The 215083-nt window shown below is 56.3% G+C and carries 216 protein-coding genes, 1 tRNA gene and 4 pseudogenes (1 of these 221 only partly in view); 83 read left to right on the top strand and 138 right to left on the bottom strand.

The features are described 5' to 3' along the window. A protein-coding gene (locus AC2FJ6_RS11755) for a reductive dehalogenase (RefSeq protein ID WP_170773856.1) crosses the window boundary here: on the bottom strand, nucleotides 1-2925 show its 5' portion. 288 nt of this gene lie to the left of the window's left edge; the window shows 2925 of its 3213 coding nt (coding positions 1-2925); the start codon lies at nucleotides 2923-2925; the stop codon falls past the left edge of the window. A gap of 77 nt (nucleotides 2926-3002) precedes the next feature. Between AC2FJ6_RS11755 and AC2FJ6_RS11760 the strand changes: the two genes are divergently transcribed. Beyond that, nucleotides 3003-3899: a LysR family transcriptional regulator gene (locus AC2FJ6_RS11760; protein WP_170773854.1), complete on the top strand. Its 897-nt coding sequence runs from the start codon at nucleotides 3003-3005 to the stop codon at nucleotides 3897-3899. Nucleotides 3900-3909: 10 nt separating this feature from the next. On the opposite strand, the gene AC2FJ6_RS11765 is transcribed toward AC2FJ6_RS11760, so the two are convergent. The 3 genes from AC2FJ6_RS11765 to AC2FJ6_RS11775 are packed head-to-tail and all read right to left on the bottom strand — an operon-like array spanning nucleotide 3910 to nucleotide 8444. Next, entirely contained in the window at nucleotides 3910-5181 is a 1272-nt protein-coding gene (locus AC2FJ6_RS11765) for an NAD(P)/FAD-dependent oxidoreductase (protein ID WP_331252123.1), read from the bottom strand. A gap of 39 nt (nucleotides 5182-5220) precedes the next feature. Next, nucleotides 5221-6255 carry an ACP S-malonyltransferase gene (locus AC2FJ6_RS11770; RefSeq protein ID WP_170773849.1) on the bottom strand — a complete coding sequence of 345 codons (1035 nt, stop codon included), beginning with the start codon at nucleotides 6253-6255 and terminating at the stop codon, nucleotides 5221-5223. Further along, nucleotides 6252-8444 (bottom strand): dehydrogenase E1 component subunit alpha/beta, encoded by a 2193-nt coding sequence (locus tag AC2FJ6_RS11775; protein WP_170773847.1) that lies wholly within the window; start codon nucleotides 8442-8444, stop codon nucleotides 6252-6254. The genes AC2FJ6_RS11770 and AC2FJ6_RS11775 overlap by 4 nt, the downstream gene beginning before the upstream one ends. 235 nt (nucleotides 8445-8679) lie before the next feature. On the opposite strand from AC2FJ6_RS11775, the gene AC2FJ6_RS11780 reads away from it, so the two are divergent. Then, nucleotides 8680-9564, top strand: coding sequence for a LysR family transcriptional regulator (locus AC2FJ6_RS11780; RefSeq protein WP_170773845.1), 885 nt, complete (start codon nucleotides 8680-8682; stop codon nucleotides 9562-9564). A 176-nt stretch (nucleotides 9565-9740) separates the two neighbouring features. Here AC2FJ6_RS11780 and AC2FJ6_RS11785 read toward each other — a convergent pair whose 3' ends face one another. Both AC2FJ6_RS11785 and AC2FJ6_RS11790 read right to left on the bottom strand, forming a co-directional pair. Next, on the bottom strand, nucleotides 9741-10898 hold the full coding sequence (locus tag AC2FJ6_RS11785) for an acyl-CoA dehydrogenase family protein (protein WP_496669112.1): 1158 nt from the start codon (nucleotides 10896-10898) through the stop codon (nucleotides 9741-9743). A gap of 103 nt (nucleotides 10899-11001) precedes the next feature. Continuing rightward, nucleotides 11002-11568, bottom strand: coding sequence for a TetR/AcrR family transcriptional regulator (locus tag AC2FJ6_RS11790; RefSeq protein WP_170773841.1), 567 nt, complete (start codon nucleotides 11566-11568; stop codon nucleotides 11002-11004). Between the two features lie 300 nt (nucleotides 11569-11868). Here AC2FJ6_RS11790 and AC2FJ6_RS11795 point away from each other — a divergent pair, with 300 nt between their 5' ends. The 7 genes from AC2FJ6_RS11795 to AC2FJ6_RS11825 all read left to right on the top strand — a co-directional run bounded on the left by AC2FJ6_RS11795 (nucleotide 11869) and on the right by AC2FJ6_RS11825 (nucleotide 20270). Beyond that, nucleotides 11869-12333, top strand: coding sequence for a nuclear transport factor 2 family protein (locus tag AC2FJ6_RS11795; protein WP_170773839.1), 465 nt, complete (start codon nucleotides 11869-11871; stop codon nucleotides 12331-12333). Nucleotides 12334-12345: 12 nt separating this feature from the next. Then, nucleotides 12346-12966 carry a pyridoxamine 5'-phosphate oxidase family protein gene (locus AC2FJ6_RS11800; protein ID WP_170773837.1) on the top strand — a complete coding sequence of 207 codons (621 nt, stop codon included), beginning with the start codon at nucleotides 12346-12348 and terminating at the stop codon, nucleotides 12964-12966. Between the two features lie 31 nt (nucleotides 12967-12997). Further along, on the top strand, nucleotides 12998-13174 hold the full coding sequence (locus tag AC2FJ6_RS11805; RefSeq protein WP_170773835.1) for a hypothetical protein: 177 nt from the start codon (nucleotides 12998-13000) through the stop codon (nucleotides 13172-13174). A gap of 94 nt (nucleotides 13175-13268) precedes the next feature. Beyond that, a complete protein-coding gene (locus AC2FJ6_RS11810) occupies nucleotides 13269-15740 on the top strand; it encodes a heavy metal translocating P-type ATPase (RefSeq protein WP_170773833.1) in 2472 nt (823 codons plus the stop codon). Further along, nucleotides 15737-16126: a Cu(I)-responsive transcriptional regulator gene (cueR, locus tag AC2FJ6_RS11815; protein ID WP_170773831.1), complete on the top strand. Its 390-nt coding sequence runs from the start codon at nucleotides 15737-15739 to the stop codon at nucleotides 16124-16126. Before AC2FJ6_RS11810 ends, cueR begins: the two co-directional genes overlap by 4 nt. A gap of 52 nt (nucleotides 16127-16178) precedes the next feature. Next, nucleotides 16179-17096 carry an NAD(P)-dependent oxidoreductase gene (locus AC2FJ6_RS11820; protein ID WP_331252130.1) on the top strand — a complete coding sequence of 306 codons (918 nt, stop codon included), beginning with the start codon at nucleotides 16179-16181 and terminating at the stop codon, nucleotides 17094-17096. A 108-nt stretch (nucleotides 17097-17204) separates the two neighbouring features. Continuing rightward, nucleotides 17205-20270 (top strand): aminotransferase class III-fold pyridoxal phosphate-dependent enzyme, encoded by a 3066-nt coding sequence (locus AC2FJ6_RS11825; RefSeq protein WP_496669114.1) that lies wholly within the window; start codon nucleotides 17205-17207, stop codon nucleotides 20268-20270. Nucleotides 20271-20321: 51 nt separating this feature from the next. On the opposite strand, the gene AC2FJ6_RS11830 is transcribed toward AC2FJ6_RS11825, so the two are convergent. Together AC2FJ6_RS11830 and hemP are read right to left on the bottom strand one after the other, a co-directional pair. Beyond that, nucleotides 20322-20795: a hypothetical protein gene (locus AC2FJ6_RS11830; protein WP_170790707.1), complete on the bottom strand. Its 474-nt coding sequence runs from the start codon at nucleotides 20793-20795 to the stop codon at nucleotides 20322-20324. After that, a complete protein-coding gene (gene hemP, locus AC2FJ6_RS11835) occupies nucleotides 20792-20959 on the bottom strand; it encodes a hemin uptake protein HemP (RefSeq protein ID WP_170773822.1) in 168 nt (55 codons plus the stop codon). The genes AC2FJ6_RS11830 and hemP overlap by 4 nt, the downstream gene beginning before the upstream one ends. A gap of 223 nt (nucleotides 20960-21182) precedes the next feature. Between hemP and gph the strand changes: the two genes are divergently transcribed. Next, nucleotides 21183-21857, top strand: coding sequence for a phosphoglycolate phosphatase (gph, locus tag AC2FJ6_RS11840; protein ID WP_170773820.1), 675 nt, complete (start codon nucleotides 21183-21185; stop codon nucleotides 21855-21857). Nucleotides 21858-22035: 178 nt separating this feature from the next. Here the strand turns inward: gph and AC2FJ6_RS11845 are convergent, their stop codons facing one another. After that, a complete protein-coding gene (locus tag AC2FJ6_RS11845; RefSeq protein ID WP_480877515.1) occupies nucleotides 22036-23382 on the bottom strand; it encodes a substrate-binding protein in 1347 nt (448 codons plus the stop codon). A gap of 532 nt (nucleotides 23383-23914) precedes the next feature. On the opposite strand from AC2FJ6_RS11845, the gene AC2FJ6_RS11850 reads away from it, so the two are divergent. Together AC2FJ6_RS11850 and AC2FJ6_RS11855 are read left to right on the top strand one after the other, a co-directional pair. Further along, nucleotides 23915-24763: a response regulator transcription factor gene (locus AC2FJ6_RS11850; RefSeq protein ID WP_480877513.1), complete on the top strand. Its 849-nt coding sequence runs from the start codon at nucleotides 23915-23917 to the stop codon at nucleotides 24761-24763. Continuing rightward, a complete protein-coding gene (locus AC2FJ6_RS11855; protein WP_170773815.1) occupies nucleotides 24763-25248 on the top strand; it encodes an A24 family peptidase in 486 nt (161 codons plus the stop codon). Before AC2FJ6_RS11850 ends, AC2FJ6_RS11855 begins: the two co-directional genes overlap by 1 nt. Here the strand turns inward: AC2FJ6_RS11855 and AC2FJ6_RS11860 are convergent. The 14 genes from AC2FJ6_RS11860 to urtA form a co-directional block, all read right to left on the bottom strand. Next, on the bottom strand, nucleotides 25245-26228 hold the full coding sequence (locus AC2FJ6_RS11860) for a type II secretion system F family protein (RefSeq protein WP_170773813.1): 984 nt from the start codon (nucleotides 26226-26228) through the stop codon (nucleotides 25245-25247). The two genes, AC2FJ6_RS11855 and AC2FJ6_RS11860, sit on opposite strands and share 4 nt — an antisense overlap. Nucleotides 26229-26240: 12 nt before the next feature. After that, nucleotides 26241-27266 (bottom strand): type II secretion system F family protein, encoded by a 1026-nt coding sequence (locus AC2FJ6_RS11865; RefSeq protein WP_480877511.1) that lies wholly within the window; start codon nucleotides 27264-27266, stop codon nucleotides 26241-26243. 15 nt (nucleotides 27267-27281) lie between these two features. Then, complete coding sequence (locus tag AC2FJ6_RS11870) at nucleotides 27282-28679, bottom strand: TadA family conjugal transfer-associated ATPase (RefSeq protein ID WP_496669116.1); 1398 nt, start codon at nucleotides 28677-28679, stop codon at nucleotides 27282-27284. 46 nt (nucleotides 28680-28725) lie between these two features. Continuing rightward, nucleotides 28726-29931, bottom strand: coding sequence for a CpaE/TadZ family protein (locus tag AC2FJ6_RS11875; RefSeq protein WP_170773806.1), 1206 nt, complete (start codon nucleotides 29929-29931; stop codon nucleotides 28726-28728). 11 nt (nucleotides 29932-29942) lie between these two features. After that, nucleotides 29943-30581 (bottom strand): TadE/TadG family type IV pilus assembly protein, encoded by a 639-nt coding sequence (locus AC2FJ6_RS11880; RefSeq protein WP_170773804.1) that lies wholly within the window; start codon nucleotides 30579-30581, stop codon nucleotides 29943-29945. After that, nucleotides 30578-31069 (bottom strand): TadE/TadG family type IV pilus assembly protein, encoded by a 492-nt coding sequence (locus tag AC2FJ6_RS11885; protein ID WP_170773802.1) that lies wholly within the window; start codon nucleotides 31067-31069, stop codon nucleotides 30578-30580. Before AC2FJ6_RS11885 ends, AC2FJ6_RS11880 begins: the two co-directional genes overlap by 4 nt. Next, a complete protein-coding gene (locus AC2FJ6_RS11890) occupies nucleotides 31066-32583 on the bottom strand; it encodes a pilus assembly protein TadG-related protein (protein ID WP_170773800.1) in 1518 nt (505 codons plus the stop codon). Before AC2FJ6_RS11890 ends, AC2FJ6_RS11885 begins: the two co-directional genes overlap by 4 nt. 28 nt (nucleotides 32584-32611) lie before the next feature. Continuing rightward, complete coding sequence (gene cpaB / locus AC2FJ6_RS11895) at nucleotides 32612-33499, bottom strand: Flp pilus assembly protein CpaB (protein ID WP_496669118.1); 888 nt, start codon at nucleotides 33497-33499, stop codon at nucleotides 32612-32614. Between the two features lie 257 nt (nucleotides 33500-33756). Continuing rightward, the gene (locus tag AC2FJ6_RS11900) at nucleotides 33757-33957 is read right to left on the bottom strand and encodes a Flp family type IVb pilin (protein WP_496669120.1); all 201 of its coding nucleotides are present in this window, start codon (nucleotides 33955-33957) and stop codon (nucleotides 33757-33759) included. Between the two features lie 299 nt (nucleotides 33958-34256). Further along, nucleotides 34257-34952, bottom strand: coding sequence for an urea ABC transporter ATP-binding subunit UrtE (urtE, locus tag AC2FJ6_RS11905; protein ID WP_496669122.1), 696 nt, complete (start codon nucleotides 34950-34952; stop codon nucleotides 34257-34259). Between the two features lie 3 nt (nucleotides 34953-34955). Continuing rightward, the gene (urtD, locus tag AC2FJ6_RS11910; protein ID WP_496669124.1) at nucleotides 34956-35696 is read right to left on the bottom strand and encodes an urea ABC transporter ATP-binding protein UrtD; all 741 of its coding nucleotides are present in this window, start codon (nucleotides 35694-35696) and stop codon (nucleotides 34956-34958) included. Further along, nucleotides 35693-36922, bottom strand: coding sequence for an urea ABC transporter permease subunit UrtC (gene urtC / locus AC2FJ6_RS11915; RefSeq protein WP_170773790.1), 1230 nt, complete (start codon nucleotides 36920-36922; stop codon nucleotides 35693-35695). Before urtC ends, urtD begins: the two co-directional genes overlap by 4 nt. A gap of 3 nt (nucleotides 36923-36925) precedes the next feature. Further along, nucleotides 36926-38878: an urea ABC transporter permease subunit UrtB gene (gene urtB / locus AC2FJ6_RS11920; RefSeq protein WP_170773787.1), complete on the bottom strand. Its 1953-nt coding sequence runs from the start codon at nucleotides 38876-38878 to the stop codon at nucleotides 36926-36928. A 61-nt stretch (nucleotides 38879-38939) separates the two neighbouring features. Beyond that, on the bottom strand, nucleotides 38940-40220 hold the full coding sequence (gene urtA, locus AC2FJ6_RS11925) for an urea ABC transporter substrate-binding protein (protein WP_170773785.1): 1281 nt from the start codon (nucleotides 40218-40220) through the stop codon (nucleotides 38940-38942). A gap of 361 nt (nucleotides 40221-40581) precedes the next feature. Here urtA and AC2FJ6_RS11930 point away from each other — a divergent pair, with 361 nt between their 5' ends. The 9 genes from AC2FJ6_RS11930 to ureG all read left to right on the top strand — a co-directional run bounded on the left by AC2FJ6_RS11930 (nucleotide 40582) and on the right by ureG (nucleotide 46084). Then, complete coding sequence (locus AC2FJ6_RS11930) at nucleotides 40582-41436, top strand: urease accessory protein UreD (RefSeq protein ID WP_496669126.1); 855 nt, start codon at nucleotides 40582-40584, stop codon at nucleotides 41434-41436. Between the two features lies 1 nt (nucleotide 41437). Then, nucleotides 41438-41740, top strand: coding sequence for an urease subunit gamma (locus tag AC2FJ6_RS11935; RefSeq protein ID WP_152460019.1), 303 nt, complete (start codon nucleotides 41438-41440; stop codon nucleotides 41738-41740). A 15-nt stretch (nucleotides 41741-41755) separates the two neighbouring features. Then, entirely contained in the window at nucleotides 41756-41917 is a 162-nt protein-coding gene (locus AC2FJ6_RS11940; protein ID WP_170773783.1) for a hypothetical protein, read from the top strand. After that, nucleotides 41914-42219, top strand: a complete 306-nt coding sequence (locus tag AC2FJ6_RS11945; RefSeq protein WP_496669128.1) for an urease subunit beta — start codon at nucleotides 41914-41916, stop codon at nucleotides 42217-42219. The genes AC2FJ6_RS11940 and AC2FJ6_RS11945 overlap by 4 nt, the downstream gene beginning before the upstream one ends. Further along, nucleotides 42219-43979, top strand: coding sequence for an urease subunit alpha (gene ureC, locus AC2FJ6_RS11950; protein WP_170790651.1), 1761 nt, complete (start codon nucleotides 42219-42221; stop codon nucleotides 43977-43979). The genes AC2FJ6_RS11945 and ureC overlap by 1 nt, the downstream gene beginning before the upstream one ends. 121 nt (nucleotides 43980-44100) lie before the next feature. Further along, nucleotides 44101-44325, top strand: coding sequence for a hypothetical protein (locus AC2FJ6_RS11955; protein ID WP_496669130.1), 225 nt, complete (start codon nucleotides 44101-44103; stop codon nucleotides 44323-44325). Nucleotides 44326-44353: 28 nt separating this feature from the next. Further along, nucleotides 44354-44806, top strand: coding sequence for an urease accessory protein UreE (locus AC2FJ6_RS11960; RefSeq protein WP_170773775.1), 453 nt, complete (start codon nucleotides 44354-44356; stop codon nucleotides 44804-44806). Next, nucleotides 44772-45440: an urease accessory protein UreF gene (locus AC2FJ6_RS11965; RefSeq protein WP_237215920.1), complete on the top strand. Its 669-nt coding sequence runs from the start codon at nucleotides 44772-44774 to the stop codon at nucleotides 45438-45440. Before AC2FJ6_RS11960 ends, AC2FJ6_RS11965 begins: the two co-directional genes overlap by 35 nt. Next, a complete protein-coding gene (gene ureG, locus AC2FJ6_RS11970; RefSeq protein WP_170773773.1) occupies nucleotides 45437-46084 on the top strand; it encodes an urease accessory protein UreG in 648 nt (215 codons plus the stop codon). Before AC2FJ6_RS11965 ends, ureG begins: the two co-directional genes overlap by 4 nt. A 127-nt stretch (nucleotides 46085-46211) precedes the next feature. Here ureG and AC2FJ6_RS11975 read toward each other — a convergent pair whose 3' ends face one another. The 4 genes from AC2FJ6_RS11975 to AC2FJ6_RS11990 all read right to left on the bottom strand — a co-directional run bounded on the left by AC2FJ6_RS11975 (nucleotide 46212) and on the right by AC2FJ6_RS11990 (nucleotide 52161). Beyond that, entirely contained in the window at nucleotides 46212-47714 is a 1503-nt protein-coding gene (locus tag AC2FJ6_RS11975) for an ABC transporter permease (RefSeq protein WP_170773771.1), read from the bottom strand. An 8-nt stretch (nucleotides 47715-47722) separates the two neighbouring features. Then, nucleotides 47723-48772 (bottom strand): quaternary amine ABC transporter ATP-binding protein, encoded by a 1050-nt coding sequence (locus tag AC2FJ6_RS11980; protein WP_170790642.1) that lies wholly within the window; start codon nucleotides 48770-48772, stop codon nucleotides 47723-47725. A gap of 71 nt (nucleotides 48773-48843) precedes the next feature. After that, nucleotides 48844-49809 (bottom strand): ABC transporter substrate-binding protein, encoded by a 966-nt coding sequence (locus AC2FJ6_RS11985; RefSeq protein ID WP_170773767.1) that lies wholly within the window; start codon nucleotides 49807-49809, stop codon nucleotides 48844-48846. Between the two features lie 24 nt (nucleotides 49810-49833). Then, nucleotides 49834-52161, bottom strand: a complete 2328-nt coding sequence (locus AC2FJ6_RS11990; RefSeq protein WP_170773765.1) for an aminomethyltransferase family protein — start codon at nucleotides 52159-52161, stop codon at nucleotides 49834-49836. 113 nt (nucleotides 52162-52274) lie between these two features. On the opposite strand from AC2FJ6_RS11990, the gene AC2FJ6_RS11995 reads away from it, so the two are divergent. Next, entirely contained in the window at nucleotides 52275-53285 is a 1011-nt protein-coding gene (locus AC2FJ6_RS11995; protein WP_170773763.1) for a LacI family DNA-binding transcriptional regulator, read from the top strand. Nucleotides 53286-53620: 335 nt separating this feature from the next. Here the strand turns inward: AC2FJ6_RS11995 and AC2FJ6_RS12000 are convergent, their stop codons facing one another. Together AC2FJ6_RS12000 and AC2FJ6_RS12005 are read right to left on the bottom strand one after the other, a co-directional pair. Then, on the bottom strand, nucleotides 53621-54361 hold the full coding sequence (locus AC2FJ6_RS12000; RefSeq protein ID WP_496669132.1) for an SDR family oxidoreductase: 741 nt from the start codon (nucleotides 54359-54361) through the stop codon (nucleotides 53621-53623). A gap of 28 nt (nucleotides 54362-54389) precedes the next feature. Continuing rightward, nucleotides 54390-55385: a quinone oxidoreductase family protein gene (locus AC2FJ6_RS12005; protein ID WP_496669134.1), complete on the bottom strand. Its 996-nt coding sequence runs from the start codon at nucleotides 55383-55385 to the stop codon at nucleotides 54390-54392. Between the two features lie 91 nt (nucleotides 55386-55476). Here AC2FJ6_RS12005 and AC2FJ6_RS12010 point away from each other — a divergent pair, with 91 nt between their 5' ends. Further along, nucleotides 55477-56313, top strand: a complete 837-nt coding sequence (locus AC2FJ6_RS12010; protein WP_170786985.1) for a LysR family transcriptional regulator — start codon at nucleotides 55477-55479, stop codon at nucleotides 56311-56313. Nucleotides 56314-56315: 2 nt separating this feature from the next. On the opposite strand, the gene AC2FJ6_RS12015 is transcribed toward AC2FJ6_RS12010, so the two are convergent. From AC2FJ6_RS12015 to AC2FJ6_RS12035, 5 genes are all read right to left on the bottom strand, one after another. Further along, nucleotides 56316-57011 (bottom strand): SDR family oxidoreductase, encoded by a 696-nt coding sequence (locus tag AC2FJ6_RS12015; RefSeq protein ID WP_496669136.1) that lies wholly within the window; start codon nucleotides 57009-57011, stop codon nucleotides 56316-56318. A 9-nt stretch (nucleotides 57012-57020) separates the two neighbouring features. Further along, nucleotides 57021-57530, bottom strand: coding sequence for a nuclear transport factor 2 family protein (locus AC2FJ6_RS12020; RefSeq protein ID WP_480551980.1), 510 nt, complete (start codon nucleotides 57528-57530; stop codon nucleotides 57021-57023). Between the two features lie 60 nt (nucleotides 57531-57590). Continuing rightward, a complete protein-coding gene (locus AC2FJ6_RS12025; RefSeq protein ID WP_170773751.1) occupies nucleotides 57591-58544 on the bottom strand; it encodes an alpha/beta hydrolase in 954 nt (317 codons plus the stop codon). A 113-nt stretch (nucleotides 58545-58657) separates the two neighbouring features. Continuing rightward, a complete protein-coding gene (locus tag AC2FJ6_RS12030; protein ID WP_496669138.1) occupies nucleotides 58658-59545 on the bottom strand; it encodes a helix-turn-helix domain-containing protein in 888 nt (295 codons plus the stop codon). A 51-nt stretch (nucleotides 59546-59596) separates the two neighbouring features. Next, nucleotides 59597-60493 carry a LysR family transcriptional regulator gene (locus tag AC2FJ6_RS12035; protein WP_496669140.1) on the bottom strand — a complete coding sequence of 299 codons (897 nt, stop codon included), beginning with the start codon at nucleotides 60491-60493 and terminating at the stop codon, nucleotides 59597-59599. Between the two features lie 120 nt (nucleotides 60494-60613). On the opposite strand from AC2FJ6_RS12035, the gene AC2FJ6_RS12040 reads away from it, so the two are divergent. From AC2FJ6_RS12040 to AC2FJ6_RS12055, 4 genes are all read left to right on the top strand, one after another. Continuing rightward, on the top strand, nucleotides 60614-61108 hold the full coding sequence (locus AC2FJ6_RS12040; protein WP_214646837.1) for a nuclear transport factor 2 family protein: 495 nt from the start codon (nucleotides 60614-60616) through the stop codon (nucleotides 61106-61108). A 20-nt stretch (nucleotides 61109-61128) separates the two neighbouring features. Continuing rightward, nucleotides 61129-61521, top strand: a complete 393-nt coding sequence (locus AC2FJ6_RS12045; protein WP_170773745.1) for a nuclear transport factor 2-like protein — start codon at nucleotides 61129-61131, stop codon at nucleotides 61519-61521. Next, nucleotides 61518-62120 carry an NAD(P)H-dependent oxidoreductase gene (locus AC2FJ6_RS12050; protein WP_496669142.1) on the top strand — a complete coding sequence of 201 codons (603 nt, stop codon included), beginning with the start codon at nucleotides 61518-61520 and terminating at the stop codon, nucleotides 62118-62120. The genes AC2FJ6_RS12045 and AC2FJ6_RS12050 overlap by 4 nt, the downstream gene beginning before the upstream one ends. Before the next feature lie 112 nt (nucleotides 62121-62232). Next, on the top strand, nucleotides 62233-63390 hold the full coding sequence (locus AC2FJ6_RS12055; protein WP_170773741.1) for an adenylate/guanylate cyclase domain-containing protein: 1158 nt from the start codon (nucleotides 62233-62235) through the stop codon (nucleotides 63388-63390). Nucleotides 63391-63969: 579 nt separating this feature from the next. Here the strand turns inward: AC2FJ6_RS12055 and AC2FJ6_RS12060 are convergent. The 3 genes from AC2FJ6_RS12060 to AC2FJ6_RS12070 form a co-directional block, all read right to left on the bottom strand. Next, entirely contained in the window at nucleotides 63970-64275 is a 306-nt protein-coding gene (locus AC2FJ6_RS12060; RefSeq protein WP_170773738.1) for a LysR substrate-binding domain-containing protein, read from the bottom strand. A 226-nt stretch (nucleotides 64276-64501) separates the two neighbouring features. Beyond that, on the bottom strand, nucleotides 64502-66418 hold the full coding sequence (locus AC2FJ6_RS12065) for an adenylate/guanylate cyclase domain-containing protein (protein ID WP_496669144.1): 1917 nt from the start codon (nucleotides 66416-66418) through the stop codon (nucleotides 64502-64504). A gap of 364 nt (nucleotides 66419-66782) precedes the next feature. Continuing rightward, entirely contained in the window at nucleotides 66783-67604 is an 822-nt protein-coding gene (locus AC2FJ6_RS12070; protein WP_496669146.1) for an AraC family transcriptional regulator, read from the bottom strand. Nucleotides 67605-67832: 228 nt separating this feature from the next. Between AC2FJ6_RS12070 and AC2FJ6_RS12075 the strand changes: the two genes are divergently transcribed. Together AC2FJ6_RS12075 and AC2FJ6_RS12080 are read left to right on the top strand one after the other, a co-directional pair. After that, on the top strand, nucleotides 67833-68645 hold the full coding sequence (locus AC2FJ6_RS12075; RefSeq protein ID WP_170773732.1) for an SDR family oxidoreductase: 813 nt from the start codon (nucleotides 67833-67835) through the stop codon (nucleotides 68643-68645). 38 nt (nucleotides 68646-68683) lie between these two features. Next, nucleotides 68684-69526 carry an SDR family NAD(P)-dependent oxidoreductase gene (locus AC2FJ6_RS12080; protein WP_170773730.1) on the top strand — a complete coding sequence of 281 codons (843 nt, stop codon included), beginning with the start codon at nucleotides 68684-68686 and terminating at the stop codon, nucleotides 69524-69526. A 344-nt stretch (nucleotides 69527-69870) separates the two neighbouring features. Here the strand turns inward: AC2FJ6_RS12080 and AC2FJ6_RS12085 are convergent, their stop codons facing one another. Next, entirely contained in the window at nucleotides 69871-70362 is a 492-nt protein-coding gene (locus tag AC2FJ6_RS12085) for a flavin reductase family protein (RefSeq protein ID WP_496669149.1), read from the bottom strand. 101 nt (nucleotides 70363-70463) lie between these two features. Here AC2FJ6_RS12085 and AC2FJ6_RS12090 point away from each other — a divergent pair, with 101 nt between their 5' ends. The 5 genes and pseudogenes from AC2FJ6_RS12090 (at nucleotide 70464) to AC2FJ6_RS12110 (ending at nucleotide 74786) form a co-directional block, all read left to right on the top strand. Further along, a complete protein-coding gene (locus tag AC2FJ6_RS12090; protein ID WP_170787007.1) occupies nucleotides 70464-71438 on the top strand; it encodes a LysR substrate-binding domain-containing protein in 975 nt (324 codons plus the stop codon). 103 nt (nucleotides 71439-71541) lie between these two features. Continuing rightward, a complete protein-coding gene (locus AC2FJ6_RS12095; RefSeq protein ID WP_480505004.1) occupies nucleotides 71542-72603 on the top strand; it encodes an LLM class flavin-dependent oxidoreductase in 1062 nt (353 codons plus the stop codon). Continuing rightward, nucleotides 72600-73379, top strand: a complete 780-nt coding sequence (locus AC2FJ6_RS12100) for an SDR family NAD(P)-dependent oxidoreductase (RefSeq protein WP_496669152.1) — start codon at nucleotides 72600-72602, stop codon at nucleotides 73377-73379. The genes AC2FJ6_RS12095 and AC2FJ6_RS12100 overlap by 4 nt, the downstream gene beginning before the upstream one ends. Nucleotides 73380-73382: 3 nt before the next feature. After that, nucleotides 73383-74186 (top strand): SDR family NAD(P)-dependent oxidoreductase, encoded by an 804-nt coding sequence (locus tag AC2FJ6_RS12105; protein WP_496669154.1) that lies wholly within the window; start codon nucleotides 73383-73385, stop codon nucleotides 74184-74186. A gap of 93 nt (nucleotides 74187-74279) precedes the next feature. Continuing rightward, nucleotides 74280-74786, top strand: a pseudogene (locus AC2FJ6_RS12110) (trimethylamine methyltransferase family protein). A gap of 140 nt (nucleotides 74787-74926) precedes the next feature. Here the strand turns inward: AC2FJ6_RS12110 and xylB are convergent. After that, a complete protein-coding gene (gene xylB, locus AC2FJ6_RS12115; RefSeq protein WP_170773728.1) occupies nucleotides 74927-76363 on the bottom strand; it encodes a xylulokinase in 1437 nt (478 codons plus the stop codon). A gap of 121 nt (nucleotides 76364-76484) precedes the next feature. Between xylB and AC2FJ6_RS12120 the strand changes: the two genes are divergently transcribed. From AC2FJ6_RS12120 to AC2FJ6_RS12150, 7 genes are all read left to right on the top strand, one after another. Continuing rightward, complete coding sequence (locus AC2FJ6_RS12120) at nucleotides 76485-77510, top strand: LacI family DNA-binding transcriptional regulator (RefSeq protein WP_170773727.1); 1026 nt, start codon at nucleotides 76485-76487, stop codon at nucleotides 77508-77510. Between the two features lie 95 nt (nucleotides 77511-77605). Further along, nucleotides 77606-78907, top strand: a complete 1302-nt coding sequence (locus tag AC2FJ6_RS12125; protein ID WP_170773725.1) for an ABC transporter substrate-binding protein — start codon at nucleotides 77606-77608, stop codon at nucleotides 78905-78907. A 107-nt stretch (nucleotides 78908-79014) separates the two neighbouring features. Further along, entirely contained in the window at nucleotides 79015-79881 is an 867-nt protein-coding gene (locus tag AC2FJ6_RS12130; RefSeq protein WP_170773723.1) for a carbohydrate ABC transporter permease, read from the top strand. Nucleotides 79882-79893: 12 nt separating this feature from the next. Next, nucleotides 79894-80724 (top strand): carbohydrate ABC transporter permease, encoded by an 831-nt coding sequence (locus AC2FJ6_RS12135; RefSeq protein ID WP_170773721.1) that lies wholly within the window; start codon nucleotides 79894-79896, stop codon nucleotides 80722-80724. Between the two features lie 12 nt (nucleotides 80725-80736). Then, nucleotides 80737-81741, top strand: a complete 1005-nt coding sequence (locus tag AC2FJ6_RS12140) for an ABC transporter ATP-binding protein (RefSeq protein ID WP_170773719.1) — start codon at nucleotides 80737-80739, stop codon at nucleotides 81739-81741. Continuing rightward, on the top strand, nucleotides 81738-82511 hold the full coding sequence (locus AC2FJ6_RS12145; protein WP_170773717.1) for an L-iditol 2-dehydrogenase: 774 nt from the start codon (nucleotides 81738-81740) through the stop codon (nucleotides 82509-82511). The genes AC2FJ6_RS12140 and AC2FJ6_RS12145 overlap by 4 nt, the downstream gene beginning before the upstream one ends. Continuing rightward, nucleotides 82511-84022, top strand: a complete 1512-nt coding sequence (locus tag AC2FJ6_RS12150; protein ID WP_170773715.1) for a mannitol dehydrogenase family protein — start codon at nucleotides 82511-82513, stop codon at nucleotides 84020-84022. The genes AC2FJ6_RS12145 and AC2FJ6_RS12150 overlap by 1 nt, the downstream gene beginning before the upstream one ends. Nucleotides 84023-84149: 127 nt before the next feature. Here the strand turns inward: AC2FJ6_RS12150 and AC2FJ6_RS12155 are convergent, their stop codons facing one another. From AC2FJ6_RS12155 to AC2FJ6_RS12165, 3 genes are all read right to left on the bottom strand, one after another. Next, nucleotides 84150-85139 (bottom strand): HupE/UreJ family protein, encoded by a 990-nt coding sequence (locus tag AC2FJ6_RS12155; RefSeq protein WP_496669156.1) that lies wholly within the window; start codon nucleotides 85137-85139, stop codon nucleotides 84150-84152. Continuing rightward, nucleotides 85136-85966: a peptidyl-prolyl cis-trans isomerase gene (locus AC2FJ6_RS12160; RefSeq protein WP_496669158.1), complete on the bottom strand. Its 831-nt coding sequence runs from the start codon at nucleotides 85964-85966 to the stop codon at nucleotides 85136-85138. Before AC2FJ6_RS12160 ends, AC2FJ6_RS12155 begins: the two co-directional genes overlap by 4 nt. 158 nt (nucleotides 85967-86124) lie before the next feature. Next, nucleotides 86125-88047, bottom strand: coding sequence for a DUF3604 domain-containing protein (locus AC2FJ6_RS12165; protein WP_496669160.1), 1923 nt, complete (start codon nucleotides 88045-88047; stop codon nucleotides 86125-86127). Nucleotides 88048-88738: 691 nt separating this feature from the next. Between AC2FJ6_RS12165 and AC2FJ6_RS12170 the strand changes: the two genes are divergently transcribed. Next, nucleotides 88739-92059, top strand: a complete 3321-nt coding sequence (locus tag AC2FJ6_RS12170) for an ATP-binding protein (RefSeq protein ID WP_269149814.1) — start codon at nucleotides 88739-88741, stop codon at nucleotides 92057-92059. 172 nt (nucleotides 92060-92231) lie between these two features. On the opposite strand, the gene AC2FJ6_RS12175 is transcribed toward AC2FJ6_RS12170, so the two are convergent. Beyond that, nucleotides 92232-94742: a CoA transferase gene (locus tag AC2FJ6_RS12175; RefSeq protein WP_496669164.1), complete on the bottom strand. Its 2511-nt coding sequence runs from the start codon at nucleotides 94740-94742 to the stop codon at nucleotides 92232-92234. Between the two features lie 41 nt (nucleotides 94743-94783). Next, on the bottom strand, nucleotides 94784-96451 hold the full coding sequence (locus AC2FJ6_RS12180) for a GMC family oxidoreductase (protein WP_170773704.1): 1668 nt from the start codon (nucleotides 96449-96451) through the stop codon (nucleotides 94784-94786). Between the two features lie 211 nt (nucleotides 96452-96662). Between AC2FJ6_RS12180 and AC2FJ6_RS12185 the strand changes: the two genes are divergently transcribed. Next, complete coding sequence (locus AC2FJ6_RS12185) at nucleotides 96663-97574, top strand: LysR family transcriptional regulator (protein ID WP_496669166.1); 912 nt, start codon at nucleotides 96663-96665, stop codon at nucleotides 97572-97574. A 429-nt stretch (nucleotides 97575-98003) separates the two neighbouring features. Here AC2FJ6_RS12185 and AC2FJ6_RS12190 read toward each other — a convergent pair whose 3' ends face one another. Then, nucleotides 98004-98948 carry an alpha/beta hydrolase gene (locus AC2FJ6_RS12190; protein WP_496669168.1) on the bottom strand — a complete coding sequence of 315 codons (945 nt, stop codon included), beginning with the start codon at nucleotides 98946-98948 and terminating at the stop codon, nucleotides 98004-98006. A gap of 119 nt (nucleotides 98949-99067) precedes the next feature. Here AC2FJ6_RS12190 and AC2FJ6_RS12195 point away from each other — a divergent pair, with 119 nt between their 5' ends. Continuing rightward, complete coding sequence (locus AC2FJ6_RS12195) at nucleotides 99068-99658, top strand: TetR/AcrR family transcriptional regulator (protein ID WP_170773700.1); 591 nt, start codon at nucleotides 99068-99070, stop codon at nucleotides 99656-99658. Between the two features lie 307 nt (nucleotides 99659-99965). Here the strand turns inward: AC2FJ6_RS12195 and AC2FJ6_RS12200 are convergent, their stop codons facing one another. Genes AC2FJ6_RS12200 through AC2FJ6_RS12215 form a run of 4 tightly spaced genes read right to left on the bottom strand, consistent with a single transcriptional unit; the run spans nucleotide 99966 to nucleotide 103115 of the window. Continuing rightward, nucleotides 99966-100700: an SDR family NAD(P)-dependent oxidoreductase gene (locus AC2FJ6_RS12200; RefSeq protein ID WP_170773698.1), complete on the bottom strand. Its 735-nt coding sequence runs from the start codon at nucleotides 100698-100700 to the stop codon at nucleotides 99966-99968. After that, on the bottom strand, nucleotides 100697-101431 hold the full coding sequence (locus tag AC2FJ6_RS12205) for an SDR family NAD(P)-dependent oxidoreductase (RefSeq protein WP_170787041.1): 735 nt from the start codon (nucleotides 101429-101431) through the stop codon (nucleotides 100697-100699). The genes AC2FJ6_RS12200 and AC2FJ6_RS12205 overlap by 4 nt, the downstream gene beginning before the upstream one ends. 8 nt (nucleotides 101432-101439) lie before the next feature. Next, the gene (locus AC2FJ6_RS12210; RefSeq protein WP_496669171.1) at nucleotides 101440-102561 is read right to left on the bottom strand and encodes a mandelate racemase/muconate lactonizing enzyme family protein; all 1122 of its coding nucleotides are present in this window, start codon (nucleotides 102559-102561) and stop codon (nucleotides 101440-101442) included. Next, on the bottom strand, nucleotides 102558-103115 hold the full coding sequence (locus tag AC2FJ6_RS12215) for a TetR/AcrR family transcriptional regulator (protein ID WP_480551919.1): 558 nt from the start codon (nucleotides 103113-103115) through the stop codon (nucleotides 102558-102560). The genes AC2FJ6_RS12210 and AC2FJ6_RS12215 overlap by 4 nt, the downstream gene beginning before the upstream one ends. A gap of 237 nt (nucleotides 103116-103352) precedes the next feature. Between AC2FJ6_RS12215 and AC2FJ6_RS12220 the strand changes: the two are divergent. Both AC2FJ6_RS12220 and aspT read left to right on the top strand, forming a co-directional pair. Beyond that, nucleotides 103353-104110 (top strand): annotated as a pseudogene (locus tag AC2FJ6_RS12220) (IS5 family transposase). 57 nt (nucleotides 104111-104167) lie between these two features. Further along, the gene (gene aspT / locus AC2FJ6_RS12225; RefSeq protein ID WP_496669173.1) at nucleotides 104168-106024 is read left to right on the top strand and encodes an aspartate-alanine antiporter; all 1857 of its coding nucleotides are present in this window, start codon (nucleotides 104168-104170) and stop codon (nucleotides 106022-106024) included. A 99-nt stretch (nucleotides 106025-106123) separates the two neighbouring features. On the opposite strand, the gene AC2FJ6_RS12230 is transcribed toward aspT, so the two are convergent. From AC2FJ6_RS12230 to AC2FJ6_RS12255, 6 genes are all read right to left on the bottom strand, one after another. Continuing rightward, nucleotides 106124-107755: a bifunctional aspartate transaminase/aspartate 4-decarboxylase gene (locus AC2FJ6_RS12230; RefSeq protein ID WP_170773690.1), complete on the bottom strand. Its 1632-nt coding sequence runs from the start codon at nucleotides 107753-107755 to the stop codon at nucleotides 106124-106126. A 423-nt stretch (nucleotides 107756-108178) separates the two neighbouring features. Beyond that, entirely contained in the window at nucleotides 108179-109567 is a 1389-nt protein-coding gene (locus tag AC2FJ6_RS12235; RefSeq protein ID WP_170773688.1) for an SLC5/6 family protein, read from the bottom strand. Between the two features lie 1139 nt (nucleotides 109568-110706). After that, nucleotides 110707-111660, bottom strand: a complete 954-nt coding sequence (locus AC2FJ6_RS12240; protein ID WP_496669175.1) for a BMP family protein — start codon at nucleotides 111658-111660, stop codon at nucleotides 110707-110709. Nucleotides 111661-111749: 89 nt separating this feature from the next. Continuing rightward, a complete protein-coding gene (locus AC2FJ6_RS12245) occupies nucleotides 111750-112682 on the bottom strand; it encodes an ABC transporter permease (RefSeq protein WP_496669177.1) in 933 nt (310 codons plus the stop codon). Between the two features lie 3 nt (nucleotides 112683-112685). After that, nucleotides 112686-113771 carry an ABC transporter permease gene (locus AC2FJ6_RS12250; protein ID WP_496669179.1) on the bottom strand — a complete coding sequence of 362 codons (1086 nt, stop codon included), beginning with the start codon at nucleotides 113769-113771 and terminating at the stop codon, nucleotides 112686-112688. Continuing rightward, nucleotides 113768-115297, bottom strand: a complete 1530-nt coding sequence (locus tag AC2FJ6_RS12255; RefSeq protein WP_496669182.1) for an ABC transporter ATP-binding protein — start codon at nucleotides 115295-115297, stop codon at nucleotides 113768-113770. Before AC2FJ6_RS12255 ends, AC2FJ6_RS12250 begins: the two co-directional genes overlap by 4 nt. Before the next feature lie 163 nt (nucleotides 115298-115460). On the opposite strand from AC2FJ6_RS12255, the gene gcvA reads away from it, so the two are divergent. The 6 genes from gcvA (at nucleotide 115461) to AC2FJ6_RS12285 (ending at nucleotide 121595) form a co-directional block, all read left to right on the top strand. Next, nucleotides 115461-116387 carry a transcriptional regulator GcvA gene (gene gcvA, locus AC2FJ6_RS12260; RefSeq protein ID WP_496669184.1) on the top strand — a complete coding sequence of 309 codons (927 nt, stop codon included), beginning with the start codon at nucleotides 115461-115463 and terminating at the stop codon, nucleotides 116385-116387. Between the two features lie 97 nt (nucleotides 116388-116484). Next, complete coding sequence (locus tag AC2FJ6_RS12265) at nucleotides 116485-117168, top strand: DUF1989 domain-containing protein (RefSeq protein WP_496669187.1); 684 nt, start codon at nucleotides 116485-116487, stop codon at nucleotides 117166-117168. Then, complete coding sequence (locus AC2FJ6_RS12270) at nucleotides 117158-118666, top strand: amidohydrolase family protein (RefSeq protein WP_496669189.1); 1509 nt, start codon at nucleotides 117158-117160, stop codon at nucleotides 118664-118666. The genes AC2FJ6_RS12265 and AC2FJ6_RS12270 overlap by 11 nt, the downstream gene beginning before the upstream one ends. Before the next feature lie 18 nt (nucleotides 118667-118684). Continuing rightward, on the top strand, nucleotides 118685-119572 hold the full coding sequence (locus tag AC2FJ6_RS12275; protein ID WP_496669191.1) for a polysaccharide deacetylase family protein: 888 nt from the start codon (nucleotides 118685-118687) through the stop codon (nucleotides 119570-119572). Beyond that, nucleotides 119569-120840 carry an amidase family protein gene (locus AC2FJ6_RS12280; RefSeq protein ID WP_496669193.1) on the top strand — a complete coding sequence of 424 codons (1272 nt, stop codon included), beginning with the start codon at nucleotides 119569-119571 and terminating at the stop codon, nucleotides 120838-120840. Before AC2FJ6_RS12275 ends, AC2FJ6_RS12280 begins: the two co-directional genes overlap by 4 nt. A 95-nt stretch (nucleotides 120841-120935) precedes the next feature. Then, complete coding sequence (locus tag AC2FJ6_RS12285) at nucleotides 120936-121595, top strand: FMN-dependent NADH-azoreductase (RefSeq protein ID WP_496669195.1); 660 nt, start codon at nucleotides 120936-120938, stop codon at nucleotides 121593-121595. Nucleotides 121596-121975: 380 nt separating this feature from the next. On the opposite strand, the gene AC2FJ6_RS12290 is transcribed toward AC2FJ6_RS12285, so the two are convergent. Genes AC2FJ6_RS12290 through AC2FJ6_RS12300 form a run of 3 tightly spaced genes read right to left on the bottom strand, consistent with a single transcriptional unit; the run spans nucleotide 121976 to nucleotide 123742 of the window. After that, a complete protein-coding gene (locus tag AC2FJ6_RS12290; RefSeq protein WP_331252127.1) occupies nucleotides 121976-122371 on the bottom strand; it encodes a 3-methyl-2-oxobutanoate hydroxymethyltransferase in 396 nt (131 codons plus the stop codon). Further along, nucleotides 122341-122745 (bottom strand): hypothetical protein, encoded by a 405-nt coding sequence (locus AC2FJ6_RS12295; RefSeq protein WP_170774028.1) that lies wholly within the window; start codon nucleotides 122743-122745, stop codon nucleotides 122341-122343. Before AC2FJ6_RS12295 ends, AC2FJ6_RS12290 begins: the two co-directional genes overlap by 31 nt. A gap of 10 nt (nucleotides 122746-122755) precedes the next feature. Beyond that, nucleotides 122756-123742, bottom strand: coding sequence for a sterol desaturase family protein (locus AC2FJ6_RS12300; protein ID WP_170774026.1), 987 nt, complete (start codon nucleotides 123740-123742; stop codon nucleotides 122756-122758). A 122-nt stretch (nucleotides 123743-123864) separates the two neighbouring features. Between AC2FJ6_RS12300 and AC2FJ6_RS12305 the strand changes: the two genes are divergently transcribed. Continuing rightward, nucleotides 123865-124767 carry a LysR family transcriptional regulator gene (locus AC2FJ6_RS12305; RefSeq protein ID WP_237217490.1) on the top strand — a complete coding sequence of 301 codons (903 nt, stop codon included), beginning with the start codon at nucleotides 123865-123867 and terminating at the stop codon, nucleotides 124765-124767. A 245-nt stretch (nucleotides 124768-125012) separates the two neighbouring features. Here the strand turns inward: AC2FJ6_RS12305 and AC2FJ6_RS12310 are convergent, their stop codons facing one another. The 3 genes from AC2FJ6_RS12310 to AC2FJ6_RS12320 all read right to left on the bottom strand — a co-directional run bounded on the left by AC2FJ6_RS12310 (nucleotide 125013) and on the right by AC2FJ6_RS12320 (nucleotide 126768). Then, entirely contained in the window at nucleotides 125013-125435 is a 423-nt protein-coding gene (locus tag AC2FJ6_RS12310) for a c-type cytochrome (protein WP_170474328.1), read from the bottom strand. A gap of 161 nt (nucleotides 125436-125596) precedes the next feature. Further along, nucleotides 125597-126064: a DUF411 domain-containing protein gene (locus AC2FJ6_RS12315; RefSeq protein WP_170417767.1), complete on the bottom strand. Its 468-nt coding sequence runs from the start codon at nucleotides 126062-126064 to the stop codon at nucleotides 125597-125599. Between the two features lie 74 nt (nucleotides 126065-126138). Continuing rightward, nucleotides 126139-126768: a cation efflux transmembrane domain-containing protein gene (locus AC2FJ6_RS12320; protein ID WP_170417770.1), complete on the bottom strand. Its 630-nt coding sequence runs from the start codon at nucleotides 126766-126768 to the stop codon at nucleotides 126139-126141. A gap of 74 nt (nucleotides 126769-126842) precedes the next feature. Here AC2FJ6_RS12320 and AC2FJ6_RS12325 point away from each other — a divergent pair, with 74 nt between their 5' ends. Beyond that, a complete protein-coding gene (locus AC2FJ6_RS12325) occupies nucleotides 126843-127259 on the top strand; it encodes a MerR family transcriptional regulator (protein WP_170417773.1) in 417 nt (138 codons plus the stop codon). Between the two features lie 790 nt (nucleotides 127260-128049). Here AC2FJ6_RS12325 and AC2FJ6_RS12330 read toward each other — a convergent pair. Next, the gene (locus AC2FJ6_RS12330; RefSeq protein WP_170773671.1) at nucleotides 128050-128403 is read right to left on the bottom strand and encodes a hypothetical protein; all 354 of its coding nucleotides are present in this window, start codon (nucleotides 128401-128403) and stop codon (nucleotides 128050-128052) included. 743 nt (nucleotides 128404-129146) lie between these two features. Beyond that, nucleotides 129147-129818: a GntR family transcriptional regulator gene (locus AC2FJ6_RS12335; protein ID WP_496669197.1), complete on the bottom strand. Its 672-nt coding sequence runs from the start codon at nucleotides 129816-129818 to the stop codon at nucleotides 129147-129149. Nucleotides 129819-129935: 117 nt separating this feature from the next. Between AC2FJ6_RS12335 and AC2FJ6_RS12340 the strand changes: the two genes are divergently transcribed. The 4 genes from AC2FJ6_RS12340 (at nucleotide 129936) to AC2FJ6_RS12355 (ending at nucleotide 133983) form a co-directional block, all read left to right on the top strand. Further along, entirely contained in the window at nucleotides 129936-130934 is a 999-nt protein-coding gene (locus tag AC2FJ6_RS12340; RefSeq protein WP_170546565.1) for a TRAP transporter substrate-binding protein, read from the top strand. A gap of 78 nt (nucleotides 130935-131012) precedes the next feature. Then, complete coding sequence (locus AC2FJ6_RS12345) at nucleotides 131013-131498, top strand: TRAP transporter small permease (protein ID WP_496669199.1); 486 nt, start codon at nucleotides 131013-131015, stop codon at nucleotides 131496-131498. A gap of 10 nt (nucleotides 131499-131508) precedes the next feature. Continuing rightward, nucleotides 131509-132792: a TRAP transporter large permease gene (locus tag AC2FJ6_RS12350; RefSeq protein ID WP_170357711.1), complete on the top strand. Its 1284-nt coding sequence runs from the start codon at nucleotides 131509-131511 to the stop codon at nucleotides 132790-132792. Nucleotides 132793-132837: 45 nt separating this feature from the next. Then, complete coding sequence (locus AC2FJ6_RS12355; protein WP_496669201.1) at nucleotides 132838-133983, top strand: alpha-hydroxy acid oxidase; 1146 nt, start codon at nucleotides 132838-132840, stop codon at nucleotides 133981-133983. Nucleotides 133984-134007: 24 nt separating this feature from the next. On the opposite strand, the gene AC2FJ6_RS12360 is transcribed toward AC2FJ6_RS12355, so the two are convergent. From AC2FJ6_RS12360 to AC2FJ6_RS12420, 13 genes are all read right to left on the bottom strand, one after another. After that, a complete protein-coding gene (locus AC2FJ6_RS12360) occupies nucleotides 134008-134421 on the bottom strand; it encodes a methylglyoxal synthase (RefSeq protein ID WP_496669203.1) in 414 nt (137 codons plus the stop codon). Then, nucleotides 134402-134920, bottom strand: a complete 519-nt coding sequence (locus AC2FJ6_RS12365; protein WP_170637936.1) for a 2,4'-dihydroxyacetophenone dioxygenase family protein — start codon at nucleotides 134918-134920, stop codon at nucleotides 134402-134404. The genes AC2FJ6_RS12360 and AC2FJ6_RS12365 overlap by 20 nt, the downstream gene beginning before the upstream one ends. 9 nt (nucleotides 134921-134929) lie before the next feature. Then, nucleotides 134930-135631: an SDR family NAD(P)-dependent oxidoreductase gene (locus tag AC2FJ6_RS12370; protein WP_480534693.1), complete on the bottom strand. Its 702-nt coding sequence runs from the start codon at nucleotides 135629-135631 to the stop codon at nucleotides 134930-134932. Continuing rightward, nucleotides 135628-136254: a 2-dehydro-3-deoxy-6-phosphogalactonate aldolase gene (locus AC2FJ6_RS12375; RefSeq protein ID WP_496669205.1), complete on the bottom strand. Its 627-nt coding sequence runs from the start codon at nucleotides 136252-136254 to the stop codon at nucleotides 135628-135630. Before AC2FJ6_RS12375 ends, AC2FJ6_RS12370 begins: the two co-directional genes overlap by 4 nt. Next, entirely contained in the window at nucleotides 136251-137171 is a 921-nt protein-coding gene (locus AC2FJ6_RS12380) for a 2-dehydro-3-deoxygalactonokinase (protein WP_496669207.1), read from the bottom strand. Before AC2FJ6_RS12380 ends, AC2FJ6_RS12375 begins: the two co-directional genes overlap by 4 nt. Beyond that, entirely contained in the window at nucleotides 137152-137841 is a 690-nt protein-coding gene (locus AC2FJ6_RS12385) for an RraA family protein (RefSeq protein WP_480492536.1), read from the bottom strand. The genes AC2FJ6_RS12380 and AC2FJ6_RS12385 overlap by 20 nt, the downstream gene beginning before the upstream one ends. Nucleotides 137842-137853: 12 nt before the next feature. Further along, nucleotides 137854-138885 (bottom strand): C-terminal binding protein, encoded by a 1032-nt coding sequence (locus AC2FJ6_RS12390; protein ID WP_496669209.1) that lies wholly within the window; start codon nucleotides 138883-138885, stop codon nucleotides 137854-137856. Next, complete coding sequence (locus tag AC2FJ6_RS12395; protein ID WP_108861949.1) at nucleotides 138878-139372, bottom strand: lactoylglutathione lyase family protein; 495 nt, start codon at nucleotides 139370-139372, stop codon at nucleotides 138878-138880. Before AC2FJ6_RS12395 ends, AC2FJ6_RS12390 begins: the two co-directional genes overlap by 8 nt. A 22-nt stretch (nucleotides 139373-139394) precedes the next feature. After that, on the bottom strand, nucleotides 139395-140183 hold the full coding sequence (locus AC2FJ6_RS12400; RefSeq protein WP_108861950.1) for an SDR family NAD(P)-dependent oxidoreductase: 789 nt from the start codon (nucleotides 140181-140183) through the stop codon (nucleotides 139395-139397). Between the two features lies 1 nt (nucleotide 140184). Further along, complete coding sequence (locus tag AC2FJ6_RS12405) at nucleotides 140185-141186, bottom strand: ABC transporter permease (protein WP_170675551.1); 1002 nt, start codon at nucleotides 141184-141186, stop codon at nucleotides 140185-140187. Then, on the bottom strand, nucleotides 141183-142706 hold the full coding sequence (locus AC2FJ6_RS12410; protein WP_496669211.1) for a sugar ABC transporter ATP-binding protein: 1524 nt from the start codon (nucleotides 142704-142706) through the stop codon (nucleotides 141183-141185). The genes AC2FJ6_RS12405 and AC2FJ6_RS12410 overlap by 4 nt, the downstream gene beginning before the upstream one ends. Before the next feature lie 84 nt (nucleotides 142707-142790). Then, the gene (locus AC2FJ6_RS12415) at nucleotides 142791-143825 is read right to left on the bottom strand and encodes a sugar ABC transporter substrate-binding protein (protein WP_496669213.1); all 1035 of its coding nucleotides are present in this window, start codon (nucleotides 143823-143825) and stop codon (nucleotides 142791-142793) included. A gap of 26 nt (nucleotides 143826-143851) precedes the next feature. Further along, nucleotides 143852-144742, bottom strand: a complete 891-nt coding sequence (locus AC2FJ6_RS12420) for an SMP-30/gluconolactonase/LRE family protein (RefSeq protein ID WP_496669215.1) — start codon at nucleotides 144740-144742, stop codon at nucleotides 143852-143854. Between the two features lie 85 nt (nucleotides 144743-144827). Between AC2FJ6_RS12420 and AC2FJ6_RS12425 the strand changes: the two genes are divergently transcribed. From AC2FJ6_RS12425 to AC2FJ6_RS12460, 8 genes are all read left to right on the top strand, one after another. Next, on the top strand, nucleotides 144828-145499 hold the full coding sequence (locus tag AC2FJ6_RS12425; protein WP_010437239.1) for a GntR family transcriptional regulator: 672 nt from the start codon (nucleotides 144828-144830) through the stop codon (nucleotides 145497-145499). Nucleotides 145500-145646: 147 nt separating this feature from the next. Then, the gene (locus tag AC2FJ6_RS12430) at nucleotides 145647-147200 is read left to right on the top strand and encodes a sugar ABC transporter ATP-binding protein (protein ID WP_496669217.1); all 1554 of its coding nucleotides are present in this window, start codon (nucleotides 145647-145649) and stop codon (nucleotides 147198-147200) included. 2 nt (nucleotides 147201-147202) lie between these two features. Further along, nucleotides 147203-148189 carry an ABC transporter permease gene (locus AC2FJ6_RS12435; protein ID WP_496669250.1) on the top strand — a complete coding sequence of 329 codons (987 nt, stop codon included), beginning with the start codon at nucleotides 147203-147205 and terminating at the stop codon, nucleotides 148187-148189. Between the two features lie 56 nt (nucleotides 148190-148245). Beyond that, the gene (locus AC2FJ6_RS12440; protein ID WP_010437236.1) at nucleotides 148246-149241 is read left to right on the top strand and encodes a substrate-binding domain-containing protein; all 996 of its coding nucleotides are present in this window, start codon (nucleotides 148246-148248) and stop codon (nucleotides 149239-149241) included. Nucleotides 149242-149293: 52 nt separating this feature from the next. Further along, nucleotides 149294-150196: a hypothetical protein gene (locus AC2FJ6_RS12445; protein WP_496669219.1), complete on the top strand. Its 903-nt coding sequence runs from the start codon at nucleotides 149294-149296 to the stop codon at nucleotides 150194-150196. After that, nucleotides 150184-150993, top strand: coding sequence for an NAD-dependent epimerase/dehydratase family protein (locus AC2FJ6_RS12450; RefSeq protein ID WP_480823967.1), 810 nt, complete (start codon nucleotides 150184-150186; stop codon nucleotides 150991-150993). Before AC2FJ6_RS12445 ends, AC2FJ6_RS12450 begins: the two co-directional genes overlap by 13 nt. Before the next feature lie 550 nt (nucleotides 150994-151543). Beyond that, entirely contained in the window at nucleotides 151544-152626 is a 1083-nt protein-coding gene (gene rsgA / locus AC2FJ6_RS12455) for a ribosome small subunit-dependent GTPase A (protein WP_171181864.1), read from the top strand. Nucleotides 152627-152630: 4 nt separating this feature from the next. Further along, nucleotides 152631-153401 (top strand): VOC family protein, encoded by a 771-nt coding sequence (locus tag AC2FJ6_RS12460; RefSeq protein ID WP_237217125.1) that lies wholly within the window; start codon nucleotides 152631-152633, stop codon nucleotides 153399-153401. 195 nt (nucleotides 153402-153596) lie between these two features. Here the strand turns inward: AC2FJ6_RS12460 and AC2FJ6_RS12465 are convergent, their stop codons facing one another. The 6 genes from AC2FJ6_RS12465 to AC2FJ6_RS12490 all read right to left on the bottom strand — a co-directional run bounded on the left by AC2FJ6_RS12465 (nucleotide 153597) and on the right by AC2FJ6_RS12490 (nucleotide 160208). Beyond that, the gene (locus tag AC2FJ6_RS12465) at nucleotides 153597-153947 is read right to left on the bottom strand and encodes a hypothetical protein (protein ID WP_496669221.1); all 351 of its coding nucleotides are present in this window, start codon (nucleotides 153945-153947) and stop codon (nucleotides 153597-153599) included. An 88-nt stretch (nucleotides 153948-154035) separates the two neighbouring features. After that, nucleotides 154036-155916 (bottom strand): TniQ family protein, encoded by a 1881-nt coding sequence (locus AC2FJ6_RS12470; protein ID WP_496669223.1) that lies wholly within the window; start codon nucleotides 155914-155916, stop codon nucleotides 154036-154038. Next, nucleotides 155913-156905 carry an ATP-binding protein gene (locus AC2FJ6_RS12475; protein ID WP_496669225.1) on the bottom strand — a complete coding sequence of 331 codons (993 nt, stop codon included), beginning with the start codon at nucleotides 156903-156905 and terminating at the stop codon, nucleotides 155913-155915. Before AC2FJ6_RS12475 ends, AC2FJ6_RS12470 begins: the two co-directional genes overlap by 4 nt. Further along, a complete protein-coding gene (locus AC2FJ6_RS12480) occupies nucleotides 156898-159036 on the bottom strand; it encodes a TnsB C-terminal domain-containing protein (RefSeq protein WP_496669227.1) in 2139 nt (712 codons plus the stop codon). Before AC2FJ6_RS12480 ends, AC2FJ6_RS12475 begins: the two co-directional genes overlap by 8 nt. Next, nucleotides 159033-159767, bottom strand: coding sequence for a PDDEXK family nuclease (locus AC2FJ6_RS12485; RefSeq protein WP_480833396.1), 735 nt, complete (start codon nucleotides 159765-159767; stop codon nucleotides 159033-159035). The genes AC2FJ6_RS12480 and AC2FJ6_RS12485 overlap by 4 nt, the downstream gene beginning before the upstream one ends. A 216-nt stretch (nucleotides 159768-159983) precedes the next feature. Continuing rightward, nucleotides 159984-160208, bottom strand: coding sequence for a helix-turn-helix domain-containing protein (locus AC2FJ6_RS12490; RefSeq protein WP_480833394.1), 225 nt, complete (start codon nucleotides 160206-160208; stop codon nucleotides 159984-159986). Nucleotides 160209-160419: 211 nt separating this feature from the next. On the opposite strand from AC2FJ6_RS12490, the gene AC2FJ6_RS12495 reads away from it, so the two are divergent. After that, nucleotides 160420-160935 carry a hypothetical protein gene (locus tag AC2FJ6_RS12495; RefSeq protein ID WP_496669229.1) on the top strand — a complete coding sequence of 172 codons (516 nt, stop codon included), beginning with the start codon at nucleotides 160420-160422 and terminating at the stop codon, nucleotides 160933-160935. Between the two features lie 194 nt (nucleotides 160936-161129). On the opposite strand, the gene AC2FJ6_RS12500 is transcribed toward AC2FJ6_RS12495, so the two are convergent. Both AC2FJ6_RS12500 and AC2FJ6_RS12505 read right to left on the bottom strand, forming a co-directional pair. Then, nucleotides 161130-162278, bottom strand: a complete 1149-nt coding sequence (locus tag AC2FJ6_RS12500; RefSeq protein WP_480833392.1) for a P-loop NTPase family protein — start codon at nucleotides 162276-162278, stop codon at nucleotides 161130-161132. Between the two features lie 446 nt (nucleotides 162279-162724). Then, nucleotides 162725-162886 (bottom strand): hypothetical protein, encoded by a 162-nt coding sequence (locus AC2FJ6_RS12505; RefSeq protein WP_480833391.1) that lies wholly within the window; start codon nucleotides 162884-162886, stop codon nucleotides 162725-162727. 79 nt (nucleotides 162887-162965) lie between these two features. On the opposite strand from AC2FJ6_RS12505, the gene AC2FJ6_RS12510 reads away from it, so the two are divergent. Then, nucleotides 162966-164507 carry an anti-phage dCTP deaminase gene (locus AC2FJ6_RS12510; RefSeq protein WP_480833390.1) on the top strand — a complete coding sequence of 514 codons (1542 nt, stop codon included), beginning with the start codon at nucleotides 162966-162968 and terminating at the stop codon, nucleotides 164505-164507. Nucleotides 164508-164549: 42 nt separating this feature from the next. On the opposite strand, the gene AC2FJ6_RS12515 is transcribed toward AC2FJ6_RS12510, so the two are convergent. Continuing rightward, nucleotides 164550-165215 (bottom strand): hypothetical protein, encoded by a 666-nt coding sequence (locus AC2FJ6_RS12515; protein ID WP_480833389.1) that lies wholly within the window; start codon nucleotides 165213-165215, stop codon nucleotides 164550-164552. Nucleotides 165216-165269: 54 nt separating this feature from the next. Then, complete coding sequence (locus tag AC2FJ6_RS12520; RefSeq protein ID WP_170753510.1) at nucleotides 165270-165509, bottom strand: DUF2188 domain-containing protein; 240 nt, start codon at nucleotides 165507-165509, stop codon at nucleotides 165270-165272. 138 nt (nucleotides 165510-165647) lie between these two features. Between AC2FJ6_RS12520 and AC2FJ6_RS12525 the strand changes: the two genes are divergently transcribed. Both AC2FJ6_RS12525 and AC2FJ6_RS12530 read left to right on the top strand, forming a co-directional pair. Further along, a complete protein-coding gene (locus tag AC2FJ6_RS12525; RefSeq protein WP_480833388.1) occupies nucleotides 165648-165968 on the top strand; it encodes a helix-turn-helix domain-containing protein in 321 nt (106 codons plus the stop codon). A gap of 10 nt (nucleotides 165969-165978) precedes the next feature. Next, nucleotides 165979-166896 carry an ImmA/IrrE family metallo-endopeptidase gene (locus tag AC2FJ6_RS12530; RefSeq protein ID WP_480833387.1) on the top strand — a complete coding sequence of 306 codons (918 nt, stop codon included), beginning with the start codon at nucleotides 165979-165981 and terminating at the stop codon, nucleotides 166894-166896. 479 nt (nucleotides 166897-167375) lie between these two features. On the opposite strand, the gene AC2FJ6_RS12535 is transcribed toward AC2FJ6_RS12530, so the two are convergent. From AC2FJ6_RS12535 to AC2FJ6_RS12550, 4 genes are all read right to left on the bottom strand, one after another. After that, a tRNA-Arg gene (locus AC2FJ6_RS12535) sits at nucleotides 167376-167452 on the bottom strand. 64 nt (nucleotides 167453-167516) lie between these two features. Then, nucleotides 167517-168899 carry a sensor histidine kinase gene (locus AC2FJ6_RS12540; protein ID WP_331252122.1) on the bottom strand — a complete coding sequence of 461 codons (1383 nt, stop codon included), beginning with the start codon at nucleotides 168897-168899 and terminating at the stop codon, nucleotides 167517-167519. A gap of 18 nt (nucleotides 168900-168917) precedes the next feature. After that, on the bottom strand, nucleotides 168918-170336 hold the full coding sequence (locus AC2FJ6_RS12545; protein ID WP_170773669.1) for a dihydrolipoyl dehydrogenase family protein: 1419 nt from the start codon (nucleotides 170334-170336) through the stop codon (nucleotides 168918-168920). Between the two features lie 4 nt (nucleotides 170337-170340). Next, nucleotides 170341-171072 carry a TVP38/TMEM64 family protein gene (locus AC2FJ6_RS12550; protein WP_170790539.1) on the bottom strand — a complete coding sequence of 244 codons (732 nt, stop codon included), beginning with the start codon at nucleotides 171070-171072 and terminating at the stop codon, nucleotides 170341-170343. 296 nt (nucleotides 171073-171368) lie between these two features. Between AC2FJ6_RS12550 and rpmH the strand changes: the two genes are divergently transcribed. The 12 genes from rpmH (at nucleotide 171369) to AC2FJ6_RS12610 (ending at nucleotide 181847) form a co-directional block, all read left to right on the top strand. Further along, nucleotides 171369-171503 carry a 50S ribosomal protein L34 gene (gene rpmH, locus AC2FJ6_RS12555; RefSeq protein ID WP_005980833.1) on the top strand — a complete coding sequence of 45 codons (135 nt, stop codon included), beginning with the start codon at nucleotides 171369-171371 and terminating at the stop codon, nucleotides 171501-171503. 26 nt (nucleotides 171504-171529) lie between these two features. Then, entirely contained in the window at nucleotides 171530-171952 is a 423-nt protein-coding gene (gene rnpA, locus AC2FJ6_RS12560; protein WP_170773665.1) for a ribonuclease P protein component, read from the top strand. After that, the gene (gene yidD / locus AC2FJ6_RS12565; protein WP_496669231.1) at nucleotides 171949-172185 is read left to right on the top strand and encodes a membrane protein insertion efficiency factor YidD; all 237 of its coding nucleotides are present in this window, start codon (nucleotides 171949-171951) and stop codon (nucleotides 172183-172185) included. Before rnpA ends, yidD begins: the two co-directional genes overlap by 4 nt. Before the next feature lie 42 nt (nucleotides 172186-172227). Continuing rightward, a complete protein-coding gene (locus tag AC2FJ6_RS12570) occupies nucleotides 172228-173844 on the top strand; it encodes an acyl-CoA dehydrogenase family protein (RefSeq protein ID WP_170773661.1) in 1617 nt (538 codons plus the stop codon). A gap of 44 nt (nucleotides 173845-173888) precedes the next feature. Then, the gene (ttcA, locus tag AC2FJ6_RS12575) at nucleotides 173889-174782 is read left to right on the top strand and encodes a tRNA 2-thiocytidine(32) synthetase TtcA (RefSeq protein ID WP_170773659.1); all 894 of its coding nucleotides are present in this window, start codon (nucleotides 173889-173891) and stop codon (nucleotides 174780-174782) included. Nucleotides 174783-174853: 71 nt separating this feature from the next. Beyond that, the gene (locus tag AC2FJ6_RS12580) at nucleotides 174854-176386 is read left to right on the top strand and encodes a putative bifunctional diguanylate cyclase/phosphodiesterase (protein ID WP_170773657.1); all 1533 of its coding nucleotides are present in this window, start codon (nucleotides 174854-174856) and stop codon (nucleotides 176384-176386) included. 123 nt (nucleotides 176387-176509) lie between these two features. Further along, entirely contained in the window at nucleotides 176510-178339 is a 1830-nt protein-coding gene (gene yidC, locus AC2FJ6_RS12585; RefSeq protein ID WP_170773655.1) for a membrane protein insertase YidC, read from the top strand. After that, entirely contained in the window at nucleotides 178336-179073 is a 738-nt protein-coding gene (locus tag AC2FJ6_RS12590) for an MOSC domain-containing protein (protein ID WP_170773653.1), read from the top strand. The genes yidC and AC2FJ6_RS12590 overlap by 4 nt, the downstream gene beginning before the upstream one ends. Beyond that, nucleotides 179070-179723, top strand: a complete 654-nt coding sequence (gene yihA, locus AC2FJ6_RS12595) for a ribosome biogenesis GTP-binding protein YihA/YsxC (protein WP_170773652.1) — start codon at nucleotides 179070-179072, stop codon at nucleotides 179721-179723. The genes AC2FJ6_RS12590 and yihA overlap by 4 nt, the downstream gene beginning before the upstream one ends. A gap of 60 nt (nucleotides 179724-179783) precedes the next feature. Next, nucleotides 179784-180647, top strand: a complete 864-nt coding sequence (gene argB, locus AC2FJ6_RS12600; protein ID WP_170773651.1) for an acetylglutamate kinase — start codon at nucleotides 179784-179786, stop codon at nucleotides 180645-180647. 19 nt (nucleotides 180648-180666) lie between these two features. After that, on the top strand, nucleotides 180667-181353 hold the full coding sequence (locus AC2FJ6_RS12605; protein ID WP_170773650.1) for a ferredoxin: 687 nt from the start codon (nucleotides 180667-180669) through the stop codon (nucleotides 181351-181353). Beyond that, on the top strand, nucleotides 181350-181847 hold the full coding sequence (locus AC2FJ6_RS12610; protein WP_170773649.1) for a SixA phosphatase family protein: 498 nt from the start codon (nucleotides 181350-181352) through the stop codon (nucleotides 181845-181847). The genes AC2FJ6_RS12605 and AC2FJ6_RS12610 overlap by 4 nt, the downstream gene beginning before the upstream one ends. A 46-nt stretch (nucleotides 181848-181893) precedes the next feature. On the opposite strand, the gene AC2FJ6_RS12615 is transcribed toward AC2FJ6_RS12610, so the two are convergent. The 47 genes and pseudogenes from AC2FJ6_RS12615 to AC2FJ6_RS12845 form a co-directional block, all read right to left on the bottom strand. Further along, on the bottom strand, nucleotides 181894-182685 hold the full coding sequence (locus tag AC2FJ6_RS12615; RefSeq protein WP_269149813.1) for an amino acid ABC transporter ATP-binding protein: 792 nt from the start codon (nucleotides 182683-182685) through the stop codon (nucleotides 181894-181896). A 12-nt stretch (nucleotides 182686-182697) separates the two neighbouring features. Continuing rightward, nucleotides 182698-183996 (bottom strand): amino acid ABC transporter permease, encoded by a 1299-nt coding sequence (locus tag AC2FJ6_RS12620; protein ID WP_170773648.1) that lies wholly within the window; start codon nucleotides 183994-183996, stop codon nucleotides 182698-182700. Nucleotides 183997-183999: 3 nt separating this feature from the next. Continuing rightward, nucleotides 184000-185232 carry an amino acid ABC transporter permease gene (locus tag AC2FJ6_RS12625; protein ID WP_170773647.1) on the bottom strand — a complete coding sequence of 411 codons (1233 nt, stop codon included), beginning with the start codon at nucleotides 185230-185232 and terminating at the stop codon, nucleotides 184000-184002. A 122-nt stretch (nucleotides 185233-185354) separates the two neighbouring features. Continuing rightward, on the bottom strand, nucleotides 185355-186371 hold the full coding sequence (locus AC2FJ6_RS12630; protein ID WP_170773646.1) for an amino acid ABC transporter substrate-binding protein: 1017 nt from the start codon (nucleotides 186369-186371) through the stop codon (nucleotides 185355-185357). 207 nt (nucleotides 186372-186578) lie between these two features. Then, on the bottom strand, nucleotides 186579-187286 hold the full coding sequence (locus AC2FJ6_RS12635; protein ID WP_480551865.1) for an ATP12 family chaperone protein: 708 nt from the start codon (nucleotides 187284-187286) through the stop codon (nucleotides 186579-186581). Between the two features lie 4 nt (nucleotides 187287-187290). Beyond that, on the bottom strand, nucleotides 187291-187962 hold the full coding sequence (locus tag AC2FJ6_RS12640) for an HAD-IA family hydrolase (protein WP_170773642.1): 672 nt from the start codon (nucleotides 187960-187962) through the stop codon (nucleotides 187291-187293). Next, complete coding sequence (locus tag AC2FJ6_RS12645) at nucleotides 187959-189002, bottom strand: RluA family pseudouridine synthase (protein ID WP_170773640.1); 1044 nt, start codon at nucleotides 189000-189002, stop codon at nucleotides 187959-187961. The genes AC2FJ6_RS12640 and AC2FJ6_RS12645 overlap by 4 nt, the downstream gene beginning before the upstream one ends. A gap of 95 nt (nucleotides 189003-189097) precedes the next feature. Further along, nucleotides 189098-190408, bottom strand: a complete 1311-nt coding sequence (locus tag AC2FJ6_RS12650; RefSeq protein ID WP_496669233.1) for a replication-associated recombination protein A — start codon at nucleotides 190406-190408, stop codon at nucleotides 189098-189100. Beyond that, nucleotides 190405-191790 (bottom strand): trypsin-like peptidase domain-containing protein, encoded by a 1386-nt coding sequence (locus AC2FJ6_RS12655; protein ID WP_170773636.1) that lies wholly within the window; start codon nucleotides 191788-191790, stop codon nucleotides 190405-190407. Before AC2FJ6_RS12655 ends, AC2FJ6_RS12650 begins: the two co-directional genes overlap by 4 nt. A 130-nt stretch (nucleotides 191791-191920) precedes the next feature. Then, complete coding sequence (gene rplQ, locus AC2FJ6_RS12660; RefSeq protein ID WP_039538314.1) at nucleotides 191921-192343, bottom strand: 50S ribosomal protein L17; 423 nt, start codon at nucleotides 192341-192343, stop codon at nucleotides 191921-191923. A gap of 118 nt (nucleotides 192344-192461) precedes the next feature. Continuing rightward, nucleotides 192462-193478: a DNA-directed RNA polymerase subunit alpha gene (locus tag AC2FJ6_RS12665; RefSeq protein WP_170773634.1), complete on the bottom strand. Its 1017-nt coding sequence runs from the start codon at nucleotides 193476-193478 to the stop codon at nucleotides 192462-192464. Between the two features lie 114 nt (nucleotides 193479-193592). Then, nucleotides 193593-193982, bottom strand: a complete 390-nt coding sequence (gene rpsK, locus AC2FJ6_RS12670; RefSeq protein ID WP_170462414.1) for a 30S ribosomal protein S11 — start codon at nucleotides 193980-193982, stop codon at nucleotides 193593-193595. A 15-nt stretch (nucleotides 193983-193997) separates the two neighbouring features. Then, nucleotides 193998-194366 (bottom strand): 30S ribosomal protein S13, encoded by a 369-nt coding sequence (gene rpsM / locus AC2FJ6_RS12675; protein WP_170456119.1) that lies wholly within the window; start codon nucleotides 194364-194366, stop codon nucleotides 193998-194000. A gap of 210 nt (nucleotides 194367-194576) precedes the next feature. Next, nucleotides 194577-195224, bottom strand: coding sequence for an adenylate kinase (locus AC2FJ6_RS12680; protein ID WP_496669235.1), 648 nt, complete (start codon nucleotides 195222-195224; stop codon nucleotides 194577-194579). Continuing rightward, nucleotides 195221-196585 carry a preprotein translocase subunit SecY gene (secY, locus tag AC2FJ6_RS12685; protein ID WP_170773630.1) on the bottom strand — a complete coding sequence of 455 codons (1365 nt, stop codon included), beginning with the start codon at nucleotides 196583-196585 and terminating at the stop codon, nucleotides 195221-195223. The genes AC2FJ6_RS12680 and secY overlap by 4 nt, the downstream gene beginning before the upstream one ends. A gap of 109 nt (nucleotides 196586-196694) precedes the next feature. Next, the gene (rplO, locus tag AC2FJ6_RS12690; protein ID WP_170773628.1) at nucleotides 196695-197168 is read right to left on the bottom strand and encodes a 50S ribosomal protein L15; all 474 of its coding nucleotides are present in this window, start codon (nucleotides 197166-197168) and stop codon (nucleotides 196695-196697) included. A 201-nt stretch (nucleotides 197169-197369) separates the two neighbouring features. Further along, a complete protein-coding gene (locus tag AC2FJ6_RS12695; protein WP_170773626.1) occupies nucleotides 197370-197585 on the bottom strand; it encodes a DUF1127 domain-containing protein in 216 nt (71 codons plus the stop codon). Between the two features lie 242 nt (nucleotides 197586-197827). Continuing rightward, nucleotides 197828-198163 (bottom strand): annotated as a pseudogene (locus AC2FJ6_RS12700) (formylglycine-generating enzyme family protein); the annotation flags it as partial. A 56-nt stretch (nucleotides 198164-198219) separates the two neighbouring features. Continuing rightward, nucleotides 198220-198873, bottom strand: a complete 654-nt coding sequence (locus tag AC2FJ6_RS12705) for a formylglycine-generating enzyme family protein (RefSeq protein ID WP_170773624.1) — start codon at nucleotides 198871-198873, stop codon at nucleotides 198220-198222. A gap of 240 nt (nucleotides 198874-199113) precedes the next feature. Beyond that, nucleotides 199114-199302 carry a 50S ribosomal protein L30 gene (gene rpmD / locus AC2FJ6_RS12710; protein WP_074736195.1) on the bottom strand — a complete coding sequence of 63 codons (189 nt, stop codon included), beginning with the start codon at nucleotides 199300-199302 and terminating at the stop codon, nucleotides 199114-199116. Between the two features lie 13 nt (nucleotides 199303-199315). Beyond that, the gene (rpsE, locus tag AC2FJ6_RS12715; protein ID WP_170356677.1) at nucleotides 199316-199879 is read right to left on the bottom strand and encodes a 30S ribosomal protein S5; all 564 of its coding nucleotides are present in this window, start codon (nucleotides 199877-199879) and stop codon (nucleotides 199316-199318) included. A 116-nt stretch (nucleotides 199880-199995) separates the two neighbouring features. Then, nucleotides 199996-200355: a 50S ribosomal protein L18 gene (gene rplR, locus AC2FJ6_RS12720; protein WP_170356678.1), complete on the bottom strand. Its 360-nt coding sequence runs from the start codon at nucleotides 200353-200355 to the stop codon at nucleotides 199996-199998. An 11-nt stretch (nucleotides 200356-200366) separates the two neighbouring features. Beyond that, nucleotides 200367-200900: a 50S ribosomal protein L6 gene (rplF, locus tag AC2FJ6_RS12725; protein WP_170456135.1), complete on the bottom strand. Its 534-nt coding sequence runs from the start codon at nucleotides 200898-200900 to the stop codon at nucleotides 200367-200369. 11 nt (nucleotides 200901-200911) lie between these two features. Further along, complete coding sequence (gene rpsH / locus AC2FJ6_RS12730) at nucleotides 200912-201304, bottom strand: 30S ribosomal protein S8 (protein WP_068340741.1); 393 nt, start codon at nucleotides 201302-201304, stop codon at nucleotides 200912-200914. A gap of 13 nt (nucleotides 201305-201317) precedes the next feature. Next, on the bottom strand, nucleotides 201318-201623 hold the full coding sequence (gene rpsN, locus AC2FJ6_RS12735; protein ID WP_068340744.1) for a 30S ribosomal protein S14: 306 nt from the start codon (nucleotides 201621-201623) through the stop codon (nucleotides 201318-201320). Between the two features lie 19 nt (nucleotides 201624-201642). Continuing rightward, complete coding sequence (gene rplE, locus AC2FJ6_RS12740) at nucleotides 201643-202203, bottom strand: 50S ribosomal protein L5 (RefSeq protein ID WP_170755578.1); 561 nt, start codon at nucleotides 202201-202203, stop codon at nucleotides 201643-201645. Continuing rightward, entirely contained in the window at nucleotides 202196-202507 is a 312-nt protein-coding gene (rplX, locus tag AC2FJ6_RS12745) for a 50S ribosomal protein L24 (protein WP_170356681.1), read from the bottom strand. Before rplX ends, rplE begins: the two co-directional genes overlap by 8 nt. Nucleotides 202508-202509: 2 nt before the next feature. Then, the gene (rplN, locus tag AC2FJ6_RS12750) at nucleotides 202510-202878 is read right to left on the bottom strand and encodes a 50S ribosomal protein L14 (protein ID WP_008757934.1); all 369 of its coding nucleotides are present in this window, start codon (nucleotides 202876-202878) and stop codon (nucleotides 202510-202512) included. 76 nt (nucleotides 202879-202954) lie between these two features. After that, entirely contained in the window at nucleotides 202955-203185 is a 231-nt protein-coding gene (gene rpsQ / locus AC2FJ6_RS12755) for a 30S ribosomal protein S17 (protein WP_152459158.1), read from the bottom strand. Between the two features lie 4 nt (nucleotides 203186-203189). Continuing rightward, nucleotides 203190-203396 carry a 50S ribosomal protein L29 gene (gene rpmC, locus AC2FJ6_RS12760; RefSeq protein WP_010437082.1) on the bottom strand — a complete coding sequence of 69 codons (207 nt, stop codon included), beginning with the start codon at nucleotides 203394-203396 and terminating at the stop codon, nucleotides 203190-203192. Between the two features lie 182 nt (nucleotides 203397-203578). Then, on the bottom strand, nucleotides 203579-204445 hold the full coding sequence (locus AC2FJ6_RS12765; protein WP_170773622.1) for a glycosyltransferase family 92 protein: 867 nt from the start codon (nucleotides 204443-204445) through the stop codon (nucleotides 203579-203581). Between the two features lie 59 nt (nucleotides 204446-204504). Then, nucleotides 204505-205125, bottom strand: a complete 621-nt coding sequence (locus AC2FJ6_RS12770) for a 2OG-Fe(II) oxygenase family protein (RefSeq protein ID WP_496669237.1) — start codon at nucleotides 205123-205125, stop codon at nucleotides 204505-204507. A 40-nt stretch (nucleotides 205126-205165) separates the two neighbouring features. After that, entirely contained in the window at nucleotides 205166-205714 is a 549-nt protein-coding gene (locus tag AC2FJ6_RS12775; RefSeq protein ID WP_170773618.1) for an amino acid synthesis family protein, read from the bottom strand. A 153-nt stretch (nucleotides 205715-205867) separates the two neighbouring features. Further along, nucleotides 205868-206281 carry a 50S ribosomal protein L16 gene (rplP, locus tag AC2FJ6_RS12780; protein WP_058283513.1) on the bottom strand — a complete coding sequence of 138 codons (414 nt, stop codon included), beginning with the start codon at nucleotides 206279-206281 and terminating at the stop codon, nucleotides 205868-205870. A gap of 12 nt (nucleotides 206282-206293) precedes the next feature. Further along, nucleotides 206294-207004: a 30S ribosomal protein S3 gene (gene rpsC, locus AC2FJ6_RS12785; RefSeq protein WP_008758042.1), complete on the bottom strand. Its 711-nt coding sequence runs from the start codon at nucleotides 207002-207004 to the stop codon at nucleotides 206294-206296. Continuing rightward, nucleotides 207004-207384 carry a 50S ribosomal protein L22 gene (gene rplV, locus AC2FJ6_RS12790; RefSeq protein ID WP_039538267.1) on the bottom strand — a complete coding sequence of 127 codons (381 nt, stop codon included), beginning with the start codon at nucleotides 207382-207384 and terminating at the stop codon, nucleotides 207004-207006. Before rplV ends, rpsC begins: the two co-directional genes overlap by 1 nt. Nucleotides 207385-207387: 3 nt before the next feature. Beyond that, nucleotides 207388-207666, bottom strand: coding sequence for a 30S ribosomal protein S19 (rpsS, locus tag AC2FJ6_RS12795; RefSeq protein ID WP_005980699.1), 279 nt, complete (start codon nucleotides 207664-207666; stop codon nucleotides 207388-207390). A 3-nt stretch (nucleotides 207667-207669) separates the two neighbouring features. Beyond that, nucleotides 207670-208512, bottom strand: coding sequence for a 50S ribosomal protein L2 (gene rplB / locus AC2FJ6_RS12800; protein ID WP_008757664.1), 843 nt, complete (start codon nucleotides 208510-208512; stop codon nucleotides 207670-207672). 171 nt (nucleotides 208513-208683) lie between these two features. Continuing rightward, nucleotides 208684-209223, bottom strand: coding sequence for a HEPN domain-containing protein (locus AC2FJ6_RS12805; protein WP_170773617.1), 540 nt, complete (start codon nucleotides 209221-209223; stop codon nucleotides 208684-208686). Next, a complete protein-coding gene (locus tag AC2FJ6_RS12810; RefSeq protein ID WP_170773616.1) occupies nucleotides 209216-210301 on the bottom strand; it encodes a DUF262 domain-containing protein in 1086 nt (361 codons plus the stop codon). The genes AC2FJ6_RS12805 and AC2FJ6_RS12810 overlap by 8 nt, the downstream gene beginning before the upstream one ends. Before the next feature lie 112 nt (nucleotides 210302-210413). Further along, nucleotides 210414-210494: pseudogene (locus AC2FJ6_RS12815) on the bottom strand (50S ribosomal protein L23); the annotation flags it as partial. Between the two features lie 2 nt (nucleotides 210495-210496). Then, nucleotides 210497-211129 carry a hypothetical protein gene (locus tag AC2FJ6_RS12820; protein WP_170773615.1) on the bottom strand — a complete coding sequence of 211 codons (633 nt, stop codon included), beginning with the start codon at nucleotides 211127-211129 and terminating at the stop codon, nucleotides 210497-210499. After that, nucleotides 211126-211422: a 50S ribosomal protein L23 gene (locus tag AC2FJ6_RS12825; RefSeq protein WP_008757532.1), complete on the bottom strand. Its 297-nt coding sequence runs from the start codon at nucleotides 211420-211422 to the stop codon at nucleotides 211126-211128. The genes AC2FJ6_RS12820 and AC2FJ6_RS12825 overlap by 4 nt, the downstream gene beginning before the upstream one ends. Further along, nucleotides 211419-212036, bottom strand: a complete 618-nt coding sequence (gene rplD / locus AC2FJ6_RS12830; protein ID WP_010437039.1) for a 50S ribosomal protein L4 — start codon at nucleotides 212034-212036, stop codon at nucleotides 211419-211421. Before rplD ends, AC2FJ6_RS12825 begins: the two co-directional genes overlap by 4 nt. Next, a complete protein-coding gene (rplC, locus tag AC2FJ6_RS12835; RefSeq protein ID WP_170773614.1) occupies nucleotides 212033-212758 on the bottom strand; it encodes a 50S ribosomal protein L3 in 726 nt (241 codons plus the stop codon). Before rplC ends, rplD begins: the two co-directional genes overlap by 4 nt. Before the next feature lie 18 nt (nucleotides 212759-212776). Beyond that, nucleotides 212777-213091: a 30S ribosomal protein S10 gene (gene rpsJ / locus AC2FJ6_RS12840; protein ID WP_008756422.1), complete on the bottom strand. Its 315-nt coding sequence runs from the start codon at nucleotides 213089-213091 to the stop codon at nucleotides 212777-212779. A 229-nt stretch (nucleotides 213092-213320) separates the two neighbouring features. Further along, nucleotides 213321-213530 carry a hypothetical protein gene (locus AC2FJ6_RS12845; protein WP_170773613.1) on the bottom strand — a complete coding sequence of 70 codons (210 nt, stop codon included), beginning with the start codon at nucleotides 213528-213530 and terminating at the stop codon, nucleotides 213321-213323. 111 nt (nucleotides 213531-213641) lie between these two features. Between AC2FJ6_RS12845 and AC2FJ6_RS12850 the strand changes: the two genes are divergently transcribed. Continuing rightward, on the top strand, nucleotides 213642-214835 hold the full coding sequence (locus tag AC2FJ6_RS12850) for an alpha/beta hydrolase (protein WP_496669239.1): 1194 nt from the start codon (nucleotides 213642-213644) through the stop codon (nucleotides 214833-214835). A gap of 107 nt (nucleotides 214836-214942) precedes the next feature. Here AC2FJ6_RS12850 and AC2FJ6_RS12855 read toward each other — a convergent pair. Further along, nucleotides 214943-215083, bottom strand: a 141-nt coding sequence (locus AC2FJ6_RS12855) for an EF-Tu C-terminal domain-related protein (protein ID WP_480723619.1), incomplete at its 5' end; no start/stop codon positions are given.

Raw genomic sequence — 215083 nt, forward strand, 5'->3', positions numbered from 1 at the left:
CGGAACCGAGAAATACTCCAGATGCCGCGCCTCGTCGGGATATCCCTGACGTTCAGCTGCTTGCATAACTCCGTCCATAAAGCGATCAGGACCGCAGGTATAGACATGCCATCCATCCTGATACCCCTGCAGGATTACATCCAAATCGGCCCGTGTGCCTTCGTCCGAGAAATGATAGTGCACGTGATCCGCCCAAGGCATCGCTGCCAGATCCTTCAGATACCCGGCCCCGGCACGGGTACTGGCGGAATAGTGAAGCTCGAACGGTTTGCCCAAGGCATGCAGACGGTGGGCAAAAGCGATCATCGGAGTGATGCCGATCCCGCCGCCCATCAAGAAGGTCTTCGTTGCGCCCTCGTCCAGTTCGAAATGGTTGATGGGTTTCGAGATGAAAACTTTCCGCCCCTCGTTGAAAATGCGGTGCAGCAGAGCTGAGCCACCGCGTCCCTCATCCTCGCGCAATACACCGATCTGATAGGTGGCGCGGTCGGACGGGTCGCCAGACATAGAGTATTGCCGCAGGAATTCCGGCGCGACCAGCACGTCCAGATGCGCGCCCGCCGTCCATTCGGGCAGTGGTGAGCCGTCCAGCGTCGAGAATTCGTACTTGGTCACATCCGCAGTCATCTTGTCGACCTTGGTCAGTGCGACGCGCATAACCGGGGCATCGCCCGCGATGGTATAGCGGTGGATCACCGACAGATCGCCCGCCGCCTTGCGCGCCTTGTATTCCTCGGCCGTGACCATGGCCTCATAGGCTGCGATCCCAGCCTCGCGGTCCATGGCGAACGGATAGGGCCAGGGATGCGGGGCCAGATAGGCGGGGTAGACGGCCAGAGTCTGATCTTCGTATTTCAGGTCTAGGTCGGTTTGCAGATCGCGCCGGTTCAGCGGGTGGTCGGTCGGGCGATAGGCGCCGTCCGGTTGCAGCTCCAGATCCCACCACCATTTCTTGACGTCGTTCAGCCCGCCATTGCCCACGGCATCATCCAACCGCGCCAACGCGGGAGCGGCCTTGGGAATATTCATCGCGGCCCAGCGGAAGGGGCGTTCCTTGAAGATGCCCTCAAGGTTCCAAGGGCAGGTCTTCATACACCGCCCGCACATCGCCCCACCCGGCGTGGTCACCCGGTAGGTGGCGCATTTTTGGCTGTCAGACTTCCAGATCTCATAGCCGTTGAACATCAGTTTCGGCCCGGCCGTGATCGCACCCGAGGGGCATTCGCGCGCGCATTTGTTGCAGCTTTCGCAGAAGGTTTGCAGACCGAAATCGATCGGCTTGTCATGCGCCATCGGCATATCGGTCGTCACTGCGCCGGATTTCAGACGCGGGCCCAGATAGGGGTTCAGGATCACCTCTCCGATGCGACTGACCTCGCCCAGCCCAGACAGCAACAGCAGTGGCGGCTGCAGCACCTCGCCATCCATCACCGTATGCGCGCGGGCTTTGTAGCCGAGGTTACGGATCTGCTGCGCGATCACTCCACCCAGAAGCGAGAACCGCAGATAGGCGCGCATCGACTGCGCCACGCTGATCCAGTCGTCACCGCTGGCACCCTCCATCGTCTCATAACCCTGGTCGATGATCATGCTGATGGCCTGGTCGTGGGGAGGTGTGATCTCCTCGCCCGTTGCATCGTGCGAGTACCACGCCCAGTCCGGGCACCGGCTGAGGCCCACCGCATCGACCCCCAGAAAATACGTGGCCGCCTTGATATTCGCGGCATTGCGTGCGGCATCGGTGGGTGGCGGAGTGTCCGCGCTTTCCCCATCCTGCAACAGCACAAACGCGCCCAGCGCGCGGCGTTGCGCGGTACTGGGCGCGGCCTTGCGTACATAATACCCGCCCTTGGCCCCGTCTTGCAGATGCTTGCCCATATCCCCGAACTGCGCGCGGGCAAACATGTCAGCGCGCTTGGGGACGCGGGCCACGTTTTCCTCATCAATATAGGTGGTGGGCGCATCAACCCGGCTCAGGGTCTCAAACGGATGCGCCCCGTCCACATAGCGCCGTTTGGCGTAAGGATCGCGGTTCAGCGCGTTCTTGGCAAAGCCCGCGCCCAGCCACCATGCAGGGCCCTGAGTGCGAAACCACGGCTGCTGAGGCATGGGCCGCAAGGGTTGATCGTAGCCGATCTCCATCTCGGTCGTGACCGCAGCCAGTCCGAACCGCTTTCCCAGCCACGGCGCGACCAGCTCTCCGTCTTCGACCGAACACAGCCCCGCTGCAACCGCCAACTTGCCCAGATCAACCTCGGAGGACATCACCGTATGCGCCCGTGCGTCAAAGCCCAGAATGCGGATGTAGTTGGCGATGACCACCGCATTCTCGGTCGCTAGCAGACAGGCGCGGTGATCCTGCGCATTCATGATCCACTCCGCGCCGGGCTCGTTGGGGTCCGGGTCGCGGTTGTGTTCGTACAGAAAGACAATCGCGTGGCGATGGGTGTCCATGGGGCGCGGTTTGGCTTCCATGCTTTCTTTGAGATCGGCCATGATCAGGTCGATGCCTGAGGCCAGCGTCTTGGTCTGCCGTGTCTTCAGCGCATGGGCCAGACGGTCAATATCGGGGTTGCGGCGGGGTTCGGTCAGCAATGCCTCGCGCAGCAGAGGCCCACAACCCATCATTGAGGCATCATTGAAATAGCCGAACGCTTTTAGATGGTTGGCACGATCGGTCAAGTCAGAAGGCGCCTCGGAGACCACAGGATTCACGAACCCATCGCGGATCGTGTCCAGCATCGCCTGAAACTCCCCCATCGCGTTGACGATGCTTTCCGGGCGCTCGGGGCGATGAAAGCTGAGCGACTGCATCGGCGGCACCGCCGACAAATCAGGCATCTCCGCTTGCCGCGCCAGCCGCTCTGACGGATAGCCGCCCATGTGAACGGGCCTGTTCTTGTCCGAGAAAAAGCGGATTGTCATCCTGCGCCTCCTGTTGGGTTCAGCTTTCCCTAATCCGCCATGGACCGCAAAACCATTCATGAATAATCATAGACAGTATGAGTAATATTGATTTTACCGATCTGGACGGCAAGGTCTTGCGTGTCTTTCTGACCATTCTCGAGGAAAGCTCGGTCTCGAAGGCGGCCGACCGGTTAGGTGTCACGCAATCGGCCATCAGCCATACGCTGGCTAAGCTGCGGCAGGTTCTGGGCGATCCGCTATTCGTACGTTCGGGCCAGGGCCTGACCCCGACCGAGCGCGCCCTGGCGCTGAAAGACCCGGTTCAGCGTGTTCTGGACGGGATGCGCGCCCTGACCGAAGACCGCCCCTTTGATCCGCAAGCCGAACAGATGCAGATTCAGATCGCCACCAACGACATGCCGCGCGAGTTGATCTTTCCCACTTTGCTACGGACCGCGCGATCTGAAAGCATTGGCCTGCATCTAGGGTTCATCCCTTCGGGTGTGCCGGACCCCGACCTACTACGCAGCGACCGATGCCAGTTGATGTTGACGCCGCTGCCGCCCGACGGGCCGGATATCTTTCAGAAACGCATCCTCAGCAGCCCGCTGATGATCTTCTATGACGCCGCACAGCGCAAACCGCCGGACAGTTGGGACGTCTATTGCAGCACCGAACATGTCGAGGTGCGGTTCGCCGATGGTCGAAGCTCGCGCGCGGTGATGCGCGGCGTGGATCAAAACCAGATCAGACCGCCCACCGTCACCCTGCCCCATTTCAACGCCATCCCGTCTTTTGTGAAAGGCAGCGACCTGATCTCGACCGACACCGCCCTGATGAAACGCGGGCCGTTGGCGGCGCTGGATTGCGCGCCGTTGCCTTTCACGTGTGAGGAGGTCTCGATCTACATGGTCTGGCACCAGAGATCGGCGAATGACCCGGCCCATCGCTGGCTGCGCGACCGGATCGAACGGATTGCCGCCACACTATGAAGGGGGCGGTTCAGAACCGGGCTTTGATAAGATGCGTCAGCGCCGCACCGGTCTCAAAATATGCGCGCCGCAGCCCGGTCCAGCTTTCGCGATATCCCTCAACTGCAGGGACGGGCAGAAGGGCGGGAGCATCGCGTAGCAAACTGTCGGCCATCTGGCGGCCAAAAACAGTCCCCGGCCCGATCCCGCGCCCTGAAAACCCGTGCGCCGCCAGCGCATTCGGGCCGATCCGCACGATTTTCGGGATGTGGTCCGAGGTCATTGCGATCCGCCCGTGCCAACCTTGCACCAACGGCTGGTCGGCCAGCTGCGGATAAAGCGCCGCTATCTTGCGTTTCGCCCACGCCTTATGGGCACTGCTTCCTGCATGACCAAGATCCCCCATCGCGCCGATGATGAACCGCCCGTCCTGATCCAGCCGGAAAGACGTCATGATCAACCCGGTATCCCACGCCCCTTCGCCCCCGCGCAGGATACTGGCGCGCAGGTTGTCCGACAAAGGGGCCGTGGCAAACTGAAAGTAATAAACCGGCACATAGGCGGGCGCGGTATCCGGCATGGCCCGGTGATAGGCATTCGTGGCCTGTATCAACGCCTTCGCCCGGACAGAGCCTTGGGCTGTTGTCAGGGTCCAGACATCGCCATCATGGGACAGAGAGAGAACCGGACTATGCGTAAAGACCTGCGCCCCGGCCTGAGTCGCGGCGCGAGCCAAGCCCCGCACATAGGCCAGAGGCTGAATCGTTCCCGCCCGCGGATCGAAAAGCGCCCCGTGAAAGGCTGCGCTGCCGGTGCGTTGCCCGGCCTGATCGGTGCTCAACAGCTCCACCGGCGCGCCTGCCGCCTTGAGCTGCGCATGGCGGTTTTCCAAGTCCCTGAACCCCGCCCCCGAATGCGCGCAATGCAGGGTGCCGTTGCGGACAGGCTCGCAATCGATCCCGTGCTGCGCGATCAGGTCGAACACATCCCCCGGTGCGGCGCCCAAGAGCTCGATTAGGCGATTGCCCGGCTCAGCCCCGAGATGCGTCCGGATCTCGTCCGGTGGCAGCCATAGCCCCGCATTGGCAAAGCCCACATTGCGACCCGACCCGCCATGCCCGATCTCCTGCGCCTCTAGCAGCGTCACCGACGCCCCCGATTGTGCCGCCGTCAAAGCCGCCGAACAGCCGGTATAGCCGCCGCCGATTACGACCAGATCGACCGTCAGATCGTCGGTCAGAGGGGTGCTGTCCACATGCTCGCGGCAGGTGTTCAGCCAGAGGGACTGGTCATGGTCGCTCACATCGGGCTCCTTGCGCATGCGCAGATCATCAGGGCTGCGTCAGCCGGTTGCAAGCGAACGCTGATCTTCTCGCCCCATAGCGATCAGAAAGGGCTGTGCGTCCTGCTGCGCCTGAAATGCCGCTTTGTCGGACATACCCTTCCAATCGGCCAGAACCAGCGACTGCGCCACCGCCCCACCCAGGGTTGCCCCTGGTCCGGTGACGATGAACAGATCGGGCGCAAACTCGCGCGCGGCAGTCTGGATGGCGCGGGTGAAATCATAGGTCTCGGTGACTTGATGCCCTAGGGTGTAGTCCCACAGCGCTTGGGTGTCCGTCGCCCCTGGCCACCAGATTTTTCCACGCCCATCGATCAGAGGGCGTTCGGGCGGGTCAAACATATCCGCAGACAAACGCGCCCGCCCTTCGGCGGCCACCGGCGCTTGTAGCGCAGTGTGAAACGCGGCGTGGTTTGCCAAGCGCATGGGAAAGCGATCCTGCACAGTTGGTTGCGCGTGTTCAAACGCGCTTAGGCCGGCCTCATTACCTGCCAGAACCAGCATACCGCCCAGATCAATCGACAATGCCAACTCGTGCCCGTCCAGAGCGTCAATCCGCACGACATCGGCCAACAGTTCAGCCTTGCGCTCGGCGTCGTTCGACCAATCCTCTCGGGCGAACGGATACACAAGCTGCCCGCCGATCAGGTGGTCCTGCATCAGCGTGCCCATGGTGTTCACCACGCGGAATCCGTTTTCTGGCGTGACCGCGCCGCCCGCCGCCAAAGCGATGTACCACCCCATCGAGTTTCCGGTGACGGCAACGACTTCGATATCAACCGCCAGCGACTGCGCATCGGCCAGCGAGGCTGCGTAAATCAAAGGCGACGCGATATCGCCACGAGAATACGTGCTGACCGTATACCGACCTGCACCATCCAAGGCCGTGACCCCTTCTTGCCCTGCCTCTGCGCGAATTGCGTCAAACTGGGCAAACAGCTGCATCCGGTCAGCATGATGGCGATGCAGATAGCCCAATTCGGGTTTGTTGTATGTCCCCCGACCGGGGCAGATCAGAACAGCGGTGCGGGTCATTGGCGACCTCCGGTCAGGTTTAATGCGGCGGCCACAATCCCGTCTTTCGACGGCAAGGGCGCAGCATAGGCGGGGCCGGTTGCTATGAAACTGTCGTCGGCGACAACACGGGCGATTGGAGTGGCCGGACTTTCTTCGACGAAGAAAGTCATCAGCGCCTCGGACTGGCTGCCGGTGCGGCGGCATTCGTCGACGATCAGCACATGTGCGCAGCCCTCGGTGGCCTCGTACAACGCCTGAACAGGCAGTGGCGCCAGCCAGCGCAGGTCGATGATCCGCACGTTCAACCCCGCCGCCTGCAGTTCGGGCAGCGCCTGTTTCGACAGGTAATGCCCGTTGCCATAGGTCACGATGGCCAGATCGGTACCGTCGCCATGCACCCCCACTTCACCCAGCGCAATCCGTTGATCCGGTGCGGGATAGGTCGTCATCCACCTCCCGTCCTGCGCCCCATTCAGGTCACGCATGGGATAGAGCGCAATGGGTTCCAGAAACACCACCACCCGCTGTTCTTCGCGCGCCAGGCGGACGCATTCGCGCAGCATCTGCGCAGCATCCTCGCCGGTCGAGGGGCAGGCAATGATCACCCCCGGAATATCGCGCAGCACGGCCAGCGAGTTGTCATTGTGGAAATGCCCGCCGAACCCTTTCTGATAGCCCAGCCCGGCGATCCGCACGACCATCGGGTTGGTGAATTGCCCGTTCGAGAAAAACGGCAGCGTTGCGGCCTCACCCCTGATCTGATCCTCGGCATTGTGCAGATAGGCGAGGAACTGAATTTCGGGGATCGGCACAAACCCGTTATGCCCCATGCCAATCGCGAGGCCCAAAATCGACTGCTCATCCAGCAGCGTGTCGATCACCCGATCCGGCCCGAACCTCTGTTGCAACTTTTGCGTGACGCCATAGACGCCCCCTTTACGGCCCACATCCTCGCCCATGCAGACGACTTCGCCATGTTCCAGCATCAGATCGGTCAGCGCCCAGTTGATCAGGCGGCTCATGGGCTGAGGGTCATTCATCGTCCGCATATCGCCACCAAACGCCTCAGCGCGCGCCTTGGCGCTGGGTCCGTTGGTGGGTTTGCAGTCGCGCTTGGGCGGGATCAGGCTGGCCATCACCTCGGCGGCGGTGCCCAAATGCGGGCGCGTGGTGGTCTCGGCAGCGATGCGATCAGTGCGGGCGCAGGTGTCCTGATATATCTCCAGCGCCTGATCCGGCGACAGTGCCCCGGCCTGATCCAAAAGGCGCACAGAATGCAGCAAAGGGTCATTTGCCTCATCCGCTTCGACCTCGGATTTGGGCATATAGGTGGTCGGTACGTCAGCACCGGCATGACCGTAAAGACGTACGGTTTTCAGGTGCAGGAATGCGGGTTTGCGGCGGGTGCGCACATAGTCGGCGGCCTCTTGCGCGACGGCATAGGTCTCGTAGATATCCAGCCCGTTGGCCTGAAAATACCGAATGCCGGGGCGATGCTCCATCGACGTCTGTATCCAGCCCTTTGGCGTTTTGACCGAGATGCCGATTCCATTGTCCTCACACACAAACAATAAGGGCAGCGGCGTCGCTTGCACGCTGGTCCAGCCCGCCGTATTGATCGCCCCCTGTGCGGTCGAGTGGTTGGCCGAGGCATCTCCGAAAGAACACATCGCAATGCCATCCTCGGGCAGTTCACGATGCTCGGGGTCATGCCGCCGCGCCGCGCCCAGCGAATAGGCCGCGCCCACCGCCTTGGGCAGATGGCTGGCAATGGTCGAGGTCTGCGGCGGGATGGTCAGCGCCTTGGACCCCAACACCTTGTGCCGTCCGCCCGACGTGGGGTCTTCGGAAGAACAGGCAAAACTCAGCAGCATGTCCCAGGCGATCTGCTGGCCCGGTACCTGCTCTGCGCGGGCGATCTGAAACGCGGCATCGCGGTAATGAAGAAAGGCGATATCCGTGGGGCGAAGAGCATGGGCCACGGCCGCCATCCCCTCGTGCCCGGATGAGCCGATCGTGTAGAACCCCTGCCCCGCCTTCTGCATGGCGCGGCTGGTGCGGTCCAGCGCGCGACTCAGCACTTGCGAGCGGAACAGTGATACGGCATCGGCATCGCTCAGACCGGACCGGGGCGCGTTGCCTGCGGGAAAATCGCGCGCGGTGACGCGTTTGAGGAAGTTCTCATGCACGATCTGAGCGCGATCCATCTGCGCCTCCGTCCTTTTGTTGTCGGATCATGGGCGCTGCCGTGCCCTGTGATCCCGGTGGTGGCCTACGAACGGCCAGGTCTTCTGTTACAGCAATAATCGCGCCCACGATTGGCGGGCAAGACCTCTGCCGGATCAGCGCCGCCGAAGACCGAGTTAAAACGCATCAATCTATCAGGCTGGTGCAATCGAAATGCCAGTGATAATCCATCCGAAAGGTATGAGGAATAATCATATGATCGCCCCCCGACGTTTCCTGCCCTCCATCCCGTCCCTGCTGGCGCTCGAAGCTGTAGACCGCCTTGGCAGCGCCTCTGCGGCGGCCGAAGAACTCTCACTGACACAAAGCGCAATCAGTCGCCAACTCAAAACAATGGAGGAACAACTGGGCGTCGATCTGATCCAGCGCAGCCAGATGCGCCTCTACCTGACCCCGGCAGCCAAAGAATATGTTCAGGTCGCGCGTACTGTGCTGCATCAACTGGCACAGGCTTCGGTCAAGTTGAAAGCAAACCCCAAGGGCGGGTCGCTGAACCTGTCGATCCTGCCCGCCTTCGGCATGCACTGGCTGGCCCCCCGCCTTCAGGATTTTGCACGCCGCCATCCCGAGGTAACGGTGAACCTCAACACACGGCTCCGACCTTTTGATTTCGAGGTCGAGCATTTCGATGCCGCCATCCATTTTGGACAACGGGATTGGATGGGCGTCAATTACTTGCCGATCATGCGCGAAGATGTCGTGCCGGTCTGTGCCCCCTCGATTCTGCCAGAGCGGGCGGATCATATCGACTGGCTACTCAGCGCACCTTTGCTGCATCTCGAAACCCGCCCGGATGCGTGGGAGAGATGGTTTGCGTTTCAGGGCAAAGAGGTGTCTGGGCTTGGCGGAATGCTGTTCGACCAGTTTTCGACCATGGGGCAGGCAACCGTTCACGGGTTGGGTGTGGCTCTGCTGCCGAGTTACCTTGTGGAAGATGACCTGCGCTCAGGGCGTCTTGTTGCCGCTTGGCGCGGTCCGGGCGTCAGTCTGGGGGATTTCTACTTGGTCTGGCCCCAATCCAGGGCCGAATCCGAGCCGTTGAAATCCTTTGTTGAATGGCTACGCGGACAGGTCGGGTAACCCAAACCTTAAACCAGCACGCGTAACAACAGTAGCAAACTGCGCGGCCTTCGGCCTTGCGTCCTGCGGACGGCAGGGGGCCGGGCAGGCGTGGGCTGAGCCCGCGCCTGCCCGGCCCAACGGGACGAGATGTTTCGCCAGAAACGTCGACGACGGGCGAGAGCGCCCTGTCGTTCTTATTTGTCCAGCGAGCGGGCGATGAGTTCTTTCATGATCTCATTGGTGCCGCCATAGATGGTCTGTACCCGCGCATCCGCGTAAAGCCGCGCAATCGGGTATTCCATCATGAATCCATAACCTCCAAACAGCTGGAGGCATTCACCCATGATTTCATTCTGAATTTCGCTACCCCAGTATTTCGCCATCGACGCAGTGGCCGCATCCAACTTCCCGGCCTGCAAACGCGCGATGCAGTCGTTGACAAAACTGCGCAGCACTTCGGCCTTGGTTTTACACTCGGCCAGTTTGAAGCGTGTATTCTGGAAATCCATCACCCGCTGACCAAAAGCCTTGCGTTCCTGCGTATAACGTACCGTCTCCGCCAGCGCGAAGTCGATGGCCCCCAAGGCACCTATCGCGATCGTCAAACGCTCCCATGGGAGCTGCCTCATCATCTGATAGAACCCCTGCCCTTCTTCAGGGCCGATCAGATTGGTCATCGGCACTTTGACATCTTCAAAGAACAGCTCGGCCGTGTCATTGGCCTTCATACCCAACTTCTTAAGGTTGCGCCCTTTGCGAAACCCCTCGGCCCCTTCGGTTTCTACAGCGATCAGCGAAACGCCCTTCGCACCCAATGTTTTGTCCGTCTTCGAGGCCACCAAAACCAGATCCGCCGACTGCCCGTTGGTGATGAAAATCTTGGACCCGTTCAGCCGATAGGAATTGCCATCCTTGTCAGCGGTCGTGCGGATGGACTGAACATCCGAGCCGGTACCCGGTTCCGTCATCGCCAACGCCCCGACCATTTCGCCCGAGGCCAGTTTAGGCAGCCATTTCTGCTTTTGATCCTCGCTGCCATAGGCAGAGATATAGTGAATGACGATGGATTGGATCGCAAAACCCCATCCGCTATCCCCGCGCGCGGCCTGTGCGTACATCGTCACCGCATCAAAACCGATACCGCCCCCGACGCCGCCATGTTCTTCGGCGATGGCACCGGCCATAAGCCCCATGTCACCGGCCTTGTGCCAGAAAGCCCGGTCAACAGCGCCCTGATCGTTCCAAGCCTCAATATTCGGCACAAGCTCGTCATCCATGAAGCGGTTCGCCATCTCGGCAAACATCTGGTGTTCATCAGTGACCCAGCTGGCGGTCGGAGAAAAAAGCGACATTGGAGGTCCTCTCGGTTTTCTTTCTCAGGAGCCTAGCCTTGCTTTTGCAGCATTCCAATGTGTTGAGCCCGTCCCTACGCAACGTCTTTTGCGCGGGCGGCGCCTAAACGGCCAGCGCATTGCCCAGCAGAGCCTTCGCTGCCGCCTTGGCATCCCGAGCAGGGTCGCAGCTTTTCAACAGAACAGCGGACACGATGGCACCTTCTTTCAGGATCAATATCTGACATCCCAGCTTTTCAGGATCAGCCGCCCCGGCGGCGCGGGCCAAATCGGTGAAATACTCCAACAACAGGCGCTTGTGCTCGGCCGCCTGAACGTGGATCGGGTGATCCTTATCCTGATATTCAGCCCCTGCCTTGATGAACATGCAGCCGCGATATCCGTCTTCCTGAAACCATTCAGCCAGCGCATCGAAACTGGCCAAAAGCTTTTGCGCCGGCGTTTGGCCCAGCGCGTCGATCCGCTGATAAAACCAGGTGCGAAAGTTCTCGTCCCTCAGCTGCAGGGCCGCGACGATCAACTCTTCCTTGGTCCGGAAGTGTTTGTACATCGAGGTTTTTGAGACGCCCGTTTCCGCCACCAGCTTGTCCATACCGGTGGCGTGAAACCCGTCCCTGTAAAAGACCTGCAGCGCATTGCGGACAAGTTCGTCGCGTTTGTTGGGGCGCATGATTCGGCTCCTGAGTGTACTGATCAGTACATAATTGTAGCCGCGTCCCGCGACAAGGTTACACGAAATCCAACGTCAACAGCCCTGAAAAGAAGCCGATTTAGCGTCGGTCGCAAAGTTTTTTCACTTTGAGACTTGCAAAAGTTTACCGATCAGTACACATTCTCTTCAAGATGTACCGATCAGTAAACTAAGGAGCTTGACAATGAAACGCCGCACCAGCCCGTTTTCCCCTCAGTACGTCCCGTTCCTGTTAACACTTGCGATGCTTGCCGCCGCGCTGACCTGAAAGATCAAGACATGAGCCGACCCCCTCTGCCCCCCTTCACCCTGGAAACTGCCACACAAAAAGTGCGCATGGCTGAAAATGGCTGGAACAGCCGCGACCCCGATCTGGTAACGCCCGCTTATACCGAGGACAGCCAATGGCGAAACCGCGCTGAATTCCTATCGGGACACGTAGACATCCATGCCTTCCTGACCCGCAAATGGAACAAAGAACTGGACTACCGTCTCATCAAGGAACTCTGGGCCTTTTCCGGCAACCGGATTGCTGTGCGCTATGCGTATGAATGGCACGACGACAGCGGCCAATGGTTCCGGTCTTACGGCAATGAGAATTGGGAATTTGCCGAAGATGGCCGGATGGCCAAGCGCCATGCCTCGCTGAACGACCTGCCGATTGCCGAGGAAGACCGGTTGTTCCGCTGGCCTCAAGGCCCACGGCCCGAAGATCACCCCGGCCTGTCTGATCTGGGCCTGTAGAAAGGATCGCTCATGCCCCGCGCCTTTTCCGAATTGACCTTCACCCCGGCGGTTCTGGCCCATCAGGAACGGATGGGATCAGCAAGGACCTATGCCAAGTTCATCGAAGACGGGCCGCAGCAAGGGCACCAGATTGGTCCGGCAGAAAAAGCCTTTATCGAGGCGCGGGACGGGTTCTATCAATCCACCGTTTCCGAGACCGGCTGGCCCTATGTTCAGTATCGCGGTGGGCCGATTGGGTTTCTGCGCGTGCTGGGGCCCACCACCATCGGGTACGCTGATTTTTCGGGCAACAAGCAATATATCTCGCGCGGGAATCTGGACGGGAATGACCGGGTTGCCATGATCTTGATGGACTACGCCAACCAACGCCGGTTGAAAATACTGGGTCGCGCAGAGTTCACCGAGGGCGAAGCCGCCGCCGCCAGCCTCTATCCCGATGGGGCCGAAGCACCAGCCGAACGCGCCGCGATCATCCGGGTGGAGGGGCTGGACTGGAACTGCCCCCGCCACATCACGCCGCGCTTCACCGAGGCCGAATTGCGCCCGCATTTGAATACACTTGGTCAGCAACTGGCGCAGCTTCAGGCCGAGAACGAAAAGTTAAGGCAAGAGCTGGCACAAAGATCTTGAACCGACCCGTAAGGTCTCAGTGAGTTTAGGAATGGAAAAACTGTCAATGCTACGCACGACACTCAACCTCACCGGCCTGTGCCTTTTGGGCCTGCTGGCTTGCGTATCGGTCCTGATGCTGGGCTTTTTTGCCTCGCCCGAAGCGGTGCGCGCAGCGCCGCCTGCGCAGTATAACTCTCTGTTGTTGCAAGCCTTGCCCCAGCGCTGAGCCACAATGCATGGCGGGTATGCGGCATAAACCCTTGACCTTCCCGTGACTGGAACCCCCACTTAGAGGGCAACAGCAGATCAGGATGAGTCGGATGACCACCGCACATGAAACCCGGTTGAACATCACAGGAATGGGCTGCGCATCCTGCGTGGGGCGCGTGGAAGCGGCCTTGCAAGGCGTCGCGGGCGTGTCCGAGGCAACGGTGAATTTCGCGGCCGCGACGGCGCAGGTCGCGTACGACGGCCCCCTCAGCGATGTAACGCAAGCGCTGCAGGCTGCGGGGTATCCGGCTGCAATAGCCGATGTCACGATGAAAATCGACCAGATGAGCTGCGCCTCTTGTGTGAACCGGGTCGAGCGTGTGTTGCGCGCCGACCCCGCCGTGATCGCAGCGGATGTGAACTTGGCCACCGAAAGCGCAACGATCCGCTATGTAGAGGGCGCGACAGACCCTGCCTCGCTTGCAAAACTGGCGGGCGATGCAGGGTATCCGGCGCATATCGCCCAGACGGACGAGACCTCCGCCGACAAGGCACATGAGGCCACGGCACTGACCCGCACGACTTTGATCGCGGCAGCGCTGGCCTTGCCCGTATTTGTCCTTGAAATGGGCGGACACATGATCCCCGCCTTTCATCATTGGGTACATCAGACCATAGGATTGCAGGCCAGCCACCTGATCCAATTCGCCCTGACCTCGGCCTTGTTGGTCGGACCGGGCCGGGTGTTTTACGTCAAGGGTATTCCGTCGCTGCTGCGGCGCGCACCGGATATGAATGCGCTGGTTGCAATGGGTACGGGCGCGGCGTATCTGTACTCGGTCATCGCCACTTTCGCGCCGGGCCTCTTACCGCAAGGCAGCGCGAATGTGTATTTCGAGGCTGCCTCGGTCATCGTTGTCCTCATCCTTCTGGGCCGCGCGATGGAGGCGCGGGCCAAAGGCCGCACCGGCGCTGCGATCCGCAAGCTGGTAGGCCTGCAGCCAAAAACCGCGCGCGTCGAACAGGGCAACACCACCGTGGACCGCCCGATTTCCCAGATCAACGTCGGCGACGTCCTGCAAATCCGCCCAGGCGAGCGGGTTCCGGTAGATGCCGTGGTGCTGGGCGGCACGTCCTATGTCGATGAAAGCATGATCAGCGGCGAGCCCGTTCCGGTTGGTAAAGCCCCCGACGATCAGGTGGTGGGCGGCACGGTAAACGGCACCGGAGCACTGCGCGTGCGTGCGGCGCGGGTCGGGGCCGATACGGTTCTGGCGCAGGTGATCCGGATGGTTGAACAGGCGCAGGGGGCCAAGCTGCCAATTCAGGGGCTGGTCGACAAGATCACCGCGTGGTTTGTGCCTGCGGTGCTGGCTGTTGCACTGTTGACCATTGCGATCTGGCTGATCTTCGGACCAGCACCTGCCCTGCCGATGGCGCTGGTCACGGGGGTTTCGGTCCTGATCATTGCCTGCCCCTGCGCGATGGGTCTGGCGACGCCAACTTCGATCATGGTCGGCACCGGGCGCGCGGCTGAGTTGGGTGTTCTGTTCCGCAAAGGCGACGCGCTGCAACAGTTGCAACAGGCCAAAGTTGTGGCCTTGGACAAGACCGGTACTCTCACTATGGGCCGGCCCGAGCTGGAAAGTATCACCACCGTCAACGGGTTCGATCGCGACGACGTGTTGCGCCAGGCCGCTGCGGTGGAATCGCGGTCCGAGCACCCCGTCGCCACCGCCATCACGCGCGCCGGACCTGCGGACTTGCCGCAGCCAACAGGATTCACATCGCAGACCGGGCTGGGCGTCCGGGCCGTAGTTGAAGGGCGCGAGGTGGTGATCGGTTCCCCCCGGCTGATGGACCGAAACGGCGTGGATCTGTCGGGCCTGACGTCCGAGGCAGATCAGCGCGCCGCCGCAGGGGCCACGCCTTTGTTTGTGGCGATTGACGGTCAGGCTGCGGCTTTGCTGACGGTGTCGGACCCGGTCAAACCCGGCACGATTGAGGCTCTGGACAGGCTGCACGCGATGGGCCTGACACTTGCCATGGTCACGGGGGACAACGCCCGCACAGCGCAGGCGCTGGCCGACAAGCTGGGCATCGACCACGTGACCGCCGAGGTGCTGCCCGATGGCAAGTTGCAGGCGATCAATACTCTACGCGACCAATTTGGCGCGCTGGCCTTTGTGGGCGATGGCATCAACGACGCCCCTGCGCTGGCCGCTTCCGACACCGGCGTGGCGATTGGAACCGGCACGGATGTGGCGATTGAAACCGCCGATGTCGTGCTGATGTCCGGCGATCTGCGCGGTGTGGCCAATGCCGTTGAGATCAGCCGCCGGACGATGCGCAACATCCGTCAGAACCTGGGTTGGGCCTTCGGGTACAACACCCTTTTGATCCCGGTGGCGGCGGGCGCTTTGTATCCCCTTGGCGGACCGCTACTGTCCCCGGCTTTGGCAGCAGGAGCGATGGCCTTGTCCAGCGTCTTTGTCGTCACCAACGCCCTGCGCTTGCGACGGGTGCGGGCCAGCCTGCCCGAACGGGACATGAAACACCAAACTCAGGCGGTGGCCTCATGAATATCGGAGACGTGTCGACCCAGACGGGCCTGCCCGCCAAAACGATCCGGTACTATGAAGACATCGGGCTAGTCAAACCGCTGCGGGACGACAACGGGTATCGGGTATTTCGCAGCCAGGACGTGCACAAGCTGAACTTTCTGGGCCGCGCTCGCGCCTTGGGGTTCACCATCGAAGACTGCCGGACCCTGATGGCTTTGTACGAAGACGAAACCCGCGCCAGCGCGGATGTGAAAAAAGTGGCCCGCGCACATCTGGCGCAGATCGAGGCCAAAATCGCCGATCTGAATGCCATGCGGGATACACTAGGCCATCTGGTAGAGGCCTGTGCCGGGGACGACCGACCAGATTGTCCGATCCTGCAAGATTTGGGCGGCAAACCTTAGCGCAGGGTTGCCCTTTTCGCGCAGCTTTGCTTTGTCTCTGCTAAACATTCCGATCTGCTGCGCTAGGTGGGTATCGGACAGCAGAGAGGATCTCCACATGGCAAAAGTCGCGTTTTTGGGTTTAGGTGTAATGGGCTATCCGATGGCCGGCCATTTGCAAGCCGCCGGTCACGACGTCACCGTTTATAATCGCACCACAGCCAAAGCTGAGGCTTGGGTCGCCCAGCATGGTGGCTCGATGGCGGCGACACCACGCGAAGCCGCTGAGGCGGCAGCCTTTGTCATGGCCTGCGTCGGCAATGACGACGATCTGCGCATGGTCTGCAATGGCCCGGACGGCGCGTTTCACGGTATGTCCGAAGGGTCGATATTTGTTGATCACACAACCGTATCCGCCAAAGTCACGCGTGAGCTTTACGAGGCCGGAAAAGCCGCAGGTATTGCGTTTGTTGATGCTCCGATCTCAGGCGGTCAGGCGGGGGCTGAGAATGGGGTCTTGTCAATCATGTGCGGCGCAGATCAGGCGGCTTATGATGCGGCAGAACCGGTGATGCAGGTCTATTCCAAAATCTGTCGCCGTATCGGCGAAAGCGGCGCAGGTCAGATGACCAAGATGTGCAACCAGATTGCCATTGCCGGATTGGTGCAAGGTCTGAGCGAGGCGCTGCATTTCGCGGAAAAGGCCGGGTTGGACGGGCGATCGGTTGTTGAAGTGATCAGCCAGGGGGCGGCCGGCAGCTGGCAGATGGCCAATCGCTATGAGACGATGCTGGACGATCATTTCGACCATGGTTTTGCTGTCGACTGGATGCGCAAGGATTTGGGGATTTGCCTTGATACCGCGGATGAGACCGGAGCCTCGCTGCCGGTGACAGCCTTGGTCGATCAGTTCTACAAGGATGTGCAGAAACTGGGCGGGGGACGGTGGGATACGTCCTCGCTGATCAAGCGGTTGCGCGCTTTGGGGTGATAGGGAAAGGGGGGCGGTCTGCCCCCCATCGCGCCGGGGCGCGATTCCCCCCAAGGATATTTTTGGCCAGATGAAGAGGATCCCGTTTTGCGCGGGTCAGGGTTTGGAATGGACGATATAACTGTGTTCTGGGCGGCCGCGTTGCGGACGCAATGGGGATTGGACGCCAAGCTGACCCGGCTGGATGGCGAATATGATCTGAACTTCTTGGCGCGGGCGACCAATGGGCAGGATTATGTTCTGAAGGTTATGCGGCCAGGATGCGAGGCCGGGCTGGTGGACTTGCAGATCAAGGCGTTGGAGCATCTGGCCTCGGAAGCGCCCGGACTCCCGTTTCCCAAGGTGCTTAGCGATTTGAATGGGAGGCTATTGCCCCAGATTACGGATCAGGACGAAAACCCCCGGCTGGTGTGGCTGCTCGAATGTTTGCCGGGTTCGTGTTACGCCAACGCCGCGCCTAAATCCGAGGAATTGATCCTGAAACTGGGCCGAGTTCTGGGAGCGACCGACCGAGCGCTTGAGCGGTTCGATCACGAGGGTTTGCATCGCGCGGGTTTCAAATGGGACCTGATGCAAGCCAGTTGGATTGCGGATCATCTGGATACGATCAGTGACGCCGCGCGCCACTTGTTATTGTCCGACATTTGCGCAGAGTTCGACACTGTCCGGGAGACTTTGAACGACCTTCCGAGACAAGCCATCCACAACGATGCCAATGACTACAACATTTTGGTTGAGGGAGAATTAGGGCAGCGCCAATCTATCGCAGGCTTAATTGATCTTGGGGACATGTGCGCGGCACCCCGGATTTGTGATCTGGCGATCGCTGGTGCCTATATCGTTCTAGACCACCCACAGCCTGAGAGAGCGCTGGCCGCTTTGGTACGAGGGTATCATGCGGCCAATCGATTGCGGGCAGATGAGGTTGATCTGATCTGGCCGCTGTTGCGGATGCGGTTGGCGGTGTCGGTCGTAAACTCGACCTTGATGGCAATTGAGAACCCAAATGATCCCTATGTGACAATTAGCCAGGCCCCTGCCTGGCGGTTTCTGGAAAATGATACGGTCAATGGCGGCTTGATGGGCGCGCGGTTGCGCGTGGCCTGCGGGTTGCCTGTGACCGATGGGGCCGAACGGGTCCACGCTTACCTAACCGAACATCGAGGGCAGTTCGCCCCGATTTTCGGACAGGATCTGAGTGACGTGCCGATGGGGTCGCTGTCGGTTGAAAACTGCGTCTGGCCGCAAAACCCGTTCCACATGCCCTTGGCCGAGGCCGCGCGCGTAGGTGAGGAATATGGCGAAGGCCTGTGGCTGGGCTACTATAACGAGCCGCGCCTGATCTATGCCGAACCCGGGTTCCGCAAGGGGCCATGGAAGGCCTCTGACCGGCGCACGGTGCATTTGGCCGTAGACGTCTTTGCCCCGGCGGCTACCGTGTTGCATGCTCCGGTCAGCGGGCGGGTTGAGGCGGTCGAGAACCGCGATACTCATCTGGACTATGGCGGCGTGGTGATCCTGCATCATGAAACGCCCGAAGGGGATGCGTTCTATACGCTGTATGGTCATCTCGACCCCGAGGTATGTGATCGACTGAAGCCCGGTGATCCGGTGGCGCAGGGCGCAGCGTTCGCGCGGTTGGGGGATGCCAAGCAGAACGGCAGCTGGGCCCCACACGTTCATTTTCAACTGGCAATGACCACCGACGGGATGCAAAGCGACTGGCCCGGCGTGGGCGACCCGGATGAGATGGAGCTGTGGCACGCGGTTTGCCCCAACCCGGCGGCGCTGCTGAACCTGCCCGATGACAAGGTGTTTTATCAGCCGACCGACAAACACGCGATTCTGCAGGGGCGGCGCGACCACTTTGGAGGCAATCTGAGCCTGACCTATGACGACCCAGTCATGCTGGTGCGCGGTTGGAAGCACCACCTATTCGATGAATGGGGTCGCCCCTATCTGGACGCCTATAACAACGTCCCCCATGTAGGCCACGCGCATCCACGCATTCAAGCGGTGGCGTCTGATCAGTTGCGGCGCATGAACTCGAACACTCGCTATCTGCACCCGGCGCAGACCGAATTTGCCGATAAGGTGCTGTCGAAATTGCCTGATCACCTTGAAGTCTGTTTCTTTGTGAACTCCGGCACCGAGGCGAACGAACTGGCCCTGCGGCTGGCCCGCGCACATACCGGGGCCAAAGGGATCGTGACACCCGATCACGGCTATCATGGCAATACGAATGCGGCGGTTGCGATCTCGGCCTATAAGTTCAACAAGCCTGGTGGCGTGGGTCAGGCGGATTGGGTCGAACTGGTTGAAGTGGCCAACGACTATCGTGGATCGTTCAAGCGCGACGATCCCGACCGCGCCACAAAATTCGCGAATTTTGTGGACCCTGCGATTGCCGCTTTGCAGGACAAGGGCCACGGCATCGCCGGTTTCATCGCCGAGACCTTCCCCTCGGTCGGGGGTCAGATCATCCCTCCCAAAGGATATCTGCCCGCAGTCTACGAAAAAATCCGCGCCGCCGGAGGGGTGTGTATCGCCGATGAGGTGCAGACCGGACTGGGGCGTCTGGGTGAGTACTACTTTGGCTTTGAGCACCAGGGCGCGCTACCCGATATCGTGGTGATGGGCAAACCGATCGGCAACGGGCACCCCTTGGGCGTGTTGGTCACGACCAGGGAAATCGCACAAAGCTTTGACAACGGGATCGAGTTCTTCTCGACCTTCGGCGGATCGACCTTGTCTTGCCGGATCGGGAAAGAGGTGCTGGACATCGTCGATGACGAGGGGCTGCAGGACAATGCCCGCGTGATGGGCGGACGGCTGATGGACGGGTTGCGCAGGATCGAGGCCGATTTCGGTTGTGTCGGCGATGTGCGGGGCATGGGCCTGTTTCTGGGGGTCGAGTTGATCAACTCAGACGGCTCCGAGGGCACCGAGATCTGCAAATACGTCAAGAACCGGATGCGCGATCATCGCATTCTAATCGGCAGCGAAGGGCCCAAAGACAATATCCTCAAAATCCGACCGCCTCTGACAATCGAGGCCGAGGACGTTGACATGATTCTGTGGGCATTGGGGAATGTTTTGGCCGAGGTGGGCGACTATGCCCCTGCCCCAACATGTGATCATGATCACCACCATGCCGGCTGCGGGTGCTGCTGAACGATCAGACCGCTGGCCAGAAATGACCAGAGGTCTGGATCGGCATCGCTGTCAATGCAACGCGGCCGAGGGGGATAGATGCCCGGTTGAGGGCAGAGGTTGCGGCGCGGTCATCCGGCGCAGCGCCAGACCCAGCTCTTCGGACAAGGCGGTAAGTGCGGGGGCAAAGTCCGGCCGGACAATCAGTGTCGCCATCATCATCGCGTCCTCGCGCGCCCCTTCCGAGGCCGCAGCGATCATCTGCGCAAAACAGTTCTCATCCGCGCCAAGACAGGAACACCCAACCTGATGACGGATCAAAGGGCGTCGCCCGTGATGCGCACAGAGCGCACACAGTCGATCAATGGTCATCATTGCAACAGCTTCAGGTCCGGTGCCAAGGTCGACCCCGATCTTGCAGGCGATATCTTTGCGCGCCGTTGCGTCGCCCCAAAGCCGCAGGTACAGGACCGCGCTGGCCTCGATCGGGCTGAGATCGGACAGCTTTCCAACCGCCGCCCCTCCGCGTGATAACGAGGCGGTCATTTAGTCAGGATCAGCTTGCCCGCGCGTGTAATGCGCAGGGTGTAAAGCTGGTCGCCCAACGCGATATGAGCAAGGTTCCCGCCTTTGGTCAGCTCTTCGGCCTTGTGTGCCGGCAGCATCGATACGGGGTAGGATTGCGTCGGGTTCGGGTTCTGCACATTCATCAGGTCAACTCCAGAGGGTCACGGGCGAAAGGCCGATTTCTGTTCTCATTTTTTGGGATGGCTGACCCGATTCCGGGTTGGCTGTGTGTCTTGCTGGATAATCTGATTATTTTACTCAGGTATGTCAAGCGGCAATCTATACGCTGCAACCAAGAGTGTGGAATTGCGCTGAAATTGCGAAAAGGCTAGGTCTGACAGAACAATTTCAACGACCGAGGTTTCAATGACCGCAACGCTGATGTTCGACCTGGATGGTACGCTGATTGACAGCTTGCCCGATATCGCCGCAGCGGCGAACCGGATGCTGGGCGACGAAGGCAAACCCGCGCTGCCGCAGGAGATCATCCAGAAATTCGTGGGCAACGGCCTGCCGAAACTGGTTGAGCGTGTGATGGGCCACTGCGACATACCGCTAGACCGCCACAGCGAATTGGCCAAACGAACTCTGGACTACTACGGGGCGGCCTCCAGTGCGCAGACCGTTGTCTACCCGGGCGTACCGGAGGCTTTGGCCCAATTGCAGCAAATGGGCTGCGTACTTGGCATCTGCACCAACAAGCCCGAGGCCCCGGCTCGCCACATCCTGGACGCGCTAGGGCTGTCGCAATTTTTCAATACCGTTTTCGGCGGCGATACGCTGAACACCCGCAAACCCGACCCCGCCCATCTGCACGCCAGCTTTGACGCGATCCCTCAAACCGGTCCGCGCTTGTTCATCGGCGACAGCGAGGTCGATGCGGAAACAGCGCAACGCGCAAAGGTTCCATTCCTGCTATTCACGAAAGGCTATCGCAAATCATCGATTGACGAGATCCCCCACATGCTCAGCTATGACCAAGCGATAGAATTGCCGTCAGCGGTGAGGGCGTCGCTGACGATGTTGGAAGAAACAGCCTGACCCGAAAATGAAGGGCCGGCCGAGGGGGAAAGTAGCCAGCCCCTCATCCGGGGAAGTGGATTGTCCTCGGTATAACCTTGGATGAACTAGAGTTAACCGCCCGCGCCCTCCGAAGATATTGGGGGTTTCCCGTATTCGGCGAGACAGAGAATTTTCGTCGAAAATTCTTGTGCGTCAATTATGCGCCCGGATTGCACTTTCCTAACTGGCCACCAGAAAACATCGGATGCTGAGGGTCATATTCGACCTGCGCCCTTGGGGTAACATCGACGACTTCCAGCCTGTCATAAGGGTCGGTCGGGCTATCACGTCCCTGCACAACAAGTACGTCTTTGAAACACTGGTGATCCGCACCACGGTACCAGCTTGGCCCATTACCCAAACCGTCAAACTCGAAATCTTCGAGAGCTTCGACAACACCACATGGGTTGAAGGTTCCCGCCCGTTCGACTGCATCGGCATAAAGCAAAACCTGAGAATAGCCGGTCTGTGCCGCGATCGAAGGCGGGAAGCCATATGCTTCCTGAAAGGACGACACGAACGCCTTTGTCCCTTTATCCTGCAGCTGCCAGCTCCAATTCACCGAACCCAGCACGCCCTCGATAGTCGCACCCGCCTTCGCGGCCATGAGATCGGAAAGTACCGGGACGACAATCTTGAAATCCTTGCCATTCACGACCTTGTCCAACAAACCGAATTGCAACGCGCTGGCCAACGAATCCTCCAGGTTGGCACCATAGTGGTTCAGGATCAGAACATCCGCGCCCGAGTTCAGAATCGGCGCGATATATGTCGTGAATTCCGTCGATGTCAGAGGGGTTTTGACCCGATTGATTGTTTGCCATCCCAACGCTTCGGTCGAGGCAACAATCGCCTCTTCCTGGGACCAGCCCCAATTGTAGTCAGCACTCAGATGATAAGCACGGCGGTCCGTGCCCAGCTCAGCCCTCAAAACCGGAGCAAGGGCGGCACCCGTCATATAGGCATTGAAGTAATTGCGGAAACCATTGGCTTTCTTCTCCTTACCCGTGAGGTCATTTGCATGGGCCAGGCCAGCCATGAAGATCACGCCCGCGTCTTGGCATAAATTCTGAACCGCAATGGCCTCGCCCGACGTCGATCCGCCATTCAGCATCACTGCGCCATCGGAATTTATCATTGCCTTGGCAGAAGAATGCGCCTTGGACGCCTTGCCTTCTGAATCTGCCACGACAAGCGTGACTTTCTTGCCCAAAACACCATTCCCGGACAGAGCCCGCGAGGAAAAAGTATTCAGGCACCCGCCATCTCCTTGGCCATTAAGATGCTCGACGGCCAGTTTCTGTCCGCGCAACTGGTCATTGCCTTCCTCTGCGTAGGGTCCAGACAAAGTAGCGTTGAAGCCGAACGTAACCGTGCTTCCGTTTGGTGCATTCGTGAAAGCATCAGAGGACGAGGCGGGAAAGATCATAGGCAACGCAAGGCCGGTGCTCGCTACGACTCCACCGGTCAGCGTGTAGCGACGTGTGACAGATTTGTTACTCATCCACTCTTTCCATTCCCCGTGTCATGCCGTCAAACCTATCCAGTCACAGCCGAAACTGAGGGGCATCGCAGAGTTGTGCAAGAAAACAGTTTCAAAGCATCGAGCTGCCCTCGAAACACTCTCTCGTCAATGACAACACACCAGGTCAGCAGGGTTCTCTGACTGGAGCGCAGCTATCTCTCTATTTCCATTAAGAATATCAAGGTTTGTGCCAACTGCCTTTCGCTTTGAGAAACGACGCCACGGCAACCATTTTGTTCAAATTTTAACGCGAGAGCCGCCATATCTGGGCATAGAACGCATCTCTGATTGAGACTTCCAAAGACACATTTCGATACTTTACAACCGTTTGTCTCCGACTTACGACCAATAAGACACATGATTAGATGCACAGTCAGGATTTATGTATTGTTAATTTTCGGTTCATGTACAATTGGTAGGATTTTTGGACTATTGAAGAATCGGTTGAGGCGAAAATACAATTCGTGCCATTAGCCAGTAAGTTGTTTTAACCAGTGTGGAACGGTAACTCATGATTGGGGGGAAAGCTCATAGCGGTGCGTGGCTGCCAAACGCGCAACATGCCAGAGCGATCATCAATTTCATTCATTGGAGTCAGGGCGGTCTTGTATTGGACGCCGCGCTGAATGGTATTGCCGAAGCATTTGGCGCCGAATGCGCCGTAATCAGCCGTCTGTGGCTGAACAAGGGTTCTCATCGCGTTGCCGCCAGGGCTGACACCCGAGATCCTGCCCATTGCCGTCCTCTATTCCTGTCTTTCGCGAATGACGCGTTGGGGCCGTTTCGCAATATGCCCAAGCGGGCCTCGGTCTTTAGTCTGGTTGAAGATGGCGAAGACCCGAGCGATCTTTCCCCCGTCCTGACCGAGTGGATTTCACATCGCAGCCTTTCGGAAATTCTGTTTGTCTGTCTTGATCACCAGGGCGGTGAGATTGACTTCTTAGAGCTGCATTTCGGGCGCAACCCGGAACCGGGTTTCAAAGAGGCAATTGAACAAATTGCACCCCAATTGTCCGAAACATTCCAAAGTCGCCGTCCCGGTCTGGTAACCGAAGCGCTGTCGCGCCAGTCGGTTGCGACCATTCGGAAAAGTAGCACGGAAAACGTTGCGATTCTCAGCACCGACAACCCGACTGGCCTGACGCGGGCTGAGTGGCGGGTCTGTGTACTGGTATCTCGAGGATTGTCCTCGCAGGCTATTGGCGCCGAGTTGGACATTGGCGCTGCTACTGTCAGGACACACCTCAAGCATATCTATTCCAAAACAGGTCTGGACAACTTCCATATGCTGGCCCGTCGGCTAGTATCCGTTGAAGAGCGTGAAGCTCTGCATGGGAAGCAGCATCAAGCAAGGGCTTAATGCCACAACTAGACTGGCAAAACTGGATCTCGCTTTGGCTGTTCGCCCCGCTGTTCGTGGCGATCGCATGGACCGATTTCACCCAACTTCGTATCCCGAACCTATACTGCTTAATTGGCCTAGCACTATGCGTTGTCGCCGCCCCTTTCTTGGACTGGAACGAATTGCTGATCCGTTTGCTAATCGGCGGGGCGTGTTTTCTTATCTGCCTGGGGCTATTTGCGATCAACTGGCTGGGTGGAGGGGACGCAAAGATGTTGCCAGTCATTTTTTTGGCCATGCCCCCAAGCGTCGTGCCCACATACATGATTGTATTTTCCGCGGCCATGGCTCTGGGTTTGATCGGGATGTCCCTCTTTCGTCGCTACGCCAAGCGTTTGTCCCCCAAATTCGAGTCGACAGCGCAATCACGAGAGTTTCCGATGGGCATCGCCATAGGGGCGTCAGGCTTGGCCATGATTGCGATGTCGGTTTTCAACGTTTAGTTCCCAAACGCTTCAGCATAGCGGATGAAAATCGGTGCAAGGATCAAACCCGCAATCGCTGGCAGCATGAGGAATGCCATAACCGCTGACATCTTTACCGGCAATTTGTTGGCCAATTCCTGCGCTCGCAGCTCGCGCAACTCCCGCATTTCGTTTGCGTAAGTCGTCAAAGCCGAAGCCAACGGCACACCAAAGCGGGTCGATTGCAGAACGACACTCACAAATGAGCTCATTTCCTCAATCCCAGTCCGACGGGCCATACGCATCAATGCGGTGTCCCGGTCGCGGCCAGCTTGAATTTCGCTGAGCGCAATCAAAATCTCTTCGGACATCTCGGGAGAGACCAACTGCATCTCTACGGCTACTTTCAGCAACGCCTGATCAAAGCCCATCCCAGCCTCAACCCCGATCTGCAGAAGATCCAGCATGTTCGGGAACGCATTTTCCATCTTGCGACGGCGCTCCTTGATGCGCGCGTTCATCCAGTAGTGTGGGCCAAAAAATCCCAGCCCGCACAGCAATGCAACGTTGCGAAGTATCGCGATCAGGTCCAGGCCGGACATATATTCTGAAATGGACGCGCCAAATCTGGTCGGCGGCTGCCAGTTCAACAGCAGGATAAAGAGCAACGGTAGAGACGTCGCCAGACCCAGACGGATCATATAGTAGCCGGCGATCGCGTTCTTGCCACGGAAACCGGATTGCGCCAGAACCTGACCAACTTCGAAACGAACACTGGCGTCCGCCGGGATCAGCGCTGCGCTCAGGCCAGTCGGCTCGGGGTCTTCCCCTCGATCGATATTCGCGCGCGCCAGATTTTGACGTGGGCGACTGGGCAGCATCCGCTCAGCTGCGGTCGACCGTTCGCTCAACGAGGATGAGATGCCGAAGAAGGCTACAACCGCGCCAATCAGAACCAGGCCGAAAATCAGGATCTGTAAAACAATGTTGTTTTGAAGCAAAGAATTTATGAATTCCATCGTAAATCCTCCTTATATCCGGAAATTCACGAGTCTGAACATGACGATGGCGTTCAGGACGATTGCCACTGCAATGGCTCCCATGACGGGCCAAAATGCTGGAGCGTCCATAACGTCGCCATAGTAAGATGGGGTCAGGATCGTCATGAATACCGCAATTGCGACCGGGATAGCGGACAAGATATAGGCGGTCATGCGTCCTTCGGCCGAAATGGCCTTGATCTTGCGACGCAACGAAAGTCGTGCACGGATCACGCGGGCCAGGGTCCGCAGAATTCCGGCGAGATCACCGCCTGTGCCATGCTGCATCATCAGCGCAACGGCCAGGTACCGGACGTCTTCCTCATCAATCCGATCAGCCATACTTTTCATGGCCGTCGTCAGTTCTTCGCCAAAGGCAACCTGATCGACAACCAACCCAAATTCCGTTCCAATCGGATCCGGCATTTCTTCTGCCACACTTTGCAGGGTGGTGTTCAAAGGATGACCAACCTTCAAGCCCCGAGACATCAGATCCAGTGCATCCGGCAACTGTTTCAGCAGGTTCGCCTTACGCTGGTTCAAAGTCGCGCCCAAAAGCATCAAGGGAGCGATCAGGAAGACGAAAGCGGACAATGCCACAACTTGAATCGGGTTCGCAATTGTCGAGCCGCCAATGGCACAGATCAGGAAGGCAACACCACACCCGAGCAGAAACATCTCGGGCACCATGTTCAGGCCAGCCGCTTTTAAGGCGGCGGGCAAATCCCCCACAAAGGGGAAGTTGCGCAGGAACGGACGCGCCTCCTGAGGTTTGAGCAGATTGAGGACATCCTCCCCCGTCTTGCCTTCGTTCAGCATTTGGATACGGCGATTGATCGCCTCGTCCCGGTTTTCACCACGGCGGGCAAACTGCCGGATCCCTTCGAAAGCGATCAATGCACCGACAAAGATGGCCAAGGCCAGCACGAACCGAACATCAAATCCGGCGACTTCCATTTCCGGACCAACAATTGCGCTGAGGTCCAGGTTCTCGATGAATGCGCGAAGCTGTTCCATTTTGCCGGTCCTCCCTTAATTGAACTGGATCGAGGACAGATCGATACCCGCAGCGGCCAGCGCATCGCTTGATTTCGGGCGGATGCCCGTTGGTATGAAGCGCCCCTTAACCTTACCGTTCTCGTCCTTGCCTTCGCGTTTGAAGACAAAGATATCCTGCATGGTGACGATCTCACCTTCCATACCGGTCACTTCTGCGATCGAAGTGACGCGGCGGGTCCCGTCGGACAGACGGTTAAGCTGCAACACGAAGTGGATGGCCGACGCGATGGTCGCGCGGATGGCCGAGTGCGGCAGTTCCATACCACCCATCTGAACCATCTGCTCTACACGCGACAGCGCGTCGCGCGGGCTGTTAGCGTGAACCGTCGTCATCGAGCCATCATGGCCGGTGTTCATGGCCTGCAACATGTCGAACGCTTCAGAACCACGTACCTCGCCCACCACGATACGATCGGGACGCATCCGCAGCGCATTTCGAACCAGATCACGCTGCGCAACAGCACCGGTTCCATCCAAACCAGCAGGGCGAGTTTCCATGCGCAGCACATGTTCCTGTTGCAGTTGCAATTCAGCGGCGTCTTCGATGGTCACGATCCGCTCGTTTCCACCAATATAAGTCGAAAGAGCGTTCAGCATCGTCGTTTTACCGGACCCGGTACCGCCCGAGATCAGAATGTTCATCTTGGCTTCGACCAGCCCTTGCAGCAGCGCCGCAGCACTTTCATTCAGCGCGCCATTGTTCACAAGGCGCTGCATGGTCAGCGGTACGCGGGCAAACTTACGGATGGACAGGGCCGGGCCGTCCAACGCACAGGGCCGAATGATCGCGTTCACACGGCTGCCATCCTCAAGACGCGCGTCCACCCAAGGCTGACGTTCGTCGATGCGGCGACCTACGCGGCTGACGATCTTGTCGATGATGCGCAGAAGATGACGCTCATCCCGGAACCGGGCCGAGGTTTTCTCAAGAATACCAGAGCGTTCCACAAAAATCTGTTGATGACCGTTGACGAGGATATCGTTGATCGTCGGATCGGCAAGCAATGGCTCGAGCGGGCCAAGGCCCAAAACCTCATGCATCAGCTCTTCGACCAGTTGCTTGACCTCTTCGCTGCGCATGGCGCGGCCTTCGTGGCGCAACAGTTCGGTGGCATGTTTGCCGATCTCACCGCGCAGCGTATCTTCTTCAACTTTGTCGATCACCGCCAGGTTCAGCTTGTCCAGCAGCGAATTGTGCATCCGCGCTTTCAGGTCGATGCGGTCCATCTCTCTGGCATGCTTGGTCGCCAATTTCTCGGCTTCAAACACAACGTTATCCGAAGCTTTATCAGAAACCTGCTTCGTATCCAGCGGAACGACCTTAGCGGTGTTCGAAGTTGTGCGACCTGTCCTGTCAAATTCACGAAACATGTTCTTAACCTTTACTACTTTTCACTTCACGTCTGCGGATATGCGATTACGAGTTGTTAACACGCGGCGGCATAGCAGCGCGCGCATCATCGGCCAGTTTTTTGATTGCCCGCGTTGCCGGCGCACGGTTGGAAACATCTTGCAACGGGATGCCCCGGTCCACGGATTCACGAACCGTGCGGTCATCCTTGGGCACCCAATGGGCAAAATCCTGTTCCAGCAACTTCGCCGCTGCGCGGTGATGGGCTGCGGGCAACAGAGGTTTCTTTTCAAGGCTCGCCACAAGTTGGATATCGATGGCGGGGTTCTCGCTTTGATAGAAATCCATCAGTTTGCGGGCCGACCGCACCGACGGGACGGCGACATCCGTGACCAGATACAGCCTGTCGGCCTGTGTCAGCACCGGAGTGATCCATTCCACCAGGGCCCGCGGCAGATCGACGACCACATAGTCATGAGTCCGCTTCAGGTTATCCAGAATTGCCGTGATCTGGTCTTCCTGAATGGCTGACAGCGGGCCGTAGCGCGAGGGTGCAGCCAGAACGTCAACACCGCAGGGTGCCTTGACCATAGCCTGTTCCAGAAACGCACCGTCGGGGATGCTTTCATCCATCGCCATGCGCCACATCGCGTCGCTTTCTTCCACGTCCATCAGCGCCGCGATCGAGCCGAACTGGAAATCCAGATCCACAACCGCAACCTCGTTGGTCGCTTTCTTCTTGAAGAAACCCTCTTTGGCCTGCAACTCGTTGGCCATATTCGCGGCCACCAGCGAAGAGCCGACGCCGCCACGCGACTTGGCAACCGCGATCACCTTGCCGAGCGTTGCATGTCCACTCCAAACGGTGGGCAGTTGCGCCTGACGGCGGTTGCGGATTGCATCCACCTGCGGCACGATTTCTTCATTGATGGCTTTGCGGGGCAAAACCTCGTCCACGCCCAACTTCGTAAGTTGCCGCGCTTTTTCCAGCGGCAGATCTTCGGGGGCCAGTGCGATGATGATGGCGTTTGGCATCCGCGCATCGCAGATATTCTGCGCCGTCTTCAACGCACCATCGGCGTCATCTTCGACATCGAACAGGACAACATCATGCAAAGACGCAAGGTTTGCGGCCTTTCCATTGACGCCGGACACCGTTTCTTTCCGACCAGTAAAGCTGCAATTCTCCTGATCCGCCAGAGACCCTTCGATAGCCGAGTAAATCTCTTCATCGGGCGAAATCAAAAACACTGAAATCTGCTTGGAATTCATTATCTTACTCCTTACTCTACCGCCCCGACAGCCAGGTCTTCGGCAGGAACCGAAGTGCTCATCGCGGGAAGGGAAATACTGTTCGGGGTATTGGACGTGACCGCCGGATTGCCCGAGGCCAACGCAGCCAGACCAGCCAGCGGCATTACGAAATTGAAATCTACATTGATCAGATCGGCCGTCACAACCGGGGTATAGGGGCCACCCAGGAAACCCAGACGGGTATCATGCGAATAGGTGAACTGAACGTTCTGTGGGCCTGTACCGGGCGGCAGCAGCGGACCGATCTGGTTCCAGATGCGCGCGCCGTATGGGGTTGAGGTATCCAGCGTGCAGGGCGCAGGCAGGTTGGGCACGGCGCAGATGCCGCCGTTGCGGCACAGAGCACCAAATCTTGTATTTGCAGGAGCACCGCCGGAAAGAGTATGTGTTGCAGGCAGCGCCCCGCATTGCGGCGGACCCACCGTCGCCAAACGGGCGGCCGTGTGCATCGCTTTTTGCGCCGCTGTTGTCGACCAGTACAGACGTCCGTAGTCAACGACCCCGAAAATCAGGAACAGAAACAACGGTATAACGATTGCCAGCTCGACCAAAGCTGCACCACGCTGATTGCGGGCAACGGCTTGTAGGATATGTGGAACCCGGGTCATACGCCATACACCCTGCTTTGATCTGCGATTTGGATATTCAGCGGGCCAATCCCGTCTCCAAAGAAGTCAAAAATTCCGCCAAATATCAGATCAATGCGCACATCGGCCGTAACCTCCACAACCGAGGTCGGATCAAGCCGATAGGTTCCAGAACGCGAAATGCAGGTTGGTGTTACGTCCACAATTGTCGCGCCGCCGGGGATGACCGTCGACCCGCCCAGCTGGTTCTGAACAATGTCCGTTGCCAGCGCGTCATAGGTTCCGACTGTGCCAGCCGCGCACAGATCCAGCGGTGCAATTCGGGCAATCATGCGCGAAGCATCACGCACCCCTGCCGAAGTCACCTGATGGATCCAGGTGATCCGGCCGCCTTCAATAATCACGGCCAGAAACAGCAGGATCAAGGGCATGACCATGGCGAATTCAACCATTGGGGCACCGGATTCGCAGCGCTTGAAGCGAGTGATATGGGACAGCAAACGTTTCACCGGTACAACCTCACGACATCGCGGAAGATACCTTCGTCAATACCGGTTCCGGCGCCACCGACCTGTTCGACCACTTCGACGTAGATATCGAAATCAGTTCCCGAGGTTTGCTCCAGTGGCTGGATCAGAAAGACTTTTACGAATTCCTGCACCGGCACGTCTACGGCGCGACCTACAACTGGATTGGCATCGCAATCGATAGCGGCGGCGATGAATGTGCGGCGATCAGGGTCAGGGTTCGTTGTGCTCGCACATTGCCGACGACCCGTTTCACTGCGTCCCTCAAGAATGTCACGGCCAGCGAACTTGGTAATCTCATCCAGATACATCTGGTAGCGCGTGTTGCCGGTAGGCAAGCTTATGGTCCCATCAGCAATCAGCGGATGCGGTTGCAGCGGGTTTAAAGGGTCTGTTCCAGTACCATAGTTCGTCGCCAAATAGGCGGCTCTCCCATCATCCCAGTCCCCATCACCGAAGCGGCCGGCACCTTCGGGCACCAATGTGGCGCAGTTTCCGGCATCAAAACAGTCGTCGCGCGGGAACGGCATGGTGTCATCTGAAATCGTTGGATTGTTTTTCAAGCACTGGCCGGTCGGATTCTCCCACCCAGCAATAACTTGAGGACCAGGGGCATAGGCCGGATCATTCCGCAAGCTGTTCATCGTTGCGAGGAATAAATCAAAACGAGAGTTATAGATGGCCGAACCAATACCGTTCCGTTGCCCCGGTTCCGTGTCCACCCCACGCTGCGACACACACTTAGTCAAGTTGCCCTCGGCGGCGATAAGACAGATATAAAGGCTTGATCCATTCAAACCCGCACAGGGGCCGTTGGGATTGATCCCAATATCTTGAGGGTCAAGAAAGCCGAAGTTTCCAGGACCCCAGGCCGAGTCGTTGCCACCGGTACGCAACTGGATAGCCTGACCGACATTTGCGTTAGCCGTCCAGCCGCCCGGAATGCAAAACATCAAGGGGGTCACGTCGCAGGCAAATCCCGTATACCCAGCAATCGCTGTCGCTCCGACTTGTTCATTGGGAACCGCAGCACCCAACAACGTTGCCAATCCACGGGCAAAAGGCAGGAAAACGGTTCGCGGCGTTGCTTGCACCTCGACCATGATGGCTGCACTCGCATCGTTGGTCAAAAACCCGTCTACCGCGTCATCATCATCCGGGTCGACAGCAGGGTCCGGCAAACCGGTCAGAAAGCGCAGGCTGAAATCGGCAGCCGAGTCCAGCGTCTGATCCCCATCGGCAAAGAACTGGCGATCCGCGATCATGTTCTCGGCGGCTGTACGAGCGCGGGTAATTGCGTCTGCATTGCCGTCAAGCTCACCCGCAGCGGCCAAAGCCACATGGTCGGCATAAGACTGCAGGTCGGTCTGGGTCGAGGCCATACGGCCAAGGTCAAAGGTCAGGGCGGCGAAGCCGAGGATCATAGCCAGGCAAAGTGCCACAAAAATCAGGATCGTTCCGTCTTCTTCTTTCTTGAACTTGGAAACAAAAGTCATCGTTAACCCTCCCTGACCCTGACTGGTATCAATTCACGGTGCTTGATGTATCCGTGACCGGGACCTCTTCTTCGGATGCTGTGATTTCAACTTCCGGCACCTCGTCGTCGGTTGCCGTAATTGTCACTTTTTCTTCCTGAATATCCGAAATACCGCGGCGCACTTTCACAACAGGTTGCGGGGCACCGTCTTCGACTGGTGATTTTTCCAGCAGGATGTCGCTGAGGCGAACGGCCTCAAGAGGTTTATTTTCAGTCTCATCCAGTGAACGCAGAGACAGGCTAAGCTGTCCGGCTTTTTGCGCCAAAGCCAGCCGCTGGCTTTGTTCCGGCGTCACCTCAACGGTGACGGTCCGCGCGATACCGGGCTGGTCGATCTCTTCATCCGCCTTTTGGTCAACACCGATGACGCGGATATTTTGAAGGATGGTTAAGGCACGCAGCGATGCATCCCTTCCTCGGGTCAAAACAATATCTACGAAGTCCCCCGGCGTTACAAATCCGCCAACGCCGGTTTGCGCGTTCACGCTGATCGCCATAGCGCGATTACCTTCGCCAATTGTTTGGACAATTGTCACTTTTTCACCAAATTCAGAGACTTTGGAAGCGAGTAGGATTTCACCTTGCGCGAGGGCACGCTTTGCTCGACGAGGCTCCCCGCCTGCGGCTGGCAGCACGTCATCAAAACTCGTGAATACTCCAACGGGGACCGACTCAGCGGGCCATTCGATAGTGGTTAACTTGTGGCCTTCAATCGGATTCCCAAATGGAATGTCTTCCGAAACAGCAACAACCCGAACGATACTTGCATCGGCCGCGGCTGCTTGATTTCGCGCCAATTGGTCTTGGGCCCAAAACACTGCGCCCCCTGCAAGACCGACGCCGAAGATAGTCATCAATAAAGATTTAATGCGCATTTTGCCCTCCAATTTCCGAAGTGAGCTTTGGCTGTCAGGTTTGGGCGATCTTCAAACGAACTGAGCAAATCAGCATTCACACTGACGCAATTTTTAGTAGTCGGTTTCAACTCACCCAAGCACATGTCTCAGGAGAGTTGGTTCTTTTTTCGCCTTTCAGCTTGAAAGCTTGGACCTAAAAGTCAGCCCATGGACCTATTAAACGAGCGCTCTGTCATCCAAAGGACTGAACTACACCCGAGTATTGAACTTGTAGCTTACGGAGTGGGAGTGGGGTTCCGCGCAGTGATCGCGCCATCCGCCTCAACAAAGTTAGAACTGGTGCTGTTCGCAACAGTGATCAGAACACCGCCACCTGCAACGATCGCAACCAGCAGGGCGATACCATATTCAACCAGGGTCGCACCGCGCTCGTCTTTACGCAGCTTTAGAAAGAACTTGCGAATAGTTTTCGACATAATTTTTACTCCAGACTGTTTTACCAAGTGCGAAATCCGCACGCTTACGAGGTACCAGGCAGCATCCCCGTTAATAAAATGTTTACCAGCCGTGAACCTTTAGAGCCTCCCCACAAACGAAAAGGTTTTCCCGTATAACGGGAATTTTTTGTCGTTTAAGGCGGATTTGTGACCTTGCTCTTGCGTTGAATCAGCGATTCGACCGGTGATTCCCGCTTATTTCACACCGCAAACACATTTATGGCCGATCTGAGGACACAGATCGGCCACATTTGCCCCCAATTCGCGGATTGGGTGTGCTACACGGTCACGCCTTGCAGGACCTGCTCGCGCGACAACTCCTGCCGCGATCCCTGCATCAAAATCTCACCGCGCCTCAGAACAACGAAGCGGTCGGCGAGGTCATAGGCGAAATCGAAATACTGCTCGACCAGAACGATCGCCATCTCACCTTTAGAGCGCAGATGACGAATGACCTCGCCGATCTGCTGGATGATGTTGGGCTGGATGCCCTCGGTCGGCTCATCCAGCAGCAACAGGCTGGGCTTGGTGATCAAAGCGCGGGCGATGGCCAACTGCTGTTGCTGGCCGCCTGAAAGGTCCCCACCGCGGCGGTTCTGCATTTTCTTGAGAACAGGGAACAGGTCAAAAATTTCGTCGGGGATAAAGTGTTCGCTGGACGGCAGGCAAGCAAAGCCGGTTTCCAGGTTTTCGCGCACGGTCAGCAGAGGAAAGATCTCGCGCCCCTGTGGAACGTATGCCACGCCCTTCCACGCCATTTTATGCGCCGGAAAGGGCGGGAGGGCCTCACCATTCAGCTCCAGCGTACCGCCAGAGCGGGGATGCGTGCCCGAGATTGCCTTGATCAGGCTGGTCTTTCCGACACCATTGGTGCCCATCACGCAGGTCACCTCACCCTGCGCGGCTTGCATCGAAACACCGTGCAGGATTTGCGAATGCCCGTAGTGCAGGGTCAGATCGTTCAGTTTCAGCATCGCCTAGCGCCCCAGATAGACGTCAATGACGTCCTGATTTGATGTCACGTGGTCCAGAGAGCCTTCGGCCAGAACCGAGCCCTCGTGCAACACAGTCACCTTGCAGTTCAGACGGCGGACAAACTCCATATCATGCTCCACCACAACCACGGCGCGGGTCTTGGCGGCCTGCACCAGAATATCGGTGGTGTGTTCGCGTTCCTGCGGGGTCATCCCGGCAGCGGGTTCGTCTACCAAAAGCAAGCGCGGCTCCTGTGCCAGAAGCATCCCAATCTCAAGCCATTGCTTCTGCCCGTGGCTGAGTTCGCCCGATTTGCGGGTCAACTCGTCCTTCAAGCCGATCTCGGCGGCCAGTTCCTCGACTTTCTCCAGATCGCCCTTTGAAGGGCGGTAGAACAGCACGCCCAACCATCCGCGTTTGTTCTTCAGCGCCATCAGCAGGTTTTCCTGCACGCTCTGGTCTTCGAACACGGTGGGTTTCTGGAATTTCCGCCCGATCCCGGCCTGCGCGATCTTGGCCTCACTCATGCGCAGTAGGGAAACGGATTTCTCGCCCCAGATGACGCGGCCTTCGTCGGGTCGGGTTTTGCCTGTGACGATATCCATGAAAGTGGTCTTGCCCGCACCGTTCGGCCCGATCACGGCGCGCAGTTCCGCGTTGCCGATCTGGAACGACAGGTTGTTGATGGCGCGGAACCCGTCAAAGGTGACGGAAACGCCGCTGACTTCTAGCAGAGTGCTCATTCCGTGGCCTCCTTTTCGCGCAACGCGCTTTCATCAGGCCCCAGGGCCGCACCGTGGCGCTGCGGTGCCCTGCGGTTGGTCCAGAGGTCGAACAGCCCCCCGATCCCTTGTGGGGCGAACAGTGTGACCAGCACGAAGGACACGCCCAGCAGCACCTGCCACCAGTCAACCCATTTGATTGTATAGAAGCCCAGCGGGATGTCCGGGGCCTGCCCGCCGGTGAACCATGTGCTAAGCAGACTGACGAACGCCGCGCCGATGACGGCGCCATACAGACGACCACGCCCGCCGATGGCGACCCATACCGCCAGATAGATCGAGGCGATGGGGGCCATCTCCTCGGGGTTGATAATGCCCGCCTGCGGATAATAGAGTGCGCCCGCGATGGCGGCGATGCAGGCGGTCAGAGTGAAGACGGCCAGCTTGTAGACCTCGACCGAATAGCCGAGGAACCGCACCCGCGCCTCGTTATCGCGGATGCCGCGAATGACCGAGCCGAACTTGCCCGACACCACCCATGCCGCCAGCAAATAGCCCAGCCCCAAGGCCAGTGCCGAGGCCCAAAGGAACCAGATCGACACCACGTCCTGCGAGACGGTGACACCCGGCAGGTTCTGTAGGCCCGACAGGCCATTGTTGCCGCGCAAGCCACTGTCGTTCTGAAACAGGTACAGCGCCAGTGCCAAAGTCATCGCTTGGGTCAGGATCGACAGGTAGACACCCGTGACACGGCTGCGGAAAGCGAGCCAACCGAAGATCAGCGCCAGAAGGCCCGGCACCAGCACGACCAGCGCCAGTTGCAGGAACAGGCTGTCCGAGAAGGCCCAGATCAACGGGAATTCGGACGACCCGACCACACCGAAGATCTGCGTGCCGATGGCGTCCACGACCTCGGATGACGTCGGAGGGATTTCGGCTTGCGACAGTGACTCGACGACGATCAGCCGCGTGCGTTCATACATCAGCCACATGCCGATCATGTAGCCGCCCAGCCCGAAAAAGGCGAAATGGCCCAGAGAAAGGATGCCGGTGAAGCCCCAGACCAGATCCATTGCTACGGCAATCAGGCAAAGGCACAGGGTTTTGCCCAGCGTCTTGACGAAACTGGTCGAGATCACGCCGATCCCGAACCCTTCGGACAGGACGGTGACGCCCAAAGTGAACAGGGACAGGATGGCCAGAAAGACCAGTACCGAGGGGTTTTTGGCAACAAAGCTGCGTTCCATGGCTCAATCCCCGGCCGCGCGGCCTTTGAGGGCGATGATACCCCTTGGCCGGAACTGGATGAAAATGATGATGAAGATGATCATGTAGGTCTGCGCTGCAAGGGTATTCGACGGGTTCATCCACTCGATCCCCTTTTGCAGGAAGCCGATCATGCCCGCACCAGCCAGAGCACCCCAGATGTTGCCGACACCCCCGACTACCACGGTCATGAAGCTTTGCACGATATAATCGCTGCCTAGGTCGGACGTGACCTTGGCGAACAACCCAATCGCAACCCCCGCGATCCCGGCGATGCCCGAGCCGAGGCCAAAGGTCAGCATGTTCACCCGCCCCGGGTTGATGCCCATCGACCCGGCCATGCGCGGGTTCTGCGTGACGGCGCGCATCTCAAGCCCCAGCCGCGTGCGTTTCATGATGTACAGGAACAGTCCCAGAAAGATCATCGCCAGAACGAAGATCGCGATACGGATGTAACTGATCGAGACCACATCGTTCAGCACCCATGCTCCGTCCAGCCAGCCCGGTGCAGTCAGTGGGCGGGCCTGCGTGCCAAAGATGTTCTTGGCCAGTTGTTGCAGCGCAATCGAGATACCAAACGTCGCCAGCAGAGTCTCCAGCGGGCGAGAATAAAGCCAACGGATCACCAGCCGCTCCATCGCGACGCCCATGGCGAAAGTGACGGCAAAGGCCATCGGGATGGCGACGATGATCGACAGCGTATGGTCGGGGATAAACTGCTGCACCACATAGCCGGTATAGGCGCCCATCATGATGAACTCGCCATGGGCCATGTTGATCACGCCCATCACGCCGAAGGTGATGGCAAGACCGATAGCGGCGAGGAAATAGATCGAGGCCAGAGAAATCGCGTCCAGCGTCAGGTCGAGGGTCTGGTTCAGGCCGACTTTTAGCTCGATCTGGTCCAACGCCTTTTCGGCGGCGGTTGTGACTTCGCCCGACGGCTCTGCATAGGTTTCAAAGAACACATGCGCGCCCAGCGCCGCGTCGACATCGGCTTGCGTGATCAACGCCGAAACGGTCCCGGCCTCGGCCAGCGCCGCATAAGCCTGCGTGCGGGCGATGTCGGTGTTCAGTTGCGCGACCGGAATGCCCCCAACGCGGCCTCCGTTGATATTGGCAGCCAACGCCGCACGGATGTCATCCGCTGAAACACGCGGCGCGGCCAGATCGCTGGTAACCAACAAGTCATAAGCGGCATCACGCGACAGGTCATTCGAGCCCGGTTGCAGTACACCGGCGATATTCACATCCGAAGGTAAATCTGTCGCCGTCTGCAGCTTGGTCACGACCAGAGGGTTCAAAGCCGCGCGCACGTCCACACCCAGATCGTCGGACATCTCCTCGATCGCGGCCACACGGGCTGCAGTATCTTCGTCGTAGCCGATGGTCAGCAACCGCTCGAGGCGTTGCTTCCGCGCTTTCAGATCGGCGTCGGGTTCGCCATCAATCGACGCGCGCAGCGGCTCAAGCAGAGCGCCCTCGGGATCGCGTTGGATAGACGTCAAAGCGGCCAGTCGTTTTGCACGATCCGGGTCGGTCAACTGGAATTGCACCAGCGCCGTGCCGATCATCGCGCGGATGCCACTATTGGGTTTCAACTGTTTCAGGTCGGATTTCTCAAACGTCCCGACGACCTCTCCGGTGTCGAAATCGGTCAGATCATACGACCGTCCTTCACCCTTTTTGCCGGCAAAGAACAGGCCGTCGGACTTACGCATCCACACGTTTTTGGCGGCCCATGTCTCAAGCATCACCTGCGCCTGCGGCAAACCACTGCTGGCAATCGCGTCAATCGCAGGCCCGATCGTCTTGCGCGAGCTTTTGGCGATGATCTCCTGATGCTCTTGCAGGATCGGTTGCAAACCGCCCTCTTGCGCGTTGGCAGTCAGGCAGGCGCACAGGATTGAGAGGCCCGCAAGGAATAGTCGTAACATGTGGTGAAACCCGAGGTGTCTTAGGGGCAAGGCGGGCGATCACACCCGCCTTGCGTGTCGTTTAGTAGTTCGACAACGTCTGAACGCAGGTCTTGGTCTCGGTGTTGTACATACCGCAGCCCAGCTCTTTCCAATCCGAGATCAGAACCGCCGATTCCGGCAGGAAGTCGGTCCAGGCATCACCCGGCACAACATCGGTCTCGCTGATGATATCGAACTGACCGTCTTCCTGAATCTCACCGATCAGAACCGGTTTGGCCAAGTGATGGTTCGGTAGCATGACTGCGGTTCCACCGGTCAGGTTCGGGAACTCCTGACCGTACATCGCGGCGCGCACATCGTCGACTTCGGTCGAGCCCGCCTCGGTCGCGGCATTCACCCACATGTTGAAGCCGATGTAATGCGCTTCCATCGGGTCGTTGGTCACGCGGTCTTCACCCATGGTGGCTTTCCACGTCTCAACGAATTCGGCGTTCACATCGGTATCTGCCGACTGGAAGTAGTTCCACGCGGCCAGGTGACCGACCAGGTTGGTGGTATCCAGACCCGAGAGTTCTTCCTCTCCGACCGAGAAGGCTACGACCGGAATGTCATCGGCTGAGACGCCCGCAGCCGCCAGTTCTTTGTAGAAGCCGATATTCGCGTCACCATTGATGGTCGAGATCACGCCGACTTTCTTACCATCCGCACCCAGCGCGACAACGTCAGCAACAATCTTGGACCAGTCGGAATGACCGAAGGGGGTGTAGTTGACGAAGATATCCTCGTCCGCGATGCCTTTACCCTTCAGATAGCTTTCCAGAATGTTGTTGGTGGTTCTGGGGTAGACATAGTCTGTGCCGAGCAGAGCGAATTTCTCGACCCCCAGTTCCTCCAGGAAATAGTCGGTCGCAGGGATTGCCTGCTGGTTCGGCGCGGCGCCGGTGTAGAAGACGTTCTTGGACGATTCTTCGCCCTCATACTGAACCGGGTAGAACAGCAGGCCGTTCAGTTCTTCGATCACCGGCAGAACCGATTTGCGGCTGACCGAGGTCCAGTTGCCGAAGATCACATCCACTTCATGCACGGTCAGCAGCTCGCGCGCCTTTTCAGCAAACAGCGGCCAGTCGGATGCGGGGTCGACGACAACCGCCTCAAGCTGTTTGCCCAGCAGGCCACCTTTGGCGTTTTGCTGGTCTATCAGCATCAACATGGTGTCTTTCAGCGTGGTTTCCGAAATCGCCATGGTGCCAGAAAGCGAGTGCAATACACCGACTTTGATCGTGTCTTCGGCAGACAGTGCAGCGGTCGCCATGGCGGCAAAGACAAGAGATCCGGCGAGCGTGGATTTGAGAGATGTCATATGATTCTCCTGGGCGGGGCCGGGAGAGAGGGCTTGCGCAGATACGCACTCTTCTTCTACCTGATCCCCGCAACTGTTGTTGCGATCCGTGTGGCGGTTGTGTCCGAGGTCCAATTCGCGCAGCCGTCACACACCCTCGGGGATCGTCCCCGTGGCGGGCACCCATACCGTTTCTGCATCGCAGAGAATTTGGCAAATAGTTGACAGATCATTTCCGACAATCCGCCTCATTTGTTTAATTTTCAGGCAGTCGTTAACCAATTCGCTCAAAAATTAATCCAATCCGCCGGATATTGGCCCAATTCCGACAAGGCAGAATAGAGTTCCGACGTCCAAACGGCGAAACAAGCGGCAGAACAAAGTGATCCGCAGGTGCGCCATTACACATCATGCCTCGATATTGCCCACGCAAGCCGCGACCCCGCCGCGCGCGCAAGGTGCGATTCGGCTGAGTGCCAAACGATTGGGCACATCCTCGGTTCTGGACGGGTTCCGGCAGTCGGGCTCGTTCAAGTGCCTGTTTCCGCGCACCGATGGCGACGCGTTGGACGCGGTGCTGCTGAACACCGCTGGCGGGATCACCGGCGGCGACAATTTCCGCTTTACCGGCCATGCGGGCGACGACACCACCCTGACGCTAACAACTCAGGCCTGCGAGCGCGCGTATAAAGCCAAACCTGGTCCCTCGGGCCAGATCGTGAACCACCTAAGCGTCGCTCCGGGTGCGCGGCTGAACTGGCTGCCGCAGGAAACCATCCTGTTTGACGGCAGCGCGCTGGAGCGCCGGTTGCAGATCGACCTTGCCCCGAAAGCCACCGCACTGATGGTAGAACCGCTGGTCTTTGGCCGCATGGCGATGGGCGAGACCCTGACCGATATCCGCCTGCGCGACCGGATCGAGATCCTGCGCGATGGCACCCCCCTGTTTCTCGACGCGATGCAGTTCACCGGTGATCTGCACGCCCATCTGTCCAAACCGCATATTGCAGGCGGTGCGGGGGCGATGGCGCTGGTGGCCTTTGTCTCACCCACAGCCGAGGGCCAGATCGACCCCATTCGCAGTATGCTGACTGACTCTGCCGGAGCCTCGCTGATCCAAGACGATCTGCTGGTGATCCGGGTGCTGGCCGAAAACAGCTTTAGCCTCCGCCGCACGCTGATGCCGATGCTACGGCGGCTGAACAATGACACGCTTCCCCGATGCTGGATGATCTGACATGAACCTGACCCCCCGAGAAAAAGACAAACTGTTGGTCGCCATGGCCGCCGAGGTCGCCCGCAAACGGCTGGCCCGCGGCGTCAAGCTGAACCACCCCGAGGCGATTGCGCTGATCACCGACGCCGTGGTCGAAGGAGCGCGCGATGGCCGATCGGTGGCTGACATGATGCAAGCCGGGGCCGAAGTGATCACCCGCGCGCAATGCATGGAAGGCGTGCCTGAGATGATCCACGAAGTTCAGGTCGAAGCCACCTTCCCTGATGGCACCAAACTGGTGACCGTCCACAACCCTATTCGCTAACAAAGGAACACAAATATGACCCGTATGCTCTTCCCAGCCCTGATCCTTGCTGGCCCTGCCGCTGCCCATACCGACACGCATATTCATGCGCACGGTACGGACTATGCCACTTTGGGCGTCGGTTTGGCGGTTGTCGCGCTGGCAGCTTTGGTCGTGATGACAAAGCTGAACAAATGATCCCCGGAGAGCTGTTCCCAGCCGAGGGTGAGATCACCCTGAACGCGAATGCCGAGGCGATCACCCTCATGGTCGCCAATACCGGCGACCGCCCGGTTCAGGTCGGCTCGCACTATCATTTCGCCGAAACCAACCCGGCGCTGGATTTCGACCGCACTGCCGCACATGGCCTGCGTCTGGACATCGCGCCGGGCACCGCCGTTCGGTTCGAACCCGGTCAGGCGCGCGAAGTCTCGCTGATCCCCATCGGGGGGGCGCGCAAGGTTTACGGGTTCAATCAAAAGGTCATGGGGTCGCTCTGATGCCAGCAACAATCAAACGCTCTGACTATGCCGCCATGTTCGGCCCCACCACCGGCGACAAACTGCGTCTGGCCGACACCGATCTGGTGATCGAGGTCGAACGCGACCTGACCGCAGAACGCGCGGGGGCCGCCGCAACCGGGGGGACCGGAGACAACGCGTTGCTTTACGGCGAAGAGGTCAAATTCGGCGGAGGCAAGGTGATCCGCGACGGGATGGGGCAGTCTCAGGCCACGCGTGCCGAGGGGGCCGTGGACACGGTCATCACCAACGCGCTGATCGTGGATCACTCTGGCATCTACAAGGCGGATGTGGGTCTGAAAGACGGACGCATCGCCAAGATCGGCAAGGCCGGCAATCCCGACACGCAGCCCGGTGTTGACATCATCATCGGCCCCGGCACCGAGGCCATCGCGGGCGAAGGGCGTATCCTGACCGCCGGCGGGTTCGACAGCCATATCCATTTCATATGCCCGCAACAGATCGAAGATGCGCTGCATTCCGGCCTGACCACCATGCTGGGCGGCGGCACTGGCCCGGCCCATGGGACGTTGGCCACCACCTGCACACCTGGCCCCTGGCATATCGGGCGGATGCTGCAAGCCGCCGACGCTTTCCCCATGAATTTGGCCTTTGCAGGCAAGGGCAACGCCTCGCTGCCCGCCGCGCTGGAAGAACAAGTCAACGCGGGGGCCTGTGCTCTGAAACTGCACGAGGATTGGGGCACAACCCCTGCCGCCATCGATTGCTGTCTCTCGGTGGCCGATGCGATGGACGTGCAGGTGATGATCCACACCGACACGCTGAACGAATCCGGCTTTGTCGAGAACACCGTGGGCGCCATGAAGGGCCGCACAATCCATGCCTTCCACACCGAGGGCGCAGGCGGCGGCCATGCCCCGGACATCATCAAGATCTGTGGCGAGAACCACGTTCTGCCCTCGTCCACCAACCCGACGCGCCCCTTCACCGTGAACACGGTCGAAGAGCATCTGGACATGCTGATGGTGTGCCACCACCTCGACAAATCCATCCCCGAGGACGTGGCCTTTGCCGAAAGCCGCATCCGGCGTGAAACCATCGCAGCCGAGGACATTCTGCACGACATGGGCGCGTTCAGCATCATCGCATCCGACAGTCAGGCCATGGGCCGCGTGGGTGAGGTTCTGATCCGCACGTGGCAGACCGCCGACAAGATGAAGAAACAACGCGGTCGCCTGCCCGAGGAAACCGGCGAAAACGACAATATTCGCGTGCGCCGTTATATCGCCAAATACACGATCAACCCGGCGATTGCCCACGGTCTAAGCCATCAGATCGGCAGCATCGAAGAAGGCAAACGCGCCGATCTGGTGCTGTGGAACCCAGCTTTCTTTGGGGTCAAACCCGAGATGGTTCTGCTGGGTGGCACCATTGCCTGCGCGCAGATGGGCGACCCTAATGCTTCGATCCCCACACCGCAGCCGGTCTATAGCCGGCCTATGTTTGGGGCCTATGGGCGCTCGGTCGAGCATTCGGCGATCACTTTCGTCTCGGGCGCGGCGCAGGCTGCGGGGATTGGTGATACACTGGGACTGGCAAAGCAAACCGTTGCCGTCGAAAACACCCGCAACATCGGCAAGCGCGACCTGCTGCTGAACAACGCCACACCGCAGGTGGAGGTTGATCCCGAAACCTACGAAGTCCGCGCCGATGGCGAATTGCTGACCTGCCAACCGGCCGAGGTTCTGCCGATGGCCCAGCGGTACTTTATGTTTTGACCAAAAATTGTGCTGCGTTGCGGCATTTGCAACGCGGCCATGACCAAAAACCCACTACTCAATGAGGCTGACATGACACATTTTCACGCTCATGGGAGGACCAACGGAAACGAGGGTCCAAATGGCACATTCAGCAACGCACACTCCGGCACGGGTTTCACTGCCCGGCCTGATCTCATCCACCCTATCGCGGATCTATTTGGCAATGATCCGTGTGGCCGAAGCCCAGACACGCGTACGGCAAGTCGAATTCCTGCAGTCGCTCAGCGACGAAGAACTTCGCAAACGTGGACTGACACGGGATCGGATCGTTCACCGGGTATTCGCGGACTCGATCTGGCTCTGAAAATCTCCGCTGCAGAGGGGGCAAGCATATGACCGCCCTACTCTGCACCGCGCGCCAATATTCGAACCACTCACATGGTGAACCGGCCGATCATCTGTCGCTGACCTATGAAGACCGCTTTCTGCGCCGCAAGGTTCTGACCTGCGACAGCGGCGAGCAAATTCTGATCGACCTCGCCCAGACCACCTCGCTGGATCACGGTGGCGCGCTTGTCCTTGATGATGGGCGCGAGGTGGTCATTCAGGCCGCCCCCGAAGCATTGCTGGAAGTCACCGCACCTGACCTGACCCGCATCGCCTGGCATATCGGCAACCGTCATACGCCCTGCCAGGTCGAAACCGAGCGTCTGCTGATACAGATCGATCACGTCATTCGCGATATGTTGCTGAAGCTTGGCGCCACGGTGCGAGAGGTGCGCGAACCTTTCACCCCCGAAGGTGGGGCCTATGGCCACGGCAGGACCCATGGCCACGCCCACTGACACCGACATACTGACGCTGGCGCAATGGCTCTCACCTGCCTACCCCGTAGGCGGATTTGCCTATTCGCATGGGCTGGAATGGGAAATCGAGAGCGGCAGCGTTTCCTCGGTCGCCGAAACAGGCGCGTGGATTGCCGATGTCGTCGAGTTCGGCACGGGGCGCAACGATTGTATCTTGCTGTCGGCGGCATATGCCGCTCCGGCAGTTGCTCTGGCCGAAATCGATCAAACCGCACGCGCCTTCTGTCCCTCATCCGAGCGTCTGCGGGAAACACGTCTTCTGGGTGAGGCGTTCAGCGGGCTTACAGCCGATGTCTGGTCGCTTGACCTGCCACCCCTGACCTATCCTGTCGCGCTGGGCCATGCCGCCGGACTGTGGGGGCTGCCCTTGGCGCTGACCGCGCAGATGTACCTTCAGGCATTCATGTCGAACCTGGTCGCCTGCGCGACACGTCTTGTGCCGTTGGGCCAGACAGAAAGCCAGCGGTTGATCCGGGATTTGACCCCGTTGTGCCAACGCGTCGCAACGGGTGCTCTTGCAGCTAAAATGGACGACCTTGGCGCGACCGCCTTCTTGTCCGACATCGCGTCGATGAAACACGAAACCCAATATTCAAGGATGTTCCGAACATGACCAGTATGAACGGCCCCCTACGCGTGGGCATCGGAGGCCCCGTGGGTGCAGGCAAAACCACCCTGACCGCCGCTCTGGCAGAGGCACTGCGCGACAAGCTTTCGGTGGGCGTGATCACCAACGACATCTACACCCGCGAAGATGCCGAAGCGCTTATGCGCATGCAGATCCTGCCGCAGGACCGGATCATCGGTGTCGAGACCGGAGGTTGCCCCCACACGGCGATCCGCGAGGATGCTTCGATCAACCTTGCCGCCGTGGCCGAAATGCAGGACCGCCATCCGGAGGTCGATTTGGTGCTGATCGAAAGCGGTGGCGACAATCTGTCAGCCACATTCAGCCCGGAACTTGCGGATGTGACGCTTTACGTAATCGACGTTGCCGCTGGCGAGGAAATCCCGCGCAAAGGCGGCCCCGCGATCACCAAATCCGACATTCTGATTATCAACAAAACCGACCTGGCACCGCATGTCGGCGCATCGTTGGACGTCATGAACCGCGACGCGACACGGATGCGCAGCGGCAGACCTTTCGTATTTGCGTCACTTCGAAATCGCAAAGGGGTGGATGATATCGTGTCTCTCCTTGCTCGGATCGGAGGCCTGCCAACACTCATGGTGGCAACCGAGCCGGAAACGGTCTGAGGTTTACACCCGCAAACTTGGCTTTGCGCTAAGCCGGATAAGCGTGTCCGGTTTGGCGCACCTTTGGCCATTTACTTGCGTTAAACAGCTTCTTCTCTAGACCGACTTCCCCTCGCAAAGACGGCGACTATCGTTTTCCGGCGACAATCCTGTCAAGGATCAGAGCGCAGAACAAGATCGCTAGACCGGCAAGAATGCCTTGTCCTGCTGCCGCGTATTGCAGAGCTTCAAGCACATCTTCACCCAGCCCTTTGGCACCGATCAGTGAGGCCACAACCACCATCGCCAGAGACAGAAGAATAGTCTGGTTCACCCCTGCCATGATGGTCTTGGCCGCAAGCGGAAGATCGACACGCCACAGCAAATAGCGCGGTGTCGCACCAAACGCCAATGCGGCTTCGCGTACGGTTTCAGGCACTTGTTGAAGCCCGAGTACAGTAAAGCGGATGACCGGTGGGCTGCCAAAGATCATGGTCGCGACGACACCCGCGGGTTTGCCCGATCCGATAAATGCAACAACCGGGATCAGGTAAACAAAGCTTGGCATGGACTGCATGAAATCGAGGATCGGACGAACAATTGCAAATGCCTTGGGACGACGGGCGCAATAGATCCCAAGTGGGATGCCAAGCGTGATCGAGATCAACGCCGCAGCCCCTAACAATGCAATGGTTGTCATTGCTTTTTCCCAGAAATCGAGCAAACCCAAATATGCGAGCGCAGCCCCGGTGAAAATGGCAACGCGAGCACCAGCAGTGAGATAGGCCAGCAACACGATGACAAGCCCGACTACGGGCCACGGGGTTTGCACAAGAATAACCTCTATGCAGTCAAGAAGGGTTCTCATGCCGAATGTCAGACTGTCAAAAAAACCGCGTCCAGTGGTTTTGGTCCAATCAAACACGGCCTGAACGCCATCGCCGACGGTCAATCTCCAGGTGCGATCCGTGGGAAAGGACTTCAGCACAGCAAACGCATCGGGCTGGGCAAACTTAATCACCGACAGGCTCACAACGCTGCCAAAGAGAAACACAGCGATCAGCAGACGCTGGGGTGACCACCCACTGGCTGCGCTTCGGTCCGAGCGCCACCGCGCGAACTGGCCTTCAAGCGTCCAGTTGGCAAGAGCGGCTTGGATAAATTTGAACGCCACCAACAACAGCAGCCCAACAATAATGAATCCAAGTCCAGTCGCATCCGCCTGAACCGCCGCGTCCTGAGCTTGTGCCAGAGCTGTTTCCAGTGACTCTGCAGCCCGTTTCAAGGAATCCAGAGATGATGCCCCTGTTTGCTCAGCGACTGCGATCTGTTCACGACGAAGGTCGAGCGTCTCTCCGATTTTTTCCGCGCGCTGCCGGGCTTCGCGGCCAAGATCCCCAAAAAGACCTTTGCCAATCTGAATATAGGCAAAGGTTTCCAGCACCATAAAGCTCAGAAACCACGACCAAAGACCGCGCGCGCCAAACCAGAGCGGCCCAAGGATTGCAGCGGCCAGATTCAGCGTGAAGCGATAGCCAGGGGCTTCCATCATATAGGCAAATGTTTTGCGGTAGTAATCCGCGCCGTTGCCAACAAATTCTTCGACCAGACGGCCCAGTCTTTCGGCGGTTTCCGGTTTAATATCCGACATGCCAGTCCTCACGCCTGATTTTGTTGAATTGCGCGGATAAGGCCGGTGCGATTGATCACTCCGACTGTCTTGCCATCATCGACGACGGCAACAATCCCATGTCCTTCGACGCACAGGTTCATGAGTTCGTCCAGATCCATCTCAGGATGCGCTTGATGAGGGTCATCGGGTATGGGACCGTTCTGGGCCTCGTGTTCATCAACAGGTGTCATGACGGAATGTGCAAAGATCATGTGAAGCTTTGATATTCCGGCGACGAAGTCCGCGACATAGTCATCTGCGGGGTTAAGGATGATCTCTTCCGGGGTGCCCACCTGCACGATGCGCCCATCCTTCATGATTGCAATTCGGTGACCAATGCGAATTGCCTCGTCTAGGTCATGGGTGATGAACATCGTTGTCTTGTTCAACTCGCGGCTCAGCGCCATGAACTGATCCTGCAACTGTTTGCGGATCAATGGATCAAGCGCAGAAAAAGGCTCGTCCATCAGCAGGATTTCCGGATCCGACGCAATGGCGCGGGCCAACCCGACGCGCTGCTGCATCCCGCCCGACAGTTCATGCGCATATTTGTCTTCCCAACCGGTCAGCTCCACCAGGTTAAGGACACGCTCGGCCTCTTCCCAGCGCCGCGCCTTACCTGTACCGCGAATTTCAAGCGGCATCGCCACATTGTCTCGCACGGTCCGATGCGGCATCAGGCCAAAATTCTGGAATACCATGGCGACGCGACGATTGCGCAAGTCCCGCAATCCTTCGGGCCCCAAACCCATGACATCTTCGCCATCAAGCAGGATCTCACCTGCAGTCGGCTCCAAAAGCCGATTGACGTGACGTACCAAGGTCGATTTGCCCGATCCAGACAGCCCCATGACGCAGAAAAGCTCTCCGCGTTCGATCTCAAAGCTGGCATCGGCGACACCTACAACGCAGTTAAATCGTTCAAGAACCTCAGGTTTTCCCAACCCTTCCGCGTGAATGGCCGCAAGTGCTTCTTTTGAACGATCCCCAAAAACTTTCCACACGCCTCGTGCGTCGATGGCTATATCTTTGGCCATGGCTCCACCCAGAAAATGATAGTGCGTGCCGACGGCGCTGCCCGCCGTCGGCGATTTCGATCAAGCCCGGTTTAGTTTAGGCCCAGCCATCCATCCACGGTGTCCCCATTCTCGGCAATCCATGCGGCGACTACTTCGGAAATGTCGCCACCCTGAACAACGACCTTGTAGGTGAGCTCCGACAGCGCATCCGAATCCATGTCGATATTTGCCAATAGCGACGCGGCTGCAGGGTTCCGTTCGTTCAACGAGTTCGAGTAGGCAACCTTGACGGTTTTAACAACGTCGCCGCTGGTGATCTTCGATTTGGCATACCAATCCGCGTCATCACCGGGCTGAATAATCGTGTATTCATCAGGGTTGTGGGGCGGTTCTTCGATCATCGTCATATCGTAAAGCGCATGAACATAGTGCGGTTTATAGCAATAAAAGACGACACCCTCTTCGTTCGACACTGCATCCTTCAAGCGTGCGTAGAAGACGGTTTCGTCTTCAGTGCTCGGCTCAAGAAATGTCTCGACGCCGTAGTCGCGCACTTTGACCCGGTGCACGTTGGTCGACGCCCATCCCGAAGCACCGATCCAGATCTCACCCTTACCGTCACCATTGGCGTCATAGAGTTGCTGAGCGTCCGGGGTCGCCAGATCAAAGATGGATTTGATGTTGTGCTTTTCGGCCATGTAAGTCGGGGTGCAGAAGCCGGCTTTACCTTCGTATGAACCAGACGAAAGAGACACCGTGCCCTTTTCATCCACATACTCATCCGTGAAGGACGACTGGTTTGGCAGCCAGACATCCGGGTGCACGTCAATGTCACCACGCCCGCCGTCCATCGCGGCGAAAATGACGGCATTCGCACCGGGGGCATAGCCCACTTCGCCGCCTAGACGACCTTCGATAATCTGGCCAATCACGTTGGCCATGATCTTTGCTCCGGGCCAGCTCGGCTCACCAATCATTACCTTTTCTTGCGCAAATGCACTGGTTGCGCTGAGGCTTAGCACAATGGCTGTTGAAATTTTAGTTAACGTTTTCATCCTGTTGGTTCTCCTTTTTTTGATTTATGCTCTGGCGCGCGTGCGTTGCGGATCCACAAACGGGATATCCACAACCACCCCACCAAGGCGTTTTAAGCGACCGTCCAATTGTCCAATTTCCAAGCGGGTGTCAGGCTCGGAAAATTCGATCGATAGCCGTACCATCGCAATGGCGCATTCAAACGTGGGCGAATACGTGGCAGAGGTTACCTCGCCTATTTGCCGTTCTCCGGCAAAGATCGGAGCGCCATTCGCGGGAACATCGCTGCCGCCCAGCGTCATGCCTTTTAAAACCCGACGTGGGTTTTCGGCATTTCGCGTCAATGCACCCTTGCCGACGAATTCGGGTTTGTTCAGATCAATCGCAAAGCCCAGCCCCGCTTCAAACGCATCCACACCTGGGGTGAATTCGGCACCAGCCGCAGCTAGCCCCGCTTCGATCCGAATGGTCTCAAGCGCGGCCGACCCCATTGGCGTGATGTTAAACTCTTGCCCGGCTTCCATAAGAGCATCCCAGAGCAAAAGCGCATCGGCCTGAGAACAGAACACCTCATATCCGAGTTCGCCGGTATACCCCGACCGTGACAGCATAAACGGCGCCCCGTCGCGGGAGTGCAGCCGGGCGATTGTGACACCAAACCACTTTAGTTGTTCGAGAGACGGGACATGCGGCTGCGTAAACACAATCTTGCGTAACAGGTCCCGCGAACGCGGCCCTTGCAGCGCCAGATTGGGAAGAGACCCTCGCATCGCATGAATGCGCACATGAAGGTTGTTTTCCAAGGCCAAAGCTTCAAGCACGCGGGCACTCTCTTCAGTGCCGCAACACCAGCGGAACAGGTGATCGCTTAGCCGGAACAGCGTGCCGTCATCAATCACAGCCCCCGTCTGATCGCACATCAAAGTATACGATCCGCGCCAAACCGACAGCTTTGCAACGTTGCGTGTCGTGGCCAATTGCAAAAGCTTCTCAGCATCCGGCCCGATGATGTCAAATTTCCTTAGGCCGCTCATATCCTGAAGGGTCACGGCTTCGCGACACGCCCAATATTCTCCGATCGAACCGACTGAAGGAAAGCTGACAGGTGCCCAAAGATCCCGCGCAGGTGCGAAGTCCTGCGTCAAAGGCTCCAACCGCTTGAAGAATGCAGACTCCTGACTGAGCGACATTGGGGCATCTTCCTTTTCACGATAAGCAACAGCGCGGCGAATTGGGGTGTTCGTCTTGTAAATCCGGACGTGTACGTCTGTTGGATTCCAGCCGTTGATCGGGTCTATGTCGTCCGGACAGGCGGTTGACACACAGGTGAGCCGCTCCATCGCTCGCATCGCCACATAATCACCAGGTCGTGAATAGCTCTCCGCAGTCCGGAGATCATGGGTGTGGGGATCAACCCAGGTATTCCAAAAGAAATTGATCGCAGGCCAGGCTGAACGCCGCCGTACTCCGAATGGGTCCAACGCCGCCGAAATATTGTCCGAGCAGTTTACGTGGCCTGGAAAACCGCGCTCTTCGTACCCCCGTGCGGTGCAGGCCAGTCCAAAGGTATCATGACGCCCACAAGTGTCCTGAAGTACATTCAAAAGCGGGTTCATGTCCTGATCAAAAAATTTGTCCAATGATCCGGGGCCCGGATAGCTGCGCCGAACCAGAGATCGCGTGGCCGTATTGTCAATCAACAGCTCTTCGCCCCTGTCCAGCCCGTCGGTGCGCAGCGCAAGAAAATCCGAACATTGCTGTCCTTCGACATCAATGATCTGAACAACTTCGCCGGGGGCCAATTCATAGGCCACGCCAGTACCCCGTGCGACGGTGAACTCGTCTCGCACATCTCCCAATTCAGGCGGCAAGATTGGCGTATTGCGTTGGGCGGGCTGAAAGGATGCCGTGACCCAGCTGTTGAGAGCGCCAGATACCAGTTGTTCGTTATTGCCCAAGCGCACCACCCAGACAGTGACGCGCGCTTTCACGCTGAAAACCACCTGATCTTCCGACGCCGGAACATTGGTGACGGGAATGTCACAAGATGCATTCCCACCCATTGCAGTCACCCAACCCAACAAAGCCCGACAATCAGCAGCATTCATGTCCAGCTTGCCTGTGGCATTTACCCCGAGGGCCGCGAGAGCATCTTTGCCTTTTGAGTCGAATGCACCGATCTGCAGATCGGACGTCAGCCAGCGGCCCGATAGTGAAAGCAGGTCCCCAGGCTGCATGTCAAACCGTTTAGCTTCTCGTGCCGCGAGCCGATGGGTTGTCCCGCTTTGCGCCTTAGGAAAGCCAAAGAAGGATCGCTCGGGAGAAGTCCACCCGATGTTGCTGAAGTCGTGAATGACCGAATGGGACGTCATGGAAACCTGCAGCCGCAGCTAAATGTAACTAGTTACATAAGTTGATGAAACTAGTTACATGTGTCAAGTTTATTTCTATAGCGCTTGCTGAACAGCCTCGATTAAGAAAGTAAATGACTGAAAAAGAGACAAAGAAACGAGCCAACCTCAGGGACGTGGCCAGAGCCGCCGGTGTTTCCGTCGCCACGGTTTCGCGTGTATTAAACACACCTGAGGCTGTATCCAAGCACACGCGCGACCGCGTCCAGCAGGCAATCGAATCCCTTCACTTTGTCCCCAGCGCAGCTGCCAGGGCCATAAACTCGGGGCGAACTCGGGTGGTGGGTGCTTTGGTGCCGACACTGGACAATGCGATCTTCGCCAGATTCCTCTCTGCACTCGAATATGAACTCGGCGAGTTCGGGTTATCCTTGGTGGTTGCAACAACCGCAGGAGACCCGGGAATCGAAGCCGAGAAGGCGCAACGTCTGATCGACATTGGTGCAGAAGCGCTAATCGTTTCCGGAATTACCCATAGCCCTGATTTCGACAACCTGATTTCTCGCACGCGGCTGCCAACCATAGCCACATCTTACTACGACGACGGATATTCACTGCCTACCATCGGCTATGACAATGCGCGCGCTTCCCGCATGGCACTGCAATACCTCATCGACGCGGGGCACCGCCAAATTGCCGTTATTCACGGCCCAGCGGACAACAACGACAGAACGCGGGCGCGCCTTTCAGGCCTGCTTGTCGATATGCCGGGTTTAGAGACTTTCAAATTTGAAACTAAAATCACTTTGGAAGGCGGCGCAACAGCCATCCAAAACGCCCTGAGCGCTGGAACTCACTTCACCGCCGTAATGTGCACGTCGGACGTTCTCGCGCAGGGCGTACTTTTCGAGCTACATCGGCAAGGCATGGTGGTTCCATCAAACGTCTCTTTGGTTAGCATCGATGACCTGCCCGTATCCGGTCAATCGGTACCAGGCATAACAACGGTTCACTTGCCGGTGGTTGAAATGGGAAAGAAGACCGCAAACGCGGTCATCCGATGGATTGAGGACGGCATCCGCCCTGACTCACAGTTGATTGATGTTACTCTTAAATTGCGACAGTCGGTGGCTGAAATAACATGACAGTTAGCAGGTAGCCCCCCTGAACTCGGATGACCGCTTGTCGCGCCAAATCAGCCCTTTTCTTATGCAGTTCAAATGCCTGGTTAGTCCGCCCACCGGACGTTCGATGGGCTACAATACGCAGCTAGACAGTGAGCGGCGACTCAGGAGCCCAATTTGCCTAACACTGCAGACCGATTGAATGTCAGCAATGCAGGTTGCGCCTGCGCTCGCGTTCGGCCCAACTTGGACGCTGCCTCCAAACCCATAATCTGCTTTGATGAAGCCAGAACCGCCACCCTAAACAAGTCCGTTTTGGGCAAACTGCCTATTTGCCTTTGAACTTGTGGCAGACGTCAATCACGCACAAGGTGACCGCCATCCACATCCAAGACCGAGCCCGTTAGAAACCCGTTTGTCATCGCCATGACAACGGCTTGTGCGATGTCCTCGACCTCTCCAACCCGTCCTGCGGGCAGGCTGCTGCCAACCTGCGCATACATGGCTTCACGTGTCTCTTCAGTCATTGCGGCATAGGCTTCGGTTGCAACCATGCCAGGGCTGACGCAATTCACCCGCGCCCGACCAGCCAACTCTAGCGCCAGCCCTTTGGCCAGCGCTTCGACCGCCGCGTTTACTGCGCCCAGGCCAGTAGCTCCGGCGGATGGGCGACGACTGAGCACGCCGGAAAAGAACGTGATGGAGCCGCCTTTGACCAACACCGGCAACACTTCACGTGCAGTCATATAGGGGCCGATGAACTTGGCCTCGAACATAGCGCGCAGATCGTCGATGGGCAGGTCGGTGAACGCCCCACGCGCAGCACTTGAAGCAGAGATCACCAAGTGGTCAACCGATCCCAGCCCTCTGGCCCAGGAGGACACTCCTGCTTCATCAGTCGTATCCACTGGCGCGATCCGTACCCCGCTCCCAATTTCGCCCGCGGCAGCCTGAAGCTTGGCAGTATTGCGACTGGCGATTGTAACTTTTGCCCCGAGGGCGGTAGCCATTTTTGCTGTTGCTTTCCCCATGCCGCTGCTGCCACCAACGATGACAATGTGTTTGCCACTCAGGGCGGCCTCGAAAACAGTGTTCATTGCTTTGATTCCTCTTTTACTGGATGGGTCAGTCGAAGCTCAGCACCAGCTTGCCGGTTGTTTCACCGGCTTCTAGGCGGCGGTGCGCCTCGGCAGCTTGACTAATGGGCAGGGAGGTGACTTGAGGGCGCAGAACGCCCCTCTCAAGCAGATCAAACACTGTGGCCATATCCGCGCCAAACTGATCAGGTCGATTGATGAAATAGGTGTATATGTCGCTGACACGGACCGAGACGGACTTTTGGAAGTGCTTCGCCAAGTCTTCGGCAAAACTGCCTGTGGTAGGACCGGCAAGAAACCCGAATAGAACGGTTGTGCCCAGAGGTGCCAGTACATCGAGGTCTGATTTCAGGGTATCGCCCGAGATCGGGTTCAGCGTCAGATCCACACCGCGCCCCTCGGTAAGGTCCATCACCCGCGCGGTGACATCCTCGGTGCGATAGTCGATGACGTGATCGGCGCCCTGATCTTTGGCATATCCAACCTTGGCAGTGCTGGTCGAGGCGATTACCGTCATGCCCAGATGCTTGGCAACATGCAGGGCCATGGTGCCGACACCCCCGGCTGCCGCGTGAACCAGTACCGATTTTCCAGCCGCCGCGCCGCCCAGATTGACCAGCATGTGATAGGCGGTCATCCCGTTGACGGGGATTGCAGCGGCTGTTTCGAAGTCCACGGTATCGGCCAGCCGAGTGACGTAGGGCGCAGCGATTAGCGAATGGGCACCGTATCCACCGGCCCCGATCGGTCCCATCCAAGCCACACGGTCCCCAACAAAAAAGCCTTCGGCACCCTCACCCAGCGCCTCGACCACACCGGCACCTTCGACCCCTGGTACATGAGGCAGATCGGGCATCATCCCCTCGGGCATCTCACCGCGTCGGATGGTCGTGTCGATAAAGTTGACCGCCCCGGCTGAGTTGCGGATCAGGATTTCCCCGGCATCGGGGGTCGGGGTCGCCTTGTTGGTCTTAAATAAGACGTCCGGTTTGCCGGTTTGGGTGATTTCCATGGCGAAAGGCATCAGCTATCTCCTTCTGTTGCGCAGAAGGTAGAGGTCACATCAAGCAATGATAATGATTGATATCAGGAGTTATAATCTCAAAAATAGAATAATGATCTACAACGACCTTGCCCTTTTTACTGTCGTCGCAAACCATCTGAGCTTTTCCAAGGCTGCAGACGGTCTGGGCATACCGCTCAGCCGGGTCAGCCGCAGGATTGCAGAGTTAGAAGACCATCTGGGCACCAAACTGTTCGAGCGGACAACCCGGCAGGTTCGCCTGACGGAGGAGGGCCGGCGCCTTCTGGACCGATGCCAGGATCCGATCGAGGCGTTGCAGGGTGTTGCAGGCTTTACCGACGATACCAGACGCCAGAGTATCCGCATCACGGCACCTCCGCTGGCAGCACGCACGACGATTGGCCCTCGGCTGTTGGATTTTGCGGAACAGAATCCGGATGTGGCGCTTGAGATGACCACCACCAACATCATGCTGGACTTCTTTCGCGACAATATTGATGTGGCTTTTCGGGTAGGCCCACTCACCGACTCCAGCCTTGTCGCGAAACGGCTCTGGTCGGTTCCCTACTGCTTTTGTGCCGGACAAGGGTTTATTGGAGAGCGTGGGCTAAGAGGGTTGATTTCCAGACCGGACTTTCTTGCTTTGCCCGCGCTGACAGCTGGTCAACCCTGGGTGCTAGAGAGCGGGGAAACACTGCACCCGAAGCAAACCGCACACAACTTAACCGACCTTGATGTCATTGCGCAGGCCGCCCGTCGAAACCTGGGTGTCGCGATGCTGCCTTCGGATATGGTAAACAGCGATCTAAAACGGCTTGAGGTTATAGACACCGTCCCTCTGACGCGGGACATGTTCGCAGTCTATCCCAGCCGCCGTCTGTTGCCCGCACGGATCAGGAAGCTAATTGATTTCATGACACCCGGCTGAACCTACCAATCAATTGCAACACCATCGCGAAAGAACCCTCCGGTCGGGCCGCCTTTCGGCAAGGTCGCTGCCCAGACGACTCCTTTGGCCCCTTCGGAAATCGGACGTCCCCCGCCGCCCATGTCCGTGGCAACCCAACCGGGGCACACGGCGTTGACGAGAATGCCTTGAGGTTTCAACTCAGCGGCGGTCTTGAGGGTCAACGCGTTCAACGCCGCTTTGGACACGCCATAGCCGGGTGTGCCGGCACTCATGCTGGTCAGCGACCCCGCGCCAGAGGACACATTGACGATCCGGGCATCCGTACCTCGTTTTAACAGTGGCACCGCCGCGATCGTCGTCTCCCATGGTCCGAAAAGGTTCGTATCGAATGCTTGGCGGACCCTGTCCAGATCGGCGTGGTGAACCTGTTGGTCGGCGTCATAATCCACGCCCGCGTTGTTCACCAGAACATCAAGGCGACCATAGACCGATTCAATCGTCAAAAAGAAAGCGGCAGCAACAGAGTCCGGATTAGAGACATCCAGTTGCAAGGCTTCCGCCCCATATCCGATTTCATCCGCAGCGGCCTGCCCTTTTGCCAAGTCGCGCACACCGATCAAAACTTTCATCCCATGGTCTCGGGCCAATTGCCGGGAGACCTCTTTGCCAATACCGCGATTGGCTCCGGTCACGAGTGCGACGCGCTGACTGGTCATGGTCCTTCCTCAATTTGCCTCGGCCGCGCGCTGACCGGCAAGAGCCACAAGCCCACGGTCACCGGATTCCCAGATTGCCGTCATGGTCATCGATGTGACAACCCAGCGATCATCTGATTTCTCAAGCTCATAATCATAGCGGCCACCCAGCACCCACAAGCCGTCATCAAGACGATGGGTTGCTGTGAAATCCGCCTGTGCCGTCGCAGATGTATCGGACAGGGAGGTGACGGTGTGATTGGTCACCATATGGTGCGTCGCGTCGAAACCGGGCAGAAAGGCGGACCATCCAGCTATAAGCTCGTCGGCGGGTTGTGTTACTGGGTCTCCGCCCCAGAGGCTGGTATAATCCGTCGTGACGGTATCGGAAAACGCGCCGCGTACGCGGGCCCAGTCGTGGCGGTCAGCACCTGCCGCGATGTCGGTAATGGCAGTCGAGATATCCGCTTGTTGTTCAGCAAAAGCCGCGGATCCGATCATAGAGACGGCCGCAAGGGTCGATGTGAGTTTTCTACGCATGAGGATGCTCCGAATAGATGAGGGTGGACGCCGAACGATTGCTCGGCGTCCGGACAGGGCTTAGTTGCTCGAACCGGCGCGGAAGTGGTCAGCGACGGTATCCGCTGCGCGGGTGACATCCGCGGGATTGTCGTAGAAGTCGAACTGCGTGACATCCTCCAGCCATTGCGCGGTCGCCTCGCCTGCAAAGCCGGCAAGGAAGGTCTGCACGCCCTGTGGGATCGCCGCGCTTTCCGAATGCACAATGGCCAGTGGCTTATCCAAACGCTGCGGATTGTCGGCGGGGTGATAGGTCAGCCAACCTTCCCAGCCCGCATTGTTCCATTTGTCATCGTATTCGGGGATCGCGCCACGGTCGGCCTCATAGTAGTATCCGCCGATTGGCATCAGCACGCCCTCGGCACCCTCGGGCCCTGCGGCAGGAATGATCTGGCCGCCAGCGGCCTCGGCGGCATGGGACACTTCAATCAGCCCTGCGACACCTTCTGCACCGCCATAAACCGCCTCGACGATCTGGGCGTTCTGCAACCAAGGTGCAACCAGACCCAGCCGCTGAACCAGCGGATTGCCAGAGACTGCATCGACCATGTACCCGGCCGAGGCACAAATCCCCAGACCGTTGATGTGGTCGGCATCTACTTCGGGCAAGGTCGCGACGAATGCAATCGCGGCTTGGATGTCCGATGTCTTGGCCTCGGGGCTTTCAACAAAGCGCACGTTGTTCGGCAGATCACCCGATTTGCCCCAACCGCGGAAATCGAAGGTGAAGGCCGCAAAACCGCGTTCGGCCATCTCGCGGGCATAGTTGGCGGGCATCTGTTCCTGAACCGAGGTCCAAGCCCCGGTCACGACGACGGTCGGCAGCGGCTCGGTTCCGCGCTCTTCCGGCAAATACAATGTGCCGGACATGGTGGCGCCTTCGTTCTCAAAGGTGACGGTGCGGGTTTCCACCTGCGCAACGGCGGCTGTCGACGCCATCAACGCGGCAGCAGTGTTCATAGCAAGGGTGTTCATAGCGGTATCTCCCAAAATCTGTCTGGATGGGCATACGCCCAATGACACCTGAGATACGACGCCGGCGGCAGGGATACTTGCACCGGACTGCCGCGTTTTTGAAAGATTCTGCTTCAGAGAGCCCGCGCTGCACGGAACGCGCGCGGGGTCTGGCCCACCACCTGTTTGAAACTGCGCGTGAAATGCGCCTGATCCGAGAACCCGCAGGCCAAAGCGATGTCGCCCAGAGGGCGCGCTGGGTCTTCGATCATCTTCATCGCCTGCTCGACCCGGTAGGCCATGACATATTGCATGGGGGTCGAGCCCAGCGTTTCCTTGAACACCCGCGCGAAATGCGAGGGGCTCATGCCCGCCTCAGACGCCAATTGATCGACGGTGATCGTTTGGTCCAAACGGTCCTGCACATAGGCCAGCACCCGTTGGTAGTGCTGAGAGGTAAAGCGCGAGGACAGCTCAACCTCTTCGGCGCGGCGTTTGCCGTATTTCTGCAGCAGTTTGACCAGAAAAACCCGGCTCATGGCTTCGAACATCACCGCCGAGGACATATCGTCGGTCGCAAGCGCGTCGCGCAGGATGACGCCCGCAGCACATAGGTCAGGATCAGAAAACTGCGGCTGGTCGTGAAACTGCTCCGGGGCCAGCAGCATACCAAGTTCAGACTGCGCAAATCGCTGAACCTTGTCCGGATGCAAAGTAATCACGATCACGTCGGACTGCCCGTACCACCGCCAACCCGACCGCATGCCTGCCGGGGTCACGATGACCTCATCCTTGCAAAAGGTGAAATCCCGCAGCGTGCCGTCCCGCCAGTTTTGCACGCGATGCCCCTTTTCCTGCAGGTTCAGGAGGATGTGGTGTTCCGAAAACACCTCTTCCGGCATCCGATCGGGTTCGGCGCGAAAATACCGCACTGACATCAAACCTGCCGCCGAAGGGCGCTGCATCGCATCGCTGTTCAGCAACGGTTCTGACGGGTAGATATCAGCGTATCTTAGGGGCAAAGAGCGGCTCCGGCTGGCACTATTCGATATGTGGGGTCTGCGCGCGCAGGGTCAAACGCTTTGCTGGCGCTTTATGTGGTCGATGAACAGCCTTAGGGGCATCATGGATTTATACTCGCGTGGGAAATACATGAAAAAGCCAGGGGTGGGTCCCAAGTGGTCGTCCAGAACCGGTTGTAACTCTCCCGCAGCGATCTGGGTGCCGACATAGGCCTTGAATGTATAGGCGAGGCCCAGCCCTCGCTTAGCCAGATCGACGGAGGCTGGAAGGGCGTTGGCGATCAGATTGCCCTGCACATCGACGTCATACCCTCCCTCGCTCGATTGAAAACTCCACGGCGCAATCTGGCCCGAGGATTGAAACCGGTAGCGGATACAAGTATGCCCCAGAAGATCACGTGGTGTGTCCGGGATGCCTCGTGCCGCCAAGTAGTCCGGACTGCCGACAACGGTCACCGGAAGCGGCGGCGTCAACCGCACTGCCACCATATCCTGCGCCACACGATCCCCCAGACGGAAACCGTCGTGCAGCTCTTCGCCCAGTATGTCTGACAGCGCATCCGTTAGCGACAGCTCCAACTCGATCTCGGGATACGCGGCGCAGAAACTGTTGAGGATCGGACCAACAAAGAGGTGATAGGCAAACTCGGGCATCGCCAGTTTCAACGTGCCCCGCGCGGCGTGACCGGTGCTGCGCGCGCTTTCGACGGCCTCAGAGAGTTGATCAAAGGCAGGCCCAGCGCCACGGATCAGGGCGCGTCCGGCCTCGGTCAGGCTGATCGAGCGTGTTGTCCGAATGAAAAGCGCGGTGCCCAACTGATCTTCCAACGATTTCAATTGATGGCTAACGGTTGACGGCTTGATACCCAGCGCCTCGGCCGCAGCACGTAGCGATCCGTGGCGCGCGATGGCCGTAAAGATTTCAAGCGTGGCAAGTGGCAGGCGCATCATATCTCCGAACTACCTCATTATTCGATATGATACATGAAAGTAATGCCAACTTGGTCAATTATCACGCGCAATGAAAATTATTAACTTTGTGTCACCACGTATTCAGGAGGACACAAGATGAACACTCTGACCAAAGTTGCTGCCCTCACCGCTGCTCTGATCACAGGAGAGATCGCCATGGCCGCATCCCCCGAAGACAATATCAAGGTCGTACAGGACTTCTTCGCCGCCTATGGCGCCAACGATCTGAACGGTATCGCAGCCGTGATGGACGAGAACGTAAAATGGCACATCCCGGGCTGCCATCCCTTGTCCGGAACGAAGACCGGTCGGGATGAAGTACTGGCGTTTTTCGAACAGCTGGGCACCGCCGGATTTCAGGCCGAACCCATCTATTTCGGAGCGGATGAAACCCATGTGGTTGATATCCACCGCGGCTGGTCGAACGCCGACGGCAAACCGAATGTCGATACGACCTGGGCGCTCGTCTACCGGATCGAGAATGGCAAGATCGTCGAGGCAACCAACCTGTCCGCCGATCAGGATGCGGCAAACACGTTTTTCTGGTCCCAGCACTCGCTGGCTCCGGTCCCTGAGCGGCTGGCTAAGTGAACTATCAACAGGTGATTCAAGTGACCGATTACCCCGAAATCCGCGGTTTCATCGCCGACTGGTTTGCCCGGTTCGACAGGCTGGATCCGATCGACGCGTTCCTGCCTGACCTCCATCCAGACGTAGAGTGGGATACGCCTGACATCGACACCGCACTTGGCGGACATGACCGGGTGCGGGCCTGGTATCGGGTCGTGTTGGAAACCTTGCAGCGCCCGACCGAGCATCACGTCAGCAAGATCGTAGTCAAGCCCGGTGCCGCACAGTTCGAAGTTCTGTTTCGCGCCACGACCGTTGCGGGCGACCTCATTGAAGCCAGCGTTCAGGAAGACTGGCGCTTTGAAACCCGACCCGATGGCCGCCCGCTGATCACTCACTATTCCGCAAAATTCTTGCAAGAGGCTGATACATGAAAACCCTCGTACTGACCGCCCATCCGGACCTGAGCAAATCGCGCATCAACCGCGCATGGTTCGACGCACTTTCTGATGTTTCGAACGTGACGCCCCGAGATCTAACCGCCATTGGTGGTGCCGAGATGCGTTTTGACACAGAAGCCGAACAGGCCCTCTTGCTGGCGCATGACCGGATCGTGTTTCAATTTCCATTCTACTGGTATTCCGCACCGCCGGTGATGAAGGCTTGGATGGATCAGGTGCTGAACTATGGGTTCGCTTACGGGCCGGGCGGGGACCGGTTGAAGGGGCGCGAGCTGTTGATCCTCGTCTCAACCGGTGGCCCGGAGCACAGCTATCACGCAGGTGGATACAACAACTTCTCCATGGCTGAGTTTCTGAAACCGTTCCAACAGATGGCGAACCTAGCAGGCATGACATATCTACGCCCGTTCGTGGCTCACGACATGGCGGTGGCAACTCAGGATCAGATTGACGAGAATGTGCCCCATATGCTGGCTTATTTGAGTGATCCCGAACTGGATCCAAGAGTGAGACAAGCCCGATTGCTCAAGCAACTAGAAGACGACCCCTCGCTGGCGGCGGCGGTGAGCTGAAGCCGACGGATCCCGCGTCTGGCAGAAAGGCATGAGTTTTTCAGCCGGCGTGGGTTCTTTCGTGACCAATGACAGCTAAAGTATCAGCGCGGAACAAGAGTGTGAGACCACGATGACCGAGACTGATCACCTGAAACACTGGTTGATTTCCGATGGTCGCCTGCTGGGCGACGAGGGTCTCATTGTCAAAGGGTATTGCGAAGGATTGGTGGCGCTTGGCGTACCCTTGGCCCGCGCAAGGATCGCCCAGAATTACTCGAATCCTTTGCTTAGCGCGTGGGGCATCATCTGGACGCCGGAAGAAACCCGCCGCTACACCGTTCCGACCACGGTTCTGGCAACAAGTGCATGGCACGGCAGCCCGTTTGAATATGTCGTCACGCAGCGGCGCCCATTGCGCAAACGCCTGACCGATCTTGACGTTCTGGAAGAACATCCGGTCTATGCCGAGCTGGCCGAAGTAGGTGCCACAGATTTTCTGGCCATCCCGCTGGAGCACGGCAACGGTTCGGTTCAGGGCACCAGCTTCACCTCGGACGCAGATGCTGGGTTTTCGGACGCACATATCCGATACATCGAAGACACGCGATACGCACTTGCCGCTGCTTTGGAACCCATCGCAATGCGTCATTCGCAAAAAAGCCTTCTGCAAACCTATCTGGGGCACGGTCCCGCCGAAGAGATTGATCAGGGCCACATAAAGCGCGGAGAACACAGAACAGTTTCAGCCGCGATCCTATTTGCGGATCTTCGTGGCTTCACTAGCAAAGCCTCATCCTGGTCCGAAGAAGCTTTGCTTGCCATGATGGGTGAGTATTTCGAAATGGTCGTGTCGCCCATCCAAGAACAGGGCGGTGACGTTCTCAAGTTCATGGGGGACGGCATACTTGCAGTTTTCAACATTGATGACGACGCGGAAACCTCGTGCAGATCTGCTGTGCTAGCTGCAGAACAAGCCCTGACCATCCTGGGAAACTACAACGAAACAGCCGCCGACACGGGAAAAGAGCCAATAGAATTCGTAGTCGGCATTGATTTCGGTCGCGTCACCTTGGGCAACATCGGCAGTCCGGATCGCTTGGATTTCACAGTTGTCGGACAAGCTGTGAATGTGGCCAGTCGTGTTCAGGAGCTATGTAAGAATTTGGATGAAAAGTTACTAGTGACGCAGAGCGTCGCAGAACATATGCCACACCATATGCAATCAGCCGGCTGTCACTCAATCCGCGGTTTATCCAATGAAATCGAGGCGTATAAGGTCCGAGAATAGCTTTTTCAAAGCCAGGTTTTCGGTGACCGCGACCACTGTTATCGCCTCGATCAAAAGAAATTTTCGTTTGCGCTGAACAAGTGGGAACTTCTGAACTTTTACCCGGGTCAACACAAGATAGAGAAGAGCTTACGACGGCCTCGCGCCTCTGACTATGTTTGCAATACGAATGCCAGTTTGAGGTGAAGTTGAACTATTACGTCGACTCAGAAGAGAATAACCGACGCCCACCTATGGTGTATCTTGGCTGTCGGAGATGTCTCGAAGGCGGACGCAAGAAGGAGGCTGGCGGCTTGGTCCGTGGTGCTGGGCTACTGCAGCTTCCTTAACAAGTAGGAAATCGTGTCACTTAATTCTAACCCAATAGCGGCGACTTCAGGATCAGTTGAAAGGTGAAGTTAACCTTTCGCGCCCATCTGGAAAATAGAATATTTGGGTGCCTTTAGCGAAATCGACATGAGTCTCAAATATTGTCAAAACGGCGCTTACTATGAGTGCTGCCAAACTGAATTTGGCACTTTCGACAACTGGCACTGCTGAGTTGGCCCGGTTCTTTTTGAGCCCTGAATTTGGGATTTTTCAACAAGAATTCCCGTTTTCGATCGGTTTTTGTCGTTGCTGATCAAACCAGTCCTCGATCATGTCCAGCAGTGCCGAAACGGCCCGGTAAGCTGCAGCCACCCGCCATGTGGGACGATGATCGTCCGTTTCCAGTATGCTTAACCGACCGTCGGTCACGTATGGCTTCAGCAAGTGGCGCGGCGCACACGTCAGCATGTCCACGCTCTGGACGACAGCCATGATCATTCCGTACTGATCTGTCGGAAGCGTCGCGCGAAACGGACTACCAGTTTCTTGCTCCAGAAAGGCGAGATGATTTTGCAAATCAAGGGGTACCTCGGTGCGAATTCATCTGAGTCTAATGTGGAACGTTGTGAGAATGCATTGGGCGCAGCCCGGCAGTTGGGCGCGTTGGCAACAGGTAATTCGCGGAAAAAAATCACCTCGAAAGCCAATGGATCTGGCTCACAAACTTACAAAGGGTTGGGGTGGCCGAATGAGAAGGTGCGCCAGGCTTGATGCTACTCCATGCAGGACCGCATCGTAGCGGTCAGCCTGCACTATCCTCCCGCAGCGGGGCAAACCGTCCTTCAGGCATGTCCACAGCTTTGTAAGCTTCGACAAAAGGCAGGATATGTTGATCCGGGCGCGCAAAGCGCCGATACATCCAGACAATGTCGGCAATTTTTATCCCCGGACGAATTTTGTAGAGCCTGTCTCGCGCGGAAATGGCTGCGTCTCGAGGACCCAGTTCAGCCAGAATTGCAACCTCAATAGAAACCGACCACCAGACGTCCGGCTGTGCACCCTTGCGATAGGTCTTCAGCGCTGTTTCGTAATCTCCGTTCAGGAAATGATACTCGGCCAGCGCCTGATACCAGTTTGGATCTGCTGCATTTGGGTCTAGCGCGATTGCATTTTCGACAAGCGCAGCCCCCAAATCCAGACGACCGGACCATATGAATTCATAGCCGATTTGCCCTTGCAGATAACGATCGGTTCCCAATGCCAGTGCTGTTTCGGCGGACGAGAAGAACCCGTCAAGATCGCGTTGAATCTGAAGCACAAGCGCCAGAAGGAAATGAGCGCGCGCAGAATAAGGGTTCAGCGACACTGCGTTCCGCGCGGCCTCTTCCGCGCGTTGGATTTTCTGGTCCTGTGCCCCTGGATAAAGCCCGGTAAAAAGCTTCACATCCGTCAGCAGTGCCTCGGCCAATTGCGCCCACCCGCGCCAATACTCGGGTTCGTCCTCGACAACCCGCACAATACAGCCCCGGACGCGCTCTTGCATATCTCGTCGGTTCAGAAAACCAACGCGCAGCAAGGAACATTCATAAGACGAGAGAAGTTCCGGAGGTTTCGCACGCGCATGACCTGCGTGAATGCGCTTGATCGCCCCGCCTGCGTCACCCAGAGCAGAGGCAACTTTTTCGGTGATGCTCAGTTGAACGTCTAAAATGTTTGAAGTCGTAAGACTTTCATCATACGCCCCAGACCAGACCTGATGCCCCGAGGTTGTGTCTATCAGTCTTGCCGTCACGCGCAGACGATCTGCAACCTGCCGGACGGAACCCTCCAGCACATAGTCCGCGCCGAATTTCTGCCGGATGCTGCTCGGGTCACTTTCGCCCGGCCCAACAGAATGGGTGGATTGGCGGGACAGTACATTGAGGTCCTGGTAGCTCCCCAGCTCAACAATGATGTCTTCGCCAATGCCAACAGCCAACAAATCGCGGGCGTCCGTATTGCTAAGGTTTTGAAACGGCAGAACCGCAACGGTCGGACCTGTTGGCTCTGACAACAGAGCGGCTTCATCAAAGGTCATGGCATCGGACGGCTCGTGATCAAAGCTGATCCACCACGCAATCAAGCTTGCAACGCCCAGACAAACCAACACCGATGCACCGGTCATCAACGGAAGTTTGTTGGATCGCTGTTCAGAGGCGGGTGCTCCGTCAAGCATGACGCGAAAAACCCGAACCGGTTCAGCGATATTCTTTAGGGTTTTGGGGCCGAGATCCTCAAACTCGGCATCTACCTTTGCCATTGCTTGCTGCGCGACACTCTCAGAAACTGCGACGCCCCCTGGATCCGCCAGACCTTCAATGCGAGAGGCAACATTCACCCCGTCACCATACAGGTCTCCATCAGCGATCATGACATCACCGAGGTTTATCCCGATCCGAAGTTGCAATCGCGACCCGTTGGCGAGGCCAGGAGCAGCCTCAGTCATTGCCCGCTGGATCTCGACACCACAGTTAACGGCATCGACAACCGAAGCAAATTCGACAAGAGCACCATCCCCCATCAACTTGACGAGGCGCCCGTGATGTCTCGCAATTGCGGGATCAAAAATCTCTATGCGCAACGTCTTGAGAGCGGACAATACCCCTGTTTCGTCGCTGCCCATCAACGACGAATACCCAACGACATCGGCAGCCATGATCGCGGCGAGTCGGCGCTGCATAGGACCCTCCTGCTCGCAGTTTAACGGATGTCGCGAAATCTCGACAGTGGATGCCCTACTGATAGTCTAACCAATTTGGCTGTCATGGTTCAGACTAAGTGTTCGCTTCACCTCAACGGCCCCTACTCTTAGCAGACACAGAAAATGTCAGCTTTCCGTCCAAATCAGACCTTCACTCCATAGACCCCATACTGCGGCGCGGCCTAGCAAACCAACCGCATGCTGCGCGCGCAATATCAGCCAATGACCGAATTGCGGACAACTTGCCAATTCGCCAGTAACTAAAACGACCGCTATCGGAAATTGACCGGCCCGAAAAGTTTGGCTCGTTACATGGCTTGGCGTTTGCGTTTTTCCTGCAGGGCTATTGAACAGTTTCGAAAACCCGATCTTGTCTTGGAGAGCACCCGAACTTGCGGGCATATTCTCTTGAGAATTGAGCCGGGCTTTCATATCCAACCCCGTAGGCAATCTCTGATATCTTTGCTCCGGTAGATTGAAGCTCATTGCGGGCATGAAGCAGACGCAGGTCTTTCTGGTATTGTAGCGGTGATGTTCCCGTTACCGCCTTGAACTGCTCGAAGAAGGCCGAACTGCTCATACCCACACGCCCGGCAAGCTCTCCGACAACAAGAGGATTGGCCAGATCTGACCGGATTTCGTGTGTCGCCGCGAGAATCCTGCTAGACGTGTTTTCGTGCCACACCAGTTTTTGAAGCGTGCCGCCATGTTGCCCGATCAGCAGGCGGGCATGGATTTCCCTAGCCGTGATCGGTGACAGCATGTGACGCGTCTCTTCGGTTTCGCACTGCTGAAAATACCGCAACAGGGCGCTTTTCATGTCATCATCGGTTTCAGCTAGGCAGATCGAAAATGGATCCGACACGCGTTTACTAGAAGATTGAGGCAGTGAGGATGCCAGACCGCGCACGAGATCCAGATCAAGGGGGAACACGAGCGCAACGTAGGGACGTTCGGGTGTGGCCTCGGTAATCCTTGAGACAACCGGCAGTGCGTTGCTGACGATCAGCGACTGCCCTGCCTGTACGGAGAGCGTTCTGGTACTGGTCCCAACCTCTTTGGCGCCTTGTAAAACCGCGCACAACAGCGGGCGGTAGACATTTGCGTCATGTTGAGTGGTCGAAGGATGGGTGAGAAAAACCGCCCCGCTTTCCTTATGTGTCAAGACACCCTGCGCGACGCCCGCGTGGTCAAGCAGATCCCGAACATAGTCCAATAGTGTATGAGGTCTCATGAATGCCTCCAGTCTGCCCTCATCGCTAGCACGGAATAAAAATGACTATTACTGAAAACGCTTACTTGTGGAGAATTAGGCAAGAAAATTGGAAGATATAGAAAGATACATCCTCTTTTTTGTCACTATTGTATGCTTATAAACTTGCGGAGCAACAATGTGAAAACCATTCTGATCACCGGGGCGTCATCCGGTATTGGCGCAGCAACCGCCCGACATTTCCAAGCGAATGGTTGGAATGTCGTCGCCACTATGCGCAACCCTGCAGGCAGCACCGATCTTAGGGCTTTGGAAAACGTGCATCTGACCCAACTGGATGTGACGGATGCGGGCTCAATTGCAACGGCCGTTCGCGATGGCATCGAACGGTTTGGCCAGATTGATGTTTTGTTGAACAATGCGGGTTACGGCGCCTACGGTGCACTAGAGGCCTTTTCGATGGATCGCATCCGACGTCAGTTTGACACCAACGTGCTTGGGTTGATGGAAGTGACCAAAGCGGTTCTGCCTCATTTCCGCCAGAACCGGTCAGGCACGGTCATAAATATCTCGTCCATCGGAGGACAGATTACATTTCCGCTTGGCGCGCTCTATCATGGTACCAAGTTCGCAGTAGAAGGGCTGTCCGAGGCGCTGCATTACGAATTGGAACCCCTTGGCATCCGAGTTCGTATTGTCCAACCAGGCATGATACGGACGAACTTCGGCGGCAGCTCTTTCGATTTCGCGATGGATGAGAACCTGTCGGATTACGCGCCTATGGCCGAAGCCATGGGGCGTCTTTTTGGCAAACTGGCCGCGAACCCTTCTGAACCAGAAACGGTCGCGCAAGTCATTTGGGATGCGGCCAACGAGACCGGAAACCGCCTGCGTTTTCGCGCAGGGCCCGATGCCGAAGAATTGCTGAACGCGCGCAAACAACAGGATGACGAGACGTTCATTGACGGCCTCAAGCAAAAGATGGCGCCCTGAAGGACCCTTTAGTCATTCGCAGAAAAAAGGGATGCTCCATGTACCGAAAAGCAATCGAAAAAGGTGGCCTGGCTGTTGTAACCGGGGCCGCAAGCGGTGTCGGCAAGGCCGCGGCCCAACGATTTATTCAAGACGGCTTGGGGGTTGTGCTGGTCGATCTGGCGGGCGAGGCCTTGGACAGAGCTGAGGCAGAATTGCGCGATCAGGCCGGGGCGTCCGCAATTGTTCAGGCGGTTCCGACGGATGTTAGCGACGCCAAAGCTGTGAATGCCTTGGCAGATCAGGTCTTTGCGCTCGGTGAGGTGGCTGTCCTGATGAACAATGCCGGTATCGCAGTGCCGTCCGGCAGCTGGGAAAACGCGGAAAACTGGCGCAAATTGTTTGAGGTCAATCTTTTTGGCGTCATGAACGGTGTCCATGCTTTTCTGCCGCGTATGATTAAGGCGGCGCGTCCGGCAGTAGTGATAAACACTGGGTCAAAACAGGGCATCACCACACCACCCGGAAACCCCGCTTACAATACCAGCAAAGCTGCTGTGAAGGTCATGACAGAAATGCTTGCGCATGATTTGCGGCAGGCCGAAGCGGATATCACCGCCCATCTGTTTGTGCCGGGATTTACCTATACCGGTATGATTGAAAAGTTTATGCCGGAAAAACCTGCCGCAGCCTGGACAAGCGAAGAGGCCGTTGACTATCTGCTGAGGCGCATGTCGGACGGGGACTTCTATATCCTCTGCCCTGACAACGATGTGTCAGAAGAACGCGACCGCAAACGGGTTGAATGGGCCATGGGCGATATCATCAACAATCGCCCGGCTCTTTCACGCTGGCATCCCGACTACGCGGATGCCTTTTCGACGCACGAGGTCTCGGAATAGTCAAACTAGACAAGATGCGGTGATAAATACACCGAGGGTGCTGGTGGATGGGGCGAGTAAGACCGTTGTGTATCTGACAGGGTCAACACCGAAACTTGAATCTGATCGGACAAAACCGGGGGATGTGGTCGGACACTCGTACGAACCACAGTATCAATTACTTTGGGATCGTTGCTGGCCTGAAGGGTTTATAACAATGGCCAAGATAACTTTGCCCCTTAGGATCAAGGATCGGCCCATTTCGGTCATTCGCCAGAGTACCTCAACGCTGCGGACGTTGACCACAACGCAAAGGATTGCACAGTATTGAACAGGCATAACCTCCAATTCCTTCGGTCGCCGGTCTATTTGGGATAGGTCAGCTCACGAAAATCGCCATTCCAATACGCCAGCGGTTTAGTCTCAGAGCTTTCGGCGCGTTCGACCTTGCCGATCAGAATGCGGTGCGTGCCGAATGAGACTGTCTGAATATGCAGGCATGTGAAGATTGCGGCAGCATTTGACAGGACCGGCAGGCTCGTCCGTTGGTCAATCGTCCAATGTTCAGAGGTAAAACTACGCTGATCCGTAAGGTCGGGGGCACCGGCGAACGCAAGCGCCAGCACGTCATGCTGAGGCGCGACATAGTTCACGCAAAAGATCCCGTGTTCCTCAATCATGCCCAGAATGCGGCTTTTCTTGTTGATGCAGATCAGCACTGCAGGTGGTGCTGCCGTCAGGGAGCAGGCTGCGCTGACGGTCGCGCCATGCGGGCCGTGCTCGCCGCTGGTAGTGACAATTGACACAGGCGTCACCGCCTTGCGCATTGCGGATGTAAATTCAGTAGGGTCCAGCATGTCGCCTCCGTCGGTCTCAGGCATTTCTGTGGCGGCGACCGCCTTGAATACAAGAACGAATTGCTTAAGCTTTGCCTAACAAAAACTTATGCAGGCCTGTGATGCGACGCGCCCTTCGAAACAAACTGGATCATCTTCGCCCCGGTGCTTTGTCGAAACTGGAACCAGTTGGCTTTGACAGCAATCGAATGCGTCGCCCGCTGCCGCCGTTGCAGACCCTGATCGCATTCGAAGCCGCCGCGCGGCTGCAGAGCTTTACGCTGGCCGCAGCGGAACTGAACCTGACACAACCGGCTGTCAGCCAGCAAGTCAAGCTGTTGGAGCATCGACTAGGCGTCAAACTCTTCCGCCGCCGCAACAACATGATCCTGCTGACCGAACAAGGTGAACAATTTGCCGAAGACGTGGCCGAGATCCTAAATACGCTGGGGGAAAGCGTACAGAACCTGGCCCCGGACGCCGGGCGGACGACGCTGACGGTTAGTCTGCTGCCCTCGTTTGCGTCGACATGGTTTGCCGCGCGGGCGCACCGGTTTGTGACGGCCAACCCTACGGTCGATTTGATCACTCTGTCGACCGTGGCAAAGACAGGCTTTGGCCAAGAGGATGCAGATGTCGCCATTCGTTGGGGGCCAGGCGGGTACGAGGACGGGTACGAGGAACGCCTATTCGGCGAGAAGCACATACTTGTGGCCTCTGCGCAAACGGCCGAAACGTTGCGCGACATGTCGGACATCAATGCGCTGGCGGATCGCCCCTTTCTGCACGACACAAATTACAGCGAGTGGCGCGCTGTGATCGAGAAAAATGGCGGTGATCCTGCGGCGTTCGAACGGGGGGCCTTTTTCGGCGACAGCAGTGCCACGGTGAACGCCATTCTCTATAGTCAAGGCATTGGCGTTGTGCGCGATGTGATTGCCCGGCATCTGCTGGTCTCGGGGGCTTTGGTGCAATTGCCATTCGAACCGGTCAAGGGGCCGTATTCCTACCACTTTATCTGCCCCGAACGGCGGGTAGAACAACCGCGCGTTCAGGCCTTTCTGACTTGGTTACGGAAGGAGGCACAATCTCCATAAGAAATTCTTTGCCACTGGTAAAGGATTCAACATTTGGTGCTTTGCCAGCTTTCCGACAAACTGCACAGACCAAGTGATGTAGCCAGACCGGAGCCCCAACGACATGGAATTTTCGTTGTTCAACCTGATGACCAAGCCTGTTGATGGCTCGTCGCATGCGGATGTGTTCAACCAGATGCGCACCATGACGAAAATGGTGGATGAGGCAGGCTTTGACGTCGCCTGGTTCGCCGAACATCACCTATCGAACTATTGCATCTCGCCCTCGCCGCTGATGACAGCCGCGAACATGGCCGCCCACACCAAACGGATCAAGGTCGGCCCTGCCGTGGTGGTGATGCCTTTCTACGAACCCTTGCGTTTGGTCGAAGATATCTGCCTAGCAGATCAACTGACCGAGGGCCGTCTGGTTCTAGGTCTGGGCACTGGCTATCAGCCCCGCGAATTTAAGAAATTCGGATTCGATATCGACGACCGTCTGATGCGCGGGCTGGAAATCTGGGATTGCATCGAACAGGGCGTCTATGGCGGCGTGATCGACTTTCAGGGCGACCACATTCAGATCAGCGACGCGGCCCTGTCCATCGCTCCGGTTCAGGATCGTATCCGCACCTTTGCCGTCGGAAACGCACCAGAGATGCGCCAGAAGATGATCGACTACGGGGCCGAAACGCTGACCACGCCGGCTATCGGACCAAACGCGATCGTGGGCACTGCGCGGCGGTTGTACAAGGAAACGCGCATCGAGAACGGCCTGACGGGGGATGATTTCCCCTTTGCGGTGCAGCGCTATGTCTATGTCGCTCAGGACAAAGACGATGCCCGTGCGGCAGCCGAGCAGGTGCTGATCCATGCCCGCATGGCCAACAACATGCGCCGCGCCGAACCGCTGATGGAGGGCGCGGACCTCAAGATCGTGCCCTTCGACAACGAACCGGATATCGACACGGTTCTGCAGCGCGCCATCATTGGCGATGCCGAAGACATCACGCAACGTCTCGTGGCCGAAGCGCGCGAGTTTGGCATCACGCATCTAAGCGTCTTCATGCAGATTGCTTCGATCCCCTTTGCCAACACCCTGCGCTCGCTCGAGGTGTTCTGCGATCAGGTCATGCCTGCGGTGAATACCGCGCTTGCGGCGGATAAGGCGGCGCTCGCCTCATGAGCGGGCCGAATTTCTCGCTGGCTGGCAAAACCATTCTGATCACCGGAGCCGCACGCGGATTGGGTGCGGCGATGGCACAGGCCTGCGCCGCACAAGGTGCGCCACTGTGCCTGCAAGACATCAACGGCGAGGCCCTCGAAGGCACAGCAGACGGCTTACGCGCGGATGGAGCAACTGTCCGAACGGCAGCTTTTGACCTAACCGATTTCGACGCCTGCACCGATTGGGTGCAGGGTATCGGCCCGATCTGGGGTCTGATTAACAATGCCGGGATCACCAATCACGGGCACGTACTGGACCACACGGTTGATGACTACCGCTCGATCTATGATCTGCATGTCTTTGCACCCTTTGTACTGGCGCGTGAAGCGGGCCGAGTGATGCGTGCCAATCAAGGGCCTCAGCGAGGGCGGATCGTTTCGATCTCGTCCATTGCCGCCACACATCCGCGACCGGGGGTCGGCAATTATGCCTCGTCCAAAGCGGCCGTCGCAGGTTTGACTCGGTCGCTAGCGGCGGATTTCGGTACGGACGGCATCTGCGCCAACGCCATCGCACCCGGCTATGTCCTGACCGAGATGAACCGTAAAATCCTGGGCGACGAAGGTTTCGTGCGCCGAATTGAAAACCGGACACCAGCAGCGCGGTGGGCGGATCCAGCGGAAATCGCGGCACCTGTGGCTTTTCTGATGTCCGAGGCCGCCTCTTACATCAACGGGCAATTGATCGCCGTTGACGGCGGTATGAATGCCTTTTTGCAATCCAATGAGGGATGACTGATGAAACGGTTGGAAGGAAAAGTCGCCCTGGTGACGGGTGCGGGATCCATGAAGGGTGGCATGGGCAACGGCAAAGCCACCGCCATTCGTCTCGCGCAGGAAGGCGCACGGATCTGTGCCCTGGATTTGCATCTGGCCGCGGCTGAGGAAACCTGCAAAATGATCCGTGCCGAAGGGGGCCGCGCCGTTGCGCTGGCCGCCGATGTCACGCAGGAAGATCAGGTTCAATCATCAATTGCTCAATGCCTGTCCGAATTCGGCCAGATCGACATTTTGCAAAACAATGTCGGAATCCTGAAAACCGGCGGCGCCATGGACAGCACAGTCGAGGATTGGGACATGCTGGTGCATGTGAACATGAAGGCGGTCTTTCTGCCAACAAAGCATGTTCTGCCTCATTTTGTGGATCGCAAGGGGGGAGTTGTGACCAACATTTCCTCGATCGCCGGGCTGCGTTATCTGGGCACGCCCTATATTGGCTATAATGCCACCAAAGGGTCGATCATTTCCTTCACCCGCAATCTGGCAGCAGAAGTGGCACCACATGGAATCCGCGCAAACGCGCTTCTGCCGGGCTTTATCGACACACCAATGGCGCGCGATATCACCGAACAGAATGCAGAAGACCCCGAGGCAATTGACTGGGATGCGCTGGACAAGCAGCGCGCAGCACGCATCCCGCTGGGCCGAGTGGGCACCCCGTGGGATGTGGCCAACGCCGCCGTGTTTCTGGCCAGTGATGATGCGTCCTATATCACCGGCACTGAAATTACCGTCGACGGCGGCGTTTCATGCCGCGTGTAGAGGGACGATCAAGGCGCGCCACACGGGTATTGGACCAGAAAGCAGTGCAGACACGCCTTGCGCCAGCTGCATGCGTGTTTGAAACCGCTGGAAGTGCTGGACCCTGACGCGATCGCCTATCTTCAGCACTACCGCTTCGGAACCCCTGCGATGTATGGGCAATATACCGACTCGATCTCGAAAAAATCCAGCACACTAATGATAGGCATCCCCGAGGTCGCTTTGATCACGACAGCAATCGGTCAGCCTGCATGCAAACTCGACGTGCCTTGGCGAACCTTTTCTAACCATGTGTCCCCGAAGTCCTTTTGACGCGCAATCGGGCTATGAAACGGCTACAACCTTTGCGTCTCGGGGCCAAACCTGGTGCTGCATTCCGGAGGCAGGGATACGGGTCGGCTGGCCATCTGCGATGGCAAGTTCATCGCCAAGGACGCACAAAACCAGTTGATGGCGCGACATGCGGACGGGACATCAGTAGACCGGTTCAATGAGGCGCTTCAGCCCATGCGGCGGGTCGGACCAGTTGCGCGCTATCTCAGCGACCGTTTTACATTGGATCTTTTTCGCAGCGCCTTATTTGGACGGCGTCGTTTGTAAAGAACTGGATGCCTATGTTGCGCGTCGGGAATGAGAACATCAGCTACCTGCGCATTGATGCGTTTCTTGTTCGATGATATCGGAACGAGCCCACCGCAGCGCAGGCAGTTGGCCGAGTTTTTGGTGACAGTACACGGCTCCTATTCCGCCAAACTGACTGCCTGATAAAGCTTCCGAAACCGCGCCAACCGCTTGAACAATAGTGGCATATCTGCGGGCTCGAACCTGTCCGATGTTGGTGGCTGAAGCGCAAGATCAGCTAAATCCAAAGCCCCATCACCACAAGCTGCCAACCGAGCTGCACCATAAGCCGGACCGGCATCAGCTCCGGTCGATCGCACAATTGGCTTTCCGGTCACAGTCGCAATCAATCTCAACAGAAGATCTGATTTGCTGCCTCCTCCTATCGCTGCGAGCTCTGGCAATTCTTCTATAGTGTCACCGAAACTCTGCGCCGCATCGGCAAAGCAGAAAGCAATCGCCTCCACCACGGAACGGCAGATGTCTGCGCGCGTTGTGGAATCCTCCAGGCCAAAGAAACAGGCTCGGATATGCGGATCGCCGTGAGGGCTGCGTTCTCCCGTCAGATAAGGCAGAAAAATTGGCACACGGTCCCCGCTGACCGTTTCGGCAAGCGCGACAACTTCGGCTTCGGAAAGCCGCAATTGGCCACCTATCCAGGAAATTGGTCGCGCGCCGTTCAGCATCGCCGCCATTTGGTACCATCGGTCGGGCAGTGTGTGCGCAAAAGCATGCACATAGCGTTCAGGGTTTGGCTTGTAGCTTCGATCTGCCACAAACAGCTGTCCAGAAGTCCCCAAAGAGATAAACCCCCGGCCCGGTTCGGTGGCGCCCAAAGACACCGCCCCGGTTGCTGCATCTCCACCTCCTGCAACGACTGGCGTCCCGGGTTTCAAGCCGGTCTCAGTCGCCGCTTGTGGTGTCACAGTCCCAACCACACTATGACCATCGAATACCTGCGGCAGCCAATCCAAAGCTACATCTGTGGTTTCGGCAATACCGGCGTGCCAGCCACGCGACGCCTGATCGAGCCACATTGTCCCGGCGGCATCGGACGTATCAGTTCCCAATTCGCCATGCAGCCGTAAACCGATGTAGTCCTTGGGAAGCAGGATGTGGGCCAGTTGGGCATAGTGCTTTGGCTCATGCTGTTTTAGCCATGTAATCTTGGGCGCGGTGAAACCCGGCAAAGGAAGGACCCCAGCGATTTGACCAATCTGCGGCAAGGCCTTTCGCAGTTCGTCGCATTCCTGCGCCGCCCTGCTGTCATTCCACAGGATTGCCGGGCGGATTGGGCGCAGATCGCGGCTCAGCAAAACGGCCCCGTGCATCTGACCTGACAACCCGATGCACTTCACCTCCGACAGCGTAACTTGCCCAGAAATTTGGCCTAAGGCGTCGCGTGTCGCCTGCCACCAAAGATCCGGGTGCTGCTCTGACCAACCGGGTTTAGGAGAGGAAGTCTTTATACTCACCGAAGACGTTGCAAGAATTCGACTGGAATCCGCGCAGACAAGCTTGACCGCTGACGTACCGATATCGATCCCGAGATACATTCAAACCCCTTACCTGCACAAAAGTCCGGAACTTGTCTTGCTATTGATCTTTTTAGCGCGCGCAAAGAATATGTAAAAATAGGATAAGATCAAGGCGGCTGAGATCCGCAGGCAGACTGGCATGACCAAGATAAAGAATATGGAAGAGTTCGCAGCCCTCAGCGGGATCTCGCGCCCCACGGTGTCCAAGTACTTTCACGACCCAGACAGCGTTCGCCCAACTACACGGGCACGCATAGAAGAAGCGCTGGAACAGTTCGACTATCGCCCGAACATCTATGCTGTGAACCAGAACCGCAAGCTGACCAAGAATATCGGCATCGTCGTGCCCTACCTGGCCGATCCGTTTTTCGCTGAAATCGCGCGGTATCTAGAACAAAGCTGTATCGCAGCCGGGTACCGCCCGTTTCTGTTCAGCTCTCATGGCGAACAAAAACTGGAAAACGAAATCCTGGACGGCTTACAATCCTTGAAACCCGCGGGCGTTTTGTTGGCGCCTTTGGGACGTATCTCAGACAAGTCCGCGATTGAGAAATTCTGCGCCAGTGTGCCAACGGTTCTGTTCGACAGTAACCTCGATGGATTGGGCGCAGCGTTTATCGGGTCCGATAATTTCAGCTTTGTGTCTCAGACCGTAGAATACATGACTCGCACCGGCGAGCCGCCTTCGTTTTTCGAAATGCGGACACCTGCGAACCCCAATGCCAACAAGCGACGCAAGGCTTATGTCGACGTAATGGATCGGCTGGGTTTTGAGCCGCATGTGATCAAAATAGAAGGCACAGGTTGGGCCTTTGAAGAGATTGGCCGAAAGGGTGCGCTCAAGGCTTTGGATGAACGCAAGCTGCGCACGGATTCAGTTCTGTGTAGCAATGACCGATTGGCCATCGGCTTTCTGGCGGCGTGCTTCGAACGGGGGATTCGCGTTGGTAGGAAAGACGATTGTACACTGCGGGTGGCGTCGAACGACGATCATCCGTTTGCGAAATTCACCTGCCCGTCACTGACGACCGCCGCGCATGACTACGACAATGTGGCCGCGCGAAGTGTTGAAACACTTTTCGAACTCATTGAAAACGGTGGGAAATTCGAGAGCCGAACAGAAACTCTCTTCCCTGCACGATTGGTCCTGAGGGAATCTGCATAACGATCTAAAATTAACGCGCGTAAAGTTTTTATTGACGGCGCGACAAATCCTGAACTAGGCTCTCTGCACAGCATCCAAGCTCAGGGAGGACAGGGATGTACTTAAAACACGCACTTCGTGCGGCGACTGCGCTAACATTCGTCGCAACGGCAGCGGCCCACGCACAATCCATAACGATCGCAACCGTGAACAACGGCGACATGATCCGGATGCAGGGTTATACCGACAAATTCACCGAAGCGACGGGCGTTGAAGTCGAATGGGTGACGCTGGAAGAGAACGTTTTGCGCCAGCGCGTGACCACCGACATCACCACCAAGGGTGGTCAGTTCGACATCATGACGATCGGTATGTACGAAACCCCGATCTGGGGTGCGAACGGCTGGCTGGTTCCGCTGGATGGTCTGTCCGAAGACTATGACGTCGGTGATATCCTGCCCGCGATGTCGGGTGGTCTGAGCCATGAAGGAACGCTCTACGCGGCACCGTTCTATGGCGAAAGCTCGATGATCATGTATCGCACCGACCTGATGGAAAAAGCAGGCATGGAAATGCCCGAAGCGCCAAGCTGGCAATTCATCAAAGAGGCCGCGGCGGCCATGACCGACCGTGACGCTGACATCAACGGTATCTGCCTGCGCGGCAAAGCCGGTTGGGGCGAAGGTGGCGCGTTTATCACCGCGATGTCCAACTCATTTGGCGCGCGCTGGTTTGACGAAGACTGGAAGCCTCAGTTCGACCAGCCAGAATGGGCCGATACGCTGAACTTCTACGTTGAAATGATGTCGGAATCTGGCCCTGCAGGCTATGCCACCAACGGCTTTAACGAGAACTTGTCGCTGTTCCAGCAGGGCAAATGCGGCATGTGGATCGACGCCACCGTTGCGGCGTCATTTGTGACCAACCCCACTGACTCGACCGTGGCGGATAGCGTTGGATTTGCACTGGCCCCAGATACCGGGCTTGGGAAACGCTCCAATTGGCTTTGGGCGTGGGCACTGGCTATTCCGGCTGGTACACAGCAGGAAGACGCGGCCAAACAGTTCATCGAATGGGCAACATCCAAAGACTACATTGAACTGGTTGCCGAAAACGAAGGTTGGGCAAACGTTCCGCCGGGTGCGCGCACCTCTTTGTATGAGAACCCGGAATACCAGAAGGTTCCCTTTGCCAAGATGACGCTGGACTCGATCCTGTCCGCTGATCCGAACAACCCCACGGTCAAGCCGGTTCCGTATGTTGGCATCCAGTTCGCTGCCATCCCGGAATTTGCAGGCATCGCGACCCAGGTCAGCCAAGAGTTCTCGGCAGTCTATGCCGGACAGCAAACGGTTGAAGAAGCCCTTGCCAAGGCGCAGGCCTTTACCGCCGAAGAGATGGAAGCCGCAGGGTACTGAGGTTTTCTCCCCGCGGGCGGGCAGTAATCTGCCCCCCGCTCCCCCCCTTCCACAACTCGCGTTTTTCTCGCAGGCTGAGTTATGCCTGAACAGAGAGGTCTTGCGTCATGGCTACCCAACATTCCCGATCCATTGCTCGCCTGATGATGGCACCCGCAGTGGTCCTGCTGCTTGGCTGGATGCTCGTGCCGCTGACGATGACGCTGTACTTTTCTTTCAAGAAATACCTGCCGCTGCGCGGTGGGGATCTGGGCTGGGTCGGGTTCGACAACTATGTTCGGTTCGTATCGTCCAGCTCTTTCTGGCCCGCGGTACAGGCAACGCTTGTGATTGTCGGAGGGGTCCTAGTCATTACCGTTATCCTGGGCATCCTACTGGCGATGCTGCTGGATCAGCCGATGTGGGGGCAAGGTGTTGTCCGCATTCTGGTGATCGCGCCCTTCTTCGTCATGCCCACAGTGTCTGCGCTGGTCTGGAAGAACATGTTCATGGACCCGGTCAACGGCCTGTTGGCCCATCTGTGGCGCTTTTTCGGGGCCGAGCCGATCTCATGGTTGTCCGAGGCTTCGATGACCTCGATTATCATGATCGTGTCTTGGCAGTGGCTGCCCTTTGCGACGCTCATCCTGCTGACTGCGATCCAATCGCTGGATAGTGAACAGCTGGAAGCGGCCGAGATGGATGGTGCCCCCGTTCTGAAGCGCTTCTACCACATCATTCTGCCGCATCTGAGCCGCGCGATTACCATTGTGATCCTGATCCAGACAATCTTTCTTCTGTCGATCTTCGCCGAGATTTTCGTGACCACCGGCGGCGCGTTCGGCACGCGCACTCTTACCTACCTGATCTTCCAGCGGGTGCTGGAAAGCCAAAATGTTGGCCTTGGATCAGCCGGAGGTGTCTATGCAATCATCTTAGCCAACATCGTTGCCATCTTCCTGATGCGCATCGTCGGCAAGAACCTGGACGCGTGAGGAGGTAAGACCATGGCCCGCACCGTCACAACCCGCCGCAAATCGTTCAATACCGCCTTGGCCTGGGCCGTTGGTCTGCTGATCTTTTTCCCGATCCTCTGGACCATCCTGACCAGCTTTAAGACCGAGGCGCAGGCGATCGCCAGCCCACCGCTGTTTTTGAACTTCAACTGGACGTTGGAAAACTACGCCATCGTGCAGGAACGCTCGGACTATATGCGGTTCTTGTGGAATTCGGTCGTTATCGCCGGTGGCTCGACTGTTCTGGGTGTCATCATCGCGGTACCCGCAGCATGGGCCATGGCCTTTGTGCCGTCCAAGCGCACCAAGGACATTCTGCTGTGGATGCTGTCCACCAAGATGTTACCTGCCGTTGGCGTGCTCTACCCGATTTACCTGCTGTTTATCCGTCTGGGCCTGCTGGACACACGCGGGGGGCTGGTGGTTGTCCTGATGCTGATCAACCTGCCCATCATCGTCTGGATGCTATACACTTACTTCCGCGAAATCCCCGGCGAAATTCTGGAGGCCGCGCGGATGGACGGCGCAACGCTGAAAGAGGAAATCCTCTACGTCCTGACCCCCATGGCCATCCCCGGCATCGCCTCAACCGTTTTGCTGAACTTCATCCTGGCCTGGAACGAGGCATTCTGGACCCTCAACCTGACCGCTGTCGACGCGGCCCCGCTGACGGCCTTCATCGCCAGCTATTCCAGCCCCGAGGGCCTGTTCTTTGCCAAGCTTAGCGCTGCCTCGACCATGGCCATCGCTCCAATTCTGATCCTTGGCTGGTTTAGCCAAAAACAACTTGTCCGCGGCCTGACCTTCGGCGCTGTGAAATAAGGAACACGACACATGGGACGTATTCAACTCAAGTCCGTGACCAAAAGCTTTGGCGATGTGCAGGTCATTCCGCCGCTGGACCTGACCATCGAAGATGGCGAGTTCACCGTCTTCGTCGGCCCCTCGGGCTGCGGTAAATCCACCCTTTTGCGTCTGATCGCTGGATTGGAAGATATCACCTCGGGCTCTATCGACATTGACGGCGCAGACGCCACCGATGTCCCGCCCGCGAAACGAGGGCTGGCGATGGTGTTTCAGTCCTATGCTCTGTATCCCCATATGACCGTGCGCAAGAACATCGCCTTTCCCCTTCGTATGGCGAAACTGGATCAGGCCGAGATCGACAAGCGCGTCGAAGGCGCGGCAAGCGTCCTGAACCTGACCGATTATCTGGACCGCCGTCCAGGACAACTATCGGGCGGCCAACGCCAGCGGGTTGCCATCGGGCGCGCGATTGTGCGCGAACCAGCGGCATTTCTGTTCGACGAACCTTTGTCGAACCTCGACGCGGCGCTGCGGGTCGGCATGCGGCTAGAGATCAGCGAATTACACGAACGCCTCGCGACCACCATGATCTACGTGACCCATGATCAGGTCGAAGCCATGACGATGGCCGACAAGATCGTCGTCCTTCAGGCCGGAGTAATCGAACAGGTCGGCAGTCCGCTGGAATTATACCGGACACCTCGAAACCTGTTCGTTGCGGGTTTCATTGGCTCCCCCAAAATGAACTTCATCGAGGGCGAAGAGGCCGCGAAATACGGTGCTCAGACCATCGGAATAAGGCCTGAACATATCACAGTCTCAGACACCGAAGGAGACTGGTCCGGGGTGGTGAGCGTTTCTGAACATCTGGGCTCGGATACATTTTTCCATGTCCACGAAACCGGGCTGGCCGACACAATCACTGTCCGCGCGGATGGCGAGGTGGGTTTCCGCCATGGCGACCGCGTTCACCTGACACCGCGCGCTGATGTGATCCACCGGTTCGACGCGAAAGGCTTGCGGATCGGATGACACGTCTGGCTGGTAAAACCGCCCTGATTACTGGGGCTGCGCGCGGCATAGGGCTGGCCTTTGCAAAGGCCTATGTTGCGGAGGGAGCCCGTGTCGCCATAGCCGATATCGGCATCCAGCGCGCGCAACAAGCCGCGACTGAGATCGGCGCATCTGCTCTTGCCGTGGAAATGGACGTGACAAACCAGCCGAGCATCGACAACGCCATCGCCCGCACGACGGCACATTTCGGGCCGATCGACATATTGATCAACAACGCAGCGATCTTCACTGCCGCTCCGATTGTTGAAATTGATCGTGCCGACTATGAGCGTGTCTTCGACATCAACGTTGCCGGTGCCTTGTTCACCATGCAGGCCGTCGCCCGCCATATGATCGCCCATGGTACTAAAGGTCGGATCATCAACATGGCATCGCAAGCTGGGCGGCGTGGAGAGTCTCTGGTTGCCGTGTACTGCGCCAGCAAGGCCGCGATCATATCCTTGACCCAGTCTGCAGGCCTGAACCTGATCCCACATGGGATAAATGTAAACGCGATAGCTCCGGGTGTGGTGGATGGCGAACACTGGGACGGTGTAGATGCGTTCTTTGCCAGACACGAAGGAAAACCCCTCGGACAGAAGAAACGCGAAGTGGCCGCTGGAGTACCCTATGGTCGCATGGGCCGGGCCGAAGACCTGACCGGCATGGCCGTGTTTCTCGCCTCTGACGAGGCAAAATACATCGTTGCACAAACCTATAATGTCGATGGCGGAAATTGGATGAGCTGATGAACCCTGTGGCACACGCAACCCCTCCGATCCAGCTGCGGCGAGACAGGCTGGCAGACTTGCCAGCAACCGTCAGAACCCCTGCTTATCAACCCTCGGACTTGACGCCCGGTATCGTTCACATCGGCCTTGGAAATTTCCACCGCGCTCATCAGGCTTGGTACATTCATAAGCTTATGCAGCAGGACCAGGCCCGCGATTGGGCCATTATAGGAGCAGGAGTACGCAGCTATGACGCCGGGATGCGCCAGAAGTTGCTGGCGCAAGATTGCCTGACCACGTTGATTGAGCTGGATCCACAAGGAATATCCGCAGAGGTCATAGGCCCGATGATCGACTATCTACCGATTGAGGCTGGCAACGCTGCATTGATCCGCGGGATGGCTGATCCGTCTATCCGAATTGTATCTTTAACTGTAACTGAGGGCGGCTATTTTCTGGATGCCAACACCGGCGCTTTCGACACGGATCACGATGATATTCTCCACGATGCGGCAAACCCAAATCACCCCCGCACCGCTTTCGGCGCCATTGTTGCAGCGCTCGGGATACGTCGTGCAAATGGCTTGACCCCCTTCACCGCGCTAAGCTGTGATAACCTGCAGGGCAACGGCACTATCCTTCGAAACTGTATCGTTGGGTTAGCGCGCCTGTCGGACCCTGATCTTGCCGATTGGATCGACCGGAACGGCGCATTTCCCAATTCGATGGTGGATTGCATCGTGCCAGCAACGAGTGATCAGGTGATTTCACAATGCAACGCATTTGGTATTGATGACCGCGCCCCGGTTTCACACGAGAACTTTCGCCAATGGGTCATCGAGGATAACTTCTGTGCCGGACGACCATCACTTGAACAAGTTGGAGCCACCTTAACCGAGGATGTTCACGGATATGAGGCACAGAAGCTGCGCATATTGAACGGAGGCCACCAACTGCTCGCCAATGTTGGAGAGATACTAAACGTCCCGACAATTTCTGCTTGTATGCAAGACCCTGACATATTGGCTTTTTTTGAAAAAGTCCAAATCGAAGAAATTCTACCCCATGTTGACGCTGTTCCTGGAACGACCCCGCAAGAGTACCTTGGGTTGGTTGAACGTCGGTTTGAGAACACTGCAATTCACGACACAACGCGCCGGGTCGCGTTCGACGGATCAGCGCGACACCCTGGGTTTGTGCTGCCCTCGATACGCGATGCAATTGCTTCGGGCTCTTCCATAAACGGGCTTGCTCTAGCAGAAGCTTTTTGGTGCAGAATGTGCGCAGGGGTTCGCGAGGATGGCTCAGAAATCGCCCCTAACGATCCTGTTTGGGAAAATCTGAGAAAAACGGCGCTGGCGGCCAAAATTGATCCCGGACTTTGGCTTGAACAGGACCTGTATTGTGGCGATTTTGACCATAACACGCAGTTTGTGGCTGCTTTTGCTCGGTGGTTAAACGAGATCTGGAAAAATGGGAGCAAAGCGGTTCTAGCCGAATTTGTCTCTCACAACTCTTTATCCCATTAGCTTCCCACAACTCCAATCAAGCAGCCGCGGCGCAACTTCATCTTCGCACTTAGAACGGCATTGTCCTCTCCAACACAGAATCTAACGAACGATACTGGTACAGCGAACTTTGGAACATCATCACGATCTAAAAACCACCAACTCGTTCAATGAGCCAATACATCGACACTGAACCAATGCCATAAGCGGTAACAAGCGTTGCGGTTTGGCTGATCGGAAGTGCTGTGAACCGCCAAACCAAAACCAGAACAGCCAAAGCCCCGACAAAACTTAGTTGTCCGGCCTCGACGCCAAGGTTGAATGCAAGCAAGGCTTCAGGAATGTCGTTAGAGGGAAGCCCTATCTCGGCCAAAGCGCCTGCAAATCCAAGCCCATGCAAAAGCCCAAACCCGAAACATACGATCCAGGGTTTCTGTTTTGAAAGTCGGAACCGACCTTCGCCGCCCTTTACAATCTCCATCGCCAAAAAAACGATGGAAAGCGCGATAACGGCTTCGACCGGTGGCCCGGGAACATTTAAAACTCCGAGTGTTGCCAATGCCAGTGTAATCGAATGGGCAAGCGTAAAGGCTGTTACGGCTCCCACCAGCCTCCAGGGATCGCGGACTAGAATAAACAGCGCGAAGACAAATAACAGATGGTCCCAGCCTTCCAGAATATGTTCAAAACCCAACTGAAAATACGCGATGAAAACAGACCATGCCGTCTGTTCATAAGGTATTTTCTGGACAGTAATATCTGAGGTGAAACGGAGTGTAGCAGACTCGGCCTGAAGGGGATGCCAGCCGAACAATACATCGTTTTTTTGGGTCTCCAGCCCTTCGATTGTAATGGATTGACCCGCGACATCCGCGCGGCACTCCACAATCCAGCTAGAAACCCATGCTCGCCCATCGGACATTGGATCAGGCCCGCTGGCAGGTGTACAGCTATCCGGTAGCACCACGTCGATCGCCATTGGCTGACCGTTCACGTCTGGCTTACGCCAATGAACACTCCAGGCATCCGGTGAGATTTGACGAATTTCTAGATATCCCGGATCAAGCGCATGTGCGGCTGCATTGCCGGCAGACCAGGCAATCAGCAGAGCATACAATAGGCCAAGTATGAATTTCATTTGGCCTGACCTGTGAAATCGGGTGCTATGATCTTATAATTGTCGGCAAGAGCCTCATATTGCGCTTGCGCCAGATCTTCGCTCATGACGCGGCGCCAATCCCGCAGCACTTCATCGTAGATATCTGGCAATGGAGGTATCCGGCTTGGCTCGATCTTCAGCAGCTGTACCAGGTGGACCCCGTAGCCTGATTGGATTGGCCCCACCCATCGACCTTCATCGAGATTGACGAAAACATCGGAGAATCCGGTTCCGAAGACGGAGTCGATGACCCGCGTCGCGGTCAGCGGCATCGACGCAGGCAGCAATGTCGCGCGGTCCAAGTCGGATACCTCTTGTTCCGCTCGCAACGCGGACAATGCCCTTTCAATGTCGGCGTCACTTGGCTTTTCACCAAGAAAAACCTGAGTGAAGGCAATCTTTTTTGGTGTCGCGTAGCGGTCCACATTTTGCTGGAGGAAAACTTCTAGATCTTTGTCTTCTGGTACAACTGACGTGGCCATCGCTTCGGTCAGAAAGTCCATCTTTTGGCTCAGACGCGATCTGATCACGCTATCCCCGCGATCCAGACCAAGCTTTCTCGCTTCCCTAACCAGAACCTCTTCGCGGATGGATGCATCGACCAAAGCCTGAAGCTCGGCATTGCTGGGCCGACGTTTCCACCTGGCTGCGAACTGTTCAGCTAACCGCGCGGCATCGCTTTCGCTTATTGCTATGGCCTCTGGATCTGCGATCAACTCGTCAATCGGAGAAACAATGTGAAACCAAATGAATATGGCAGCTCCGATCAAGAAGAAATGGAATAGAGGTTCTTTCACTATTCGCATGAAGGCTCCTGCGTGAAACGCCATCCGGCGATATGTTTTATGCTGGCTTCAGTCAGTTAAATTTTCCAAGGAATCGTAGCCCACGACGTTTTGCAGCTCAGGTGAGAGCAACGCGGCAAAGGTTGCTGCCTCATTCTTCAAACGCGTGCGAAGAAACGTCACTCTCCCGGCGTATACCAAATCGGCGAAGAGTACGCGCGTTCCTGATGCGTAAGCACCGCATCCTCTGGCAGCTCGGCACCAAACCTCAATTTGTCGTACAGTATCCAACGTGGCGTCGGGATTTCGAGCGCACGTACGTAGTAGAATGCGCGCGCATTTGGATCGAAATCAGGATCAGACCAAACGGTTACAAGTTCGGCGGTCCCGATTGTGTTGGTCCAACTTGCGGTTTCCGTATCCACCGTGTTGCCAACCGCAGGGATTTTGCCGTTTTGATCAGCAACTCGATCGTCCGACCATGCCACATCGTAGACCTTCTCCTGCAAAGCACCTTCGGAATCCAGCCATCCCTTAATCACCTGCACACGATCCAGATTGGCCCCAACCGGGTCACGTAATGCAGCGATCAGGAATGAGGGTGTTCCGTCGCCCTCATTAGGGCGCATGTCGGAACCCATTGGAACGCCCTTCGTGTAGCCAACATTTGCAATGAACCGGGTTTCAACATCGGCGTCATTGAAATCCCATCCCCCAAAGAAGCGCAGACCAATCCGTGGTCCCGTGGTCGCGTAGGTTTCACGCCGCTTGAACGCATCGAAAATCGCCGCACGCGTGTTTTCAGTCGCCCAAACGGCCGTGTAGCCGGACGCGACTAGGAGGTCGCCGGGAATTTCGCCAAGATCATTGGCGATGAAAGGATGCTTGATCCTTGTGGCCGAAGGCTCAACGCTGACGGATTTTCCGAAGAAGTTATCTTCTTCGGCGGTCGCCAGAGATGTATGGCTGTCCGTCGCGCCGCCCATGCCGAACTTATAGGGGTTCACGCCGAACTTTTCTTCCAACATCAAGCCGCGTTTCAATGCCTCGCGGGCGTATTCACCAGCCAGCATGTCGTCGGTTTTAAGTTCAGAGATATCAAGATTGCCGACATCCCAGTTTTCGTAATCCGCAAATTCATCATCAGGGCTCAGGAAGGGATGCGCTTCGCCGTCGCCCTTAATCTGAGTGACCTCATAATGCGGCTCCCATTTAGCGCGGGCAGCGACGTATTCTTCGTCAACCTTTCCACCGTGATAGGTGTCTTCGGTTGGGAACATCCATCCATTTGACAAGTTGCCATTATGAGCGAATGCAACCGCGCGCCCGCCTGTTTTCTGCTGATACTCTTCAAGCCAAGCATAAAGCGCCTTTGGATCTGTATGACCATAAGGGGGTTGCGTGACCGGAGGTACCATCTGAAGCGCCCTGATAGGCCCATCGCGCAGCATAACGTTCCGGTGCAGGTTGAAACCTTTCGGAACCGACGTCCACTCGAACCCAATGAAAGCGGTGAAATTGCCAGGGTCGTTGTGTCGTTCTGCCGCCAGAACGATATTTTCCCAAGTAAAAGCAAAAGCATCAGCGCCCGGACTGTATGATTCAAGCAAAACTTCCGGCAGAGTCATCTGTGAGAAGTTGGTTATAATGTCGAATGCAGCCTTGCCAGCTTCTTCTCCACCCGCTTTGTAACCTTTGTACCACTCCAATCCTTTTGGATCGGCGAGAACACCGGGTTTGCCTGCCTGCAGATCAGGAGCAAATCCCATCAAGTCTGTGTGGTCCGTAAGAACCATCCAATCCAAAGGACGGGCCAGTCTGACAGGCTGGCCCGTCGAAGAAATGACTTGCTCACCTTTGGCAAAGCGCCAGGCTTCGTCCGGCAGCAGAGTGTTGCCAAAGGCTCCGGCGTCCAATGAAAGTCCCGTATGAAGGTGAGTGTCCCCCCATAAGGGGCGTTCCGGGAAGGATCTGTTGGCATAGGGAGAATAGGGTTGCTCCGAGAACAAGCCCTCGGCAGCCTCTTCACTTGGGACAGCATCGGCAAAGGCACTAACCGGCGTCAATCCTAGAGCTGTTAAGCTTAGAAGCATACGAAACATTGTGACCTCCCAAATCAATTTTTACCCGGCAGCGTTGGTTATTTACGTCGCATCGGACTAATATTCGCATTTCTTTATATCATATTGATTTTGTTCTTCGGAAAGATTCTTGTTTCGTTGTGACGGTGCTAGAAACGAGACAGGCCAAAGACCCCTTTCCTAACATCGTTCAAATGACAGTTTGCCAACAAACTAAGGTCTTTATCCTACCAATCTATATGGTTGGAACGTTGCTGGTCGATTTCCTTAAAACAGACTGGACGGTCATCTCGTTCTTGACGCCCGTGAAAGCTTCCTACTGACAATTTGGAGTTTATCTGAGAATCGACTCTCACGTGATTGAGCGTCAATCGCAGCACGACATTACATGACAAACGACCGTAAATGGCTGCAGTTTATGGGAGAAGAGTTCTTTCGTCGGTGCGATGGCATAGGTAGAGTTCCAAAGCATCGATCACATTGGGAACAGTTGAAGCGGTTCGCTTGGATCCGACTTTGCATCCAGTAACACGTCAAGAGAGCCAATGAAGCCCTTGACCTCTTACAAAACGGTAGTCTTCATTAAACAAGAAACTGATCATACTGTTGGACAAATGAGCCACCGGTCATTTGACGGGTTAAGTTAACAAGGAGATGCTTGCTGGCAGTGCGCATTCAGAGATCCTGCTCCTAACGCAAGCAATACCAATTGATGTCAGAAATTGCGTCTTGGCTAAATAGACATGGTTTGTCCAAGTATGCTGCCGCTTTTGCCGAACATGAAATTGAACTTTGCGACCTGTCTGAACTATCTGACGAAGACCTTGTAACAATCGGACTTCCGCTGGGGCCGAGAAGGCGTTTTCTGAAAGCCGTTCGCGCCAGCATGGAAATGGGGCAGCGCCCGCCCAGCAATAGCAACAGCGCCGAGATCGTGGCTGAGCGGCGACAACTTACTGTAATGTTTATCGATCTTGTCGGTTCAACGGAAATAGCGCAAAGCGTCGACCCGGAAGATTTGGCTGATGTTCTTCGACTTTTCAAGGAAACCTGTGCTGCGGCCGTTGCAGCATTTGATGGCCATATTGCCAGCTACTATGGCGACGGGATTATGGTTTTCTTTGGGTTTCCCCACGCCCATGAAGACGATCCGGAGCGCGCTATTCGTGCCGGTCTGCGCATCATTGATGAGATGCCAGATGTTCGCACCCACGCGAAACTCAACGTTCGGATTGGGATAGCAACCGGGTTGGTTGTGGTCGGCGATCTGCGCGGCGAAAAGATGTTTGAAGACGGAACGGCGATGGGTGAGGCACCCAATCTGGCCGCGCGTCTTCAAGCGATGGCGGATCCGGGTACGATGATCATCGCCCCAACCACTCATCAGCTGGCGGGTGATGCTTTTAAATACGTTCTGCGCGGTGCGTTTAAACTCAAGGGTTTTGCTAAGGAAGTCGAAGCCTGGCAAGTAACCGGGGAGCGGGAGACAGTCAGCCGATTTATGGCGATCGACAATATTTTGCTCAAGCCCTTGGTCGGTCGCACCGCGGAATTGGAGGCGCTGAACGACAATTGGGCTTTGGCCGGTGATCGCCAGGGTCAGGTTGTGTTGGTGTCAGGTGAGCCGGGAATTGGCAAGTCGCGTCTGGTAGAAGAATTTCGGCAGAACATCTCGGACTTGCCTCACAAGCAAATGCGATATCAGTGTTCTCCATATCATTTTGCGACTTCCCTGCATCCCATCATTCGCCAACTTGAGAATGCAGCTGATCTTCGCGCGGACGAGCCAAATCACGTTAAGCTTGAAAAAATCCGCGGCGTGTTGAGCGATCAATCGGACGATGCTTTGAAGTTGGCAGGATCCCTTTTGTCTGTTCCGTTTGAAGATCATTTGGGACCTTTAGATCTGACACCGCAGCAGATCATGGAACAGTCGCTGGAATTGTTGCTGGATAATCTTGCGTCAGAGGCTGACGGTCCTCCAGTTCTCTTCCTTTTGGAAGATGCCCACTGGATTGATCCAACAACCAAATTGCTGCTTGATCGGATGGTGGACCGAATTCGCAACCTTCCGGTGCTGGTCGTTATGACATTCCGGCCCGAGTTCGATCCAGGTTGGACACTGCAATCGAACCTTACGAAGGTTGATTTGAAGCAGCTAAACTTTCGACAAGTAAAGAGCATTGTTGACGAAGTCGCCAAAGGCGAGATGGTCGCTGATGAGATGTATGACGTGGTCGCGGCAAGATCCAACGGCGTGCCGCTATACGTTGAGGAGGTGACGAAAGATCTCCTTGAATCTGGCGTCCTGACCAAGGGAAGGGACACCTACACGATGGGTGGGGCATCGCCGGCAAACTCGGTGCCCAGTACATTACATGATGCATTGATGGCACGCCTTGATCGCCTAAGCTCTGCCAAAGAGGTCGCCCAGATTGGCGCTGTAATAGGCCCTCAGTTTACTTATCAATTGATCTCAAAAGTGGCGAACGTAAGCGATGGTGCGTTGCGCGCAGGGCTGGAGCTTTTGGTCGAGGCTGGCATAGTAACAGCGTCTCGTTCAGAAGGTTTTGAAACCTTCAGCTACTGTCACGCCCTTATTCGTGACACCGCTTACAACAGCCTTCTTAAGCGGGAACGTCGGGTTCTACACTCTCGTGTCGCGCAATATTTGAAAGAAAAGTCGGCTCATACGGGTGATGCAAGCCCGGAAATTCTGGCTCATCACTACACCATGGCAGGCATGTGTAAGGAGGCTGTGGACTATCGTTATCTTGCAGGTCAGCGAGCAGTCCAGCGGTCTGCTAACATTGAAGCAGGCACGCAATTGTCCCTGGCGATTGAGCAGCTTGGCGAAATGGATCAAAGTATCGAGCGGGACCGCAAGGAAATTGAGGTTCAGGTTCTCAAGGCCGGTGTCTTACGAACGACCGCCGGAATAGCCGCCGACGAAACCGGTTCTGTTTACGAAAGAATACGCGACTTGTGTGAACGCGTTGAAGAAACAGAGCAGCTATTTCCAGTTCTAAATGGTTTGTATTCCTTCCATTTGGTGCGCGCCGAGTATGATTTGGCCAGGAACGTCGCGGCGCAATTGCTGGATCTGTCGACCTCGACTCGTGAGACGCAGCATCAGATGGTGGCGCATCGCGCAATGGGCGCAGTACTGTTTCATATTGGTGATCTGGAGCCCGCATACGAGCATTTAAGCAAAGCACTCGAACTCTACAGCCGGGAACGTGATGCACATCTGGCTTACATCTATGGATCCGACCATGCGGCGATTACGTCGTGTTTCCTAAGCTTGGCAATGTGGATGCGCGGGGACCCAGACACAGCACTTGAGGTTCAAATGCTGGCGGTTTTGGGTGCAAAGGAGCTGGAGCATGCTCACAGTATCGCGCAGTCTCTGACCTATCTATGCATGCTTCATCTGTTGCGCCGTGAACCCGAAAAAGTGCTGGAGATCGCAAAACAGCTTGACGAGCTGTCAGCCAAGCACTCATTCACCTTCATGTCTTTGACTGCGACCTTGTGGCGAAGCTGGGTGAAAGCCAATGTTTCGCCAAACCAAGAATCAATCGATGCGTTACACGAAGCGTCGATAGCGTGGTGGGAGAGTGGTGCGGGAAACTACAAACCATTCTTTCTGACACTTTTGGCGGAACTCACATTGAATATAGGTGACCGAGACAGGGCCCTAAATTTTCTGGCTCAGGCTCGTGAACAACAGCAGTACACAAATGAAGGATGGGCCCGATCTGAGACAGATCGAGTCTACGCGCTCGCACGTTGCGAAAATGAACTGGCCGAAAAAGAATTTCTTGAGGCACTAGGTACTGCAAGAGAACAGAAAGCGAGGATGCTTGAACTTCGAACATCCCTAGATTTCGCAAAACAATGCAAGCTGTTTGGACAGGCGCATAGGGCGATATCTGATCTTCGCACTGCTTTAGATGGGATTGCAGGAGGTGAGTGTACGATCGATGTGATTGAAGCAATCAAGCTCCTTGATCAACGACCCGCAGACTAAGTTTTTTTGTTTTCCTTGGCATTGCGCGGCTCTATCGCTTGCGAAGTACTTTAGGCAGAAATGCACGCTGCAACGGTCGCAAAATTGGCTGCACTCTATGTCATCGCAGAGCCGCCAATCGCAAAAAGCAAGTTTGCCCCTGTGCCCTGCTATAAGCGACCTTGCCATTCGCTTAGCTTGGCAAATATTCCTCACTCCACGACTCTGCAACATCGCCAGATTTGATCATCACTTCGATGGCCTCCTCCACATAACCGAGTTCACCGAGGATCATACGGGTTGAAGTGCCAAACTTCTCGGATGGCTCGACTGCAAATACCTTTGCACGTGTTGGGCGCACTGCGTAGGGATCAAGTTGTGTTACCTCATGACCGCTGGGGTGGTCGGGGTAAATCGAGAAAGAGTAGCTGCCATTTTCAGTGCCCGGTGTACCATCCGCCTCGCGTGAATTCCGCGCGCGCAAAGCGTCGAGGTTTTCGCAGATTGCCACGCCGATATCAGCCGCTTGCAGTTTTTCCACCCAATCCGACGCAGGAAGGGTTTGGAATGCAGTCGCAAGATAGGCGGCACGGTCTTCTTCTGGCAGATCAGGCAGATCCTCTAGGCCCTCGACTTTTCGGAACCGCGGCAGATCCGCTTCGTAGGCACTGAGCAGCACATAGCGCCCCGACGCAGTACTATAGAACCGTGTCAGCGCATCATAGCCATTTGCCTCGGGCCCCGACGGTTCTTCGAAAAGACCTCGGCCCTTGTAATCAAAAGCAAAAGGGATTTGCAGAAGACCGCTATTGGCATTGAGCGAGGTGCGACCGCGCCCAATCCGACCGAAGCGGTATTTCTGATAGAGTGCTGCGGCCACACCAAGTGCGCCACCAAATCCGCACATAACGTCGATCGTGCCGACATGGGCGTGTTCCTCTGGTCGGTCCATAGCACCACCAAAGCGCAGCATGATTCCGGTTGTCGCCTGAACCAAGTCATCGTAGCCGATGTAGTCAGTACGCGTGCCCCGGCGTACACCGCTGAAACAGTCGAGTTTGCAGAACAGTGCATCCGGGTTGAGCTTTCGCAGGCTGTCAGCATCAAGACCCATTTTCTTGATCTGATTGTCCGGTGCGTTCCAAACGATAACGTCGACGGATTTAACAAGATCCTCGAAAACCCGGCGTCCGTGATGAGAGGTGATATCTGCTAGAATGGAGCGCTTGCCGCGCATCTGGGACATGCCATAGATGACGGTGTTCCAGCTGTCATACATCGGCACGGAGGGGTCGAGCTTGATCACCTCGGCCCCGAACCGCGCTAGATAACTGGCCGAATGTGGGCCCGCGATCACATTGCATAGGTCCAGAACCCGTACGCCGGTTAACCACCCTGCTTTCGCGGTTTCTTCAGAAGGGTCTGGGATCTCGGTGCGGTGTTTCTTCAATATTTTCAGCGCTTCGTCGAAATCGACCCATCGACGGGGCTCTGGCTGCAATGCCTCTTCGCCGCTCTCTTCCATCCAGACCACTGGGCCGGGTTGCGTCATATCACCATAAATCGGGTCGTGAACGTCGATCATCAGACCCGAAGTCTCGGCGTATTCGTCATGAATCCATTCCTGCAGCCAGCGCTGCGGCGCTCCGGGGATCAGGCCCCGGCCGAACATTTTTTTCCATTCGTGCGATGTGCGGGTCATAAAGACCTCTTTCATACGCGCCGCGATTTTATCGGCCCAAAATTTGGGCATCGGATAGACCCCGAGTGAGGTGTCGTGCGACCATTCCGACCAAGGTTTGTACGTGTCTTCTTCCGAAGTCAGCCCGTCAGCAACCAACTCGTCATAAATGCTGAGTACTTCCAGACAGCGACGGGCGTGGTTCTTGTGGCTGGGGCAAACGACGTAGAACATGCGCCCGTCCTTACACATGTAACTGCGGAAGAACGGGTCCAACAATTCCTGCAGTTCTTCATATGCAACGTTCATCGGCAGACCTTCGATACGCCGACGTTCAATCTCGACCTCGCGCTGGGTCAGATAGCGCTCGGGCATGTTTTCTACCTTGATCGAGTTGTAACAGAGCCCCTCCATCACGGCGGCTGCCAGCGGAACTTCGATCTGGTCGCCAAGACCTGTTACCTGCCGTGATTGCAAAGCCAATACCGTAGCCGACGCGGCGATCTGCGAGGCATAAGCCGAGGCAAGCGGAAGCGGAGAAAATGACGGGTTCAGCCCCATAAGAACCCGATTCAAGCCCATGTCTGTGAACACGCCCGAGCTTGCCGCGACGATGCTTTCATAGGCCCGAAGTTCGCGCCGTTCTGCGTCATTCGATGCGAAACCGGGGATCGAGATCGTGATCAATTCGGGCCTTTGGTTGCGCATTGCAGCAAAGTCTATTCCAAGCGCGGCCAGTTTACCCGGGCGGAAGTTCTCGACGATAATATCGGCCTCGGCGCAAAGCGTTTTGGCTCTCTCCAACCCCTCTGGCGTCTTGAGGTCCAAATTAACGATCACCTTGTTCCGGTTCAGTGCAGCATTTGCCGGGCTGTCCCACATCGGACCGCTGGGCGGATCAATATGCACCACGGTTGCCCCCAAATCGCCCAGCAACATTGCGACGGCAGGGCCCGCGATATACTGGCCGAAATCGACGACCTTCACACCGGTCAGCGGAAGATTGGAAAACGAATTGCGCATGGATCCTCCGGGAAACTTTTACGTCCGGATGCTGACAGGTCTTATTGACCCGCCAGCATCCAGCCCGCGGCTTTTTCTGCGATCATGATAGTGGGCGAATTGGTGTTACCGCTGGTAATCTCTGGCATGACCGAGGCATCAACCACACGCAGACCAGCCACCCCCTTCATTCGTAGATGCGGGTCAAGAACGGCGGTTTCATCGTCCTCGCGCCCCATTTTGATCGTGCCGACAGGGTGAAAGATCGTGCTGGCGATGTCGCCTGCCAACCGGGCAAGTTCCTCGTCGGTTTGATATTGGATACCCGGTTTGAATTCTTCCGGCTCGTAAGCTTCCATCGCGGGCTGAGCCATGATTTCGCGCACCTGCCGCAGGCTTTGGGCGGCAACTATGCGGTCTTCGTCTGTATCAAGATAGTTGGGTGAAATCTGAGGTGGCTGACGGAAATCCGAAGACGCAATACGGACATGCCCGCGACTGGTCGGATTCAGGTTACATACACTGACGGTAATAGCCGGGAAGTCATGTAGGTCTTCGCCAAAGGCTTCAAGGCTCAGCGGCTGGACATGATATTCGAGGTTGGCATGAGGGCGCTGAGGATCGGATCGAGTGAAAGCCCCCAGTTGGCTGGGCGACATGCTCATCGGGCCAGACCGCTTCAGCACATATTCCAAACCGATCTTGGCTTTGCCTACCAGAGAATTGGCCAAGGTGTTCAGCGTCCGAGTGCCCTTTACCTTGTATACCGCTCGTATTTGCAGGTGGTCCTGCAGGTTCTCACCAACGAAGGGCACATCCATTGCTACGTCTATCCCGTGCTCTTTGAGAAGCGCCGCTGGGCCTATTCCAGACAGTTGCAGGATTTGCGGAGAGTTCACGGCACCCGCCGACAGAACGAACTCCTTTGAGGCTTGGACCGTTACGGGCTGCCCTTTGTGGTGGACAACCGCGCCGGTGCAACGCAACGCGGTGTCTTTGCCTTTCTCAAAGGTCAGTTTCTCGACCTGCGCCTCGGTCCAGATCGTCAGATTTGAGCGTGACTTGGCCGGGCGCAGAAACGCCTTGGACGTGTTCCAGCGCCAGCCCGAGCGCTGGTTGACGTCGAAATAGCCCACCCCGGCATTGTCGCCCGTGTTGAAATCATCCGTCTTGGGAATGCCGTTCTCAACGGCGGCATCGGCAAAACTGTCCAGAACATCCCAGCGCAGCCGCTGTTTTTCGACCCGCCATTCGCCACCATGCCCGTGCAGGTCGGAAAACCGGCTGTTGTCACCAGTGCTCGGGTCGGCGCCATCGTCTAGCTTGTAGTGGTTCTCATGAGCCTTAAAGTCGGCCAGCGAGTTGTCCCAACTCCAGGCCTCTTCACCGGTGAGCTTGGCCCAATTGTCATAGTCGCGGGCCTGACCCCGCATATAGATCATCCCGTTGATCGAAGAGCATCCACCCAGCGTCTTTCCGCGCGGATACAGCAGGCTGCGACCGTTCAGCCCCTTGGCTGGTTCGGTTTTGTACATCCAGTCCGCGCGCGGGTTGCCGATGCAGTAGAGATAGCCAACAGGGATGTGTATCCAAGGATAGGTATCGGCCTTACCCGCCTCAAGCAGCAAAACTCGGTTCTTGGTGTCGGCGCTCAGCCTGTTGGCCATCAGGCACCCGGCCGATCCGCCACCAATTACGATATAGTCGAACCTGTTTGCGCCGTCAGACATCCGTGTCGTCCACCTATTCAGTCGTTGCTTCGCCTTATGCGCACCGGAAAGGAAATGGATTCCGATTTTCTTGTACGCGACCCTTTCATTTACCTCCGAAGTTCGGGAGGCTGTTCACCTGGCCCCGCATCATTGGCTTCACTGATCTCTGCGCGAGAGGCACACAAAAATCTAATGACAATTCGCACAATGCCATATTAGTAAATTTTATATGGACCGGTTTTCGAATATTAACACCATTCTGGCCTTTGTAACGGTGGCCCGTGAAGGCAGCGTTTCCCGCGCAGCCGAAGTGTTGAACCTTACCCAGCCGGCCATCAGCCATCAGATCAAGCGTCTTAACGAAGAGACTGGACTGACGCTGTTCAACCGAACCGCAACTGGGTTGCAGATCACCCATGACGGCGCTGCGGTTTTGGCAAAGGCGCAACAAGTCCTCGATGCAGTCAGTGATTTCCAACGCAGTGCCCGCCAGCGTATTGGTCGTTTGAGTGGAAAACTGACGATCGGCACGATCGTCGATCCGGAGTTCATTCGCTTGGGCCGTCTGTTGGCGCATCTGCGATCAGAGCATCCTGATGTCGAAACCGAGCTGGTACACGGGGTCAGCGGGGACATCCTGACATGGCTCAGACGGGGTCGCGTCGATGCCGGGTTCTACCTGTGTGGACCCGATGACCTTTCCAGTATTGGGTCGGACGGCGGTGATCCTGTGCACGCCATAAAGCTGGCCGATTTTATGTATCGCGTGATCGGGCCAGCTGGCTGGCAGAAGCAGGTGGAAGAGTCCGACTGGCCTTCGCTTGCAGCCTTGCCTTGGATTGGCACTCCCGAAGCCTCTGTCCACCATCGCTTGCTGGCCAAGATTTTCGAAGATCAGGCCAGCCGCCCGAACGTGGTCGCATTGGTGGATCAAGAAGCTTCGATGCTTGAAATGGTGAGATCCGGGATTGGCCTGAGCCTCTGCCGCGATTCCATCGCGCTCCATCAAAAACAATCCTTTGGACTTGCCGTCTGCAATTCTGTTTCAGTTCCTGCGTGCCTGTGCTTTGTGACGCTAGAACGGCGCAAAGATAACCCGATGATCGCCGCAACATTCGACCTACTAGTTCGGTCCTGGTGATCGCAACAAGCGGACGGAGCCTGATGTGTCAATGGACGCCACTTTCACATTCCTTGTGAACATGGTGCGGGCTGGAACCGGGCAAATGATTAATCCCAAGCTGGTCGAGCTACGGCGAAGACCAAGCGAACGGCTTTGTTTGCGCGAAAACTGCGTCCATAGATATCATTTCAAAGCTGTCGCTTGACGCCATCGGTCGACGTGAAAACCAAAATATTCTATTTTATAACTTTAGGTTACGCGGGATTGAAAACAGCAACACGCGTCACTTCAATGGTTGCAACTTCTTCGCGGAAAATCCCGAAACGATGATCGAGGTTTTTGCAACCGCACGGGATGACGATGAGATTTCTGCGGGACCGTTCACGCGATCCCGCAACTCATCAATCAAAAAGGCAGCGGTCGCGAAAGGGCCTCTGCCTTTACAGTTTATCTGCCGAAGAACTCAGCGACCGCGTCAGTCGACGCCTTTACAGCTTCAGGTTTGTAGTAGAAGTCCACGTGGCTGAATTCATCAAAGGCCAGTTCCTCGTGTTCATTTGTCAGCTTCTTAACAAACTGGGTTGAACAAGGCGCGGTGAAAGCCGTTTTGCTGTAGATGGTCAGTGACGGCTGCACGATTTTGTCGGCATAGGCTTCGCCGATGGAGATCAGCGACAGCATGCCCTGATCTCCGATATGCATGTTGGTGTAGGTCGGAACCGCGACCGGGCCTTTTACACCATCACGCCCGTAGTAGTCATAGGATTCTTCGGCCATCGGATTGACGCCTGATCCGACAAAGTCTTCGCGGGTTTGCTCATCATTCAGCCCAAATGGTGCGACATAATCAGGCTCGCCGGTTTCATACATCTTCTGCATCGAGGCGTTCGAGGCCGCGATTTGATGATTGACCATGTTGCGGTCGGTCCATTGAAAATCGTCTGCCGCCATCATGCCCGACACCATTGCAATTTTCTTGACGCGATGGTCGGTGACTGCCGCCGACGCAATGATCGAGCCGCCTTGGCAAACGCCCAGTCCGTAGATTTCATCCACGAACGGAAGTGTGCCGAGGTAGGACACGGCGTCCCAGGTGTTTTCAATCAGCCGGAACATGTAGCGAGACTGCTTGTGCTCCCCGGGCAGTGCAGGGGACGAGCCCATTCCGAGATAGTCAAAGCCAAGGTAGATGAAACCGCGCGCGGCCATCTCCGGCCCATAGGTTGCCGGGATTTGGTCCTTGACCTGCGGGAACGGACTGGCACCCACGATAGCCTTATAGGTCGTTGTCTCTTCAAAGCCTTCGGGCAGGTACAGATCGCCCGCCAAATCCACGCCAAAGGATTTGAAGGTGACTTCGTTTTTGCCCGCGGTGAAATTTTGGGTTGTCATGGTCTTGTTCCTTTCGGGATCAGGCATCATTGCGCCTTGCTAAAGTAAATCGTTGTGTTTACTTATGGTGAATAGATGATGTTTGTAAACACGTCTTTTTACTTTTTGGGGTTGAAATCGTGAAACGTACTGAAAAAAAACGAAAAGATATCATCGATGCAGCCATCGACGAATTCAAAGAGCAGGGGTTTCTAGGGGCAAAGACCACTTCAATCGCCAAAAAAGCGAACGTATCGAGTCGCACGCTCTACAATCACTTCGAAAGCAAAGAAGCGCTGTTCGATGCGATCTCAGAGATCATGTTGGAACAGAACCGGCGCATGGAGCCGGTATCCTATGACCCTGCTCGCGACTTTGCCCAGCAACTGAAGGATGCTTTGTGGCGCTACGTCGAGGTGATCACAGAAGAAACAGCTATTGGACTAAATCGAATGGTTCTATCTGAGCTGATCCGTGACCTTGATCGTTCCCGGCGGTTTTTCACTGAGACCGAGTCCCATGACTACCCAATGACAGGCTTGATCAGTGGAGCTATGGACGCAGGCGTCATCCGAAAAGCTGATCCGGCCTTCGCAACCAACCAGCTTTTGGGGCTGGTGAAAAACTTCTTCTTCTGGCCAGAGTTCTTCCTCGGTCAGAATCCGACATCAAAGAATGTTTTGGACGATTGCGTTGCTATGTTCCTCGCGCACTACAAAGCGGACGTTTGATTGGCGATCGCCCGCTTCGTCCCACGATTTGTGAGTCCGTGAGAGTCAGCACTTTGCTCGCGCCGCGAAGGTCAAGTCGGGTGAGCAGCACCGCAGCGATTGGAAATCTCGACCAATGACACGTTTGGGACGTGAGGAATTTCTAGCAAATTTGCCGAAGGCGTGGATGCTACGCGGCATCCGGGGCTGGCAATGAACCCAAAGTGCTAGATACTGCGGTCCGCATAAAGGTCCGCTGCTTAAAGTGCGGTTGAAAAAGTGTTTGAAATGCGAAAATTTGTTTAGGCAATAGTCGGATCAGCAAGCCTTAAGGCAGGCTGAGTTTACTCATTCTACCACCGTCGATCGTGTAGACCTGCCCTGTTACAAAACTGGCTTCACTTGACGCCAGAAATGCGACCAGTGCGGCCACTTCGTCGGGTCGCCCGGTTCGGTTAACCGGATGAATGCCGCCGATCCTACGTCGGAACGCATCAGGCTCTGGCATCGAATTCACGAAGTCTTCGTTGAGTTCCGTGTCGATCCATCCGGGTGCTACAGCGTTACATCGGACCCCTTCCTCTCCGTGATCCACCGCGACAGACCTAGTCAGGCCGTGCAGGCCCGCTTTTGCGGCACAATAGGCTGCGTGACGAGGATTGGATCCCAAACCTTCAATCGACCCAGTGTTGACAATGCTTCCGCGTGTCTTGCGCAAATGGGGAAGTGCGGCCCGGATCATCAAGAACGGAGCCGTTAGATTCAATGCCAGACTACGTTGCCAATCCTCAATGCTCGTGTCTTCGATTTTGGCCTCCTGCATCATACCGGCATTGTTAACGAGCACGTCCAGTTGACCGGCACGCCCAACCACTATCTTGACGACCTCGGCGGGCAGCTGCGGATCGCTCAGGTCCGCGACAATGCCTTCAAAGACCTCATCGGTTTGACGTTGCGCCGTGAATACACGCGCGCCTTCCTGCCGCAGCCGTTCTGCAATGGCGAGGCCGATGCCAGATCGACCACCGGTGACCAGTGCGACTTTCCCTTCAAATCGCCTCATGAGACTGGCTTTCCACCATTCACCTCAACAAGTGCGCCGCACATGTAACGCGCTGCGTCAGAAGCCAAAAACAAAACGACATCCGCAATGTCCTGGGGTTCAGCTATCCGGCCGATAGGGACAGTGGTCCCTAGTTCAGCCACGGCAGTGTCGGGGTCATAACCGCGCTTTTCAAAGCCACTACGCAGCATGGGCGTGTTCACTTCATTTGGGCACACCGCGTTGATCCGAATGCCCTGATGCGCGTGGTCCATTCCCATGCATTGGGTCAAAGATGCGATTGCCGCCTTGGTCATACAATATAGCGCGTGGTTCGGGCCTGGAGCTTTTCCACCCCAACACGAAGCTGTGTTTACGATCGCCCCACCGCCATCATTGGCCATTATCGGGATTGCTGCCCGACAAATGCGAAAGGGAGCTTCGACGTTAACCGTGATCGAGAGATCCCAATCTGCGTCTGTCGTCTCTGTCACGGCACCGCGTGTAATAACGCCTGCGTTGTTGACTACGATGTCCAGGCCGCCGAGCGCAAGATTAGCAGCCTGAGGGAGGGTATCTGCATAGTCAGCCTGCGACAGATCACCCGGCAGGTGAGCGTCAGCATCAATGCCATCAACATTTCGATCCGCCGCGGCCACCAACGCCCCTTCGGCCCGCAAGTTGGAAACGATTGACGCCCCGATCCCACCAGCTGCGCCTGTGACCAGTGCTTTTTTGCCTACAAATCTCATATCTATCCTCACGCTTGGAAGCTGGCAACAGGATCACCAAATATCTCGGGATTTGGGGTAACGCCGAGACCCGGACCTTCGGGTAGCGAGATAAACCCGCTTTCGATGCGAATACCGTTTTCGGGGTCATAGTGTCCGTCGATGTAAGGTGCGGCCACCCATGCTCCTTCGCAAAGGTCGGGGTGCACAGTTGCTGCAACATGGACACAAGCCGCCGCGATAATGTCGCCGCCCCAGGCATCGTCGCAGGTATGCGGCAGGTTGCGGGCTTCGCAGATATCTCGGAAGCTGCGCATGTTGGTCAGTCCTCCGATGCGCGTGACCTTCATTCCAAACCCGTCTACTAGGCCGGCCCCCGCTGCGCTGATCACGGTATTCAAGTCAACGCTGCTTTCATCCATGTAGATGGCGTGGGTGACTTGCGGGCGGATCTTTTGCAAGTCTTCGACCGTGTTGCAGGGCTGTTCCATAATGAATGGAATGTCAGGGCATTCGCGGCTCACGCGCAGTGCATCGCGCGTTGTCCAACCTCGATTGCCGTCAACCGCAAGACGCATTCCTGAGTTCTTGATCTGCTCCCACACTTTCCGGATCGTTTCGATATCCAGCTCGACCGGACGCCCACCAACCTTCACCTGAAGGCGCGGATAGCCCTCATCGCGTTTATCCGCAGCGAGCCGGGCGATCTCATCCGGAGCACCCACACCTGTCGCATAGTAAGAGGGTACGCGTTCCGTCACAGCACCCCCGAGGAAGTCTGCCACTCTTATCCCAAGCAACTTGCCCAACAGGTCGTGCGCTGCGATGTCAATTGCCGCTTTTGCATAGTTATGGCCATTGAGCAGGCTGTGCATCTTTCGTTGCAACACCAATGGCCAGAGCGGCATACCGATCAAATCTTGTGCCATATGTATCAAAGCCGCGCGTGCGCCAAGCGCATGCGCTTCGGCATAGGTGGGGCCTACCGGGCAGGTCTCTCCCCACCCTTCTGTCCCATCGGTCGCTACAATCTTCACCAGTGTTGTGTCCAGCGCCCAAACTTCGGCATTGGCCATCGTATAGGGTCCATTCTTTACCGGCAGATTGTGCTGATAGATATGGATCTCTTCGATTTTAGGACTGTGACTCATGTGATGCCTTCCGTTTCCAGCACTTTGCGGGCTGCAAGAAGCGCAGATTGGGTGGCCGCCGCAGGACCCCTTAAGCGGGCCACGTCAGTCAAACCTTCGTGCAAAAGAAACAAGGTTTCGGCTGCGTGGCGCGTGTTCTGGTCTGGAGCAAAACGTTCTAAGCGGAGCTCAAACTCATTCGCCAATTTGAGCTTGTGCGCCTTAACCAGATCGGAGATCGGCGCGCTGTTGGGGTGCTCCGCCAGTGCATTCAAAAATAGACACCCAGTGTTTGATACATCACTCAACCAGTCACCCAGTCGCACAAGCGGGTACAATACATGGTCAATGCCCTGTTTCGGACCACCCGCAAGCCACTCGAAATATGCAGCGTCGCGATGCTCCAACGCGCCAACAATCATCTCTTCACGGCTCGGGAAATGCTTATAGAGCGTGCGGATCGAAACATCTGCACCTGCACGCAATGCCTCGACCCCTAGGCCCGCGAAACCCAACTCCGAGAATTGTTGGTGAAGGGCACGAGCTATCTTTTGTTTGGTTCCAATCATAAACATAGTGTAGAACGTTCGCTCTACCATCCGCCTAAAAAAACGTCATGCGCGTGCCGGTTCGCGACGTTTTATTTGGCAGCTTGGTTGCTCTGGTCTAAAAATCGACATTTTCTGAGACGCATCTACAGCACGTTCCCATTTCATCGCAGAGAGACCGTTCTACCTGGTGCGTCTTAGGGTCAGGACCCATTGATTTCCGCGTTGGTGCATGAGTCACGGTTCGAAAAACGAGCGGTGACCATGTCTGATCTTTTCTGGCTCACAGATGCGCAGATGGCGCGTCTTGAGCCCCTCTTCCCTAAGTCCCACGGCAAGCCACGTGTTGACGATCGACGTGTGTTGAGCGGCATTATCTTCATCAATCGCAATTGGTTGAGGTGGCGTGACGCACCTTCGGCCTATGGCCCACACAAGACCTTCTATAACCGTTGGAAGCGGTGGAGCGACAAGGGCATCTTCGCCTGGATGATGGTCGGTCTGGCTGCCGAACACGGCGAAGAGAAGACAGTGATGATCGACGCCACCTACCTGTAGGCCAACCGCACAGCGACCAGCTTGGGCGTCAAAAAGGGGGGCGTGGACGTCTGATTGGCCGCACCAAAGGCGGCATGAACACCAAGCTGCACGCCATCTGCGATAGCCGGGGACGTCCGCTCAACCTGTTCGTCACAGCTGGGCAAATCAGCGATTACATCGGAGCACGGGCATTGCTGTGCAGCTTGCCGGATGTCGATTGGCTGCTCGGGGATCGCGGCTATGACGCCGATTGGTTCCGGGAAGCGTTGAAAGACAAAGGGAAACGAGCCTGTATCCCTGGCCGGAAGCAGCGGAAGAAACCGGTAAAGTACGACAGGCGTCGATACAAACGGCGCAACCGGATCGAGATCATGTTCGGAATGTTGAAGGATTGGCGGCGTGTGGCAACCCGCTACGACAGGTGCCCCAAGATCTTCTTGTCCGCCGTCGCACTCGCAGCGCTCGCCATATACTGGCTATGAGTCCTGACCCTAAAAGACGAAGAGTGTATGGTGTGACCTGCATTCCAAAAACGGCTATTGGGTTCCACGTTCACCTGCCCTTTAAAAGATTTTGTTCCAAGTAGTTTCGAAACGACCGCACGACCTCGGGTGTTTAAATTTTTTGTTTTCAATACAGTAAGGCTCTGTATCTTTAGGGGAAACGACCAGCGTTTGGACTCTGGAGATTTCAAAATGGAATTGATTACAGAACAACTTCGCGCCTTCCCGATCATGGCTCTGTTTCTTTGTCTGGGCCTGGGATATGGCGTTGGAAAGTTTCGGGTCGGCAAGTTGGAATTAGGAGGCATTGCTGGCACGTTGTTGGTGGCGGTCTTTACAGGCCAGATCGGCGGCATCAATCTTAGTACCGATGTTCAGAATGTATTCTTTTCCCTCTTCATATTTATGGTCGGTTACAATGGGGGGCCTCAATTTTTTGCGGCCTTGAACCGAACTGCGCTGACCAAGCTATTGGCCGCGTTTATGATGACCGTCTGGGGGTTGTTTTTTGTTATCGTTGTTGCTCGGTTGGCGGGCTTGGACAAAGGGCTGGCCGCAGGACTGGCTGCTGGCGGTCTGACACAATCTGCAATCATTGGCACCGCTGGAAACGCCATCGATCTGCTTGGGCTCGCCGCTGATGAGGCGGACAAGCTGAAAACCAACATCGCTGTAGGATACTCGGTTACTTACATCTTCGGCTCAATCGGCCCGATATTGGCAGTTAGCATCATTCCCATCATCATGCGTGTCGATCTGCGGCAAGAAGCGATTAAGCTGGCTCAGAAACTCGGCGGCGGTGGTCCCAAACTAGAGGAAGGTGAGTTCCTTCCCATGAATCGGTTCGACGCCCGCGCCTATCAGGTAGATGCCGATGCAAGCATTGCCGGAAAATCCGTCAAGGACATCGAAAATGGCTATGATGGTGATCTGATCGTCGAACGGTTGCTCCACGATGGCGCTCCTGTGGATCCGACTCCTGAAACGATAATCAACGCCGGAGACGTTGTGGTCGTCTCCGGCCTCGTCACGACTTTGACCCAGTTCGAGGGGAGCGCCAGTGGTGAAATCGGAGAGTATCCCCCTGAACTGACGGTTGTAGAGGAGCGTCGCAACGTCGTGGTCACCAACCGAAAACTGACCAGCAAAACCTTGGTGGAGCTGCGCGAGGCTCTGACGGCAGATCAAAGGCGCGGTGTTCATATCTCAAAGATCACTCGCATGGGCCATGATGTCCCCGTCCTGCACAACACGGAGATCCACGCAGGTGACGAGATCAGTATTGTTGGTCACAAGGACGACCTGAACCGAGTTGCCAAAGTTGCGGGCTATGTGCCGCCATCGGCCTCGGTCACCAATTTCATTGCATTGGGGATCGGTGTGGCTATCGGCTATCTTATCGGAGAGATCAGCTTTGTCATCGCAGGAACGAAGGTGGCTTTGGGGTCCGGCCTCGGTTGCCTGGTTACAGGATTGATCATCGGCTATTTGCGCATCCGGCAACCCAAGATCGGCGGTATTAACCGTGGGGCCGCGAATTTCCTTCAGAGTTTCGGTTTGGCCGTGTTTGTTGGTGTGGTTGGCCTAAATGCAGGCAAACCCGCACTGGAGGCGATTCAGGAATATGGGATCACGCTTCTGCTTTTAGGCGTTGTGGTTACATTGATGCCCATGATCGTGCAGTTCCCGATCAACTATTTTGCCTTGCGTATCAAGAACCCGGTTGAGGCCTGTGCGGTTGTGACCGGATCACGCTCGGGTAATCCCGGTTTTGCGACACTCTTGGAAAAAGCCGGGAACTCGACACCAACGCCAGCCTTCACCATGACCTATGCCGTGGCCAATATCTTCCTGACACTCTGGGGGCCTTTGGTTGTGGCTTTTGTTCCGTAAGTCAGACCGCACAACAATCAGAGTCCTGGCTTGGAAGGGTGAGATCAGCATGATTGCCAATCATCATGCTGAACCGTTGCTCTGCGCTGCAGCTAGACCTCAACCATGCAAAGACAGTCCTTTCGAGGCACGGTAGGCCTGCACGTAGCCAGTGGCCACTGCGCGCACCGCTCTTCCGATCTGGCGGTAGGCACTATCATCCAAATTGGCAAACGATACCCGCGCCGACCAGTTAGGCGCGTCAAAGCCCGATCCATTCAGCAACACGATCCCGTGGTCCTGAGCCAGTTTGAAGGATATATCCAACGGGTGCACATTCTCCTTGATCCACTCGACCACCTCTTCACCGACGTATTTGCGAAGCCAGAATTCGAAGTCGATAATACCGTAGTATTTGTCGAACAGCGGATTTTCGGGAACTTCAATGCCCATCCCTTCGACCAGCTCGTCAAAGCGATGTTTCAGAATACCCCAGCAGAATTTCTGATAGGCCTTCTCTTCGTCCATAAGCTCGACGAGTGAAAACAAGGTCATCATCACCTGTTGCGGCAGCGATAGACCTGCAGTGTGGTTCAGCGCAACATCGCGGCTGTCGGCGACGATCCTGTCGATGAACTTGAACGAGGATGGATCAGGCGTCAACGTTTCGTAGCGTGCGTTGACGATGGCCTTGGTTTCATCCGGAGCATCCGCAATCATCTTGTCGAAGATGTTGTTCTCGGCCACCAAAATCGCGCCCAGACGCCATCCGGTGCACCCAAAATACTTGGAGTAGGAATAAACCCCGATGGTGTTCTCGGGCAGATGCCCCAAGATCGACTGAAAGTTTGGAACGAAGGTCCCGTAAACATCGTCAGTCAAAATGATCAGGTCCGGGCGGCGGGTCTTTACGAACTCGACGAGCCGCGCCGAGACCTCTGGGCTGATAGCGACGGAAGACGGATTGCCCGGGTTGACCAGAAAGAGTGCTTTGACCTTCGGGTCGGACAGAATTTCGAAGTCTTCGTCGTTCAGTTGAAAGTGGTCCTCTTCTTTCGAAGAGACATCCACTGTATTTAGCCCATAGTCTTCAAGGACGGGCATTTCCAGATAGGGCGTGAAAATCGGCGTACCCAACGCAATGGTGTCACCGGCATTCAGCAATCGCTGGTTCTTGAGCGCTTTGAAGATGTAACACATCGCTGCGGTTCCGCCCTCAACCGCGTAGATATCGAACTTCGCATCCGGTCGGTGCCCCGCGCACATCGCCCACATAATGTATTCGTGGACAATAATTTCGTTGTGTTCCATGCAACGGTCGGGCATCGGGTAATGGTCGCCGACAATACCGTCGGTCAACTCGAGCACAAAATCGTCAGGCGTAAATCCAAATTTCTCAATCGCAAAATCAACTGTGGCCACCAAAGTATCCGCACCAGGAGGGCCGTTTCCTTCAACCGATTTGGCGCAATACGTCTTTAGCCTGTCATAACATCCTGGCCCTTGCGGCATCCCAGCCAGACCAACCTCCGGCTCATTCCGATGGCGCTGAGCTTCTGTCAAGGCGAACTGTCCCAAAAGGAAAAATGCTTCCCGCGCTTTGGTAGCGATCCAGTTGGGGTTCCCTCGACCGGCATTTAGGTATGGCAGAGCCATCTGCCGCGCCTCTTTTTGCGCCAACTTGATAAGTTCGTCTTTGATTTGGAAAGGACTTAGGTTTTCAAATTTATGCAGGTTGAGCGATTCTGGCATGACATCAAATCCTTGCGTTAAAATAGATGACCTGGTTCAGCGGATCGCATGCAGGGCAATGTGTCAATTAAAACAACACCAATTGAAGAGGCCGGTGAGAAGCGGAGGATTGTTTGTCTTCATTGGAAGCCTTAGCTGTAAACATTCTACAAGGTAGTCAGAATGATAGAAATTGTGCTGAAGCTCTGCGCTTGGAACTGACATTCCAAATGAAATTGGACAATTCGCTAGATTAAGCGAGAAAGCCATTGGTCGGGACCGTTGAGGTGATTTCAGCGAACCGCAGGTTTGTCCGCAATCTGCGAGTACGATCATTTCCAGATTGCGCGAATGCCACGAACGACGGCAATGCAGCGCGACCGCGGCGTCAGAGCTGCGTGACGAATGTCTCTTATAGGCCGTTCAAGCTGTCGCGCGGGTCAGCTATTCGCCCGCAACCCTGCCCGCTGCGCGCTGCGACCCAATCCAGACAGCGATGCATCCCACGACCAACACACAGATACAAATCTGCAAAAGCTGCTCGTATTTGTGCCCATCAATGAGGACCTGCGCCACAAAACCCTGCCCACGGAACAGGTAAGCCATTGCGCCAAGCATGGCGGCGGCAAAGCTGACAAGATACGCCCAGAGGGCCACCTGTCGACCGCCAATAAGCCCAGCCAGCAGGATCGGCGTCAAAAACATCGAGGCGGTGCCCGAGACCGCTACGGCATCAAACAGGGTCTGGTTACCCCAGAGCGTCAGCGCCGCGCCCGCGACTGCGAAGAGGGCCATGGCAATGCGCCCACCGGTTAGGGTGCGAGGGGCTAGGCGCAGTTCTTCAACCACCAGTCGCGCGGCCGAAGACAGCGCGGAATCCAGCGTCGAGAGCGCCGACACCAGGAGTGAAACCAAAAGCGCCATAAAAACCCAGCCCGGCAGGGACTGCGCCCAGGTGCTGATCAGCTCGCCCTCATATGCCGCCCCATCCAGTGCCGCCTGAATGCCAAAGAACCCAAATGCCACGATGCAAAGCGAGGAAATCCAGAACGCGTGCAAGAAGCTCTTCCGGGTTGTATCGCTGTCCGCAATAAACCCACGATCCATCATGACCGGATCATGCACGGGATAGGAGAACACCTGCAGAAAAGCCACGACCAGCAAAACCCAGCCATTGTGCGGGCCCGAAGTGCCTTCAGCGGTCAAAACCGCGCCCAGATCAAAGTGGGGGCTGAGAACCAGCGCGACAAAGGCCAAGGCGAAGACCACAAGAAAGACCGCCATCTGCAGAACATCCGTCCGAAGCGCTGCACTGAGCCCGCCCCAGGCCGAATAGGCCAGCGCCAATAGCCCGACCAAAAGGATCGAATACATGCCGATATTGTCGCTGTCAGGTGCTAGTGCGCTAAAGATCAGACCGACCACGATCAGGTTGGCAAAGACCTCAGACAAGAGTCTGAGAGCAATCACGAGGTTATAGCACCCTGTTCCCATGGTTCCGAAACTGTCGCGGAGCCAATCCTGAACCGACCGTGCACCCCGCGCGCGCAACCGTTGCACTACAAAACCACCAGTCAGGAAGGAGCCGTAATACGCGGCATAGGCCAAAACCCCTGCGATGCCGTAGAAATAGCCCAGAATGGCAGAATTCATGAGGGAGCGAGCAAAAATCCAAGTTGTGACTTGGCTCAGCACCAACGTCCAAAGGCCTGGCGCGGCTCCTTCGTTGGTTGTCCCACCAAAGAAGCCCGAAACCGAAGCACGCCGAGGCGATGCCCAGAGACTTGCCAGAATGACGGCACCGAATAGAACAATAATCGCCGAAACCTGCATGGATTCTCCTGCTGTTGATCTGTGGCGCAGCTAACAGGCAAGTTCGCCAACGACCATTCAATTGAACGTGAAGCTGATTGTGGGCGTTGTGTCGCAAACTTCTTGGAGGGCGGTGTTTGTGGAATTGGCAACATGATATTAACGGGGCGGCGTCAGTTGATCGGGCAAACCAAAGGCAGCATGAACACTAAGTTGCATGCTGCTACAGATAGTCTGGGATGCCCGATACGCTTCGCCATATCCGCCAGGCAGTTCGGCGACTACACGGGCGCTCGGGCTCTGATGATTAGCCCGGAACCTGATATTCGCACGACGGCAGCGAATGAGGGCTCTTTCCGTGGACTGTGAGTTCGGCCGCCTAAGAATTTCGATCCTTTGGCGAACGGCAGGTTTGATGGGCCGCAGCGCAGCGTCGGCGTGCTATAACCAATGGCAGGAATGGGCCCAATTTGGCAGATCGCAAACTACACAAATGATTGAACAAATTACAAGATACAGCGACTGATCTGCAGCCCTGGATCTCACTTCGTTCACAAAAGAAAATATGACTTGGGTTGCCCTCAGATGCCGAATACTCACCCCTTTTCTGGTCTAACTACGACGGTTGGGTCAGGTTCGTGTGACGTTCAACAGGAAGGCAATTGCGGAGAAAGGAGCAGCCATATATTTTTTGTAAATTGCTATTAAACATATACAAAATTTTGTCATCTAAAATGCATACCACCCAATATACCTCACTTAACATTGGAGCCAACGCTTCAATGCCTCAGGTTCGAGCATGACGGAACGACTGGTGAAACACATGAATAGCAGACACTCATACAAAGTGCAGCGAACGTCTTCTTCGAGCCCAGTTTGACCGATGCTGCAATGTGCATAGAGGTCTGGTCTCAAATTTTGCAAGGATGGTGTTCATTGAGCGTTTGCATGGTTGGATCTTGGGCAATCCTAAATTTATTCATTGGCGGGTTATGTCCTACTAAATCAAGCTATATTAAGCCTAGCGTCTCCGGCGAAACCGGGGGTAACACAATCCCACGCGGTACAAGCGAAAGGCTTCAATCATTGATTCCTCTAGCATAAAAAAGCCCCCAGATTTGGGGGCGAGAGTAATAGGAGGAGCGATTGTTAGGGATGCATTATTGTGGATTTACGACCAAAGTGCCGGACTTCATGGCGTCAATCAGTTTGTTGACTTCATCCACAACGCCCACCGGGATATCTGGGTGGAACGACCCGATCCGCATGGCCAGTTCATTGCCCATATCCGCCCGGTAGAGTGCACCTTCCAGTTTTCCAGCAGCTGCCAGTTCCAGATAGGACCGCATGTTGCCTCGGACATCCAGAATAGCGGACTGCAGGATTTCCGGCCATTCGTTGATCGCATCACGATAGATACCGATGCCATAGACGCCTTTTTCCTGAACGGCTTGCATCGAGCCCAGCGTCGCACTGTCCATTGTCGGCCAGACGACATCAGCGCCTTGGGAAATTTGGTTCAAGGCAGCTTCTTTGCCCTTGGCGATGTCATCCCAGTCGCCGGTCCAGGTAACCAGAACTCTGACGTCCGGATTGGCCGCTTTGGCGCCCGCTTCGTAGCCAGCAACCGTGTCGGTCGTGAACTTGAACTGCTGCGCCGCGATGATGCCGATGGTGCCTGTGTCTGACATGGAGCCAGCAATGTAGCCCATCAGATAAGCGATTTGGCTGAAATAGAAATCCGCGTTGGCAATGTTGTCTTTGGTGCCCAGTCCGTTGTTCACCATGAACATGGTTTCCGGGAAGCGGGCTGCGACACGTTCCACTGCGTCCTGGAATTCACCGCCGTGACCGATCACAAGGTCATATCCCCGGCGTGCGTAGTCACTCAGGACTTCGATTTGTTCCGGCTGATGCACGCTTTCGGAAAAGGCGGCTTCAAACCCGAGCGCTTCACCTGCCTTGGTGAGACCTTCAAATCCAGCTTGGTTCCAGCCATTATCGGAAATCGATCCGGGCATAACGATCGCGGCGCGTTCGATCCCGTTAGCGGCCGCAGGCCCGGCCAACATCAGTGCCGCAAGCCCCGCCAATAGTTTGGACATCAATTGCATTGTTATTCTCCCATATTGGATATGTTTTGTCAGGGTGACGGGAGGATCGCGACGTGAAAAACGATGGTTTCTCACGTCACGGCTGAGATTTATCGATGCTCCCGGTCGTAGGGCAGTCCGACGCTTGCAGGTGCGCTGGCCTTGGCGCCGAGGACCACGAGTGCGATGAGCGATGCGAGGTAAGGCAAGATCAGGAAGAGCTGATAGGGAATCTCTGGCGAGGTGAATTGCAGCTTGAACTGCGCCGCGTCACAGAAGCCGAAGAAGAGCGCCGCGCAGATCGCACCAATGGGCGACCAACGTCCCAAGATGATTGCCGCAAGCGCTATGAAGCCTTTGCCCGCGCTCATGCCTTCCGCGAACACATAGACTTGCGACAGGACCAGATGCACTCCGGCCAGTGCCGCGAGGGCTCCGCTGACTGCAATCGCGAGATACTGCATGCGAAAGACAGGAACCCCGGCCAAGTCCGCGGCCTTCGGGTTTTCGCCAACGGCGCGCAGGTCCAGACCCTTGTGGAATTTCATCAGCCAGCACCAGGCTGCTATTGCCAATCCGATCAATAGGTAGAACAGCGGATCCTGGGAAAACAGGGACGGGCCAACGACGGGAAGATCTGACAAGAAGGGAATATTGATCTGCGAGAAACCGTTTACCCGCGCCCCTCCGGCCTGAGCCCCGAATATCTGACGGGACAGAAAAGCTGTGAGACCGGCCAGCAGCAGGTTGAGCGCGATACCGCCAACCAGCTGGTTGATGCGCAGCCGAATGGACATATACCCAAGCAGCAGGCCTGAGATCAGGCCGCAAATGATCCCGCATCCGAGCCCGATCATGGCGGAGCCCGTTGCGAAAGAACCAGCAGCAGCACCAAGCGCTCCGGCTAGGATCTGACCTTCGAGGCCGATGTTGTACAGCCCGCCACGTTCCGCAATCACCCCGCCAAGGGCAGCAAAAGCAATTGGCGTACCCAATCGGGCGGTTCCGGCAAGGACGTCGCCCAGCAAAACAAGATCAATCATAGCCTATGCCTCCTTCTTTTGGCGTTGTATTTGGCGGCGCAGCCGCAGGTTTCTTGCCAGGGGTTTCAGAATGGATGCTGACCTGGTTCGCGGTGTCACGAGGGCGGCGGCGACAAGAACCACGACGAGCCCCTCGACCACTTCGATGACGGAACTGTCGACCCCGACGGCACGTTGCATCGTTCCCGCGCCGGCAGAGAGCCCGGCAAGGAACAGCGCGGTCAAAGGCGCGACAATTGGGTTAAGAGCCGCAAGGAAGGCGACGACAATTCCGTCATAGCCGTAGCCATCGCTAAACAGGTGGAACAGGCGATACTTCAACCCGATCACCTCGATTGCGCCGGCCATGCCTGCAAGGCCGCCGCCAATCAACATGGCGCGGATGATGGTCTTTTTCTGGTCCACGCCGGCATAGGCCGCAGCGCGCGCATTGCGCCCCACGAGGTCCACGTGGAAACCCGATGGCGTGAAGCGCAGCCAGAAATACAAGATGACCGTCATGGCCAGCCCGAATACAAAGCCCACATGGGTATCAGATCGCGGCATCAGAATAGGCAGGCGATAGGCTTCTGAGACTTCCTCGGAATAAGGATATGGTGCGCCTTCGGCCAATAGCGGCCCCGCCACGGCGTAGCTGACGATGTGGATTGCAATGAAGTTCATCAGCAGCGTGACAATCACCTCATTCGTGCCCCGATAGGCTTTGAGATAAGCAGGAATTGCCGCCCAAAACGCCCCGCCGATGGCGGCGGCAAAATATATCAGCGGCACGCCCAATAGACCGGGCAGATCGGGGATCGCTAAAGCAAAGACGGCGCCGAACAGCCCGCCAATATAGATCTGTCCCTCGCCACCGATGTTGAACACACCGGCGCGCATCGGAATGATCACGGCCAGCCCGGCCAGAAGCATCGGCGAGGCTTTGACCAAGGTGTTGGAGAAGCCCCAGTAATTCAGGAAAGATTCCAGAAACAGAACCTTATAGGCCTCAAACGGGTTGTGCCCGTCCAGCAGGATCAGCACCCCGCCAACACTCAGCGCTAAAAGCAAAGCAATCGCAATCCGGCGTTGCATGGTGAATCTGTTCATAATACCTCCTCCGGCGCTGCGGTCATCAAGAGCCCGATGTCTTGAAGAGTTGTGTTTTCTGGATCGACAACACCCGTGATCCGGCCGAAGGCCATCACGGCGACGCGGTCAGAGATGTCGAGCACATGTTCAAGTTCAGTGGAGATATAGAGAACCCCCACGCCGCTTTGGGCGACGGCACGGATCTGGTTCTGAACAAACTCCGTTGCGCCGACATCAAGCCCTTTAGTCGGCTGTACGACGACCAAAAGATTGCGCGCCCGGGCCACTTCACGGGCCAGAACGATTTTTTGTTGATTGCCACCGGACAAAGCCGAGGCGTTCAATTTCGGGTCAGGGGGCCTGATGTCAAAGGCCGCGACCACGTCGCTTGCGATCTCGTGCATTGCGCGCCGGGAAATCAGACCGCCAGACCTGAACCTGTCTTCGCCAATGGATCGAAAGGCCATATTTTCTTCGACACTGAGCGACAGGACCAAGCCCTCGGCATGGCGGTCCTCGGGCACGAAGCCTATGCCATCTGCAATGCGCGAAGCGATTGAGGCGCTTGATATCTCCGTGCCATTAAGGTGGATGGCGCCGCTGGTTTGCCTTTTGAGGCCGGTGATCACCTCGCTCAGCTCCGTCTGGCCATTGCCGTCGATCCCGGCGATTCCAAGGATTTCGCCAGCCTTCACAGAGAGGGTCACATCTTGCAGGATTTCCGCGCCGCCTGGATCGGTCAGGCAGACATCAGAGACAACCAGAGCGTCCGGTGCTGAGCTGGTGTCGTTGCGCACCTTTTTGGCCTTGGGCGTCTCGACCGTTTCGCCGGCCGGCTTTTCTCCCATCATAAGCGCTGACATACGGGCCATGGGCGTGGTCGCAACCGGAAGAACTCCCTCGACATGCCCATGGCGCATTATCATGACGCGATCGGCAATTTCGCGGATTTCATCGAGCTTGTGGCTGATGAAAAAGACAAGGCAGCCGTTGGCGACCAGCTTGCGCACCCCTTTGAGAAATGGCGCGACTTCGGTAGGGGCAAGAACGCTGGTGGGTTCATCCAGGATCAGGATCGATACATCGCGAAACAGCGCCTTTAGGATTTCCACCCTTTGCTTCATGCCCACAGGCATTTCCGTGACGCGGATGTCGAAATCGACGTTAAAGTCAAAGTCGCTGCAAAGCTGCCGAATGCGCGCCCGCGCTTCGGCACCCCTCCTAGTGCTGGGCAAGCCGATCAGAATGTTCTCTTCGGCGGTCATCGCTCCGACCAGGCTGAAATGCTGGTGGATCATGCCGATCCCATGCTCAATAGCTCTTGCTGGGCTGGTCACCGAAACAGGTGTTCCGCCCAGTTTGATTTCGCCGTTATCGGGCTGATACAGACCGATCAGAACGCTTGCGAACGTGGTTTTCCCCGCTCCGTTCTCGCCCAAAATCGCAATGCACTCGCCCTTCGAGGCCAGCAGATTGACGTCGTGCAATGCACGAACGGCGCCAAACGACTTGCCGATGCCGGTGACTTTCAAAAATGGATCCAAGACAACCTCCCAACTTTCACGCAAATTCAAGAGAGAATGCCCTATCTTCTCAAATTAGATGTTTTCACCTCACAGCTGAGAATTTCGCCCACATGTGAACTGGCAATCGGGTTAGAGTAGAGCGACGAAATAGCATCGCATCAGGAGAGCAAAACCGCGCGTCATGGCGAAGATTCCGTCGTTGAAAAGCATTCAGGCCTTCGAAGCGGCCTGCCGGCATCTGAGTTTCAAGGATGCCGCCGATGAACTATGCGTTACTCCGACTGCCATCTCCCATCAGATCAAATCGCTGGAGGATCAACTTGGGGTGCCCCTGTTCCACCGGCTGACCCGCGCCTTGAAACTGACGGAGGATGGGGCCAATTACGCGCCCCACATCATTGAGGCCTTCAAGAACATCGAAGCCGCCTCTCTCGCGCTGGAGGAAGACGACCTTGCGGGCACATTGACAATCTCAACAACCGGGTCTTTTGCCGCCAATTGGCTTAGCCCGCGGCTGCGAGGCTTTTACGAGAAATACCCAGAGATTTCGGTAAGGGTTCTGTCAAGCGATCAGCTGGTGGATTTCAAATCCAGCGATGTGGATGTGGCCATTCGGTATGGCTTTGGCGATTATCCTGACAGCAATGTGGCTTGGGTCTTGAATGACTGGGTGGCCCCTGTCTGCAGCGTGGAAAAGGCGAAGTCACTGAGTTCCCCCGAAGATCTTCTGAAGTCTCGCCTGATCGAATACCAATGGAGCGGGTTTTCCGATGCGGATCCGAGTTGGGAGCGCTGGATGGATGCGGTTGGCTTGCAGACTGGTGATGTCGAGCCCTATGTCACCTATTCCGAGGAACACATCTGCTTGCTGACGGCAAGCGATGGTCATGGTGTGGCCCTGGTCAGCCTTTTGGCCGCCGCGCGTTTTCTGGAACGCAATATGCTGGTTGCTCCCTTTGACACGGCATTGAAGAACAAGAGCTATTTTCTCGTCTGCCCGGAAACTTACGCCAATCGTGCACGCGTTCGTGTGTTCCGGGAATGGCTATTGGACCAAGCAGATGAGTTTCGCGACAGCGCCGTAGGTCAAAGGTTTTTTGAAGATTAGCGCGTCCGCAACGATCTAATCCGTCGCTTGAATTTTTGTCATTTCTAAATTGCCGGGAAGCATGCGTTTCTGAACCCCTAATCAGGAGTTCTTGCGCATGCAAAGTTTTGACCCTTCCCAACCCGATGGTTTCAATCAAACACTGGACAGCACGGTCTCTGCCGACGGCGTCCCGGTCATTGCAGAACGGTATACAGTGCCAGCACGTTACGGTGTCGCGGTGCGTTTGACAGCCGGGCAGACTTTGACCATCACCAATCCGACCGGCCGGCAAGTCTGCGATTTCTGGGCGTTCAATGCGGCAGAGCTGCATGAATTTATTTCAATGCCGCATGTGCACACGGATCTTCTGTCTGTTTTCCCAAAGGTCGGCGACAGGTTGGTCAGCAATCTGCGCAATCCTCTTTTGACGCTGACCCAAGACACATCGCCGGGTGTTCATGACACAACGATCGCCGCTTGCGATGCCAACCGGTACAAGCAATTGGGCGTCACTGATTACCACGACAATTGCGCCGACAACTTGAGGCAGGCCTTGCTTGCTATCGGGAAAAAAGCACCGCATGTGCCAGCGCCCTTCAATCTGTGGATGAACGTCCCAGTTCACCCTGATGGCAGCCTTGCCTGGGCTGCGCCAGTGTCAAAGCCGGGGGACAGCATGACCTTCAAAGCTGAGATGCCAGTCTACGCCGTGATGTCGGCCTGCCCGCAGGATGTCACTCCAGTAAACGGGGACGAAGGCAAGCCGAGCGCGCTGGAATTTGTTGTTCATGACGGCTGATGGCGGCGACATATTTTCCGCCCGCTGGATCATCGAAGATGCCTTTCACAGTCACAACGACTACGCGCTTTATGTTCTAGACGGCAGAATAGCTGGCTTGGCGCCTCTGGCCGAATTAAAGTCACGTTATCCCAGCGCAAGGGTGCACTCGGACACAAACACTGCGATCCTGCCCGGGTTTGTGAATGCGCATCACCATTGCTATGGGGTGAACCTGATCAACCAAGGGATACGGGATGACCTGTTAGAGCCTTGGATTTTCGCCTCCGCTGGCGCAGCTGACGTTGCGCCGCGCCTCGCCACCGAATACGCGGCAATGCGCTTGCTGAAGAATGGGGTAACGGCTGTTGTGGATGCCTGCACCGCGGGTCACACAGCGGCCTTTGCCGAAGCGAAGATAAGGGACAAAATCGCCGTATATAATGGGCTTGGCCTGTCCTGTGCCATCGCGCCAGGCGAGAGATGGCACAACCAGCTTGTGCATCCATACGGGCAAAGCCAGTCGTTTCTGACCACCTTGCCCGTGGTTCTGCGATGCAAACTGCAGCGCCAGCACGTTGCGCGCGCACGTATTGAACCGCAAAGCTTTGTGCGGCTTCTGTCCCGGATGCATGGCAAATACGCGGCTTCTGAATGCGCTGATGTGTGGTTTGGCCCCACGGCACCGCATTGGACGGGCCAAGAGACCCTGCGCGACATCGCCAGGGAGGTTCGCGAAAGCGGCCAGCGCATTCACACCCATGCCGAGGAATCTCGGCTGCAGCACCTGTCGGCTACAGCCAGGAGTTTTCAGGGTGCCGTCGCAGAATTGGGTAAAGCTGGCCTGCTTTCTGACGGCTTATCCTTGGCGCATATGGTCTGGGCGGACGAAAAAGATCTGGCGCAAGTGGCCGAGGCGCGCGCGCATATCGTGTGCAATCCCAGTTCCAACTTGCGGCTGCGGTCCGGCATTGCACCCGCGCCATTGATGAAGCGGATGGGCATTGACCTCGCACTGGGGATGGATGGGACCAGCCTGGCAGGTGATGACGATATGTTCGCCGAAATGCGTTTGGCGCAAAGCCTTTATTGGTCAAGTGATCGGGCAAACCTAAGCCTGACCGCGAAGGATGTTTTCGACATGGCCACTATGGGTGGCGCGCGTTTGATGGGTATGGATCACAGCATCGGAAGCCTGTCCGCCGGCAAACTCGCCAACTTTTTAATCCTGCGCCTGGACCGTCTTGAAGGGCCCTGGTTGGACCCCGGCATTGATCCGGTTGAGCTGTTGGTCAGCTCGGCAAAATCCACGGATATCCAGAGCGTCTTCACCGGCGGACAGCTGGCCGTTTCGCACGGCGAAGCCATCAAGTGCGACGAAAAGAAAATTCTTCAAAACATCACCGACGGCATGCAGCGCGCCGCGGATCAAAGGTTGAGCGCCAGTGAATATGCCGCCGTCAAATCCGCATTGCAGCGCTGGTATGACGATTGGCTGACGAAAAACGCCCCGCAATAGTGACAGAGGAGCAAGACCATGCAGAAGAAAATTATCTGGCCGAACGGCGCGCGATGCGCCTGTGCGATCACCTTTGATATCGATGCGGACAGCCTGATCCATATCGCAAAGCCGGTCGACGGGCATGATCGCCTCTATCCGATCTCCATGGGGCGCTACGGGCCGACGGTTGCCATCCCTCGGATTCTGGAAACCTACAAACGTCTCGGGCTGAAACAGTCCTTCTTCGCCCCCGGATGGGTCGTGGAGCAATATCCAGATGCTATGCAAGCCATCCTGAAAGATGGTCATGAAATCGGCCATCATGGCTATTTGCACGAAGACCCGACAAACCATAGCGCGTCTGAACAAGCCTATTGGTTTGAACGCGCGCTGGAGTCGCATAAGCGGGTTCTGGGCAATGTGCCAAAAGGCTATCGCGCGCCGGTTTACAATGTGACGCAAGCCGTCATCGACTTGCTGAACAAGCATGAATTCGACTATGACAGTTCGCTGATGGCGGATGATGTGCCATATCTCATGCGATCCGGCGGGCGGACTTTGGTAGAACTTCCGTCGCATTGGGGGACCGACGATTGGCCGCAATTCGCCCATTTTGAGGAGATTGGCTACATGATGCCCGTCGCCGGGCCACGCGCCGGGCTGACCCCATTTTGGGAGGAATTCGAAGCCCAATACGAAGAAGGCGGCTTCTGGATTGCCATCTGGCATCCGTTCCTGACCGGGCGTTTGGCGCGGTGGCGGCAGGTGGAAGACTGGATGGAAACTATCTTGAACAGGGGCGACGTCTGGTTCGCCACTCTCGGAGAGATCGCGCAGCACGTGCGCACGCAATATGAGGCAGACCGGCAAAGCGTGCGGGTTGAAGAACTGCCCTATTATCAGGCTCCGGTCCTGACGGCATGAATATCCTTCAGCGGGCGCGCGACTTCCTGGCTTCGCTCGACGCGCAGCGCGAGGTTTTCCTTGGCGTTGCGTCAGATAGACTGTTGCAGGATGCCCGATCCGCCGCCGCGCGGCAGGCCTCAGGGAATCTGCTTGGCCCGTTGGACGGCCAGTTTCTTGCGGTGAAGGCCAATATCAACGTGCAAGCGCTCCGAAGCCATGGGGGATCTTTGGCCATCGATCCTCAGCCAGCAGACAATGACGCCCCGATCGTGGCCAGGCTCCGGTCTGCGGGCGCGATCATTCTGGGCCATGTGAACATGTCGGAGTTCGCCTTCTCCGGGCTCGGAGTCAATCCGCATTTCGGCACCCCTCTGAATGCGTTGGATAGCACAATGGTGCCTGGGGGGTCCTCAAGCGGATCGGCGTCAGCCGTTGCCTTGGGCTTGGCCGACATCGCCTTGGGCACAGATACCTCCGGCTCCGTGCGCATTCCGGCCGCCTGTCAGGGCCTGGTTGGGTTTCGCCCAACTATGGACCGCTATGAAAGCGCCGGGATTTTACCTCTGGCGCCTTCTTTGGATACGCCGGGCTCACTCGCTTTACACGTCAGTCAGATTTGCGCTGTGGATCGCGTTTTGTCGGATTGCAAAGAAACCGGGCACGCCTGCCGTCAAATTCTGTGCCTGAAGGAAGATGCTCTGGTGGGATTTACCCCGAAAATCAAGGCTATGTACGAACAAGCACAGCAGCATTTGTCCGATCATGGCATCGAATTGGAAAGGGTTGATATCCAAAGTTTCACTCGAGTCACGGAGATCTTCCAAACCCATGGAACGCTGGTGAGTGCCGAAGCCTTTCGTCTTTTGCCGAGTTTGGTCGGAGACCAGCAGGCCAGACTGGACCCGAATGTGCGGGATCGCCTTGCTCAGGCGGCTTCAATCCTTGGCACAGATCTGCAGGCATTGCTGGAAATCCGGCGGGCCCTCATCCCGGACTTTGGCAGGGAACTGGCAGGGAAGATGCTGCTTTACCCGACATTGCCGTCGTACCCGCCGTCTGTTCAGGCTGTGACCCGCGATAAAGGGGTCTTTGCACGGGAAAACGCTCTTATCCTGTCGGTATCGATGAAAACCGCTTTCCTCAATGCCCCAACAATTTCAATTCCAGTTGGAGAACGGAGACCGGGGGTCAGCCTATCCTTGAGCGGCGGCGCAAACAGGGACGCGGATGTACTTGCGACAGCGTCTCATCTGGAGAAGATTTTTTCTGAGATTAGAGATGGGTGAGGTCAGTTCACTCTATTCAGAATTCTCTTCATTTGTACCTGCGCGTCCCTGGCTTCACCTTTGAATGGATCATTGCAAACTGACTAGGTGACAAGATGACCACAATCCTTAGAATTGACGCCAGCGTGCGCCGCACCGACAACCCTGTTGCAGCCTATAACTCCATTTCCCGCGCTTTGGCGGACAGTTTCGTGGAAGAATGGAAAACGGTTGATCCGGACGTCGAAATTATTCTGCGTGACGTCGGAATGACTCCGCCGGATTTCATTTCCAACGATTGGATCGCGTCCGTCTTCACAGCAGAAGAGGAACGCACTCCTGAACAGAGCGCCTTGGTCAGCTTGTCTGATACGCTGATTGACGAGCTCGACCGCTCCGACATCCTTCTGATTTCGACGCCCATGTACAACTACGGAATGCCCGCAGCCCTGAAGGCTTGGTTTGATCAGATCATCCGGATCAACAAGACATTTACGTTTGATTTGGCGCGCGGCGACTTCCCTCTGGAACCGATCATGTCCGGCAAAACACTGGTGCTGCTGACATCGGCCGGCGAATTCGGCTTTGAGGAGGGTGGAATTCGAAATGACTCGGGTCACCTTTCTGCGCATATCAGCACATTGCGCAAGTACCTGGGCGCAGAACGCATGTTCGAAGCCGCGGCCGAGTATCAGGAATTCGCCGATGAGCGTCACAAAACTTCGGTTGCCTCAGCTCAGGCCCAGGCACGTCACATTGCGCGTGAGCTTGCCTAACCGTTAGCCAGCTTCTGGAAAGTAGAACCTGATGAAATGAACAGGTTCTACATTTCCAGTTGGTCACAGCTCAAGGTGTGTGAAGCAGGTGATTTTTCCTGCGCCCTTACTTGAGTGGTTCAAGTCGCTAAAGATACGAAACGGCAGCGAATGTAGTTGTGAACCTTCATTTCGGATTGGTAGACAGTTTAAACCAATTTCTTGAATCAACATCCCCGTGTTCAAACTCCAGGTTCGAAAGCGGACTTTGCTATGCTGCGTTTTAACGGCAGATTTGTCCGCACGGCGGTCATTGATGCGCTGCTTAGCGAACGACCGCTCCGAGCCCAAACCAAAAAATGTCGCGCGGCAAATGATTGGCCACTTTTAAAGATTCGAGTTTACGTCTCCCAGACTTTCGCGAGTGTATCTTCGTCGATGTTCACGATTTGGTTTGCATTAGGAAACCCTCCGTTCGTGACGTCTGCGAATTTTTCACGGTAGGCGGCGACACGTTCATCTTGTAGCCTGTCCCGCTCTCCGGCGAAGCTACGGTAGGTTTTGGCATGGCGCGGGATATAGCCGCGGTTTTCGCCCAACAAATTAGCCGAGAACAGATATTGCGCGTCGCATCCACCGCCTGACCGCAGCGAGACCGTCGGCATAGATGTGCGTTTGGTGATCTCGATTGCAAGACCTGCGGCCACGACCTCCATCTCTACGGCGAACGCACCGGCGTTCTCGAACTCCTGAACTTGCGTCCGGATCATCTTGGCTTGTTCCAGCGTCTTGCCCACCGCCTTGAACCCGCCCGTCCAAGCTGCCTTGGGCGGGCAAGACCCACGTTGCAAATGGCAGGAACACCGTGATGGGCAAGCGCCTCCACGACCCATGGGTTGTAGCCGCAATAGACAGATTGAGCGCCTGCCATCATTGCGGCCATGGCATCGCGCAACGCCTCTGTTACGTCTGCGGGTATGCCCCATGGTAGGCCAAACTGGAAATGCGTGTCGGGCACAGCTTTGGCAGAATGGCCCTGCTCTGGTACAAAGGCTGAGCCGATTATGTCTATACCCGCTTCGCGCGCCGCAATCGCTTCTTTTTCGCGGGCGACCTGCACGTAGTTGATTGTGCGTTTGCCTTTGGCCTCCAGCAAGTCCTTGACTGTCATGCCACCCAATTCATTTGGCCCCGTTGGTAAATTTCTTGCGCCGCTCGCGGATTTTCGCGTCAGATTCTACGGTGCCATCATGGAATGAACCGAACCACTTGTCCCAAGGCAATTCGAGCGAGCCATAGTTACACTCAAAATAACGATGGTGCATCTGGTGATGGAATGTTCCCAACTTCAAGCGGTTCTTGTCCTTGATCATCATGCCTTCAAAGCCCGTATGCGTCGTCGCAGCCGTCAGCGCGTAATATTGCAGGTGGAACAGAATGTGCAGCGGGTGTGCCGCAACAATAAAATGGATCAGCACCGACCCAAGAAAGATCAAATGTTCTACCGGATGCATCGCCATGCCCGACCAAGGCCCTACGTTGATGTTGCGATGGTGCAGTGCATGCACGTGTTTGTAGAAGAACGGGATGTGCAGGAAGCGGTGAATCCAATAGAAATAGAAACTTTCCCAAACGGGGATCAGCAGAAATAGAGCGATGAACCAGATGGGGTTCGCTGCCCATGTCAGCATCGGTGCATAACCGTTGGCCATCGCCCAGAACATCAGCACCTCATAGAACGTCCAAACTGTGACGCCACTGGCGATGGTCCAGAACATGTTGTCGCGGATTTGCCCGCCCAGCGTGAACTGTCGCCCGTTTTTCATCAGGGGACGCGGGTCGTATTTCAACTCCTGGCCCTGTTTGGTGAAGGTATAGAAATAGAGGTGAAGCCCTCCGGCGACGAGTGTCATCAATGCGACGTTACGGATGAACATCTCGGCAATCCAACCGAACGCCAGCGTTTGCGTTTCGGCTAAGGGGGGGTGGAACCAATAGAACGAAATGCAGGCAATCGCGACGACGATTAATCGTTCGGTGAGGAAGAACCAAGAGTTCCAGAACCATGCGACCATCGCCATTGGGCGCGGGGGCCAGCTAAAGAATGGCGACACTTGCAGCGGGACATTTGGCGTGTGGTTCCAGCCTTTGAGTGGTGCGCCAGACATCAATGGTCTCCTAGAAAAGCAGCGCATTTACGTTGGCATGATTTGTTTCACCGGAAAAATAGTATTAAAAGACAAACATCATCATAAATTCAGAGATAAAGATGCCGCTAACCCTTAAGGCCATGGAATATTTCACAACCGCGCTGCGTCATGGCAACATTGCCAAAGCGGCGGCGGAACTGAACATTGCTGCCTCTGCAGTATCCAGCGCGATTGATCAGGTCGAGGCAGAATTTGATCTGACACTTGTGATCCGCCAACGCGCGCGTGGTATTCAGCCGAACGCAGCGGGACGCGACGTGGCGCGGAAATGCGAGCATTTGTTGGAAGACTACCGGTCACTTCTGATTGAGGGCGCGGAGTTGAAGCAATCGCATAGTGGAACGCTTAGGGTAGGCTACTATGCTCCCATCGCCCCAGCGTTTCTACCGCAGATTTTTGATACGTTCTTGTCTCACCGCACAGGTGTCACGCTCGAATTGCAAGAATGTAACAATGATGAAGTACAGGACGGGCTGCTCTATGGGACATACGATGCCATTTTGTTTGTCGCAGAGGGTGTAAGGCCCTCCATCGAATTTACCCCCCTCATCACAGCACCGCCGTACTGCTTGCTGCCACAGTCCCATCCATTGGCAGACCAAGATGCAGTCACGATGGCTCAGATTTCAAAGGAACCTTTGGTTGTGCTGAACCGCCCCTTGGCCGCTTCCTATTACAAAGGTCTGTTTCAATCCCGCACAAGGCAAGTGCCAATCGCGGCCTACGCGAACTCGACCGAAATGGTACGCAGTCTTGTGGCAGCGGGGAGGGGATGCGCAATCCTAAATATGCTGCCTTTAACGTCCGAGACGTATGTTGGTGCGCCTGTCGTCGCGCGCCCGATTTCAGATACTTTGCCGCCACTAACGCTGGCCCTCGGCTACGACAGTGCGCGTCCAAGACGGATCGTTCAAGAATTCGCTCAAGCTTGCCGAGATTACTTCTCTGAATCCGGGTCAACACAATGCGTTGTCTTGAGCTAGTCCTAGACAGGCGACCATTGGGGCGCATGCAGCGAAATGATGTAGTGTCCGCAAAGTTGACGCTCAAGCAAGTTGCAGCGGACGACCGCAGTGAGCCCTAACCTGCTCGTGCTGCGACTTACATATATGTCCGCTTCCGTGAAGCTTACTAGAATGGCGCATTGTCAGCTTTATGCCTGCTGAGAATTGTCGTCATAGTATCGACAGCAAAAACACTCATCAAAAACCAACAGATTGACGACAGATCAAGGGAACCCCGCACGCATATAAACGATGATCTTCCAAAGGTCTTCTTCGCTCAGCGCTTCCTTGAAGGCTGGCATGTCTGTTCCGAAGCGTTCGCCGCCCTCGGAAATTGCCCAAAGAAGGTACTCGTCCCCCGACATCGGCATCTGAACGAACCATCGTAGGAGAGCGGGAGAGGGCGCGAGCGAACGTCCGGCTTCACCATCGCCCAAACCCTCAGCTCCATGACAGCTTGCGCAGTTTTCCGTATATAGCGTCTTGCCCTCCGAAACATTCTCGGGCGTTGCACGAATGGTGCTCCGAGCCCCGCGGTAGGCTGCGGGCACGTCCTCGTTCATATACGTCCAATGTCGTTGCATGCGCTGCTGCTGGCCAGGCCCCATATTGCCGTGCCCCCAACCACGCATGTGCTCAGACCTCATGTGGTTAGATCCCATTGGCCCGTGACCCCACCAATCTCCTCGTTGTTGTTGTGCGCAACCCACTGTAGCAATGGTGATAGACAGAACGCTTAAGGTAAGAGTGCGTAATCCAAGCTTCGTCATCTTCTCCTCCTTACTGTTTCCGCTCGATGAACGTCGCCTCAGGCCGCTTCGTAACTCTTGAACACCTCGGTGCTACCGTCCTTGAGGATCAAAAACACGTCGTAGGCCTCACGACGATCTTCCGGCCCCATCCCAGGGGAACCGTAGGGCATGCCAGGAACAGCAAGTCCAACAGCACTGGGTTGCTCCTCCAGCAGACGACGAATGTCTGCAACCGGCACATGCCCCTCGATCATATAGCCATCGATCTCGCCTGTGTGGCAGGACATCATTTCTTCGGGAATGCCGTTGTCCAATTTGTGGCGGACAAGCTGTGTTCCAAAGCTGCGCTCCTCGGTAATGCGAAAGCCTTCCTGCCGCAGGATGTCGATCCAAACCTGGCAACAGCCGCAGTTCGGATCCTTGAGAACACGGACGGAAGGCGTGTCTTGCGCAAACGCGGCAAATGGTACTGTGCTGGCAAAGCCAGCGGCGTAAGTCAGTACTTGGCGGCGTTTCAGGTTCATGGCGAGAGTCCTTGGTATTTCCAACTAAATTGAGCCGATTTCGTATCATTCGAGATCAAAGGTCATAATCCACGTCAAACATGCTCATGTTCGCCAACTTCCCGACGCTCGGCGAGCGCTTGGCGCACGATCTGGAAAGCAGAGGAAAGAAACAACGTTGCCATGACCGCCGCAACAATCAGGTCAGGCCAACCGCTAGCTGTGCCCCAGACGCCTAAAGCTGCAAACATAACGGCCACATTGCCAATGGCGTCATTACGCGAACATAGCCAGACAGAGCGCACATTTGCATCGCCGTCCTTGTAACGGACGAGCAAGAGAACACTTGCGAGATTGGTCATAAGAGCGAAAAAGCCAACGATGCCCATGATCTCGGCCTCCGGCACTCCGACATAGAACACCCGGTACACGGTCGATCCAAACACCCAAAGACCCATCAGCAGCAAGCTCACCCCTTTCGCCAGAGCGGCATTGGTGCGTGCACGGATTGAAGCCCCGATCACTGCCAGCGAGATACCGTAGGTCAAAGCATCCCCAAGGAAGTCTAGAGCGTCGGCCTGAAGTGCCTGAGACTTTGCATAGTGACCGGCAGTCATCTCGACGACGAACATCACCGCGTTCAGAGCAATGACAATCCACAGCCTCCTTTTGTAGTCGTCTGATACGCCGTCGAATTTGGCGTTGTGTCCGCAACATGCTGACATTGGGAAGCCCTTTTTGTATCTGTCGTGACCATAGTGTAGTGTCTCTAGTTACTAGAGGTTCAAGAGGTATTTTCATGTTTTCTATCGGGGAGCTTTCCAAGCGCACGAAGGTCAAAGTTCCGACTATCCGCTACTATGAGGAAATGGGCCTGCTTGCCGCACCAGAACGCACCGAAGGCAACCAACGGCGCTACGATGTGGCAGGGCTAGAGCGTCTCAGTTTCATCAAGCATGCACGCGATCTTGGTTTCTCAATTGAAGCGATCTCCGAATTGATTGTGCTTCAAGGCCACCCGGATCGTTCATGCCAAGCCGCAACGGACATCGCCGTCTCACAACTTTCCGAAGTAAGAGCAAAGATCAAACGACTACGGGCTCTTGAAAAAGAGCTGGTTCGGATTTCGAAGGGCTGTGATGACGAAGGAGTGTCAGAGAACTGCTATGTGCTCGCGTCTCTTGCCGATCATAAACTCTGTCACCACGATCACTAAACTATGAGCGGACATTGCTTTAGTCCCAGCGAAAGACTGTTTTGTCCGCACTGCGGTCGTCTTCGAACCGCGTCTCGAATGGCAGCTTTCTGCAATCACCGGCTGATTGGCAACGTCATAACGAACCGGGAACATCACTGAACGGGTGTTATGTGAAGCGATCTCTGGTTGAGTGCATCCCTTACCCGCGGATCAAACGAACCATTACTTCAATCGCCGGAGAGCAGTCATCGATCCTGCGTGCAGAGAAAGGTTGCGACGTTGCGTGTCACCGCCATTGCATACCGGGAAAGGCGTGCCCGATTTGAGCTGCTCGCGGCCTTATGCGTGAGCACTCAACGGAATCACTTTCGACGGCCTGTTAGGTTCCGCTATCTTCCTTTGCCGCGCCGCTCGAAAAACAAAACCCGCCGCCAAAAGACAACGGGTTTTCTCGCGACAATGAGGGAAGATGACCATAGCATCCGCGAACCTCAATGCCTATCGTGGCAAAACTACTTATGGGGAACATCAGGTGTCAACGCAGATATTCAAATTCAAGCTTGATGTCACAGGCACCTTGCGTGCCAAACTGATCTCTGATCGCTGCAACTTTGTTTCAATGTGCTGTTGACAGTATGAACGACGGCGCTGTGCCACATAAGTAGGTTTGATCTCGGTTTCGACATTGGTACGCACCGCTAATGAACCGGACCAATCGGGTTGTGCTGAACAGCATTTAGCTTCTCATCTCGGTGGCGAGGTTTGTGAGTCTCTGAGTGTCACAGCAGGTGCACTTCAAAGCAGCCTGTCACCCGTCAGGATGGTTCTCATTCGAGCCACCCAATTCAAATAGTCCCTGCTTCTTTAAACGGCGTATGAACGCAATATAATTCACAACCCAATCGATCTGAGCCGCCTCTGCCGTGGCGTACGCGGCCGCAATCATCTTGAGTTGCGTTTCAAGGTCTTCTGCGAGTTCTGCACCACTGATGCCCAGACTGTTTCTGGCCTCCCACAATGCGACAGACTCTGCACAGCCTTCTTCCCACATCTCATCGAGAAAGGCTTTAGCATCAAATTCAGGATCTTTCTCACCCAGCTTTTCCACGGCCTCCCATAGTGGTTTGAGCCGCTCAAAAAGACTTTTCTCGCTATCAGCCATTACCTTGTGACCTCCATTTCAGCATTTTCGATTCTCGGCCGAACGAATGCTGATGCGTCTTGCATACCTAAGCTCAGCGTCGCTGATTGTGCCAACCGTTTCATCCGCCTGTGTCGACCAATAAATCAGAAACCCCGGCGCCCTCCTTGCATCTGTCCCGCTCATAAGCCTCAACGTCCTCAACGGCCACAAGCAATCCCGTCACTCGACTTTGGCTGTGCTTCATTCGCTTCTGACGGACAGGCGCCACTGCATCGAATTGGTGCTTCGTCCGCAGACCGTGAGTTCGACTTGCTTCGAATTTCGCTCGCGCGGCGAATGTCGGAAATGCGGGCTGCGGACGAAGCATCGTGACTAGTCGGTGAATGGCTGGTTTGGGCCGAGTGATGGCTAGCAGCCAACCTAAAGAGCTGCACCAAACTCCACTGCCAGCAACTGATCTGCAGCTCTGGGTCCCATTCTATTTCCAGAAGAATATTTGAATTGAGGGGTCTTCTGATGTCGAACGTTCATCACGTTTCTGGTCCAACTATGACGGTTGGGTCAGGTTCGTGTGACGTTCAACAATCTGTCGGGCGACACATAGTTTTGCCATTTGGCGACATCTAAGTAATTGATTTTATGCAAATTTGGTTTTCTGAAGCGCGCAAACTTTGCCATTTGCGACTCAAAGGCTTTCCATCAAATCAGAATGGTCAAAATGCTGCGACTAGTCTTCAGTGCTACTTCTACAACTGAGCCTCCTATGTTTGATTGACACCAACCAAATCAGAATAAGAACGCTCACCGCGAGTGATTTGACGTTTGAGGGTGTTCGTTGCTGCTTTTACTTTACCCTCGCCCAATAGCGATGTGATCGCTTGATGTTCCTTAAAAGATTTCGTCGTTCGATTGGAACGCTTGGACAGATGTGTCCGCATAGTTTGGACGATATCACTGACTTTTTGATATCCATCCCGCAGGTAACTGTTTCCGCAGGACCTGAAAAACGCGTCGTGAAACTCGGCGTCAAGTTCCAAGTACTGTTCGAATTCATCCGCTTCCTGCGCTTCCGACATCTTCGAAACAATTGTAGACAGCTCATTGATCAGAACCGAAGGGTTCTTTTCAAGCGCCTGCTCCAAAGCTGCAGATTCTAGGATTAGCCGATACTGGCAAAGCTGCACCACGTCCCCTTGAGAAAGAGAGAATACAAAGGCTCCTCGATGAGGAAAGATCTGAACGAGGCCCCGAAGATTCAAAGCTGATAGAGCTTCGCGAATCGGAGTTTTGCTGATGCCCATGGCATTTGACAACTTCACTTCCGGCAACGATTCACCCAATTGAAACGTGCCATTGATTATGCCTTTTCGGATATGCTCTTCAGCAGTTTTACTCAACGAATCCGGGCGCTTAATCGGCAAAATCTCGGTCATTTTCACTTCGTCCTATTTCGTCTCTCTAACACAATAGCACATGTAAGCTTGATTTCTATATTATATCTGATATCTCAGATAATAGATCGAAAATAACTAAATCCGTGGGAGGATACTTTGTTCAAGAAATCAACATTGGCGCTTGGCGTCGTCATGTCAGCCGGGCTTGCTTTTGCAGCATCCGCTGAAACAGTCATTAAGGTTGGGCATGGCGCAGCAGAAGCGTTTCATATGCATCGCGCGCTACTGAAATTTGAAGAACTGGTCGAAGCTGGCTCGAATGGTGAGATCGACGTACAGATATTCCCTTCGTCGCAGATGGGCCCTGATCGCGAAATGATCGAAGGTGTTCAAACCGGCGTTCTGGAAATGGCCATTCCTCCTTCCTCTTTCTTCGCGGGCTGGGATCCGGCTTTTGCAGTAATTGAACTGCCCTACATGTATTCCTCCAAGGACATCGCCTTTGATGTTCTTGATGGTGATGCTGGTGATGGCATGCTTGCACGGGTCGAAAACCAGGGATTGGTAGGTCTTGGCTGGCTTGAATTGGGTGTACGCAATGTGACCAACAATGTCCGCCCGGTTGCAACCCCCGCAGATCTCGAGGGTGTCAAGCTACGTACCATGAAGGTTCCGGCGCATGTGGCGACATTCGAAACGCTCGGGGCCAACCCGACGCCAATGAACTTTGGTGAGGTCTATTCTGCTCTCCAGCAAGGCGTGATCGACGGCCAGGAAAACCCACTGGCGATCATTACCTCACAGCGTTTCTACGAGGTTCAGAAATACCTTTCGACCACGGGCCATGTCTTTGCGGTCTATATGCCTGTCATCTCCAAACCGTTCTTTGACTCGCTGTCCGCAGAGCATCAGCAACTGGTGCGGGACTCGATGGCCGCCGCACGTGACTATCAGGCGGAACTGGTCGCAAGCGAAGATGCGGAACAGCTGGAACAGATCCGTGCTGCTGGTGTCGAGATTCTGGAACTGACTGCCGAGCAGCGACAGGCCTTTGCCGACAAAACCGAAAGCGTCCGTCTGCAGTATCGCGACGAGGTTGGCGCTGAAGCCTATGACGACTGGGTAGCAGCGGTTTCCGCAGCGAGCGGAAGCTGACCCTCGGACTACTCAGCCAATACGGGCACCCGTGCCATTAAGGTTCGGGTGCCCCTTTCGTTCAAGGGGAGGTGAACGGTGTCGGTTATCAAATGGATCGATATGAATGCCGAAAAGGTCTTAGCCAGTGCACTTTTGGCCGCGATTGTCTTGTTGATCTTTGGAAATGTGTTCATGCGCTACATTCTGAATGCCTCTCTTTCATGGGGCGAAGAGCTAACGCTTTGGCTGTTTGTATGGTTTGTCTGGCTAGGCGTCAGCTATGCGTTCCACACAGGCGATCATGTGCGTATCACGGTCCTGCGTGATGTCCTAAGCGAGCGCGCAAGGCTTTACGCGGATGTTGTGATCGCGCTTCTTGTCCTTGGATTTCTGATCGTTCTGACAATTGAATGCATCAAGCTTATCCGACAGCCTTTTGTCGCCAGCCAGACTTCGGTCGTTTTGGGGCTACCGATTCCGATCCTTTATGCTTCGGCGCCGATTGGCGCGGGCCTGTCCGCGATCCGCGTCACTCAACATCTGTTCCGAACCCTGCGTCTGATCGCAGTAACCAAAGCGTGAGGAACCCGGCATGCTTGCAACAACGCTTTTCTTGACGCTCTTTGCCCTGTTGCTCTTCAGCGTGCCTATTGGCATCTGTCTGGGCTTGGCCACTATGATCGTGATGGTCTTTGTAGATGGCACACCACCCATGGTTCTTCTGGCACGGTCGGTGGTAACAGGCGCGGACTCCTTTCCTCTAATTGCCGTCCCTCTGTTCATATTGGCAGGCGACCTGATGCAACACGGCGGAATGTCTCGCCGACTGGTTGGATTTGCCAATGCGCTGATCGGTCATATCCGGGGTGGGCTGGCTTATGTGAACGTGCTCGCCTGTGTGTTTTTTGCCGCCATATCCGGCTCATCTCCTGCGACCGTAGCCGCCATCGGGTCGAACATGATCCCAGAGATGGAAAAGGTCGGCTATACGCGCAAATTCAGCGGCGCATTGACAGCGTCTTCGGGGATGATCGGCGTGATGATCCCGCCAAGTATCCCCTTCATCATCTACGGTGTTACTGCAGAAGTTTCGATCGGCAAACTGTTTCTTGCAGGCGTTGTTCCTGGCATACTTTTTGCCCTCATGTTCATGTTGGTCGCTCGTGTTCTGCTGCGAAAGGACGAGGTTGTTCAGCAATCGACGACTACGTTCTCAGGCCCGGGCGTCTGGCAGAGCTTCCGGTCTTCCATCTGGGCGCTATTGGTGCCTGTAATTATCCTTGGGGGCATCTACAGCGGTATCTTCACCCCAACCGAAGCCGGTGCCGTGGCCGTAGTCTATGCCGCTTTCATCGGCATATTCGTCTATGGCGACATCACCCTCAAGGACCTGCCAGAGGTTTTGGCGGGCAGTGCAAAGACCAGCGGGACCATTCTGATATTGGTGATCATGGCGACCGCCTTTGGCAGGTTGATCACGCTCGCAAGAATCCCGACAGAGCTCGCAACAACGATCACCAGCCTGTCCGACAACCCAATCATCATCCTGTTGCTGATCAATCTGCTGTTGTTGGTGATCGGCATGTTCATGGAGACGATTTCGTCGATCATCATCATGACGCCGATCCTGCTGCCGGTTGCAACCGCGCTGGGTGTCGATCCGATCGTTTTTGGTGTCATCTTGACGGTCAACCTGGCCATTGGGTTCTGCACACCGCCATTGGGTGTGAACCTGTTCGTGGCCAGTAGCATTTCGAAGGTCTCCATCGAAAGCCTCAGCCGTGCGATCCTGCCATTCTTTGCCGGCATGCTGATCCTGTTGATGTTCATCACCTATGTGCCCGCAATTTCCCTGGCCCTGCCATCCCTTTGGTGACCGGCTGAGGCGTTTCAAACGTTAGACAACGAACAGAGGACCCGGATGGATCTGGACCTTTCCCACCCGTCGATAGAAGACCTTCGGAAAACCGCACAAAAGCGCATTCCGAAGTTTGCCTTCGAATACCTCGACAGCGCGACCGGCAGGGAGCTGGGGTTGAAGGTCAACCGGGACGCACTTGATGCCATCGGATTCATGCCGCGTGTACTATGCGGCCGAACAAAGGCCGACCTGCAGACTACATTGATGGGTCAAACTTACGATCTGCCATTCGGGATAGCACCGGTAGGCATGTCCGGCCTAATGTGGGCAGGAGCAGAGCGGATGCTTGCAAAGGCAGCGGTTGCTCACAACATTCCGTTTTCGCTGTCGAGCGTGGCGGTTGCTTCACCGGAAGATGTGGCACCTTACATTGGCAAAAATGGATGGTTTCAGCATTACCCGGTGAACTCCAGCGATTTGCGCCGCGCGATGCTGCCGAGGATTAAGGCAGCGGGATTTCACACGCTGATTATCACGGTGGACGTTCCAGAAGAGAGTCGGCGCGAACGACAACGCCGCGCCAATCTGACGGTGCCTCCAAAAGCTGACCTGCGCACGCTGAAAGAAATGGCGTCACGACCGGCCTGGTGCCTTGCACATCTTCGCGAGGGCATCATGCCTCGTATGCGGTTCTTTGACGATTACGTCCCGACACGCGGGCGAGAAAGCTTTACCCATGCAGGCGCTCTGATCCGTGGGATTCCAGATTGGGACTACCTGCGCGAACTGCGACAGGAATGGGAGGGTCACCTGATCGTCAAGGGTGTCCTGCGGCCGGAGGACGCGCAAGAAATGGTGGCCGAGGGCGTGGATTGCATCTGGGTCTCAAACCACTCCGGGCGTCAATTCGAAGCCGGACCCGCTGTGATTGACCAACTCCCGAACATCCGCGAGGCGGTCGGAATAGATGTGCCACTGATCTACGACTCTGGCGTTGCCTGGGGATTGGACATCATGCGTGCCCTGGCGAAAGGTGCAGATTTCGTCATGGTCGGGCGTGCCTTTCAATATGCTGTTGCAGCGTTCGGAGCACGAGGGATCGACCATCTCGTTCACATCCTGAAAGCTGACATTGAGGCCAACATGAGCCAGCTTGGCAGCGAAAACCTCGGCAGTCTGGCAGAGCACCTTCTGAGAACTGGCTGATCGGCGCTTGCGGCGCGTGGCGTATCACGCAGACGCGTTGTCATCCTCAGCAATCAGCCCCTTGACGATCAGATCCGCGGTTGAGCGCGAACATGCCATTGGCAGATTATATACCGTTGCGAGACGGGTCAGAGCCTTAACGTCGACGTCATGTGGCATGGGTGAGAGAGGGTCGACAAAGAAAATCAATGCATCCAATTTCTCTTCGCAGATCATAGCGCCGATCTGTTGGTCGCCTCCGAGTGGTCCGCTTTTAAGGCAGGTCACATCCAGTTCTGGATAGGCTTGCTTAATACGACTACCGGTAGTCCCAGTCGAAAAGATTTGTACTCCGGACAGGCGGCCCAATTGCAGACCCACCCATTCGACGATTTCGTCCTTTCGCGCATCATGCGCTACAAGCGCGAAACGTGGCGCATCACCGGATGAATTGTTCAACGTAATCTTCTCCAAGACCGACTTCCCCGAAATGTTTTCGGCACAGATCAATCTTGGTAAAGACATCTTCGTAGCCAGTGACCTTGCCCCACGGATCAACATAGCACATCACGCCATTGACCTGGAAATAGGTGACCATCTCTTCGACATCGTCGGGAACGACCAAAGTATGAGTCTCACCCGGCGGCTCAAAGACATATCCCCCCTCTTCCGCAACCCAATCATGTTCCAGATAATGCCAGCGCCCTTTCAGAACGAAGCCGTGGACTGGCTGTGGATGGCGGTGCCGCGAAAGAACACCAGCTTTGCGTACTTTGAGAAGGTTCATCCAATAACCTTGCGAGCGGTTCAGGCAGAGCGGTCGGAACCAGACGTTCTCTGCCTGCGGAACCCACAGTCTGTCGTCCTCACTCATGGCATTCGGGATCACGATCTCGTCTTGCGCATCTTTGGGGAATGGCAACTGAAAGGGCATTCGGGCGGTGTCATCGTCATTCATTGATTTTCCTCACATAGCGAGATAGCCGCCATCGACCGGATAGATTGATCCGGTCACAAAGCTGGCGTTTTCACTCAAAAGCCATTGCACAAGCGCACCGACTTCTTCGGGTTTCCCCCAGCGTTTCATAGGCGTACGCGCCATGATCCCCGCTGTTCTTTCAGGGTCTTCCCGAAGGCCCTGGGTCATCTCTGTCTCAATCCAACCCGGCGCGATGGCATTGACCCGGATACCGTCTTCGGCCCAGCGACCTGCGAGCGCCTTGGTCAACTGTGCCACGCCGCCCTTAGAAGCGGAATACGCCGGAACCAAAGGCCCACCAAAGGTACTGAGCATAGAGGCGGTGTTGACGATGGCCCCACTCGCTTCAGCCAACAATGGATGCGCGGCAAGACAGCAGCGCATGGTGCCTGTCAGATTCACATCGAGCACCTTGGCGAAGACGTCGATGTCATATTCTTCGCCACGCAAAAGAATACCTGCGCAGTTCACCAAGGCATCGAGACCCGTGAGTTCGCCGAATACATCATTGATGGACGTCTGGTCGGTGACATCCAAGAGCTGCACCTTTAACCCGTCCTGAGGCTCGAATGCCTCCAATTCGGATCGGGAGGCGGATGCGGCGATGACGGACCAACCTGCGTCTGCCAACGACCGTGCAACACCCGCACCAATCCCTCGCGTACCGCCCGTTACTAGGGCCTGTTTCATCCAAGTTCCTCCAATACACTGGTGAAGGCGCGCGCGCGCCTTCCGATATCACCCAATGTATAGCTCGGTTTGAACAGCGCGGAGCCCAGCCCATATCCATCTACACCCGCAGCATGATACGACGCCATCGTATCCGGCGTTATGCCCCCTACCGCAGCGACGACTGCGTCTGCAGGCAATACGGCGCGCATGGCAGCAACGGCAGCTGGCGGCACCATTTCCGCCGGAAAGAATTTGAGGACCGATGCTCCGATATCCAACGCCGTAAAGGCCTCGGAGGGCGTCATAACTCCTGGACACCAATAAAGATCCCGAGCGACAGCCGCGCGCCCGACGTCCGGGTTCATATTGGGCGACACGATGATACGCCCGCCTGCATCAGCAACCGCCGCGACCTGATCCACAGTCAACACTGTGCCAGCGCCGACGATGGCCTGAGCGCCATGTTTCACGGCGATCTGCCCTATCGATTCCAGCGGGTCCGGTGAGTTGAGCGGCACTTCGATTATCCGAAACCCGGCATCGAAGAGTACATCAGACACCGGGCGCGCATTTTCTGGTGCTAGCCCCCGCAAAATCGCAATCAGCGGGTTCTCGGCAAGAGCTGCGGTGAGGTCAATCATCCAACCAACCCCGCAGCGCGAGCAATCAGAAAATGCCCTTTCGCAACGATATCATCTGGCGCGCGACGGCTGTCGAAACCAGCAGTTCGAAGCGCTATTTCGTATCGGTCGGACAAGTCGCTGCGTCCAACAACAGTGATCGTGCCGACGTCTTTTACTTCGCCGGTCGCGGCAGCAACCTCGGTCCCGATCAACAAGCCCGACAAGTAGTCGGCCGTGGCAACCTTTGGGATTTTGCCCATGAGAGGAAGCGTCCGAACATGAAACAGGCTGTGCAGCAGGTTCGACTCACCACTGAGGCCCGCCTTTACGCCCATCGCGAATGCGTCTTCGCTGAAGGCGTCCTCCTTCATCAATGTGCCAAGGATCGTGTGTTCTTTCAGCGCCGAAAAGATCTCACCTGTCATGTAAGTCGAGAAATCCACGATCTTCCCGTCCGCAACCTGAACCCATTTGCTGTGCGTTCCCGGCATCACGAACATACCTTCGCTCAAGCCTAACGAAGATGCCCCAATGATCTGGGTCTCCTCGCCGCGCATTACGTCGGGTCCTCCAGCATGTTCTGTCGAAGCACCGGTCACAAAATGAATACGCGCTCCGTTGGCCGCTTCGTGCGGGACCAACGCTCGCGCAAGACCGCCAGCACCCAGCGGCATTTCAGCATATTGCGTTTCTACCCAACCATTGCGGCTGGTGATCATGCCAGATGCCAAGATCGGCAGGTTAGCCTTGGCGACCCAAGGGCCGATGAGACGGTCAAGGACCGCCTCAAAGGTTTGTCCCGCAACCTGCATGATACCTTCAGGCGACGAGACCCCATCGATCACCTCGCCCTCCGCACCAATGAGAAATGCACGGAACGATGAAGTGCCCCAATCTACGCCGATCAGCGCCGGCTCAGATGCGACCGAATTCATTCAGCAGATCCTCGACAGTTTTGCCTTGGGCCACCCATTTACGGGTTTCCTCCTCACGGTCAGCTTGCTCTTGAGCAAGGCGCACGGTTTCTTCGGCGATTTCTTGTGGAATAACGACGACGCCCATTAGATCAGCTACAATGAAATCTCCGGGGTTTACGACGACGCCCCCACAGGCAATGGGCACATTAATCGAAAGTTCTTCTTTACGTTCCGAGAACATCGTGTGCGTTCCGCGCGGCGTGATCGCGCGCGTCCAGATTGGCCAGTTGATGTCCTCCAACTCATCTGTGTCGCGCCCGGTGCCATCGACGATCATACCGCGAATACCACGGTTCTTGGCCAGACCACCCATCAAACCGCCGCAGACCGACGTTTGACGATCTCCACCCGCGTCCACAACGATCACGTCCCCGGGTTGTCCCATTTCAAGCGCTCGCAACGGGTCGACCAGGTCGCCTTTTGAAAGCTGAACTGTCACGGCCTGGCCTGTCACCTTGGCGCGGAAGGCGGGTTTGATGGCGCTGTCCATCACGCCTGTTCGGTACTGCACATCCGCAAAAATGGCAGCGGCAGAGTACGCCTCCAACACCTTGTCGAATTTTTTGAGAAGTTCCGGGTTTCTTTCAAAATCATTGAAAACCCTGAGGTCCGTGCTGACGTCTGGCATTCTTGTCTCCTGTTATGCGGTAGATACGGCCAATGCGTCGGCATTGACGGTATAGTCGGGGTTTTGTCCTGTCAGGACCTTGGCCACCTGAGTGGCCGCGGTGACCCGCGCTGCGTGTATGGATTCCTCGGAATAGTAGGCCGCATGTGGCGTTACGAGGACGTTGGGCAGTGTGAACAACGGGTTGTCATCAGGCGTCCAGTTGGCGCGCTTGGCCGGTTCTTCTTCGGGGTCGTCGAGCCCTGCGGCTGCCAGATGGCCTTCGGTCAGCGCCCGGAACAGGGCTTTGTTGTCGACCGTTGGTCCGCGTCCGGTGTTCACTAGTATCGCACCGGGTTTCATGACCGAGAATTCGGCATCCGACAAAAAGTGATGCGTGTTCGGCGTCATCGGTGCCTGCATCAGGACATAGTCGGACCTTGCCAGCAATTCGGGCTTGCTCACCAGCTCGACCCCAATCTTTGCCGCGACTTCTCTTGGCAAATACGGGTCGTAGGCGATGACCGTAACCCCGAAAGATTGCGCCCGCGCCACGATGGCTTGCCCGATTTTACCCAGCGAGACGACACCCATCGTCCGCCCGCGCAAACGGTAGACCGGCTGCCCGCTTTGCCATTTCCAGATCCCTGCATGAGTGGCCCGATCATAGTCGGGCAACTTGCGCGCCAGGGTCAGCCAAAGGGCAATCGCATGATCGGCAACTTCCTCGGTGCAATAGTTTTGCACGTTGGTGACGAGAATGCCCTTTTCCGTTGCCGTGCCGACATCCACGATATCTACGCCCACGCCATAACGCGCGATGACCTCACAGTTCCGCATCCGCGTAATCGTTTCTTTCCCGATCCGGGCATATTGGTTCATCATCGCTGCGCAATGCGGCGCGACATCGAACAGGTCTTCCTGGCGCTTGGCCTGAAGCGCAATCACCTCGGCTCCCGCGGCTTCCAGGATTTCCGTCTCAACGGCAACATCACCAAAGTCGTAATCGGTTATCACGACCTTGGGTTTGTCCGTTCTGGGGGAAAAGTCGGCGCGATCAGTCATAAGCACCCGCCGAATAGGTCAATTCGTACGAGTGGCTGTAGAGCTCGAAGATGTTGCCAAACGGGTCTTCCATATAGACCATGCGATAGGGCTTTTCACCGGGGTAATACTTGCGCACTTGGCTCATGCGCTGGCGCCCGCCCAGGTCTTCGATAACCTTGATGCGGCCTTCCAGATCCTCGTCCTGTACGCAGAAATGAAACAAGCCACGCCGCCAATATTCAAACGGGCGTTCTTCTTCGACGGTCTTCGGGAACTCAAACAATTCAATGCCAACACCGTCGCCCATTGACAAGTGCGCGATGCGGAAGCTTCCCCAACCTTCCCCAAACACATCGTCGCACATCTGACCGATGGCGCTTTCGTCATGCAGGATTTCAGTTGGTTCCATCAGCACGTACAGGCCGAACGCCTTGGAATAGAACTCCACGGCTTTTTCCAGGTCGGGAACTGTGATGCCGATGTGAGAGAAAGTGAGAGCGGCCATTTAGGGCTCCTCCAGTTAGCAGTTAAAGAATATTGCGAACGATGCCGCCTTCGATCCGATGCGCAGAACCATTGGAGGCTGTACTTGCAGAGATCGTGACGATCATGCGGGCGACTTCGTCTGGTTGGACAAAGCGTTGTATGAGCGATGTGGGCTCATCTGATTTGAAGTAATTGTCGACGATCGTGTCGAGCGGCTCACCCTTTTGATCGGCGAGGCCGTCAAAATAGGCTTCGACACCTTCGGTCCAGGTTGGACCAGGCAGGATCGAGTTAACCCGGACTTTTGTCCCCTTTGTCAATTCTGCCATGCCACGTGTCAGACCTAACATGGCAGTTTTAGTGACAGAATAATGCACCATCTGAGGTAGTGGTTTCACTGCCGCTTCGCTGGCCATGTTGATGATAGATCCCTTATCCCGGCCAAGCATTTCAGGCAGGAAAATCCGGCTCATCCGAACGGCGGACAGGACATTGATGTTGAAGTAATGCATCCAGTCGTCATCCGTGAGATCCTCGAACGGTTTGACCGAAAAGATGCCAACATTATTCACAAGAACGTCCACCGCACCGCGCTCGCGGGCAAACTCTGCCAGAGTTTCCGCATCAGTGGTTTTGGTTAAGTCGGCCGCAATGCCTTCGACCTTGCCCAATGATGACAGGTCGTCGACGCAGTCGAACACTTCCGCCTCGGTCAGGCCATGCACGATTACCCGCGCGCCTTCTTCCAGGTAGACCCGCGCAGTGGCTTTGCCTATGCCGGAACCTGAACCAGTCACCAGGACCAGCTTATTTTTGAGCCCCAGATCCATCTCAGGCCTCCTTCTTGACGTTAGATGACTGCTGCGATGAAGTGCGGCCGAACATTCGACCCATCAAGCCCGAAATCTCCGCGCGCCACATGTCTATGCCGACGGCCAACAGAATGATCAGGCCCAGCACGATGTTCTGAACCGAAGATGGCGCAGCGTTCAGGTTCAAACCATTCTGGACGATAACGATTGTCATCGCCCCCATCAGCGTGGCGAGGATGTTGCCGCGGCCGCCTGCAAGGCTGGCTCCGCCAACTACAGCAGCGGCAATGGCCTGCAGTTCCAGCGTCTGGCCATAGTTGGGTGAACCAGAGTTGAGGCGCGCTGACATCAGGATCGCACCAACCGCAGTCATGAAACCTGCGATGACAAATGTCGTCGTCTGAACTTTTCGTACGTTGATGCCCGTCAGAACGGCAGCGGCTGGGTTGCCACCCACGGCATAGATCTCACGGCCGAGTTTCGTGAAGTTCATAGTGAACGCGGCAAGGACGTAGAAGAACACGAGGTAGAAGAAAGGCATCGGAACGCCGAACAGCTTGCCGTAAAATATTGGCTCCAGCGCCGGATCCAGCGAAAAGATCGGCGATCCATTGTTGAAGGTCAGCGCAAGGCCCCTGAAGGCAATCAACGCTGCCAATGTTGTGATGAAAGACGGGATACGCCCGTAGGCTGTTATCAGCCCAATGAACAGACCAAGCAATCCGCCCATGAGAAGAATGAGTGGCAATGCCAGTACCAATGGAATGCCAACAAATTTCAACATCTGCGCAAGGATCATGGTCAGCAACGCCACCATAGACCCGGAACTCAGATCGATGCCCGCAGCGAAGATCACGATAGTAGACCCGATTGCGATCAAGGCCACGATGCTTACCTGTAGGGACAGGTTTGAAAGGTTACCCGGGTTCAGGAAGCGTTCGGTCGTAAGTGCCACGATCAGTGCGACGATCACCATTGCTGCAAATGGTCCGATCAACTGGGTGTCAAAAATCCGCTTCATGCGAAAGCCTCCTTAAGCTTGGATTGAGGAGTGTCGGCGGACGCGCGCACAAGGTCGTCATGAGTAAGGTCGGATGCATCGACCGTGCGAACTATCGTTCCGTGCTGCACGACGGCAATCCGATCGCTCATCGCAAGCAACTCATCATGGTCTGAACTGATCAGAATGATCGATTTTCCTGCCCGCGTGAGCCTGTTAATCAGCTTGTAAACTGCGATTTTGGCGCCGATATCGATCCCCTGCGTCGGCTCATCAAGGATCAGGATGTCCGAGGCTGAAAACAGCCAGCGTGCAATCACGATCTTCTGCTGATTACCACCAGACAAGAAGTTGACCGTTTTTTCCTCGGCCTGGGTCGAGATTTCCAGATCGCGGATCAGGTCATGGGTGGCTTGCTCTTCCGCCTTGAGATTCAAGACACCGAACCGGCTTAGCCCGCCGAGGGACGCTGCGGTGACGTTCCCGCTTGCGCGGAAATTGAAGAACAACCCGTCAAACTTTCGGTTCTCTGGAACAAGCGCCAAACCCGCACGGATCGCATCAATTTCCCGGCGAAAGCGAACCAGTTTGCCGTTCAGTGATATCTGCCCGGCGGTTAGCTCATCTGTCCCGAATAGGGCGCGGGCAATCTCTGTGCGGCCACTGCCCAATACACCACCCAAGCCCAGAACTTCACCCCGGTGCAACGAGAACGATACCTCTTTCACACCCGAATTGGTGGCCAGACCTGCCGCTTCCAGCACAACATCCTTGGTCGCGTTCTGCTCCTTGGGATAGTGCTCACCAATGTCCTCACCGACCATTGCGCTGACAATCTCAGAGACGTTGATCTTGGTCTCGCCACTCGCTCGCACAACACAGCCGTTGCGCAAGATCGTCACTTCATCAACGATCCGTTCAACCTCATCCAGCCTGTGCGACACATAGAGAATAGCGGTTCCGCGTTCACGCATATTGCGCAGTAACTGGTGCAGGCGTTCAATTTCATCTTCACCCAATGCCGCCGTCGGCTCATCCAGGATGATCATGCGAGCGTCCATCGCGACGGCTTTCGCGATCTCGACCAGTTGTTGCTCGCCTACCGATAGCGAGCCGGTGATCGTTTCGGGAGATACATCGACATCCATTTCCGCCAAAACGCGCGCGGCTTCGTTGTGGACCTTGGCCCAGTCGATCACGCCAAAGCGGGACCGAGGCATATTGCCAAGGAAGATGTTTTCGCCAACCGACAAGGTGGGCACGATCGAGAATTCCTGAAAAACTGTTGCGACGCCCAGTTCACGTGCCGCCTGCGGGTCGCTGATCGTGACTGGGCTGCCATTGTGCAGGATTTGACCGCTATCGGGTTGCTGTACGCCGGACAGAGTCTTGATCATGGTCGACTTGCCACAGCCATTTTCACCCAGCAGCCCATGAATGGAACCGGGCATAAGCTGGATGCAAACCTTGTCATTCGCCAAAACTCCGGGATAGGCCTTGGTGATATCGACAAACTCCCAAAGTGGCGTTGCGGGTGTCATTACGATTGCCTCGTTAAAAGCGAAACTCGGTTGAGTTGCGACCCGGCAGCACGCGCACGTGCCACCGGGAAGCGGGGAGAAAGCTCAGTACTCTTTGGACGGCTGCGGGAATAGCTTTTCTGGCTCTTGCAGCACGCTGATCGCACCATCTTTGTCTTCAATTGATGTGGGCGTTTCGATCCAGCCGCCGGGATAGGACCCGTTGAGCGCATCAATGGTTGCGTGCATAGCCGCCTTACCCATCAGGAATGGTGAGGTGTTGACGGTTGCCGTGATGTTGCCAGCCGCAATTTCTTCAAGGCCGGACGTGTCGCCATCATTGCCCAAAAGGACGATGTCATTGCGACCGAGTGCCTTAGCCGCGAAGGACGCTCCAATGATCATGTAGTCGTTCGCCGCAAAGATCATGTCCAGATCAGGGTTCGACTGCAGGATATCCATACCAGCAGTGTTGCCGCCCTCAACGTTCCATTTTCCGTCAATAGACACCACAACGTCAAAGTTTTCGTTGCCCTCGATACCGTCGAGGAAGCCACCCACACGCTCGGTTGAGTGATAGCCAGGCTGCCCTTCGATAATGCCGACCTTCAACGGTTTATCGCCATAAGTCTCAATGGCCCAGTCAGCGATAGCATGCGTGCCGTTGCGCTGAGAGTACCCGACAACGCCATGAATGGGTGTCGGGAAGTTCGGAATGTCCGAGTTGATCATCAGAACTGCCATGCCCTTGTCGACGGCTTGCTTCAGCAGTGGTGCCGCAGCAAATTCATCGTGTGTTCCAAAGATTATCGCATCCACATCCTGCGTCAGCACATCCTGGATCATGCCCATTTGGCCGTTGATGTCCGCACCGGACTGGGGCGCAAGCATGAACACTTCGACCCCGGCCTCAGCAGCAACTGCTTTGATGCCTTCACCGATGGCGATGTAGTAGTTGAACTCGGTCGCCGGCGGCATATACGCGATCCGGAACGTATCGTTCTTGGGTTCTATTGCATCGATTGGCGCTTGTGCCCCGTCCTCAAGTGGAACCGGTGCTGGATAATTTTCCGCCAGAGCGACCGTTGTTAGCGTGGCGAACCCCGCGGCAAGCGTAGTGGTCATAAGCGTTTTCAACATAGTTTTCTCCTCCAGAATTTCGTTGGTTATCCTTTGAATGGCGCGTCGATCACGCCACGAACGCCGGGTTTCACAGCAAAGAGGCCGCCGGATTCCGGTTCTTTTGTTAAAGCTGCTTCGTCACTCATCAGCCTTGAGCTCGTGATGAACAGCGTGTCGAGATCAGGCCCACCGAAAGCGCAACAGGTAGGCTTCCAGACCGGCACCTCGATCACGCGATCTATCGTGCCGTCAGGTGCGACGCGAACAACGCGATGGCCTTCCCATTCGGCGTTCCAGACGCCCCCTTCGGCATCGACACAGGACCCATCAGGCAAGCCGGGCTCATCATTGAAAGAAGCGTGCCGCCGGCGGTTCGAAACGGTTCCACTGCGGGTGTCGTAATCAAATGCGACGATTTCCCGATCCGGAGTATCCGCGAAGAACATCGTCTCACCGTCGGATGTAAAGCAAGTCGAATTGGCGCAAGACACTCCTTCGATAATCGTCCGCACACTCAAGTCTATATCGACGAGGATGACTGACGAATCGGCCTTACCAGAAACTTCATTCATGCCTCCAACAATCAATCGCCCCTGGCGATCGGTTCGCCCGTCGTTCAGCCGTGTCTCCGGATTGTTCGGCTCGAATCGTGCCACGAGGGTTTCCTCGCTATTGGGCGAATCGAACAATACGACCCGATCCGCATAAGCAACGATCAGACCGCCAGACGCGCGTGGCGCGAAGCAACACACGCGCTCCGGCATCTCATGAGAGGCGGTGTCTGACGTTGCAGGATCAAATGACCAAAGCGCACAGCCTTCAATGTCGGTCCACCAGACAAGACCATCGGTGGGATTCCAGAAAATCCCTTCCCCGTGCTGATTCTTACAATCGACGACCAACTCTGCGCGCACTTTTTGATCTCCCAAGTACATTCTGATATCTGATATACCAGCTTGCCTAATCTGGTGTATCAGATATCTTGCATCTGGCAACACCTTTTTTTGGAGATATCCTCAGATGGCGCTTGAGAGACCTAAGTCTTTGCGTGAACTCGCACTGGAACATTTGCGGAATAGTATTATCGATGGCTCCCTTAAAATGGGTCAGGTTTTGTCGGAGCGAAAAATCTCCGAAGAGCTGGGCGTATCGAAATCGCCAGTCCGCGAAGCACTCGCTCAACTACGTGACGAAGGGTTGGTCAGTATCGAGCCTCAAAAAGGCGCACGTGTTTTTTCGCTGTCAGAGCCGGAAGTGACTCAGATCTGCGATTTCAGACAGGCTATCGAAACTGCCGCCTTTGAACTTGCGTTGTTGCGGAACCCGGAAGGTCTTGCCGACGACATGCAGCGGGTCGTGAAGGACATGGAGAAGGAACGCAGGCGAGGCAATGAAAAGGGCTACCTTTCACTGGATACCACATTTCATCAGTTGATTTTTGAACATGCCGGTAACGATTATCTGACGGCCAGCTATACACGCTACATCGGTAAGATTGCCGCATTGCGAACCCATTTGGCGAAGCTGCCACAGCATACTGAGCTCTCCTTCGACGAGCATTCGAAAATCGCTATTGCCGTTCGCGAAGGTGACATGGCCAAAATCAAATCTCTTCTCACAGCGCATATTGACCGCACCAGACAAGCCTACAAAAGCGCCGCCATCGTCCTCGAAGGAGCGACCGCATCCTAGCAAAAACGTAGCTTCGTTGTGACGGGGGCGGGCCAGAACGGCGCCGCCCCTTTCTTTTGGGCACCTCACGGTCTTTCCTTTTTCAGTTGACATCTGAGATATCAGATGCCAATCAAAAGGCGGGAGGAAGCTTGTATGACGCCAGCAATGAAACCTGACTCACCGGGGCTACAGCCACTGATCCAGCTGGATCGGGTTGGCAAAAGCTTCGGCACGAACATTGTTTTGGATGGCGTCGACTTTGAATTGAGACCCGGCGAAGTTCACGCGCTTTGTGGGGAAAACGGCGCCGGAAAATCCACCTGTCTCGGCCTGTTTTATGGGCTTCACCAACCCTCTGCTGGGCGTATCCTGTGCGACGGCAAGGAACAGCGAGTCGAAAGCCCATCGCACGCGCAATCCCTGGGCATCGGCTGTGTTTTCCAAGAGCTCAGCCTCGCTGGCGCGCTCTCTGTCGCGGAAAACATCTACGCGGGCCGCGTACCCACCCGGTTCGGCGTAGTTGACTGGCCCGAACTGCGCCGCCGAGCGGAGGCGTTGCTGGCGGAATTCGGTCTGGATATCGACGTCTCAACACCCGTGGAAAACTTGCCGATCAGCTCCCGCCAGATTGTTGAAATCGCCAAGGCTCTGTCGTTGAATTCCCGCGTCCTTTTGCTGGATGAACCGACATCGGCATTGGCACCCGACGAAGTAGACGCACTATTTGAAGTCCTAAAGTCCCTGACAAAAAAAGGGATTGGCATCGTCTATGTCAGCCACCATATGGCCGAGATTTTCCAGATCTCGGATCGCATTACCGTTTTGCGAGATGGGCGCCACATCAGCACTTTACCGGTTTCGGAAACTTCTCAGGAACAAGTCGTCGCCGAGATGATCGGCGGCGCTCACCCTGGTGATGTCACGCGGTCAGGTAAGGCTAACGGCGAAGAGGTTTTGCATGTCCAAGACCTAACCCATCCAGGTGAATTCGAAGACATTTCTTTCTCCATTAAAGCCGGAGAGATTGTAGGGATAGCAGGGTTGATGGGCGCTCGCCGCAGCGAGATTGTTCGATCGATTGTCGGGCTGATGCATGGCGCGACCGGGGAGATCAGACTGCACGGCAAGCCTGTTAACTTTGCGTCCTTGCGGCAGGCGATGCGTGCTGGCGTCGGGTTTGTTCCCGAAGAACGCAAGACTGAAGGCCTCTTTCTGGAACAATCACTCAGCGACAACCTGATCGCGGCCAGTCTTTCCGATCATGCGTCTGCTGGGTTCATGCGTTCGGGCTCGATCAAAGCAGCCAGCCAAACAGCCATTGACGCCTTCAGTGTCAAAACCAGCGGGATTAACGAACTTGTTGGTGATCTCTCAGGGGGCAATCAGCAAAAGATTATGTTGGCCAAGTGGCTCAAACGCGCGCCAGCTCTTCTGATCATTGAGGAGCCCACTAAAGGGGTCGATGTCGGAGCCAAATTCCAAATCCACACGGAACTTTTGCGTCGAGCAGCCGAGGGAATGGCCATCCTCGTCGTGTCATCCGATTTTCCCGAACTTGTCTCTCTCTCGACCCGCATCCTTGTCGTCCACGACGGTCGCCTCATGGGAGACATCGCAGCCGCTGAGGCAACCGAAACCACGCTTCTTCAAATGGCCGCTGGAAATTCCGTTCCAATTGTGGACGCACCCCAAACCAATCAATCAGGAGTCGCGACGTGACCATGACCGCTCAAGCCAACTTGCCCATGAAGCGTCCGCTGCTGCGCCGTGTTCTACAAGCTTTTGTCGATATTCGTGAACTGACGCTGATCGTTCTGATCGCCGCCATCATCATCGTGATGTCCAACGTTAATCCCTATTTCCTCAGCTTCTCGAACTTTCGAGCCGTGGCCGTGGGCATGGCCCCGACCGCGATCATCGTGATCGGTATGGCGATCTTGCTTGCCTCTGGCGGGTTCGATCTTTCCGTCGGGTCGGTAATGGCCTTGTCTTCTACCGTCGTAGCCATGCTGCTTTTGACCGGCACGCCAATTCCGCTCGCTGTTGTATGCGGATTGGTGCTGGGTGGAATTGTCGGGGTAGTGAACGGTTTGCTGGTGACCGGCCTCGGGATCAATCCGCTTATCGCAACCCTCGGCACGATGTCGATTGCGCGAGGCATCGCTCTTGTCCTGACGGAAGGTTTTTCTGTCTCAAGCCTGCCGGCATCATTTGCCTGGATCGGTAAAGCTGACATAGGCGGCTTTCCGGTAATCGTCTTGTTCACCATTCTGCTCGTCGTCCTGTTTGACCTGGCCGTCCGCCATACACGCTTTTTCCGTCAGGTCTATTTCATCGGCGCCAATGAAAAGGCCGCGATGTTGTCAGGCATCCATGTCACACGCGTGCGTATCATTCTGTACGCACTCACCGGTATTCTGGCTGCTTTGGCCGGAGTTTTGCTGGCCTCGCGCCTGATGAGCGGTACGCCCACGGCAGGGAACGGTATCGAACTTCAGGTTCTGGCGGCGGCAGTCATCGGTGGCGCATCCCTACGCGGCGGCGAAGGTACTATTCTTGGTGCTTTCCTCGGCGTCGTTTTCGTCGCGTTGATCAACAACACTATGACGATGCTGGCCGTATCGATCTACTGGCAGATGATCGTCATCGGCGGTGTGCTCGTTACAGCGGTCGCCTTGGACATGCTGATCCGAAGCAAACGGGGCTAATCCCGAAGCTTTCCGAAACTCAACAACAACCAAAGATCCAAAACAGGGAGACTACGATGACTGAATTGAATGTGAACCGGCGCAGGCTGCTGACAGCGGGCACCACCGCTGGATTGGCCGCAGCGTTCGGACTGCCCATGCTGTCCAAAGAAGCCATGGCGCAAGCGGCCGGCAAGGAGTATGTGTTCCTGTCCATCGTAACGCAGGTGCCGTTCTGGGTGGACTATCGCAATGCGATGGAAGACCTTGAGGAACTGATGGGCATCAAGGCCACATTCACCGGCCCGTTGGATTTCGACACGGCCGCACAAGCACGCCAATTGGATGAACTGATCGCAAGACGTCCTGCAGGCATCCTTATCTTCCCCGGTGATCCAGCCACTCTGGCCCCCGGCGTCGAACGTGCGGTAGAGGCTGGCATTCCAGTCACATGTTGTATTGGCGATATTCCCGACAGTCCCCGGTCCACATTCCTTGGTATTAACGGTGTTCAGGCAGGACGTGTCGGCGGCGAAATGCTGGCGCAAGCGATTGGCGGGAAAGGCAAAGTTATCCTCGGCACTTTCCCTGCCCCTTCCACATTGGAGCGTGTCGAAGGGTACAAACAAATCTTTGCTGAGAAATACCCAGATATCGAGGTCGTCGATGTCGTCAATGATAAGGCCGACCCTTCCTATGCGCCGACAGCCTACCTTCAGGCAATTCAGGCGAACCCGGATATTGTTGGAATTGGCGGCACGGACGGCGACAGCGGCAAAGGCGCTGCAATTGCCGTCAATGAGGCGGGACGCAAGGACATCAAGATCGTCGCGATGGACCGAAATGATGATATGCTTCCCTATATCGAAGACGGCACAATTCACGGCGCTGTGGCTCAGAAATCCTATCTTGAGATCTTTCTCGCCTTCCACATGATGCATTGGCAGAACACAGACGCGCTGAAGGTCTTGCCCGATTGGAAGGCGGCTGGCATCAACCCGTTGCCGGAGCGCGTTGAGACCGGGGTTATGCCGATTACGGCCGAAAACGTCGTCCAGTTCAAACACACCTAAGCGATTGTCCCGGCGCATTCGATCGCGCCGGGAACCCGATAGGAGGGGGTACATGTCGGACAGATGGAGCGTTCTTCACCTGCAGCAAAACGATCTGCAACTGACACTCCTGCCCGGCATCGGGGGCCGCCTATGGGATATATACTTCCAAGGTCGCTCCCTCCTATTTCAGAACGCAGATCTCGACGGTTTGGATGTCGATGACACACGGCTTACTGATCTGCCCACACGCTCTCCACAATTTGGTTTTCCGCTCTGGGGCGGAGAGAAGACGTGGATCGCCCCAGATGCATCCTGGGTAAACGGCGCTCCGTTTCCCGTGTTGGACAGCGGCTCTTACCAGATCACTTCAAGAAGCAGCACTCGTATCGACATGACCAGCGCAGTATGCCCGACCTCGCACTTGTCAGTGTCGCGCCGCATCACGCTGACCTCGGCGGAAACCTGGGAAATAGAACACATCGTGGTCAACCATGGGACCTCCTCTCGCCTCACCGGCATTTGGTCAGTCATGATGCTTAACACCCCTGCCAAGATCGGTGTCGGGTTGGAAGACCCCGCGTTTTATCCTGTTTTTGGCTCTTCCGAAGGGATGATAGCTACGCACGGCAAAAGCATTGTCGTGGATTGCAACAGACAGCAGGAATTCAAGGTCGGGCTACCGAACCCAAACGGACGTACAGTGGCGCGGTGCGGCGCTGATGGCCCTCTGCTGATGTGTTCAGTACCAGAATCTCAACAGGGCGATCAATTTGCACACGACTATCCGTTTGAGGTCTTTAACTCGGGCGATTACGCCTATTGCGAAGCGGAGTGGCACTCCCCGGTACGCAACCTCGCACCGAATGAGACGCTGAATTTTCGGCAGACGTTCCGCGTCTTGGCGGAGGAAGATGCATCCCAAATGCCATTGGGACTCGCAAACAACAAGGAATTCCTGTCATGCATGTCCTGATTACAGGCGCTGGTGGGCATCTCGGCCGCAAACTTTTTGACGCGCTAGAAAGCGACCCCGACTACACCGTTTCTGGCATCGACATTCGCCCCGTTGATCATCCCGACATTCACACCGCAGACCTGTCCGACGACAGCAGTTGGGTCAGTTTGCTAAAGGGAGTGGACGTTATCGTGCATCTAGCTGGTGACCGAGAGCCCTCCGCCACTTGGGCCTCCGCGATCAAACACAATATGGATGCAACGCTTTCTCTCTATCACCATGCGGCAGCCATGGGCGTCAGGCGCGTGGTTCTTGCCAGCTCCAACTGGGTTCACGGCGACAAAAGGTTCACGCATCAGGTGCTCAACAGCGCGACACCACCAGGGCCAGTAAACGCCTATGGCATGTCAAAGTTATTCTGTGAACGGACAGGGGCCTACTTCGCCGAGCATCACGGACTATCGGTCATCTGCTTGCGCATCGGCTGGACGCAATGGACTCACGGCAACCAACCCGGCACACACATGGCGATGGGCCGGTGGGGTCAGGAAATGTGGTTGAGTGATCGGGACTTTCTAAGCGGAATGCGCGCCGCAATAGATGCCAAGGATATTTCCTTCGCAGCCCTAAACCTAATGTCAGATAACCCAGGTATGCGCTGGGATATCACCGAAACACGACAAACGATTGGCTACTCTCCAGAGGATGGAAGCCCCGCAAAAATAACATTGGGCATTTCCTTGAGATCCATGCTGCAGCGGCTGTTTACAGTCCGACTCCCCAGCTTTTTCGCGACACGTTTCCCGGATTGGTAGAGTACAAGATCCGAGCATTGTTGTTGCGTTGCGCATCCAGTTTACGAAACCTCGCATCGAAGTAAGCGCTGAAAAGGTCAGCTTTGTCTGCTTCGCGGTAGACGGAGAGCGACATAACGAGCGCCAGATTCCGCAACCATTGGATGTTTGATGATTCGATGACGACTTGCGCACATCGCTGAAGCGGTTTTATGTGAAGCGATCTCTGGTTGAGTGATGACCGTTCAGTGGAACAAGTACGAAAGGCTGCCTCGCGGACAAAGCTGACATAGTCTTTTTCCTGTTGAATTGCTGCTACGGTAACTGAAGAAGAGTTCCAAATCAGCCGTCAACTGTTGTGTTGTGCACGCGTTCATCCTATGTGCACATAATCTGAAATGGAGATTTCATGTCCCGGTAAGGAAGGGAGGCAGCGCGCCTCCCGGAGCACATTCAACATCTGAAGAAACACCGTCACATTATGGCCGACGGTGAGTTTTGATGTGCAAACTTTTTTCTCACCAACAGCGCCCAGATCAGACGTGGGCCAGAGACATGAAAGTGACACCCTATGATAAGGGATTACTCAGACTTCCTTCCGCTTCGCGCACGCAACGCCGGAAGACACTCCGACTTCAACCCTCTTCAGGCATTGGGATGGCAACCGTTTTTCGCCCAGCAGATCAGCGTAGAAGATTTGTCGGTGACACCGCCCGTTCGAATTGTCGAAGTGCATCGCAATGGCCTGCACGCCCTCGGTGACGGCATCGATACGATACTTCCTCCCAGAGCCGATGTAACTGTAGGGGACTGGCTGATGCTGGATCCTTTGCGCCCGCGATCCAGTCGGGTTCTAGAGCGCACGAGCCTCATCAAACGGCGTGCGCCCGGAACCGACCGGCAGGAACAACTGATCGCGGCGAACATTGATACCGCCTTTATCGTCACGTCCTGCAATCAGGATTTCAAAGTGGCCCGGCTGGAACGCTATGCAGCTCTCACTTTTGAGGCAGGGATCACGCCTGTCATCGTCGTCACAAAGACCGACCTCCTGACGGACTCGCAAAGCTACATCGACACGGCCCGCACGGTGTCGGACATGATCGATGTGGTCGCACTTGACGCCCGCGGAGACGCGCCCCGGACAAAACTGACTTCTTGGTGCAGGCCCGGCAAGACGGTGGCGTTTCTCGGCTCATCTGGCGTTGGGAAATCGACGTTAGCCAATGCATTGCTCCAGAGCCAATCCATCGAGACCCAATCTATTCGCGAGGACGACGCCAAGGGGCGGCATACGACAACGCGGCGCGAGCTCCATGCAATGCCCAATGGATGTCTGATACTGGACACCCCGGGTATGCGGGAATTGCAGCTCACCGATGCAGCTGACGGCATTGATGATCTCTTTGCCGACATTCAGGAGTTGGCCGTGCGGTGTCGATTCAGGGACTGCCAGCACGAATCCGAGCCGGGATGCGCTGTTCTGAAGGCTATCGATGAGGGTGCTCTTGATGGCGGTCGTCTTAGCAGATGGCGCAAGCTCATGGCCGAAGACGCCTTCAATTCCGCGAGTCTTGCGGAACGAAGGTCGCGCGACAAGGCGTTCGGGAAGATGGTCCGCGGTGTCAAAAAGCTCAAAGATGTCAGGAAGTAAGACGATGACACAGTCGAAAGCAGGTCAATTCGTATGGCATGACCTTTTCACATCGGACAGGGCGTGTTCGATGGCATTCTACCAGCACGTCGCCAACTGGACGTATGAAGTCGAGCGGGCATCGGATTTTGCATGGGGTGGCGGCGAGCAGGATTTCGTCCTTGCCCTTTCCGGTGACGAAGCGGGTGCGGGATTGATTGAGACGCCCCTGGAGCAGGAAAATGGCTGGATCTCTTACATCGAAGTTCCCGATGTGGACATAGCGATCAACCGCGTCGGTACACTCGGAGGTAAGATCGTTCGGGAGCCATTCGAGGTGCCGGGTGTCGGTCGCAATGCGCTCGTCCGCGATCCGCTCGGTGCTCTAGTGGGGATTTCTTTGTCTCGGCACACTTTCCCCGTACCGCAAAGGCAGTTCGGCCCTGAAGTGTATGTCAGCAACGGGAATGACTTTCCGCAAGCGTTCTACATCGAACTCTTCGGATGGCAGGTTTCTCCCCAGCGGGGCAAGGATTGCGTCACCCTCCTCGAGCCTCAGGGCCAACTTGTTGCAATCCAGCATGCCGCGACTTGGTCAACTGCCTCAAACGCATCTTGGGTTCCTTGCATCAAGGTTGCTTCAGTCTCCGATGCCTCCCGTGCTGCCGAAACCAAAGGGGCGCGTCTGGCTTCTGTGAATGATAATGAAACCGTTCAAGCCGATAGCCCCATCCTGTGTGATCCAAACGGTGCGCCGTTTGCTCTCGGCGTTAAGCAGACAACGAATCTCTATTAGCTTGCCAAATTCTTCACAGGAATTGCAGAGCGGACATTTGCCCGCTCTGCAGCATCCGTGACTCAGGGCTCCTTCGAGCCATTCGCCGCGTCCCGCCTAAATGTCAGGTTTTGAGTTCTCGGAGGGAAGGCCTTAGATAAAAGCCATTGGACATTGCTGAACGGGTGTTACGTGAACCACCTTCTAGTTACATCGTCACCCATCTGGGTCCTCATCGCTCCAGTGTCCAATTTCGTAAACACCCTGCTTTTTCATGCGACGTATGAACGCTAGGTAGTTAACTACGCGGTCAATCTCATCCAATTCTCCAGTGGCAAAGGCGACCGCAATCATCTTGAATTGGGCCTCAATATCTTCCGCAATTTTTTCGTCTCGTCGAGCCAGACCCTTTCCAGTCCTCAAAGAAACAGTAGTTGTTTCGTCTTCGCTCCACATCTCATCGAGATAGGCCTTTAGATTAAGCTCGGGACTATTCGCGCCCAGCTTGCCTACGGCCTCCCATATTGGTTGAAGCCGTTCAGTAAGATCTCTTCGACTGCTAGTCATGTTTCTTTACCTCGCAGTACAGCAGTTCAACGTAGTTGCCCCAATCGATAAACCGCCACTTATACCGATGAGCATGTGTGGCGGAGCATCAACCTTTCTCCGCCGCCTGCTTATCTTGGTTCCAACTGTCGTGGAGACAGTCTGTTTGGATCGAAGTTTTTCCCCCCATCGTCATTTCCCGAACCACGTCCCGTGTCTCGTTCGGGTACGCACGAACAAACCCAGCCTCGCAGGGGATTGTCTCAACTTCTCTGCGATCCAGTGCCGGACCCAAATGGATCGCGGCGATCTCAAACTGTTCTGCCATTTGGCCCAGCGTTACATAGTGTTTTTCAAAAGCCTGAATACTCTCTTCAGTGATGTAGTAACGATAGTGCTGCGTGTCCGGGTTTCGCAGCTTTACCTGCTTCAGGTATCCACAATCCCGCAATAGCCGAATTGACCCGATGCTAATTCTCAAGCGCGCCGCCGCATCCAGAAGCGACAGGTCGCCGGAAAACACGCGCTCCGATTTCTCCAGGATCTCAGCGCAGTCGATAAGGATTCCAGCCAACCCCTCTACGTCCGGATCTTTCCAAACGCCGGTCAGTCGGCCTGCTGCCCAATCGGCGACAACGCGAGCCAGGGCCACCCTGCTCTGTCGGCTGTACTCCGAGAGGGTCAACCTATGACGTGCCCGAGAGGCAATACGCAGGCCTTCAAGCCTAGTCAGCAAGGTCTGTACTGAGGACGATGGAACATAGCGAAGAGACGTTCCAAAACGATAAGCTTCCAGAACATTATGCCGGATCAGTGCCTTAACATGGACCGGATGGATATTCAGCTGGACCGCGGTGGATTTGGTATTCTGCAACCCAGACCAGAAGTCGAGCACGGCAGCCAGATCCTCATGGCTGACATCTTTCATGTATGACAGGTCGCTCGCATTTATACCGCGAAGATGGGCGAGAATACCTCGCACTCGAACCTCGCCGACCCCATGTAGCTCCCGCGCGCGTTCAAGCGTGATGAGTTTGGGCGCTGAGATTTCCGTACCCAGAACTTTTGCGCCGGTCTGCAGCGGATAGTTTTCACGCACAAAATCCTGCACACAAGCTCTGAGGACTGCTGTCGCCGGGTCCTCCTCAGTTTCCTTAAGCCAGGTGTAGAATTCGCCCATATCTGTCGTGAAATAAGATCGCTTAGAAGAAGACCGGCGCCTGGCGCGCTCCAACTCAGATTTCAGGGCTTCCGGCCCACTCTTCAAAACCTCGAAACCAGCCGACATGCAAGCACGCTCTTGTTCGAAGTCCAAGTCCGAACGGTAGACGCCCCGGTCCATAGCAATCGCCATACCTAATGTCAGAGCGGCCTGATGAAGATGCGTCAGCTCCAGCGAGTCCAACCAGTCATCAGCAACCCCAAACTCAATTCGGCGGCTCAAGTAGGTTTCAAACGAAGATCGCCCAAGATTTGTTGCGTCTTGAGCGGCCTCAAAGATCAGATCCTGGTGACGCGTCACTTGCTCAACCACGTCGTAAGTGAGATGCGCATGCGACGCGTTGGGAAGCTGGAGCAACGGTACGCCATGTTTGGCACAGGTCTTGATCGGCAGCACCAACCACTCAAGAAGTTGAAACGCGTTCTCGGGGCCAGAAGCCTCCATGGCCTCCACAATACATCTCGGACAAATCCGGGTGGTAGCCCGGCGGAACGAACCGGAGGTGGCAAAGGAATGCCCGACGCGGTACCGACAGGGGCCAACCAATCTGGCCGCCACCAACTCCAACGCTTCAAATGACACTCCAGCCAGTTGTGACAGCCGCTCAAGCTGATCCGGATGGGCCGAGCAGATATGTGGCCATCTCAGACCCAGATCTGAACAGAACTCCCTTGTAACACTAAGATTGCGACGTGACAGGCGGGCGACATAAGAGGCAGGGGTTTCCATGTGATGATGAGGCAGAGTCAGTGCAAGCTGTGCTTTCATATTCTCGCTCCGCTACTCGAGGGATCATTCAATTCCAACCACCCCATCACGGCTTTGACGTCGATAGTGCGGTAGTCTTCGGCAAGAAACGGATTGAACGCCGGAATACAGCCTGACTTTCGCCGGAATGCCTCAGCAAAGTGCGCCAGCTTGAGTTGATCGGACTCCACGTAGAGTGCTTCTTCAATACCGCAGAGGATCATATCGATGATCAGACCGAACTCGTTTCCACCGGCGTGAACTAAACGTTTCAAAAACGCATCCTCGCCTAGTTCAACGTCATTCCCCAAACCAGCCTTTGAAACAAACCCCGCAAAAAGACCTTTGACTTCAGCTTCATGCGAAATCCAGCTTACTGCGTCCAAATGTACAACATCCATTCTCCTTTTGAGTTGCACATCGGAATTGATCATCTTGATCAGATCTGGCGTCCCGGAAAGCACCAAGCCCACCGGCCAATCTTTGTCGTTCATCAGAGATTTTAGTGTGTTCACTACGTCATTGCGGGCTTTGATCCCCTTGCTGATGTAAAGATCTTGTGCCTCGTCCAGATGCACAAACAGTGTACGACGCAACTGGAGAAACTGGCGGACTTGCGTCCAGATGATTGCAGCAGATTTGTCCCGAGCGAGCGGATAACCCAGACCAGACAAAATCGTTGCGCCAACATTCTTTAGAGTGGCTGGCGATGGCACCTGAAGCCGGATCACTTCCGCCACGTCTTGCCCTTCAGTCGGCAGGATCAGGCTTGGGTGGTTGTCGAACAAACGGTCAGCAGCCGTGGATTTCCCACTACCAGAGGCCCCAATAAGCGCAATGCCCCGAGCTTCACTGCGGTTTCCCAATCGGATGGCCGCCCTCCTTCGACGGAGATGACGGTCGAAGATCATTTCGAGATTTTGAAACGCTTGGTGAGACACAAAAGCGCTGCGCAACTCAGCAATTTGAAGGTCAATATCGTCGGAATTAACTTTGTGTTTATCAATCATCCTCGAACCTCCAAGTAGAAGCTCTGGGTTGCTCCTCAGAAGAGTTTTGGATGTCATTTGCTGAAGTTTCTGAGATTTCTTGGTGCTCGTCTGAAAACGGGATCAGGTACCCAAATAGGTCCGGCTCTGGTGGTAATTCAAACCCTTCGGGATCACCTGACTTGATGCTCAATCCCACGAACAAGTCTTCTCGCGCTCGTTTTAATCCCGCAGGCGTCTGACGCTTTAATACTGCGCCAAATCTACGCCGCTCTTCAGCATCTCGTTGGATAATGGCATCCAAGGCATCGGATACTGTCTGCGCATGTAAAGCGGCCTCAGCCTTGTGTTTTTGGCGCAATTCACGCGCCGCGGCTTCCCATTGTTCGTAGGACACGCCTTCAAACCGTTTTTGCAGAGCTTGTGCGACAACCCAATTGTCACCGATCTGGACCATGATCCAACCAAGGTCATTGAGATCAACTTTGATATCCACGTGCGTTTCGCGGCTATGCAGGTGGAAGTTGCGCAATTCAGCACAAGTATAGTCGATACCGAACACGCGGACACCTTTGCCGTTAACACTCCGGTTCTGTTTCACACCGAATGCCCTGCGTCGGGTCGTTTCTGCGAGGATCGGAACAATGCCTACCTTGTCAGCGAGACGTTTCCAGCAATTGTTCGGTGTTTCGCCGTTCAAGCCGCGATGCGGCAGGTTGTGATACCTATCCACAACAAACCTAATGAGCAATTCCATTAAGACATCGTCAGTGAGAGACGCCATTTCTTCCGAAGGATAGTCGCCACGTTCCCTGGTGTTGGAAAACGTTCGTCCAGCTAGACGCGGCATTAACAACGTCCCGAAAGTTCGAAAAATACGTTCCACCCGCGCGCGCAGGTGAGGTAGGCCGCCACGTGGAGTCTCAACAATTCCATGAGCTTCGAAGACGGCCTGGCGAAAACCAGAGTCTACAAACGCAACACCCAAGTCTGTGACGACAGAGCTTAGTCCGCCATAATGATGCCAAGTCGATTTGCAGCCTGCAGCAATTGCCATATCTGTTTTGTCGCGCGTAACATCAGACAATAATAACACCGCATCGGTCAGGTTAGGTTTGGCTGAGAGGCGCATTCCGACGACGCAGCGAGTGGCACAATCGATTGCGAGATAGAGCCAGCGACGCCCACGATCCAGCTTAGCAAGCGCCTCCGGGCTCAGATGATCCAGCGCGCCACGTTCGGCCAGGATCGTGATCAGATCAACGCACCATTCGTCGATCTCAATCCGCTCCATCGGATAGCTTGCGTCAATCCCTTCTTCATAAAGCGCAAATGCCCGGTTCGCGGCATCAACACCTTCTCTTTGGACGCATGTAAAATAGGGATCCAGTTTTGCGATATCTCGCTCAACTTTCCGGCTGCTAGGAGTTCTAAGCTCAGGTTTTCCCTCAACCAGCCTTTCAGCATTTACTTCGGTGAAACGCCTGATGCAGTCCTCTACTACGTTGCCCCTTTTTGCTTGATCTCGAGTCAAATAGCCCTCAATGCACTCACCCATCAGTCGAGAGGCTTCTAAGCAGAATCTTGGGCTCCGATTGCCGCACCTATGGGTCTGAGGAACCAATCCAAATGGCGAATACCCAGCATTCTCAAATCTCTTGACCCATTCACGGAGTGTTCTGGGGCTCGGTGGATCTTTGAGTTTGCTTTCGTTCCCAGCCCGTGGCTTGCGCCACTTTCTCTGAGCTGCGCGCATTTGCCTGTTCACATGCACTTCAAGCGAGGGCATCGCACGCACGATGGATTCGTCTGTGCGCTTCAATTCGCCAGATGACTGGAACTGCAAAAAAGCATCAACCCAAGCGCTACGCCAACTGACGATTTCACATAGATGCTCAGGCATACTTGCAAGGGTGTCCAAACCAGCGCTCATCCGAGCTTTCTGACTTTGCAAAAGGAAGTATCCAGGCTCGAACTCTACATTGGGTCTTCTCAACAAATCATGCAGCTCATCGAAGGTGAGAGAAAGAACATGGGCGGGCTCATCAACGGCTTCAAAATGACATCCCAGTTCGGTTTTTTCGGTGAGGCGGTGCTCGCGCCCATCAACGGACAATCGGTCATTTACAGTCACTCTGAGGGGAAGTTTCATTTCAAACCTCCACTGCACACCAAAGTATCGAGATCGATCAGGTGTCTCTTGTCAGTGTTGAGCAAGCCCTCATAGATAGCGATCACCACGGCACGGAAACCGTGGCCACCCAAGTTCAGCATCTGCGACAGCTCACCAACTGTCCTCGGAAATTCGTTGTCTCTGACAAGGGCTTCAAGACGTTTTTGGTGGTCGGAATTTCGTGATCTTGAAAATTCAACAAAACGCTGCGCGTTGAGTGCTTCGGCACGGGTGAAGTGCCTATCGGTCACAAGCACAACTTCGTCGGCAAATTCCTTGGGCGTTGCTGCACGAATTCGCTTCAACTCGCGGGGGAAGCCGCTCTTCTGGGCAATTTTCCATGGCTTTACGGCGAGCGCCAGGCGACGACCATCTCCAAGTACTACCTGGAAATCGAAGAAGTGGTGCTTTCGCTTTCCAGACTCATCTCGATATCTGATGAACGGCGGCTGTTCCCAAATGTCGACGACATCATGATTGGCCAAGTACAGAAACAAGACGCGCTGTTCCAACTTGCTCTCAAAATGCACGATCCTTGGGCGTCTGTTTCCCGGCAGGTCAACAACTATCCCGCCTCTAGAGCTGTGCTTGGATCGTCGCGAAATACTCCGTGTCGCACGGCTGGGCTCAGGCGACATCTCGCCCGTTAATGTGAACTCATCATCTTTCATGTCTGTGATTTGGAGCGCCGACCAGCTTGGGCCGATCATGCCTCTCCACCTTCTTTTGGTGTTCCTTGGGCAAAGCCAAGCCACCTCATCGCCAAAAGCGACGACGAAACAGTTGACTTTGCGATCATGGCGGGGGAAGAAGGTGTATCGGTTACGTATCGATACAGAATAAAAGGTCTCGCGGTGTAGTGGCTTGCGAGGCCTTTTTCTTTCCTTCCTATGAGGTTGTTGCTAGCTCATATTTGGGCACCTCCGTTATCCATAGCGTTCCGGCCACAGAGCCTCAGGTGTTGTCCCAAGCTTTTCTGCTATGGCTTTCTGTACGTAGTCGGAGCGCCTGTATCCTTGCGACACAGTAGACACTGAGCTGATGGAACGACCGATGTCACGGCTCAGCTTAGCCAGTGAACTGCCCTTAAGCCGAAGGTCACACTTGATCTGCTCATGTTTGGCGAGATCGACAATCAGATTCTCTGTCATGTCAAATGTTCCGACTGATTCCGGTTACCGAAATCTACCAAACGACCTCGCAGATGTCATTTTTATTGTTTATTAGTAATAAGTTGTACTTTCATGCCCCAAAGTTTCAATGCCATGTCGGAAGACAATCAGCTAAGCTGCTGAAACGCCGATGGCTTTGCGCCAAGAGACGCAAATCGAGGTATCTGACGTTGAAGGAACTGGGTAAGGCTTGAACACAGTAGTCGAAATAAAGTGCGGCAGAGTTCCGACTATTTTCTTGAGAGAGACGCCAAATGCGTGGCAGCCGTACCTGCGCCGCAAAATCCTCGCTTTGCTTAGACAAAGTAAAACCCATAAGGAATTTGCCGCGCGGCTCGGAATTAGCCCGTTGGTTGTGCGACGGCTCCTGGACTTGCTTGGCGTCGACTATGTTCAACGCCTCTATAGGCAATATGAAAAGGGAAATACCTGCTCAGATATTGCCAACGCAAACGGGATGAAGCCAGCAACGCTTTCCAGGCTCTTTAGGGAACGCGGCTTCGAAGTGCGGCGCGGGGTTCGTAAACCAAAAGTGCCAAAACAAAAGCTGCGCCGCATCTGGATAGAGACCCAGATAATCAACAGGGTGGCGCGAGAATTCAAAATCCATTGGAAAACGGCACTGCATCTGCTTGAGGGCGAAAAGCTAATCGTGGGTTATAACGGTCGACCGAGAAAACTCTCAAAATCATCACGGCCACCGTAGGTTTGTCGTGTGCACCTCAAGGGCATACCAGCAAACTTAGAAAACTCTTGGTTCGGCCCATGCCGGTCATTCGACGCTAACGTTTGCGCAGCAGCGCAGCTTCCCAAGAACCGAAGTTGACCAATTCTGCAATTGGCTTTCATAAGGCGAAGGCTGCGGAGCATTCTCAACAGCCTTCTGTCTGTCTATCTTGGCTATTCAGTAGATTTATCTGCTCGCTGGCTGGCGTAAGCTTTGAGCATCATTTCAGTGTACTCAACGGTACTGGAGGTGTGCTCGCCCAACCCCGGCCAAGCAAAAGGCAACTCCCGCAGGCATAGCTCTTGCTCAACATTGATTCCGAGAAGAGCCGCTACCTTCAGAGCAGAAACTGGTTCCTTGTACTCCGGCCAAAGGTCTTCATCAAAGGTGATCCAGACATCGTTGTCTTCATCAACGGATATTTCTGCAAACAGTGCCCCCAAACGCTCGCTTGCGTTTGAAGCATCTTCTACAAGCGCGCTTCGGATCAAAAGTGTAATTTTTTCTGGATCAAGCTCTAATTTCAGCCGCGTGTCTCTGACATCAACAACTAGATCAGGCCTCTTAGGAATGTCGTTGTCCGCTATTGGTTTAGGTCGCGCATCTCCGTCTTTAGGCCACCAAGCATTCTCGTGGATATCGAGTGGAGAAGCGCCACAAGTTGGGCAATGCCAAAGGCTCTTCGCAATCTGATTGCCCGTCATCGACGAGTCACAATGCAGGCAATACCATTTATTCGATTCAGCGCCACTGATCGGATGACGGACGACACCTTCTTTGTCAGGTTTTGTAGACCGTCTCGGCCAGTCAGACGCAATACCGGCACGAACCTGTTCCGCACGTTTGAGTGCAATACTAAGTGCCTGTTTCTGAAACTGCGGTTCGTGAACGGGTGCCTCTTGTTCGATCTGCGCAGCGATCTCAAGGCGAGGTGCCTTGTTCGGTGCCTCCGGTACGTGAAGGTGCCATCCTGTCCCGTACAAATGAACATCGCCCAGTGAAACTGAGATTTGGTATTCGTGCCCGTCGATCTTTCCGTGTTGAACATCGTTTTCGAAAATCGAGGTTTGAATATAAGAGCCATGTTTGGGTCGGCCAGCTTCATCTCCAGGAAGAGAGTTTATGAGCAGGCTTTCTACGCTCGACAGTTGCGCCTGCGTTGGAAGCCAACCTGTTCTGTGCTCCCTTGTGACGTCGTTCCAATGTGGGAACCCAAGATGCCTGGCAACAAAGTCACGTGCTTCGTGTAAAGGAACCTGTTGCGCTCGTGCATAGCGCTTTGACAGTTCTTTCAGTTTTTTTAGTGAATGTGTCGGTTTCATGATCCATATCCGAACTGGATCCGAAAAGGTGCCCGCTGCTTATCGGACCCTGCCAACGGCATGGTATCCAAAAAAGTAAATTCGCGCTGCTTTGCTTCGCATGGCGGGCACACCGGCCTACGCGCTAGGCCATCCACACTATCCGTTGTCGAACAAAGAAGGTCAAGCGGCACATTGCCAACCGCTATCGCCAAAAACTACGCCGTACAGCAGTTTCGCTAGAGAACACGTTTGCATCGCCCAGCTGCCCAGGAGTTTGGGAGAAGACAAAGCGAAACTGCTGTTCGGAAGGTTAAAGGCAGGATCAACACACTATGGATTGTCGAGCACACGGGATTTCGGGTGGATTTGCGACCCAAAACTAAGCAAAAAGAAAAACGGTGCTGACTAGGTCAGCACCGTTTCTTTGTGTCTTGTCGCTATTAGTTAGCTCAACACTTATGAGGTCATTTCATCTCTACAACGTTTTCTTTTTCCTGACTCTCACGCCATTCTTGGGCGCGCTCAAAGTCGGCTTGTGTCGCTTCGGAAGTCTGTTCGTAGTCCTTTAGGGTCTGCTCAAAAGAGCTTGAGAAATCGAACTGCGGGGCCTGTTCTCGGTTCTGCATGGTCTCTCCCTGTCAAGATATAGTAGACACTGTTACACACGTACACTAGCGTGTCACGCGATCATTTGAGGTATCGTTTATGGAAAAAGTCGTAGATGTGGAACTTGTAGTTGGTCTTGTAGGACGTTTGGGCACAGACATGCCTATGGTCATAAAACGCATCGAAGAAACACTCCACAGCCTCCACTACCAGCATCACCACATCAAACTTACGGACTATGTCAAAGATCCCAATCGCCGTTTCGAAATCACCGAAACACCTATTGAGAAGCGTTATCAGACGTACATCAAGGCGTGCAACGAAGTGCGTAAAGAAAGCACTCGCGACGATTTTTTTGTGTCATACGCAATTGAACGGATTCGAGCAATCCGGCGAGAAAAAAACATCGATAGCAACGCGAATTTACCACTTCGACGCACTGCATACATTATTGATCAGATCAAGCGACCCGAAGAAGTCGCGGCACTGCGATCAATTTATGGACAACAGTTTATTTTGGTTTCTTGTCACTCGCCAGCGGATCACTTGAAACAAACATTGGCTCAGAAAATTGCGGACGGCCATTCTGACACCCCAAAATCAAGCAAGTGGCAGGCAGCGGCCATGGAGCTAGTAACCGTCGATGACGATGAAACTTCAGTGCGACATGGTCAGCGCGTGAGCGATGTGTTCCCACTTGCAGATGTAGTTGTTGACACTTCTGATGGGGAACAGCTCGAAAAACTTCTAAAGCGGTTCTTCTTCGCATTGTTCGGAAACTTTGTCATCTCTCCAACAAAAGGCGAATTTTTCTTGAACCTTGCGTATCAGACATCGTTGACTTCCTGCGACACGGCTCGTCAAGTTGGTGCGGCTATCTCTAGAGATAGCGATGTGATTTCGACCGGATACAACGAAGCGCCTAAGCCACTCGGCGGAACTTACTGGCCTGAAGATGGCGAAGATGGTCGAGATGTTGCACTTGGGAAAGATCCAAACACTATCCGCAAACGCCAGATGGTAGTGGATATTGTACAAAGACTGGCACGTTCTGGTGAACTTAAGAGGAATTTTGAAGATGACACGGCGATCGCTGGGGCGTTCCTGGATTCAAAAGATGCTCCTCTAAAAAAGGCTCAAGTTTTGGATACTCTAGAATATGGCCGCGCTGTGCACGCTGAGATGGCGGCAATTTCTTCTGCTGCACGATTGGGGCTCAGCTTGGCCGGTTCGACTCTATATTGTACAACGTTCCCATGTCACAACTGCGCTAAGCACATAGTGGCAACTGGTGTTCATGAGGTTTTCTACCTTGAGCCTTACGCCAAAAGCTTTGCGGATGACTTGTATCCTGACTCAATCGATATCGATCAAAAGAAGCCTGATACTGACAAGGTTATGTTTAAACAGTTTGTAGGAATAACGCCTCAAAGGTACAAAAACCTATTCTCAAAGTCGAAGCTGAAAGACAAGTCTGGGCATGTAAAGCCGTGGGATGCAGATACCGCGCAGCCCATCATCGAAAAACTGGATCAAGGCCACACTTCACGCGAAGTACTTTTCCAAAAATCCATTAAAGAAAATGTCGGTTCAAGCGCGCCTCATCTTCTTAGCAGCAGTCAACAAGCTGAAGATGCTTAGATTGCTTGTTTAAACGAGTTCCTTCACCATAACCTCACCAACTCAATATTCCATTCTTAGCTCTTCCCACCGCTTTAGCAGTTTTCCGTAGAGCAACTCGAAGGTTGCGTCTTCGTTGCCCTGCCATCGGCAGTCTTTTGGTGAGAAAGATGTCCCACGTAGAACGTCGAGTATTCTGAAGTCATCAATTTGATGATTTGGGAACGCCTTTGAGATTAACCAGAGACCCAAACGTGCATTTTTCTCCGATAGGGCGGGCTTCTCTGCAAAATAGGGGTAGATAAATCGCTTTTCTTGGCTGCCGACAGAAAGTCCTAGGAAATTCTCAACTTTCACCGTGGCGTCCAGCCCTTCAACTGCGAACTGCGCTTTTATCTCAGTCGGATACGGAACTATTGCCTCGTTGTTGAAACGTTTTTTGTTAAGCCACCAGTCCATAAAGCCTTCGTGAAGACTTGGGTACAATCGCTTACGTTGCTTGTTCGAGGCAACTCGCGTTTCGGTGCGCAGCGCTAAGTCGGTACCATCAAGCACGTAGCTCTTAGCATCGGACCAGAATGGAACGTGAAAGTCACCTCCGCCGCTTCTTTTACCGATCTCCTTGGCTACCTCAGATCGTATATCAGCACGTAACATACTGACTTGTTTTGGCTCCGTTGAGCCAAAAGCAGCTAGCAATTTGCGTAAGTGTATTTTTCGAAAAGACATCTGGTGCCTCCCAACGAAGTGTGGTCTGACTCCTCCCTTTCCAGACCGCTTAAGTTAACCTTTAGGCGGATGCGGGTCATTTCCATGACTGTCGCTTTGAGCGATCCGCCCATCCTTGTTGTGAATTCGAAACTCGGTTCCCTGATTTCGGCTGACTTGCCGGCCACTGTCAACGGCAGCTTGTTTGGTGTCGTGGTGACTGGTGGCGCGGCTGCTACCGCCTCGTTTGACGTCCCACCCTCCTTTTGGGTTTGGGACAACATGATGGCTGTCTGGTCCTTTCCTTTTGGTCATGGCGACCTCCTTCTATTCACGCATTAGCAAGAATCATAGTTCGCAATAACGAACATCCAATCGGTAAATTAGGGGGTGGTGTAAGTCAAGATCAAAAAGTATGGTAATACCGAACCATCAAATAAGTGGAGTGTTCCGATGCCCACACCTCTCGGAGACCGCATTCGTCAGCTTCGCAAAGAAGCCTCTATGACCTTGGAAGGGCTCGCAAAAAGAATTGACTCGAGTAAGAGCTATGTCTGGGAAATTGAAAATAAGGATGTCGCGAGGCCATCTGCTGAAAAGCTAGCGCGCATTGCAACCGCCTTGGAAACAACAGTTGACTACCTACTGCAAGGCACAAGCGTCACCGATGCTGAAGATGCACGCGACCAAGCCTTTTACCGGAAGTACATGAAACAAGATGCCGCAAAACGACGCCAGATGCAGAAGTTTTTAGACGCTTTAGATGAAGATTGACTGACGCTGGATGAAAAGAGCTCCGCAGAAAGAAGCTATTAGGCTTTCCACATTGCTAAAGATGACATTGGGTGAGGATAGGTTCCCTGTCGATGTTGCGTTGTTGGCTAAAGAAATTTCCAAGAACAATCCCGACCCAATAGATAAAGTGGTCGGGGGCGATCTTCCTGGGTTTGAAGGAATGCTACGGCCTCATTCAAAAAGACCTGCATGGCATATCGTTTACAACAACGATCCCAGGTACGATGGACGTAACCGTTTCACGATGGCCCACGAGCTAGGACATTATCAACTGCACCGACCGGTTCTTACGGAACAAAACTACAGGTCTGGGGCACTGGATAACGATACGCTTTTCCAATGCAAGCCGATGCAGAGCAACGCGTGGAAGGAATCTGAGCAACAAAGAGAGGAAGAAGCCGATACCTTTGCTTCCTTTCTGTTGATGCCGATTGATGACTACCGCGCGCAGGTCTCTGGTCAAAACATGTCAGCGGAGATGCTTGACCATGTGACCGACAGATACGGTGTGTCGCTCACTGCCGCAGCGCTAAAATGGATCGAATTTACGGATACTCGAGCTGCAATGGTGGTTTCACGAGACGGATTTGCGCTCTGGGGGCGCGCGAGCAAATCTGCATATAAAAGTGGAATATTTGTGCGATCCGGTATGGCTCTACCAGAGTTAGTTATCGGCGAAATCGATAGCTCGAGCCGAGGTTTTCTGTCTGACACACCCGTAGAACGTCCAAAGGGTGTGTGGTTTTTCAGCCGGGGTTCAGAGACTCTGCAAGAGCTAACCCTTCGGTCTGAGTTTCTAGATATTTCAATTTCGATATTGCAGTTTCAGGCAACACCGTCCTTGAACACCGACGAAGACCCAAGTGATTGGGACACCGTCGATCAATTCAACCGAGCCTCTCGTTAAAGCCAGCTTGGGTGCTTACACCCCAAGCAAGTCACACGCGTAGCATACTTCTGTTTTCTGCCTATTTTTGGCATAGTTAGGCTGATTTGCACCCTACTTGTGACAATGTAGCTCGTCCAGCCGCTCTTGTTCTGGGCCAGAGGGATTTGGACGAGCCAAACGCCTCTGGCCGTCAGGGGTAAGACGCTGCCTTCCCCCTCGGGCAACCCTATTAGACAACACCGTGTCCTCAGCTACGCCCGCGGGCCGCACCACCATTGTCGAATAGCATTGCCTCGCCCCCATCCGCGTTCGCCACGTGGCAGATCAGCAGGGACAGGCGCCTTCGGCGTCTGATCTGCCAATCAGCCCTGATTTTCCCAAAAGGGAAGTCAGGATCATTGAAATCGGTCTAGGTGCTGGATGAAGGAAGTGAGGCGAAAATGGCAAGGTTCTGTCGCTGGTGGCAGAACTATGTGTCGCCTGACACAATCACCAAGTGGCGGACCGAGGAGGATTCGAACCCCCGACCCCTTGATTCGTAGTCAAGTACTCTATCCAGCTGAGCTATCGGTCCGCGTTGGTGAGGCGCTGTTTAGACCTCGTGTTCGGGACGTGCAAGCCGATTCTGCAAAAATATTTTAAAAAGTCACATCGCCCCGCGGCAGGCGGATTTCAAAGGTAGTCCCCATCGGGCCCGTCTCGGCCAGAACGAGGTCGCCGCCGTGACCGCGCACCAATTCCTGCGAAATTGCCAGACCCAGGCCCGAGCCGCCTTTGCGCACGCCACCCTGAAAGGGCGTGAACAGGTTTTCGCGGGCCTTGGGCGGCAATCCCGGTCCGTTATCCCGTATCTCGATGCACCAGTTCGTTTCATATTCACATCCGGCAATCGTGATTCTACCGGGCTTCCCAGCGGCCACAAGCGCCTGACGCGCATTGCGCACAAGGTTCATGATCACCCGGAAAATCTGTTCGGGATCTGCACGAGCGATCAGATCCTCGGGTACTTCGTTGACGATCTCGACGCACCCGCCTGCGACGGCCAACTGCTCGCTTGCAACGACATCGTCTGCGACGGCGCGCATGGGGACCATCGTCAGCGTGGGGGCCGGTTCCTCGGCCCGGCCAAAGGCCAGCGTGCTTTCGCACAATGACACCGCGCGGGTGATCGAGTTCACCAGCTTAGGCGCCATGCGACGGACCAAAGGATCATCACTGGATTCAATCCGGTCTGTGAAAAGTTGGGCCGAGGTCAGGATATTGCGCAAATCGTGGCTGACCTTGGCCACCGCCCCGCCCAATTGCGCCAGACGCTCGCGCTGTTTCAGCGCGTGGGTCAGTTCGGTCTGCATCTGTTGCAACGCTTCCTCGGCCTCACGCAGTTCGGTCACCTTGGAATTGGGCGAGATGATCCCGCGCGCGTCCTCGGGCGCGCCGGCATAGCGCTGCATGTAGCCAACCACGCCCTTGATCGGCTTCACCAGAACTACGCGCACGGCAAGGAACAGGAAAAAGGCGGTGATGATTGAGATCACGAAAGACAGCCCGAGAATGCGCAGCCCGTAATCGGTCATCGCCATGCGCAAAGGCATACTGTCGGTGGTCACTTCGATCAACAGACCGGCGCCCTTGACCGGCTCACCAATCACACGGATTACTTCGTTTTCCGGAGTGAACAGACGCGCGACCGCATCGCGGATCAATATCCACGGGGTTGCGTCGCGCAGGTCATAAGTTTTGGTGATCTGTTCAGGGATGGGGGAAGACAGCATCAGCTGCCGCACTTCATCGCGACGCAAAACAACGTTGTAGACGCCCGCATTGGCCAGCAACTCGGCCTCGAGATCATCGGCCAGCATGTCATCGGCCAACAGCGCCAGCGACGCGATCTGGGCGCGCTCTAGCCGGTTCAACAAAAAATCTTCTCGGAACCGCGCTATCGAGGGGACAAAGATCAGGATCTCGGCCAACATGACGAAGACCGTGGTCAGGATCAGAAATCGGCCCGACAGCGAGTTCACTTTGTACTCTCCTCCCAGTCAGGGCAGCCAGCGCTGGACGAACCCGACCACTCGTTTAACTGTCTGATTCTCAAACAGCCTTGGCGAGAAATAGGCACCCGCCACGCGTTTGTTAAGCTCTCCGATCGTCGGATAAGGCGAAACCATCGCGGCGATCTGTCCCATCTTCAGGTTATTCGCCAAGGCCAGCGACCACAAGTTGATCAATTCCCCCGCCTGATGCCCTACGATTGTGGCCCCCACGGGTCGGCCTTTTACGACCATGACCTTTATAAAGCCTTTCGTCTTACGCTCGGAAATGGCGCGGTCGTTGTGGTGGTAGTCAAAGCGCGCGATTTCCACTTTGTCGCCATGCTGCGCGCGGGCCTGCGCCTCGGTCAGGCCGACTTGCGCCAATTCGGGGTCGGTATAGGTGGCCCAGGGAATATGCGCAGTTTTCGCCTTGGAGGGCAGGCCAAACAGGGCCGACCGGATGATGATACCCGCGTGATAGCCCGCTACATGAGTGAATTGCAGGCCGCCTGCCACGTCTCCGATGGCGTAGACCTTTTTGTTTGTGGTGCGCAGCGCGTCATCCACCTTGATACCGGTGCGTGTGGGTTCAATCCCCGCTGCCTCAAGGTTCAGCCGGTCAGTATTTGCTTTGCGCCCAGCGGCCAGCAGCAGGTGTGAGCCCGAGTAAATCTGGCCGGTCTCGGTCACAACCTCGACCTTGCCGTCCGCGCCGCGAATCTGTGCGACCATGGCCTGCTCGTGAATCTCGACACCCTCAGTGCGCAACGAATCCAACACGATCTCGGCCGCCTCGGTGTCGTCCTTGCCCAGCGCCTGCATTCCTTCGATCACGGTAACTTTGCAGCCCAGCCGGATATGTGCCTGCGCCATCTCAATCCCGATGGGGCCGCCGCCGATGATCAGCAGATGCTCGGGTTTGTCGCGCAGGTCAAAGATCGTCTCGTTGGTATAGTACGGCACCTGATCCAGACCGGGGATCGGTGGCACCAGCGGCGAGGAACCGGTCGCAATTACCACCCGCCGCGCGGTGATCAGATGATCGCCCGCCTGCACCTGCGTGGGCGAGACGAACTGACCATATTCCCGGATCACATTGACGCCGAAGCCTTCGAACCGCTCCTGACTGTCCATCGGTTCGATCTGAGCGATCACATCGTGCACGTGATCCTTGGCAGCGGCATAGTCCACCTGCGGCGCCACATCGGCCACGCCCAGCGCGGATGAATGCGCCTGACCATAGGCCGCCTTACCGCTGGCGATCAGCGCCTTCGAGGGCACGCAGCCAAAGTTCAGGCAGTCTCCGCCCATCTTGTGGCCCTCCAGCAGGATCACATCTGCGCCCATCTGGCTGGCCCCGGCCGCAACCGACAGGCCACCCGACCCGGCGCCGATCACCAGGATATCCGTCTTCAATTCTTGCATAAGATCAGGTGTCCTTTTTGCCGCGCACAGCTTTGATCACGATGGGCAATCCCGCCAGCACACACAAACCGATGATGGGCCCAATTACAAACGGCTCCCACAGCAGGGACACGTCAGGCGTCTCACCCCGGTCAAACACGCCACCCAGACCAACACCGATCCAAGTGTAAACGATGCCGCCCGGAATAATGCCCAGCGCGGTGGTGAACAGGAAATTTCGGAATTTGACGCCCACCAGTGCTGGCACCAGATTGGCCACAAAGAACGGCACCACCGGTACGAGGCGCAACAGGAACAGGACCGAGATTTCATTCTCGCGCAGCCCGTCCTTCAGCTTTTTGACCGTCCCTTCGGATGACTCCAGCTTGGCGGTCAGAGATTCGCCCAACCCCCATCGCGCCGCCAAAAAGATCGCCGATGCGCCAATGGTGGCCGCAAACACGTTGAACACGGTGCCTGCAAATAAGCCGAACAGGAACCCTCCGGTCATCGAGGCTACGGCGGCGCCCGGCAGTGAAAAGGCAACGATCACGATATAGATCACCACGAATGCACCTGCCATGGCCCAGTAATTTGCATCTCGCCATGCCAGCAGGGATTCGCGGTTATCGCGCAGGGTCTCAAAGGTCAGGTAATCGCCCAAGGTGAAGAACCCCGCCACCGCAACGGCAAGGATCACCAGCAAGGGAATATGGCGCGCAAGCCCGCTGCGCGGGACCTGTGTTGTATCGCTCATGTCTGTGTCCGGTTTTGTGCGTTTCATCTGCACACAACATGCGCTGTCCAGTGCCTGCGCAACAGGCCCCTCACGCGGCGTTGATCTTGACCACAGGGAATGTGACGGAATAAAAGGGCAACACTGTCATTTTGAAACGTTTGTCCCGGTGGGATACCAGAATTGTTGCAAAAGGCGGCAAAACCCCCACCTAAGGGTTTGACTTACCCCCCGCCACCCAGTAGAGGACGGGCTTCGAACACTAGGGCAAGGCGAATCTGCGCCGCACCCGACCGCTATAGATTGGAGACGGAGCGATGAAACGCACCTATCAGCCTTCGAACCTGGTTCGCAAACGCCGCCACGGTTTCCGCGCGCGCATGGCCACCAAGGCCGGCCGCAAAATCCTGAACGCACGTCGCGCACGCGGCCGCAAGTCGCTGAGCGCGTAAGCCGCTCGACCTTTCAGGTTATGAACATGACGCCGCCGGAGGCCCCTGAGGATGGTTCAGTCCAGCCCAGCAAGCCTCCGGCGGCGTCCGTTTGCGTGTCTGCACCTGTGATCATCCTCAAGAAGCGATCCGATTTCCTGAAGGCGGCCCGCGCGCGGCGGCAGGGGACGTCGTCGATGATGGTACAGGCCCGCAAGCGCACCCTGGACGAAGGATCGGGGATTCGCGTGGGTTTTACCTGCTCCAAGAAGGTGGGCAATGCCGTCGCTCGCAACCGCGCCAAACGCCGTCTGCGCGAGGCCGCACGCGCCGTTCTGCCGGTGCATGGCCACGACGGTTGGGATTATGTCCTGATTGGCCGCGCCGAGGTGACGGCGAACCGCCCCTATGACGCGCTGTTAGGCGATCTGCGCTATGCGCTGCGCAAAATCCATAGTGACCGGAAATGACCCCGCTGGCGCGCGTCTTTGCCCTGCCGGTCAAGGCCTATCGCCAGATCTTCAGCCCTTGGGTTGGCCATAATTGCCGCTATCAACCTACCTGCTCGGCCTATGCGCTTGAAGCGCTGGAAAAGCACGGGGCCATCAAAGGCGCCTGGCTGACCGCGCGCCGTATTGGCCGATGTCATCCGTGGGGCGGTACCGGATATGACCCAGTGCCAGATGAGTCCGACCATCGCTAAGTCAGGCTTGACCAGACGGGTTGCGGGCGGAACACTCAGCCCATGACCACACCCGCCCGCGATACCCTGCCAACCCATGAAGTGACCAACCAACCACCCGATCGCGATCCAATCAACCTATGGGCTGCGGACCCTGTGCTGCAAGAGTGTGTGACCCGTGCCAAAGGGTGTTCCGAGCCGCTTGCCCGATATGGCAAAACTTTGGGAATGCCCGAAATACACGAGGCGGCGCGCGCGGCCAATGCCCGCCCACCGCACCTGCGCCTGTTCGACCGTGGTGGGCGACGTCTGGACGAAGTTCATTTTCACCCCGCCTATCACCAGTTGATGCAGCTAAGCCAAAGCGCTGGATATGCCGCCCTACCGTGGAATGATGAACCCGGCGGCCACGCGACCCATGCCGCTATGGTCTATCTGGCCAGTCAGGTCGAGCCCGGCCATTGCTGTCCTTTGACGATGACCTACGCCGCCATCTCCGCGCTGCGCGCTGATACAACGATTGCCGCACAATGGGTCCCCAAACTGACCGCGCAACACTACGATCCGTCCATTGCGCCGATTGGCGTTAAGACAAGCGCCACGCTGGGTATGGCGATGACTGAAAAACAGGGCGGCTCGGATATCCGCGCCAATACCACCACCGCCACGCGGGACGGCGATCATTGGCGGTTGCGCGGGCATAAATGGTTCTGCTCGGCGCCGATGTCGGACGGGTTCCTGACGTTGGCACAGACACCGGGCGGGCTGACCTGTTTCCTTGTGCCACGCTGGCTAGAGGGCGAACGCAACGCCATCCACCTCATGCGCCTGAAAGACAAGTTGGGCAACCGCGCCAACGCCTCGGCTGAGATCGAATATCTCGACGCTCTGGCCTATCAGTTAGGGGACGAGGGCGCGGGCATTCGCACGATCCTTGAGATGGTGCATCACACGCGGCTGGACACCGCGATGGCCCCTGCCGGGTTGATGCGCGCAGCCCTGTCCGAGGCGCATCATTGGGTGAGCCACCGCAGCGCCTTTCAACGCCGCCTGATCGACCAGCCCCTGATGCGGGCCGTTCTAAGTGATCTGGCGCTGGATTGGGAGGGCGCAGTGACCCTTGGGATGCGCGTGGCCCAAGCGTTTGACGGGCAAACCCCGGAAGACCGCGCCTTTGCCCGTATCGGCGTGGCGCTGGCCAAGTTTCTCAACAACAAACGCTGTCCCGTGGTCGTGGTCGAAGCGATGGAGATACTGGGTGGCATGGGGTATGTCGAGGATACGCCCCTCCCTCTGCTGTACCGCGAAGCACCCCTGAATGGCATCTGGGAGGGATCAGGCAATGTGATCTGCCTTGATATCCTGCGGACCTTGGCGCGTGAACCTTTGGCCGCCGAAGTGCTGCGCGCCGAAATGGACGCAGCAAAAGGCGTGGATCGAGGATATGATGCGGCCCTGCGGGATCATAGAGAACGCTGGCCTGACCTCCCGTCCGAGGCTGAGGCCCGCTGGTTTGCGGAACGCACCGCTCTGCTGCTGACGGCCTCACTGCTGTTGCGCCACGCCCCGCCTGCCGTGGCCGATGGGTTCATCGCGACGCGCTTGACCGGCGACTGCGGTCGGGTGCCCGGGTCGGTTCGAGGGTTGGACACCGAAGCCCTGTTGGCCCGCCTCGGCTAAGCGCCGCCCTTGCCCGGTTGCAGCAACTATTGTAGGGGCTGCGCATGTTTGACGAAGCTGACGATATCCACCCGCTGTTTTCCGGTGCGCCCTCGACCACCGAGTTCAAGAAGCTGCGTAAGCGCATTGTGCGCCAAACCCGCGAAGCCATCGAGCAATACGGGATGGTGGACCCGTCGGCCCATGACAAAGACGGCAAACCGCCGCGATGGTTGGTCTGCCTGTCCGGCGGCAAGGACAGCTATACCCTGCTGGCAGTTCTATACGAGTTGAAATGGCGCGGCTTGCTGCCCGTCGATCTGCTGGCCTGCAATCTGGATCAGGGTCAACCCGGTTTTCCGGCCACCGTACTGCCCGAGTTTCTGGACCGCATGGGCGTGCCCCATAGGATCGAATATCAAGACACCTATTCCGTCGTGATGGACAAGGTTCCGCAGGGGCGCACCTATTGCGCGCTGTGCTCGCGTCTGCGCCGTGGCAATCTCTATCGACTTGCGCGTGAGGAAGGCTGTTCGGCCGTCGTTTTGGGACACCACCGCGACGACATCCTCGAGACGTTCTTCATGAACCTGTTCCACGGCGGGCGTCTGGCCACGATGCCGCCGAAACTGGTGAATGAAGAAGGCGACTTGTTCGTCTACCGCCCGCTGGCCCATGTGGCCGAAGCCGATTGCGAGAAATTTGCCAACGCAATGAACTATCCCATCATCCCCTGCGATCTCTGCGGCAGTCAGGACGGGCTACAGCGCCAGCAAGTGAAACAGATTCTGGATCAGTGGGAAAAGAACAGCCCCGGTCGCCGACAGGTGATGTTCCGCGCCCTGACCAACGCTCGGCCTTCGCATCTGCTGGACCCGAAATTGTTCGATTTTCAAGGCCTTGCGTTGCGCCCCGGAAAAAATGACGAAAATTCGGATGAAATTCCGCGTCTGCGTTAACGTCTGACTCAGAATGGTTTTCTACGGTTTTCCCAAGCGTGCGATGCCCAAGGGAAAGGCCCGGAACACCAATGTGGAAACGTATCCCGGTTGAAAAAGCTCTCAATGTTCTGACCACCGCCCTCAGCGGCCCGCCCGCGCTGGCCTTTGCCCCTGCGATCAGCCTGGCCGCGTTCTGGATGGGGGGAGAGCGGGCTTTGGTTACTGTGGCTTTGACCCTGCCGCTTTTACTGGCGGCATTTTCCGCGCTGGCCACAACACCCGGCGACCAAACCGTGCCCAGCGGGTTGATCCCGCTCGACAGCTTTGCCGCAGGGATGGAGGGGTTTTTCAGGTCCACTGCCACCACGCGTGACGATTCGGCTTGCCTTATTGTGGCGCTGGACGGGTACATTGAATTCGAGGATTTGCACGGCAACGCAGCGACGGCACATGTGGTTGATCAGTTCCGCAGCCGGATGCTGTCGGTGATCCGCGCTCATGATATCGCCGCCCGGCTGGATGAGGACAAAATCGTAGTCGGGCTAAACCCGTCCAAGCATCTTGATCTTGAAGCTTGCATCCAAATGTCGGGGCGCATTCAAGCCACTATCGAAGAACCCGTGGTGCTGAACGGCACTGGCATTTACCTGTCTTGCTCGATCGGGTTCAGCCTGTTGTCCAGCATCCGGAATGATGGGTTTGAGGCGTGGATTGATGCTGCCTCAGCCGCTTTGGATGAGGCGCAAAGAAATGGCCCCTCGACCATCCGCGCCTATTCAAGCGAAACGCGGCGCCGCTCACGCATCCGGGCCAACCTGCGGCGCGAGTTTGATTCCGCGTTGGATAGTGGCGAGATTCGACCCTGGTTTCAGCCTCAGATTTCGACGGATACCGGCCGCGTCACCGGGTTCGAGGCGCTGGCACGTTGGGAGCATCCGCAAAAAGGCGTGCTGAGCCCGCATGTATTTCTGCCTTTTGCCGAACAGGCGGGTCTAATGGAGCGTTTTGGCCAAACCATGCGCCACCACGCCTTCGCCGCCATGCGTCAATGGGACAATGCCGGGATCGTTGTGCCCCGGATCGGCGTGAATTTCTCCTCAGATGAGCTGCGCGACCCAGCGCTGATCGACCGGCTGAAATGGGAGCTGGACCAAAACGACCTGACCCCTGACCGGTTGGCCGTTGAAGTGCTGGAAACCGTCTTCTCGCGCCGACCCGATGACGTGATTACCCGCAACGTGACTAGCCTGTCGAAACTGGGGTGCTGCATTGATTTGGATGATTTCGGGACGGGGCATGCCTCAATCGCGTCGATCAAGCGCTTTGATGTTTCTCGGATCAAGATCGACCGCTCTTTTGTGGCCAAGGCAGATCGGGATGCCAGCCAGCAGCAGCTGGTCAGCGCCATCCTGACCATGGCCGAGCGGCTGAACGTCGAAACTCTGGCCGAAGGGGTCGAAACGCCGGGCGAACACGCACTGATGGCTCAGCTGGGCTGCAACCATGTTCAGGGCTTCGGGATTGGCAAGCCAATGCCCTTCGAAAACACGTTCGACTGGATCACGGCCCATCAGAACAAGCTGAACGGTGTGCCCAAGATTGGTCGCAAAGCCGGCCCATAAACGCAAAATTGCACCACAAATACGCACTCTGCGGCGGTTTGACGGGCGAATCCGCTTGACCTTTGGGGCTGCACTCTGTTGAACCCACCGGGTGTGTTTCACTGCTTAAGGTGGCTGTCCCAGATGGACGATCAGAACAAGAATCTCATCCTCGCAACCGCGCTCAGCTTTCTCGTGATCCTCGTTTGGTTCGTGCTGTTCCCGCCGCCGGAACAAACGACGCTGCCCGATCAGGCCGAGATCAGCGCCACCGACGCGACCGAGGTTCAGACGCCCAGCGCGTCGGATGCAGGCACGACTGGCGAGGCAACAGCCGCAGCGGAAGAAACACTGCCTGATGCCGAAGCACCGCGCATTGCGATCGACACACCGCGCCTGGAAGGCAGCCTATCCCTGTCAGGTGGCCGCATCGATGAGCTATTCCTGAAGGACTACAAAGTCTCGATCGAAGAAGGCGCACCGATTGTGGAGCTACTGTCCCCGGTGGGATCGGAATCGGCCTATTATGCGTTGTACGGCTGGGCGCCTGGCGCAGGTGTTGCAGGCACCGATGTTCCGGGGCCCAATACGCTGTGGACGCTGGAAAGCGGTGAGACGTTGGGCGTCGACACGCCGGTCACTCTGAAATGGGATAATGGCAACGGCCTGACCTTCCGCCGGACCATCTCGGTGGACGAGAACTATATGTTCGACGTTACCCAATCGGTGGAAAACAACACGCAGGCCGAAGTGGGCATGGCCCCCTATGGCATCCTAGCCCGTCACGGGATCGGCGAAGATGGCGATTTGCCCGGTCTCAAGAACTTCTTCATCCTGCACGAGGGCGTCATGGTCATGGCCGATGGCGTGCTGGACGAGATCGACTATGGCGATGTCCGCGACTTTGACATCGACCCGAATGAACGTGCGCAGGCCGAGGTGTTTCAGGTCAAGGAAGGCGGCTGGGTTGGCTTCACCGATCACTACTGGATGACCACCCTGATCCCCGAAGAAGGATCGGCCTTCAAAGCCGCCGCCAAATACGATGCGCGCCGCAAGATTTACCAAACCGAAACCGTTCTTCCGACATTGTCTGTAGCCCCCGGCGCGACTGAAGAGGTTACGACCCGTCTGTTCGCGGGCGCCAAGGAATGGGAAACCATTCGCGAATATCAGGCTGAAGGCGTTCAGAAGTTCATCGACAGCATCGACTGGGGCTGGTTCTATTTCCTGACCAAGCCGATCTTCTGGCTGCTGCACAACATCAATGCGCTGATTGGCAACATGGGCTGGTCGATAATCGGCCTGACGTTGATCATTAAAGCCATCTTGTTCCCGCTGGCGTTCAAATCCTACGTCTCGATGGCGAAGATGAAGGAGCTGCAGCCGCAGATGGAGGCCCTGAAAGAGGCCGCAGGCGACGACCGCCAGAAGATGCAGCAAGGCATGATGGAGCTGTACAAGAAGGAAAAGGTAAACCCCGCCGCGGGCTGTTTGCCAATCCTGTTGCAGATCCCGATCTTCTTCTCGCTGTATAAGGTGATTTTCGTCACCATCGAACTGCGTCAGGCCCCATGGTTCGGCCCTTTCCAAGACCTGAGCGCGCCGGACCCGACCTCGATTATGAACCTGTTTGGCTTGTTGCCCTGGGCGGCGCCGCAACCTGAAAGCTTCATGGCGCTGATCTTCATCGGTATCCTGCCATTGCTTCTGGGTATCTCGATGTGGCTGCAACAGAAACTGAACCCGGCCCCAACTGACGCGACGCAGGCGATGATCTTCGCCTGGATGCCTTGGGTCTTCATGTTCATGCTGGGTGGGTTTGCCAGCGGTCTGGTCGTCTACTGGATTGCAAACAACACGATCACTTTCACGCAGCAATACCTGATCATGCGCAGCCAGGGCTATACACCGGATGTGTTCGGCAACATCAAATCAGGCTTCAAGCGCACGCCAAAAGCGGATGACAAATGACCGGTGAAGTAACCAGCCTCTGGCGGCATCCGATCAAAAGCCATGGCCGCGAGGCCGTCCAGACCGTCACTCTGAACCCCGGGCAGACCATGCCCGGGGATCGCGTTTGGGCGGTCGCGCATGAGGCGTCCAAGGCCGATGGGTCCGAATGGGTGCCGTGCCCAAATTTCAGTCGCGGGGCCAAGGCACCGTCACTGATGGCAATCTCGGCCCGGACCGACGGTGACATCGTCACCCTCACCCATCCCGATCGCCCCGAGCTGCGCTTTCAGCCGGACACGCAGCAGGATGTCTTTCTGGATTGGGTCAAACCGTTGATGCCTGTAGACCGCGCGGCCTCGACCCGGATTGTCCGAGTGCCCGGGCGCGGCATGACCGACAGCGATTTCCCCTCGATCAGCCTGTGCAACATGGCCTCACATCGCGCGGTCGAGCAAAAGCTGGGGCAGGAGCTGTCCCCCATTCGCTGGCGCGGCAATATCTGGTTCGACGGCTTGCCCCTGTGGGAAGAATTTGACTGGCTGGGCCGCGACATTCAGATCGGTCAGGCCGTTCTGAATGTGCGTGAACGGATCACCCGTTGCCTTGCGACAACCGCGAACCCGGATACCGGGCAGCGCGACGCTGACACGCTGGCGGCCCTGAACACATGGGATCATCAGGATTTTGGCGTCTACGCCGAAGTGATCCAGGGCGGCGAGGTCAAGCCGGGCGACAAGGTTCAACCGCTATGAACACCCTGCCCTTTCCCCTAGCCGAAACACCGGATGAGTTCGCGCAAGAACGTGGCCGCAAACTTTTTGCGGGCGAATCCGAGTTCGTCAAAGGCGTGGTCGCCATGGACGGCCTGCCCGCACCCGACCGGCTCGAGGTGTGTTTCGCGGGTCGTTCGAACGTGGGCAAATCTAGCCTGATCAACGCTTTGACAGGCACCAAAGGATTGGCGCGTGCCTCGAACACGCCGGGCCGCACGCAAGAGATCAACTTTTTCACCCAAGGCCCCGAGCTGTATCTGGTCGACCTACCCGGCTATGGCTATGCCAACGCGCCGGTCAAGGTGGTCGAGAAATGGCAGCGGCTGCTAAAACAATACCTGAGCGGGCGTCAAACCCTGCGTCGGGCCTTTGTCCTCATAGACTCGCGCCACGGCGTGAAACCGGTCGATGCCGAGATCATGAAGCTGCTGGACACCAGCGCCGTGACCTTTCAATGCGTGATGACCAAGGCCGATAAGGTCAAGGCCAAGGACCGCGAAAAGGTGCTAGATCAGGTGCGCGGCGCGCTGTCAAAACACCCTGCCGCCTTCCCTGAGATTGTGCTGACGTCGTCCGAAAAGGGTGACGGGATTCCGACCTTGCGTTCGATCATCGCCAATCTGGAATAGCTTGCCCCTTGGCAGCACCGTGCAAAGGCCCTAACACGGAACGTCAGAGGGACCTAAGCCATGAAGACACGAGATATGAACCGGGACTGGATCGCCACCGCTGCCACTTTGAACAGCGCCTTGCCGTATCTGCAACGCTATGACGGGGCAATTGTCGTCATCAAGCTGGGCGGGCACGCCATGGGCAGTGATGAAGCGATGGAAAGCTTTGCCCGCGACGTGGTGCTGATGCGTCAGGTTGGGGTGAACCCGGTGATCGTCCATGGCGGCGGTCCGATGATCAACGCGATGCTGGATAAACTGGACATCCAGTCTGAATTTGTCGGCGGCAAGCGTGTCACTGACAAACCGACTGTGGAAGTGGTCGAGATGGTTTTGTCCGGCCTCGTGAACAAGCGCATCGTGCAGGCGATCAACGGCCAGGGCGGCACTGCCGTGGGCCTGTCGGGCAAGGATGCCAACCTGATCATCTGCGAGCAGACAGACCCTTCATTGGGGTTCGTAGGTTCTCCGTCGCAGATGGACCCGAAAATCCTACATGATTTGTTTGCCCATGACGTGATACCAGTGATCGCGCCGTTGGGCGCCGGGCGCGGGGGTGAGACATTCAACGTCAATGGCGACACCGCCGCCGGTGCGATCGCCTCGGCGCTGAAGGCGGACCGCTTGCTGCTCCTGACCGATGTCTCGGGCGTAAAGAATGCCGCCGGAGAGGTCGTGACCGAGTTGAAAGCCGGCCAGATCCGCGAAATGACCCTGGAAGGCACGATTGCGGGCGGCATGATCCCCAAGACCGAAACCGCGCTGGACGCGCTACACAGCGGCGTGCGAGCGGTGGTCATTCTGGACGGGCGCGCGCCAAACGCGGTACTACTGGAGCTGTTCACCGAGCATGGCGCCGGGTCATTGATCCGCCCTGACTGACCCAAAGAGCCAAAAAGAGATGACCGCACTTCCACCAGCCTCAGCCTATCGCACAGCGATCAGCTATGGCTGGGTGGGGCGCGTGGCGCATCAGGCAGGCCTGATCGTGATGGGCGCAACGCATCCCCGGATCAGCGAGGCCAAAGGACTGGACGGGGGCACTTTGGTTCTACTGGGCGCAGGCTCAGCCTTCTGGCGCGTTCTGAAAGCCGCACCGGAATGGCAGGAACCTGACCCGGTGGACCAATGGTCGACCCGTGTTATTGGCCAGATGGCGCGGGATTTGGGCGCTACCGCACATTTCCCGTTTGGTGGCCCACCCTATGCACCGTTCATCGATTGGGCACTGAAATCGGGCCGCACGTTCAGCAGTCCGGTCGGCGCGCTGGTACATGATACCGTGGGCATGATGATCTCATATCGGGGTGCCCTGCATTTTGAGCAGGAATTTTACATACCCGAGGTCTCTGATCTCTCTCCCTGTACGAACTGCCCAGCCCCTTGTGTGACTTCCTGTCCGGTGGAGGCCCTAAACAGCCGCGAATTCTACAACGTGGCCGCATGCCATGACCACCTGTCCACCGTCGAAGGCCAGACCTGCATGTCCGGCGGTTGTCAGGCGCGGCTGGCCTGCCCTCTGAGCGCCGGTGCAGGCCGCGACCCGGAACAATCCGCGCACCATATGCGGGCCTTTCACCCGTCATGAGCCTGACGCTGATCCTGACCCGGCATGCAAAATCCAGTTGGGGCAATCCAACGCTTGACGATCATGACCGTCCTTTGAACAAACGAGGCCGGAAGTCCGCCCAAGCGGTTGGTGCATGGTTGCAGCAGCACAACCTTGTCCCGGACGAGGTTCTCAGCTCGACCTCAGCCCGCACGCGCGAGACCTGGGACCGGATGGGGTTGCAAGCGGAAAAAATCTGCTTTCATCGCACGCTCTATCTGGCGGAGCCCGAAGAGATGTTGATCGAATTGTCCGGGGCGACCGAGCCCACGGTGCTGATGCTGGGCCACAATCCCGGTATTGCCGAATTTACCAGCCGTATCGTACGACGCGCGCCGGATCATGCGCGGTTTCACGACTATCCCACAGGCGCCACAACGATCATCCGCTTTGGCATCACCGATTGGGCCGACATAGACTGGCACAGCGGGGGCGTTCAGGACTTCGCCATTCCGCGCGAACTGCTCGAATAGAAAAAGGCGAGGCCAAAGCCCCGCCCTTTCCCAAATTTCGAATGGATCAGTGGCCCAGAATCTGGCTGAGGAACAGCTTTGTCCGTTCGCTTTGCGGGTTGTTGAAGAACTCTTCGGGTTCGTTCTGTTCCACGATCTGGCCTGCGTCCATAAAGATCACACGGTTGGCGACCTGACGGGCAAAGCCCATCTCGTGCGTGACGCACAGCATGGTCATACCTTCCTCGGCCAGTTCGATCATGGTGTCTAGCACCTCTTTGATCATCTCGGGGTCCAGCGCCGAAGTGGGTTCATCGAACAACATGATCCGCGGCATCATGCAAAGCGAGCGCGCAATCGCCACACGCTGTTGCTGACCACCCGACAATTGACCGGGATACTTCAGCGCCTGATCGGGAATTTTCACCTTTTCCAGGAAATGCATTGCCCGCTCTTCGGCCTCTTTCTTGGGCGTCTTGCGCACCCAGATCGGGGCCAGCGTGCAGTTTTCCAGAATGGTCAGGTGTGGGAACAGGTTGAAGTGCTGGAACACCATGCCAACCTCGGACCGGATCTTGTCGATGTTCTTAAGGTCATTCGACAACTCGGTCCCGTCCACCACGATCGTGCCCTGCTGGTGTTCTTCCAGAGCATTCAGACAGCGGATCAGAGTGGATTTGCCCGAGCCCGACGGCCCCGCGATCACAATCCGCTCGCCCTGATTGACGGTCAGATTGATGTCGCGCAGCACGTGGAAAGACCCGTACCACTTGTTCATGCCGTTGATTTCGATGGCGACCTCGTCGCTCACCTGCATCTTCGAGCGGTCGATTTCGCGTTCTACTGCAAGTTCAGACATGTGTTGAACTCCTTAACGATGGTCCGTGGCAAGGCGACGCTCGAGCCACTGGGAATATTGAGAGATGCCGTAACAGACGACGAAGAACAGAAGCGCGGCAAAGCCCAGAAGCTCCCAATAGACGCCGTTCCATTCGGTCGACGCCAGGATGGGGCCCCGGATCATGCCCACCAGATCGAACATCGAAATGACCGAAACCAGTGTGGTGTCCTTGAACAGGCCAACGGCCACGTTCACGATACCAGGGATCGAGATCTTCAGTGCCTGCGGCAGGATGATCAGGCGCATCGCCTGAGGGTAATCCAAGCCTAGACTATCTGCTGCCTCGTACTGTCCACGTGGAAGCGCTGCCAGACCGCCACGGATAACCTCCGCGATATAAGCGGCCGAGAACATGGTGATCATGATCACAACGCGCAGGAACAGGTCGACCGTGCTGTCAGGCGGGAAGAAATAGGCCAGCATCACCGAAGCCACGAACAGCAGCGTGATCAGAGGCACGCCACGGATGAATTCGATGAAGATGACACAGACCCACTTGATCAGCGGCATGGAAGATTGACGACCCAGTGCAAGTGCAATCCCAAGCGGAACCGACAGTGACACGCAGGTCAGGCCCAGCATCATGTTCAGCATGAAGCCGCCCAGATCACGACTTGGAACTGCCGTGAGCATAGCCCCTTCGTTGGCATCTTCCGGGATCAGAGCCCCGCCGATATTCCAGACAATCAGAGCCACCACGATCGCGCCGAAGAACCCTGCAGCGAAGCTGTTGCGGCCAAGCTTCTGAAACACTGCTCCTGCCGCTATAAAGCCAACCAATGCCACGAGTGGAACCAAAATAGTGCCGCCCCAGATCAGCCAGAAAGCGATAAAGGGGTAGAGCGCCGTGAACACCAGCAGCTTGCGCGGCAGGTCAAAGAACAGGACCGGTGCCAGAGCCACCAACATCAATACGAATGCCAGATTCGGGCGCCAGTAGGCCTCGTCAGGGTATTTGAAACCGTAGATCAGTTGCGGCCAGCGTTCTGTAAGAACCGCGAAACAGGCCCCAGTCTTACCAGCCAGAATTTCACGGCATTCCGCCAGAGAATTGGCATTCCATACCCCGTTCACAATCCACGGCAACGTGTTTTTGAGCAGAACATAGATCAGAATCAAAGACAGAAGCGTCAGGATCGTGTTGGTCACGCCCGAGAACAGGTTCTCGCGCAGCCATTTGACGATCCCCGTCTGGTTCGCTGGTGGAGGAGAAGGAGGAATGGTGCCTTCAGCCACAAAAGCGATCGGATTTGTTGTTTGATCAGCCATGGCTCAGCGCTCCTTCAACTTGACGGATGCGTTGTAGACGTTCATCGCCATCGAGATCAGCAGCGAAGCCGTCAGATAGAACAGCATAAGCAGCAGAACACACTCAATCGCGCGGCCAGTCTGGTTCAGCGTGATCCCCCCCAAAGTGGCGGTGATATCCGCATACCCCACGGCAATCGCCAGTGACGAGTTCTTGGTGATGTTCAAGTACTGTGAAATCAACGGCGGGATAATCACACGCAATGCCTGAGGCAGGATCACAAGATTCATGATCCGACCGGGGCGCAGGCCCAACGCAGCAGCAGCCTCAGTCTGGCCTTTGCTGATCGCCTGAATGCCCGCGCGCACGTTTTCCGCGATGAAGGCGCCAGTATAGATCGACAAGGCGAACCAAAGTGCGATCAGAGGTCCACCGATCTTGATGCCACCGGAGAAGTTAAAACCCTTCAGCTCAGGCACATCCCAAGTCAGCCCCATCAGCACCATCAGCAACGCGACGGGCACTAGCCAGACACCCAGTTTGACAAGGCCGGTTTTGGGTCGTTGGCCGGTCTGTTCCTGTTGCAGGGTTGCACGCTTCTCAACCTCGCGCGAGGCGAACCACGAACCAATCAATACAGCAATCACCAGCAACCAATTCAGAAAAGCTGCACTGAAAAAACCGCTAGAGAAATGAGGCCCGGGGATATAAACGCCGCGGTTGGTAAAGGCGAACAAGTCAAACAGCATACTTGAAGTCGGGTTGTCACCTCGGAAGGCGCGCGGACCCGGCAGCACAGCCGTCATGATCGTAAAGATGATGATGATCCAGATCAGCACAGGAATATTCCGGAAGATCTCGACGTAGACCGCCATTAGCTTTGAGACAAGCCAGTTGTTCGACAGACGCAAGACCCCAGCGATCACTCCAAAGACAGTGGCGGTGATACACGCAAGAAACGCCACCAGCAGAGTGTTCAGAATGCCCACAACAGCCGCACGTCCATGCGAGGACTGGCTGTCATATTCGATCAAACGCTGGTTGATGTCGTATCCGGACGGATCGCCCAGAAAAGTATAGGAAATGTTCAGGCCTGCGGCCCGCAGGTTCTGGATCAGGTTATTGCCCAGATACCAAATGGAAAGCGCAATAGCGATGGCCGCGATCACTTGAAATGTCAGCGAGCGATAGCGGGTATCGTTTATGAGCATAGACAACCGAAAGTCAGCTTTCGGCGGGTCGGTCATAGTCGACATATTTTGGATCCCCGTAGTCTGCGGATTCTTCTTTTCCGGCAGGGTTCTCCCCGCTCATGAGCTGTCCGCAGCAATTTGATGAGAAAAGGGCGCAGGTTCCCCCGCGCCCTTTTCCTTAGGATTTAGCGGAACGGCGGCGAGTACAGCAGGCCGCCATCGGTCCACTGCGCGTTCAGGCCGCGTGCCAGACCGATCGGAGTTTCTTCGCCGATGTTCTTGGCAAAGACTTCACCATAGTTGCCGCCCGATTTGATCGCGCGCATCGCCCACTGAGCGTCGAGGCCCAGCATCTCACCCAGAGTGCCTTCGCTGCCCAGCAGACGGTTCACTTCGGGGTTGTTGGTGCCAGCGGCCATCTCGTCGATGTTTGCCGAGGTCACGCCCAGCTCTTCAGCCGAGACCAGCGCGTTCAGAGTCCAGCGGACAACGTCGCCCCACTCGTGATCGCCGTGACGGACCAGCGGGCCCAGAGGCTCTTTCGAGATGATTTCGGGCAGAAGGACATGCGCCGCCGGATCTTCGAACGTGGCGCGGGTTGCGGCCAGGCCCGATGCGTCGGTGGTGTAGACGTCACATGCGCCAGCCAGGTACTGCTGCTGCGCTTCGGCGTTGGTTTCGATCGGAACCGGCTCGTAGCTGATGTTGTTCGAGCGGAAGAAGTCCGCCAGGTTCAGCTCTGTCGTGGTGCCGGTCTGGATGCAGACGGTTGCGCCGTCCAGTTCTTTGGCCGAGCTAACACCCAGCGCCTTGGGAACCATAAAGCCCTGACCGTCATAGTAGTTCACGCCCACGAATTCGAACTTCAGGTCGACGTCGCGGCTGAAGGTCCAGGTGGTGTTACGGGCCAGCATGTCGATCTCGCCCGAGGCCAGCGCGGTGAAACGGGTCTTGCCAGTGGTCGGAACGAATTCTACGGCGCTCGCATCGCCCAGAACAGCAGCAGCGACCGCGCGGCACAGCGAGACGTCAAAGCCTTGCCATTCGCCATTCGCGTCGGGTGCGGCAAAGCCAACCAGACCGGTGGTCACACCGCAGTTCAGCTTACCGCGCGCTTTGACATCATCGACAGTCCCCGCTGCCGCTGCGCCTGCAGCCAGGCCGGCAACGGTTGCCACGCCCAAGATTACGGATTTTTTCATTTTTACCTCTTCCTGATTTTCCGCCTCTTTCCAGAGACGGCTCTGTCCGGCACCTTTGGCACCAGAAAGGTTTCCCCAAAGGTGTCTCCCCTTTAGTGCGCCCGAGTTTGGTCGCATTCATAAACAAACGTCAAGGGTCGGATCAGTGAAAACGATGGATCATCTTCCAGATGTCCGCAGTAACGGCAAAAATTCCGGCATAAGGGCTCAAACCGAGAGGTCAAAGAACCGCTTGGCGTGTAGGAAAGCGGCCCTTTTGACCTCGGACGCGGCGTGGGCCTCGTCGTCGTGACCCCATTGTTCGATTTGCCACAACTCGTCCAATCGAGAGGCTTGCCAGATCTCCTCGGCAGGGCGCCAATCTGCGGTAGCAGCGAATCCAAGCACCAGTGAACCAGACAGGCTGACCAGATCGTGGAAGGCGGCCAATTGGAAGTCCGTGAAATCATGGACACGTTGGCGCAGGCCCAGCAGGGCTTGCGGGTCTTGGGGATGATGCAAAACCCCGGCGACCGGCAGCAGGCGCGCGGCGAGCGTCTCGGCCGCCCAATCAAGGGCGGGGTCCCACTGATCCGCCTGTCGTTGCTGCAACTCTTGCGGGTGCGTGGCGCGGTAGCACAGAAGGTCCGAATCGCCGTAGTCGGCCAGCATGTCTGCAACCTCGGCGTGCTGATGCCGGACCTTGTCGATTGCGGCATTGGCCGAGCGCGTGAAGGGCATCGTGGTCGGGTCGACCTCTTTTTCCTGCGCGTCCCACTCGGTGGCAATCTCCTGCGCCATGGCCTGTGTCGGCACAACCAGCCCCGCCTTGGCAGGTGTTTTGACCCGGCGGCCATCCAGCTCGACGGTAAAGCCGCCTTCGGTCTCAACCACTGCGCTTTGGGTCCAGAATCGTTTCGGTTTCCAGTCGCTCATCGTGTCAGGTCCAGATTTGCTCCAGTGCGCCAGGCAACTGGTCGAATGTTTCAATGATGGTGGTCGCAGCCTCTAGCGCGGGACGCGCGTGGTAACCCCATGTGACGCCGACGCTGCGCACACCGGCAGCAGCGGCCATATCCATGTCAAACCGGGTGTCGCCGATCATCACGGTATCGATTGCCTCAACCCCTGTCTCGGCTCGCGCGGTGTCAATCATCGACGGGTGCGGTTTTGAAGGGTGATGATCTGCCACCTGCCGCGTGACGAAATAGCCTTGCAACCCGTGTCCTTCGATCAGCGCATCCAATCCGCGTTGAGATTTGCCGGTCGCCACACCCAGCAGCACCTCGGGGATGGCGTGCAACGCTTCAATCACCTCGCGGGCACCGGGATAGAGCGGCGATCCCGCCATGCCCTGTTCCAGCCGATGCGCGTGATAGGCCTGTTTATACTCCTCGACCAGCCGCGCCTGATCCGCATCCGAATGCTGCGGCGCAAGCTGCGCCAGCGCCTTGGGCAGCGACAGGCCAACAATGGACAGGATCGCCGTGCGCTCCGGCACCGGCAGGGACAGCGCGTTGAAACTGGCGGTCATAGCAGCAACGATACTGCCCTGACTGTCGACCAGAGTGCCGTCCACGTCGAACAGCACCAAACGCAGGGGTGCGCTCATTGCAGTTCCTCGAACGGGTCGTCGGCGGCCAAATCCTCGGTCCAGCCGAAGGTGTCCCAGCTGTGTTTCATGTGATCCGGCAAGGGGGCCTTCACGGTGATCGTCTTGCGCGTCACCGGGTGTTCGAACGAGGCCTGCCGCGCATGCAGGTGCAGCTTTTTGCTGATGATCCCGCCCAACTGCGCACCCCAGCCATCGCCAAGGTTTTCCTGACCCGAGCCGCCATATTTGCCGTCACCGATGATCGGATGACCAATCGCCGCCATATGCGCCCTCAGCTGATGCGTGCGGCCGGTGATCGGCTCCATCGCGACCCAAGCTGCGCGCCCGGCCACACGGTAGAGCGTGGCATAATGCGTATGCGCCCGCTTCGCGCCGGGGGTGTCGTTGACCTCGTTCAGATGGACGGGGATCATTTTCTCGCCCTCGCCGTGCTTGCCATGACCGGCGGCCTTGACCAGGCCGGTCTTGATCTCGCCCAGATAGGGGGTCGGCACACCGGCGACCAGGGCCCAATAGATCTTGCGCGTATCGCGGTGGCGAAAGGCTGCGGTCAGGCCCTTGGCGGCCTCGCGCGTGCGAGCCAGCAGCAGAACGCCGGATGTGTCCTTGTCCAACCGATGCACAAGGCGCGGGTTCTCGTCATAGCCAAAGCGTAGCGCCTCGGACAGGCTGTCCACATGCCGCGTCTGACCACTGCCGCCCTGCACGGGCAGGCCATGCGGTTTGTTCAGCGCCAGCACGTGGTCATCACGGTAAATCACGCAGGACTGGATCATCTTGGCATCGGCATCCGAAATCCGCCGCTTAACCTCGGCCGGTTTGTGATCTGCGTCGGGCAGAGGTGGCACGCGCACGACCTGCCCGGCCTCAAGCCGGGTCGCGGCTTTCACCCGTCCGCCATCCACGCGCAATTCACCCTTACGGCACATCTTTTCGATGCGGCCCTGGCTGACATGCGGAAATAGACGGCGCAGCCAACGGTCAATCCGCTGGTCGCCATCGCCTTCTGCCACGGTGATCATTTGTACGCCACTCATACCGATATCCCCTTCACGCGGCGGGTCCGCGCGGATTGCATGCCATTCAGTGCCATTGAAAACATGCGCGTCTGTGGCGTGCCTTACCGGCAGAGTCAACCGTTGCGTTGCGCCCGCAGCTTGGCGAAATAGTCCAACCGTTTTTTCAACTCGCGCTCGAACCCGCGTTCGACCGGTTGATACAGCTCAGGCCTGTCCATCCCGTCGGGAAAATAGTTCTGGCCGGAAAACCCATCCTCGGCATCATGGTCATAGGCATAGCCCGCGCCATAGCCCTGATCCTTCATGAGCGAGGTCGGCGCGTTCAGGATATGCTTGGGCGGCGGTTCACTGCCGGATTGCTTGGCCAGCCGCATCGCCTCCTTATATCCCACATAGGCCCCGTTCGATTTGGGGGCGAGCGCCAGATAGACCAGCGCCAGCGCCAGCGCCAGCTCGCCCTCGGGGCTGCCAAGGCGTTCATAGGTCTGCCAAGATTGCAGACAGATCGCCTGTGCCTGCGGATCGGCCAGCCCGATATCCTCGACCGCCATGCGCGTGATGCGTCGCGCCAAATAGCGCGGGTCTTCACCCCCGTTCAGCATCCGCGCGAACCAGTACAGCGCCGCATCTGGGTCCGACCCGCGCACCGATTTATGCAGGGCCGAGATTAGGTTGTAGTGTTCATCCCCCGACTTGTCGTATTTCGCCGCCCGCCGCATCAGACGGGTCGATAGTGCATCCGGGTCCAGCGGCGCGTCTACTTTCCACGCTGCGATTTGTTCGATCAGATTCAACAACGCCCGCCCGTCGCCATCGGCCATTTCCTGTAGTGCCTCGCGTGCGGGGCCGGTCAGGGGCAGTGCCGTGCCCAGTTCCTTTTCGGCACGCTGGGTCAGACGTTCCAGATCGGCCAGATCAAGGCGTTCCAGCACTAACACCTGCGCGCGGCTCAGCACAGCGGCGTTCAACTCGAACGAGGGGTTCTCGGTCGTCGCCCCCACCAGCAGGATCGTGCCGTCTTCCATATACGGCAAAAACCCATCCTGCTGGGCCTTGTTGAACCGATGGATCTCATCCACGAACAGCAGCGTACCCTGCCCGTTCTGGTGACGGATTTTCGCGGCCTCGAAGACCTTACGCAAATCGGGAACACCAGAGAAAATCGCGCTGATCTGCACGAAATGAAGGTCGGTTTCCTGCGCCAAGAGGCGTGCAATAGTCGTTTTGCCCACGCCCGGCGGCCCCCAAAAGATCAGGCTGGACAGGCTGCCCGAGGCCAGCATGACACCCAACGGAGCATCCGGTCCCAGGACCTGCTCCTGCCCGATCACATCCGCCAAGCTTTGGGGACGCAAACGGTCGGCCAACGGACGATGCGCTGACGGGGCTGGTTGCGCCGCGCCGGTATCGAACAGATCACTCACAAGCGGAACCTTACCGAAACCGAACGCCCCCCGCGCAACACATCCAGCTGCAATCTGCGCCCCGGATCGGTCAGCGCCTGAACCACATCATCAGGGTGGTCAATTGAGACCCCATTGATGCTGTTGACTACGTCACCCACACGCAGACCCGAGCGCCCGCCATAGCGCCCCGGATCGGTGACGACCACGCCGGTCTGCGACAAGATCAACCCCATCCGTGCAATGACAGCCGGGTTGATCCGCGCTACTTTCAACCCAGGCATAACCGTCTGGTTGTCCAGTATCGTATCGTCCGAGGGCGGAACCTCGGGCGCTTTGATCAGGGCGATCTCGACCTCTTCCCGAACTTCGCCCCGCAACAGCGTCAGGACCGAGCTGCCGCCCACACCCGCGACAGACATGCGAAACTTCATTTCAGCGGGTGAGTTCACCTCGTCCCCATCCACATGCGTCACCACGTCGCCAACCCGCAACCCGGCTTCGCCCAAAGGACTGAGCGGATGCAGATCGGACACCACGACGCCCTGCGGAATTACAAGACCCAGAGACTCGGCGATGTCCGCACTCATGTGCTGGCCCGCCATCCCGGCCCATGGGCTTATGAAACTGTTATTTCCAGCCTGCGCCTGACGCAGGAATTCCGCAACCAAATTGGCCGGAATTGCAAAGCCGATTCCATTCGACCCGCCCGAACGCGTCAGGATCGCGGTGTTGATGCCGATCAGATCACCGTTCACGTCAATCAATGCTCCGCCGGAATTGCCCGGATTGATCGCCGCATCGGTCTGGATGAAATAGCCCCGCGCGTTACCCGTCGCCGTGCCCGTACGCGCCAACCCCGAGACAATCCCAGACGAGACCGTTTGTCCGACGCCAAACGGGTTGCCAATGGCCAGCGCCAGTTCACCAACCTCAACCTGATCGGAATCGCGCAGAGGCAGATAGGGCAACGCCTCGGCCTCATCCAAACGCAGAATGGCGATGTCGCTTTCCTTATCGCCCAGCACCACCTGCGCGGAATACTCGCGACGATCGGTCGTGACCACCCGGATCTCAGTCGCCTTGCCTACAACGTGGAAGTTCGACACCACATACCCATCTGCGGTCAGGATCACCCCCGACCCCAGCGAGTTCTGAACCCTTGGGCGCGGCTCGGCAAAACCGCGGCCGAAAAAGTCCTGAAAAAACGGGTCCGAAAACAGAGTGTTCCCCCGCCCTTCCCGCACGATCTTGGCATAGATATTTACTACCGCCGGTGCCGCTTGCTTCACCACCGGCGCAAAGCCGAGACTGATTTCGGCCTGAGAGGTCGGCACTTTGGTTTCAGCGTGGCTGTGGGATGCAAGACTCAATAGCATCAGGGTCAGTAAGACGCGGATCATGAGACCTCCGGGATTTGGATCGCCCCAGATATGCGGACCCGCGCAGCCGAATGCAAGTCAGCGATGCCGCAAAAGAAAAACCTCCGCCCGACGTGGCGCGGAGGTTTCTAATCAGCCAGACGGCCTGATCTTATTCTTCGTCAGCGGCTTCTTCGGCGGCAACGCGGGCCTTGTCGGCTGCGCCTTTGGCGTCGACGTCACGATCAACGAATTCGATGATCGCCATCGGCGCCATGTCGCCATAGCGGAAGCCTGCTTTCAGGATGCGGACATAACCGCCCTGACGCTCGGCGTAGCGGGGGCCCAGAACTTCGAACAGCTTGGCGACGTCTTTGTCTTCTTTCAGCTGTGCTGCGGCCTGACGGCGGGCGTGCAGGTCGCCGCGCTTGCCCAGAGTGACCAGCTTTTCGATGATCGGGCGCAGTTCTTTTGCCTTGGGCAGAGTCGTTTTGATTTGCTCATGTTCGATGAGCGAGCCAGCCATGTTTGCAAACAGAGCCTTACGGTGCTCATGAGTACGGTTCAGGCGGCGGTAACCACGTGCGTGACGCATTTTCTAGTTCCTTCTTTCGCGTTGTGCTTTGTCTGGCCGGCGATGCGTGTCACCGGCTCTCCTTGGGGCGGAAGTGCCCATATGATCCCCGGAAGTCCGGGCATTTGTGAACACGCGCTTAGAACGCGTCTTCGAATTTCTTCGCCAGATCTTCGATGTTGTCGGGCGGCCAATCCTCGACATCCATGCCGAGGTGCAGACCCATGCCGGACAGCACTTCCTTGATCTCGTTCAGCGACTTGCGGCCGAAGTTCGGGGTGCGCAGCATCTCGGCTTCGGTCTTCTGAATCAGGTCGCCGATATAGACGATGTTGTCGTTCTTCAGGCAGTTTGCCGAACGGACCGACAGTTCCAGCTCGTCCACTTTCTTCAGCAGCAGCGGGTTGAACTCCAGACCATCGTCTTCGTCTTGGCGGCTGGCCGATTCCGGCTCGTCGAAGTTGACAAAGATCGACAGCTGATCCTGAAGGATGCGTGCGGCAAATGCCAACGCGTCTTCGGGAGTGATCGAACCATCGGTTTCGATCTTCAGGGTCAGTTTGTCATAGTCCAGAACCTGACCTTCACGGGTCGGCTGAACGTCATAGGCAACCTTCTTGACCGGCGAATAGATCGCGTCGATCGGGATCAGGCCGATGGGTGCATCTTCGGGCTTGTTCTTCTCAGCCGAGACGTAACCCTTGCCGGTGTTGACGGTCAGTTCCATGAACAGGTCGGCGCCATCATCCAGGTGGCAGATGACGTGATCGCGGTTGAGAACCTCGATACCGGCGCTTTCGCTGATGTCACCAGCGGTGACAACGGCGGGGCCTTTGGCATTGATCGACAGGCGCTTGGGACCTTCGACTTCCATACGCAGCGACACGCCTTTGAGGTTCAGGATGATGTCGGTGACGTCTTCGCGGACACCAGCAACCGACGAGAACTCGTGCAGGACGTTGTCGATCTGAACGCTGGTGATGGCCGCACCTTGCAGCGAGCTCATTAGAACGCGGCGCAGCGCGTTACCCAAAGTCAGACCAAAGCCACGCTCCAGCGGTTCAGCAACCAGCGTTGCCTGACGCGCAGGGTCGTTGCCCGGCTTGCCGTCCAGCTGAGTCGGCTTGATCAATTCTGCCCAATTCTTATGGATCATGTAATCCCTCCATTCCTGTCCGCGCCCCATGACCAACAAGGTGCAGACGCCCGAGGTTCAAAATGACGTGCTGGGGCCGTGCAAAAACACAGCCCCAGCTCAATTCAAAATCGCTTAGACGCGGCGACGCTTCGGCGGGCGGCAACCATTGTGCGCAATCGGCGTCACGTCGCGGATCGACGTGATGTTGAAGCCCACAGCAGCCAGAGCGCGCAGAGCCGATTCACGACCCGAACCAGGGCCTTGAACTTCGACTTCCAGCGTTTTGACGCCATGTTCCTGCGCCTTCTTGCCTGCATCTTCTGCAGCCATCTGAGCGGCGTAAGGTGTCGATTTCCGCGAGCCTTTGAAGCCCATGGTACCGGCAGACGACCACGAAATGGCGTTGCCCTGTACGTCCGAGATCAGGATTTTGGTGTTGTTGAAGGTCGAGTTCACATGGGCAACGCCCGATGCGATGTTCTTACGCTCTTTGCGCTTGATGCGAGTCTTATCGCGTGCCATCGGTCAGACCCTCCCTTATTTCTTCTTACCAGCAATGGCCTTCGCGGGGCCTTTGCGGGTACGAGCATTGGTGTGGGTACGCTGACCGCGAACCGGCAGGTTGCGGCGGTGACGCAGACCGCGGTAGCAGCCCAGGTCCATCAGGCGTTTGACGTTCATCTGAACTTCACGACGCAGGTCACCTTCGACAGTGTAGTTTTCGTCGATGTACTCGCGGATTTTCAGAACTTCGGCGTCGGACAGTTCGTTGACGCGACGGGTCGCTTCAATGCCCACGGCTTCGCAAATCGCTTTGGCCGAGGTGTTGCCGATACCGGTGATATATGTGAGGGCGATAGGTACCCGCTTTGCAGTCGGGATGTTTACGCCGGCAATACGTGCCACGTGTCACTTTCCTTTTCGTTGCGGTTCCGTAACTCCAGAACCTTTTTTCACAACGCTTGACCTTGGCAGTGTCGCCAGCGGGCCCAGCATTATTCGAGGTGGTCGGGGCGGTTGGGACGAATCCCTCACGCAGTCTTGATTCCCTTTAGGGATGGGGGTCGATATGGGCTTTTGGCAGTGCCGTCAAGCCCATATTCAAATGTGGATCGATCAGGCGTCCAACACGCCAGCAATCGCGTCCTGAACCTCATCAATCTCGCCCAGACCATCAACCCAGGACAGGTTGCCCTTGGCGTGATAATAGCCGATGAGCATTGAGGTCTTTTTGTAGTACTCCATCAGACGGGTCTTGAGGCTTTCCTCATTGTCGTCCGCACGGCGTTTGAAGTCACCTTCCTTGCCGCAGTTCGAGCATTTGCCGTCCGCCGGGATCGGTTTAGTGATGTCGTTGTAGACTTCACCGCAACCGCCGCAGGTTGACCGAGCCGTGATACGTGCGACCAGAGCGTCGTCGTTCACTTCCATTGCGATGACCGCGTCCAGCGTCTCGCCGGTGCTGTCCAGCAATTCACCCAGCGCATCAGCTTGGGCCAGAGTGCGCGGGAAACCGTCAAAGATGAACCCGCCTTCAGCGCCTTGTTCCAACGTTTCGCGGATCAGGCCGATCACGATCTCATCCGTCACAAGCTGGCCCTTAGCCATCACCTCGGCTACGCGGTTGCCCATTTCGGTGCCGCTGTCTTTGGCTTCACGCAGCATGTCGCCAGTGCTCAGCTGGACCATGCCGCGGGTTTCAACCAAGTGACGCGCTTGCGTTCCTTTGCCTGCCCCCGGGGGGCCGAGAAGAATGATGTTCATCGACGAGCGGGTCCCTTCCTGCCACGTTTCTTGCCTTTGCCGCGCAGTTGGGACTTTTCGATCAGCCCTTCGTATTGGTGCGCCAGCAGGTGGCTCTGGACCTGTTGGATCGTGTCCATGGTCACAGAGACGATAATCAGAACCGAGGTGCCGCCGAAATAGAACGGGATGGCAAACTGGCCCCGAAGAATTTCAGGCAACAGACAGACCGCTGCCAGATAGGCCGAACCCAGAACAAGTACGCGGTTGACCACGTATTCTAGATACTCGGCGGTTTTCTTGCCCGGACGGATGCCCGGCACAAAACCGTTCTGCTTTTTCAGGTTGTCCGCCACATCGTCCGGTTTGAACGACACGTTGAACGTGTAGAAATAGGCAAAGAAAACGATCATCGAAGCGAAGAACAGCAGATACAGCGGCTGGCCGGGACCAAAGTTGGCCAGAAGCCAAGACATGACCGGCCCGTTGGTCGCCCCCGAAGAGAAGGTTGAGATCGTCACCGGCAGCAGCAGCAGCGAGCTGGCAAAGATCGCCGGGATCACGCCCGCTGGGTTCACTTTGACCGGCAGGTGGCTCGAGCCGCCCTCATAGATCTTCATACCGGCCTGACGACGCGGGTATTGAATATGGATCTTGCGCAAGGCGCGTTCCATGAAGACCACGAATGTAATCACGGCAATCACCATCACGATCACACCGATGATCACAGCAGGGCTGATCGCGCCCGAGCGGCCCGAAGCGAAGAACTGTGCCAAAGCGGCCGGAACTTCGGCGATGATGCCCACGAAGATGATCAGAGAGATACCGTTGCCGATGCCGCGTGCTGTGATCTGCTCACCCAGCCACATCAGGAACATGGTGCCACCAACCAAGGTGATCATGGTCGACAGGCGGAAGAACAGGCCCGGATCGGTTGCCAGATCGCCCGATTCCAACGAAACCGCCAGACCGTAAGCCTGAACGGTGGCCAAGGCCACGGTGCCGAAACGGGTATATTGGTTGATCTTCTTGCGGCCCTGCTCGCCCTCTTTCTTGAGCTGTTCGAGCGCGGGAACCATAGATGTCAGCAGCTGCACGATGATCGAGGCCGAAATGTAGGGCATGATGCCGAGGGCAAAGATACCCATCCGCCCCAGCGCCCCGCCGGTAAACATCGAAACCATGCCGCCGATGCCCTGCCCCGCTTGCTCCATGAACTCGCGCAGTGCTTGGCCGTCGATGCCCGGAACCGGAATAAAGGTGCCCAGACGATAGACGATCAGCAATGCAAGCGTGAACAGGATGCGGTTGCGCAGATCGGTGGCTTTGCCCAAAGCAGCCCAGCTTGTGTTGGCTGCCATTTGTTCTGCTGCTGATACCATAAATCGGTCTCTCTTATGCAAACACCGCCCGGAACCGTTTTCCGGCTCGGGCGGCGTCTTGGAAAACTCTGAAGTCTATGTAAGCGGGTCTTGGCCCGCTCACAAGCGCTTACTCTGCCGCAGCGGCTTTTGTGACCGTCAGTGAACCGCCCGCTTTCTCAACTGCCTCAACAGCAGATTTCGAAGCACCGGTTACTTCCAGGTTCACTTTGGCGCTGATTTCGCCTTTGGCCAGAACGCGGATACCGTCCAGTTTGCGGCGCACCAGACCGGAAGCGACCAGCGCATCCTCGGTGATCGCAGCCGATGCGTCCAGCTTGCCCGCGTCAACGAATTTCTGGATCAGGCCCAGGTTGATAACGGCGAATTCCTTGCGGTTCGGCTTGTTGAAGCCACGCTTGGGCAGGCGCTGGTACAGCGGCATCTGGCCACCTTCGTAGCCGTTGATGGCCACACCCGAACGGGATTTCTGGCCCTTGATACCACGGCCACCCATTTTACCTTTGCCGGAACCCGGACCACGGCCAACGCGGGTGCGTTTCGGGGCGGCGCCAGCATTATCGCGCAATTCGTGCAGTTTCATTTCGCTTCTCCTTAGCCGGATGTGACCCCCGAAGCGTGATGGGCCAAACGCGGCATTTCTTGGTTTTGATTCTCGTGGACACAAATCCACCGAAGCGCTCTACAGCTTTGTTCCGCAGGATGCAAGGTTTGTTGTATCGCACCACCGAAAACCAAAAGAGGCGCCAATTTGGCGCCCCTTCATCGGTGAGTGGTGGTAGCGTTACGAGCAGTATGTGTGCTCACGCGCGATGTCTTTGATATCGCAGCGACGCACACCGATGTCGTTCAGTTCCCGATCGGACAGGCTTTGCAGCTCTGCATAGGTGCGGTTGTACTCGGTGCGCAGGGCAAAACCCTCTTTGATGCGCGCAACGAGCGCTGTGATGCGGGCGGTCAGGCCAAAGCCTTCGCGAGTAAATGTTGCTGTATGTGCCATGGTTCGTTTCCTTTCTAAGCCCGAGGCGAATTCCCCGAGTGACTGTTTGCGTTCCTGTTTGGGACAGGGCTCAGATAAGGAGGCCGGGTATCGCTAACAACGGATGTTTCGGTCTATCCGGTATGCGTTGAGGGAATAGCGATACAGGAGTTTGTGCCCGTTGCGCTGAATCAGACGAGTGTCCACATTGCGGGACAGAGCGGACCTTTATGTACTTCGGCGCCATATTCTGCAGGCCAATTCTAGAACCCCATAAAACGGCAACAAAATATAGGGTCCACTAGCAATCGAACTGCTCGCACACTTATCCATTTTCTCTTTCTTGACGATAGTAATTCTCGTAAAACTCTAAAGCCAAATGCTGTAGACCTCGCGCTTTCGGTTCCTCGGCCTCTAAATGCCACTCGGGAAAAATCCATGGCGATCCAATATGCGCCGCCCCGTATCACTCGAAGCTCACAATTTGGCAGGCGTGACATTTTCAAATAGGTACTGGAACTCGCCCAACCCTTGTATGTATTTGTCCAACAAGACAACGTGTGCTCAGAAACATTGCCTGACATATGTCTCAGGCCCCATAAGTTCGCCGCTTCAAGCTGATTTACTAGAACAGGCTTACCTCTATGAACAAGGTCTAGGTTCGGTTCCCCAACATTACTTGAGTCGCCGTTCCATTAAAGTTTGCCTGATCGGTTGTTATCTCGTCACCTTGTGCAAAAGCCGTCGTGGTCCCAGATCGAGCAGCGTATTCCCACTCTGCCTCAGTCGGCAGTCTATATGCGTTTACTCCTACTTTTTCGTTTAGCCATTGCGTGTAGGCCACTGCATCCGCGTGTGAGACATCCACAACAGGATGAGAACCAGTTACCTCTGCACAAGGAGCATCTTTCTGGAGAATGCAACTCTGCGGGATATGTCCTCCGCACCCTCCATCATCCACACAGGCCATCCACTGGTCATGAGTGATCTCGTTTCGTCCCATAGCTATAGGGATATCGATCATGACCGTGTGTATTGGTCCTTCTTGATAAGCTATATAGGGGTCTTCAGGTGTAGCCATCCGCATAGGATTCGCGTTCAAGTGAACATTCAAACGAGATTCTCCCGGCGGCCCACCCATCAGAAACTTGCCGAGCGGCAATGCGATCATTTCTGGGCAAACATCGCATTCCTGAAATACTTCCAATGGAACGACGTTAGCCTCCTCTTCAAGGATGAACTCAGCCCGCACAGGAAGGGAGAAGATGCCAAGCAGACCAAGCGCGAGCATCGATTTGTTAGATAACAAGGAGTAAATCCCATTTTCGCAATTACTTTGTAGAGACAATCTCTCATTAGTTTATCAATTGCTAGCCTCCAGACATCTTGACCTACAGCCAGAATAAGATGGTTGCTGCCAAAGCAATAACTAACAGAATGGCATCCGGGCTTCGTCCGCTTTGGGCACAAAGCGGACAAACTAACTTTGAAGCACGAAAAAAGCCCCCGCTAACAACGGGGGCCTTTCAATTCTTAACAGATGCAGCGCTTAGCCGCGCTCTTCGATGATCTCGACCAGATGCGGGATCTTGTTGACCATGCCGCGGACCGAAGGCGTATCCTCCAGCTCACGGGTGCGGTGCATCTTGTTCAGGCCCAGACCGATCAGGGTTGCGCGCTGTTCGGCGGGGCGGCGGATCGGGGAACCGATCTGCTTGACGACGATGGTTTTTGCCATGGTACGCTACTCCTTACGCTTCGGCTTCAGCCGGTGCTTCGTCCCGCTTGGGCAGGATGTCAGCAACTTTTTTGCCACGACGTGCGGCAACCGAACGCGGGCTCTGCTCTTTTTGCAGGCCGTTGATGGTGGCGCGGATCATGTTGTACGGGTTCTGCGAGCCCAGCGACTTGGACACAACGTCCTTAACGCCCAGCATTTCGAACACGGCACGCATCGGACCACCGGCGATGATACCAGTACCTTCAGGTGCGGTGCGCATAACCACTTTACCAGCGCCGTGACGGCCCTCGATGTCGTGGTGCAGAGTACGACCTTCGCGCAGTTGCACGCGGATCATCTGACGCTTGGCTTGCTCAGTCGCCTTACGGATGGCTTCAGGTACTTCTTTCGCTTTACCTTTGCCAAAGCCGACGCGGCCTTTCTGATCGCCGACAACCACCAGAGCGGCGAAGCCAAAGCGCTTACCACCTTTTACGGTTTTCGACACGCGGTTGATTGCGACCAGACGATCTGCAAATTCCGGTGCTTCTTCACGGTCGCGGCCACGGCCCCGACGGTTTTCACGTTCTGCCATTTGGCATCCCTTTTCTCATGTGGCGCATCCGGCGCCGTTTTCTTCAATCCAAGTGAGCCCCGACTAACGTCAGGGCCCCCGGATCATCGGGGCAGCCGTCAAGCTGCCCGCAGGTCTTAGATCTTCAGACCACCTTCACGCGCGGCGTCGGCAACTGCCTTCACCTTGCCGTGGAACAGGAAGCCACCACGATCGAAATAGGCCTCTTCGACGCCTGCCTTCTTGGCACGCTCGGCGATGGCCGCGCCCACTTTGGTGGCCGCTTCGACGTTGTTCTTGCCAACAACACCCAGATCTTTTTCCAGGGTCGAGGCTGCGGCCAGGGTCACGCCACGAACGTCGTCGATCAGCTGAACGCTGATGTTCTTGTTCGAACGGTGAACCGACAGGCGTACGCGGCCGGCGTTGACTTTGCGAAGTTTGTTCCGAACGCGCAGGCGGCGCTTCAGAAACAGGGTTCTTTTGCTGTTTGCCATTGTCTGCGTCCTTACTTCTTCTTGCCTTCCTTGCGGAAGATGAACTCGCCCTTGTAGCGGATGCCCTTGCCTTTATACGGCTCGGGACGACGCCATTCGCGGATTTTGGCCGCGACTTCGCCCACCTGCTGCTGGTCGATACCTTCCACAACGATCTCGGTCTGCTTCGGGGCGGTGATGGTGACACCTTCCGGGGCAGTGAAATCAACATCGTGGCTGTAGCCCAGGTTCAGCTTCAGGGTGTTGCCCTGCATCTGAGCCCGGTAACCAACACCCTGGATCTCCAGCTCTTTTTTGAAGCCAGTCGTCACACCGGTTACCAGGTTGGCAACCATGGTGCGGCTCATGCCCCACTGCTGGCGGGCACGCTTGGACATGCCACGGGGGTCGATCTTGACCACGTTGTCTTCAACCGACAGCGTAACGTCGTCGGTGGCGGTGAAGCTGCGGGTGCCTTTCGGACCTTTCACTTCGATGGTCTGGCCAGACACAGAGGCGGTAACGCCGCTGGGCAGCTCGACCGGTTTTTTACCAATACGAGACATTGCAGACCTCCTTAGAAGACGGTGCAGAGCACTTCGCCGCCAACATTGTTGGAGCGAGCGTTTGCGTCCGACATCACACCTTTCGGAGTGCTGACAATCGACACGCCCAGACCCTGACGGACCTGCGGAATGTCATTGACGCCCATGTAGACACGACGACCGGGTTTCGAAACCCGCTTCAGTTCGCGAATGACAGGGGTGCCTTCGTAGTATTTCAGGCTGATTTCGATGGCCGGATGACCGTTTTCACCGGTCGTCTTTTCATAACCACGGATGTAGCCTTCGTCCGCCAGCACGTCCAGAACCCAGCCACGCAGCTTGGATGCGGGGGTGGAAACGGTGGACTTGCCGCGCATTTGCGCGTTGCGGATACGGGTGAGCATATCGCCGATAGGATCATTCATATCTATGTCTCCCTTACCAGCTCGATTTCACCATGCCGGGGATCTGACCAGCAGAACCCAGCTCGCGCAGCGCGATACGGCTGACCTTCAGCTTACGGTAGTAAGCGTGGGGACGACCGGTCAGCTGACAACGGTTGTGCAGACGGGTAGCCGAGCTGTTGCGCGGCAGTTTCGCCAGTTTCAGACGCGCTTTGAAACGCTCTTCCATCGGGCGGCTCTCGTCATTAGCGATTTCTTTCAGCTCGGCACGCTTTGCGGCATATTTGGCCACCAGGCGTTCGCGCTTCTTTTCGCGTTCGATCATTGCTTTTTTAGCCATGTCTCAATCCTCGCGGCGCTTAAGCGTTGAAGGGCATGTTGAAAGCTTTCAACAGGCTCTTTGCTTCAGCGTCGGTTTTCGCTGTGGTGGCAATTACGATATCCAGGCCCCAGACCTCGTCGACCTTGTCGAAGTCGATTTCCGGGAACACGATGTGCTCTTTCATGCCCATGGCAAAGTTGCCCTGACCATCGAAAGACGGCTTAACACCGCGGAAGTCACGAACGCGCGGCAGCGCGATGGTGATCAGACGATCTAGGAATTCGTACATCCGGTCACCGCGCAGGGTCACTTTCGCGCCCAGCGGCATGTCTTCACGGACGCGGAAACCCGCGATCGACTTCTTCGCCTTGGTTGCAACGGCCTTTTGACCAGCAATCGCAGTCAGATCTTCGACAGCAGCTTTCGCTTTCTTCGAGTCTTTGACCGCCTCAGCACCACAACCGATGTTCAGAACGATTTTCTCCAGCTTGGGCAGCTGCATGTCGTTCTTGTAGCCGAACTCTTCTTTCAGAGCGGCACGGATGGTTTCAACGTACTGAGCTTTCAGACGCGGGGTGTAGGTTGCGGAATCAAGCATCGATCACGTCCCCTGTGGTCTTGGCGAAGCGCACCTTCTTGTCACCTTCCATGCGGAAGCCAACGCGGGTTGCTTTGCCGTTTTTGTCCAGCAGCGCCAGGTTCGACAGTTGGATCGGGTTTGCCTGAGGCAGACGACCACCTTGCGAAGTTTGCGACTGACGGGTGTGACGGATGGCAATGTTGATGCCTTCGACAACAGCTTTACCGGCTTTGGGGTCAACCGAGGAAATGGTTCCCTCTTTGCCCTTGTCCTTGCCGGCCAGCACGACGACCTTGTCGCCTTTGCGGAGTTTAGCAGCCATGATTACAGCACCTCCGGAGCCAGCGAGATGATTTTCATGAAGTTCTTGCCGCGCAGTTCGCGAACAACGGGGCCAAAGATACGGGTACCGACTGGCTCGTTGTTGTTGTTCAGGATGACGGCGGCGTTGCGATCGAAACGGATCGCTGTGCCGTCTTCGCGACGGACTTCCTTGGCGGTGCGTACGACGACGGCCTTGCGGACGTCCCCTTTCTTTACGCGGCCGCGCGGGATGGCTTCCTTCACCGAGACGACAATGATGTCGCCGACGGAGGCGTATTTACGCTTGGAACCACCCAGGACCTTGATGCACTGAACTCGGCGTGCGCCGGAGTTGTCAGCGACATCCAGATTGGTCTGCATCTGGATCATGTGGTTTCTCCCGACCTGTGGGGGCTGGTCTGATTAGATCCCCCAGGGTTTCGACAAATGGGAAAATCCCGGAAGCTTACGCTTCCAGAACTTCCCAACGTTTCGTCTTCGATTTCGGCGCGCATTCGATGATGCGTACGGTGTCGCCGACCTTGAAGGCGTTCTTTTCGTCATGAGCCCGGTATTTCTTGGACTTACGAACGGTTTTGTGCAGCAGCGGGTGCTTGAAACGACGCTCAACCGAAACGGTTACGGTTTGCTCGTTGGCGTCGCTGGTTACCACGCCGGACAGGATACGCTTGGGCATAGGATTACTCCTCCGATGCCGCAGCAGCGGCCTTTTCGTTCAGAATGGTTTTGACGCGGGCAGCGTTGCGGCGGGCCGCTTTGATACCAGCAGTGTTTTCCAGCTGACCGGTTGCCTGTTGAAAGCGCAGGTTAAAGCTTTCTTTCTTCAGGTTGGCCAGTTCCTCGCGGAGCTGGTCCGGGGTCTTGTCACGCAGTTCTTGGGCGTTCATCGCCTTTTTCCTTTGCTCAAAACACCAGAAGGCCCCGTACACGGGTCACCTTTGACCTGGTGGATGAATGATAGACATACGAATCGCCCGACAACGCCGGGAGATCGCAAGATGCCGCCGTATAAGGGTTTGAGGGTTGGGTGGCAAGAGGAAGTTTGAAAGACTCCAATCTTCCAGCCCTTTTACGATTCGAGCGATCGGAGTCTATCTGCAAGTTGCGTGTCCAACTCCGTGCACAGTTTATCAAAGTCGATGAGATGTTGGAGTTTTCGACTGTGATCTTGGTGGAATTTATCAGCGTCTCCCCGAGTCAACTTAACGTTTTGCCAGTAATGTAGGCTTTGAAACTGATAATGGTTAATCTGGAAGGTCTCGTTGTCAGAGATCGTGCGGCATGAATCCGCGCCGCGTACATAGTGTACCCCGATATCCCCTAGTTTTTTCGGGACTGACGTCCTCACAAGGTACTTTCGCCATTTGTGTGGGCTCAAACCGGGTTTTCGTTTGACCAGATTTTTTCTCAAGCTGTTGGGATGTTCTTTGTGACCTGAAGTACCAAAGACCGTCCAGTTCGCATAAACAACGTCCACATCGTCAAATTGCTCCAACGCATCAACCAGCTTGGCCCCATCTTTGCAGAACCAAAACTCATCAACGTCAGCAACCAACATCCACTCAAACAACTGCGGAACCTGAAATTTTTGGAATGCCTCCCAATAATGAGCCACTTGCTTGTGTTTTTGGGGGAGACTGACAACTTCTACGAAACCAGAACTTAGGAAGCTCGAAATTACTTCCATCGAGTTGTCTGTACTTCCGTTATCGATAAGAAATACTTTGTCGGCACCCTGCTGTGCGTAGTGCTCGACCCACTCGGCCAAATTCAAGGCCTCGTTTTTTGCTGTTCCAAGTACGCAAAGGCGGTTCTTGTTGGAGTTCTGAGTTTTAGCCTTGGCAAGCTCATTCCTACGAACCTTTCTCCTATGATTCCAGAACCTGGCCCAAAGATACAGATTGTTGAGTTTGTGAAGTATTGTGCTCGAACTCATCTTGATCACGTACAATCTGGATGTTTAATGAAAAATGCTCGCGCCTGAGGTAACTGTCATCACTCCCACTTGTAGTTAAAGCTGACACTGATCCGCTCATCCTCGGCCATGTTCATCGGCACCTCGTGGCGCAGCCAGCTTTCCCACAGCAGCACATCCCCCACCTGCGGCTTCATATAGATGAACGGCTGCAAATCCCTCCGCCCGCCTTTAACGCGCGTCGGCGCAGCCATCATGCGACCCGAGCGGGGATCCTCCAGCTTCAACGCACTCGCCCCCTCGGGCATCGCCACATAGGTCGTGCCCGAGATTACGCTGTGCGGGTGCAGGTGGCTGGAATGCAATCCGCCCTCGGGCAGGATGTTGATCCACAGGTCTTCCAGCTTCAACGCGCCCTCACCCAGATCGAACTCCAAATCCTTGGCAAAAGCGGCGACGTGCTGATCCAAGGCAGCGACCAGATCGGCGAAAATCGGGAACCGCCACGGCAGGTCGGTCAGCGAAGCATAACTGGTATAGCCGGGATAGCCGTTCTCTTCGCACCATTCCTGCCCAGCCTCATCATCCTCGGCGATAACAAGGCAAGAGCTTTCCAATTCCTGAGCGTCGATCTTCGGATCGAACTCGGAAAGAGACGCGCGGTAGAGACGGGTTACGAAGAGTGATTCAATCTGTGCCATGGGCCGGGCATACCGCAGTGTTTTCTACAAGGCCAGTCGATTAGCTTTTGACGGGTCCTTTGCCACAGCGGGGAATTGGGCGGCCGCCATCAGCATAGGCGAGGCACAGTACGATCTCATCCGGTTTCGGCGCGTCTGGAATGTTCAGCGTCATAGTGTCGAAATGGTCGAACGACCACGGGTTATCTTTATGCCCCAGTGGCAGATCAATCGCGCAACCCGGCGCGCCTAATTTGGCATTCGAGGGGATAACCGCCTCGCCTCCGCCCGCCGCCGCGCGCATGGGAGCACCGAGTTTGGGGTGGATCACCGCCCCGCCCTGTTCAAGATCGCCGTTCACGCCGATGATCGCTGCCTTACCGTAGGATACCGGCGCACCGTCCAGTTGGGATATCGCTTCGGATGCGAGGACCGGGCCAAGAAGCGCACCAATCTCAAACAACTCTGAAAGGTCATCCGAGAACCGTCCAGCCAGAGGGTTCATGAACACCGCCAGAGCAGCAACCCGGCTTATCGGATCACTGGGCTGGCCCAACTGATCAGTGGTTATGATTTCCTTGATGAACATCTTTTTGCGCAGCTGAACCATAGGGCCCTCCCATTTCTACCGGGCAGCCTAGGGGCGCGATAGGAAGAGGTCGACGGTTTTTGCGGCCCTTAACTTCACAAGCGCAACAGAAAACCCCCGCCGGCTTCCCGACGGGGGTCAATCTTGTCACGAACGGGGTTGCCCCCTGATCGCTTACCAGTCTTCGCGAACCACGACGCGAGTCTTGATCGGCAGCTTCATCGCGGCCAGGCGCAGGGCCTCACGCGCGATGTCGTCATTAACGCCGTCGATCTCGAACATCACGCGGCCAGGCTTGACCTTGCAGGCCCAGCGGTCGACCGAACCTTTACCTTTACCCATACGAACTTCGATCGGCTTGGCCGTGACCGGAGTGTCGGGGAAGATGCGGATCCAGACACGACCCTGACGCTTCATGTGACGCGTCATGGCACGACGTGCAGCTTCGATCTGGCGTGCAGTTACACGCTCAGGCTCAAGAGCTTTGAGGCCGTAGGTGCCAAAGTTCAGATCAGAGCCACCCTTGGCGAGACCCTTGATCCGGCCTTTGTGCATCTTGCGGAATTTAGTACGCTTTGGTTGAAGCATATCTTTCCCTCCTTAGCGACGACCGCCACCAGCACCACGAGGTGCAGGGCCGTCCTGGAGTTCCTGTGCTTTACGGTCACGTGCCTGCGGATCGTGCTCCATGATCTCACCTTTGAAGATCCAGACCTTGATCCCGATGATCCCATAGGGGGTCATCGCTTCGGCATGTGCGTAATCGATGTCGGCACGCAGGGTGTGCAGAGGCACGCGGCCTTCGCGGTACCACTCGGTCCGTGCGATTTCAGCGCCGCCCAGACGACCAGCGACGTTCACCCGGATACCCAGGGCGCCCATGCGCATGGCATTCTGAACTGACCGCTTCATTGCACGACGGAACGAAACACGACGTTCCAGCTGCTGAGCGATGGACTCGGCAACCAGCTGCGCGTCAAGCTCGGGCTTGCGCACTTCGACGATGTTCAGGTGCAGTTCGCTGTCGGTCATGCGAGCAAGCTTTTTGCGCAGAACTTCGATGTCTGCACCTTTCTTGCCGATGATGACACCGGGACGTGCAGTGTGGATCGTAACGCGGCACTTCTTGTGCGGACGTTCGATGATCACACGGGCAACACCGGCCTGCTTGCACTCTTTGTTGATGAACTCACGGATCTTGAGGTCTTCCAGCAGAAGATCACCGTAGTCCTTGGTGTCGGCGTACCAGCGGCTGTCCCAGGTGCGGTTGACCTGCAGGCGCATGCCGATCGGATTTACTTTATGACCCATTAGGCTTGCTCCTCAACTTGACGCACCTTGATGGTGATCTCCGAGAACGGCTTCATGATCTTGCCGAAACGGCCACGGGCACGCGGGCGACCGCGCTTCATGACCAGGTTCTTGCCAACCCAGGCTTCGGCAACGATCAGCTCGTCAACGTCCAGGTTGTGGTTGTTCTCGGCGTTGGCGATTGCGGACTGCAGGCACTTCTTGACGTCCTGCGCGACACGCTTGTTGCTGAAAGTCAGGTCGGTCAGAGCCTTCTCAACTTTCTTGCCGCGGATCATTTGCGCAACTAGGTTCAGTTTCTGCGGGCTGGTACGGAGCATGCGGGTTTTCGCCATTGCTTCGTTTTCAGCCACGCGGCGGGGGTTCTTTTCCTTGCCCATGACTTACTTCCGCTTCGCTTTTTTGTCTGCGGCGTGGCCATAATAGGTACGGGTCGGCGAGTATTCACCGAACTTCTGACCGATCATGTCTTCCGAGACGTTTACCGGGATATGCTTCTGGCCGTTGTACACACCAAAGGTCAAACCCACGAACTGGGGCAGAATGGTGGAACGACGCGACCAGATTTTGATGACTTCGTTGCGGCCCGACTCGCGCGCTGCTTCGGCTTTTTTCAGCACGTAAGCATCGACGAAAGGACCCTTCCAAACAGAGCGAGACATGGATTAACGTCCCTTCTTCTTGGCGTGCCGCGAGCGGATGATCAGCTTCTGGGACGCTTTGTTCTTGTTGCGGGTACGCTTACCCTTGGTGTCCTTACCCCACGGCGTAACCGGTGTACGGCCACCCGAGGTACGACCTTCACCACCACCGTGCGGGTGATCGATCGGGTTCATTGCAACACCACGAACCGACGGACGAACGCCTTTGTGGCGCATACGACCGGCTTTACCGAGGTTCTGGTTCGAGTTGTCGGGGTTGGACACGGCACCAACGGTGGCCATGCATTCCTGACGGACCATGCGAAGCTCGCCCGAGCTCAGACGGATCTGAGCGTAGCCGCCATCGCGACCAACGAACTGAGCGTAAGTACCGGCCGCACGTGCGATCTGACCGCCTTTCCCAGGCTTCATCTCGATGTTGTGGACGATGGTACCGATAGGCATACCCGAGAACGGCATCGCGTTGCCCGGCTTGATGTCGGCCTTGGCGGATGCCACGACTTTGTCACCAACAGCCAGACGCTGCGGAGCCAGGATATATGCCTGCTCGCCGTCTTCGTATTTTACCAGTGCGATGAATGCGGTCCGGTTCGGGTCATATTCGATCCGCTCGACGGTTGCCGCGACATCAAATTTGTTCCGTTTGAAGTCAACGATCCGGTAGAGACGCTTTGCGCCACCGCCGCGGCGGCGTGAAGTGATCCGTCCGGTGTTGTTCCGGCCGCCCGACTTGGTCAAACCCTCAGTGAGAGACTTGACCGGACGTCCTTTCCAAAGCTCCGAACGGTCGATCAGCACCAGCCCGCGCTGGCCCGGCGTCGTCGGCTTGTACGACTTGAGTGCCATGCTTTCTGTCTTCCGTTTAGCAAGTGCAGGGAGTTTCCCCGCTATGTGATAGGCCCCCGTAGGTGCCAAGGGTATAGGGCCCCGAAGGTCCCCGGTTACAAATATCAGAGGCCCCGGAACGAATCCGAGGCCGCAAGATTGGGAGCATGTAACAGGGTTGGGGGGGGGTGTCTAGCCCTCGTCAAACGCTTTTACGAACGTCCTAATAACATATTGAGCAACCCGGTGAGCGTCATAAACATCTTTAAAAGTTGCCGAAGTCAAACGTTCATGTGCATAGTCATTACGCCATTTGAACAAGTTACTATAGCTACCCTTTAAGTCCTTGCGAAACCTCCGCTCTACGACTTCTCGGTTGTCTTTGAGCAGCCGATCGTATGTGGTTTTCTTTTTTTGCGAAGCAGGGTCATTCCACTCATCCAACCCAAATTTCGTCGCATAGCTTCTCAGGTCATCCCAGCGGATTCTCGCATTAGTCTTTGCAAGGTCGTTTTCCACATGAGCTTGAAACTTTGGATGGAAACGCCCTGAGTAGTCCACTAGAGTCTCTCTAACTATGCCTTCATAAGTAGCAATAATTGTTACAGAGAACATCCCAGCAAGCTCGTTCCTGGTTCGCCTTTCAGAAGCAGTTGCCTGACCAGCCAGACCATCCAAGCTGCGCGCAAGATCGCGAATGTGCTTAAAGTTCGCCTCAACTGAGTCACGCATCTGGGTTCAAGATTTCCAATGCGATTTCACGCCGAGAACGAACTTGCTCCAGGCTCGTAGTATTTGACGTAGAAGCTTCGACGAAGGGCTCATCCTCAATTAGTCGCCGATAGTCGTCTTCTGTTAGTGTAACCTCGTCGTCTGCCTCAAGAAGTACGCCCATCACGGCTTCAAGCGTTGCAGCGTTCAGCAGGCCACGCGGTCTAAACGGTTTCTCAATAGCCTCGCTAGAAATTTTGGCCGCCCTACGAAAAGCGGTCACGAACTTTTTCGCACGGTCGCTGTCAAATGATCTGTTTTCGGCCATTTGTGTCGACAGAAAATCCTTCATTGGTGGCCTGTAAGCTTCGATGTTCTGGAAAAGAGAAAACAATCGCAAAATCAACTCAATGTCTCGTTGCTTTGGGTCCGGATCCACTTTTCCAAAGATCTTTCTCCAATTGGCATCAGCATTCAAATCCTCTAGTGCCGCAATTATTGGGCCGCGATATACAGCGTTCCGAATTTCCTGCGAGTTTAGGGCTTGTCCACCTGTATTTAGCCTCTCAAATATATGATAGACACTTTCTGGTTGGTCTTGATCGGGCGTAAGCTGCTTCACCGTCACGCCACGCAAGCTCGAGTTCTTTAACTTCCGCTTCACTCGGTCTTCCAAATCGTCGAACGACTTACCTTCCAAGTCTTTTCTTTGCTCTAAGCCCGTAAGCCTGAAGACCTTCCTGTTGCCCGCGGCATTTGCTGGACCAAAATAACCCTCAAAGAAATACGCGATGGACGTAATACGTTGTTGACCATCAATGACTTCCAACTGTCCTTCTGAGTTCTCGTAGAAAAATACCTGTGGAACAGGGAGGCCAATCACAAAAGACTCGATTAACGTCGATGCACGACGAATATCCCAAACATACTTTCGCTGATAATCTGGGATAACAATGTCTTCAGACCGAAACATCGTCGCCAGTTGATCCAAACTCCAATCTGTTGCCGTTACGACAATATTGAACTCAACAGTTGAGGTTTCTGTCCCTGCATCGACGCTGTCATCGGTTTGCATATCCGCTTCGGTGTCTTCAGACATCAGTAATTCCTTGATTTTTATCACTTTGGAATATGGATACCGAAAGGTTCCAGAAACGAAAAGCCCCCGCTTTCGCGAGGGCTCCTATTTTCTCTCCACAAACGTGAACCGATCAGAGACCGGTGGACATGTCGATGGTGTCACCCTCTTCTAGGGTCACACATGCCTTTTTGGCGTCTTTCCGACGGACCAGCTTCACCCCAAAGACCGCCTGCGGCACAGCGGCTCGGACTCCACCGCGAGCCTCTGCTTGAGTTTGATATGCCCCAGCACCTCGCGAAAGGCGCGGTGTTTGGGTTTACTTTCCAGAAAATCCGCCAGTTTGAGCAGGTTGATCGGGTGCTTCGCAATCAACGCCTCGATCTGCTGCAGGGCGTCATCCAACTCATAGTGATCCACGTACTGACAGGCAACCTGCGTGGGCGTCAGCAGGCAGTAGTCCTGCGGGCGTTTCTCGGTATAGCGCGCGATATCGAAAGGCGACGCGCCGAGGGCGTGGAACTTGGGGATGCGCACGCGCATATCGGCCTCGGCGTGCTCCAATACCGTGCCCGAGGTCTGGCGGAACCCCAGCGGACCAAGTTTGCCGACCACATGGCGACGCATCGCCGGAGAAATCATGTCCACATCCGCCCGGTCGTATTTCAGATCATCGAACACCGACAGCAGTCCCAGCTTTTCATCGGCAATCTGGAAATAGGGCTCGGCACTGAACGCCCGCATCTGCTCCAGCAACTGCGCACGCACAGTTTCAGGGTCTGAAACGAAATCGGCCCCGGCGGGTTGATCCGCCGAGGCCGTGAATAGTCGCAATAAGCGTCGGATCAAAGACCGGTGCTCACGTCGATGGTGTTGCCCTCTTCCAGGGTCACATATGCTTTTTTGACGTCTTTCCGGCGGCCCAGCTGGCCGCGGAACCGCTTGACCTTGCCTTTGGTCACGGTGGTGTTCACCGCTTTGACCTTCACACCAAACAGCGCCTCAACGGCCTCTTTGATCTGCGGCTTGTTGCTGTCGATCGCCACTTCAAAGACAACCGCGCCGTTCTCAGAGGCCATGGTCGACTTTTCGGTGATGATCGGCTTGCGGATCACGTCGTAGTGTTCTGCCTTCGCGCTCATTTCAGACGAGCCTCCAGTGCTTCGACAGCCGCTTTGGTGAGCACCAGGGTGTCACGCTTGAGGATGTCATAGACGTTTGCGCCCATCGACGGCAGGATATCCAGACCTTCGATGTTCTTGGACGCTTTCAGGAACCCTTCGTTCACGGTCGCGCCGTCGATGACCAGAGCACGTTTCCAGCCCAGGTTTGCAACCTGCTTGGCCAGAGCGGCAGTCTTGCCTTCGGCTTCGGCGTTCTCGATCACAACCAGTTCACCTGCCTTGGCTTTTGCCGACAGAGCGTGGCGCAGGCCTAGCTTGCGGAACTTTTTGGGTAGGTCGTGGCCGTGCGAACGAACGACGGGGCCTTTGTAGATACCACCACCACGGAAGATCGGCGCGTTACGGTCACCGTGCCGTGCGCCACCGGTGCCCTTCTGGCGATAGATCTTCTTGGTCGAGTAGCTGGTTTCCGAGCGGGTCTTGACCTTGTGGGTGCCGGCCTGCGCATTGTTGCGCTGCCAACGGACCACACGGTGCAGGATGTCCGCGCGCGGCTCCAGGCCGAACAGGTCTGCATCCAGCTCGATGTTGCCGGCTTTGCCGCCGTCCAGTTTGATTACATCAAGTTTCATGCTTCACCACCTTCCGCGGTAGCTTCTTCCGCAGGTGCTTCGGTTGCAGCCGATTTCACAGCAGCCGGGAAAGGCAAGCCTTCCGGTGCTTTCTTCTTCACGGCGTCCTTGACGGTGACCCAGCCCGATTTCGGTCCGGGAACGGCGCCTTTGATGAAGACCAGGTTCCGGTCGGCGTCAGTTTTGACAACTTCCAGGTTCTGGGTGGTTACACGGGCAGCGCCCATGTGACCGGCCATCTTCTTGCCTTTGAAAACCTTGCCCGGGTCCTGACACTGACCGGTCGAACCGTGCGAACGGTGGCTGATCGAAACACCGTGCGAGGCGCGCAGACCACCAAAGTTCCAACGCTTCATCGCACCGGCAAAGCCTTTACCGATCGAGGTGCCCGAAACGTCAACTTTCTGACCTTCCAGGAAGTGTTCTGCCGAAATCTCGGCACCCACTTCGATCAGGCCATCTTCCGACACACGGAACTCGGCCAGCTTACGCTTGGGCTCAACCTTGGCAGCGGCGTAGTGACCGCGCATGGCTTTCGAGGTGCGTTTTGCCTTGGCAGCACCGGCGCCCAGCTGAACAGCGGTGTAGCCGTCTTTGTCAGCGGTACGCTGTGCAACAACCTGCAGGTTGTCCAGGTGAAGAACGGTCACAGGGATCTGCTTGCCGTCTTCCATGAACAGGCGGGTCATGCCAACTTTTTTTGCGATAATACCAGAGCGCATAATCTATACCCTCCGATCTTACGACTGCAGCTTGATCTCGACGTCCACACCAGCAGCGAGGTCGAGCTTCATCAGCGCGTCAACGGTCTGGGGGGTCGGATCAACGATGTCGAGCAGACGCTTGTGCGTACGGATCTCGAACTGGTCGCGGGATTTCTTGTCAACGTGAGGGCCACGGAGAACCGTGAACTTCTCAATCTTGTTCGGCAGCGGGATCGGGCCGCGCACGTTCGCGCCGGTCCGCTTGGCAGTGTTGACGATCTCTTGCGTGCTGGCATCCAGAACGCGATAGTCAAATGCCTTCAGCCGAATACGGATGTTTTGGCTTTGCATATTAACAGCCTTTTTTAGGCGTTGAGGTTGAGAGGAGGACAGACGCGCATCGCCAACCCTCTTCGAACCCAAAAGGCGGGAATCACCCCGCCTTGACGTTCTTGTTGAGAACTCGCGCGTATTAGTGGGGTTGGTGTGGTTTGGCAAGGGGTAATTGACCCAAGCCCATGAGGTATGCCTATCAGTATCAGCGATTCCCAGCGGAAAGCAAATTTCGAAACAGAAGCATCTATTGAAGAACCTGTCCCAGCTGTTTCAAGCGAGCTTGTGGCAAGGCCAAACGCTGTGCCAAGGCAACATTACCTTCCAACAACGCCAGACAAATTTCCTCTTCCAGTTGGGTTGCAAGTTGTAGCACCAATACTGCCGCCTCAGCTTTCGTCGTACTCTCACTAATTGTAAGGTTTCGGCTCGAATTGTTCGTCGAGATATGTGGCATCGTTTTTATCCTGATTGATCTAGCAATTCAGTTTACACTTGGCAGAGGACCGATGCCGTTGACTTATCGTTGTTTTATCGTTGAGTTTGAGAGATCGCATTGGAGGCGTGCATGGGGCAATGGGTGCTGAATCTGAACGATGGCAAGCTGTCATCGGAACAGGGAAATGCGTCGCTGTCTCCGAAGGCGACCGATATTTTAGCTCTTTTGGTAGCCAAACCCGGCGTTGTGTTGTCTCGCGAGGAGATACTTCACGCAGTCTGGAAAGACCTGCACGTGAGCCCGGATCTGGTACGAGAGTATATTTTTGAAATTCGAAAAGCGCTTGGCGACAAGGCTAAAGACTCGCAATACATAGAAGCGGTGGGGCGGCGCGGTTTCCGTTTGATCGGTCAGATCTCTGTTCAGTCTGGCGAAGACATATCTTCATTTCACCGACGCCGAAATCTTCAACCGGACACATTGCCGACAGTAAAGTTCTGCCAATCATATGACGGCACATCCATCGCACACACGGCATCGGGTGAGGGTTACCCATTGCTAATTTCCGGGAGTTGGATGACACATCTGGAACAAGACTGGCAGAATCCAGCGTATGGCGACTATATTCGACACCTGTCGCAAAATTTTTCTTTAATTCGGTATGATCAGCGTGGCAACGGCCTGTCGCAATGGGCCAATGTTGACATTAGTTTCGACCGAATGGTCGACGATATGGAAGTGGTGGTCGACGCTTACGGCTTTGAAAAAGTCGCAATACTGGGATTGTCGCAAGGCGCATCTGTGTCTGTCGCATACGCACTCCGCCACCCTTCGCGAATTTCACACCTGATCCTTAGCGGTGGATATCCACGTGGGCGAAGACAACGTGGCAACAGGATGGAATTTGAAGAAAGCGAGGCCCTCGTACAACTTATCCGTACCAGTTGGGGAAACGACAATCCCGCGATACGACAGATTCTGACTACGATGTTCATGCCGGACGCCACCAAAGAGGAAACGCAATGGTTCAACGAGTTTCAAAAGCTGTGTGGCCCTGCGGAAAACATCGCGCAGTTTCGGGCGCTTTTTGACGATATTAATGTGTCCGGTCTTTTGCCACAGGTCACCGTGCCAGCATTGGTCATCCACAGTGATAGAGATGCAGTTGCCCCACTTTCCGAGGGAAAATTGCTGGCGTCCAAAATTCCAAATGCACTATTCGTGCAATTGAACAGCCCGAACCACTTGCTCTTTGAGGCCGAACCAGATTTCACGAGAATGATCGCCAGTATCCGCGATTTTGTTGAAGTCCCAAACAACTAGAAACAACAAGTCATCGGCAGAAGTATGTGTTGTTTCCGCACCGTTATTTCAAACAAAAAGGGCGCCCCAAGGGACGCCCTTTCTGTCTGATCATTCGCTTGCGCGAATTATTCAGTGATTTTCGACACAACGCCGGCGCCGACGGTGCGGCCGCCTTCGCGGATCGCGAAGCGCAGGCCCTGCTCCATCGCGATCGGCGCGATCAGCTCAACGCCGAACGACACGTTGTCGCCAGGCATGACCATCTC

It is taken from the genome of Ruegeria sp. CDSA089 (genome assembly GCF_059612205.1).

What these genes read in the sequence shown, in the direction of transcription:
- AC2FJ6_RS11760 (WP_170773854.1), top strand. Translation starts at nt 3,003, where the DNA reads ATGAGTAATATTGATTTTACCGATCTGGACGGCAAGGTCTTGCGTGTC.
- AC2FJ6_RS11770 (WP_170773849.1), bottom strand. Translation starts at nt 6,255, where the DNA reads ATGACCCGCACCGCTGTTCTGATCTGCCCCGGTCGGGGGACATACAAC.
- AC2FJ6_RS11775 (WP_170773847.1), bottom strand. Translation starts at nt 8,444, where the DNA reads ATGGATCGCGCTCAGATCGTGCATGAGAACTTCCTCAAACGCGTCACC.
- AC2FJ6_RS11780 (WP_170773845.1), top strand. Translation starts at nt 8,680, where the DNA reads ATGATCGCCCCCCGACGTTTCCTGCCCTCCATCCCGTCCCTGCTGGCG.
- AC2FJ6_RS11785 (WP_496669112.1), bottom strand. Translation starts at nt 10,898, where the DNA reads ATGTCGCTTTTTTCTCCGACCGCCAGCTGGGTCACTGATGAACACCAG.
- AC2FJ6_RS11790 (WP_170773841.1), bottom strand. Translation starts at nt 11,568, where the DNA reads ATGCGCCCCAACAAACGCGACGAACTTGTCCGCAATGCGCTGCAGGTC.
- AC2FJ6_RS11795 (WP_170773839.1), top strand. Translation starts at nt 11,869, where the DNA reads ATGAGCCGACCCCCTCTGCCCCCCTTCACCCTGGAAACTGCCACACAA.
- AC2FJ6_RS11800 (WP_170773837.1), top strand. Translation starts at nt 12,346, where the DNA reads ATGCCCCGCGCCTTTTCCGAATTGACCTTCACCCCGGCGGTTCTGGCC.
- AC2FJ6_RS11805 (WP_170773835.1), top strand. Translation starts at nt 12,998, where the DNA reads ATGGAAAAACTGTCAATGCTACGCACGACACTCAACCTCACCGGCCTG.
- AC2FJ6_RS11810 (WP_170773833.1), top strand. Translation starts at nt 13,269, where the DNA reads ATGACCACCGCACATGAAACCCGGTTGAACATCACAGGAATGGGCTGC.
- cueR (WP_170773831.1), top strand. Translation starts at nt 15,737, where the DNA reads ATGAATATCGGAGACGTGTCGACCCAGACGGGCCTGCCCGCCAAAACG.
- AC2FJ6_RS11825 (WP_496669114.1), top strand. Translation starts at nt 17,205, where the DNA reads ATGGACGATATAACTGTGTTCTGGGCGGCCGCGTTGCGGACGCAATGG.
- AC2FJ6_RS11830 (WP_170790707.1), bottom strand. Translation starts at nt 20,795, where the DNA reads ATGACCGCCTCGTTATCACGCGGAGGGGCGGCGGTTGGAAAGCTGTCC.
- hemP (WP_170773822.1), bottom strand. Translation starts at nt 20,959, where the DNA reads ATGAATGTGCAGAACCCGAACCCGACGCAATCCTACCCCGTATCGATG.
- gph (WP_170773820.1), top strand. Translation starts at nt 21,183, where the DNA reads ATGACCGCAACGCTGATGTTCGACCTGGATGGTACGCTGATTGACAGC.
- AC2FJ6_RS11845 (WP_480877515.1), bottom strand. Translation starts at nt 23,382, where the DNA reads ATGAGTAACAAATCTGTCACACGTCGCTACACGCTGACCGGTGGAGTC.
- AC2FJ6_RS11850 (WP_480877513.1), top strand. Translation starts at nt 23,915, where the DNA reads ATGATTGGGGGGAAAGCTCATAGCGGTGCGTGGCTGCCAAACGCGCAA.
- AC2FJ6_RS11855 (WP_170773815.1), top strand. Translation starts at nt 24,763, where the DNA reads ATGCCACAACTAGACTGGCAAAACTGGATCTCGCTTTGGCTGTTCGCC.
- AC2FJ6_RS11860 (WP_170773813.1), bottom strand. Translation starts at nt 26,228, where the DNA reads ATGGAATTCATAAATTCTTTGCTTCAAAACAACATTGTTTTACAGATC.
- AC2FJ6_RS11865 (WP_480877511.1), bottom strand. Translation starts at nt 27,266, where the DNA reads ATGGAACAGCTTCGCGCATTCATCGAGAACCTGGACCTCAGCGCAATT.
- AC2FJ6_RS11870 (WP_496669116.1), bottom strand. Translation starts at nt 28,679, where the DNA reads ATGTTTCGTGAATTTGACAGGACAGGTCGCACAACTTCGAACACCGCT.
- AC2FJ6_RS11875 (WP_170773806.1), bottom strand. Translation starts at nt 29,931, where the DNA reads ATGAATTCCAAGCAGATTTCAGTGTTTTTGATTTCGCCCGATGAAGAG.
- AC2FJ6_RS11880 (WP_170773804.1), bottom strand. Translation starts at nt 30,581, where the DNA reads ATGACCCGGGTTCCACATATCCTACAAGCCGTTGCCCGCAATCAGCGT.
- AC2FJ6_RS11890 (WP_170773800.1), bottom strand. Translation starts at nt 32,583, where the DNA reads ATGACTTTTGTTTCCAAGTTCAAGAAAGAAGAAGACGGAACGATCCTG.
- cpaB (WP_496669118.1), bottom strand. Translation starts at nt 33,499, where the DNA reads ATGCGCATTAAATCTTTATTGATGACTATCTTCGGCGTCGGTCTTGCA.
- AC2FJ6_RS11900 (WP_496669120.1), bottom strand. Translation starts at nt 33,957, where the DNA reads ATGTCGAAAACTATTCGCAAGTTCTTTCTAAAGCTGCGTAAAGACGAG.
- urtE (WP_496669122.1), bottom strand. Translation starts at nt 34,952, where the DNA reads ATGCTGAAACTGAACGATCTGACCCTGCACTACGGGCATTCGCAAATC.
- urtD (WP_496669124.1), bottom strand. Translation starts at nt 35,696, where the DNA reads ATGAGCACTCTGCTAGAAGTCAGCGGCGTTTCCGTCACCTTTGACGGG.
- urtC (WP_170773790.1), bottom strand. Translation starts at nt 36,922, where the DNA reads ATGGAACGCAGCTTTGTTGCCAAAAACCCCTCGGTACTGGTCTTTCTG.
- urtB (WP_170773787.1), bottom strand. Translation starts at nt 38,878, where the DNA reads ATGTTACGACTATTCCTTGCGGGCCTCTCAATCCTGTGCGCCTGCCTG.
- urtA (WP_170773785.1), bottom strand. Translation starts at nt 40,220, where the DNA reads ATGACATCTCTCAAATCCACGCTCGCCGGATCTCTTGTCTTTGCCGCC.
- AC2FJ6_RS11935 (WP_152460019.1), top strand. Translation starts at nt 41,438, where the DNA reads ATGAACCTGACCCCCCGAGAAAAAGACAAACTGTTGGTCGCCATGGCC.
- AC2FJ6_RS11940 (WP_170773783.1), top strand. Translation starts at nt 41,756, where the DNA reads ATGACCCGTATGCTCTTCCCAGCCCTGATCCTTGCTGGCCCTGCCGCT.
- AC2FJ6_RS11945 (WP_496669128.1), top strand. Translation starts at nt 41,914, where the DNA reads ATGATCCCCGGAGAGCTGTTCCCAGCCGAGGGTGAGATCACCCTGAAC.
- ureC (WP_170790651.1), top strand. Translation starts at nt 42,219, where the DNA reads ATGCCAGCAACAATCAAACGCTCTGACTATGCCGCCATGTTCGGCCCC.
- AC2FJ6_RS11955 (WP_496669130.1), top strand. Translation starts at nt 44,101, where the DNA reads ATGGCACATTCAGCAACGCACACTCCGGCACGGGTTTCACTGCCCGGC.
- AC2FJ6_RS11960 (WP_170773775.1), top strand. Translation starts at nt 44,354, where the DNA reads ATGACCGCCCTACTCTGCACCGCGCGCCAATATTCGAACCACTCACAT.
- AC2FJ6_RS11965 (WP_237215920.1), top strand. Translation starts at nt 44,772, where the DNA reads ATGGCCACGGCAGGACCCATGGCCACGCCCACTGACACCGACATACTG.
- ureG (WP_170773773.1), top strand. Translation starts at nt 45,437, where the DNA reads ATGACCAGTATGAACGGCCCCCTACGCGTGGGCATCGGAGGCCCCGTG.
- AC2FJ6_RS11975 (WP_170773771.1), bottom strand. Translation starts at nt 47,714, where the DNA reads ATGTCGGATATTAAACCGGAAACCGCCGAAAGACTGGGCCGTCTGGTC.
- AC2FJ6_RS11980 (WP_170790642.1), bottom strand. Translation starts at nt 48,772, where the DNA reads ATGGCCAAAGATATAGCCATCGACGCACGAGGCGTGTGGAAAGTTTTT.
- AC2FJ6_RS11985 (WP_170773767.1), bottom strand. Translation starts at nt 49,809, where the DNA reads ATGAAAACGTTAACTAAAATTTCAACAGCCATTGTGCTAAGCCTCAGC.
- AC2FJ6_RS11990 (WP_170773765.1), bottom strand. Translation starts at nt 52,161, where the DNA reads ATGACGTCCCATTCGGTCATTCACGACTTCAGCAACATCGGGTGGACT.
- AC2FJ6_RS11995 (WP_170773763.1), top strand. Translation starts at nt 52,275, where the DNA reads ATGACTGAAAAAGAGACAAAGAAACGAGCCAACCTCAGGGACGTGGCC.
- AC2FJ6_RS12000 (WP_496669132.1), bottom strand. Translation starts at nt 54,361, where the DNA reads ATGAACACTGTTTTCGAGGCCGCCCTGAGTGGCAAACACATTGTCATC.
- AC2FJ6_RS12005 (WP_496669134.1), bottom strand. Translation starts at nt 55,385, where the DNA reads ATGCCTTTCGCCATGGAAATCACCCAAACCGGCAAACCGGACGTCTTA.
- AC2FJ6_RS12010 (WP_170786985.1), top strand. Translation starts at nt 55,477, where the DNA reads ATGATCTACAACGACCTTGCCCTTTTTACTGTCGTCGCAAACCATCTG.
- AC2FJ6_RS12015 (WP_496669136.1), bottom strand. Translation starts at nt 57,011, where the DNA reads ATGACCAGTCAGCGCGTCGCACTCGTGACCGGAGCCAATCGCGGTATT.
- AC2FJ6_RS12020 (WP_480551980.1), bottom strand. Translation starts at nt 57,530, where the DNA reads ATGCGTAGAAAACTCACATCGACCCTTGCGGCCGTCTCTATGATCGGA.
- AC2FJ6_RS12025 (WP_170773751.1), bottom strand. Translation starts at nt 58,544, where the DNA reads ATGAACACCCTTGCTATGAACACTGCTGCCGCGTTGATGGCGTCGACA.
- AC2FJ6_RS12035 (WP_496669140.1), bottom strand. Translation starts at nt 60,493, where the DNA reads ATGCGCCTGCCACTTGCCACGCTTGAAATCTTTACGGCCATCGCGCGC.
- AC2FJ6_RS12040 (WP_214646837.1), top strand. Translation starts at nt 60,614, where the DNA reads ATGAACACTCTGACCAAAGTTGCTGCCCTCACCGCTGCTCTGATCACA.
- AC2FJ6_RS12050 (WP_496669142.1), top strand. Translation starts at nt 61,518, where the DNA reads ATGAAAACCCTCGTACTGACCGCCCATCCGGACCTGAGCAAATCGCGC.
- AC2FJ6_RS12055 (WP_170773741.1), top strand. Translation starts at nt 62,233, where the DNA reads ATGACCGAGACTGATCACCTGAAACACTGGTTGATTTCCGATGGTCGC.
- AC2FJ6_RS12065 (WP_496669144.1), bottom strand. Translation starts at nt 66,418, where the DNA reads ATGCAGCGCCGACTCGCCGCGATCATGGCTGCCGATGTCGTTGGGTAT.
- AC2FJ6_RS12080 (WP_170773730.1), top strand. Translation starts at nt 68,684, where the DNA reads ATGTACCGAAAAGCAATCGAAAAAGGTGGCCTGGCTGTTGTAACCGGG.
- AC2FJ6_RS12085 (WP_496669149.1), bottom strand. Translation starts at nt 70,362, where the DNA reads ATGCTGGACCCTACTGAATTTACATCCGCAATGCGCAAGGCGGTGACG.
- AC2FJ6_RS12090 (WP_170787007.1), top strand. Translation starts at nt 70,464, where the DNA reads ATGCGACGCGCCCTTCGAAACAAACTGGATCATCTTCGCCCCGGTGCT.
- AC2FJ6_RS12095 (WP_480505004.1), top strand. Translation starts at nt 71,542, where the DNA reads ATGGAATTTTCGTTGTTCAACCTGATGACCAAGCCTGTTGATGGCTCG.
- AC2FJ6_RS12100 (WP_496669152.1), top strand. Translation starts at nt 72,600, where the DNA reads ATGAGCGGGCCGAATTTCTCGCTGGCTGGCAAAACCATTCTGATCACC.
- AC2FJ6_RS12105 (WP_496669154.1), top strand. Translation starts at nt 73,383, where the DNA reads ATGAAACGGTTGGAAGGAAAAGTCGCCCTGGTGACGGGTGCGGGATCC.
- xylB (WP_170773728.1), bottom strand. Translation starts at nt 76,363, where the DNA reads ATGTATCTCGGGATCGATATCGGTACGTCAGCGGTCAAGCTTGTCTGC.
- AC2FJ6_RS12120 (WP_170773727.1), top strand. Translation starts at nt 76,485, where the DNA reads ATGACCAAGATAAAGAATATGGAAGAGTTCGCAGCCCTCAGCGGGATC.
- AC2FJ6_RS12125 (WP_170773725.1), top strand. Translation starts at nt 77,606, where the DNA reads ATGTACTTAAAACACGCACTTCGTGCGGCGACTGCGCTAACATTCGTC.
- AC2FJ6_RS12130 (WP_170773723.1), top strand. Translation starts at nt 79,015, where the DNA reads ATGGCTACCCAACATTCCCGATCCATTGCTCGCCTGATGATGGCACCC.
- AC2FJ6_RS12135 (WP_170773721.1), top strand. Translation starts at nt 79,894, where the DNA reads ATGGCCCGCACCGTCACAACCCGCCGCAAATCGTTCAATACCGCCTTG.
- AC2FJ6_RS12140 (WP_170773719.1), top strand. Translation starts at nt 80,737, where the DNA reads ATGGGACGTATTCAACTCAAGTCCGTGACCAAAAGCTTTGGCGATGTG.
- AC2FJ6_RS12145 (WP_170773717.1), top strand. Translation starts at nt 81,738, where the DNA reads ATGACACGTCTGGCTGGTAAAACCGCCCTGATTACTGGGGCTGCGCGC.
- AC2FJ6_RS12150 (WP_170773715.1), top strand. Translation starts at nt 82,511, where the DNA reads ATGAACCCTGTGGCACACGCAACCCCTCCGATCCAGCTGCGGCGAGAC.
- AC2FJ6_RS12155 (WP_496669156.1), bottom strand. Translation starts at nt 85,139, where the DNA reads ATGAAATTCATACTTGGCCTATTGTATGCTCTGCTGATTGCCTGGTCT.
- AC2FJ6_RS12160 (WP_496669158.1), bottom strand. Translation starts at nt 85,966, where the DNA reads ATGCGAATAGTGAAAGAACCTCTATTCCATTTCTTCTTGATCGGAGCT.
- AC2FJ6_RS12165 (WP_496669160.1), bottom strand. Translation starts at nt 88,047, where the DNA reads ATGTTTCGTATGCTTCTAAGCTTAACAGCTCTAGGATTGACGCCGGTT.
- AC2FJ6_RS12170 (WP_269149814.1), top strand. Translation starts at nt 88,739, where the DNA reads ATGTCAGAAATTGCGTCTTGGCTAAATAGACATGGTTTGTCCAAGTAT.
- AC2FJ6_RS12175 (WP_496669164.1), bottom strand. Translation starts at nt 94,742, where the DNA reads ATGCGCAATTCGTTTTCCAATCTTCCGCTGACCGGTGTGAAGGTCGTC.
- AC2FJ6_RS12180 (WP_170773704.1), bottom strand. Translation starts at nt 96,451, where the DNA reads ATGTCTGACGGCGCAAACAGGTTCGACTATATCGTAATTGGTGGCGGA.
- AC2FJ6_RS12185 (WP_496669166.1), top strand. Translation starts at nt 96,663, where the DNA reads ATGGACCGGTTTTCGAATATTAACACCATTCTGGCCTTTGTAACGGTG.
- AC2FJ6_RS12190 (WP_496669168.1), bottom strand. Translation starts at nt 98,948, where the DNA reads ATGACAACCCAAAATTTCACCGCGGGCAAAAACGAAGTCACCTTCAAA.
- AC2FJ6_RS12200 (WP_170773698.1), bottom strand. Translation starts at nt 100,700, where the DNA reads ATGAGGCGATTTGAAGGGAAAGTCGCACTGGTCACCGGTGGTCGATCT.
- AC2FJ6_RS12205 (WP_170787041.1), bottom strand. Translation starts at nt 101,431, where the DNA reads ATGAGATTTGTAGGCAAAAAAGCACTGGTCACAGGCGCAGCTGGTGGG.
- AC2FJ6_RS12210 (WP_496669171.1), bottom strand. Translation starts at nt 102,561, where the DNA reads ATGAGTCACAGTCCTAAAATCGAAGAGATCCATATCTATCAGCACAAT.
- AC2FJ6_RS12215 (WP_480551919.1), bottom strand. Translation starts at nt 103,115, where the DNA reads ATGTTTATGATTGGAACCAAACAAAAGATAGCTCGTGCCCTTCACCAA.
- AC2FJ6_RS12230 (WP_170773690.1), bottom strand. Translation starts at nt 107,755, where the DNA reads ATGCCAGAATCGCTCAACCTGCATAAATTTGAAAACCTAAGTCCTTTC.
- AC2FJ6_RS12235 (WP_170773688.1), bottom strand. Translation starts at nt 109,567, where the DNA reads ATGCAGGTTTCGGCGATTATTGTTCTATTCGGTGCCGTCATTCTGGCA.
- AC2FJ6_RS12240 (WP_496669175.1), bottom strand. Translation starts at nt 111,660, where the DNA reads ATGCAATTGATGTCCAAACTATTGGCGGGGCTTGCGGCACTGATGTTG.
- AC2FJ6_RS12245 (WP_496669177.1), bottom strand. Translation starts at nt 112,682, where the DNA reads ATGATTGATCTTGTTTTGCTGGGCGACGTCCTTGCCGGAACCGCCCGA.
- AC2FJ6_RS12250 (WP_496669179.1), bottom strand. Translation starts at nt 113,771, where the DNA reads ATGAACAGATTCACCATGCAACGCCGGATTGCGATTGCTTTGCTTTTA.
- gcvA (WP_496669184.1), top strand. Translation starts at nt 115,461, where the DNA reads ATGGCGAAGATTCCGTCGTTGAAAAGCATTCAGGCCTTCGAAGCGGCC.
- AC2FJ6_RS12265 (WP_496669187.1), top strand. Translation starts at nt 116,485, where the DNA reads ATGCAAAGTTTTGACCCTTCCCAACCCGATGGTTTCAATCAAACACTG.
- AC2FJ6_RS12270 (WP_496669189.1), top strand. Translation starts at nt 117,158, where the DNA reads ATGACGGCTGATGGCGGCGACATATTTTCCGCCCGCTGGATCATCGAA.
- AC2FJ6_RS12275 (WP_496669191.1), top strand. Translation starts at nt 118,685, where the DNA reads ATGCAGAAGAAAATTATCTGGCCGAACGGCGCGCGATGCGCCTGTGCG.
- AC2FJ6_RS12280 (WP_496669193.1), top strand. Translation starts at nt 119,569, where the DNA reads ATGAATATCCTTCAGCGGGCGCGCGACTTCCTGGCTTCGCTCGACGCG.
- AC2FJ6_RS12285 (WP_496669195.1), top strand. Translation starts at nt 120,936, where the DNA reads ATGACCACAATCCTTAGAATTGACGCCAGCGTGCGCCGCACCGACAAC.
- AC2FJ6_RS12295 (WP_170774028.1), bottom strand. Translation starts at nt 122,745, where the DNA reads ATGACAGTCAAGGACTTGCTGGAGGCCAAAGGCAAACGCACAATCAAC.
- AC2FJ6_RS12300 (WP_170774026.1), bottom strand. Translation starts at nt 123,742, where the DNA reads ATGTCTGGCGCACCACTCAAAGGCTGGAACCACACGCCAAATGTCCCG.
- AC2FJ6_RS12305 (WP_237217490.1), top strand. Translation starts at nt 123,865, where the DNA reads ATGGAATATTTCACAACCGCGCTGCGTCATGGCAACATTGCCAAAGCG.
- AC2FJ6_RS12310 (WP_170474328.1), bottom strand. Translation starts at nt 125,435, where the DNA reads ATGAGGTCTGAGCACATGCGTGGTTGGGGGCACGGCAATATGGGGCCT.
- AC2FJ6_RS12315 (WP_170417767.1), bottom strand. Translation starts at nt 126,064, where the DNA reads ATGAACCTGAAACGCCGCCAAGTACTGACTTACGCCGCTGGCTTTGCC.
- AC2FJ6_RS12320 (WP_170417770.1), bottom strand. Translation starts at nt 126,768, where the DNA reads ATGTCAGCATGTTGCGGACACAACGCCAAATTCGACGGCGTATCAGAC.
- AC2FJ6_RS12325 (WP_170417773.1), top strand. Translation starts at nt 126,843, where the DNA reads ATGTTTTCTATCGGGGAGCTTTCCAAGCGCACGAAGGTCAAAGTTCCG.
- AC2FJ6_RS12330 (WP_170773671.1), bottom strand. Translation starts at nt 128,403, where the DNA reads ATGGCTGATAGCGAGAAAAGTCTTTTTGAGCGGCTCAAACCACTATGG.
- AC2FJ6_RS12335 (WP_496669197.1), bottom strand. Translation starts at nt 129,818, where the DNA reads ATGACCGAGATTTTGCCGATTAAGCGCCCGGATTCGTTGAGTAAAACT.
- AC2FJ6_RS12350 (WP_170357711.1), top strand. Translation starts at nt 131,509, where the DNA reads ATGCTTGCAACAACGCTTTTCTTGACGCTCTTTGCCCTGTTGCTCTTC.
- AC2FJ6_RS12355 (WP_496669201.1), top strand. Translation starts at nt 132,838, where the DNA reads ATGGATCTGGACCTTTCCCACCCGTCGATAGAAGACCTTCGGAAAACC.
- AC2FJ6_RS12365 (WP_170637936.1), bottom strand. Translation starts at nt 134,920, where the DNA reads ATGAATGACGATGACACCGCCCGAATGCCCTTTCAGTTGCCATTCCCC.
- AC2FJ6_RS12370 (WP_480534693.1), bottom strand. Translation starts at nt 135,631, where the DNA reads ATGAAACAGGCCCTAGTAACGGGCGGTACGCGAGGGATTGGTGCGGGT.
- AC2FJ6_RS12375 (WP_496669205.1), bottom strand. Translation starts at nt 136,254, where the DNA reads ATGATTGACCTCACCGCAGCTCTTGCCGAGAACCCGCTGATTGCGATT.
- AC2FJ6_RS12380 (WP_496669207.1), bottom strand. Translation starts at nt 137,171, where the DNA reads ATGAATTCGGTCGCATCTGAGCCGGCGCTGATCGGCGTAGATTGGGGC.
- AC2FJ6_RS12385 (WP_480492536.1), bottom strand. Translation starts at nt 137,841, where the DNA reads ATGCCAGACGTCAGCACGGACCTCAGGGTTTTCAATGATTTTGAAAGA.
- AC2FJ6_RS12390 (WP_496669209.1), bottom strand. Translation starts at nt 138,885, where the DNA reads ATGACTGATCGCGCCGACTTTTCCCCCAGAACGGACAAACCCAAGGTC.
- AC2FJ6_RS12395 (WP_108861949.1), bottom strand. Translation starts at nt 139,372, where the DNA reads ATGGCCGCTCTCACTTTCTCTCACATCGGCATCACAGTTCCCGACCTG.
- AC2FJ6_RS12400 (WP_108861950.1), bottom strand. Translation starts at nt 140,183, where the DNA reads ATGGATCTGGGGCTCAAAAATAAGCTGGTCCTGGTGACTGGTTCAGGT.
- AC2FJ6_RS12405 (WP_170675551.1), bottom strand. Translation starts at nt 141,186, where the DNA reads ATGAAGCGGATTTTTGACACCCAGTTGATCGGACCATTTGCAGCAATG.
- AC2FJ6_RS12410 (WP_496669211.1), bottom strand. Translation starts at nt 142,706, where the DNA reads ATGACACCCGCAACGCCACTTTGGGAGTTTGTCGATATCACCAAGGCC.
- AC2FJ6_RS12415 (WP_496669213.1), bottom strand. Translation starts at nt 143,825, where the DNA reads ATGTTGAAAACGCTTATGACCACTACGCTTGCCGCGGGGTTCGCCACG.
- AC2FJ6_RS12420 (WP_496669215.1), bottom strand. Translation starts at nt 144,742, where the DNA reads ATGTACTTGGGAGATCAAAAAGTGCGCGCAGAGTTGGTCGTCGATTGT.
- AC2FJ6_RS12425 (WP_010437239.1), top strand. Translation starts at nt 144,828, where the DNA reads ATGGCGCTTGAGAGACCTAAGTCTTTGCGTGAACTCGCACTGGAACAT.
- AC2FJ6_RS12430 (WP_496669217.1), top strand. Translation starts at nt 145,647, where the DNA reads ATGAAACCTGACTCACCGGGGCTACAGCCACTGATCCAGCTGGATCGG.
- AC2FJ6_RS12435 (WP_496669250.1), top strand. Translation starts at nt 147,203, where the DNA reads ATGACCGCTCAAGCCAACTTGCCCATGAAGCGTCCGCTGCTGCGCCGT.
- AC2FJ6_RS12440 (WP_010437236.1), top strand. Translation starts at nt 148,246, where the DNA reads ATGACTGAATTGAATGTGAACCGGCGCAGGCTGCTGACAGCGGGCACC.
- AC2FJ6_RS12445 (WP_496669219.1), top strand. Translation starts at nt 149,294, where the DNA reads ATGTCGGACAGATGGAGCGTTCTTCACCTGCAGCAAAACGATCTGCAA.
- AC2FJ6_RS12450 (WP_480823967.1), top strand. Translation starts at nt 150,184, where the DNA reads ATGCATGTCCTGATTACAGGCGCTGGTGGGCATCTCGGCCGCAAACTT.
- rsgA (WP_171181864.1), top strand. Translation starts at nt 151,544, where the DNA reads ATGATAAGGGATTACTCAGACTTCCTTCCGCTTCGCGCACGCAACGCC.
- AC2FJ6_RS12460 (WP_237217125.1), top strand. Translation starts at nt 152,631, where the DNA reads ATGACACAGTCGAAAGCAGGTCAATTCGTATGGCATGACCTTTTCACA.
- AC2FJ6_RS12465 (WP_496669221.1), bottom strand. Translation starts at nt 153,947, where the DNA reads ATGACTAGCAGTCGAAGAGATCTTACTGAACGGCTTCAACCAATATGG.
- AC2FJ6_RS12470 (WP_496669223.1), bottom strand. Translation starts at nt 155,916, where the DNA reads ATGAAAGCACAGCTTGCACTGACTCTGCCTCATCATCACATGGAAACC.
- AC2FJ6_RS12475 (WP_496669225.1), bottom strand. Translation starts at nt 156,905, where the DNA reads ATGATTGATAAACACAAAGTTAATTCCGACGATATTGACCTTCAAATT.
- AC2FJ6_RS12480 (WP_496669227.1), bottom strand. Translation starts at nt 159,036, where the DNA reads ATGAAACTTCCCCTCAGAGTGACTGTAAATGACCGATTGTCCGTTGAT.
- AC2FJ6_RS12485 (WP_480833396.1), bottom strand. Translation starts at nt 159,767, where the DNA reads ATGATCGGCCCAAGCTGGTCGGCGCTCCAAATCACAGACATGAAAGAT.
- AC2FJ6_RS12490 (WP_480833394.1), bottom strand. Translation starts at nt 160,208, where the DNA reads ATGACAGAGAATCTGATTGTCGATCTCGCCAAACATGAGCAGATCAAG.
- AC2FJ6_RS12500 (WP_480833392.1), bottom strand. Translation starts at nt 162,278, where the DNA reads ATGAAACCGACACATTCACTAAAAAAACTGAAAGAACTGTCAAAGCGC.
- AC2FJ6_RS12505 (WP_480833391.1), bottom strand. Translation starts at nt 162,886, where the DNA reads ATGCAGAACCGAGAACAGGCCCCGCAGTTCGATTTCTCAAGCTCTTTT.
- AC2FJ6_RS12510 (WP_480833390.1), top strand. Translation starts at nt 162,966, where the DNA reads ATGGAAAAAGTCGTAGATGTGGAACTTGTAGTTGGTCTTGTAGGACGT.
- AC2FJ6_RS12515 (WP_480833389.1), bottom strand. Translation starts at nt 165,215, where the DNA reads ATGTCTTTTCGAAAAATACACTTACGCAAATTGCTAGCTGCTTTTGGC.
- AC2FJ6_RS12520 (WP_170753510.1), bottom strand. Translation starts at nt 165,509, where the DNA reads ATGACCAAAAGGAAAGGACCAGACAGCCATCATGTTGTCCCAAACCCA.
- AC2FJ6_RS12525 (WP_480833388.1), top strand. Translation starts at nt 165,648, where the DNA reads ATGCCCACACCTCTCGGAGACCGCATTCGTCAGCTTCGCAAAGAAGCC.
- AC2FJ6_RS12530 (WP_480833387.1), top strand. Translation starts at nt 165,979, where the DNA reads ATGAAAAGAGCTCCGCAGAAAGAAGCTATTAGGCTTTCCACATTGCTA.
- AC2FJ6_RS12545 (WP_170773669.1), bottom strand. Translation starts at nt 170,336, where the DNA reads ATGCAAGAATTGAAGACGGATATCCTGGTGATCGGCGCCGGGTCGGGT.
- AC2FJ6_RS12550 (WP_170790539.1), bottom strand. Translation starts at nt 171,072, where the DNA reads ATGAGCGATACAACACAGGTCCCGCGCAGCGGGCTTGCGCGCCATATT.
- rpmH (WP_005980833.1), top strand. Translation starts at nt 171,369, where the DNA reads ATGAAACGCACCTATCAGCCTTCGAACCTGGTTCGCAAACGCCGCCAC.
- rnpA (WP_170773665.1), top strand. Translation starts at nt 171,530, where the DNA reads ATGACGCCGCCGGAGGCCCCTGAGGATGGTTCAGTCCAGCCCAGCAAG.
- yidD (WP_496669231.1), top strand. Translation starts at nt 171,949, where the DNA reads ATGACCCCGCTGGCGCGCGTCTTTGCCCTGCCGGTCAAGGCCTATCGC.
- AC2FJ6_RS12570 (WP_170773661.1), top strand. Translation starts at nt 172,228, where the DNA reads ATGACCACACCCGCCCGCGATACCCTGCCAACCCATGAAGTGACCAAC.
- ttcA (WP_170773659.1), top strand. Translation starts at nt 173,889, where the DNA reads ATGTTTGACGAAGCTGACGATATCCACCCGCTGTTTTCCGGTGCGCCC.
- AC2FJ6_RS12580 (WP_170773657.1), top strand. Translation starts at nt 174,854, where the DNA reads ATGTGGAAACGTATCCCGGTTGAAAAAGCTCTCAATGTTCTGACCACC.
- yidC (WP_170773655.1), top strand. Translation starts at nt 176,510, where the DNA reads ATGGACGATCAGAACAAGAATCTCATCCTCGCAACCGCGCTCAGCTTT.
- AC2FJ6_RS12590 (WP_170773653.1), top strand. Translation starts at nt 178,336, where the DNA reads ATGACCGGTGAAGTAACCAGCCTCTGGCGGCATCCGATCAAAAGCCAT.
- yihA (WP_170773652.1), top strand. Translation starts at nt 179,070, where the DNA reads ATGAACACCCTGCCCTTTCCCCTAGCCGAAACACCGGATGAGTTCGCG.
- argB (WP_170773651.1), top strand. Translation starts at nt 179,784, where the DNA reads ATGAAGACACGAGATATGAACCGGGACTGGATCGCCACCGCTGCCACT.
- AC2FJ6_RS12605 (WP_170773650.1), top strand. Translation starts at nt 180,667, where the DNA reads ATGACCGCACTTCCACCAGCCTCAGCCTATCGCACAGCGATCAGCTAT.
- AC2FJ6_RS12610 (WP_170773649.1), top strand. Translation starts at nt 181,350, where the DNA reads ATGAGCCTGACGCTGATCCTGACCCGGCATGCAAAATCCAGTTGGGGC.
- AC2FJ6_RS12615 (WP_269149813.1), bottom strand. Translation starts at nt 182,685, where the DNA reads ATGTCTGAACTTGCAGTAGAACGCGAAATCGACCGCTCGAAGATGCAG.
- AC2FJ6_RS12620 (WP_170773648.1), bottom strand. Translation starts at nt 183,996, where the DNA reads ATGGCTGATCAAACAACAAATCCGATCGCTTTTGTGGCTGAAGGCACC.
- AC2FJ6_RS12625 (WP_170773647.1), bottom strand. Translation starts at nt 185,232, where the DNA reads ATGTCGACTATGACCGACCCGCCGAAAGCTGACTTTCGGTTGTCTATG.
- AC2FJ6_RS12630 (WP_170773646.1), bottom strand. Translation starts at nt 186,371, where the DNA reads ATGAAAAAATCCGTAATCTTGGGCGTGGCAACCGTTGCCGGCCTGGCT.
- AC2FJ6_RS12635 (WP_480551865.1), bottom strand. Translation starts at nt 187,286, where the DNA reads ATGAGCGACTGGAAACCGAAACGATTCTGGACCCAAAGCGCAGTGGTT.
- AC2FJ6_RS12640 (WP_170773642.1), bottom strand. Translation starts at nt 187,962, where the DNA reads ATGAGCGCACCCCTGCGTTTGGTGCTGTTCGACGTGGACGGCACTCTG.
- AC2FJ6_RS12645 (WP_170773640.1), bottom strand. Translation starts at nt 189,002, where the DNA reads ATGAGTGGCGTACAAATGATCACCGTGGCAGAAGGCGATGGCGACCAG.
- AC2FJ6_RS12655 (WP_170773636.1), bottom strand. Translation starts at nt 191,790, where the DNA reads ATGATCCGCGTCTTACTGACCCTGATGCTATTGAGTCTTGCATCCCAC.
- rplQ (WP_039538314.1), bottom strand. Translation starts at nt 192,343, where the DNA reads ATGCGTCACGCACGTGGTTACCGCCGCCTGAACCGTACTCATGAGCAC.
- AC2FJ6_RS12665 (WP_170773634.1), bottom strand. Translation starts at nt 193,478, where the DNA reads ATGATCCATAAGAATTGGGCAGAATTGATCAAGCCGACTCAGCTGGAC.
- rpsK (WP_170462414.1), bottom strand. Translation starts at nt 193,982, where the DNA reads ATGGCACGCGATAAGACTCGCATCAAGCGCAAAGAGCGTAAGAACATC.
- AC2FJ6_RS12680 (WP_496669235.1), bottom strand. Translation starts at nt 195,224, where the DNA reads ATGAACATCATTCTTCTCGGCCCCCCGGGGGCAGGCAAAGGAACGCAA.
- secY (WP_170773630.1), bottom strand. Translation starts at nt 196,585, where the DNA reads ATGGTATCAGCAGCAGAACAAATGGCAGCCAACACAAGCTGGGCTGCT.
- rplO (WP_170773628.1), bottom strand. Translation starts at nt 197,168, where the DNA reads ATGAAACTGCACGAATTGCGCGATAATGCTGGCGCCGCCCCGAAACGC.
- AC2FJ6_RS12695 (WP_170773626.1), bottom strand. Translation starts at nt 197,585, where the DNA reads ATGGCACATACAGCAACATTTACTCGCGAAGGCTTTGGCCTGACCGCC.
- rpmD (WP_074736195.1), bottom strand. Translation starts at nt 199,302, where the DNA reads ATGGCAAAAACCATCGTCGTCAAGCAGATCGGTTCCCCGATCCGCCGC.
- rpsE (WP_170356677.1), bottom strand. Translation starts at nt 199,879, where the DNA reads ATGGCAGAACGTGAAAACCGTCGGGGCCGTGGCCGCGACCGTGAAGAA.
- rplR (WP_170356678.1), bottom strand. Translation starts at nt 200,355, where the DNA reads ATGGCAAACAGCAAAAGAACCCTGTTTCTGAAGCGCCGCCTGCGCGTT.
- rplF (WP_170456135.1), bottom strand. Translation starts at nt 200,900, where the DNA reads ATGTCTCGTATTGGTAAAAAACCGGTCGAGCTGCCCAGCGGCGTTACC.
- rpsH (WP_068340741.1), bottom strand. Translation starts at nt 201,304, where the DNA reads ATGAATGATCCTATCGGCGATATGCTCACCCGTATCCGCAACGCGCAA.
- rpsN (WP_068340744.1), bottom strand. Translation starts at nt 201,623, where the DNA reads ATGGCTAAAAAAGCAATGATCGAACGCGAAAAGAAGCGCGAACGCCTG.
- rplE (WP_170755578.1), bottom strand. Translation starts at nt 202,203, where the DNA reads ATGCTTGATTCCGCAACCTACACCCCGCGTCTGAAAGCTCAGTACGTT.
- rplX (WP_170356681.1), bottom strand. Translation starts at nt 202,507, where the DNA reads ATGGCTGCTAAACTCCGCAAAGGCGACAAGGTCGTCGTGCTGGCCGGC.
- rplN (WP_008757934.1), bottom strand. Translation starts at nt 202,878, where the DNA reads ATGATCCAGATGCAGACCAATCTGGATGTCGCTGACAACTCCGGCGCA.
- rpsQ (WP_152459158.1), bottom strand. Translation starts at nt 203,185, where the DNA reads ATGCCCAAGCGTATCCTGTCCGGCGTGGTAACCAGCGACGCCAACGAG.
- rpmC (WP_010437082.1), bottom strand. Translation starts at nt 203,396, where the DNA reads ATGAACGCCCAAGAACTGCGTGACAAGACCCCGGACCAGCTCCGCGAG.
- AC2FJ6_RS12765 (WP_170773622.1), bottom strand. Translation starts at nt 204,445, where the DNA reads ATGAGTTCGAGCACAATACTTCACAAACTCAACAATCTGTATCTTTGG.
- AC2FJ6_RS12770 (WP_496669237.1), bottom strand. Translation starts at nt 205,125, where the DNA reads ATGGCACAGATTGAATCACTCTTCGTAACCCGTCTCTACCGCGCGTCT.
- AC2FJ6_RS12775 (WP_170773618.1), bottom strand. Translation starts at nt 205,714, where the DNA reads ATGGTTCAGCTGCGCAAAAAGATGTTCATCAAGGAAATCATAACCACT.
- rplP (WP_058283513.1), bottom strand. Translation starts at nt 206,281, where the DNA reads ATGCTTCAACCAAAGCGTACTAAATTCCGCAAGATGCACAAAGGCCGG.
- rpsC (WP_008758042.1), bottom strand. Translation starts at nt 207,004, where the DNA reads ATGGGTCATAAAGTAAATCCGATCGGCATGCGCCTGCAGGTCAACCGC.
- rplV (WP_039538267.1), bottom strand. Translation starts at nt 207,384, where the DNA reads ATGGGCAAGGAAAAGAACCCCCGCCGCGTGGCTGAAAACGAAGCAATG.
- rpsS (WP_005980699.1), bottom strand. Translation starts at nt 207,666, where the DNA reads ATGTCTCGCTCTGTTTGGAAGGGTCCTTTCGTCGATGCTTACGTGCTG.
- rplB (WP_008757664.1), bottom strand. Translation starts at nt 208,512, where the DNA reads ATGGCACTCAAGTCGTACAAGCCGACGACGCCGGGCCAGCGCGGGCTG.
- AC2FJ6_RS12805 (WP_170773617.1), bottom strand. Translation starts at nt 209,223, where the DNA reads ATGCGTGACTCAGTTGAGGCGAACTTTAAGCACATTCGCGATCTTGCG.
- AC2FJ6_RS12810 (WP_170773616.1), bottom strand. Translation starts at nt 210,301, where the DNA reads ATGTCTGAAGACACCGAAGCGGATATGCAAACCGATGACAGCGTCGAT.
- AC2FJ6_RS12825 (WP_008757532.1), bottom strand. Translation starts at nt 211,422, where the DNA reads ATGAGCGCGAAGGCAGAACACTACGACGTGATCCGCAAGCCGATCATC.
- rplD (WP_010437039.1), bottom strand. Translation starts at nt 212,036, where the DNA reads ATGAAACTTGATGTAATCAAACTGGACGGCGGCAAAGCCGGCAACATC.
- rplC (WP_170773614.1), bottom strand. Translation starts at nt 212,758, where the DNA reads ATGCGCTCTGGTATTATCGCAAAAAAAGTTGGCATGACCCGCCTGTTC.
- rpsJ (WP_008756422.1), bottom strand. Translation starts at nt 213,091, where the DNA reads ATGCAAAGCCAAAACATCCGTATTCGGCTGAAGGCATTTGACTATCGC.
- AC2FJ6_RS12845 (WP_170773613.1), bottom strand. Translation starts at nt 213,530, where the DNA reads ATGCCACATATCTCGACGAACAATTCGAGCCGAAACCTTACAATTAGT.
- AC2FJ6_RS12850 (WP_496669239.1), top strand. Translation starts at nt 213,642, where the DNA reads ATGGGGCAATGGGTGCTGAATCTGAACGATGGCAAGCTGTCATCGGAA.